This is a genomic window from Pseudomonas sp. Root71, assembly GCF_001429045.1.
Classification (GTDB): Bacteria; Pseudomonadota; Gammaproteobacteria; order Pseudomonadales; family Pseudomonadaceae; genus Aquipseudomonas; species Aquipseudomonas monachiensis.
Genome location: NZ_LMHY01000027.1, coordinates 1 through 230,686, shown reverse-complemented (window position 1 = coordinate 230,686; position 230,686 = coordinate 1). Strand labels below are relative to the sequence as shown.

Here is a 230,686-nt window from a genome sequence, read left to right as displayed (position 1 = left end):
GTATCTGTCGGCGCTGAACGAAGGCCGTTTCACTGGCATCAAGTTGCAAGCCGAACAACTGGCCATGGCCCGCACGCCCGAAGAGCTGTCGAAAAAATTTCGCTATAACCAGCGCCGCGAATTGCGCTTGCTGGAAGAGGCCGGTGGCGTGGTGCGGCCGGTGTCCGAATTTTCCAGTGCTGAGTTGGCGGCGATTTACTGCGACTTGTTCCAGCGCCGCTGGGGTTTCCCGGCGACGGGTGCCGAGCGCATGGCCGAGGTCATCGAGTTGCTGCGCGAGTTGCTGATCGGCTCGGTGATTTTCCTCAACGATGCGCCGATTGCGATTCAACTGGTGTACCGCGTCGAAACCCCGCAGTGGATCAGCGTCGAATACATCAACGGCGGGGTCGATCCCGAGACTCGCGAGTTCAGCCCCGGCAGTGTGTTGAGTTTCCTCAATACCCAAAGCGCCTGGGAACATGCCCGGGCCCAGGACAAGCCGTTGCGCTTTTCCTTCGGTCGCGCCGACCGTGAATACAAGGATCGCTGGTGCAACCCCGTGCCGGTGTTCACCGTATGAGCCAAGCCATGAGTCGCAAACAGCAACTGCTCAAGCGCCATCGGCGCAATAAACGTATCGGCCTGCTGATTGCGCTGGTGCTGTTGATCGTCATTGGCGTGCTGGTGGCCTGGTGGTTGCCGCTGGTGCTGGCGGTTCTGGGCTGGATTGCCCACGAAGCCTGGTTTGCCGACCATCTGTTCTACTCACCGAAAGACGATTATCAGTACAGCTTTCCCCCCTACACGCCCCAGCCCAAGGTGCACCTCAACGGTGAACATTTGCGGCTGGACGAGGGCGTGATGCTGGTCGACGACGCGACGCTGGTGCTGGCCCTGCGGGTAAAAAGCACCTGGCTGGGTCGTTTTTTCGATCCGCTGGTCGAGTTGGCGGGGGGTGAAAACCCTGACCGGCAAACCTTCGAACGGGGCGTAAACGGCCTGCGTTACCTCAATCTCAGCGGTCAGGCTCAGGCGCTGTCCCGTGGTGACCTGCGCTTGCGCGGGCGTTTCTGTCGCGTGTTCGGTGAGCCTGTGCTCTGGGCGCTGGAGCACCCGGATTACCGGCGCCAGCGGGTTATGGTCATCGCGCCCCACGCCGATGACGCCGAACTGGCGGCCTACGGTTTGTACAGCCAGGCCGACGAAACCTGGATCGTCACACTGACAGCGGGTGAAATCGAAGCCGGACACTACCGGCAGATGGGGCTGAACAAGGTCGATGCGGCCCGCTTGAAAGGCCGTCTGCGCACCTGGGACAGCATCGCCGTGCCACGTTGGGCCGGTGTGCCCGAGGCCCGCTGCGTACAACTGGGTTATTTCTGTCTGCAACTGGCGAGCATGCAGGCCGCGCCTGCAGTGGCGGCAGGGTCGCGGGAAGCAGACCTGAGCGATACCCGGCTGTTCCGTCAGTTGAATCCTTTCACGCTGCCCGGCGATGCCGATGGCGCGCCGACCTGGAACAATCTGCTGGCGGATCTGCGTGAGTTGCTGCTGCGGGCCCGTCCCGAGGTCATCGTTTTGCCGCATCCGACCCTCGATCCGCATCCCGATCATATCTGTGCCCAGGCTGCAGTCCTCGAAGCCTTGCAAGGCCTGGACTGGCAGCCGTCCACGCTATTGGGTTATGCCAACCACCTGCACGACAACGACCGCTGGCCGATGGGCGATACCGGTGATGGCATCGCCTTGCCGCCTGCTTTCGATCCGGCCCAACCGATGCAGCCTTATTGCCTGCCCTTGCCGCTGGAGCAACAGCGCGACAAGGCCATGGCGTTGGGCATGATGCACGACCTGCAGCCGGCGATGCCGTTCAAGCGTCGCTTGCGTCGGTTGATACAACGTTTGTTGGCCGGCCGGTTGCCGCCCACTTATGGCGAGAACGAATTCTTTCGCAAGGCCGTCCGGCGCCACGAGCTTTTGTGGTCCGTCAAGCACACACCAGGCAACGTTTCTCAGCGGGGAGAGTTATGAGTCAGCGGTCAAAGGTCCTGCAACTGCAGCCTGACTACAACGTCAAAGCCCATGATTTCGCCGACCTCGCGGAGCAAATCGTCAAGGCCCTGCCCAGCGATCGCTATGAGGTGACGGCTGCGTTTCTGCGCGGCAAGCCCGGGCCGGGCGAAGCGGTGAGCCGGGCTGATCGTTCGGTGTACTTCGAATTTTCCGACAAATCCCTCAAGGGCATGCGCCTGCGGGCCATGTGGCAGCTGTACAAGTTCTGCCGCCGGGAAAAATTCGATGTGGTGATCTGCAACCGCTTCAAGCCGGTGAACATGATGCTGGCGCTCAACCGCTGGTTGAAAGTGCCGTTGTGCATCGGCATTTCCCACGGCTTTGGCGAGTACGACCGTTTTTACCGGCGCCGCCAGACCCAGCGCCTGATCGATCGTCACTGGCGCTTCGTCGGCGTGTCGCCTGCGGTGAAACAGTATCTTCTGGACTGTGACTGCGGCTTCACCGACCAGAATACCTACGCCATCACCAATGCCATCGACATCGAGCAAGCCGAAGGCCTGCAACACAGCCGTGAAAAGGCCCGTGAAATGTTGGGCATCGATCCGTCGGTGCGGCTGATCGGTGCATTGGGGCGACTGGTGCCGGTCAAGGGGCATGTCTATTTGCTGCAGGCCTTTGCCGCACTCAAGGACAAATACCCCAATACCCAGCTGGCGATCATCGGCGCCGGCCGCGAAGAGTCGCGCCTGGCCGCGGAAATCGACCGCCTCGGCCTAAGTGGCCGCGCCCATTTGCTGGGGTTCAAGGAAATTGCCCTGCAGTACATCCGCGCTTTCGATATCTGGACCATGCCTTCTTTGGCCGAAGGCCTCGGGCTGGCGCTGCTTGAAGGCATGAGTGGGCATTTGCCGGTGATTGCCTCGAACGTGCCGGCCATGTTGCCGCTCATCGAGGGGGCCGGTGGCCTGGCGATTACGCCGAAGGATGTGCCGACGTTGCAGGCGGCGCTGGACACTTACCTTGGCCTTTCGGATGACGAGCTCAAGGCCAAGGGCGAGCAGGCTTTTCGTTATTTGCAACAACACCATGACATCGAGGAGTTCCGTCGCGAATACCTCAACCTGATCGACTCCGGCCTGGAACAGGCCCGCAAGGAACAGCCATGAACGACGCGCAACCCATCGTCACGGTCATTATCGCGTCGTACAACCACGCCCCTTACATCGAGGAAAGCATTCTCAGCGTCCTCAACCAGACCTACCGGAACATCGAGTTGCTGGTGGTCGACGATGGCTCGAAGGATGACAGCGTCGAGCGGATCAAGGCGTTGCAGGCTGTTCATGGTTTCGACTTTCGGGTTCAGGAAAACCAGGGGCTGACCAATACCCTCAACGGTGCGATTGCCCGGGCAAAGGGCAGCCTGATCGTGCCGTTCGGTTCGGATGACATCATGCTGCCGGAGCGAATCGCCACCCAGGTCGCGCATATGGACGGCAAGCCAGAGGTCGGCATTTGCGCCGGTAATATCGAACTGATCGATGCCGACGGCAATCTTTACCCCGAGAAGCGCCAGCGCCGGGATGTGCCGTTCCGTCGCCTGGACTTCGATGACATGTTCCTGGAGCGCAAGCCCTATCCTCCGGCACCCACCCTGATGATCCGTCGCGAAGCGCTGGACAAGGTGGGCGGTTTCGACCCGACCATTCGCCTGGAAGACTTGCTGATCGAATTGAAGGTGACCCATGCCGGCTACTTCATCGATGGTCTGAATGTGTTGATGGCGCGCTATCGCAAGCATGCCACCAACTCCTACAAGAACCACCGCTTCATGATCGACAGCATCCTGCGCACCTACGCGCTCTTCAGCGATCACCCGCTGTATGACGAGGTGCGCTACAAGTTTCTCAATTCCATGTTCCTCAAGACCGCCAACCGTGATCGCAAGCTGGCGCGGGAGTTGCTGGCGCAGATTCCGTTCAAGGCCTGGAACAAGAAAACCTGGCGTGGGTTGGGCCGTATGTATTTCTCACGGGTGGAGAAAGACTGAGCCAAAGGCTGGATTCAAGGGGGAGTGATATGCCGCGACCATTGCTCAACGTTGTTGAGCCGTCTCCTCGGGAAGTTCTTTCCCCGGTTTCCTGTTCTGGCGCAACCAGTGCAGGGTTTTCTTGCCGGCATTGATGCCGGGCTTTTCGATGTACAGGTAAGTCAGGCTGCCGATGATGATCAGCAGGCAACTGCACGCGGCCATCAACGGCAGGAAGACCCAGGCTTGCCGGGCGTCAAGGTGCAATATCGGCGGTAGTCGCTGCACCAGTACCCAGAGCACGAAGCCGTGCAGCAAATACGTGCTGTAGCTGATTTCCCCCAGCCAGCGGATGCTGCGTGGTCTCAGGGCGCCGAACAAAGTGTTGCCGGAGGCCACGATCACAAAGAACAGTGAAAGCAGCAACAACGCTCCCAGGTTGAATGCCCGGTTGAATGCTGTAAAGGCGATCGCCAAGGCGAGCAGGGCGATGATGCCCGCCAGCGGAGACAGGCTCCAGGCGACCCATTGTGGACGGCGAATCCAGTACGCCGCAGCGATGCCTCCGAGGAAGCTGGCCAGGAAGTGCTTTTTCAGCGAGTGTTCCCAGCCGACCACCTGGTACAGGGTGTAAATGCCGATCAGGCACAGCACTGTCTGCATCCAGCCGCCGCGATAGATGAACACCATGGCGGCCAGTGGCAGGGCCAGGTAGAAAAACACCTCGTACCCCAGCGTCCAGGTGACGTTGGAGATCAGCATGCCGGTCTGCTGGTACTGGTTGACGTCTGGCCGGTCGAAGATCAGCCAGGCCAGGGTCTGGCCAATGAGTTGGGTGCCGGAGTCCTTGAGTTCCCAGTCCTGCAAATAGAACACACAGGCAAACACGGTCAACATCAGCGGCAGGTAGAGCGGGTAGAGGCGAAACAGTCGGGATACCGCAAATGCCAGCCAGTCGTGTTGCCGCCCGTGGGTGAGCAGGCGGTCCCAGAACAGAAAGCCGGTGATCATGAAAAAGAGGGCGACGCTGCCCTGGCCGAGCTGCGAGTAGAAGTTGCTCGGCGGAAAATCGATCACACCGGTTTGCAGAAAAATCCAGGTAATGATCGAGTGATGGACAAACACGCCGAAGGCCAGATACCCGCGTAAGCCGTCGATGCCGGCAAAGCGGCTTTCGCCGGAGTGCTCCAGCTGTCGGGTGAATCTCGGCACGCTACGCAACAATAGCGCAGCGGTCGCGATGGCGAGCAGGTAAGCCGTCATCGCGATCAGCGGGTTGGTTTCTATCATCAGTGAGCCTGGGCTGGAGGACTCCCGGCCAGCACGTGCCTGTGCAAATTATCCACGTCGGCTTTCGAAGCCGTCGCGGCGTATCCCAGCAGCAGCGCTTCGAAGTGATCCTCGAACAACCAATGCCGATCTGATGCGTAGCGCTGCATGTGGCGCAGATTACGCCGACGAAGGGAAGGGCTCAATGCCGAGGGGTAAATTCGCAGGTCGGCCAGGTCGATCAGGCCGAACTCGCCGTCCTCCAGCACCAGCACATTGCCCAAGTGCAGGGAGCGGAAGTAGACCCCCTGCTGGTGCAGTTGAGCCATGAATTTACCGAAGCGCTCCACCAGTGCCTGGCGCACCGCCGGGGCGGTGATGCCTTGCAGGATCTGGCGCAGCGTGTTGCCCGGCAACGGGGAGTAATGCACAGCGGTGCTGCCGTCTTCGAACCGGTAAAGATCGAGGATGTGCGGTGTCGGAATGCCCATGCTGCGCAGTTGCACGCTATTGACGGCAAAACGGTCGGAGTAGGGCGTGAAACTACCCGAGGTATACCAGCGGCGGCGGCGGAACAGCTTGAGAAAACTGCCATCACTCAGGCGCAGGACCTTGGGGCCAAGACCATCCTCTTCGATGATCCGGGCATCGGCAGTCAGCTGTTGCAGGGTGCCTGGTGTCGCGGTCCTGATTGGCATGTCCAGCAGGCGCCGGGCCCGTTGATTGATGCTCAATGCGGCAATCAGCGCCAAGGGGATCCACAGCAGGAACCAGTGCTCCTTGGGGCGAGAGATGATCCCGCCACCTTCAGTCAGGCCCGCGCCGATACCGAAGGCCAGCCAGGCTGAGGCAATGATAAACAGCGGTTGCACGCGATGGCGCCGGCTGCTGATGAAGCCCCATGCGAGAAAGAACAGCCATGGCAGCAGGCCGATAATGCCGACGTAGTAGAGCACGCCCAAGACAAAGCTATGGGGCTCCTGAAGGTTGTAGCCTACGCCGGGGTCCAGTCTCAGTACGGCGTTGTAGCCGTGCCCGATCCATGGGTGCTCGGCGATCCGGTCCAGGGTCAATTGCCAGAGCTCGATGCGGAAGGAACTGCCTCTTTCGAAGATTTTGTCCGCAAATAACGCGAAAGTCGCAGTACCGGCGAAGAACATGGCGCCAAGCATGAACACCGAGCGTCGATTCCAGCAGATGAAACACAGCCATAGCGCAGCCAGCGTCAGTGCAACCAGTGGGGTCCTGGAGCCGGTGGCCAGCACTGCGGCGAACATGATCGCCATCGCCGGTACGCTCAGCCAAAGTATCTGGCGTCGCTTGCAGGTCATGCTCAGGCTGAGCCAGTAGGTGCAAAAAAAGCCGAAAACGTGGGAGCTGAGCAGTGGGTTGTCGAAAGCGCCTACACCGATCAGGCGCATTTCCGGTTGATAGATCTGGTCGAACCTGTACAGGTTGTAGGCAGAAATGACCAGTGCCACCGTCGCGGCGCAGAACAGCAGGGGCTGGATGATTTCGCTGCGAAAGCGCACCAGCAGGTAGCAGCCAACAAACAGCAACAAGGTGTGCAATGGCGGTTTGAACTGGCCAAAGTCGATGTCGTCGTCTGGCCTCCAGCACAGGCTGAGCAGTGCCCACGCCATAAACAGCAGGACTGCAATGACGATCGGTTCGCGCAGCAACTCTTTGCCGAGCCGCGGCCGCAGGCACAGCGCAAACAGTGCTGGAATGCTGAACAGGCCATAGTAAAGCTTGTGATGCACACTGCGTCCCGGCAGGAAAAACAGCGCACAAAGCAGCAATAAATAACCGAGCGGAAGGATCCACAAACAAATGAAATCGAAGATTCTGTTGGACGTGCTGTTCAAAGCGTTTAATTGCATGCTGGGTAACTTATTCCTGAATTGAGCGACCATACCAAGGCAGGGACATCTGGTGGCTATTTGACGCGCCACAATACACAGACTGTATGCGATTGCCAGAACCCTGGGGAAGCTGTGGTAAAGTCAGCGTCCTTTTCATCGACATTCGCGTGATATGACCGACTCCAGTCTCTGCGCAAGCCCATCGAGCTTGAAAATCTACTTCCGCCTGCTCGGCTATGTCCGGCCGTATATCAGCCTGTTCCTGATCAGCATCGTCGGTTTTCTGATTTTCGCTTCGACGCAGCCAATGCTGGGCTACATCCTGAAGTACTTCGTCGACGGTCTATCCAATCCTGAAGCGGTGCTGTTTCCAACCGTGCCCTACCTGCGGGATCTGCAACTGCTACAGGCGGTGCCGTTGTTGATCATCCTGATCGCCGCGTGGCAGGGGTTGGGATCGTACCTGGGCAACTATTTCCTGGCCAAGGTTTCCCTGGGCCTGGTCCATGACTTGCGGGTCCAGTTGTTCAACAACCTGCTGGTGTTGCCAAACCGGTATTTCGACAAGCATAACTCGGGGCACCTGATTTCCCGTATCACCTTCAACGTGACCATGGTCACGGGGGCGGCAACAGATGCGATCAAGGTCGTAATCCGTGAAGGCATGACGGTGATCTTCCTGTTTGCCTCGCTGTTGTACATGAACTGGCGCCTGACGCTGGTCATGGTCGCCATCCTGCCGCTGATCGCCCTCATGGTGCGCACGGCCAGCAAGAAATTCCGCAAGCAGAGCAAGAAGATCCAGCTGGCCATGGGGGACGTGACGCATGTGGCGTCCGAAACGATCCAGGGCTATCGCGTGGTGCGCAGCTTTGGCGGTGAAAAGTACGAAGAGAAACGCTTCTTCGATGCCAGCCAGGGCAACACCGACAAGCAATTGCGCATGACCCGCACCGGCGCCATCTACACGCCGTTGCTGCAACTGGTGATCTACACCGCCATGGCCGTGCTGATGTTCCTGGTGCTGTTCCTGCGGGGCGATGCGTCCGCTGGCGACATGGTGGCCTACATCACCCTTGCTGGCCTGCTGCCCAAGCCGATTCGCCAGCTGTCCGAAGTCAGCTCGACCATCCAGAAGGGCGTGGCCGGTGCCGAAAGTATCTTCGAGCAACTGGATGTCGAGCCTGAAGTCGATACCGGCACCGTCGAGCGTGATGTCGTCAGCGGTCGCCTGGACGTGCGCAACCTCAGCTTTACCTACCCTGATACCGAGCGTCAGGTGCTCAATGACATCAGTTTCTCGGTCGAGCCCGGGCAAATGGTGGCGCTGGTGGGGCGTTCGGGCAGCGGCAAGTCGACCCTGGCCAATCTGATTCCGCGTTTCTATCACCACGACAAGGGCGAAATCCTCATCGATGGCGTCGAAGTGGAACAGTACAAGCTGTTGAACCTGCGTCGGCATATCGCCCAGGTGACTCAGCACGTGACCCTGTTCAGCGACACCGTGGCCAACAACATCGCTTATGGCGACCTGGCTGGCGCACCCCGTGAAGACATCGAGAAAGCGGCCAAGGATGCCTACGCGATGGACTTCATTGCCCAATTGCCCGAAGGCCTGGACACCCAGGTCGGGGAAAACGGCGTGCTGCTGTCCGGTGGCCAGCGCCAGCGCCTGGCGATTGCCCGGGCACTGTTGAAGAATGCTCCGCTGCTGATTCTCGATGAGGCGACTTCGGCACTCGATACCGAGTCCGAGCGGCATATCCAGGCAGCCCTGGATCATGTCATGAAAGGTCGCACCACGCTGGTGATCGCTCACCGCCTGTCGACCATCGAGAAGGCCGACCTGATCCTGGTCATGGATCAGGGGAAAATCGTCGAGCGCGGCACCCATGAACAACTGCTGGCGCAAAACGGCTACTACTCGCGCCTCAACGCGATGGGCCTCGACGCCCCGGCCGAAGACATCGCCTGACCCCGAAAGGGCGAGCCTGGCTCGCCCTTTCGCACACTTGGCGTGCAACGCGTCCGGTGATTTGTATCCAGACCATTACGCTTCTTGATCAAGCCGGAATAAATCTCGGCAACGTGCTGTCGTCTGGCGGATTTTTTGCTCAAAAAATGAGCAATAAACCCCGGCGAATCATCCGGTTGCAGCCACCGCACTAGCCGACACCAACCCTGTGTTAATATCGCGCCCCTGTTCATTCTGTATGTGGGTTGCACCATGAAGTTGTCCATGCCGCGATTCGATCAAGCCCCTGTCTTGGTAGTCGGCGATGTCATGCTCGACCGTTACTGGCATGGTGGTACCTCACGGATTTCTCCTGAGGCACCGGTGCCGGTGGTCAAGGTCGATCACATCGAAGACCGCCCGGGCGGTGCTGCCAACGTTGCCTTGAACATTGCCGCCCTGGGCGCTCCGGCCTCGCTGGTCGGTGTAACCGGCGACGATGAAGCCGCCAACAGCCTGGTCAACAGCCTCAAGGGCGCCGGCGTGCGGGCCATCTTCCAGCGCATTGCGCACCAGCCGACCATCGTCAAGCTGCGGGTCATGAGCCGCCACCAGCAACTGCTGCGTATCGACTTCGAAGAACCCTTCGCCACCGACGCGCTGGCGCTGGCCGCGCAGGTCGACGAGTTGCTCGAAGGCATCAAGGTGCTGGTGCTGTCCGACTACGGCAAAGGCGCGCTGAAAAACCATCAGGCGCTGATCCAGGCCGCCCGTGCCCGTGGCATCCCGGTGCTGGCCGATCCCAAGGGCAAGGATTTCTCGATCTACCGCGGGGCGAGCCTGATCACGCCAAACCTCAACGAATTCGAAACCATCGTCGGTGGTTGCGCCGACGAGCACGAATTGGTGAGCAAGGGCGCGCAGTTGATGCACGACCTGGACCTCGGTGCCTTGCTGGTGACCCGTGGCGAGCACGGCATGACCTTGCTGCGCCCGGATCATCCGGCGCTGCACCTGCCGGCCCGGGCCCGTGAAGTGTTCGACGTGACCGGTGCCGGTGACACAGTGATTTCCACCCTGGCGGCCGCGATTGCCGCTGGCGAAGAACTGCCCCATGCGGTGGCCCTGGCTAACCTGGCGGCGGGTATCGTGGTCGGCAAACTGGGTACGGCAGCCATCAGTGCACCGGAACTGCGTCGTGCGATTCAGCGCGAGGAGGGTTCCGAGCGTGGAGTGCTGGGTCTTGAACAGCTGTTGCTGGCGGTCGATGACGCCCGCGCGCACAACGAGCGGATCGTGTTCACCAACGGTTGCTTCGACATCCTGCACGCCGGTCACGTGACCTATCTGGAACAGGCGCGGGCCCAGGGCGATCGCCTGATCGTGGCGATCAACGACGATGCATCGGTCAGCCGCCTGAAAGGGCCGGGCCGTCCGATCAACAGTGTCGACCGGCGCATGGCCGTACTGGCCGGCCTGGGGGCGGTTGACTGGGTGATCAGCTTCTCGGAAGGCACTCCGGAAAACCTGCTGAGCGCGGTCAAGCCGGACGTGTTGGTCAAGGGCGGCGACTACGGGATCGACCAGGTGGTCGGCGCGGACATTGTGACGGCCTACGGTGGTACCGTGAAAGTGCTGGGGCTGGTGGAAAACAGCTCCACTACTGCCATTGTCGAGAAGATCCGCAAGTCTTGATTGTGGCGAGGGAGCTTGCTCCCGCTGGGTCGCGCAGCGGCCCCAAAGCCATGCACCGCGGTTTTTCAGGCGGACCGCGTCTGGTGGTTTCACGACTGCTGCGCAGCCGAGCGGGAACAAGCTCCCTCGCCACAAAAGCCCCGCTCCTGGTTCTTGCTATCGTGCCGCCTTGCGCGGCACAATTTTCTTCAGCAGCAATTTGGCCTTGCCGCGCAATCGCGCCAGGCCCGAATCCTTCCCCGGCGGGGTCAGACCCTGCTGCCTCACCCAGTCCTTCCAGCGAATTCGTTCGTCGCGAACCAGCCAGCCCTCCTGTCGGGCAAAACTCTCGGCCAGGTACAGTCCGCGCGTGCTGGCAGGGTATAGCTGATCCTTTTTCAAGATGTAGAGCTCAGCCATCGGGTGGCCGTCCTGCAAGGGCATCAAGTACAGATCGGGGCGCTTGCGGTCGAGGCGGGCGACGAGTTGATCACCTTCCAGTCGTTCGTCGACATGGAACAGGCTCAGGGATTTGGCATCCTTGGGAACGTCCAGGCGCAAGTCGTAGATCAGTTGCAGCGAGGCGGTTGGCAAATGCACGTAAGCCCGCGGGCGCTCTATCAGCATCAGGTTGGCGCAACGTACCGGCCGCGCCGAGCCGGACAGTGGCGACAAGCGAAACGGCAGGGCTTCGCGGTAATGCAGGGCGGCCGAGTAGGGCGTCGGCAGCCAGGTGTCATTGAAGCGCCCACCGAGCCAGCCTTCCGGGGTTTCCAACAGACACTCTTCGGCTATCTCCTGGATCGCCGTGTGCAAGGGCAGGTTCAGTTCATGGGCCGGCACGTACCCGGAGATCAGCTTGAGCACCACATCGCCGCGGTCCTGCCGGCGTTGGCGCACCAGCACCCAATAGTCGCGATTCTGCCAATGCAGGGTCAGGCGCACCGAAACCCCGAGGTTGGCCAGTTCCAGGGCAAACCGTTCGCTGTCGCCAACCGTCACCGGCCGACGACGTTGCAGGGTCTGGGAGAAATTCAGCGGCCTGCCGACGCTCTGGTAAGCCAGGCCTTCGGGGGTCGCTTCGACGAATAACGGCAGGGTCTTGAAGTTGCTCGGGTTCTTTCTGATGAGCGTACGCGACATGTCGGCTCCTGCTTAAGGCCGCGTGGGCGGCGTCAGTGGCTACGTAGGACCTGGGCAACGGTCGCGACATTGTGGGCGAGGTGCAGCGGATTGATGGTCCCGACAATAGCACTGGCAACACCCGGATGTTCAAACAACAACTCGAAACTGGCGCGCACCGGATCCACGCCCGGACTCAGGCAGACATGACCACTGGCGAGGGCTTTCTTGACCAGAATGGCTTTGCCGTGTGCAGCAGCATAGTCAATGACGGCCTTCTCGTTTTGTTCGTTGAGATTGTAGGTGACCATCGCGCAGTCGCCTTGCTCGAGCGCTTTCAGGCCGCCGTCGACGGTTTTGCCGGAAAAGCCGAAACCGAGAATCTTGCCTTCGGCCTTGAGCTCGGCGAGGGTGTCATAGACTTCGCAGTCATTGAGGATCGCCAGGTCATTACCATCGGAGTGCACCAGCACCAGGTCGATGAAGTCTGTTTCCAGGCGTTGCAGGCTGCGCTCCACCGACATACGTGTGTGTGCGGCGCTGAAATCGTGACGGGACTGGCCGTCGGCAAACTCTTCGCCGACCTTGCTGACAATCACCCAATCCTGACGCTGGCCGCGCAGCAACGGGCCCAGGCGTTCTTCGCTGCGACCGTAGGCCGGGGCGGTATCGATCAGGTTGATGCCCAGGTCGCGGGCGAGTTTGAGCAGCATGCGTGCTTCGTCGTCATCGGGAATCTGGAAGCCGTTGGGGTACTTCACCCCTTGGTCGCGGCCCAGTTTCACCGTGCCCAGGCCCAGGGGGGAAACCAGCAGGCCGGTGCTGCCCAGCGGGCGATGCAAGTCGTGCAGGGTCGGTTGGCTCATGGCAGCAGTTGCTCCCAGGCAGGTACGCCCATCGGTGGCTTAGGCAGTTCAGGCAGCGCTGCCGGGTGGCTCGGCTGGATACGGTCGCGGGTCAGGCTGGCGATCACCCGGTCGGCGAAGTCCGGTGCCAGGGCGAGCTTGGTCGGCCAGCCCACCAGCAGTCGACCTTCCTCGGCCACAAAGGCGTTGTCGGGACGGGTCAGGCCTGATTGCAGCGGTTCGGCGCGATCCACGCGCAAGGTCGCCCATTGCACCGTGCTCAGGTCGATCCATGGCAGCAATTGGCCGAGTTCTTTCTGTGCGGTGGCGATCTGCTCGGCGGGTTCACGGGTCACGCCTTCGGATTCCGCGATATCGCCGCCCAGGTACCAGACCCATTGGCCATCCGCCGCCGGGTGCGTGGTCACGGTGATGCGCGGTTTGGTGCCACCACCCAGGCAGTGGGCGTACAGCGGTTTGAGGCTTGGCCCCTTGGCGATGATCATGTGCAACGGGCGGCGCTGCATGGCGGGCTGGCTCAGGCCCAGCGTTTCGAGCAATGCCGCGGTTCCGGCGCCGGCGCTCAGGACGATGCGCTGGGCACGGATCTCGCGCTCGTCCACCTTCAGGCCGACCAGCACGCCGCCTTCGAGCAGCGGCTCGATCGTCTGGCCGGCGAGCAAGCCATCGCCGGCCAGGTCGGCCAGGCGCTGGATCAGGCTCGGCACATCGACCACCAGTTCCGCCAGGCGATAGACCTTGCCCTTGAAGCGCTTGTCTTGCAGGGCTGGCGGCAATTGCTCGCCCTTGACCTGATCGACGCGACCGCGCACGGCTTTGCTGGCAAAGAAACTGGTGAGGTTGCCGGCGAGGGTGCCGGGGGACCAGAGGTAATGGGCTTCGGACAGCAGGCGTACGCCGGACAGGTCCAGCTCGCCGTTACCGGCCAAGGATTCACGCCAGCGACGTGGCATGTCGGCGATGGCTTCCGAGGCACCGGTCAGGGCACCATGCAGCGCGTATTTGGCGCCGCCATGGATGATGCCCTGGGACTTCACGCTCTGCCCGCCGCCGAGGCTGGCGCTTTCCACCAGCACGGTCGAAAAACCCTGGCGACGCAGGCGCGCATTCAGCCAGAGGCCGGCGACACCAGCGCCGACAATCAGCACGTCGGTGGAAATAACGGATGGCATTCGGCGACCTCAGTGTTCAAGACGAGGGCGCAGTATACAGATTCATGGATTGGAGCTGAGACGGGAAAAGGATCGCAGCCTGCGGCAGCTCCTACGGGTGGGTCCGGTCTGCCTTTGTAGGAGCTGCCGCAGGCTGCGATCTTTTTATCAATGCCCGGCAGTCTTGGAGAACAGCTGGATAACCACGACGCCCAGCACAATCAACGCCATCCCCAGCATCGCCGGCACGTCCAGCTTCTGCCCATAGATAAACAGCGCGGCGACGCTGACCATCACGATCCCCATGCCGGCCCACACGGCGTACGCCACGCCCACCGGAACGCTGCGCACCACCAGGGTCAGCATCCAGAAGGCGATCCCGTAACCGACGATGACCAGCACCAGTGGCAGCGGGGTGCTGAAGCCTTTGACCGCTTTCATCGAAACAGTGGCAATCACTTCGGCGCAGATGGCTATGGCCAGGTAGTAGTAAGCGGTCATGGGTCAATCCTCGTGTGAAGTGTTGCTCTCTGAGGTCGGCATTCTAGAGATTTGCCAGATGCGGTAAAGTCATTACCTATCTGTTTAGAAGATGGGTTGGGCCATGAGCATGCAATGGAATCTGGAGCAGCTGCGGTTGTTTGTCAGCGTAGCGGAGCAGCGTTCGTTTTCTGCCGTGGCGCGGGATCAGCGCAAGGCGCAGTCGGCGGTCAGCAGTTCGATAGCGTTGCTGGAAGAAGACCTGGGCGTCAGCCTGTTCGACCGCAGCAGCGGTCGTCAGCCGAAACTCACTGAAGCCGGTACCGCTTTGCTGGACGAAGCGCGGGAAGTATTGCGCCAGTGCGAACGACTCAATGGCCGGGCGCTGGCGATGATGCGCGGGCAGGAAGCGCGACTGCGTGTGGCGCAGGATGAGGCGATGCCTTATCAGCCGATCATCGAAAGCTTCGAGGCCCTGGCGGAAAAATTTCCCAGCCTTGAAGTGCAGTTGACCAGCGCCGCCCAAGGCGATGTGGCGCGCAAACTAGTGGAGCGGCGCGCCGACTTGGGGTTGCTGTTCTTTCACGATCAGATTCCCGAGGCGCTTGAGCGGCGGGTGCTGGGCAGCGTGGAAATGGTTACGGTGTGCGGCAAGGATCATCCGTTGGCGCGCAAAAGTGCAGTGGACGGCCAGCAGCTGGCGCAACATCGGCAGTTGCTGATGTCCACGGAGTCGAGCATTTATCCCGGCAGTGATCCGGCCAGCCCGCAGGTCTGGCGTGCCGACAGTTTCTATGTGATGGCCGAATGGCTGGTGCGCGGCCTCGGCTGGGCCTGGTTGCCGCGCCACGTAGTGCAGTACCCGACCTATCAGAACCAGATGGTCGAGCTGGTCAGCGAGTGGACCCCGCCGGCCCTGGTGGTGGAGCTGGTATGGCGCCGGGATGAACCGCTCGGTCCGGCCGCGCGCTGGCTCGCCGAACGTTTTGCCGTGCACTTGCAGGCGATAGGCGAAAAAAGCCGATAAACTCCGCCGCCATGAATAGAACTCTCTACACCGCGCTGTTTTATCTGGGGCTGCCATTGGTAGCGATTCGGCTTTGGCTGCGCGCGCGCAAGGCGCCGGCTTATGCCAGGCGTATCAGCGAGCGCTTTTCCTACGGAATGCCGGCGATGAAACCGGGCGGCATCTGGGTGCACGCCGTGTCGGTGGGCGAAAGCATTGCGGCCGCGCCGATGATCCGCGCCTTGCTGGCGCGTTATCCGGATCTGCCGATCACCGTGACCTGCATGACGCCGACCGGTTCGGAACGCATCCATGCACTGTTCGCCAATGAGCCGCGCATCCAGCACTGTTATCTGCCTTACGACCTGCCTTGCGCTGCCCGGCGCTTCCTCGATCGGGTCCAGCCGAAACTGGCGGTGATCATGGAAACCGAACTGTGGCCCAACCATATCCATCAATGCGCCAAGCGCGGGATCCCCGTGGCACTGGCCAATGCGCGGCTGTCCGAGCGTTCGGCCAGGGGCTATGGCCGGTTCCCCAGGCTGACCCAGCCGATGCTGGCCGAGATGAGCCTGTTCGCGGTGCAGACCGAAGCCGAGGCGCAACGCTTGCGCAACCTGGGCGCCCGGAACGAAACCGTCGAAGTAACCGGTTCGATCAAGTTCGACCTGACCATCGACCCGCAACTGCTGGAACGCGCTGTTGAACTGCGCGGGCAATGGCGGGCACTGGAACGACCGGTGTGGATCGCGGCCAGTACCCATGACGGCGAAGACGAGGTGGTGCTGGCGGCTCATCGTCAGTTGTTGGCCAGTCACCCCGATGCCCTGCTGATTCTGGTACCGCGTCATCCGGAGCGCTTCAATTCGGTGTTCGGGTTGTGCCAGCAACAGGGGTTTGCCACGGTCCGCCGTTCCAGTGGCGATGCGGTCAGCGCAAATACTTCAGTGCTGCTGGGCGACACCATGGGCGAGTTGCTGTTTCTCTACGCCCTGGCTGACAGCGCATTCGTCGGCGGCAGCCTGGTGCCGAATGGCGGGCATAATTTGCTGGAGCCAGCAGCCTTGGCTAAACCGGTATTGAGCGGTCCGCATCTTTTCAACTTCCTCGAAATTGCCGCGCAGTTGCGCACTGCCGGGGCGTTGCAGGAAGTGGAGGATGCCGAAGGGCTGGCGGTGGCGGTGCAGCGGCTGTTCGAACTGCCGCGAGATGCGCAGCGCATGGCAGAGGCCGGGTTGAAAGTGATGCGCACCAATCAGGGCGCATTGCAGCGCTTGCTGGACGGGTTGGGGCGGTTGATCGGCCAATAGACCGAGTCGTCGGACAGAAAAGGATCGCAGCCTGCGGCAGCTCCTGCACGGGATTGATATTCATCCTGTAGGAGCTGCCGCAGGCTGCGATCTTTGGTTTTTACTGATCAGGTCGCGCTTTCAACTGCTCCTCTGCCGCCTTGGCCAGATCCGGTGGCAGGAAGTCCTTGTCCGGGTTGTAGTTCGGATTGAGCCAGCGTGCCAGGACTTGCAGATCCCCCGGATTCAACGTGCCGGCCTGTTGCTTCAAGCGCAGGTTGTCGAGGATGTAGTCGTAACGGGTGTTGTTGTAGTCGCGTACCGAGGTGTAGAGCTGACGCTGCGCATCCAGCACGTCGACGATGTTTCGCGTACCCACCTGATAGCCGATTTCAGTCGCTTCCACCGCGCTCTGGTTGGAGATGATCGATTGCTTGCGCGCCTGTACCTGCTCGACATCGGTGTTCACCGCGCGGTGCAGGTCGCGGGTGTTTTCCACGATGCTGCGGCGCAGGGATTCGCGTTGCTGCTCGGTCTGGTCCAGTTGTGCATAGGACTGACGCACCTGGGAGTTGATCAGGCCGCCGCTGTAGATCGGGATATTCAGTTGCAGGCCCACGGTTGTTTGCTCGACGTTGCCGCCGTAGGGTTGGCCCAAGGGAACCGGATTGCTGAAGCCCAGCGCATCGTTGTCGCCTTTCTCGTACTTGGCGACCGCGTCAACCGTTGGCAAGTGCCCGGACCTGCGCTGCTTGACAGTTTGTTCGGCGGCGCTGACGGCATAGTTGCTGGCCAACAGATTGAGGTTCTGCCTGCCCGCGGTTTCGACCCAGGCCTTGGCGTCGTTCGGTACTGGCGGCAGGATCGGCAGGTTATGGCTGATGCCCCAGATCGAGTTGTACTGGCGGTTGGTCAGGGTGATCAATGCTTCAAAGGCGTCGTCCACCTGGCGCTGCGCAACGATGCGGTTGGCGCGTGCGGTGTCGTAGCTGGCCTGTGAGTTCAATACGTCGGTCTTGTCCGAGAGGCCGACATCGAAACGCTCGTTGGATTGATCGAGCTGGCGTTTGAACGCCGCTTCTTCGGCCTTGGTCGAGGCCAGGTTGTCCTGGCTGCGCAGTACGTTGAAATAGCTGTCAGCGGTTTGCAGGATCAGGTTTTGCTCGGTCGCCGAAAGTTGCAGGGCAGCCTGTTCGTTGACTTCCTTGGCGGCCTGGAACTGGAACCAGCGATCGGCGCGGAACAAAGGTTGCGCCAAAGTGGCCTGGTAGGAATGAGCATCGCGGTTGGTCGTGCCCGAAGGTTGATCGAGCGACGTACGCACCTCGGCAACATTGGCGCCGCCCGAGAGGTTCGGCAGCAGCCCGGCGCGGGCCTGGGGCACGACTTCTTTCTGCGCGCCGTATTGGGCGATGGCAGCCGCCAGGTCGGCGTTGTTGTTGACGGCTTCCTGATAAACGCTGACCAGGTCCGTCTTGGCCGATAAGGGCGCATCTGCTGCCCAGGCCATTCCGTTGGACGCACAAGACACGGCGAGGGCCAGTGAGAGTTTGCGCAGCATAGACGATCCCTAGAATTGATATTACAGAGGTAATTTGAGCGCCAAGGCTAAGGCCATGGTTTGACAGCGTCAATGAGCGGCTCAGCGTAGCGAGTGTAGTTGTGCATTGGGGCCGCAACAATCCTGATACTGCGTGTAATTACGCCATTCATCACGGTAATTGCAGTGGGGTTGGCGTTCTTTGCCAGTTGTGTCTAGACTGGCCGGGTTCTTGTCGGGGTGCCTTGCTATGAGGCTGAGATCGAATAATTTCGGATCCCGTTGAACCTGATCAGGTTAGCGCCTGCGTAGGGAACAAGATTTCTCGTCACCCGGCGAGTCCTCTTGTGCTTCGTCCGGGATGTTGTTCGACAATCGAACACCCCTCGAGCACTGAGCACAGCACAGCTGGTTTCTCCAGCGCCCGTGCGTCCATTCGTTTACAGGTTCGCTCCGACAAAAATCCACTGCCTGGATGTGTGTCTGGAGAGCCCGTGATGACTACAAAATCAAAAATCGCCACCAACCTGAGTGACTCGGCCAAGGTCGATCAGCAATCGGTTCAGCCGTTTACCCGCTCGCAAAAAATCTATGTCCAGGGCACTCGCCCGGACATCCTCGTGCCGATGCGCGAAATCAGCCTTGATGTGACGCCGACCGACTTCGGCGGCGAGATCAATGCACCGGTCGTGGTGTACGACACCTCGGGCCCGTACACCGACCCCAACGTCATCATCGACGTGCGCAAAGGCCTGGCCGACGTGCGTTCGCCGTGGATCGAATCCCGTGGCGACACCGAGCGCCTGAGCGGCCTGAGTTCGAATTTCGGCCAGGAACGCCTTGCCGATCCTGAGCTGACAAAGCTGCGCTTCGCCCACGTCAACAACCCGCGTCGCGCCAAGCCGGGCGCCAACGTCAGCCAGATGCACTACGCGCGCCAAGGCATCATCACCGCCGAGATGGAATACGTCGCCATCCGCGAAAACATGAAGCTGGAAGTGGCCCGCGCCGCCGGCCTGCTGGACCAGCAACACGCCGGCCACAGCTTCGGCGCCAGCGTGCCGAAAATCATCACCCCCGAATTCGTCCGTGACGAAATCGCCCGTGGCCGCGCGATCATTCCGGCCAACATCAACCACACCGAACTGGAACCGATGATCATCGGCCGTAACTTCCTGGTGAAGATCAACGGCAACATCGGCAACAGCGCCCTGGGTTCGTCCATCGAAGAAGAAGTGGCGAAACTGACCTGGGGCATTCGCTGGGGTTCGGACACGGTCATGGACCTGTCCACCGGCAAGCACATCCACGAAACCCGCGAGTGGATCATCCGTAACTCGCCGGTGCCGATCGGTACGGTGCCGATCTACCAGGCCCTGGAAAAAGTCGGCGGCGTGGCCGAAGACCTGACCTGGGAGCTGTTCCGCGACACGCTGATCGAACAGGCCGAGCAGGGCGTCGACTACTTCACCATCCACGCCGGCGTGCTGTTGCGCTACGTGCCGATGACCGCCAAGCGCGTGACCGGCATCGTCTCCCGTGGCGGTTCGATCATGGCCAAGTGGTGCCTGGCGCATCACAAAGAGAACTTCCTCTACACCCATTTCGAAGACATCTGCGAAATCATGAAGGCCTACGACGTCAGCTTCTCGCTCGGCGATGGCCTGCGTCCGGGGTCGATTGCCGACGCTAACGACGAAGCGCAGTTCGGCGAACTGGAGACCCTCGGCGAGCTGACCAAGATTGCCTGGAAGCACGACGTGCAGTGCATGATCGAAGGCCCGGGCCACGTGCCGATGCAGTTGATCAAAGAGAATATGGACAAGCAGCTGGAGTGCTGCGACGAGGCGCCGTTCTACACCCTCGGCCCGCTGACCACCGACATCGCACCGGGCTACGACCACATCACCTCCGGCATCGGTGCGGCGATGATCGGCTGGTTCGGTTGCGCCATGCTCTGCTACGTGACACCGAAGGAACACCTGGGCCTGCCGAACAAGGATGACGTGAAGACCGGGATCATCACCTACAAGATCGCCGCGCATGCCGCCGATCTGGCGAAGGGGCACCCGGGCGCACAGATCCGCGACAATGCCTTGAGCAAGGCGCGTTTCGAATTCCGCTGGGAAGACCAGTTCAACCTGGGCCTGGATCCGGACACCGCGCGTTCGTATCACGATGAAACCCTGCCGAAGGATTCGGCCAAGGTCGCGCATTTCTGCTCGATGTGCGGGCCGAAATTCTGCTCGATGAAGATCACCCAGGAAGTCCGCGAGTATGCGGCCAACCAACGGATCGAAGCGGTCGACGTGGACGTTGCCCAGGGCATGGCCGAACAGGCCGAGCGCTTCAAGCAGGAAGGCAGTCAGCTTTACCAGAAAGTTTGATCTGAGCTGAGGTCGACGGTGTTTTCACCGCCGCCATCGCGAGCAAGCTCGCTCCCACATTGGAATGCATTCCTCTGTGGGAGCGAGCTTGCTCGCGATGGCGTCAGACCAGTCAGCGAAGATCCGAATAACAAAATGTGTCCCTCTGAGATAACACCCTTGAGCATTCAACCCAGCACTTATTCTCCCGATATCGCGGTGCCGACCGACAATCGTGTGTTCGGCGGTCGCGACCTGTTTTCCCTGTGGTTCTCCCTCGGCATCGGCCTGATGGTGTTGCAGACCGGCGCATTGCTCGCGCCAGGCCTGGGCCTGTCCGGTTCGTTGCTGGCGATTTTCCTCGGCACCCTGGTCGGCGTTTTGCTGCTGGCCGCGGTTGGCGTGATTGGCAGTGACACTGGCCTGTCGTCGATGGCCGCGCTCAAGCTCAGCCTCGGTGCCAAAGGCGCGAGCCTGCCGGCGGTGCTGAACCTGCTGCAATTGATCGGCTGGGGTTCGTTCGAAATCATCGTCATGCGCGACGCCGCCAGTCTGTTGGGCGCAAAGGCGTTCAGCGACGGTAGCTGGCTGTCCAATCCGATAATGTGGACGCTGTTCTTCGGTGCGCTGGCGACCCTGTTGGCTGTCAGCGGCCCGTTGACGTTCGTCCGGCAGATCCTGCGCAAATGGGGCATCTGGCTGCTGCTGGCCGCGTGCACCTGGTTGACCTGGAACCTGTTCGCCAAGGCTGATCTGGCCGCATTGTGGGCCCAGGCCGGTGACGGTTCGATGCCGTTCGCCGTGGGTTTCGACATCGCCATTGCCATGCCGCTGTCGTGGTTGCCGCTGATCGCCGACTACTCGCGCTTCGGCAAGCGGGCGAAAAACGTCTTCGGTGGCACCGCCATCGGTTTCTTCATCGGTAATTTCTGGCTGATGAGCCTGGGCGTGGCCTATACCCTGGCGTTCGCGCCGAGCGGTGAAGTCAATGCCTTGCTGCTGGCGCTGGCCGGTGCCGGCCTGGGGATTCCACTGCTGCTGATTCTTCTGGATGAATCGGAAAACGCCTTTGCCGATATTCACTCGGCGGCGGTGTCCAGCGGGATTCTGTTGCGCGCCAAGGTCGAGCACCTGGCCCTGGCCATCGGCGTTATCTGCACGCTGATTGCCCTGCTGGCGCCGTTAGCCCAGTACCAGAACTTCCTGCTGCTGATCGGCTCGGTGTTTGCGCCGTTGTTCGGCGTGGTGCTGGTTGACCACTTCATCCTGCGCAAGCGCAGTGCCCAGGTGGCCTCGGCCGCACTGTGCTGGCCGGCGCTGCTTGCCTGGCTGGGCGGGGTCAGCACCTATCACTTGTTGGCCAACCTGTATCCGGATATCGGCGCAACCCTGCCGGCACTGGTCGTGGCAGGGTTGCTCCAGCTAGTGCTGGGCCGGGCCTTCAGTTACGGCCGGGAAACAGCTCGGGCTTGATGATGCCGTTCAGGCGAGGGTAGGGGATCTTCAGTTCGACATGGCCCAGCGCGTAAGGCGCGATGGTGCTGGTTTCGTACTTGAGGATCACCCCGCCGTAGGTCAGCGCCACGTTCTGGGTTTTCTGGAACGGCCAGCTCTTCACGAACTCCGGTTCCTGATCGAGCTTGGTGCTGATCAGCCAGCTGTTGTGTGCCACTTGCGCGGCTTTCCAGAATGCGTCTTCCTGCCCTGGCACCAGCATGTCCGACAGTGTCAGCACTTTATGCTGTTGGCGTGAATAGTTGATGAAACCTCGACCTGGGGTGCCGTGGGCACCGCCGGTGTCCAGGTAGCTGGACAATTCGACGATCACCAAGCCGTCATGCTGCTCACGTACCTTTGCCTGCAGATAGCTGCTGAAGCGCGGGCCGGCGGTGCGTAAAAACTCTTCGCGATAGGCCGCCAGGGTCGGGGCAACCGGCGCGTCGGGCGAGGTGCGGGTCATTTGCAGCAGGCGCTTTTCGATGATTCCGTCCAGCGCAGGCTCGTCCGGGAAGTGCAGGGTGTCGATGTTGACCAGCGGGCAATCCGGATTGCTGCAACCGGGCTTGAGTTTCTCGGAGGCGTCGCGGGTGGTCTCCAGCGGCGTCCGGTAGTTGGGCTGGAACAGGCTCGCGCAAGCGCCCAGGGTCAGGGCGATAGCGGCCACGGAGGCGATTTTGAAAAGCGACATGAGCGTCCTTTCTGAAACAGGGGAAGGCAAAAAGTTACCGGCTTCGACTCTCAACAAAGCAGTCAGTTCGCCACTAAGCTAATTAGAGTGGGTTTCGCCCTCACCGTCCATCCCGCTGACAGGAAAGGGGCTGCATCAAACGTCACGGGCGCGTTAGGATGGCGCGAAGTCGAGGCCCAGGAAAAAAGCACCTCGAACAGGACTTGCAGTAAAAGAGGATAGTCATGACGGATTTTGCCAACGCCATTCCGACCGCCGTTGATATCGTGCGGCGCGAAAAGTGCTACGAGGGCTTCTACAAACTCGAACGCGTGCACTTGCGCCACGAATTGTTCGCCGGGGGCATGAGCCGCGAGATCAATCGCGAAGTGTTCGTTCGCCATGACGCAGTGTGCATGCTGCCTTACGATCCGCAGCGCGATGAAGTGGTGCTGATCGAGCAGTTTCGCGTCGGCGCCATGGACAAGACCGACAACCCGTGGCTGATCGAACTGGTCGCTGGTCTGATCGACAAGGATGAAGTGCCGGAAGCAGTTGCTCACCGCGAGGCGCAGGAGGAAGCTGGGCTTGAAATCGGGGCGCTCTGGCCGATCACCAAATACTTTCCATCGCCGGGCGGCAGCAACGAATTCGTGCATCTGTACCTGGGGCGTTGCGACACTACCGGGGTTGGCGGCCTGCATGGGCTGGAGGAAGAGGCAGAAGACATCCGCGTCACGGTCTGGGCTTTCGAAGATGCCCTGCAAGCCGTGCGCGACGGGCGTATTGCCAACGCGGCGAGCATCATTGCCTTGCAATGGCTGGCTTTGAACCGCGTTGAAGTGAGGGGGTTATGGTCGTAAACAAGCTGCGCGATCGCTATCGGGTGGACCTGGTGGGGCTGCAAGCGTCCTGCGAGGCGAACTACGCGCGCTTGATGCGACTGCTGCCGGACATGCGCAGCGAGCCCGCCGCGCGGCGCATCGCCGTGACCCATGGCGATCAGATGCTCGGTGTGCTGGCCCTGGAAGTCCTGCTGACCTGTCCTTACACCACGACCCTGCAAGTGCGTCAGGAGCACAGCCTGCCCTGGCTGCCGGTGCCGCAACTGGAAGTGCAGGTCTATCACGACGCGCGCATGGCCGAAGTGGTCAGCGCCGAACATGCACGACGCTTTCGCGGCATCTATCCTTACCCGAATGCCTCGATGCACCAGCCGGACGAAAAGGCCCAGCTGAACATGTTTCTGGGCGAATGGCTGAGCCATTGCCTGGCGCTGGGGCATGAGTACGAAGTCGTACGTTAGTTGTGAAGCGCAGTTGTGAACTGCGTCAGGTTCACAGATTTCCTCTTTCGATCGTCCCCCAGCATAATTGCGGCACTTACCCATCCCCGTGATCACGCCCTGGGAGAACGCCTTGCCGAGCGTATCCACATTGACCACCGCCGATCCGGCGTTGCTGGTGCAACTCTCCGACAGCCACCTGTTTGCCGAAGTGGACGGCGCGTTGCTGGGCATGAACACCCGCGACAGCCTGCAAAAGGTCATCGAGCTGGTGCGCGCGCAACAGCCACGGATTGACTTGATCCTGGCCACGGGTGATCTGTCCCAGGACGGGACGCTGGAGTCTTACCAACAATTTCGCGACATGACGCGTCAGCTCGATGCACCGGCGCGCTGGATTCCCGGCAATCACGACGAGCCACGGATCATGGCCGAGGCGGCGGTGCAGAGCGCTTTGCTGGAACCTGTGGTGGATATCGGCAACTGGCGGGTCACCTTGCTCGATTCGGCGGTGCCAGGCTCGGTGCCGGGATATTTGCAGGATGAACAGCTGCAGTTGCTCGCCCGCTCGTTGAGCGAAGCGCCGGAACGTCATCATCTGGTGTGCTTGCACCATCACCCGGTTTCGATTGGTTGCGCCTGGATGGAGCCTATCGGTCTGCGCAATCCCGAGGCGTTTTTTGAAGTGCTGGATCGTTTTCCACAGGTGCGTGCCGTGCTGTGGGGGCATGTGCACCAGGAAATCGATCAATTACGTAACGGCGTACGTCTGATCGCCTCGCCGTCGACCTGCATCCAGTTCGAACCCGGCAGCGAGGATTTCAAGGTCGGGGAACAGGCGCCGGGCTATCGCTGGCTGCGGTTGCTTCCCGACGGGCGGCTGGAAACCGGGGTGGAGCGGGTGACCGGGTTTGATTTCACTGTGGATTACGGTTCCAGCGGTTACTGATTTTTCATTTTTTCTGGAAAACCTAGTTGCGCCCTTCGCGAGCAAGCCCGCTCCCACAGGGGGGGCTTGTGACCGACGCAGGCCCAGTGTGGGAGCGGGCTTGCTCGCGAAGGCGTCTACACAGACGCCGTGAATTCCGCGGATATCCCCGATTCCCCCAGGTCCCTGTAAACTCCGACTCTTTAGCCGACGCACAGGGAGCTCAAATGTCCGGTTCGATCCTTTATATCCACGGCTTCAACAGCTCGCCGTTGTCGAAGAAGGCCTGTCAGTTGGTCGAGGTGATGGAGCGTCTGGGCCTGAGCGAACACTTGCGCGTTCCGGCGTTGCACCACCATCCGCGTCAGGCTATCGAGCAGCTGGAACAGGCGATTGCCGAGCTGGGGCGGCCACTGCTGGTCGGCAGCTCGCTCGGCGGCTACTATGCCACTCACCTGGCCGAGCGCCTTGGCTTGAAAGCCCTGTTGATCAACCCTGCCGTCAGCCCGCACCGGATGTTCGACGGCTTTCTGGGGACGCAGAAAAACCTGTATACCGAAGAGACTTGGGAAATGACCCACGACCACGTGACGGCCCTGGCCGAACTGGAAGTGCCGGCGCCCCAGGATCCACAGCGTTATCAGGTATGGTTGCAGACAGCTGACGAAACGCTGGACTATCGCCTCGCCCAGCAGTATTACCGGGCATGCGCCTTGCGTATCCAGGCCGGCGGCGATCACGGTTTCCAGGGTTTTGCCACGCAACTGCCGGCCATGTTGAGTTTTGCCGGCATTGGCGCCGATTTGTATCAGGCAATCGATTTCACCGCATTGTGAGCGATAGCCCCATGAATTCTTTTTTCACCGAACACTGACGACGAGACCCCATGGCCACTCCCAGCGCTAGCTCTTATAACGCAGACGCCATCGAAGTCCTCTCGGGCCTCGACCCGGTGCGCAAACGCCCCGGCATGTACACCGACACCAGTCGGCCGAACCACCTTGCCCAGGAAGTCATCGACAACAGTGTCGACGAAGCCTTGGCCGGGCATGCCTCATCGGTGCAGGTGATCCTGCATGCCGACCATTCCCTGGAAGTCAGCGACGACGGCCGTGGCATGCCGGTGGACATTCACCCCGAGGAAGGTGTTTCGGGTGTCGAGCTGATCCTCACCAAGCTGCATGCCGGTGGCAAGTTTTCCAACAAGAACTACCAGTTCTCCGGCGGTCTGCACGGGGTGGGTATTTCCGTGGTTAACGCCTTGTCCACCGAAGTGCGGGTGCGGGTCAAGCGTGACGGCAACGAATATCAGATGACTTTCGCTGACGGTTACAAAAAGACCGAGCTGGAAGTGATCGGTACCGTCGGCAAGCGCAACACCGGCACCAGCGTGTACTTTGCGCCGGATCCGAAATACTTCGACTCCCCGAAATTCTCCATCAGCCGCCTCAAGCATGTGCTCAAGGCCAAGGCCGTGTTGTGCCCGGGGCTGCTGGTCAGCTTTGAAGACAAGGCCACCGGCGAGAAAGTCGAATGGCATTACGAAGACGGCCTGCGTTCCTACCTGGTGGATGCGGTCAACGAATTCGAGCGCCTGCCGGACGAGCCGTTTTGTGGCGCTTTTGCCGGTAACAAGGAAGCGGTGGATTGGGCGCTGCTGTGGCTGCCGGAAGGCGGCGACGCGGTGCAGGAAAGCTACGTCAACCTGATCCCGACCGCCCAGGGCGGCACCCACGTCAACGGTTTGCGCCAGGGCCTGCTCGACGCCATGCGCGAGTTCTGCGAGTTCCGCAGCCTGTTGCCGCGTGGTGTGAAGCTGGCGCCGGAAGACGTCTGGGAGCGCATCGCCTTCGTGCTGTCGATGAAGATGCAGGAACCGCAATTCTCCGGCCAGACCAAGGAGCGCCTGTCGTCCCGTGAAGCGGCGGCGTTCGTCTCCGGTGTGGTCAAGGATGCGTTCAGCCTGTGGCTCAATGCCAACCCGGAAACCGGCATGCTGCTGGCGGAACTGGCGATCAACAACGCTGGCCGTCGCCTCAAGGCCAGCAAGAAGGTCGAGCGCAAACGCATTACCCAAGGCCCGGCGCTGCCGGGCAAGCTGGCTGACTGTGCCGGGCAGGACCCGATGCGTTCCGAGCTGTTCCTGGTGGAAGGTGATTCCGCCGGCGGTTCCGCCAAGCAGGCGCGGGACAAGGAGTTCCAGGCGATCCTGCCGTTGCGGGGCAAGATCCTCAACACCTGGGAAGTCGACGGCAGTGAAGTGCTGGCCAGCCAGGAAGTGCACAACATCGCCGTGGCCATCGGCGTCGATCCGGGCGCGGCGGACATGAGCCAGCTGCGCTACGGCAAGATCTGCATCCTCGCCGACGCCGACTCCGACGGTCTGCACATCGCGACCTTGCTCTGCGCCTTGTTCGTCCAGCATTTCCGCCCGTTGGTGGATGCCGGTCACGTCTATGTCGCGATGCCGCCGTTGTACCGCATCGACCTGGGCAAAGAGATCTACTACGCCCTCGATGAAGCCGAACGCGATGGCATCCTCGATCGCCTGGTGGCCGAGAAGAAGCGCGGCAAGCCGCAGGTCACCCGATTCAAGGGTCTGGGCGAAATGAACCCGCCACAGCTGCGCGAAACCACCATGGACCCGAACACCCGGCGCCTGGTGCAGTTGACCCTGGAAGATTTCGAGGCCACCTCGGAAATGATGGATATGCTGCTGGCGAAGAAACGCGCCGGTGACCGCAAGACCTGGCTGGAGTCCAAGGGCAACCTGGCCGAGGTGCTGGGCTGATGCGTCTGGGCTTTGCCCTGGCCTGTGGGTTGCTGCTGACGTCGATTACGGTATCCGCCGAGCCGGCGCCACAGCTGCGCGTGTTGTCCGGGCATGTCATCGACGGCATGCGCGGCGGCAACCTGTCCGGGCTGGCGCAGTGCGGCAATGACCTGTGGGCGGTTTCCGACCGCGACGATGGCCAGATCTACCGCCTCGATACCCGCGAATCCGTGTGGCAGGCACAAACGGTGCACATCGACGTACCGACGGTACCGGACAGCGGTTTACCCTGGGGGCTGAAGTCTCGCGTCTGGGGGGCTTCGTTCGTGCGTGGCGGCGATCTGGACTTCGAAGGCATCACCTGTGACAGCGCCGGCAATCGCTACATCGTCAGCGAAGGCCATGCCGCTGTCTTGCAAGTGCCGCCAACGGGGCCTGCCACCTGGCTTAAAATTTCGCCGATGATGGTTCGCGAGGCACGGGCCAGAGGCCTGCTGTTGCAATTCAATGCGCTGTTCGAAGGGCTGGTGATCAATCCGGCGGGGGATCGGATGTGGCTCGCCGCCGAGCGTCAAGGCCGGGGGTTACTGATGATCAAGCGCCAGCAGACGTTGTGGGATTGCGACGGTGGTTGCGTGCTGCTGAGCGAGGCGGGCATGGAAATGCAGCCCGAGCAGTTTCCCCGTGCCAAGCCTGTCCCGCGGGATTTTTCTGACCTGTCGCTGTTCAACGGCAAGCTGTTCACCCTTGACCGCAATGCCTTCCAGATCTGTCGCCGGGATGCGCAGACGGCCAAGGTCGAGCGCTGCTGGTCGTACGCCGCCGAGTTGTTGGAGGAGAGCCGTCGTTATTCACAGAACTACGGGCTGGAAGAAGCGTTGATCGTGGATGCCGATGGCGCCTGGATCGGTGTCGACAATAACTTCGGCGCGCGCGCCGATGGCGAAGTCCGCCCGGTGGTCTGGCGCTTCGCCGCACCGGAAGGTGGCTGGAGTGCCAGGCCATGAGACAACAAAGCCCGGGGCAGCGTATCGGCCGGGTGTTCATGGTGCTGGCCTGGTGTGCGGCGCTGTTTCTGGCCACGCGGTTTTTCGCCCAGTGGGAAGCGCGTCAGCAAAATCCGAATGTGGTGGTCAGTTCGGAGCAGGGCGAAGGTTTCATCGAGGTGAAACTGGTGAGCAATGTGCAGGGGCATTTCGTCGCCAGCGGCCAGATCAACGGCCAGCCGGTGGACTTCATGCTCGATACCGGGGCGACCGATGTGTCGATTCCGGCGGGCCTGGCCAAGCGCTTGAAGCTCGAAGAAGGATTCGGCGTGACCCTGAGCACGGCCAACGGCCTGAGCCAGGGCTATCGCACCCGTATCGAGCGCCTGCAACTGGGCGACATCGTGCTACGGGATGTACGCGCACTGGTGGCCCCGGGGCTGCACGGCGATCAGGTGTTGCTCGGCATGAGCGCACTGAACAAACTTGAATTTACCCAGCGCGGTGGCACCATGCTGCTGCGCCAGACAACGAACCGATGAGGCCCGCATGAGCGACTCCCTTGATCTCAGCCTGGACGGTGTAGAACGCCGGTCACTGGCTGACTTCACCGAAAATGCCTACCTCAACTACTCCATGTACGTGATCATGGACCGTGCCTTGCCGCATATCGGCGACGGTCTGAAACCGGTACAGCGCCGCATTATTTATGCGATGAGCGAGTTGGGGCTGGACGCCGATTCTAAGCACAAGAAATCGGCGCGTACCGTCGGTGACGTGCTCGGTAAGTTCCACCCCCACGGCGACTCGGCCTGCTACGAAGCCATGGTGTTGATGGCCCAGCCGTTCAGCTATCGATACACGCTGGTCGACGGCCAGGGCAACTGGGGTGCGCCGGACGATCCCAAGTCCTTCGCCGCCATGCGTTACACCGAAGCGCGGCTGTCGCGTTATTCCGAAGTGCTGCTCAGCGAGCTGGGCCAGGGCACGGCGGACTGGGGCCCGAACTTCGACGGTACCCTCGACGAACCGCTGGTGTTGCCGGCACGTTTGCCGAATATCCTGCTCAACGGCACCACCGGTATCGCCGTGGGCATGGCCACCGACGTTCCGCCGCACAACCTGCGGGAAGTCGCCACGGCGTGCGTGCGTTTGCTCGACGAGCCCAAGGCCACGGTCGAACAGCTCTGTGAACACATCCAGGGCCCGGACTACCCGACCGAAGCGGAAATCATCACCCCGCGCGCCGACCTGCTGAAAATCTACGAAACCGGTCGCGGTTCGGTGCGCATGCGCGCCGTGTATCACATCGAAGACGGCGACATCATCGTCACCGCGCTGCCACATCAGGTCTCGGGCGCCAAGGTGCTTGAGCAGATCGCCGCGATGATGCAGGCCAAGCCGTCCAAGGCACCGCAAATCGCCGACCTGCGTGACGAATCCGACCACGAAAACCCGTGCCGGATCGTGATCATTCCGGGCGCGCGAAAAAACTTCGACCACGATGCCCTGATGCAGCACCTGTTCGCCAGCACCGAGCTGGAGTCGAGCTACCGGGTCAACATCAATATCATCGGCCTGGACGGTAAGCCGCAGCTGAAGAACCTGCGGGCGCTGCTGGTCGAATGGCTGGAGTTCCGGGTGCAGACCGTGCGTCGTCGCCTGCAATTCCGCCTCGACAAGGTCGAGCGTCGCCTGCACCTGTTGGACGGTTTGTTGATTGCCTACCTCAACCTGGATGAAGTGATCCACATCATCCGTACCGAGGAACACCCGAAAGCCGCGCTGATCGAGCGTTTCGCCCTGAGCGAAATCCAGGCCGACTACATTCTCGATACCCGTCTGCGTCAGTTGGCGCGACTGGAAGAGATGAAGCTGCGTGCCGAGCAGGATGAACTGCTCAAGGAACAAGCCAAGCTACAAGCCCTGCTCAGTAGCGAAGCCAAGTTGAAAAAACTGGTGCGCAGCGAACTGATCAAGGACGCTGAAACCTACGGCGATGACCGTCGGTCGCCTATCGTCGAGCGTGCCGAAGCCAAGGCCCTGACCGAGCACGATCTGCTGCCGAACGAGAAAGTGACGGTGGTGCTGTCGGAAAAAGGCTGGATTCGCTCCGCCAAAGGCCACGAAATCGACGCCACCGGGCTTTCCTACAAGGCCGGGGACGGTTTCAAGGCGCTGGCAGCCGGGCGCTCCAACCAGTTTGCCGTGTTTATCGACTCCACCGGACGCAGTTATTCGGTGGCCGCCCACACCTTGCCGTCGGCCCGTGGCCAGGGCGAACCGCTGACCGGTCGCCTGACGCCGCCGCCAGGGGCGAGTTTCGAATGCGTGTTGATGCCCGAAGACGACGCGTTGTACGTGATTGCCTCCGACGCCGGCTACGGTTTCGTGGTCAAGGGTGAAGACCTGCAAGCCAAGAACAAGGCGGGCAAGGCCCTGTTGAGCCTGCCGAACAACGCCAAGGTCATGCTGCCGCGCCCTGTGGCCGATCGTGAGCAGAACTGGCTGGCGTCGGTGACGACCGAAGGTCGCCTGCTGATATTCAAGATCAGCGACCTGCCACAATTAGGTAAGGGCAAAGGCAACAAGATCATCGGGATCCCCGGTGAACGAGTGGCCAGTCGTGAAGAGTATGTGACGGACATCGCCGTATTGCCGGACGGTGCAACACTGGTGTTGCAGGCCGGGAAACGTACCTTGTCACTGAAAACGGACGATCTCGAACACTACAAGGGTGAACGTGGTCGTCGTGGCAATAAGTTGCCGCGGGGCTTCCAGCGGGTAGATGCGCTACTCGTCGAAAGCCCGGTCAACTGAGCGCTACTGCGTTCAGTTGACCGAAGAACGCGAGTTTGAGGCGCCGATCTACGATTTAACCCGTAGTTCGGCGCTTTGCGCTGGAGTCGGAACGCATATTCACGGATGATATGGCCTTTCAAGCGCCGGCACTGCCGCGCGTTCTTCATATTTATTGAGTATTTTCACTGTGATCAGCCTTTTTGCGATCACCTGGATGGGACGATGACTGCTCTGCGCCTTCCTTTTATTCTTTTGCTCGCCGGCGTTCTTGGCCTGGCGGGTTGCAGCGTTCACCAACCGGTGTCGTTGTATCAGCTGGACGCGGGTAGTCCGGTTCAGCCCGCACAGAACGCGGGCATGGCGGTTTTGTTGGGGCCTGTGACCGTGGCCGACTACCTGCAACGCGAAACCCTGTTGCAGCGCCAGCCCGATGGCAGCCTGCAAGCCTCGACCGACGGTCGTTGGGCTGGCAGCCTTTCGTCGGATATCGATCAACTGCTACTGCGTCAGGTCGCAGGTCGCCTGGACAGCCAGCGCGTAGTGCTGGCCCCGGCAACACTGGGCTTTACACCGGACGTCCAGGTCCTGCTGACTATCACGCGCCTGGATTCGGGTGAAAAACAGCCGGCGATCCTCGACGCGCAATGGCGCCTGATCGACCGTCGCGGGCAGGTCCGCGACAACCGCATCATCCATTTGCAGGAACAGCATGCCGGTACCACGGCGGCTCAGGTCCAGGCACAGGGCGTGTTGTTGCAACGCCTGGCCGAGCAATTGTCGGTGGCGCTCAAGCCCCTGGCCAATCAGCCGCCGATCGCCGAAGCCCCGCGCAAGCCGGCAGCCAAGGCGCCAGCACCTGCGGTAGAACAGGAAAAGCAGCCGAAGATCCCGATGGCCGCGCCGATTCGTACGGATATGGAAGTGTTCCGCTTCTAAGGCTGGATGGATTTGAAACAAAGCCCGCATAGATGCGGGCTTTGTTGTTTCTGCAGGATGGAGATATCTGGCGTCAGTTCCGGCCTCTTCGTCGGAACGCCGCCCGGAGCAAGCCCGCTCCCACAATTATCTCTGTGAACACAGATCTTGTGTACGACCACGTCCCCTGTGGGAGCGGGCTTGCCCGCGAAGAGGCCAGAGCAGGCCACAAAAAAGCCCGCAGGCGATCGCTCATCTACGGGCTTGCAGGCTCAAAGGCTAAAAGATCGCAGCCTTCGGCAGCTCCTACGCGCGGCGCTCATGCATCCGCGCCAATTGCCGCTCCAGCATCGATGGATACGGCTCCATCAACCGCTCCACGCAGCAAGCCCCCTCAGGGCTGGCAATCGGGCGGATCCGTGCGCGCTGGCGGATCAACGCGTCGTCACTGATCTTGCGCTCCACCAGCAGCAGGTTGCGGCTGTGTTGCGACAGGGCCAGGGCGTCCTGGGCGGGATCGGTCAGCAGCAGGTCGATCTGGCTCAGGCCGAACAGTTCGTCGCCCAGGGTCAGGCCCAGTTGCAATTGCAGGGTGATGCCACTGTCCGCGACTTCGATCTGCAACTGGTGGCCCAGGGCCCGCAGCAGTTCGCCACAGCAGATGGCGTTGGTCAGGTAATCGTCGCCGCTGTCTTCTGTGTGGAACAGCATCAACGTGCTGCCATCGTTCAAGGTCTCTACTTCGCCCTGATACAGCGAGGCGGCCTGGTCGAGGCAATCGCGATAGCGTTCGAGCAGTTCTTCAAGACGTGCCCGCGGCAGGCGACGCAGTTGCTCCTGGGAGCCCAGTTGCACCGCCAGCACCGCGCTGTGTTGCGGCACGTTCGGCGTGGGCTTGCGAACCACCGGTTGTGGGGCGCTGTCGAGCGACTCGTCGCGCAGATCGGCGAACGGGTCTTCATCATCGTCGTCTTCGACGGTGCTGACGATCTGCCGTGGCGCTGGTTTGAGCGCCGCTACCGGACGGCTCTCGTCGAAACTCGGGTCGCGCAGGTTACGGACTTCGAAGGCCGGGTCGGCCTCGTCATCCATGTCGTCGAATTCCGGCTCCGGTTCCGGCACAGGGGCGGGCTCCGGGGCGAAGTTGGCGTGCAGCTGGCGCGCCAGGTCGCCGATTTCGTCCTGGCGGTCGGTGGCCGGGGTGTATTCGTCGATATTGCGCAGCCATACCCGCAATTGCAGCAGTGGCGTTGAGAGATAACGCCCCATGCGCAGGCTCAGGGCCAGGGACAAAGCCAGCAGGATGGCGCTCAGAATGCCCATGCTTTGCAGGCTGATGGTCATCGGCTGCTGGAACTGGTCCATGTCCAGGCTGATGCGCAATTGCCCGGCAGTCACGTCCTGGAAGGTGATCTTGCTCTGGTACATGCCCTCGGCTTCGCCCAGCAGGCCATGCTTGGGACGCTGGCCGGATTCGGCGAGGATGCGGTTGTCCGGGCTGTAGATGGCGGCGTGGGCCACCAGCTTGTTCTTGGTCAGGTTATTGAGCAGCACATTGAGGCTGAGGATGTCATTGGACACCAACAGCTCGGTGGCCGAGGTGGCCGTCTGCGTGGTCAGGCTTTCGCCCAGCGCATCCGCCTGCTCGTGCATGGCCTGCTTGAACTGCAGGCCCATCACACCGGCATAGATGACCAGGGCCAGGGCGACCAGGATCACGTTATGGCTGGCGATGCGCAATGCAATCGGTACACGGCGGTGACGCAGTGCCCGGAAGATCAGCAGGAAGAAGTTGTCGGTTTTTACTGGCGTAGGCCGGTTCACTTGAGCTCGGCTCTTTTGTCCGTGGAGTTGACGCGCAGTATAGCGACAGGCCCTAGACCGTCAAAGCGCTCACGGTGCCCGATGGTCACTGAAAGTGGGTAGAATGCGGTTTTTTTCCACCTGCGGGGGTGCGCCTTGCGCGAAATCGTCCTGATAAACATCACGGGAGTCGACCGTCCGGGTCTGACTGCGGCCATTACCGGCGTTCTGGCCCAGGGTGGTGTGAACATTCTCGACATCGGTCAGGCGGTGATCCACGACACCTTGTCGTTCGGTATCCTGGTTGAAATTCCCGACACCGAACAAGGCAGGTCCGTGCTCAAGGACATCCTGTTCAAGGGCTATGAGCTCGATCAACAGGTGCGTTTCACGCCGGTGTCCGAAGAGGATTACCAGCAGTGGGTCGGCAACCAGGGCAAAAAACGCCACATCGTGACCCTGTTGACCCGCAAGGTGACGGCCGGGCAGTTGCAGGCCGTGAGTTCGATCACCGCCAAATATGGCCTGAACATCGACCACATCGATCGTCTGTCCGGGCGCATGCCGCTGGACACGCCGGCCGACAAGGGCAAGGGCTGCATCGAGTTTTCCGTGCGTGGCGAAGCGGCTGATCCGCAGGCGCTGCGTGCCGAATTCCTCAGCGTTGCCCAGGAACTGAATGTCGATATTGCCTTCCAGGAAGATTCGCTGTTCCGTCGCAACCGTCGCCTGGCTGTGTTCGACATGGATTCAACGCTCATCGAAGCCGAAGTGATCGATGAACTGGCCAAGGCTGCAGGCGTCGGCGACAAAGTGTCGGAAATCACCGAGCGGGCGATGGCCGGCGAACTGGATTTTCGCGCCAGCTTCAAGGAACGCCTGGCCTTGCTCAAGGGGCTGGACGTCAATGTGCTGGACTCCATCGGCGCCTCGCTGCGCCTGACCGAAGGTGCTGAAACCCTGTTCGCCGAACTCAAGCGCCTGGGCTACAAGACCGCGATTCTGTCAGGTGGCTTCACCTACTTCGCCAAGCAATTGCAGGCCAGGCTGGGTATCGACTACGTGTTCGCCAACGAACTGGAAGTGGTCGACGGCAAAGTCACCGGCGTGGCGGTCGAGCCGATTGTCGATGCGCAGCGCAAGGCGGATTTGCTGAAGGAACTGGCACACAAGGAAGGCTTGCGCCTGGAGCAGACCATTGCGGTCGGCGACGGTGCCAATGACTTGCCGATGCTGGCGATTGCCGGGTTGGGCGTGGCGTTCCGTGCCAAGCCGCTGGTGAAGCAGTCGGCCAAGCAGGCGATTTCGACTCTGGGCCTGGACGGCGTGCTGTATCTGCTGGGCTTCCGCGATCGCGACGGCCAGCTCTAGGCACCACAAATAAATGTGGGAGCGAGCTTGCTCGCGATAGCGGTGTATCAGTCAACGAAGATGTCGACTGACACTATGCAATCGCGAGCAAGCTCGCTCCCACATTAGATCTCTACAGATCAGGCCTTTGGCAGGCCCATGCCCTGACCCATCTGCACCGCAGTACCGGCGGTCATTTCTTCAGCCCACTTCACCTGATCCGGCCCGAACAGCACGACAGCGGTCGAACCCAGTTTGAAGCGTCCCAGCTCCGCACCTTTTTCCAGGTGGATCGGCGCGCGCGCGGCTTCGTCGTAGCGGAAGGTTTTCAGCTCGCGCTTCGGCGGCGTGACCAGGCCGGCCCACACCGTTTCAATCGACGCCACGATCATCGCGCCCACCAGCACCACGGCCATAGGCCCGCGCTCGGTGTCGAAAATGCACGCCACGCGCTCGTTGCGGGCGAACAGTTCCGGAACGTTTTCAGCGGTGGTCTGGTTGACCGAGAACAGACGGCCCGGGATGTAGACCATCTCGCGCAGGGTGCCGGCCAGCGGCATGTGCACGCGGTGGTAGTCCTTCGGCGACAGGTAGATGGTCGCGAAGTCACCACCCATGAACGGCGCAGCATTTGCCGCATCGCCACCCAACAGTTCCAGCACGCTGAAGCTGTGGCCCTTGGCCTGGAACACGCGGCCGTGCTCGATCGGGCCGAGCTGGCTGATCGCACCGTCGGCGGGGCTGAGGATCGCGCCAGGGGTTTCGTCCAATGGACGGGCACCGTCTTTCAATGCACGGGTGAAGAACGCGTTGAAGTGCTCGTAGGCGGTCAGGTCTTCGACCAGCGCCTGGGACATGTCCACCTGATAACGCTTGGCGAACCAGGCGGTAAAGGCATTCTTGAACCAGCGAACGCGGCATTCGGCGATGCAGCCGGCCAGTCGCGAGAGCAGGTTGTGGGGCAGCAGGTACTGGCCGAGGAGAAACAGACGCTTGTTCATTAACGGTCCTTAAAAATCTTAAATTTCTACCGGGGTATCGGGATGGTTGCCCCATTCGCCCCAGGAGCCGGCGTAGCCTTTGACCCGCGGATAACCGAGGGATTTGGCCACCAGATAGGTGAAGCCAGAACGATGGTGAGTCTGGCAGTGGGTAATCACTTCTTTGTCTTTGCTGATCCCGAGTTGTTCGAGGATCTGCGGCATGTCGGTGCGGATGCGCAACTGGCGTGCCCGATCCATGCCCGCGGTCCATTCGAAATTGACCGCGCCGGGAATGTGCCCGCCCTTGGCTGCCAGGACTTTCTCGCCGGAGTACTCCTGCGGCCCGCGTGCATCCCAGATTGCCAGGTCGGCGGCGCCGAGACGGCTTTGCAGGTATTCGCGGGTGGCGGTGGGTTCGTCGTGCAAGGTCAGTGAAACCGGTCCGCCCACCGGTGGCGGGATCTGGATCGACATGGGCAAGCCTTCCGCCAGCCAGGCCGTCAGGCCGCCGTCGATATAGTGGTACTTGCTGTGGCCGATGACATCCAGCAGCCAGATGAAGCGCCCGGCCCAACCGCCGCCTTCGTCGTCATACACCACGTAGATCGCGTCGGGGTTGTGTCCCAGTTCACCAAACAGCGCTTCGAGTGCTGCCTGCGGGGGCATCAGCCCCGGGGCGGGGGCCTGGCCGAGCTGTGTGCGTTTCGGGTCGACAAAGCGTGCGCCGGGAATGTGCCCTTCGGCGTAGCGGGCGGGACTGGTCAAGTCCACCAGAATCAGTTCGCGGGCGTCGAGGCGAGGGAGCAAGTCGCTCGGCTCGATCACCAGCGGCAAGCCAGAGAAGTCAGACATGTGAGGTCTCCAGAGCACAAAAGGGAGGATTGTAACGCAGCTTATTGGCCACGGTGGCTAAAGCTGTGCAGGGCTTTTTCGATGCACTGCGCGGTTTTGCCGAAGGCCTGTACGGAAATTTCCGAAAACGGCCCGCCGCCTTGATCCGCCACGATGATCATGATCACCCAGCCATTGTTGACCAGCGAGCGCAGCAGCAAGTGTTCACCATTGAACTGCGAACGCAGGCTGTTGGGCAGCAGGGCCGAGAATTGCGCGTTGTTGGTTGGCGTCAGTCGCACCTGGGCCTGTTGCGCGAGCAGGCGTTGCAACACGTTGCTCTGGCTGACCACGAAATTCAACCCGGCAGCCTCCTTCGGCAGGCCGGCCGTTTGGTGCACGCGCAGATTGGCGTGGGTGCGGTCGGCCATCAGGATCATCACCCGGCGCATGCCGCAGGCCACGAGGGCGTCCCGGGCGGCGATGGTCAAGTGCATGGCATTGGTGAAACGACTCGGCTCGACCAGCAGTTCGGCGCATTGCTTGCGCCACTTCGCCAGGTCTTCGGCGGTGGGTGCCGCTGCCGGCAGCAAGCCTGCGTGGACACGGTTCATGCCCCACGGCCAGATCAGCGACTCGGCGGGGTGCCAGAGGTCGGGCATGGCGTGTTGGCGTGCGCTGTTGGCGGCTTGCTGGTGCAGTTGTTGCTGCAGCTCGTCCATCGGCATTTGCAGGTAAAGGCTGGTCAGGTACTGCCAGCGCTCACTGTGGGGGCTGTCCCAGGCGTGTTGCGCCGACAGCGCCAGCCCGTTGGCCAGCAGCACGGTATTGGCCGGTTGATTGAGCCAGCGGCGCAGGGTCGGATCGTCATCGAGGCGGTTCTGCTGGCGCAGTGGATGCTCGCTGTCACGGGCAATACGCAGGACCTTCACCAGTTCCCGCTGCTCGGTGAGCAGCAGTCGATAGCCTTGCTGCACCCAGATCGGCAGGTGCCAGACCTCCACCAGTGCCTGGCCAATCTCCAGCAGGCGTACGCCAAACAGTTGCTGTTCGACTTTGCGTGCCGATTCACCTTTATGGATGACCCGCAGCTCCCAGTCTTCGAGCAGTTTCGGATGGGTCAGCGCCAGCGGCCACAGGGGCGAAAGAAACAGCAGGCTGCCCCAGTGGATGTCCTGCCACAGGCGCGCCAGGCGACTGGCAAAAAAGCCGTTGGCCTGTTGCGTGGCGTGCTGGCTGATCATCTGCAACTGACGCAGGGCTTTGGGAATCTCGGACTGGGGTTCGGCGGGCAGGCGCGCGAGCAGTTCTTCGGTGCGTTTCAGGCCGAGGCGATTGATCGCAACTTCAAGGTTTTCCGCAGGCTCGGTCATGCCGCCGTGGGTATGCCGGTTGGCTTCGCGAATCACGCTCAAGGCCAGGGCCGGGCTGCCTTGCATGAGGTCGGCGATATCGCGCAACGAGCTGCGATTGTCGCGGATGGCCTTGCAGACCCGGTCGTGGCTGGCTTGCGGAACCGGCAGGCGCACGCCATCGAGAAGCTTGACCCAGCCTTCGAGAGTGGTCGGTTTCGGGGTTGGGGCGTTCGTTTCGTTAACCATGGTGGGAGGCGATCATCGTCAACAGTACCTGTGCCCGCAAGGGGTCAAATTAGCTTTTCGCCTGAACTGGCTATAGTCTGGCGCAGTTTTGCCGATAAGTAGAAGAAGAGATTTTTTAACTTCCGAATATGACCTTGAACCCGACTCAGTAAGTGCTCTCCTAACCTATGGCTAAAATTATCGGCATCATCGTCGTATTCGCGAGCGTGCTCGGCGGATACGTGCTTTCCCACGGCAAGATTGCCGCCCTGATCCAGCCTTTCGAGGTCATGATCATCGGCGGCGCGGCCCTCGGCGCCTTCTTGCAGGCCAACCCCGGCTATATGACGATGCACGTGCTCAAGAAGTCCCTGAGCATGTTCAGTTCGCGTTTCAACCACGCCTTCTACCTGGAAGTGCTGGGCCTGATCTACGAGATCCTCAACAAGAGCCGCCGCGAAGGCATGATGGCCATCGAAGGCGACATCGAAGATGCCGCCGCGAGCCCGATCTTCGCCAAGTACCCGACGGTGCTGAAGGACGAGCGCATGACCGCGTTCATCTGCGATTACCTGCGCATCATGTCCTCCGGCAACATGGCTCCCCACGAGCTGGAAGGCTTGTTCGACATGGAGCTGTTCAGCCTCAAGGAAGACCTTGAGCATCCATCCCACGCCGTCAACGGCATCGCCGATGCCATGCCTGGTTTCGGTATCGTCGCGGCGGTACTGGGGATCGTGGTGACCATGGCTTCGTTGGGTGAGGGCGACCAGAAGTCCATCGGCCTGCACGTCGGTGCGGCACTGGTGGGTACCTTCTTCGGTATTCTCGCCGCCTACGGCTTCTTCGGCCCGCTGGCCCATTCTCTGGCCCACGATGCCAAGGAAGAGCTGAACGTCTACGAAGCCATCAAGGCCTCGCTGGTGGCTTCGGCTTCCGGCATGCCGCCATCGCTGGCCGTGGAGTTCGGGCGCAAGGTCCTGTACCCGGCGCACCGTCCAAGCTTCGCCGAGCTGGAACAAGCGGTTCGCGGTCGTTAGTGCTTTGTTTCGCAAATACGCTCCTTTTTGGCGAGTGACTGTTGTTGCCAGACAAGGCGCCGCGACGAGTCATAGCCCGCTATGGCGAGGAGCGGCAACGCAGTATGGCGACAACAGGCACCGTCAAAAAGGAACAGTATTTGTGAGACAGAGCACTCTCCATGGAAAATAACCAGCCGATAATCATCAAGCGCGTCAAGCGCATCGCCGGCGGGCATCACGGGGGCGCGTGGAAAATCGCCTTCGCCGACTTCGCCACGGCGATGATGGCGTTCTTCCTGGTGTTGTGGCTGCTGTCCACCGCCACGCCGGAACAGAAGATTGCCATCGCCGGTTACTTCAAGGACCCGATCGGCTTTTCCGAAAGCGGCACGCCCTACATCATCGATCTGGGCGGCACACCGACCCTGGCGCCGGAAAACACCCTCAACCCGGAGGTGAAGTCCCAGCCACAACCGGACAAGGTCACCATCGATACCGATCAGGTCGAAGGCATGGCCGAGCAGGTCGAAAAAGAGCGCCTCGAACTGTTGCTGCAAGAATTGCAGAACAAGGTCGAAGAAAACCCGCAGATGCAGAAGTTCAAGGACCAGATCCTGTTCGAGATCACTCAGGACGGCCTGCGCATCCAGATCATGGACGCGGAAAACCGCCCGATGTTCGACTCAGGCTCAGCTCGCTTGAAGCCGTATTTCGAAGACATCCTGCTGGCCATGGCCGACACCATCAAGGCGGTGCCGAACAAGATCAGCATCAGCGGCCACACCGATGCCAAGCCATACACCGGCACCGGTGATTTCGGTAACTGGGAGCTTTCGGCCAATCGTGCCAACGCCGCACGGCGTGCGCTAGTGGCGGGCAGCTATCCGGATGCTCAGGTGGCACGGGTGGTCGGCTATGCCTCGTCGGCCCTGTTCGATCGCGAGCATCCGTTCAACCCGGTGAACCGCCGTATCGACATCGTCGTACTGACGAAAAAAGCCCAGCGTGCGATCGAAGGCTCGCAAGGCGCGGAGCCTGCTCCTGATGCACCGCAAGGTTCGGCCGCTCCGGGAGCTGCACCGGCTGAGCCGGTCGACCCGAACGCGTTGCCGGCGGACAAGGAACCGCTGCCGGCTCATGAACTGCGTGAGCGTCTGAACCTGTTTGATGGCCCGGCGCCGAAACCGGGCGAGCCAGCCAAACCGGCTGAACCGCCCAAACAGTGACCGATAAAAAAGCCGACAGCGATGTCGGCTTTTTTGTCGGCGTTTTCTACGTTAAAAGCCGCGGATGACTCGGGACTTGAGGTCGGCGTGAAAGCGATCCGCATTGGATTTGTTGACGCTGCGCACCGACTCGCTACCGGTCACCGAATCCAGTGACATCGAACGCTTGAGCGTCGACTCGTTGCGATAGGCATCGATAAAGAAGTCGATGTCCCGGTCGCTGATCAGCTTCGGCCATTTATCTAGGTACAGCGGCAGCTCGGTCGGGCCGGTCTTGAACGAGCAGATACGCCGATTAGTGATCGTCGCCTCACCGATTTCGAACGGCACCCACCAGGACAGCGCGGTTTTCTCCGATACCACTGCCAGCAGGTGCGTGCATTCGCTGATGTTGCGGGTGATCACCCCGGTGATGTCGTCGGTGGTCTGGGATTCGGCATCCAGCACGTCGAGGTAGGTCTTGATGTTGGCCTGGATCAGGCGTGTGTTGATGTGAACCGCGTGGGCGCGGTCCATGTGGCGGTAGCTGATAAACACTGGCATCAGAAATGTCCCTTGATCGCGAGTTCGCGGTAATAGGCGCCGAGGGCGGTGAGGCGGCAGCCGGTGGCGTGGATGGCGGCGTAGTACATGTGTTCGGCGTCCACCGGTTCGACCAGGCTGTGGCGGTTGCACTTTTGCAGTTGGGCGAAGACCTCGCCCTGTTCCGGGTTGAACTCGGGTTCGGTGGGCTCAAAGCTGGGGGCGAGGGGGTACACCGACTCCGCTTCGGCAAACCATTCGGGGAGTTTGCGCAGGATCTCCTTGGGGATCAGCGGCGACACTTCGCGCAGGGAGATGAACTGCGACACGTTGGTCTTGAACACCGGACGCTGTTCCCAGGCATCGAGGGCGTTGTCGACAAACGAATAAAGGCTGCCGGGGGTGATCTTGCCCAGGATGTTCGCTGCGCCACCGTGCAGGGCCTGGAGCAACAATCCGGTGAACACACCGTGCTGCACGCCCTCCATCGCCGGTTCTTCCTTTTTGCAGGCGGTCAGGATGGTCATGCCTTCGCCGACCACGCTGCCCTCACTGCGCAAGGCGCGCAGTTCGCCGGCCGAACCGCTCTGGCAACAGTCGAGAATGATCACTTTGTTCTTGATCTTCGTGGCCTTGCTCGCCCAGTTGAGAATGTCGCTGAGGCGAATCCCGTCCTTGGCACTCTTGTAATCCTGCGGGATCAACATGCCTTCGTCGGTGTCAGTGTCGAAGCTGCCGTGGCCGGCGAAATACAGCAGCGCGACATTGCAGTCCCCGGCAAACAGCTCACGGATCTGGTCTTCGAGTTTTTCCCGACTCAGATAGTCCTCGGCGGAGGTCAGTACGATGTTCTTGAAGTTCGGATCGCCATTGGCGTCGGTCTTGAGCACGGAGGCCATGGCCATGGCGTCATTGCTGCAGCCGCTCAGGCGTGACACATGGGAGTAGTCGTTGATGCCGATAAACAGTCCCTTGCGCATGGTTACACCGCCGTATGCTGGCGAATCGCATCGATGATGCTGTTGGTGTTCCACGCACATTCGGCATGTGCCGCGTCACGTACCACCGTGGAAATGCGCTCGGCACCGAACGGCTTGATCGCAATGATCACCTTGCCCATGCGCTTGGCGATCTCGATTTCCTTGTTGATCCACTTGCTATAGGTGGAATACATCCCGGCCATGATCAATACCGCCGAACACGGGCGGATCTTGTTTTCGATGGCCTCCTCAAGTTGTTTGTCGGTTTTCGCGCCGACAATCGGGTTGTCCGGCGGTACCGAAAAATTCTTGTACGTGAAACCGGGCTTGGCGTTGAGCAGGCGCACGAGATTGTCGTGGGCGTCGGAGTAGTTCCATGAGTGGCTGATGAACAGGTGGTAGGTTTGCATGGGTGTCCCTCGGAGTCGCTGGAGTGCGAAGAGGGTTTGAACTTAGGCGAATGCAGCGCGGCCACAAGGTGTCGGCGCGGAAAGAGAAATGCCCTACAAGCGAGCGTGCGTACGTCTTACAGAAAGGTCTGATGTTTAAGAGGGGGGGAAGATCCAGCCGTCGGCCGCCCCGCTGAAGGCAGGGCGGTCGGCACGTCTGTTTAGTAGCCGTTTTCCGGCAGGCTGGCGATGATCGAGCGGTAGCTGTTCATCCGTTGCTGCTGCACGCGGCCGTCTTCCAGGGCCTTGAGCAGGGCGCAACCCGGTTCGCGGTCATGCTTGCAGTCACGGAAGCGGCAGGTGCCGAGGAGGTCGTTGAACTCGATGAAGCCGGCTTCGACGTCGGCACGGCTGACGTGGCCCAGACCGAATTCGCGGATACCCGGGGAGTCGATCAACTCACCGCCGCCGGGGAAGTGGAACAACCGCGCGGTGGTGGTGGTGTGGGTACCCTGGCCAGACAGCTCGGACAACGGACCGACGCGGGTTTCGACTTCCGGCAGCAGGCTGTTGACCAGCGATGACTTGCCGACACCGGACTGGCCGACGAACACGCTGATGCGTCCGTCCAGCTGCGTCTGCAACTGCTCCATACCGTTGCCGTGGTGCGCCGACACTTCCAGCACCGGGTAGCCGAGGGTGCGGTATACGGCGAGCAAGGCATTCAGCGCTGGTGCGTTGTTGTCGTCGATCAGGTCGAATTTGTTCAGCAGTAACAGCGGCTTGATGCCCGCATGTTCGGCTGCGACCAGATAGCGGTCGATCAGGTTGGCGTGGGGCTCGGGCAGCGGTGCAAACACGATGACGATCATGTCGACGTTGGCCGCAACAGGCTTGAGCTGACCGCGACTGTCAGGACGACACAGTTCGGTGTTGCGCGGCAGTTGCGCCACGATCACGCCGATGCCCTGGTTGCCGGCACGCCAGACCACCTGATCGCCGGTCACCAGCGCCGGCAGGTTGGCGCGCAGGTGGCAACGGAACACCTGGCCGGCCAGTTCGCCATCACGGGCCTCGACTTCGACCTGCACACCGAAGTGCGCGATCACCAGACCGTGCTGTTCCGGGCCCAGATCGCCGCCCTCAAGCGCCTCGACGGCCGAGGACTCGCGTTTGGCGGCGCGGGCAGCGCGTTCGCCCTGAATCTTTTCGATGCGCCAGTTTTGACGACGATTGAGTTGGCGTTTGGCCATGGGTGTTCCGTATCAAGAATGCAGCGATTAGGTAAAACGGCCGCGAGTTTAGCACGCCCGGCCACCGGCCTAGGCTAAACTGCGCAGCATTGCCTAGGAGCCGACACATGCAAAACCCACAGAACCTGATCTGGATCGACCTGGAGATGACCGGTCTGAACCCTGACACGGACGTCATCATCGAAATGGCCACCATCGTCACCGACAGTGACCTGAACACCCTGGCCGAAGGCCCGGTGATCGCCATTCACCACAGCGACGAAATCCTCGCTGGCATGGACGAGTGGAATACTCGTCAGCACGGCGGTTCCGGGCTGACCCAGCGGGTTCGCGACAGCCGCATCAGCATGGCCCAAGCCGAAGCCGAAACCATCGCCTTCCTGGAGAAGTGGGTGCCGAAGGGCAAGTCGCCGATCTGCGGCAACAGCATCTGCCAGGACCGTCGCTTTCTTTATACCCACATGAAATCTCTGGAAAGCTATTTCCACTACCGCAACCTCGACGTTTCCACGCTCAAAGAACTGGCTGCGCGCTGGGCACCGGATGTGCGTGACAGCTTCAAGAAGGGCAGCACCCACCTGGCGCTGGACGACATCCGCGAATCGATTGCCGAGTTGCAGCACTACCGCAAGCATTTCATCAAGTTCTGATACGGCCCACGGTCCTTATGTAGGAGCTGCCGCAGGCTGCGATCTTTTGATCTTGAACACCAAAGTCAAAAGATCGCAGCCTGCGGCAGCTCCTACAGGGGGGGTTGTAGGCTTTGGTGAAGTGAGTAGACTGCGCGCCTTTTTGCAAGGATCGCCACCATGCTGCTGATGCTCTATCTGATCGCCATCACCACCGAAGCCATGACCGGCGCCCTCTCTGCCGGCCGTCGCGGCATGGACTGGTTCGGTGTGGTGCTGATCGCTTGCGTCACGGCGTTGGGGGGCGGTTCGGTACGTGATGTGCTGCTCGGGCACTATCCGCTGACCTGGGTCAAACACCCTGAATACCTGGTGCTGACCACGGCTGCCGCCATGATCACGGTGTTCACGGCACGCTGGATGCGCCATCTGCGTTCACTTTTCCTGGTGCTCGATGCCATGGGGCTCGTAGCCTTCACCCTGATCGGCTGCATCACCGCCCTGGAAATGGGCCATGGCATGTTGGTCGCCTCCGTCAGTGGCGTGATCACCGGCGTTTTCGGCGGCATCCTGCGGGACATTTTCTGCAACGATATTCCGCTGATCTTCCGGCGTGAGCTCTATGCCAGCGTTTCGTTTGCGGCGGCGTGGTGTTACATGCTGTGTATCTACCTGCAATTACCCGATGGGCAATCGATTCTGATCACCTTGTTCGGCGGTTTTCTGCTGCGCTTGCTGGCGATTCGTTTTCATTGGGAAATGCCGAAGTTCGTCTACAACGACGAAGCCTGACGTTCAGCGTGTTGCCGCAATGCCCACTCGACATGCTCACGCACCAGTTCCGAAGGGTGCTCCCGACGAGCCTTAAGCGCCTCCAGCACCGGAATCGTTGAAGGCGCATTCCCCAGCCCCACCGCCAGGTTGCGCAACCAGTTTTCGTAACCGGTCCGGCGTAGCGGCGAGCCTTCGGTGCTGCTCAGGAATTTGTCCTCATCCCACATGAACAGTTCCGCCAGTCCGGCATTGTCCAGATTGTGCCGCGGCTTGAAGTCGCCTTCACCGGACGGGCGGGCGAAGCGGTTCCACGGACAGACGATCTGACAGTCATCGCAACCGAACACCCGGTTGCCGATCAACGGTCGCAAATCTTCAGGGATCGCGCCTTTGAGTTCGATGGTCAGGTAGGAAATGCAGCGTCGGGCATCCAGCACATAGGGGCCGACGAAGGCGTTGGTCGGACAGATGTCGAGGCAGGCGCTGCACCGCCCGCAATGTTCGGTGGCGTGGGGCGGGTCGACTGGTAGTGGCAGGTCGACGAACAGCTCAGCGAGGAAAAAGTAACTGCCGGCCTTGCGATTCAAGACCAGGGTGTTTTTGCCGATCCATCCAAGACCCGCCTGTTCGGCGATGGCTTTTTCCAGCACCGGGGCACTGTCAACAAAAGCGCGGAAGCCAAATGGTCCAATCTCGGCCTGAATCTTTTCTGCCAGTTGCTGAACGCGTTTGCGGATCAGCTTGTGGTAATCGCGACCCAGGGCATAACGGGAGACGTAGGCTTTTTCCGGTTGGGCGAGCATTTTTGCCATCTGCGTGTCGCCGGACAGGTAGTCCATGCGCAGGGATACCACGCGCAACGTACCCGGCACCAGCTCTTCGGGGTGCGAGCGTTTGCTGCCGTGGGCGTCCATATAGTCCATTTCGCCGTGGTAGCCAGCTTCGAGCCAGCGTTCCAGGTGCTGCTCATGCTCGGCCAGGTCGAGGCCGCTGATGCCGACTTGCTGAAAGCCAAGCTCACGGCCCCAGTCCTTGATGGATTGGGCGAGGGCGGGCAGGTCTGTGGTAATAGCGGGCATGAGACGAGAGAAACCGGAGCTGAGGTGCGTATAATTCTGCCAGACATCGGAGCCCGAAGACGCATGCCGCACACTAAAGATGAATTACCCGACGCGCTGTACAGTGCCGCCCAGGTGCGAGCGCTCGACGCGAGCCTGATCGCCGCCGGCACAGCGGGCTTCGAATTGATGCAGCGCGCGGCGCGGGCGACGTGGCGGGCGCTGGTGCGGCAATGGCCGACCGCGAACGAACTGAGCGTGCTGGCCGGGCATGGCAATAACGCAGGCGACGGCTACCTGGTGGCTGTGTTGGCCCAGCGTGCCGGTTGGTCGGTGCGGGTGCTGGCGGTGGGGGATCCGCAGCGCTTGCAGGGGGATGCGGCGTTGGCCCATGCCGAGGCGGTGTCCGAAAACGTGCTCATCGAGCCCTGGACGGCACAATCCGGATTGCGCGGCATCGTGCTGGATGCTTTGCTTGGCACCGGTCTGAGCGGTGACGTGCGTGATCCCTATGCCAGCGCCATCGTCGCGATCAATGCCAGCGGGCTGCCGGTTGCGGCGGTGGATATTCCGTCAGGGTTGTGTGCGGATACGGGGCGCATCCTTGGTCATGCCGTGCGTGCCGACCTGACGGTCACGTTCATTGGCTTGAAGGTGGGGTTGTTCACCGGCGAGGCGGCCAATGTGGTCGGTGAGCTGGTGTTCAACGACTTGCACGCGGACCCACAGCTAATAGAAGGCGCTGCTTTCTCCGCCCGTCGCCTGACCGCTGCTAATCTGCCGCGTCCAATGGCGCGGGCACAGGCTTCCCACAAAGGTAAGTTCGGCCATGTGTTGCTGATCGGTGGCGACCGTGGGTTGGGTGGCGCGATCCTGCTGAGCGCGCAAAGTGCGCTGCGCAGCGGAGCGGGCATGGTGTCGGTGGCGACCCGCAGCGAACACGTGTCCGCCGCGCTGGCGCGGATCCCCGAGGCGATGGTGCTGGGCACTTCGTCGGCCAATCAATTGATGGGGTTGCTTCAAAAAATTTCTGTGTTGGTTGTCGGCCCGGGGCTGGGCCAGGCTGGATGGGGGCGCAGCTTGTTGTCGGCCGCTGCCAATGCACCGCTGCCGCAAGTCTGGGACGCCGATGCGCTGAACATGTTGGCCGAGGAGCGTGTGAGTTTGCCCGGTAATTGCGTGATCACTCCGCATCCGGGCGAAGCGGCACGCTTGCTTGGGGTGAGCACTGCCGACGTTCAGTCTGACCGTCCCGCCGCAGCCCATGCCTTGAGCAAAAAATATACAGCTGTCGTCATCCTGAAAGGTGCCGGCAGCCTGATCGCCCATCCCGATGGGCGTCTGGCGCTGTGTCATCAGGGGCACCCGGCCATGGCCACCGCCGGTTTGGGCGATGTGCTGGCCGGTCTGGTCGGCGCATTGCTGGCCCAGGGCATGGAGCCATTCGACGCAGCCTGCCTGGCGGTCTGGCTGCACGCCAATGCCGGGGCGCAACAAGGAAAATCGGGCCGTGGGCTGGCGGCCAGTGATCTGATCCCAGCCATTCGTCAATTGTTGGAGGAGCAAGCACCGTGTCTGAAGTAACCCTGTATCTGGCCGATGAGCTGGCCATGAGCGACTTTGGCGCACGCATTGCCCGAATCACCCAAGGCCATGGCCTGATCTTCCTTGAGGGTAACCTGGGGATGGGCAAAACCACGTTGTCCCGAGGCATCATCCGCGGTCTGGGGCATGTCGGGGCAGTCAAAAGCCCGACCTTTACCCTGGTTGAGCCCTACGAGATCGGCGACATTCGCGCCTTCCATTTCGATTTGTACCGTCTGGTCGATCCGGAAGAGCTAGAGTTCCTCGGTATCCGCGACTACTTCGAAGACGATGCCCTGTGTCTGATCGAATGGCCCGATAAAGGTGCAGGCTTTTTGCCAAAGCCTGACCTGACCATTACCATTAGCCCGCAAGACAGCGGGCGTTCGCTGAAAATTTTATCCCAGGGCTCGCGTGGCGAGGCCTGGTGTGCCGCTTTGGCATTGGAATCCAAATAGATGATGGGGTTAGGTATGCGCTTTCGCGCGTTGGTGGCTGCCGTAGGGGTGTTGTTTTTGGCGGTGACCGTCGACGCTGTGGCCGATTCGAAGGTCAACAGTGTTCGTCTGTGGCGGGCACCGGACAACACGCGACTGGTGTTTGACCTGACCGGCCCGGTGCAACACAGCGTTTTTACCCTGACGGCTCCGGATCGCCTGGTCATCGACATCAATGGCGCGACCCTCGGTGCGCCGCTCAACGTCAATACCTCGAACACCCCGATTACCGCCATGCGCTCGGCCCAGCGCACGCCGACCGACCTGCGGGTGGTCATCGACCTGAAAAAGGCCGTGACGCCGAAAAGCTTCTCCCTGGCACCGAACGCCCAGTACGGCAACCGGTTGGTGGTCGATCTGTTCGATAACGCCGCAGACGCCGCGCCTCCTCCAGCGCCGACACCGTCGGTCGCCACTGTGCCTGCCGTACCGGTCACGCCGACGGAGCCTGCTATCAAATTGCCGCCAGCCCCGGCCGGCAAACGCGACATCATTGTGGTGATCGACGCCGGTCACGGTGGCGAAGATCCGGGGGCTTCCGGCTCCCGAGGCCAGCGCGAGAAAGACGTGGTGCTGCAGATCGCCCGCGAAACCCAACGCCAGGTCAACGGCATGAAAGGCTTCCGCGCCGAACTGACGCGTACCGGCGACTACTTCATTCCGTTGCGCGGCCGTACTGAAATCGCCCGCAAGAAAGGCGCCGACCTGTTCGTCTCGATTCACGCCGACGCCGCGCCGTCTGCCGCTGCATTCGGTGCGTCGGTGTTCGCCTTGTCCGACCGTGGTGCCACCTCGGAGACCGCCCGCTGGCTGGCCGACAGCGAAAACCGCTCCGACCTGATCGGTGGCGCCGGCAACGTCAGCCTCGATGACAAGGACCGCATGCTCGCCGGCGTACTGCTTGACCTGTCGATGACGGCATCCCTGACCTCCAGCCTGAACGTTGGCCAGAAAGTCTTGAGCAACATCGGCCGGGTGACACCGCTGCACAAGCAACGGGTTGAGCAGGCCGGGTTCATGGTGCTGAAATCGCCGGACATTCCGTCGATCCTGGTGGAAACCGGGTTTATCTCCAACGCCAACGAAGCCTCCAAGCTTGCCGCGTCGAGCCACCAGCAGGCGCTGGCGCGTTCAATCAGCAGCGGCGTGCGCCAGTTCTTCCAGCAGAACCCGCCACCGGGCACTTATATTGCCTGGCTGCGCGACTCCGGCAAGATTGTGCAGGGGCCGCGTGATCACCGCGTCAACCCGGGCGAGACCCTGGCGATGATCGCCGTGCGCTACCAGGTTTCGCCCGCGACCCTGCGCAGCGCCAACAACCTGTCGAACGATGAGCTCAAGATCGGTCAGCACCTGACCATTCCGGGCACTGAACTGGCGGCCAAAGAATGAATCAGGTCGTGAACAACGGCGCGCGAATCGAGCTTCTCAGCCCGCGACTGGCGAACCAGATTGCCGCGGGTGAGGTGGTCGAGCGGCCGGCTTCGGTGATCAAGGAACTGCTGGAAAACAGCCTGGATTCCGGCGCCAAGCGCATCGACGTCGATGTGGAGCAGGGCGGCGTCAAGCTGCTGCGGGTGCGCGACGATGGCAGCGGCATTTCCGCCGATGACCTGCCGCTGGCCCTGGCCCGTCACGCCACCAGCAAGATCCGCAACCTGGAAGACCTCGAACAGGTCATGAGCCTGGGGTTTCGCGGCGAGGCCCTGGCATCGATCAGCTCCGTTGCGCGCCTGACCCTGACTTCCCGCACCCGCGACGCCGATCAGGCCTGGCAGGTCGAGACCGAAGGTCGTGACATGGCGCCCCGCGTGCAGCCTGCGGCCCACCCGGTGGGCACTTCGGTTGAAGTGCGCGACCTGTTCTTCAACACGCCAGCGCGGCGCAAGTTTCTCAAGACCGAAAAAACCGAATTCGATCACCTGCAAGAAGTGATCAGGCGCCTGGCCCTGGCGCGCTTCGATGTGGCGTTCCATCTGCGCCACAACGGCAAGACCATCCTCAGCCTGCACGAGGCCCATGATGATGCGGCCCGTGCCCGGCGCGTGGCGGCGATCTGCGGTCCGGGTTTCCTGGAGCAGGCATTGCCGATCGAAATCGAGCGCAACGGCCTGCATCTATGGGGGTGGGTCGGCTTGCCTACCTTCAACCGCAGCCAGGCCGACCTGCAGTATTTCTTCGTCAATGGCCGTGCGGTGCGCGACAAGCTGGTGGCCCACGCGGTACGCCAGGCCTATCGCGACGTGCTGTTCAACGGTCGGCATCCGACGTTTGTGCTGTTTTTCGAGGTCGATCCGACCGGCGTCGACGTCAACGTGCACCCGACCAAGCACGAAGTGCGCTTCCGTGAAGGGCGCATGGTTCACGATTTCCTCTACGGCACCCTGCACCGCGCCTTGGGCGATGTGCGCCCCGACGATCAACTGGCAGCGCCGGTCGCCACGGCCATCGTCCGGCCTACCGGCCTTGAAGCCGGTGAATTCGGGCCCCAGGGCGAAATGCGCCTGGCCGCCAATGCGCTGCTGGAACAGCCACAGGCTCAGCCGTCGTTCAATACGCCGGCGGGCTCGGGTTCGGGCGCGGGTTATCAGTATCAATACACGCCGCGACCGCAGTCCGGTGTGCCTGTCGCCGAAGCGCAGGCTGCCTATCGCGAATTTTTTGCGCCGCTGCCCGAGGCTAATGCCGTCGCGCTCCCGGAGGGGCAGGACGACATCCCGCCGCTGGGTTATGCACTGGCCCAACTCAAGGGCATCTACATTCTTTCGGAAAACGCCCAGGGACTGGTGCTGGTGGACATGCATGCCGCCCACGAGCGGATTATGTATGAGCGTTTGAAGGTGGCGATGGCCAGTGAGGGCCTGAGCGGCCAGCCGTTGCTGGTGCCGGAGTCCCTGGCTGTCAGTCAGCGTGAAGCCGATTGCGCCGAGGAACATGTCGCCTGGTTCCAGCGCCTGGGCTTTGAATTGCAGCGCCTGGGCCCGGAAACCCTGGCGATCCGGCAGATCCCGGCACTGCTCAAGCAGGCCGAGGCCAACCGGCTGGTCGCCGACGTCTTGGCTGATCTGATGGAATTCGGCACCAGTGACCGCATTCAGGCGCACCTGAACGAATTGCTCGGGACCATGGCCTGCCACGGCGCGGTTCGTGCGAATCGGCGCCTGGCCTTGCCGGAAATGAACGGTCTGCTGCGTGACATGGAAAACACCGAACGCAGCGGTCAATGCAACCATGGCCGACCGACCTGGACCCAACTGGGCCTGGACGATCTGGACAAACTGTTCTTGCGCGGTCGTTGATGAGCCAGTTCCCACCTGCGATTTTCCTGATGGGCCCGACCGCCGCCGGCAAGACTGACCTGGCCATCGAGCTCACAAAGGTCCTGCCTTGCGAGTTGATCAGCGTCGATTCGGCGCTGGTCTACCGTGGCATGGACATCGGCACCGCCAAGCCCTCCAAAGAGTTGCTGGCGCAATACCCGCATCGTCTGATCGACATTCTCGACCCGGCCGAGAGCTATTCGGCCGCGGATTTCCGCCGTGACGCTCTGGAAGCCATGGCCGATATCACCGCGCGCGGAAAAATTCCGCTGCTGGTGGGCGGCACGATGCTCTATTACAAGGCTTTGGTTGAAGGTCTGGCGGATATGCCGGCCGCCGATCCCGAGGTCCGCGCGCAAATCGAAGAAGAGGCTGAGCGCCTTGGCTGGCAAGCCTTGCACGACCAGTTGGCGGTCATTGACCCGGTTTCCGCGGCGCGGATTCATCCGAACGATCCGCAGCGTTTGAGTCGAGCACTGGAAGTTTATCGTGTCAGCGGTCAGAGCATGACTGCCCTGCGTTTGCAACAAAGTGCGCAAAGTACTGAAGCAGCCGCTTCGGGACACCAACAATTGCCCTATACTGTCGCGAACTTGGCCATTGCTCCGGCAAATCGTCAGGTACTTCACGAGCGAATTAAACAAAGATTCACTTTAATGTTGGAACAGGGATTCATTGACGAGGTCGTAGCCCTGCGTAATAGAGGTGACCTGCATGCCGGGATGCCGTCTATACGTGCAGTAGGCTACCGCCAGGTCTGGGACTACCTGGATGGCAAGCTGACGTCAGCCGAGATGCAGGAGCGTGGAATCATTGCCACGCGCCAATTGGCGAAACGCCAGTTCACCTGGCTGCGCAGTTGGACTGATCTGCATTGGCTGGACAGTCTGGATTGCGACAATCTGCCGCGCGCCTTGAAATACCTTGGGACCATCTCCATATTGAGCTGAGTCCTTGCAATTGCCGTCTATCCTTGGGGGTGTGGCGGCCAAAGCCATCTGATTACCTATTTTTTATATTGAATCCTTAAAGGAGTGCGGCACATGTCAAAAGGGCATTCGCTACAAGACCCTTACTTGAATACTTTACGTAAAGAGAAAGTTGGGGTGTCCATCTACCTGGTCAACGGTATCAAGCTGCAAGGCACGATCGAGTCTTTCGACCAGTTCGTTATCCTGCTGAAAAACACCGTAAGCCAGATGGTCTACAAACACGCTATCTCTACAGTGGTGCCGGTTCGTCCAATTCGTCTGCCTAGCGCAACCGAATCCGATGCAGGTGACGCTGAGCCAGGTAACGCCTGATAGGAGTCTCCTTTGTTCTTTGAGCGCCACGGTGGTGGTGAGCGAGTCATCCTCGTTCACTTGGATGGACAGGACCCTGAGGCGCGCGAAGATCCGCAGGAGTTTCAGGAACTGGCTAATTCGGCGGGTGCCGAGACCGTTGCGTTTTTTAACGTGCCGCGTCATCGGCCAACCGCCAAGACCCTGATTGGCAGTGGCAAGGTCGAGGAACTGCGCGACCTGGTCAAAGCCGAGCAGGCCGATCTGGTGATTTTCAATCACATCCTCACACCCAGTCAGGAACGTAACCTCGAACGTGTTTTCGAGTGTCGCGTGATCGACCGTACCGGTTTGATTCTCGATATTTTCGCCCAGCGCGCCCGTACCCATGAAGGCAAGCTCCAGGTCGAACTGGCCCAGCTTGACCACATGAGCACCCGGCTGGTTCGTGGCTGGACTCACCTTGAGCGCCAAGGTGGCGGTATCGGTATGCGTGGCCCGGGTGAAACCCAGCTGGAAACCGACCGCCGTTTGCTACGGGTTCGCCTGCGGCAGATCAAGGGGCGGCTGGAGAAAGTGCGCAGCCAGCGCGAACAGTCGCGCCGTGGCCGATCGCGTGCGGATATTCCTACCGTGTCGCTAGTGGGGTACACCAACGCCGGTAAGTCCACGCTCTTCAATAACGTGACGAAATCCGACGTCTACGCAGCTGACCAATTGTTTGCCACGTTGGACCCGACCCTGCGTCGTCTGGATATAGACGACCTGGGGCCGATTGTCCTGGCGGACACTGTGGGTTTCATTCGCCACTTGCCCCACAAGCTGGTCGAAGCATTTCGGTCTACCCTCGAAGAGTCGAGCAACTCCGATCTGTTGTTGCACGTGATCGATGCGGCCGAACCGGATCGCATGTTGCAGATCGAGCAGGTAATGGTGGTGCTCGGCGAGATTGGTGCTCAGGACTTGCCGATCCTCGAGGTCTATAACAAACTCGATTTGCTTGAAGGCGTTGAGCCACAAATCCAGCGCGACGAAAACGGCAAGCCCCAACGGGTCTGGCTGTCGGCGCGTGATGGCAGTGGTCTGGAATTGCTTGAGCAAGCCATTGCCGAGTTACTGGGCAGTGATTTGTTTGTCGGTACCTTGCGCTTGCCGCAACGATTCGCTCGACTGCGTGCGCAGTTCTTCGAACTCGGTGCGGTGCAGAAAGAAGAACACGACGAAGAAGGCATCAGTTTGCTGGCCGTTCGTTTGCCCCGGGTCGAGTTGAATCGACTGGTAAGCCGCGAGGGATTGCAGCCGATGGAATTCATCGAGCAACACACTTTGCAATAAAAGCCTGAGAAAGCGGTTGTGCCGTGGTGACAGGCATTCTGTAGCATTGGTCGGCGCGCCGTGGGTGCGTCTTTGCTTTATCAGATGGAGAGCGCTATGGCTTGGAATGAGCCGGGTGGCAACTCGAATAATCAGGATCCTTGGGGTGGCAAGCGTCGTAACAACGGCGATCGCAAGGGGCCACCGGATCTCGACGAGGCCTTCCGAAAGCTGCAGGAAAGCCTGAACGGTTTGTTCGGTGGCGGTAAGAAACGTGGTGGTGACGATGGTGGTGGTCCGGGCAAGAGTGGCGGCTTTGGCGGCCTGCTCGGCATCGGCCTGGTCGTGTTGGCCGCCGTTTGGCTGTACAGCGCGGTTTATGTCGTCGACGAGCAGGAGCAAGCTGTAGTGCTGCGCTTCGGCAAGTACTACGAAACCGTGGGGCCGGGCCTGAATATCTACTTCCCGCCGATCGACAAGAAGTACATGGAAAACGTCACGCGTGAGCGTGCCTATACCAAGCAGGGCCAGATGCTGACTGAAGACGAGAACATCGTCGAAGTGCCGCTGACCGTGCAGTACAAGATCAGCAACCTGCAGGACTTCGTGCTGAGCGTCGATCAGCCGGAAATCAGCCTGCAGCACGCGACCGACAGCGCCTTGCGCCATGTGGTGGGTTCCACCGCGATGGACCAGGTCCTGACCGAGGGTCGTGAGTTGATGGCCAGCGAGATCAAGGAGCGTCTGCAACGCTTCATGGACACCTATCGCACCGGTATCACCGTTACCCAGGTCAACGTACAGAGCGCAGCGGCACCGCGTGAAGTCCAGGAAGCCTTCGATGACGTGATCCGTGCCCGTGAAGACGAGCAGCGTTCGCGCAACCAGGCCGAAACCTATGCCAACGGCGTCGTGCCGGAAGCTCGTGGTCAGGCCCAGCGTATCCTTGAGGATGCCAACGGTTACCGTGACGAGACTGTCTCGCGCGCCAAGGGTGAGGCCGATCGCTTCACCAAGCTGGTCGCCGAGTACCGCAAGGCCCCTGAAGTCACCCGCCAGCGTCTGTACCTGGACACCATGCAGGAAGTCTTCACCAACACCAGCAAGGTTCTCGTGACCGGCAACAAGAACGGCCAGAACAACCTGCTGTACTTGCCGCTGGACAAGATGGTCGAAAGTGGTCGCAGCACCAGCACTCCGGTGACCAGTGCGGCAGCCACCAGCAATGAAGCGAATGCGCGTGCGGCAGCTGATCTGCAGCAACAGCAAGCACGTACCAGGGAGAGTCGCTGATGAGCAATAAATCGCTGATCGCCCTTATTGTCGGCGTCGTCGTGGCGATCGCTGCCTGGAACTGCTTCTACATCGTGGCTCAGACCGAGCGTGCGGTGTTGCTGCAGTTCGGTCGCGTGGTCCAGACCGATGTTCAGCCAGGCTTGCATGTGAAAGTGCCTTACGTTAACCAGGTGCGTAAATTCGACGCACGCCTGATGACGCTGGATGCACCGACACAACGCTTCCTGACGCTGGAAAAGAAAGCTGTGATGGTCGATGCCTACGCCAAGTGGCGCGTGAAGGACGCAGAGCGTTACTACACCGCGACTTCCGGTCTCAAGCAGATCGCCGACGAGCGTCTGTCCCGTCGTCTGGAATCGGGACTGCGTGACCAGTTTGGTAAGCGCACCCTGCACGAAGTGGTGTCGGGTGAGCGTGATGCGCTGATGGCGGATATCACGGCTTCGCTGAACAAGATGGCCGAGAAAGAGCTGGGCATCGAAGTAGTCGATGTTCGGGTCAAGACCATCGACCTGCCCAAAGAAGTGAACCGCAGCGTGTTCGAACGTATGAGCACCGAGCGTGAGCGTGAAGCTCGCGAGCACCGCGCCAAGGGTAACGAGCTGGCCGAAGGCATTCGTGCCGACGCCGATCGTCAACGTCGCGTGCTACTGGCTGAAGCCTATCGTGAATCCGAAGAGGTTCGCGGTGACGGCGATGCCCAGGCAGCTGCGATCTACTCCAAGGCCTACGGTCAGGATCAGGAGTTCTACGCGTTCTACCGTAGCCTGCGAGCCTACCGTGAAAGCTTCGCGAACAAATCCGACGTATTGGTCCTCGACCCAAGCAGCGACTTCTTCCACTACCTGGAAAAAGCCAAGCCTTGATACGGCGTTGACCTGATTTATCCCCCGCCGGGCGGCTAAAACCTCTGGCGGGGTGATCCTTTGGGAAAACGTGTGTATGATGCGGCAGCCGGGAAATTCCCGGCTTTTTTGCGTCTGCATGTTTGATTGCTGTTTTAAAGCAGATGCCGGGCCGATTGGCTCGACAGTTTTTCGAGGAAAGTGGTTGGCGAAGCCGGTAGAAGGGCTTTTCGCTCCGTCGCTCATGCGCGTGGTTTGTGCGCAAGCCGATCATTTTCTGCTTCACTCAAGGCTCGCCGACAGGCTGGTCGCCCGGAGATAGGGGAAGGCGTAATGGCAACGGTAGACCGCTGGCTTCTGCCAGATGGCATCGAAGAAGTACTGCCACCGGAAGCTGCGCGCATTGAAGTCGCGCGTCGTCAGGTGTTGGATCTGTTCCAGGGCTGGGGTTACGAGTTTGTCGTGACTCCCCATATCGAGTACCTGGAATCCCTGCTGACCGGCGCAGGCCAGGACCTGGATCTGCGCACCTTCAAGGTCATCGACCCGCAATCGGGCCGTCAGATGGGTTTCCGTGCCGACATCACGCCGCAAGTGGCGCGCATCGATGCGCATACCCTGCGTCGTGAAGGTCCAAGCCGCCTGTGCTATGCCGGTAGTGTCCTGCACGCTCAGCCTCGCGCCTTGTCGTCCTCGCGCAGCCCGATTCAACTGGGTGCCGAGTTGTACGGCGACGGCAGTCCGAGCAGCGACGTCGAAGTCATCAGCCTGATGCTGGCCATGCTGCAACTGGCCGATGTGCCGGATGTGCACATGGACCTCGGCCATGTCGGTATCTACCGTGGCCTGGCCCGTGCCGCCGGTTTGTCCGGTGAAGTCGAGCAGCAGTTGTTCGATGCCTTGCAACGTAAGGCCATCGACGAGGTCATTACCTTGACCGAAGGCTTGCCTGCCGATCTGTCGGGCATGCTGCGGGCGCTGGTCGACCTGTGTGGCGGTCGTGAAGTGCTGGCTGCAGCCCGCGAGCGTCTGGCCAAGGCGCCGGCACCTGTTCTGGCCGCGCTGGACGACTTGCTGGCGATTGCCGAGCGGCTGTCCGTGCGTTTCCCTGAGCTGCCGCTGTATTTCGACTTGGGCGAGCTGCGTGGCTACCACTACCACACCGGTGTGGTGTTCGCCGTGTTCGTGCCGGGTGTTGGCCAGTCCATTGCCCAGGGCGGTCGCTACGACGACATCGGCGCCGACTTCGGTCGCGCCCGTCCGGCAACCGGCTTCTCCACCGATTTGAAAACCCTGGTGACCCTGGGGCGTGCTGAGATCGAGCTACCGTCTGGCGGTATCTGGATGCCTGACAGTACGGATGCGGCACTCTGGCAGCAGGTTTGCCAGTTGCGCAGTGAGGGTCAGCGTGTCGTTCAGGCCTTGCCTGGACAACCTTTGGCCGCCGCCCGTGAAGCGGACTGCGACCGGCAATTGATTCAGCAGAACGGGCTTTGGCAAGTATCGCCACTGGCTTCTTGAGTTTTCCTGCCGGCTGCTGCCGGCACCAAGTTTGCGCGAATGAGGACAAGTGTTATGGGTAAGAATGTCGTAGTCCTGGGCACCCAATGGGGTGATGAGGGCAAAGGCAAGATCGTTGATCTGCTGACCGAACATGCTGCCGCCGTAGTGCGTTACCAAGGTGGCCACAACGCTGGCCACACTCTGGTGATCGACGGCGAGAAGACCGTCTTGCACCTGATCCCGTCGGGCGTGCTGCGCGAAGGCGTGCAGTGCCTGATCGGCAACGGCGTGGTGGTTGCACCTGACGCCCTGCTGCGCGAGATCACCAAGCTGGAAGAAAAAGGTGTGCCGGTGCGCGAGCGCCTGCGTATCAGTCCGTCCTGCCCGCTGATCCTGTCCTTCCACGTAGCGCTGGACCAGGCTCGTGAAAAGGCCCGTGGCGAGCTGAAGATCGGTACCACCGGTCGCGGCATCGGCCCGGCCTACGAAGACAAGGTTGCACGTCGTGGCCTGCGTGTGGGCGACCTGCTCAACATGCCGCGCTTTGAAGACAAGCTGCGTGAACTGGTGGATTACCACAACTTCATGCTGGTGGGTTACTACAAAGAGCCAGCCATCGAATTCGACAAGACCCTGGCCGAATGCAAAGAATACGCTGAGCTGCTCAAGCCGCTGATGCTCGACGTGACTGCCGAGTTGCACGACCTGCGTCGCGCTGGCAAGGACATCATGTTCGAAGGCGCCCAGGGTTCGTTGCTGGACATCGACCATGGCACCTACCCGTACGTGACCAGCTCTAATACCACCGCTGGCGGCGTTGCTACCGGTTCGGGTGTTGGCCCCATGTTCCTGGACTACATCCTGGGCATCACCAAGGCTTACACCACGCGTGTAGGTTCGGGTCCATTCCCGACGGAGCTGTTCGACGAAGTCGGCGCGCACCTGGCTAAACAAGGTCACGAGTTCGGCGCGACTACCGGCCGTGCTCGTCGTTGTGGCTGGTTCGACGCTGTTATCCTGCGTCGCGCTATCGATGTGAACAGCATCTCGGGCATCTGCCTGACCAAGCTGGACGTGCTTGACGGTCTGGAAACCATCAACATCTGCGTCGGCTACAAAGATGCAGAAGGCAAGGCCGTTGCCCCGACTGATGCTGACAGCTACGTGGGCCTGCAGCCTGTGTACGAAGAAGTGCCGGGCTGGACCGAATCGACCGTGGGCGCCAAAACCCTGGAAGAGCTGCCAGCTAACGCTCGTGCTTACATCAAGCGCGTCGAAGAGCTGATCGGCGCGCCGATCGACATTATTTCGACGGGCCCGGACCGCAACGAAACCATCGTCCTGCGCCATCCGTTTGCTTGATAAGTTGTTGATGTAAAACACAAAGGCCCCTTAATTGGGGCCTTTGTCGTTTATGCCTGTTGGACGGCATGACCTTTGCTATTAGCTTTGCCTAAAACGTCACTTTTGGCGTGCCATCAATTTAATGGCGCTTTTGCAGAGGGATATCAAGTGTCGGCCGTTCTCTCATTGTTACAAAGCCGTTTGTTGCGGCCCGTGTTCGTTACCCTTGGTATCGCCCTTTTGGTGCAGGTGCTGGTAGCTGTCGCTCTGACCCGGAGCACGGTGACCGCGCTGGAGGCTGATCTGGGCATGCGCCTGGGTGCGGACAGCCAAAAGCTTTCCGCTGAGCTTGAGCAGGCGGGGCGCGAAGTCACGTCGAGCCTCGACAGTCTCTCCACCAGTACCCGCCAGCGCCTGACGGCCGGTTTGTCCTCGCGACTGAAGGACGAGCAGGCGCAGTTGCGCGCAACGCTGGAAAAAGACCTGAAGGACTCCGCCGGCGACATGGCGCAGCTTCTGGCTTCCGTCGCGCCCCGCGCCATGTGGGACAACGACGTTCCGACACTTTCCGAGTTCGCTCGCCGCGCCCAGCGCAATCCCAACGTGCTGTTCGTGGTGTATGACGACGCCACCGGCCAGCACCTGACGCGCTACCTCAACCGGGAAAACCCGATCAACAAGGCGTTGCTGGAAAAAGGCCAGGGCGAGCGTGCGCTGGACAAGGTGCTGGATGCGGCGAAGAACGATCCTTCGGTGTTCTACATCGAGGCCCCGATCAATCCTAACGGCGTAGAAATCGGCAAAGTCCTGATGGGGGTCTCGACCGCTTCGGTGGAGACTGACCTGGCGGCCCTCGACAAGCGCTTCTCGGCCTTGATCGCCAGCAGCGATCAACTGGTGGGCGACAGCCTCAAGGGCGCGGCCGCCGACAGCGCCACGGCCATGCGCTCGCGCCTGCAGTCGGCGCAGTCCACGGCGGCTGAAATGAAGGCCAATACCACCAGCACCGTGCAGGAAGCCGCTACGACATTGCGCTGGCGCATCGGCGTGTGTCTGGCGGTGGTGGGTTTTGGTGTCCTGCTGTTGTTGGCGGTGGTACTCGGTCGCCGAGTGGTCAATCGCCTGAAAATGCTGATCGTTGCCATGGATGACCTGGCGGCGGGCGAGGGTGATCTGACCAAGCGTGTGCAGATCAACAGCAAGGATGAAATCGGCGACATGGCCTCGGCGGTCAATCGCTTTGTGGATAAGTTGCAGCCGATCGTGCGCGAGGCGGGTGATGTAGCCCAGCGTACCGGCGTGGAAATCGGTGCCATGACTTTGCGCAACGCCGGTGCGGATGCGGCGGCTGGCATGCAGCGTGATGAAGTGGCGGAGAGTTTGCGTGCGCTGTCGCAAATGGCTGATGAAGCCCAGTCGGAAAGCCACGCCATGCAGGCGGCGCTGAAACAGGTGGTGGATATTCGTCAGGCGACTGACGAAAACACCCGGACCTCGGCGAAAGTCGGCAGCCTGATCGAGGCGTTGGCGGGTCAGGTCAACACTGGCGCCCAGGTGATCGAGCGTCTGGCGCAGCAAAGTGAGCAGATTGAGGTGGTGCTGACAGTGATTCACGGTATCGCCGAGCAAACCAACCTGCTGGCGCTGAACGCGGCGATTGAAGCGGCGCGTGCCGGCGAGACCGGGCGCGGGTTTGCCGTGGTGGCCGATGAGGTACGGGCGCTGGCGAGCAAGACACAAAGCTCCACCGGCGATATTCAGGCGCACATCGTCGCGTTGCAGCAAGGCGCGCGTGAAGCGGTGGCGGCGATTGGTCAGGCCGGGCGCCAGGCCAATGAGGGTTTGCTGGTGCTGCGCGACAGTGCGCGGTTGCAGCAGTCGGTGCAGGCATCGGTCGAGCAGGTCCATGCGGCGATCGGTCTGGCCACCCAGGCGGCGGCGCATCAGGCGCAGGGCGCGCAGGCAGTGCGGGGGCGGGTCCAGACCATTCACGCCCAGGCCGAGAAGGCGGCGCAGGCAGTGGTGGAGACCACGGCGAGCGGTAAGGTGCTCGATGGTCTGGCGGCGCAGTTGAAGGCGAGCCTGGGGCAGTTCAGGGCTTGATCTATTGTCTGTGCCGGCCCCTTCGCGAGCAAGCCCGCTCCCACATTGGCTCTTCGTGAACATCATATTTGTGTTCGACAGAGGACTACTGTGGGAGCGAGCTTGCTCGCGATGGCGGTCTCAGCGGCTCAGATACATCCGGGTCGTCAGCAGATAGACCGGCAACCCCGACACCACTATCAACAACGCCGCATAGGGCGCCGCCGCCGCAAACTCCACGTTCGCGGTATGCGCCCAGACTTCCGTCGCCAGCGTGTTGAGTCCGGTTGGACTCAACAGCAAGGTCGCCGTCAGTTCCTTCATCGCATCCAGGAACACCAGGGCAAAAGCCGCCCCCAGCGCCGGGAAAATAATCGGCAGTGTCACTCGGCAGAAAGCACTGAATGACGAGGCGCCCAATGTGCGTGCCGCCTCCTCAAGTTGTGGCGCCGCCTTGTTCAGGGCGGTGCGGATCGGCGCCTGGGCCAGTGGCAGAAACAGCAGGGCATAGGCGATCAGCAGCAATGCCGAAGTCTGGTAAAGCATCGGCACGTAGTGCAGGGCGAAATACACCAGAGTCAGGGCAATGACCAGTCCCGGCAGCGCATGCAGCAGATACGGCAGACGCTCGGCCCAGATCGCCAGCCGGCCTTTGTGGCGCACGACCAACAGGCCGACTGGAACCGCCAGCACCAGGCACAGCGCCGCGCCACCCAGCGACAGTGCTAGGGATGACAGCAATGCTTCGCCAATTGCCGCCGCGGGAAAGGCTGCCGATGATCCCACCGCAAGCCAATAGGCCAGCATGCCCAGCGGAATCCCGCTGCCAATGATTGCCAGCAGCAGGCAGTAAAACTGTCCCGCCATGGCCCATGGGCCCAGTTGAACCTGTTCCGCGCGTCGCGCCGCACCCTGGCCGGTGCGCACGTGTCGACCCTTGCCGCGCACGCGCAACTCCAGCCACAGCAGTGCCAGGCACAACATCAGCAGTACGGCGGAGAGCATTGCCGCGTTGGCATTGCTGAACTCGAGTTCGAACTGTTGATAGATCGCCGTGGTGAAGGTTTGCAGGCCGATGATCGACAAGGCGCCGAACTCCACCAGCATGTGCAGGGCAATCAGCAGCGAACCCGCCAGCAGCGAAGGCCAGAGCAGGGGCAGGGTGACCTTGAAAAATACGCCCCAACGATTCTGCCCCAGCGTGCGCGCGGACTCTTCGAGGGATGGGTCAAGGTTGCGCAGTGTTGCCGCCACGGGCAGGAAAATCAGCGGGTACTTGGACAGGCTCATTACCAGGATAGCCCCGCCAAGTCCCTCGAAATGAGCGCTGAGGGAAACCCAGGTGAAGCTGCTGACAAAGGCTGGAACGGCGAACGGCAGGCAGAGGATCACGCCCCACAATCGTCGACCCGGCAGATTACTGCGCTCCAGCAACCAGGCCAGCGACAGGCCGATTACCCCGCAAACAGCGGTGACCCCAATCATCAGTGCGAGTGTGTTGCGCAGCAAGCCGAACACATAAGGTCGCCAAAGCAAATGCAGCGCTTGTGCCCAGCCCGCCTGCCAGGCTTTCAGGCCGACATACAGCAGAGGCAGGAGACTGAGCGCCACCAGCAGCAACACAGGCAATATCAGCCAGATAGACGGCCGCTTGCGCCGTGGTGCGCAGGCGTGATGCGCGGACAGTGAGGCACCCATCAATTCAGGCCAACATCGCGTTCCAGGTCCAGCGCTTCTTCGGCGTTGCCGAGGTCGGCAGGCGTGACTTTTGGTGCTTCCAGTTCGCTGAATGGCTTGAGCCCGCGATCTGATTCCATGCCTTTGTGCAGCGGGTATTCGGCGGTGGTCTGGGTGATCACGCGCTGGCCTTCTTCACTGGCCATGTAGGCGAGCAATTGCTGGGCTTCTTTTGGATGTTTGCTGGATTTCAGGACGGCAGCGCTGGAAACGGTGATCAGCCCACCGACATCGCCGCCAGTGAAGTAATGCAGCTTCGAATCGAGCTGGCCTTTTTCACGCTGCAGGGCGAACCAGTAGTAATTGTTCACCAGCACGGTGGCGACTTCGCCATTTTCCACCGCTTTCAATGCAACCATGTTGTTGCTGTAGGTCTTGCCGAATGCGCGCAGACCAGTCAGCCACTCTTCGGCTGCGTCCATGCCGTGGACCTTGATGATCGCCACCGCTTGTTCCTGGAAAGCGCCGCTGGTAGGAACGAAACCGACCTTGCCTTGCCATTTCGGATCGGAGAACTCCATCACCGAGGTCGGCAGGTCTTTTTCATCGATCAGCTTGGGGTTGAACGCAACGACGCGCACCCGGGCGGTCACGCCAATCCAGGTGCCGTTGCCAGCGACGTATTCCTTTGGCAGAACGGCCAGCGTGGCGTCATCCGTCTTGGCCAGCAGGCCTTGTTCGCCGAGTTTGTTCAGTGGCGGCGATTCTTCGGTGTAGATCACGTCGGCGGGGGAGCGATCGCCTTCTTCGACGATCTGGCTGGCGAGCTGGTTGCTACTGCCTTTGCGCACATTGACGTGGATCCCGGTCTTGGCTTCGAAGGCTTTGGCGACTGCGTCGCCGACTTCTTTGTGCTGGCCGTTGTAGAGGGTCAGGGCAACCGGGTCGGCGGCTTGGGTGAGGGGAGTGGCGAGTGCCAGGCCGAGGAGGGTGGTGATCAGGCCGCGGCGCAGGGTATTTCGAAACATCATTCGCAGGGTTCCTCACTGTCACATTGCAAAAACTTGTAACAATGATAAACGATATTGCTTCTCAAATGCGCTTTGTGAGGTGAGCTCCTACAGGGGGCGTGTGTGGTTTTCAAATGCCAGAAACGCAAAAACCCGCTTTCGCGGGTTTCTGTGAAATCCAAGGTCTTGACCTTGGATTTGAATTGGTGCCCAGAAGAAGACTCGAACTTCCACGACCTTGCGGTCACCAGCACCTGAAGCTGGCGTGTCTACCAATTTCACCATCTGGGCATTCATCTTCAGCGTTGCCGCTGTTGATGTGGCGCACTATACGGAGAGCATTTTGATCTGTAAACCCCTGATTCTAAAAATAATAAACCAGTGGTCAAAAATGCAAAAACCCGCTTTCGCGGGTTTTTGTGTGAGCCTTGAAATTGAACTAATCTCAAGCTCGAAATTGGTGCCCAGAAGAAGACTCGAACTTCCACGACCTTGCGGTCACCAGCACCTGAAGCTGGCGTGTCTACCAATTTCACCATCTGGGCAGTATCGGCAACGTTGTCCGTCGTCGATGGCGCGCACTATACGGAGCGTCTTTTTAACTGTAAACCCCCGAGGTCAAAAAAACCTGGAAAATTTCGCCAGTGGTCTACAAAACTGCTTTGCGGTGTCGATACAGGGCTTTAGATGGGTCGTCTTAGCCTGAAATTTCCCGTTTCATTACGCCTATGCCAAACTAACCCGCATATAGACAAGGTGAAAACTCTCTAATGGCCGATTGGCAGTCCCTCGATCCCGAGGCCGCTCGTGAAGCGGAAAAATATGAAAACCCTATTCCTAGCCGCGAATTGATCCTTCAGCATCTTGCTGATCGAGGTTCGCCTGCTAACCGCGAGCAACTGGTCGAAGAGTTTGGTCTGACCACAGAAGACCAGATCGAAGCCCTGCGCCGCCGTCTGCGCGCCATGGAGCGCGACGCTCAACTCATCTATACCCGTCGCGGCACTTATGCGCCGGTGGACAAGCTTGATCTGATCCTGGGTCGCATCAGCGGTCACCGCGACGGCTTCGGCTTCCTGGTGCCGGACGACGGCAGCGATGACCTGTTCATGAGCCCGGCGCAGATGCGTCTGGTGTTCGATGGTGACCGTGCCCTGGCCCGTGTATCTGGCCTGGACCGTCGCGGTCGCCGCGAAGGCATGATCGTCGAAGTGGTGTCCCGCGCTCACGAAACCATCGTCGGCCGCTACTTCGAAGAGGGCGGCATCGGCTTCGTGGTTGCCGACAATCCGAAGATCCAGCAGGAAGTGCTGGTGACGCCAGGTCGTAACGCCAACGCGCAGATCGGTCAGTTCGTCGAAGTGAAGATCACTCACTGGCCGACGCCACGCTTTCAGCCGCAAGGCGATGTGGTTGAAGTCGTGGGCAACTACATGGCGCCGGGCATGGAGATCGATGTCGCCCTGCGCACCTACGACATTCCTCACGTCTGGCCTGACGCCGTGCTCAAGGAAGCCGGCAAGCTCAAGCCGGAAGTCGAAGAGAAAGACAAAGAGAAGCGCATCGACCTGCGCCATCTGCCGTTCGTCACCATCGACGGCGAAGATGCCCGCGACTTCGATGATGCGGTCTATTGCGAAGCCCGTCCGGGCAAGCTGCGCCTGTTCTCGGGTGGCTGGAAGCTGTACGTGGCGATTGCCGACGTATCCAGTTACGTGAAGCTCGGTTCGGCGCTGGATGCCGAAGCGCAGGTTCGCGGCAACTCGGTGTATTTCCCCGAGCGCGTGATCCCGATGCTGCCTGAGCAGCTGTCCAACGGTTTGTGCTCGCTGAACCCGCAAGTCGATCGTCTGGCCATGGTTTGCGAGATGACCATCTCCAAATCCGGCGAAATGACCGACTACTGCTTCTACGAAGCAGTGATCCACTCCCATGCCCGTCTGACCTACAACAAGGTCAGCGCCATGCTGGAAACGCCGAAAGCCACCGAAGGGCGCAAGCTGCGCGGTGAGTACACCGACGTTGTGCCGCACCTCAAGCAACTGTACTCGCTGTACAAGGTGTTGCTGGCGGCCCGTCACGTACGTGGCGCGATCGATTTCGAAACCCAGGAAACCCGGATCATCTTCGGTTCCGAGCGCAAGATCGCCGAAATCCGTCCGACCGTGCGCAACGATGCGCACAAGCTGATCGAGGAATGCATGCTGGCGGCCAACGTGGCCACCGCCGAGTTCCTTAAAAAGCACGAAATCCCGGCGCTGTATCGTGTCCACGATGGTCCGCCACCGGAGCGTCTGGAAAAGCTGCGCGCCTTCCTCGGCGAGCTCGGCCTGTCCCTGCACAAAGGCAAGGACGGTCCGTCGCCGAAGGATTACCAGGCATTGCTGGCCGGTATCAAGGATCGTCCGGATTTCCACCTGATCCAGACCGTCATGCTGCGTTCGTTGAGCCAGGCGGTGTACAGCGCCGATAACCAGGGCCACTTCGGCCTGAATTACGAGGCGTACACCCACTTCACTTCGCCGATCCGTCGCTACCCGGACTTGCTCACGCACCGGGCGATTCGCAGCGTGATCCATTCGAAGCAGAACACCCCGCACGTTCGCCGTGCCGGTGCGATGACCATTCCGAAAGCGCGCATCTATCCGTACGACGAAGCGGCCCTGGAGCAACTCGGCGAGCAGTGCTCGATGAGCGAGCGCCGTGCCGACGAAGCGACCCGCGACGTAGTGAACTGGCTCAAGTGCGAGTTCATGAAAGACCGCGTGGGCGAATCGTTCCCGGGTGTGATCACCGCCGTGACCGGTTTTGGTCTGTTCGTCGAGCTTACAGACATTTATGTCGAAGGCCTGGTGCACGTCACCGCGCTGCCGGGCGATTACTACCACTTCGATCCTGTGCACCACCGCCTGGCCGGTGAGCGTACCGGTCGCAGCTTCCGCCTGGGCGATACCGTGGAAGTGCGGGTCATGCGCGTCGACCTCGACGAACGCAAGATCGACTTCGAGATGGCCGAGAAAACCATTAGCGCGCCGATCGGCCGCAAGAAGCGTGGCACCGAAAGCACCGCACCCGCAGCGAAAGTCGAAGCAGAACCGGCCCCGGCAAAAACCGGTCGTCGTCCTGCCAAGGAAAAGGCTGTAGAAGCCTATCGTCCGAGCGATGCGGCGGCGAAAAACGCCGAAGTGCGCAAAAGCCGTGAAATGAAGCAGGCGTTGCTGGCCGGTGCGAAAAGCGGCGGTAAAGCGGCGTCTGGGGGAAAGACCAGTCGGTCGACGCCTGACAAGGCCGTCGGCGGCAAGCCAGCCAAACCGAGCAAACATCGTAAAGGTCCGCCAAAAGCGGGCTCGGCTCCAGCCAAGAGTGGCGGGGCGCGTAAACCTAAGGCCAAGCCATGAGTCAGTTGGAAAAGATCTACGGCGTACATGCTGTAGAAGCGTTGTTGCGTCACCACCCGAAACGCGTGAAGCAGATCTGGTTGGCCGAAGGTCGCAATGACCCTCGGGTCCAGACGCTGATCGAACTGGCCAACGAAAACCGGGTCCAGGTCGGCCAGGCCGAGCGCCGTGAAATGGACGCCTGGGTTGAAGGCGTGCACCAAGGTGTGGTCGCGGACGTGAGTCCGAGCCAGGTCTGGGGCGAGGCGATGCTCGACGAGTTGCTCGATCGCACCGACGGCGCGCCGTTGTTGCTGGTGCTCGACGGCGTGACCGATCCGCACAACCTCGGCGCCTGCCTGCGTTCCGCCGATGCGGCGGGTGCGCTGGCGGTGATCGTGCCGAAGGACAAGTCGGCGACCCTGACTCCGGTTGTACGAAAAATCGCCTGCGGCGCGGCGGAAGTGATTCCGCTGGTTGCCGTGACCAACCTGGCGCGCACTCTGGAAAAACTCCAGCAGCGCGGCTTGTGGGTTGTCGGTACGGCCGGTGAAGCTGAGGTCAGCCTGTATGATCAGGATCTGACCGGCCCGACCATCCTGATCATGGGCGCTGAAGGCAAGGGCATGCGTCGCCTGACCCGCGAGCATTGCGACTACCTGGTGAACCTGCCGATGGCCGGCAGCGTCAGCAGCCTCAACGTTTCCGTGGCGACCGGCGTTTGTCTGTTCGAGGCGCAGCGCCAGCGCAGTGTCAAAGCCAAGGCTGCTGCCAAGAAATCCTGATCCACGCAGGCCCCCGTAGGAGCTGCCGAAGGCTGCGATCTTTTGATCTTGAAAATCAAAGTCAAAAGATCGCAGCCTTCGGCAGCTCCTACAGGTGTTCGGCATGTGGTTGAGGTGATTGTTCAAATAATCACCAATTACCTTGCACCTCCCTCGCCCCTTCTCTACAATTGCGCCCCTTGCTGCGATGGCAGGCACCAACGTGTCTAGCGTCCGCAAGTCCATAAGTGTCATTCACTCCTTGTCTGACCGCTTTTGAGCGGCAGGCTACAACCCGTAAGGAGCATTCATGCGTCATTACGAAATCATCTTTTTGGTCCACCCGGATCAAAGCGAGCAAGTCGGCGGCATGGTTGAGCGTTACACCAAGCTGATCGAAGAAGACGGCGGCAAAATCCACCGTCTGGAAGATTGGGGCCGTCGTCAACTGGCCTACGCAATCAACAATGTTCACAAGGCTCACTACGTGATGCTGAACGTTGAGTGCACTGGCAAGGCCCTGGCCGAGCTGGAAGACAACTTCCGCTACAACGATGCAGTGATCCGTAACCTGGTCATCCGTCGCGACGAAGCCGTTACCGGCCAGTCCGAGATGCTCAAGGCTGAAGAAAACCGCAGTGAGCGCCGTGAGCGTCGCGACCGTCCTGAGCACGAAGGCGCTGAAAGCGCTGATAGTGATGACAGCGACAACAGCGATAACGCTGACGAGTAATCCACGGACCTTTTAAGGAGCCAATTACATGGCACGTTTCTTCCGTCGTCGTAAATTCTGCCGCTTCACCGCTGAAGACGTGAAAGAGATCGATTACAAAGATCTCAACACTCTGAAAGCCTACGTATCCGAGACCGGCAAAATCGTTCCAAGCCGCATCACCGGTACCAAAGCTCGTTATCAGCGTCAGCTGGCCACCGCTATCAAGCGCGCCCGCTTCCTGGCCCTGCTGGCCTACACCGACAGCCACGGCCGCTGAGACCGGGCAGTCGACACGTAGCAAAGGATTGAATGCATGCGGGCCATAGCTGAGTTCATCATGCGCGGCCGTATGCAGGCCACTCTGGTAGTGGCTGGATGCGCGGCATTGCCGTTGTTGTATTGGTTGGGTGCTGCCGCCGGATGCCTTGTGCTCCTGCGGCGCGGATTGAGGGACGCCTTGGGCGTTCTTGCTCTGGGACTGCTGCCGGCATTGGCCTGGTGGCTTTACTCCGACGACCCACGGGCACTTCTGGTGCTGCTGGGGTCTGCGAGCCTTGCGTTGGTTTTGCGCGCAAGCGAGTCCTGGAACCGCGTGCTGCTGGTCAGCATAGCGATGGGAGTGGTGTTTTCAGTGGTGTTGGGGACAGCTTTTGCTCCCCAGATCGAGATGCTGGCGCAGGCTTTGATCAAAGTCATGCCGTCGCTCCTCGGCGATGTCTACCAGAAGTTGTCGGTAGACGAACAAGCGCGTTTCGCGTCCCTGATTGCACCGGTCCTGACCGGCCTGATTGCGGCGTTGTTGCAAATCGTCAGCTTGCTGAGCCTGCTTGTCGGGCGTTACTGGCAGGCGTTGTTGTACAACCCGGGCGGTTTTGGTCGCGAGTTTCGCGCCATCCGCATCCCGCTGTTGCCAGCGATGTTGCTGCTGGCGTGCATGCTTCTGGGGCCGAATCTCGGTTCACAGATGGCCATGTTGACGCCGTTGTGCAGCGTACCGCTGGTGTTCGCCGGGCTGGCCCTGATTCATGGGCTGGTGGCGCAGAAGCGACTGGCCAGGTTCTGGCTGGTGGGGTTGTACGTGACGCTGTTGCTGTTCATGCAGCTGATCTATCCGTTGCTGGTGGTCCTGGCCATCGTCGACAGCCTGATTGATTTTCGCGGTCGTTCGGCACCGAAAGATGCCGATAACGCGAACGGTGAAGGTTAAAAGTTAAGAGGATTTTCACATGCAACTGATCCTTCTGGAAAAAGTCACCAACCTGGGCAACCTGGGTGACAAAGTGAACGTTAAGGCTGGTTACGGTCGTAACTACCTGCTGCCTTACGGCAAAGCTACCGCTGCGACCCCAGCCAACCTGGCTGCGTTCGAAGAGCGTCGCGCTGAGCTGGAAAAAGCTGCAGCAGATCGCAAAGCATCGGCTGAAAGCCGCGCTGCCCAACTGGCCGAGCTGGAAGTGACCATCACTGCCACCGCTGGCGACGAAGGCAAGCTGTTCGGTTCGATCGGTACTCACGACATCGCTGACGCACTGACCGCCTCCGGCGTTGAAGTGCAGAAGAGCGAAGTTCGTCTGCCGAACGGCACCATCCGCAACGTAGGCGAATTCGACGTAGCCGTGCACCTGCACGCCGAAGTTGAAGCCACCGTACGCGTTGTCGTGGTAGCAGCTTAAGCAGCACTTGTCGGCTGGCACCCTCGGGTGCTTGCCGGTAACATCGGGCACGATCCTGTTTACAGGTCGTGCCCTTTGTCTTTCTGATTCCTCCAATTTCAAGTGGCCATGAACGATATCTCCGCTCCTGAGCAATACGATCTGCAAACCGCCGCGCTGAAAGTGCCGCCGCATTCCATCGAAGCCGAACAGGCTGTACTCGGTGGTCTGATGCTGGACAACAACGCCTGGGAGCGTGTGCTCGATCAAGTCTCCGACGGCGATTTCTATCGACATGACCACCGCCTGATTTTCCGTGCGATCGCCAAGCTGGCCGATCAGAACATGCCGATCGACGTCGTGACCCTGTCCGAGCAACTGGACAAGGAAGGTCAGACTTCTCAGGTCGGCGGGCTCGGTTACTTGGGCGAACTGGCGAAAAACACCCCGTCCGTCGCCAACATCAAGGCCTATGCGCAGATCGTTCGCGAGCGGGCGACGTTGCGCCAGCTGATTGGTATCAGTACCGAAATCGCCGACAGTGCGTTCAACCCTGAAGGTCGCACCGCCGCCGAGATTCTTGACGAAGCCGAACGGCAGATCTTCCAGATCGCCGAGGCCCGGCCAAAAACCGGTGGCCCGGTGGGCGTCAACGACCTGCTGACCAAGGCCATCGACCGCATCGACACCTTGTTCAACACTGACAACGCCATTACCGGCCTGTCCACGGGTTACACCGACCTCGACGAGAAAACCAGCGGCCTGCAACCGTCCGACCTGATCATCGTCGCCGGCCGTCCATCGATGGGTAAAACCACCTTTGCGATGAACCTGGTGGAAAACGCCGTGTTGCGCAGCGAGAAGGCCGTCCTGGTTTACTCCCTCGAGATGCCAGGCGAATCGCTGATCATGCGTATGCTGTCCTCCCTTGGCCGTATCGACCAGACCAAGGTCCGTTCCGGTCAGCTTGAAGACGACGACTGGCCGCGCCTGACCTCGGCGGTCAACCTGCTCAACGACCGCAAGCTGTTCATCGACGATACCGCCGGCATCAGCCCGTCGGAAATGCGCGCGCGGACCCGCCGTCTGGTGCGTGAACACGGCGAAGTCGGCCTGATCATGATCGACTACCTGCAACTGATGCAGATCCCGGGTTCCAGCGGTGACAACCGGACCAACGAGATTTCCGAGATCTCCCGATCCCTGAAAGCCCTGGCCAAGGAATTCAACTGCCCGGTGGTGGCACTTTCCCAGCTCAACCGTTCCCTGGAACAGCGCCCGAACAAGCGCCCGGTGAACTCCGACTTGCGGGAATCCGGAGCGATCGAGCAAGACGCCGACGTGATCATGTTCGTGTATCGCGACGAGGTGTATCACCCCGAGACCGAGCACAAGGGCATTGCCGAAATCATCATCGGCAAGCAGCGGAACGGGCCGATCGGCTTTATTCGCCTGGCCTTCATCGGTAAGTACACCCGCTTCGAGAACCTGGCGCCGGGTAGCTACAATTTTGATGATGACGAGTAATTTGTAGCGACTGATCGGTCCTCATCGCGAGCAAGCTCGCTCCCACAGGGATCACATTGAACCTGTGGGAGCGAGCTTGCTCGCGATGGGGTCACCGCAATTTCCGACCACAGCCGTCGGAATTGGTCAAAATTTGTGCTATATTCCGCGCCCGCGAAATTCAATGAAAGCCAACACCGGTTATCGACATGCAAGCAGCCAAGCCGTTATTTGACTATCCCAAGTACTGGGCCGAATGTTTCGGGCCAGCGCCGTTCCTGCCCATGAGCAGGGAGGAGATGGATCAGCTCGGCTGGGATTCCTGCGACATCATCATCGTCACCGGTGATGCCTACGTCGATCACCCGTCGTTCGGCATGGCAATCATCGGCCGGCTGCTGGAGTCCCAGGGTTTCCGCGTCGGGATCATCGCCCAACCGAACTGGCAGTCCAAAGACGACTTCATGAAGCTCGGCGAGCCGAACCTGTTCTTCGGTGTCGCGGCCGGCAACATGGACTCGATGATCAACCGCTACACCGCCGACAAGAAAATCCGTTCCGACGATGCCTACACGCCAGGTGGCCTGGCCGGCAAGCGTCCGGACCGCGCCAGCCTGGTCTACAGCCAGCGCTGCAAGGAAGCCTACAAGCACGTGCCGATCGTGCTCGGCGGCATCGAAGCGTCCCTGCGCCGCATCGCCCACTACGACTACTGGCAGGACCGTGTGCGTAACTCGATCCTGATCGACGCCAGCGCCGATATCCTGCTTTACGGCAACGCTGAGCGTGCGATTGTCGAAGTCGCCCAGCGCCTGTCCTACGGCCACAAGATCGAAGACATCACCGATGTGCGCGGCACCGCGTTCATCCGTCGCGACACGCCGCAGGGCTGGTACGAAGTGGACTCCACGCGTATCGACCGTCCGGGCAAGATCGACAAGATCATCAACCCGTACGTGAACACCCAGGACACCCAGGCCTGCGCCATCGAGCAGGAAAAAGGTTCGGTCGAGGATCCGCAGGAAGCCAAGGTCGTGCAGATCCTGGCCAGCCCGCGCATGACCCGTGACAAGACCGTGATTCGTCTGCCGTCGGTGGAAAAGGTCCGTAACGACGCGGTGCTCTACGCCCACGCCAACCGCGTGTTGCACCTGGAAACTAACCCGGGCAACGCCCGTGCACTGGTACAGAAGCATGGCGAAGTCGACGTCTGGTTCAACCCGCCACCGATTCCGATGACCACCGAAGAAATGGACTACGTGTTCGGCATGCCTTATGCGCGCATTCCGCACCCGGCGTACGGCAAGGAGAAGATCCCGGCCTACGACATGATCCGTTTCTCGGTGAACATCATGCGTGGCTGCTTCGGCGGCTGCACCTTCTGCTCGATCACCGAGCACGAAGGCCGGATCATCCAGAACCGTTCCCACGAATCGATCATTCGCGAAATCGAAGAAATTCGTGACAAAGTCCCGGGTTTTACCGGCGTGATCTCCGACCTCGGCGGCCCCACCGCGAACATGTACCGCATCGCCTGCAAGAGCCCGGAAATCGAATCCGCGTGCCGCAAGCCATCGTGCGTGTTCCCAGGTATCTGCCCGAACCTGAACACCGACCACTCGGCGCTGATCCAGCTGTACCGCAGTGCCCGTGAGTTGCCGGGTGTGAAGAAAATCCTGATCGCTTCCGGCCTGCGTTACGACCTCGCGGTCGAGTCGCCGGAGTACGTCAAGGAACTGGTGACCCACCACGTCGGTGGCTACCTGAAGATCGCCCCGGAACACACCGAGGAAGGTCCGCTCAACCAGATGATGAAACCGGGCATCGGCAGCTATGACAAGTTCAAGCGCATGTTCGAGAAGTACTCCAAGGAAGCGGGCAAGGAGCAGTACCTGATTCCGTACTTCATCGCGGCCCACCCGGGCACCACCGATGAAGACATGATGAACCTTGCCCTGTGGCTCAAGGGCAACGGCTTCCGTGCCGACCAGGTGCAGGCGTTCTACCCGTCGCCGATGGCCACCGCCACCGCGATGTACCACTCGGGCAAGAACCCGCTGCGCAAGGTCACCTACAAGAGTGACGCGGTAACCATCGTCAAGAGCGAAGAGCAGCGTCGTCTGCACAAGGCGTTCTTGCGTTATCACGACCCGAAAGGCTGGCCGATGCTGCGTGAGGCACTGACCCGCATGGGTCGCGCCGACCTGATCGGGCCGGGCAAGAACCAGTTGATTCCTTTGCACCAGCCGTCGACCGACAGCTACCAGAGCGCCCGGCGCAAGAACTCGACGCCGGCCGGCAGCCACAAGGTTGCAGGGGAAAAGACCACCAAGATCCTGACCCAGCACACCGGCCTGCCACCACGTGCCAGCGATGGCGGCAACCCGTGGGACAAGCGCGAACAGGCCAAGGCCGCGGCGTTCGCCCGCAACCAGCAGGCGGCCAAGGAACGCAAGGACGCGGCCAAGGGCAAGGGGCCAAAGCCGACCCGCAAGCCGGTCGTGCCGCGCTAAACCTCGCTTGAGCTGAACAGAACGCCAACCTTCGGGTTGGCGTTTTGCATTCAAGGCTGAAAGGTTTGTTGGAGCCACTGGCCCCTTCGCGGGCAAGCCCGCTCCCACAGGTTATTGGGGTTGCCCGCAGTTTTGTGTTCACAGCAAAACCCTGTGGGAGCGGGCTTGCCCGCGAAGAGGCCGGAACTGCCAACTAATTTCTGTCTGATCGCCACATTTATGTGCACCTGCGTCAAACCATTTCCCTGCATCGCCCGATTTTGGTGCTGTACTGCCTCAGGCAACCGAAGAAAGCGCCAGTGCTGCTGGATGGCATAAGTCTTGCGCGCTTTCCCAAACGCTCAAGGCTCGCAGGAGGCACGCCGTGTCGATTCATGTCGCATTGCACCACGTCACGCATTACCGCTATGACCGCGCTGTCGAGCTCGGCCCGCAGATTGTTCGCCTGCGTCCCGCTGCCCACAGCCGCACGCGGATTCTGTCCTATGCGCTGAAAGTCTCCCCCGAACAGCACTTCATCAACTGGCAGCAGGACCCTCAGGGCAATTACCTGGCGCGGCTGGTGTTCCCGGAAAAAACCGAAGAATTGCGAATCGAAGTCGATCTGCTGGCCGAAATGGCGATCTTCAATCCGTTCGACTTCTTCCTCGAACCCTACGCGGAAAAAATCCCCTTCACCTATGCCGCGGATGAGCGCAAGGAGCTGGCGCCGTACCTGGAAACCCTGCCACTGACGCCGAAGTTCAAGGCCTACCTGGACGGCATCGACCGCACTCCGTTGCCTGCCGTGGACTTTCTCGTCGCGCTCAACCAGCGCCTGAGCGAAGACATCGACTACCTGATCCGCATGGAACCCGGCGTACAAACACCTGAGCACACTCTCGACCAGGCCTCCGGTTCGTGCCGCGACTCCGCGTGGTTGCTGGTGCAATTGCTGCGCAACCTGGGGCTGGCGGCGCGTTTTGTGTCGGGTTACCTCATCCAGCTGACCGCCGACGTCAAAAGTCTCGACGGGCCGTCCGGCACCGAAGTGGATTTCACCGACCTGCACGCCTGGTGCGAGGTGTACTTGCCCGGTGCTGGCTGGATCGGCCTGGATGCGACTTCCGGGCTGTTTGCCGGTGAAGGACATATTCCTTTGGCCTGTAGTCCCGATCCGTCCTCAGCGGCGCCGATCAGTGGCCTGGTGGAACCCTGCGAGTGCGAATTCAGCCACGAAATGTCCGTGGAGCGGATTTGGGAGGCACCACGGGTCACCAAGCCCTACACCGACGACCAGTGGCTGGCGATCCAGGCCCTGGGCCGGCAGATCGATGCCGACCTGCTGGAGGGTGATGTACGCCTGACCATGGGCGGCGAGCCGACCTTCGTGTCCATCGATGACCCGGACGGCGCCGAATGGAATACCGCGGCATTGGGGCCGGATAAACGACGGTTGTCCTCCGAACTGTTCCAACGCATGCGTAAACACTACGCGCCCCAGGGGCTGGTGCATTTCGGGCAGGGCAAGTGGTACCCCGGCGAGCAACTGCCGCGCTGGTCGCTCAATTGCTACTGGCGCCGTGACGGCGTGCCGATCTGGCACAACAGCGCGCTGATCGCCGACGAGCAGGAAGACTACGGCGCCGACGGAGCACTGGCCGGGCGTTTTCTGGCGAGTGTCGCCGAACGCCTGAAAATTCCGACACGCTTTGTTTTTGCGGCCTACGAAGACAATTTCTATTACCTCTGGCGCGAAGGGATGCTGCCGCAAAACGTCAGCGCCGAAGACTCGCGCCTGGAAGAACCTCTGGAGCGTGCGCGCCTGCGCAAAGTATTCAGCCAAGGCCTGGACAAGGTGATTGGCCAGGTCCTTCCATTGGCGCGCACTGCCAAGGGCGATCAATGGCAGAGCGGCCGCTGGTATTTGCGCGACGAGCACTGCCGACTGGTGCCAGGGGACTCGCCGCTGGGCTATCGCTTGCCGCTGGGTTCGCAACCCTGGGTGAAAGCGGCGGAATATCCGTTCATTCATCCGCAAGACCCGAATCAAGACTTCCCGCCGCTGCCCGACACCACGCAACTGCAAAGCCAAAGCGAAGCTGCCGAGGTGCAGGAACGCGCACCGAAGATCGACGAGTCCGCCGACTGGCTGACCCGTACCGCCTTCTGCGCCGAGGCGCGGGCGGGTCGGTTGTACCTGTTCATGCCGCCGCTGGAACGGGTCGAGGACTATCTCGAACTGGTCGCTGCCATCGAAGCCACCGCCGAAGAGCTGATGTGCCCGGTGTTGCTGGAAGGCTACGAGCCGCCGAGCGATCCACGCCTGAGCAATTTCCGCATCACCCCGGATCCGGGGGTGATCGAGGTCAACGTGCAGCCGTCCGCGACCTGGGATGAGTTGGTCGAGCGCACAGAATTCCTCTACGAAGAAGCGCGCCAGACCCGGCTGACCACCGAGAAATTCATGATCGACGGCCGACACACCGGCACGGGCGGCGGTAACCACTTCGTGCTGGGTGGCGCGACGCCGGGGGACTCGCCGTTTTTGCGTCGCCCGGATCTGCTGCGCAGCCTGATCAGCTACTGGCACAACCATCCGTCGCTGTCCTACCTGTTTTCCGGATTGTTCATCGGCCCGACGTCCCAGGCGCCCCGTGTCGACGAAGCGCGCAACGATGCCTTGTACGAGTTGGAAATTGCCTTCGCACAGATGCCTGAACCGGGTGAAGAATGTCCGCCATGGTTGGTGGACCGGCTGCTGCGCAATCTGCTGATCGATGTGACCGGCAATACCCACCGTGCCGAGTTCTGCATCGACAAACTCTATTCGCCGGACGGTGCCACCGGGCGCCTGGGGTTGCTGGAGCTGCGTGCGTTCGAGATGCCGCCCCATGCCCGAATGAGCCTGGCGCAACAGCTGTTGCTGCGGGCGCTGGTCGCGCGGTTCTGGCGCGAGCCCTATGCACCGCCGAAACTGGCGCGCTGGGGCACGGAGCTGCACGATCGCTTCCTGTTGCCGCACTTTATCGAGCAAGACTTCGCCGATGTCATCGTCGACCTCAACGCCGCCGGTTATCCGGTGCGGGCGGAATGGTTCGCCGCGCATCTGGAGTTCCGTTTCCCCAAGGTTGGCGACTACGCCGTCAGCGGCATTGCATTGGAACTGCGCCAGGCGCTCGAACCCTGGCACGTGCTGGGCGAAGAGGGCGCCATGGGCGGTACGGTGCGTTACGTGGATTCGTCGCTGGAGCGCTTGCAGGTCAAGCTCAGCGGCTTGCCGCCCCAGCGTTATCTGCTGACCTGCAACGGCATTCCGGTGCCCTTGCAGCCCACCGGACGTGTAGGCGAATTCGTCGCGGGCGTGAGATTTCGCGCCTGGCAACCGGCCAACTGCCTGCAACCGACCATCCCGGTGCACGCGCCGCTGGTGTTCGACCTGCTCGACACCTGGATGCAGCGCTCGCTGGGCGGTTGCCAGTACCACGTGGCCCATCCGGGCGGGCGCAACTACGACAGCTTGCCGGTCAATGCCAATGAAGCGGAGAGCCGGCGAATGGCGCGGTTCTTCCGCATCGGACACACGCCGGGAAAACTTCCTGTACCCAATGTGGAAATTAATGACGAGCTACCTATGACACTCGATTTGCGACGTTTCTAAACCGTACGCGACGCTCGGATTTTTCGTATATCCGGGCGTCACGAGCCTGCGTTAGTCTGACCGTTCATTGCTGTCTGCCGAGCTTTCCATGCCTGACCTGCTAGACCGCTACCCGCTGACGGCGGGCACCTATCACGAACTGCTCGACGACAGTGGCGCCGTGCGCCCGCACTGGTGCCGGCTGTTCGAGCAGTTGCAACGCAGCACGCCGGCGCAGCTGGTGCAGCGTCAGGCCCTGCTGACCCGGCAGATTCAGGAAAACGGCGTTACCTATAACGTCTATGCCGATCCCAAGGGCGCGGACCGGCCGTGGGAGCTGGACCTGCTGCCCCATGTCATCGCGGCTGATGAGTGGCAACAGTTGTCGGCGGGCATCGCTCAGCGGGCGCGCTTGCTCAATGCCGTGCTGGCTGACCTTTACGGTCCGCAACGGCTGATTGCCGAAGGTCTGCTGCCCGCCGAGCTGGTGTTCGGTCACAACAACTTCCTTTGGCCCTGCCAGGGTATCAGCCCGCCCGACGGGGCCTTTCTGCATCTGTATGCCGTGGATCTGGCGCGCACACCCGATGGCCGCTGGTGGGTGACGGCGGATCGCACCCAGGCGCCTTCGGGAGCCGGGTATGCGCTGGAAAACCGCACGATTGTGTCCCGGGCCTTTCCCGAGTTGTACCGCGATTTGAAAGTGCAGCACCTGGCCGGGTTCTTCCGCACCTTGCAGGAAACCCTTGCCCGTCAGGCCCCGAGTGACGGGGACGCGCCGTTGGTGATACTGCTGACACCGGGGCGTTTCAACGAAAGCTATTTTGAACATTTGTATCTGGCTCGCCAGCTCGGTTATCCGCTGGTGGAGGGCGGCGACCTGACGGTGCGCGACGCCACGGTCTACTTGAAAACCCTGAGTGGCCTGCGTCGGGTTCACGCGATCATGCGTCGGCTTGATGACGATTTCTGCGACCCGCTGGAACTGCGTACCGACTCAGCCCTCGGCGTGCCGGGCCTGCTGGAAGCCGTGCGGCAGGGGCGGGTGCTGGTGGCCAACGCCCTCGGCAGCGGAGTGCTGGAGTCGCCCGGTTTGTTGGGCTTCCTGCCGAAGATCAATCAATTCCTGTTTGGCGAAGAACTGGTCCTGCCGTCCATCGCCACCTGGTGGTGTGGCGAAGCGCCGGTTCTGGCCCAGGCCCTGGAGAAACTGCCGGAACTGCTGATCAAGCCGGCGTTTCCGTCCCAGAGCTTTGCTCCGGTATTTGGCCGGGATTTGAGTGAAAAACAGCGCCAGGAACTCGCCGAGCGCATGCAGGCTCGGCCCTACGCCTATGTGGCGCAAGAACTCGCGCAGTTGTCCCAAGCGCCGATCTGGCAAGCCGAAGACGGTCAATTGCAACCCCGCGCCATCGGCATGCGCGTGTATGCGGTGGCCAGTCGCGTGGGATATCGGGTATTGCCCGGTGGCTTGACCCGGGTCGCCGCCCAAGCCGATGCCGAAGTGGTGTCGATGCAGCGCGGCGGCGCCAGCAAGGATACCTGGGTGTTGGGCGAGCGTGCGCCCAGTGGCGAACAATGGAAGGCCCAGCGCAACATCGGCGTTCACGATCTGGTGCGGCGCGATCCGTACCTGCCGTCGCGAGTCGTGGAAAACCTGTTCTGGTTCGGTCGTTACTGCGAGCGTTGCGACGACAGTGCCCGTTTGCTGCGCATCATGCTGGCGCGCTATGTCGACGGCGACGACCCGCAAGCCCTGCAGGCCGCTGTGGACCTCGGCGAACGGCTGATATTGCTGCCCGAGGAGGGCGAGTTGCAGGAGCGCCTGTTGGCGGCGTTGCTCGGTGATGACTGGCCGTTCAGCCTGCGCTCCAACCTTCAGCGCTTGCAGTGGGCTGCTTCGCAGGTGCGCGGCAAGCTCTCGCGGGAAAACTGGCAGGCGCTGGTGGAGTTGCAGCGCGAAGCCATGGAGCTGGAAACCGAAGAGCCGGATTTCGGCGAGCTGCTGGATTTCCTCAACCGTCTGGTGATGTCCCTGGCGGCGCTGTCCGGCTTTGCACTGGACGACATGACCCGGGACGAAGGCTGGCGTTTCCTGATGATTGGCCGACGGATCGAGCGCCTGCAATTTCTCAGCGGCAGCCTGGCGGCGTTCCTGCGGGGCGCCGGGGCTTTTGACCAGGCCGGGCTGGAATGGCTGCTGGAACTGGGCAACAGCAGCATCACCTACCGTTCTCGATACCTGGCGGTGGCACAGTTGATCCCGGTGCTCGACCTGCTTTTGCTCGACGAGCAGAACCCTCATGCCGTGTTGTTCCAGTTGAAACTGGTGACCCGCACCCTCAAACGTCTCAACGATGACTTTGGCGTGCCGCGTGAAGCCGCGTTGCCACAATTGGTCGAGCGTCTGGCGCGATTCGATCTGGGCTGCCTGGAAAACCCGCTGTTCGGCGACGCCAGTGTTCGCGCCGCCATCGAGGGGCTGGCCGCGCTGCTGCAAGAGATCGCCGACGCCAGCGGGCAGGTTTCCGATCGCCTGGCGCTGCGGCATTTCGCCCATGTCGATGATGTCAGCCAACGCACGGTGTCCGTCTGATGAGTGCTCATTACCAGATTTTCCACGACACCCATTACCACTACGACAGCCCGGTGTCCCTGGCCCAGCAACTGGCGCATTTGTGGCCGCGGCCTTGTGCCTGGCAGCGCTGCACCGACCGGCAATTGCAGATCAGCCCCGAGCCGACCTCGCGTCGGGATGAACTGGATGTGTTCGGTAATCCGCTGACCCGGCTGGCGTTCGAGCGTCCTCATGATGAATTGCTGGTCAACGCCAGCCTGACCATTGAAGTGCTGCCCCGGCCTGCGTTGGACTTCAATCGGTCACCCGCGTGGGAACAGACCCGTAGCGCGCTGACCTACAGCAGCCAGCCGCTGTCGCCCGAGCTACTCGAAGCCTGCCGATACCGGTTTGAATCGCCGTATGTGCATTTGAAGAAAAACTTCGTCGAGTTCTCGCAAAGCTGTTTTCCGCCCGGTCGAGCGTTATTGCTCGGCGTGCAGGCGCTGATGGAGAAAATCTTCAGCGAGTTCACCTTCGATGCCGAGGCGACCCAGGTGGCGACGCCGCTGGTGGAGGTGCTGGAGCGTCGGCGCGGGGTCTGTCAGGACTTTGCCCACCTGATGCTCGCTTGCGTACGTTCCAGAGGGTTGGCGGCGCGCTACATCAGCGGCTACTTGCTGACTCAGCCACCCCCGGGCCAGCCTCGGCTTATCGGCGCCGATGCGTCCCACGCCTGGGTCTCGGTGTTTTGTCCGGTGCTGGGGTGGGTGGATTTCGATCCGACCAACAATGTGCAACCGGCACTGGAGCACATCATCCTGGCCTGGGGCCGGGATTTTTCCGATGTGTCGCCGTTGCGGGGGGTGATTCTGGGTGGGGGCAACCATGATCCGGAAGTGCGTGTGACCGTGATGCCACTGGATTAACGCAGGTCAAAATGTGGGAGCGGGCTTGCTCGCGAAAGCAATTTCATATTCAACAAGGATGTTGCCTGACACTGCGCTTTCGCGAGCAAGCCCGCTCCCACAGGGGGTGTGCAGTGGTTTCTGGAAAGGGGTATTTCAGACTGGCCTGTGAGGGTCGACAGCAAAGCTGCCAACCCTGGACACAGATCCGGTGGGCCTGATCAGGTTATCGGGCCCGGAGGTTCTCAGGCGTCAGGCGCCGAGTCTTTCGGTGCATCAACATCGTCTTCTGCCGCCACTTCACCCTCAGGGTTCAGTGCCGCTTCTTCAGCTGTAGCTTTCTTGCGCTGAAGCTTTTCCTCTTTCTTCTGCTCCTTGGCCAAGTCTCTCTGACGTTTGGCGAAGGAATAATTAGGTTTAGCCATGGGCGATCCTCTGGGGTCGAAGGTGAGGTTGAGCGGCGCATATTCTGCCTTGTATCGGTGCCGAGCCGTTAGCTGGGTTTTTGCTCGGCCCATTTTGGCGCTACGGACGGTTGCCAGGCATCCAGAGCATCGAGCAGGGTTTGCGGCGATTCGCTCACTTGCAGCATGTCACGGTGCTGCCCGCGAACGAAGCCTTCGCCGACGATGTGATCAAGAAAAGACGTCAATTTGCTGTAGAAACCGTTCACTTCCAGCAAACCCAGCGGTTTTCCGTGGTAGCCGAGCTGGCCCCAGGTCCAGACTTCGAACAGTTCTTCGAGGGTGCCAAGGCCACCGGGCAGCGCGATAAAGGCATCGCTTAGCTCGGCCATCCGGGCCTTGCGCGCGTGCATGCCATCGACGACTTCCAGGCGAGTCAGGCCGCTGTGGCCGATTTCCTTGTCCTTGAGGCTTTGCGGGATGATGCCGATCACTTCACCGCCGGCCGCCAGGGCCGCATCGGCGACGATGCCCATCAGGCCCACGGCGCCACCGCCATACACCAGGGTCAGCTTGCGCTCGGCCAACGCCCGGCCAAGGGCCACGGCTGCTTCGCGGTAAGCCGGGTTGGTGCCGGTGCTGGCACCACAAAATACACAAACGGATATTAAAGACATGCCTTGCTCCATGGTCGATCAGGGCCACAGAGTAAAGGCAGGCGCACGGCACTCCAAGGGCTAGACTTGTTGTTCCGGAGTTTCGTACGTACCGCTGGCGCCGCAGGCATAGGCGGCGAGCAAACTGCACAACAGGCTGTTGATTGACATGACAGACGTTCCATTTGAAGGGGGACGGTCTGATGATAGGCCCGGGCCAGACGCTTGGCCGGTAGATATTTCGCATCGGTGTCATAGCGCGAAAGTTGTATACAATTTTTGATTCAAGTCATATGAACTTGCGAGGTTTTCAGGCAGTCTTCTGTTTATTCGCGATTTCGTTAACCCTGCCTTGGAGATTCACCATGTTTGCCAAACTTGTTGCGGTATCCCTGTTGACACTGGCTAGCAGCCAATTGATGGCTGCAGAGTGCAAAGTCACTGTCGACTCCACCGACCAGATGTCTTTCGACACGAAGGCCATTGAAATCGACAAGAGCTGCAAGACGTTTACCGTGGAACTCAAGCACTCCGGCAGCTTGCCGAAGAACGTCATGGGCCATAACTGGGTGCTGAGTAAAGAAGCCGACATGCAGCCGATCGCCACCGACGGCCTGAGCGCCGGCATCGACAAGAACTACCTGAAGGAAGGCGACGCCCGCGTGATTGCCCACACCAAGGTCATCGGCGCTGGCGAGACAGACTCGGTGACCTTCGATGTGTCCAAGTTGGATGCGGCTCAAAAGTACGGTTTCTTCTGCTCGTTCCCGGGCCACATCTCGATGATGAAAGGTACGGTTACCCTGAAGTAATCGAATCGCAGTCATAAAAAAAGCGTCCTTAGTGGACGCTTTTTTTGCACTTGTAGGAGCTGCCGCAGGCTGCGATCTTTTGATCTTGAACATCAAAAGATCGCAGCCTCGTTTTACTCGACAGCTCCTACACGCTCCTGCGCGCAGGCGTTACGGCGCAAACGGCATCACCCGCTTGTGATGGGTCTTGTTGTACGTATCAACAATGATCTTGAACGCCTCTTCACGCACCGGTTCGCCGTGCAGGAAGGCGTCGATCTCGGTGTAGGTCACGCCGTGGGAGGCTTCGTCCGGTTTGCCCGGCGACAGGTCTTCAAGGTCGGCGGTCGGGACTTTCTCCACTAGCGACTCCGGCGCGCCGAAGCTGCGGGCGATGGCGCGGACCTGGTTTTTCACCAGGCCACTCAGTGGCGCCAGATCGCAGGCGCCGTCACCGAACTTGGTGAAGAAACCCATCACCGCTTCCGCCGCGTGATCGGTGCCGATCACCAGGCCATGGGCCGCGCCGGCGATGGTGTACTGGGCGACCATGCGCATGCGCGCCTTGGTGTTGCCGAGCACGAAGTCCACCGACACCGCATGTTTGCCTTCGAAGGCCGCCACTTCATTGGCCAGGGATTTGACCGCCGCGCCGATGTTCACGGTGTGGCGCTCGTCCGGCTTGATGAAATCCACCGAAGCCTGGGCGTCGTGCTCATCGAACTGGGTTTCGTAGGGCAGGCGCACGGCGATGAACTTGTAGGCGGCATCACCGCTGCGCTGGCGCAGTTCACGGACGGCCCTTTGGGCCAGCAGGCCAGCGGTCAGGGAGTCGACACCACCACTGATGCCCAGTACCAGGGTCTTGAGCCCGGAGTTGACCAGGCAGTCCTGAATGAAGGTCACCCGCCGGGCGACTTCGGCCTCAAGGGCGGCTTCGTCGGCGAATGGCGGCTGGACCTTGAGCTGTTCAGCAATCTCACGCTGTACGGCTTGCATGAATTCACTCCTTGCTTGATGTACTTGAAAGGGTGGCAGGAACCTGGAAAACGTGTCGCAAGTAAGCGACGAAATTCGGGTCTTTGCAGTGCGTCTTGCCTGGCTCGTCGGAGATCTTCGCCACCGGCTGGCCGTTGCAGGCGGCCATTTTAAGCACGATGCTCATCGGTTCGACACCCGGAATATCACAGGTCAGGTTGGTGCCGATGCCGAAGCTGACATTGATCCGACCGCGCAGCGCCCGGAATATTTCCAGGCACTTGGGCAATGTCAGGCTGTCGGAGAAGGTCAGCGTCTTGCTCATCGGGTCGATGCCGAGCTTGTGATAGTGGGCGATGGCTTTTTCCGCCCAGACCACCGGATCGCCTGAATCGTGGCGCAAACCGTCGAAAAGCTTGGCGAAAAACAGATCGAAATCGCCGAGGAAGGCATCCATGGTGATGCAGTCGGTCAGGGCAATCCCCAGCAGGCCACGGTATTCGCGGACCCAGCAATCGAGGGCGGCGATCTGGCTGTCGATCAGCCGCGGGCCGAGTTGTTGGTGCGCCATGATCCATTCGTGGGCCATGGTGCCCAAGGGTTTCATGTCCAGTTCCCGGGACAGATGCACGTTGCTGGTGCCGACGAAGCGTCCGGGGAAATCGTGCTTGAGCACGTTCACCACTTCTTCCTGCACCCGATACGAGAAGCGACGGCGGGTGCCGAAATCGGCCACCTGCAATTCCGACAATTCATCACTGCTGGCGTTGGCACTCAGCCAGTCGAACTTGCGGTAGAGCTGCTCGCGGGCCTGCTCCAGCACGACTTCGCGGTAGCGATAGCGGTTGCGCACCTCGCTGACCAGGGCCAGCAGCGGCACTTCGAACAGGATCACATGCAGCCAGGGGCCACGCAGGCGGATAAACAGCTCACCGTTTTCGATGCCGGTGTGGATGTAGCGCAGGTTGAAGCGAAACAAACCGAGAAAACGCAGGAAGTCCGGCTTCAGGAAGCTGATGCGCTCCAGAAAGCTCAACTGGTCGGCGCTCAGGCTCAGTTCGGACAGGCGCTCGATCTGGAAGCGGATTTCCGCCAGATACGGGCGCAAGTCCTCGCCGTTACGGCACCGAAACTCCCATTCGACTTCGACGTTCGGGTAGTTGTGCAGCACCGCCTGCATCATCGTCAGTTTGTAGAAGTCGGTGTCGAGCAGGTTCTGCACGATGCGATCGGCAAACACACTCTCGCTCATAACGGGAATCTCCAGCGTTGCAGCGGTATTGATCGGTGGCGCTAGTGGCGCATATCAGTAGCAAGGAATGCCAGCGATTTCTTGGAACGCAGCGGATTCCACAGGGATTGTGCAGGGGCTTAATGTTGCACCGCCTCCGGGCTATCGATCTGCTCCAGCATCCACTTCACAAAGTCCCGCACCTTGGGCACTTCCGCCGAGTGCTCCGGGTATGCAAGGTAATAGGCGTCGGTGCTGGGCATTGCATGCTGCCAGGGAATGACCAGCTTGCCGTCAGCCAGTTCTTCCTCCACCAGAAAACGCGGCAACAACGCTACGCCGCAACCGACCTGAGCGGCGCGGATGCACATATAAAAGGTTTCGAAGCGCGGGCCGTGGTAGCTGTGCTCGGTGTGGTAGCCCTGATGGTCGAACCAGTCATGCCAGGCCTGGGGGCGGGAAGCGTTTTGCAGCAGGACCAGGTCCGTCAGTTGCGTCGGATCGGTAAACGGTGTGTCCGGCAGGCTGCCCGGGGCGCACACCGGCACCAGCTCTTCGCCGAACAGCTTCAGGCATTCGGAACCCGGCCGCGAACCCTGGCCGAAATAGAACGCCAGGTCGCTGCGACCTTGCAGCAAGTCGTCGGCTTCCTGTTCGCTGCACAGGTCCAGGTGGATCGACGGATGCCGCAGGCGCCAGCCTTTCAGGCGCGGCACCAGCCAGCGTGCGCCGAAGGTCGGCGGTGTCGAGACGCGCAGGACTTCAGTCTCGCCGCCGTAGGAACGCAGGTAATGGGTCGACATCTCGACCTGCGTGAGGATTTTTCGCACCTCAACCAGGTACAGGTCGCCAGCCGGCGTCATCTGCAGGCGTCGGCGCACCCGGCGAAACAGCAGGTGCTGCAACAGCTCTTCGAGTTGTGCGACCTGTTTGCTCACGGCGCTCTGGGTCAGGTTCAACTCTTCGGCGGCCCGGGTGAAGCTCAAATGCCGGGTGACGGCCTCGAAGCACTGCAACGCAGCGATCGATGGCAAGTAGCGTTTATTCAGCATGGGCGGTCCTTGGTTCTTGTCTCTTTATTGCCAGCAATGCACAGCATGAATAAACGGAATGATATCTCTCTTAATGGTCGTTTGTTGAGTAACCTCCGGGCAGCTAAAACTACAGGTCTGATCAGCCGTGAATTTCCGGCTGCACGTGTTCTGTCTTTTGCTTGAGGAGTGACCCATGGTTGCCGCATTGCTTGATCGTCTAGGTGTGAACCCGGCCCTGTACCAGAACGGCAAAGTGCCGGTGCATTCGCCGATCGATGGCAGCACGATTGCCGCCGTGAACTGGGAGGGCGCTGCTGAAGTCGAGCAGCACATCAGTCGCGCGGATCATGCGTTCGAACTGTGGCGCAAGGTCCCGGCGCCGCGCCGTGGCGAGCTGGTACGGCAACTGGGTGACATCCTGCGCGAATACAAGGCCGACCTCGGCGAGCTGGTGTCCTGGGAAGCCGGCAAGATCACCCAGGAAGGCCTGGGTGAAGTTCAGGAAATGATCGACATCTGCGACTTCGCCGTCGGCCTGTCACGCCAGTTGTACGGTTTGACCATCGCCTCCGAGCGTCCTGGCCACCACATGCGCGAAACCTGGCATCCGCTGGGCGTTGTCGGGGTGATCAGTGCATTCAACTTCCCGGTCGCGGTATGGGCCTGGAACGCCACGCTGGCGCTGGTCTGCGGCAACCCGGTGATCTGGAAACCGTCGGAAAAGACCCCGCTGACCGCACTGGCTTGCCAGGCGCTGTTCGATCGCGTGCTGAAGAACTTCAGCGATGCCCCACCGTACCTGAGCCAAGTGATCATTGGCGGTCGCGATGCCGGCGAAGCCCTGGTCGATGATCCGCGTGTCGCGCTGGTCAGCGCCACCGGCAGCACCCGCATGGGCCGTGAAGTGGCACCGAAAATCGCCGCACGTTTCGCCCGCAGCATCCTGGAACTGGGCGGCAACAACGCAATGATCCTCGGTCCAAGCGCCGACCTGGACATGGCCGTTCGCGCGATCCTGTTCAGCGCCGTCGGCACCGCCGGTCAGCGCTGCACCACCCTGCGTCGCCTGATCGCCCATGAGTCGGTGAAAGAGGAAATCGTCACCCGCCTGAAAGCGGCGTACTCGAAAGTGCGTATCGGCCATCCGCTGGAAGGAAACCTGATCGGCCCGCTGATCGACAAGCAAAGTTTCGACAACATGCAGGATGCGCTGGAGCAGGCCTTGAGCGAAGGCGGCCGGGTGTTTGGCGGTGAGCGTCAGCTGCAAGACAAGTTCCCGAATGCCTACTACGTTTCACCGGCCATCGTCGAAATGCCCGAGCAGAGCGATGTGGTGTGCCACGAAACCTTCGCCCCGATCCTGTACGTGGTCGGTTACAGCGACTTCCAGGAAGCCCTGCGCCTGAACAACGCCGTGCCACAAGGCCTGTCCTCGTGCATCTTCACCACCGACGTGCGTGAAGCCGAGCAGTTCATGTCGGCGGTGGGCAGTGACTGCGGCATCGCCAACGTCAACATCGGCCCGAGCGGCGCGGAAATCGGCGGCGCGTTCGGTGGCGAGAAAGAAACCGGCGGCGGTCGTGAGTCCGGCTCCGATGCATGGCGCGGCTACATGCGCCGCCAGACCAACACCGTGAACTATTCGCTGGAGTTGCCGTTGGCGCAGGGCATCACCTTCGATTAAGTATTGATTGTGAAGCTGGAAAGATCGCAGCCTTCGGCAGCTCCTACGGGACTGTGGCTGGCTGCGATTTTGTAGGAGCTGCCGCAGGCTGCGATCTTTTGGCGGCGACAACGAGGTGGGTTAGGTTTCTGTTGGAGTCTGGCAATGCCGTTACGCGAAGAGTGTCTGTGGGAAAAACTGACGCCGCAAAGGCCGGACAATTCGGCCCTCAAGGGTGAGGTTTCAGTAGATGTCTGCGTCATCGGCGCCGGATTTACCGGTTTGTCGGCGGCGGTGCATCTGCTGGAGCAGGGCAAGTCCGTTTGTGTGCTGGAGGCCCATCGTGCCGGCCATGGTGGTTCGGGGCGCAACGTCGGGCTGGTCAATGCCGGGATGTGGATTCCCCCGGACGAGATCGAAGCCGGGTTTGGCGAGGCGGTCGGCAGCCAGCTCAACCGCATGCTGGGGGCGGCGCCTTCCCTGGTGTTCAGCCTTGTGGACAAGTACAACATCGATTGCCAGTTGCGCCGCGAAGGCACGCTGCACATGGCGCACAACGCCCGTGGCGAAGCCGACTTGCGCAGTCGTGAAGAACAATGGAAACGACGCGGTGCGCCGGTGGAATTGCTCACCGGCCAGGCCTGCGAACAAGCCACCGGCACGAAAAAGATCGCCGCCGCGCTGCTCGATCGCCGCGCCGGCACGCTCAACCCGATGGCCTACACCACGGGGCTGGCCAAGGCGGCCATCGGCCTGGGCGGTCAATTATTCGATCATTCCCCGGTCACCCGACTCGAGCGTCAGGGCCAACGCTGGTCTGTGCAAACCGCCCAAGGCTCGGTCATGGCCGAGAAAGTGGTGATTGCCTCCAATGCCTACACCGAGGGCGACTGGACGGAACTGCGGCGCAATTTCTTCCCCGGTTATTACTATCAGGTGGCCTCGGCCCCGCTGACCGAAGAGGCCGCCCGGCAAATTCTGCCCGGAGGACAGGGTTCCTGGGACACCCGACAGGTGCTCAGCAGTATCCGTCGAGACAAGGACGGTCGCCTGCTGCTTGGCAGCCTGGGTAATGGCAATCAGAAACCGGCCTGGTTCCTCAAGGCCTGGGCCGACCGGGTGCAGCAACATTACTTCCCTTACCTGAAACCGGTGGAATGGGAGTGCACCTGGACCGGTTGCATCGCCTTTACCCCCGATCATTTGATGCGCCTGTTCGAACCGGCGCCCGGTTTAGTGGCAGTCACCGGTTACAACGGCCGGGGCGTGACCACGGGAACAGTGGTCGGCAAGGCCTTTGCCGATTACCTGTGTAACGGAAATCCTCAAGCGCTTCCGATTCCTTTCGCGCCCATGCAGCCATTGGCCGGGGTAGGGTTGCGCAGCTGTCTGTATGAGGCGGGATTCTCGCTGTATCACGCAGGCCAGTGCCTGCGGATCGTGATCTGAAGGTTGTTTTTTGCAGTGGGGAGCGGCGCTTTTTCGATCTGCGGCTAGCCTGTAGTGGTGCGGGTTGTAGCAGTCTCGCACCAGCAGTGTGCACTTCGGTGACGCACGTTGTTACAGGCTGGTTGCACGTCGTTTAAAGCCGCGGTTGCAATGATGGCGCAGTCGGGTTGCGCCTCAAAAAAATAATGGTACTACCTTCAGCGGTTTAGACGGTTGCACGCCCAATGAAAATGGGATCGAAACAGTCGAAATAACAAGAAAGCAGCGACTTTTTTCAGAATAAAAAACCGATGGCACGGCCCTTGCTCTGAGCATTCAGTGAAGTCGCAGTGCCAATTAAAAAAACCATGGAGCACCACCTCATGTCCCAGACGTTTTACAAGAAAGGTTTTCTGGCCCTCGCAGTGGCAACTGCGCTGGGTGTTTCTGCGTTTGCTCAGGCTGACATCAAGATCGGCGTAGCGGGACCCATGACTGGCGCCAACGCGGCATTTGGCGAACAGTACATGAAGGGTGCACAGGCCGCGGCCGATGCGGTCAACGCGGCGGGCGGGGTCAACGGGGAAAAAATCGTACTGGTCAAGGGCGATGACGCCTGCGAACCGAAACAGGCTGTGACGGTCGCCAAAGACCTGACCAACCAGAAAGTCGCCGGCGTGGTCGGTCACTTCTGCTCCTCGTCGACCATCCCGGCTTCCGAGATCTACGACGAAGCGGGCATCATCGCAATCACTCCAGGCTCCACCAACCCCGCCGTTACCGAACGCGGCCTGAGCGCCATGTTCCGTATGTGCGGGCGTGACGACCAGCAAGGCATCGTGGCCGGCGACTACATCGTCGACGTGCTCAAGGGCAAGAAAGTGGTCGTGCTGCACGACAAGGACACCTACGGCCAGGGCCTGGCGGATGCCACCAAGGCTCAGCTGGTCAAGCGCGGCGTAACGCCTGTGCTGTATGAAGGCCTGACCCGTGGCGAGAAAGATTTCAGCACCATCGTGACCAAGATTCGCGGCGCCGGCGCTGACGTCGTCTACTTCGGTGGCCTGCACCCGGAAGCCGGTCCTCTGGTGCGTCAACTGCGTGAGCAGGGTCTGAAAGACGTCAAGTTCATGTCCGACGACGGCATCGTGACCGACGAACTGGTGACCACCGCTGGCGGTCCGCAATTCGTTGACGGGGTGCTGATGACCTTCGGCGCCGACCCACGCCTGCTGCCAGACAGCAAGACCGTGGTAGACGCCTTCCGCAAGGCCGGTACCGAGCCTGAAGGCTACACCCTGTACGCCTACGCTTCGGTCCAGGCCCTGGCAGCAGCCTTCAACGGCGCGAAGTCCAACAAGGGCGAAGAAGCGGCTGCATGGCTGAAGAAGAACCCGGTCAAGACCGTCATGGGCGAGAAGACCTGGGACAGCAAGGGCGACCTGAAAATCTCCGACTACGTGGTTTACCAGTGGGACAAGGATGGCAAATACCACCAGCTGGAAAAACAGAAGTAAGGGCTGACTCGATCAACTGACCCACAGTTCTCCTGTGGGAGCGAGCTTGCTCGCGATTACGGACTGACAGGCGACAACTTTGTTGAATGTTCAACCGCTATCGCAGGCAAGCCAGCTCCCACAGGGTCCGTGGTGGCCTGCCTGATCGTGGCTGACATTGCTCCGACGTAAATCTGTATTTTCCTTAGAAGAACCGCACAGCCACATGTGCAGGTTCTCATTGCGTGAGATTGCGTTATGGATGGTATTTTCCTGCAGCAACTGGTCAACGGCCTGACCCTCGGGTCGGTCTATGGCCTGATCGCCATCGGCTACACAATGGTCTATGGCATCATCGGCATGATCAACTTCGCCCACGGCGAGGTTTACATGATTTCCGCTTACCTCGCGGCAATCAGTCTGGCTCTGCTGGCTTACTTCGGTATCGAATCTTTCCCGCTGCTGATGCTTGGCACACTGATCTTCACCATCGTCGTCACGGCGGTGTATGGCTGGGTCATCGAGCGCGTCGCCTATAAACCCCTGCGTAACTCTACCCGACTCGCACCGCTGATCAGTGCGATCGGTATCTCCCTGATCCTGCAAAACTACGCACAGATCTCCCAGGGCGCGAAGCAACAAGGCGTTCCGACTCTGCTCTCAGGTGCCTGGCGCGTTGATATCGGTACCGGTTTCGTTCAGTTGACCTACACCAAGGTCTTCATTCTGGTCGCAGCGTTCGTCGGGATGGCCGCGCTGACCTACATCATCAAGTACACCAAGCTCGGCCGCATGTGCCGTGCAACCCAGCAAGACCGCAAGATGGCTTCGATCCTGGGGATCAACACCGATCGGGTGATTTCCTACGTGTTCATCATTGGTGCAGCGATGGCGGCCCTGGCCGGTGTGCTGATCACCATGAACTACGGCACATTCGACTTCTATGCCGGCTTCATCATCGGGATCAAGGCGTTCACCGCCGCGGTGCTCGGCGGGATTGGCTCACTGCCCGGCGCGATGCTCGGCGGGATCATTCTCGGGATTTCCGAGTCGCTGTTTTCCGGTCTGGTGAACTCGGACTACAAAGACGTTTTCAGCTTCTCGCTGCTGGTCCTCGTTCTGGTCTTTCGGCCTCAAGGCCTGCTCGGCCGTCCTCTTGTGTCGAAGGTGTAAGCGATGTCTTCAACCACTAAAAAAACCATTGATATCAAAAAAAGTCTGGTTGACGCGATTCTTGCCGGCCTCATTGCCCTGATTGTGTTCGGGCCGATTGTCGGCGTCGTTCTCGATGGCTATGGCTTCAACCTGGAAACCACCCGGGTGGCGTGGATCGTGGCGATCGTCATGGCCGGCCGCTTTGCCCTGAGCATGTTCCTGCAGACATCCAAGGGCCTGAAAATCCTCGAAGGCTTTGAAACGACAGGCTCCGGGGTGCATGTGCTCGCGCCGGACTACAAGTCGCGGTTGCGCTGGATCATCCCGCTGATGATCGTCATCGCCGTGGTGCTGCCGTTTTTCTCCAACTCCTACCTGCTGGGCGTGGTCATCCTCGGGCTGATCTACGTGCTGCTGGGGCTGGGGCTGAACATCGTGGTCGGCCTGGCCGGCCTGCTCGACCTCGGTTATGTGGCGTTCTACGCCATCGGTGCCTACGGCCTGGCGCTCGGTTATCAATACCTTGGCTTGGGTTTCTGGACGGTGTTGCCGCTGGCGGCGATTACCGCGGGGTTGGCCGGCTGCATTCTCGGCTTCCCGGTGCTGCGCCTGCACGGTGACTATCTGGCGATCGTGACACTGGGCTTCGGCGAAATCATTCGCCTGATCCTCAACAACTGGTTGTCGCTGACTGGCGGCCCGAACGGCATGCCGGCACCGCTGCCGACCTTCTTCGGCCTGGAATTCGGCAAGCGGGCCAAGGATGGCGGCGTGCCGTTCCATGAGTTCTTTGGCATCGCCTACAACCCGGATGTGAAGTACTACTTCATCTACGCGGTGCTGTTCCTGGTGGTGCTGGCCGTGCTGTACATCAAGCATCGCCTGACCCGCATGCCGGTCGGCCGCGCCTGGGAAGCCCTGCGCGAAGACGAAATCGCCTGCCGCTCCATGGGCCTGAACCACGTGCTGGTCAAGCTCTCGGCGTTCACCATTGGTGCCTCGACGGCCGGTCTGGCCGGGGTGTTCTTCGCCACCTACCAGGGCTTCGTCAATCCGACCTCGTTCACCTTCTTCGAATCGGCCCTGATCCTCGCCATCGTGGTACTGGGTGGCATGGGGTCGACCATAGGCGTGGTGATTGCCGCCTTCGTGCTGACCGTCGCCCCTGAGCTGCTGCGTGGCTTTGCCGAGTACCGAGTGCTGCTGTTCGGCATCCTGATGGTGTTGATGATGATCTGGCGACCGCGCGGCCTGATTCGGATCAGCCGTACCGGTGTGACCCCGCGTAAAGGAGTAGCGCCATGAGCGAAGTCGTACTCAGTGTAGAAAAGCTGATGATGCACTTCGGCGGCATCAAGGCGTTGAGCGATGTCAGCCTGAAAGTGCACCGCAACTCGATCTTCGCCCTGATCGGCCCAAACGGCGCCGGCAAGACCACGGTGTTCAACTGCCTGACCGGTTTCTACAAAGCTTCCGGCGGCAAGATCGAACTCAACATTCGTGGGCAACAGACCAACGTCATCAAGTTGCTGGGCGAGCCGTTCAAACCAACGGATTTCGTTTCGCCGAAATCCTTCGCCAGTCGGCTGTTCTACAAGGCATTCGGCGGCACCCACCTGGTGAACCGTGCTGGCCTGGCGCGGACCTTCCAGAACATTCGCCTGTTCAAGGAAATGTCCGTTCTGGAAAACCTGCTGGTGGCCCAGCACATGTGGGTCAACCGCAACATGCTGGCCGGCATCCTCAACACCAAGGGCTATCGCAAGGCCGAAAGCGATGCACTGGACCACGCGTTCTACTGGCTGGAAGTGGTGGACCTGGTGGACTGTGCCAACCGCCTGGCCGGTGAACTGTCCTACGGCCAGCAGCGCCGCCTGGAAATCGCCCGTGCCATGTGCACCCGACCGCAGATCATCTGCCTCGACGAACCGGCCGCCGGCCTCAACCCTCAGGAAACCGAAGCGCTGAGCGCGATGATCCGGCTGCTGCGCGACGAGCATGATCTGACGGTGGTGCTGATCGAACACGACATGGGCATGGTAATGAGTATCTCCGATCATATCGTGGTGCTGGACCACGGCATCGTCATCGCCGAGGGCGGACCCGATGCGATTCGTAACGATCCGAAAGTGATTGCGGCCTACCTGGGCGCCGATGAAGAGGAAGTGGTGCTATGAGCCAACCCATCCTCGAACTCAAGGAACTGGACGTGTTCTACGGGCCGATCCAGGCCCTTAAAGGCGTCTCGCTGCACATCAACGAAGGGGAAACCGTCAGCCTGATCGGCTCCAACGGCGCCGGCAAGTCGACTCTGCTGATGTCGATCTTCGGCCAGCCACGGGCAGCCGACGGGCAGATCCTCTATCAGGGCGTGGACATTACCCACAAGTCGTCCCACTACATCGCCTCCAACGGCATCGCGCAGTCGCCGGAAGGGCGGCGGGTGTTCCCCGACATGACCGTCGAGGAAAACCTGCTGATGGGCACCATCCCTATCGGTGACAAGTATGCCAAGGAGGACATGCAGCGCATGTTCGAGCTGTTCCCCAGGCTCGAAGAGCGGCGTACCCAGCGGGCGATGACCATGTCCGGCGGCGAGCAGCAAATGCTCGCCATCGCCCGGGCCCTGATGAGCCGGCCCAAGTTGTTGCTGCTCGATGAGCCGAGCCTGGGCCTGGCGCCGATCGTGGTGAAGCAGATCTTTGCAACGCTACGGGAACTGGCCAAGACCGGTATGACCATCTTCCTGGTGGAGCAGAACGCCAACCACGCCCTGCGGTTGTCGGACCGGGCGTATGTGATGGTCAACGGCGAAATCCGCATGACCGGCACCGGCAAGGAGTTGTTGGTCAACGAGGATGTGCGTAACGCCTATCTCGGCGGGCACTGAGTCTGCTCTGTCATGCACAAGCCCCGGCGCGCAATCGCCGGGGCTTTTTTACATCTCCAATAACCCACTAATCCCTGTGGGAGCGAGCTTGCTCGCGATAGCGGTGTGTCAGTCACCACGATGCAAGCTGTGCCCCGGTCATCGCGAGCAAGCTCGCTCCCACAGGGTTTTGGCATGCCTGCGGGAAATTGTGGAAAACAATATTCCCAAGCTCCGAAACCGCGACATAAAGCCGCTGCAAATAGTTGTTTTGTCACAGTTTTGACTTGTCCCCGTTTACTGTGGAGCCGGCTGTGAATAACGTGGGAGTAGCTGGCTGGAGGCCTTTTAAACCGTGGCTTGCAGAGGGGTGGTTGTTTTTTGATCAAGTGTTTTTGCGCAGCTTGAAGGCCGCTTTGTCAACCTTTTTGTTCCGGGCGCAAGAGCGTGAAATCGGGGTGGACAAGCCTGTGGATAAGTCTGTGACTAAACTCTGGAAAGACTCGGCTGAAGGCCGTGGTTACTGGCTTGGCGCCATCGTCGGTTTGACCCATCAGTCATGAAAATGGCCAAGGGCTACACAGCAGGCGGTCGAGGGTCAAGCGAAAAAGTTTCAAAACCCCGCGCAAAGCCTTGTGGATAGCGGCTTGCAGCTTTTCCACTTGCCCCCAAAGACTGTGGACCGGCCTGTGGATAACGTGCGCGCACATGGCTGTAGGCCGCGCTGGTCAAGGGCTTGCCGGGATTGAGCGTTTTTTGAACAGATTGAACGGTGGTTGCCGCTGTGAACAAGGCCGGGCATGCTGCCTGCTGATTTTCTATTCCAATGGCTGGCGATCAGCCGAAGCAAGGAGAACACGATGTCCAACACCCTGTTTATTACCGGCGCGACCTCCGGTTTTGGTGAAGCCTGTGCCCGTCGTTTTGCCGAGGCCGGCTGGAAACTGGTGCTGACTGGCCGTCGTGAAGAGCGCCTCAATGCACTGTGCGCCGAGCTGTCGAAGCAGACCGAAGTCCATGGCCTGGTGCTCGATGTGCGCGATCGCAAGGCCATGGAGGAGGCGATTGCCAATCTGCCGCCATCCTTTGCCAAACTGCGCGGGTTGATCAACAACGCCGGGCTGGCCCTGGGGGTTGATCCGGCGCCCAAGTGCGACCTGGACGACTGGGACACCATGGTCGATACCAACGTCAAAGGCCTGATGTACAGCACCCGTCTGCTGTTGCCGCGCCTGATTGCCCATGGTCGTGGTGCCGGTATCGTCAACCTGGGGTCCATTGCCGGCAACTACCCGTACCCGGGCAGCCACGTTTATGGCGCGACCAAGGCTTTCGTCAAGCAGTTCTCCGTGAACTTGCGCTGCGACCTGCAAGGCACGGGCGTACGGGTCAGCAACATCGAACCAGGCCTGTGCGAGAGCGAGTTCTCGCTGGTGCGTTTTGCCGGTGACCAGGAGCGCTATAACGCCACTTACGCCGGTGCCGAGCCGATTCAGCCGCAGGACATCGCCGAGACCATCTTCTGGGTGCTCAATGCCCCGGCGCACATCAACATCAACAGCCTGGAACTGATGCCGGTCAGCCAGACCTGGGCCGGGTTTGCAATCGAGCGTAAGTCTTAAGACCGCGTAACGGCCCTTCGCGGGCTTGCTCGCGAAGGGGGCGGAACTGGCAGTGCAAGACATCAGCTAGACTCCTCACCCAACAACTCCGCCACACCCGGCGGTCTAGAGGTATTAGAGGAGATCAAGTGAGTAATCGAGGCGAGCAGTCGCTGCTCAAACAATCGACCTTCCTGATGCTTGCCGTGACATTCGCCGGGATCATCACCGGGTTTGTTTCGGGCGCCCAATCCATCCTGTTCGATGGCTTCTTTTCGTTGATCGCGGCCTTCATCAAGGTCCTGATGCTGATTACCGCCCGGCTGATCGCCAAGGAAAGCAACCAGCGCTTCCAGTTCGGATCCTGGCACCTGGAGCCCATGGTGCTGGTGATCGAGGGCAGCTTCATTTTCCTGGTCGCCGTTTATGCCTTTCTCAACGGTGTGTTCGGCATCATCAGTGGTGGCCGCGAGGTCGAACTGGGGCTGGTGATTTTCTACGCGGCGTTCTTCACTGTCGTTGAGCTCATTTATTTTTTCTACGTCCGCCAACGCAATCGCACACTCAACTCATCGCTGATCCAGTTCGACAACATCAGTTGGCTGGTGGACGCGATGCTGTCGGCGGGCCTGCTGGTGAGTTTTCTCATCGCGCTGCTGCTCAAGACTCAGGGTTATGACAAGTGGGCGGTGTATGTCGACCCGATGATCCTGATCCTGCTGGCCCTGGGCATGCTCCCCCCGGCGTTCAAAATCCTCGGACCGGCCTTGCGCGATGTGCTGGGGATCGTCCCGGATCAACTGGACGACAAGGTGCGTCAGGTGATGGAGGTGGCGAAGGTCGAGCATGGTTTCGACGATTACATTTCCTACGTGCAGAAACACGGCAGGGCCTGTTTTATCGAGATTCACATCGTATTGCCGAAGGATTACTGGCTCGACGGTGTGGGGCAACTGGACAGTTTGCGCGAGGAAATTTCCGCGAAGCTTGGCGAGCCGGATGCCGCGCGATGGCTGACCATCAGCTTTACCGGCGATCGCAAGTGGATTGAGTGATTGGACTCCCCCTCGCCACAAAGTCAGCCGAGATATTGCGCCAGCCCGCGATAACAGGTCGCCAGGTGATAGGGCGTGGTCGAAGGCATGTCGCGGCGGCTGACTTCACCGTGCTCGTCACGGCATTCGTACCAGCCGCCGGCATGCAGCGAGCGCTGCTGCAAGGCTTGCAATTGACGCAGTACAGCCACTTCGCTGTCCGGACGCAGCGTCAATGCGCGCAAGTACTCGGCCTGGGCCCAGATACGCTGCGTGGCATCCCGCACGCCGCCCTGCGCTGCGAAGTCGAGCATCGCCCGCACGGCACCCGTCTGCTGATCGACGCCCGCTTGCTCGGTAAAGGCAAAAGCCCGCTCCAGATCGGCATGCAGCGTCGAATTGCGTAACAGCGCCGAGGATTCCAGCAGGAAATACCACTCGAACTGATGCCCCGGTTCAAACCAGTTATCCACAGACCCCAGCGGCTTCTCCATCAACACGCCGTGCTGCGGATCGATGAAGCGCGCGTGCATGGCTGTGCATAACTCGACGAGCGCCTGTTGCACGTCGGGGTCTTCGCGCACCGACAGGGTGGCGAGGAAAGCTTCGGCCAGGTGCATCAGCGGGTTTTGCAATGGGCCGCTGTCCAGCGACGACCAGTCGCGCTCGAGCGTGGCTTCGTACAGGCCGTCGTCCGTGGCGAAGCGCTGCGCGACCACTTCCAGCGAGGCGTTGAGCACCGACTCCACCAGCGGCTCGCGGACCTTGTCCCAATAATGGGCGCAAGCGAACAGGATGAAGGCGTGGGTGTAGAGGTCCTTGCGCTGATCCAGCGGCGCACCTTGTGCATCGACGCTGTAGAACCAACCTCCGTGCTCGGCATCGTGAAAGTGCCGCTGCATCGAGCGGAACAACGCGGCGGCACGCTCTTCGGCGCCCGGCACCTGACCGATCAGGCCGGCAAACAGATACAACTGCCGCGCACAGGCCATGGCTCGGTAGCGTTGCGCTGGCAGCGGTTGGTGTTCGGCATCCAGCGCCTCGTAGGGCAACGCCATGTCGGCGTTCCAGCCCGGACCTTGCCAGAGCGGCACGATGACGTTCAGGAAGTGCTGTTGCACCGAGGCGAACAGGGCGGTCAATTCGGGCTGAGAGGCGGAGCGGGAAACAGGCGGCATTGGCTGGCGTCGTCACGGCAGGGGCGATTGCGCGACATGTTAGCAGAGAGGCTGACTCGACGGATGCGATCCTCGTAGGAGCTGCCGCAGGCTGCGATCTTTTGATGTGGATTTTGAATGCAAGATCAAAAGATCGCAGCCTGCGGCAGCTCCTACAGGGAGGGGGTTAGCCCGCCAGCAACCACACCCCGGTCGCCGCCGAAGCCGCGCCTGCCAGTCGAACCAGTGGCGCAGCTGCTTGCGGCAACACCCGCACGACTGCATAACCCGCCGCATGCAACACCGCTGTCGCCACCACAAACCCGACGGCATAGGTCCAGGGACTCGACATGTCCGGTAGCTCAAGACCATGGGCCACGCCATGGAACAGCGCAAACAACGCAGTCGCACCCACCGCCATCACCAACGGTGGACGCACCGCCAAGGCAACCGCCAACCCCAAAGCCAACACGGAAGCGGCAATTGCGCCTTCCAGTCCCGGCAGGTTCAATCCTTCAAAACCCAACAGCCCGCCAATCAACATAGTGCCAACAAAGGCGCACGGCAGCGCCCAACGCGCAGCACCTTGCTGCTGCGCCGCCCACAGGCCGACGGCGAGCATCGCCAGCAAGTGATCGAGGCCGCCAAGCGGATGGCTGATGCCGGCGATCAAGCCGTTGTCGCCATGCCCCGGATGGGCGAAGGCGAGGGTCGGGGCCAGCAGCAGGGCCAGGGCGCCGAGAATGCGTTTGAGTGTCATGGATAAGCTTCCTTGTTGATAAGTCTTGATCAGGCCGCGGTCAGCAAACCCTGGCGTTCGATGAAGGCGATGATTTCTTCCAGGCCCAAACCGGTTTTCTGATTGCTGAACACGAACGGCTTGCCGTTGCGCATGCGCTGGGTGTCGCTGTTCATCATCTCCAGCGAAGCACCGACCAGCGGCGCCAGGTCGATCTTGTTGATCACCAGCAGGTCGGATTTGCAGATTCCCGGCCCGCCCTTGCGCGGCAGCTTGTCGCCGGCCGAGACGTCGATCACGTAGATGGTCAGGTCCGACAGTTCCGGGCTGAAGGTCGCGGAGAGGTTGTCGCCCCCAGACTCCACGAGAATCAGGTCCAGCCCCGGAAAACGTCGGTTGAGCTGATCCACGGCTTCGAGGTTGATCGAGGCGTCTTCGCGGATGGCCGTGTGCGGGCAGCCGCCGGTTTCCACGCCAATGATGCGTTCCGGCGCCAGGGCTTCGTTGCGCACCAGAAAGTCGGCGTCTTCGCGGGTGTAGATGTCGTTGGTCACGACGGCCAGGTTGTAACGCTCGCGCAGGGCCAGGCACAGGGCCAGGGTCAGGGCGGTTTTGCCGGAGCCGACCGGACCGCCGATGCCGACGCGCAGGGGTTGTGTGTTCATGTGATTCTCCAAAATAGGGGCCCTAGGAACGGAACAGACGGCTGTACTGGCGCTCGTGTGCCATACACGCCAGGGACAGGCCGAAAGCGGCGCTGCCGTAGTGATCGGGATCGATTCGGGTGGCGTTCTGTTGCGCTTGTTGAAGCAGTGGCAACAGTTCGCTGGTCAGGCGTTGGGCGGCCTGCTGACCCAGGGGCAGGGTCTTCATCAGCACGGCCAACTGATTTTCCAGCCAGCTCCAGAGCCATGCGGCCAGGGCGTCCTGCGGGCTGATCTGCCAGGCGCGTGCGGCCAAGGCCCAACCCAGGGCCAGATGCGGCTCGCTGCGTTGATCGAGGAAGGCACGGGCCGGCGCGTCGAGTTCCGGCAAGCCATTGAGCAATTGCTGCAACGAGTAGCCCATCTGCCGGCTCTCCTGATGCAGCTCGCGAGTTTCGCGACTGGCGCGATGCGCTTCACAGTTCTGCAGCAACTCGTCCCAGTTTTCCTCGCTGGCGGCCACGCAATGGGCGAGCAACAGCGGCGCTTCGAAGCGCGCCAGATTCAGCAGCAACTGATCGCTGATCCAGCGTCGCGCACTGTCGGGGTCGTGAACACGGCCGTTATCCACAGCCATTTCCAGCCCTTGGGAGTAGCTGTAGCCGCCAATCGGCAGTTGTGGACTGGCCAGGCGCAGCAGCGCCCAGGCCGGGTTCATGTGCGTACGCCGAACTGGTGCAGTTTCGGCGCGTAGTTGAAGTCTTCATCGCCGTGGCGAGAATGATGATGACCACCGCCGTAGGCGCCATGTTCCGGCTGGAACGGCGCCTCGATGTTCACGGCAACGGCACCGAGTTGTTCGAGCATGGCCTTGAGAACGTAATCGTCGAGCAGGCGCAACCAGCCGTCGCCGACCTGCAGGGCAACATGGCGATTGCCCAGGTGATAGGCCGCCCGGGTTAATTCGAAGGCACTGGCGCAGGTGACGTGCAGCAGTTGTTCGGGGCGGGCGCAAACGCGCACGATTCGCCCGTCTTCGGCTTGCAGGCATTCGCCATCATGCAATGGCGGCTGGCCGCGCTCCAAAAACAACCCGACGTCTTCGCCTTCGGCACTGAAACAGCGCAAACGGCTTTTGCTGCGGGCTTCGAACGTCAGGTGCAGTTCGGCAGCCCAGGCGGGTTGAGGGTCGATTCTGCGATGAATCACCAGCATCGGAAGGCTTCCAGCAATGGACAATGCTCAGGCTAGAGCAAGGGGCTTGCCAATCGACATGATGCGTAGGAAATGGCTGACGGAGATGTGGGATGCGCGACGATGGGGTGAGCTTTTTGGTTGAAGTTGGTGCGTTGTTTTTGATTTTTGCACCAGGTTGAAGCGATCAAGCTCAATGTGGGTTTTGGAGCAGTCTGAAACGAGGGGCGTTACTCAGTACTTCCAAGCCCTTGCCAATGCTTGAGGCCGATAAAGATGAATCGCAACTGCTGGGTGATTTTTGCCTGGGGCGTCAGGTGCTCGGGCAAGGCCTCGGTTGGCGGGTCGATGATGTCTGGCAGAGTAGCGAACACGCTCTTGACGATCAGGTCCGCCATGACGCTGAGGTCGGCGATGCCCAGATGCTGCAGTTTCGGCATCAGTGACAAATCCGCCGCCAGGTCCGAGCTGATGTTTTCACGCAAACGGCCGATGGCCTGGCGCACCGGTAGCGAACCGCCGTATTGCTCGCGTGCGAGAAACAGGAACTGCGATCGGTTGGCGCTGACTACGTCGAGAAAGATCCGCACCGAGGCATCGATGATGCCGCCCATCACGAATTCGTTGTGTCGTACCAGGCGAATGGTTTCGCGGAATGTCTGGCCGACTTCGCTGACCAGCACCAGGCCCAATTCATCCATATCGGCAAAATGCCGATAGAAACCGGTCGGTACGATCCCGGCGGTTTTCGCGACTTCGCGCAGGCTCAGGCTGCCGAATCCTCGGCCGCCATCCATCAGGCGCCTAGCAGCGTCCATCAGGGCATTACGGGTTTGTTGTTTCTGTTCGGCGCGGGGCAGCATCGCAAGGGCGTTTTCTGGACAGGGACGCGGCGCACTCTAGCAAATCGGCTTTGCCGGCGTCGAACGACTGTGGGGGATCAAGCGGGAGAAGTGCCGCATCTATCAAGCGGACCGCTGAAAAGTCAAAAGCCCAATCCGGGGATTGGGCTTTTTTTCAGGGCGGCCATGGGGCTTAGCTCACGGCGCTGTTGCGTTCGATCACACGGTCACCACCACCTTCAGCGAGGGTTTGACCTTGTGGAGTACGGTCGGAGCCATCAGCAGCGAGGGTCTGGCCTTGTGGGGTGCGATCCGAACCATCAGCGGCAAGGGTCTGGCCTTGTGGGGTACGATCGGTACCATCGGCGGCAACGGTCTGGCTGAACGCCGAGTGGTCTTGTTTCACTTGTGGGGTGGCCTGGTCAGCGGCTGGCAGGGCAAAGGCAGTGCTGGCCAGCATCGAGAGTGTAAGGCTAAGCAGTAATTGGCGTTTCATGATCGTTGTGCTCCTCGGGGGTGCGAAAAATTGGGTACGAGAGCAATGCTACTCTCGATAAATCGATATGAAAGTTCATAAACGCAATGGTAATAATCAATGGAATTGATTGTTTGCTGCGAAGGCTCTAAACCAGGCGTTTCAGGCGAGTTGTCCTGCCCCGAAATGGGTATTTTCGACTCATCTTCGACAGGCAGTAGTGCGGGGGGCGGTAACGCTGAATGACTGATTGGTCAGCTTTTGACTGGATGAATTCAGCGAAATCGGTCTTTCGATTAAACCTGCCGGGTTTTTATCAGTCGTAACTCTCATGGCGAGCCGTTTGCGGCTCACCGTTTCACATGTGCGTCGCAATCGGGACGCTCAGTCGTATCAGGAGCCCTGTGCAATGACGCGCACTCAAAAGACGTTGGTCTGGACCCTTTCCACTTTCCTTACCTTGTTGATGGTGCTGGTGCTGATCATCGTGTTTTTTGACTGGAACCGGATCAAACCGCCGCTCAATGCCAAGGTTTCCGAAGAGCTGCACCGCGCCTTCGCCATCAACGGCAATCTGTCGGTGGTCTGGCAGCCCGAGCCCGATGAAAGCGGCTGGCGCGCCTGGGTGCCGTGGCCTCATGTGGTGGCCGAAGACTTGAGCCTGGGCAATCCTGATTGGTCGAAACAACCGCAGATGGTCACCCTCAAGCGGGTGGAGCTGCGTATTTCACCCCTGGCATTGCTGGCGCAGCGGGTGGTGATCCCGCGTATCGATCTCACCGAACCCAATGCCCAACTGCAACGCCTGGCTGACGGGCGCGCCAATTGGACCTTCAAATTCGACCCGAAGGACCCGGACGCCGAGCCTTCGAACTGGGTGGTGGATATCGGTGCGATTGGCTTCGACAAGGGCCATGTCACCCTCGATGACCAGAACCTGAAGACCCAGCTCGACGTGCTGATCGATCCATTGGGCAAACCGATCCCGTTCAGCGATATCGTCGGCGACAAGGCGGCGAAAGCCGCGCAGGAAAAGGGCTCGTCACCCCAGGATTATGCGTTCGCCCTCAAGGTCAACGGCCAGTACCACGGCCAGAAACTCGCGGGCCAGGGCAAGATTGGCGGGCTGTTGGCGTTGCAGGACGCGGCACGGCCGTTTCCGCTTCAGGCACAGGTAAAGATCGCCGATTCCAGCGTTGAACTGGCCGGCACCCTGACCGATCCACTGAACCTGGGTGCCCTGGACTTGCGCCTGAAACTGGCCGGCACCAGCCTGGGCAACCTCTACCCGCTGACCGGCGTGATCCTGCCGGACACGCCACCTTATGCCACCGATGGCCACCTGATCGCCAAGTTGCACGAGGCAGGTGGTGCGGTGTTCCGCTATGAACAATTCAACGGCAAGATCGGTGAAAGCGACATCCACGGCAATCTGACCTATGTGGCCAGCCAGCCACGGCCAAAACTCAGCGGCTCGCTGCTGTCCAATCAATTGCTATTCGCTGACCTGGCGCCGCTGATTGGTGCCGACTCCAACGCCGAACAGAAGGCCCGGGGCGGTGACAGCAAACAGCCGGCGGACAAAGTGCTGCCGGTCGAAGAGTTCAAGACCGATCGTTGGCGCGATATGGATGCTGATGTCGAGTTCACCGGCAAGCGCATCGTGCACAGCGAAAAGCTGCCGTTCAACGACCTCTATACCCATCTGGTACTCACCGATGGCGTACTCAGCCTCGAACCGCTGCGTTTCGGCGTGGCCGGCGGCAAGCTGGATGCGCAGATTCGCCTGAACGGCCACGCCGATCCACTGGAGGGTCATGCCCAACTCACGGCCCGAGGCTTCAAGCTCAAGCAGTTGTTCCCCGGCTTTGAACCGATGAAAACCAGTTTCGGCGAACTCAACGGCGATGCTGATATCAGCGGGCACGGCAATTCGGTGGCCAAACTGCTGGGCAGCGCCAATGGCAATCTGAAAATGCTGATCAACGATGGCGCCATCAGTCGCGAGTTGATGGAGCTGGCGGGCCTGAACGTCGGCAACTACGTGGTCGGCAAAATCTTTGGCGACAAGGAAGTGAAGATCAACTGCGCGGCGGCCGACTTCGGTATCCAGTCCGGCCTGGCGAGTACCCGCCTGTTTGTGTTCGACACCGAGAACGCCATTGTTTACATCGATGGCACGGCGAACATGGCGACCGAACAACTGGACCTGACCATCACCCCGGAATCCAAGGGCTGGCGCCTGATTTCATTGCGCTCGCCGCTGTACGTGCGCGGCAAGTTCATCAAGCCCGATGCCGGGGTCAAGGCCGTGCCGCTGATGTTGCGCGGAGCCGGGATGGTGGCGCTGGGCGTGATCGCCGCACCGGCGGCAGGGTTGCTGGCGCTGGTGGCGCCGAGTGGGGGGGAGGCGAATCAATGCGCGCCATTGCTGGAGCAGATGAAGGCGGGCAAGGCGCCGAAGAGTGTAGAGAGATGATCTGGCGGTAAATGCTGGAAACTTGGTTGCGGACTATTTGAATTAGTCTCGGATGATCAGCTGTGTTTTTTCTGGTGCGTTTGATTTTCATATTTTTATCTTGGGGTGGGTAATGAAGTGTTATGTTTGTTTGGTGGCTATTATTCCTCAACTTTATTAAGTTTTGATCGCCAGTCACAAGGCTGGTCTTGCAAGTGATATTTATTTTTAAATATGGAGATTTATATGAGTATTATATTGCCGAGCTTTGAAGAGAGTCAGGCGTTTTTTGAAGGGGCAAAGCTTGCAACACAAAGTGTTAGATTTGCTCGTGCTCAGGTCATTACTCAGTCGGAGGAAGTGGGCGTAAAAGAGCAAGATGTACTGGTCGGCAAAGAAAGCCCTACGATTATCGGATTTACAGATAATCTCGATGAAGATAAAAAACAAGCAGCGGCAGACAGTATTCATTATGCGGAGCGCTATGCTGACGGCAATTCAGATATTAAGTTGACGCCAATTGACTGGCATGAGAAGTATCGTGAGGCCATGAAGCATTGTGGTTGGACATTGATCAATAATAAGTATGAGGATCATGTCAGTAAGCAGGTTAATGTTACGATGGACGTTATTGTCATGGACATTATAAAAACTGTTGCCGGAAGGAATGCACCAGCGATGCTGAAATTGCTGGATGGAGTCCTGGGCAAGGTGAAAGATGAAGAGCAACTGATCACTTTGTTTGATAATAATAGCAAGAGCGGAAAAAACGCGGAGTTCAGAATTGTACCCTGCTTGCAATCCGAGGGCGGTACCGCTATCACCGCTTACCTAGCTGTCGATTGTGAGCTCAAGACGCAGCAGGGCGGCGCCTGGTTTTGGACGTGGAAGCTTTCGGAATTAAAAATGAAGAAAGTAGCTACCATGGTTGAACTCAATATGCGGGTGCATGAGCGCAATAGAGACCTCATATATGCGGCGCTTGATAAGAGTTCGGAAGATTTCTTTGCGGGCGCCAAGCTTGGATAAGTGAAAGGCTGCACGCGGGTTACTGAAAAGGCAACCCGCGTCGGCTTACTGCTCTACGGAGGTTGTTAATGAATAAGGATATTGTTTTTTTGGTCGCGGGGGATCCGTTGTCTATTTCAACCGATATTCCAGCTTTTTGGAGGAAGGAGGCTCTGAATTCGTTGCTTTACTCTCGCCTGTATGCGAATTCGAAGGTTGACAGGTTTGTTGCTCCTGATCAGTGGTATAAAGATTTTTCAAATGCAATGGAAAAAGTTAAGTGGAGGCGTGAAGCATATAAGAGTTATAGCTTTGAGCCGGAGGTTGGCGCGGTTGTTGTGCTGCAAGATTTGGTTGGTGCAAGACTTGGCAGTCTCTTTGGCTTGAGTCAAGCTCCGCAGTTTGAGCGCTTGATGGCTTCTGTTGAAGATTCGCTCAATACGGAAGTGGTGGGTGCGAAACTTAGGCAGCGTGCGGTGGTGAGTGCGCCGGGAGAGAAAGATTCAGTTATTTCAACTATTGCGTTGCAGTTGAGTTTTGTGGGGGCGGGGCCGGCTGTTTATTCGGCGTTTGTTCATTTTGGAACGATTGAAGACGTTGAGGTTGATTTTATCAATCAGCGATTTGTGGGCGAGCATATTGTCGGTAAGGTCAGTATTGACGTCTCGAAGCAACTGCTGAACAAGGCGGGATATGAAAAAGACCGGATGCTGGACCAGATACTGAGTAAACTCCCTGATTCAACGGACAAGTATGTTTTTGACATTACTTCACAACGTATTTGATGCCGATAGCCAGTCACTGGAAAATCCGGCAGGGTCTGCTGCGTGCGGCCTGTTTGCAAGTGTTGCCCACGTTTGGCAGTGGTCCCTGCGGGGCAGCACTCATTGCAAGGGATGCCCTGACAAACGCGCCTCTTCTGCGAGCCATTGAAAAAACGCCCGAACCGGCGGGTGTCGCTCACGCCCCGGCACGCACAACGCGCTGTAGCCGGCACCGTCGACCTGAATTTCGCCTCGATAAGCGACCAACAACCCACTGGCCACGCTTTCCGACACCAGAATATTGCTCGCCAGCACCAGACCTTGCCCGGCAATCGCCGCTTGTAGGGCGTAGTGCTCTTCGTCGTATTCACGCACGGCGGGCGGGCCACTCAGCCAGGTTTCGCCGGAGCGGGCGCACCAGGCTTCCCAGCCATGGGCATAGAGTTTGGAGTTGTGCCAGCGCACGCTGATCAGCGTGGGGGGGCGACTCGACGCCAGGGCCACTTGTTCGGGCGAACCGTAGACACCGAAGGATTCATCGAACAGGCACTGGCCGTACAGGTTGGGGTAATCATCGAGGCTGTAGCGCAGCACCAGATCGACACTGGCGTCCTGATGCAGATCGATGACCTCGCAGTGGGTATCGAGGCGCACGTTGATGTTCGGGTGACGGGCGTAGAAGCGTCCAAGCCGTGGCACCAGCCACAGGGCGGCGAAGGCGGCGGTGGTGGAAACTGTCAGGTTGGCGCCGCTGCGTTGTGGGCGCAGGGTATCGACACTTTGCGCCACTTCGAGGAAAGCACCGTGCAGGCTCTGGAACAGCCGTTCGCCGCATTCGGTCAGGCGTACCTGGCGTGGCAGGCGCTCGAACAACGGCACACCGAGCCAGCTTTCCAGGGAGCGGATCTGGTGTGACACCGCCGTCGGGGTGACGGACAGTTCTTCGGCGGCAGCCTTGAAGCTCAACAGGCGTGAGGCGGATTCGAAGGCCCGCAGGGCGGTCAACGGCAATGAGGCAAACATTCAACACTCCATGGATGAAATAGATTCATCCAGACTGATTTCTTCTCATTTGAACGAGGACGTTGGTCAGCTTCAAGCTGCAAGCCACAAGCCGTTTGAGTTTAGTCCTGAGGAGAGACAGATGAGTAGAATTCTTGCTGTTCACGCCAGTCCCCGTGGTGAGCGTTCGCACTCCCGGCGTTTGGCCGAAGTGTTTCTAGCGGCCTGGCAGGCCCGTCATCCACACTCACAGTTGACCCGACGCGAAGTCGGTCGGACGTTGATACCGCCGGTCAACGAGGCATTCGTGGCTGCCGCGTTTTACCCCGAGCCCGACGCTCGGCCGCTGTCGATGCAGGCTGACCTGGCCCTCAGTGACGAACTGGTTGGCGAACTGCTTGGCCACGATGTGTTGCTGATATCCACACCGATGCACAACTTCAGCGTACCCAGCGGTCTCAAGGCCTGGATCGATCAGATCGTGCGGGTCGGGGTGACCTTCGATCACAGCCTGGACAATGGCGTGGCTCAGTACGAGCCGTTGGTACAGGGTAAAAAGGCCCTGATCATCACCAGCCGTGGCGGCTTCGGTTTTGGCCCGGGTGGCGAGCTCGAAGCCATGAACCATGCCGATACGCTACTGCGTACGGTGCTCGGATTCATCGGCATCACGGACGTCACCGTGGTGGCTGCCGAGGGCGAAGAGTCCACCGAGCGCAGCTTTGAAATATCTGCCGCCGAGGCTGAGCAGCGTCTGTTGGCGCTGGCCGGGGAGTTCTAGGTGGCCTGGCTGTTTCTGCTGGTCGCCGCCGGGTTCGAAGTCACCTTCGCCATGGGCATGAAGTACGCCGAGGGCTTCACCCGTCTCTGGCCTTCGCTGATCACCGTGGTCGCCGCTGTGGGCGGGATCTACTTCCTGACTCTTGCCATGCGCGAGTTGCCGGTGAGCATCGCATACCCGATCTGGACCGCCATCGGTTCGCTGGGCACGGTGTTTCTCGGTTTCGCGCTGCTGGGTGAAAGCCTGAGCGTGATCAAGCTGGTCTCGGTCGGGCTGATCGTGGCGGGCGTGGTGGGGTTGAAGTAGGGCCGATGACATAGACTTGTCGTCGAGTTGTCATCTTCGCAGGCTTAGCTTGGCGGATGTCTTGCATCCCGCCTTGCATCAACACCCGACCACAAGGATGTCCACCCATGTCGCAAGGTTCTGCCCCGCGCTACCCGCTGGTGTTGGTCCCGGGAATGCTCGGGTTCATCCGGTTGGTGCTTTATCCGTACTGGTACGGGATCGTCGAGGCGTTGCGCCGTGGTGGTGCGGTGGTGTTCGCGGTGCAGGTCTCGCCGCTCAATTCGAACGAAGTGCGCGGCGAGCAATTGCTGGTGCGTATCGACGAAATCCTGCGGGAAACCGGAGCCGCCAAGGTCAACCTGATCGGCCATAGCCAGGGCTCGCTGACCGCCCGTTATGCAGCGGCAAAGCGTCCTGACCTGATCGCTTCGGTGACCTCGGTGGCGGGGCCGAACCACGGTTCGGAGCTCGCCGATTACCTGCACGAGCATTATCCCCATGACAGCGTCCGTGGTCGTCTGCTGAGCGTTTTGCTACGGATGATCGGGGTGCTGATGGGCTGGCTGGATATCGGTTACCGCGGGCCGAAGCTGCCGGTGGATATCCATGCGTCTCATCACTCCCTCACCAGTGCTGGCGTGGCGCTGTTCAACCAGCGTTATCCACAGGGCTTGCCTGACACCTGGGGCGGTCACGGGCCGGAACAGGTCAACGGCGTGCGCTATTACTCCTGGTCCGGCACCTTGCAACTGGGCATTACCGATCGCGGGCGCAATCTGTTGGACGGCACCAACCGCACTTGCCGGCTGTTCGCTAAAACCTTCGTCCGCGAAGCCGGGCATTGCGACGGCATGGTCGGGCGCTACAGCTCGCACCTGGGCACGGTGATTGGCGATGAGTATCCGCTGGATCACTTCGATATCGTCAACCAGTCGCTGGGGCTGGTGGGCAAGGGGGCCGAACCGATCCGGCTGTTTGTCGAGCATGCGGCGCGGCTGGCGGCGGCAGGCGTCTAGACCGCCTGTGGCGAGGGAGCTTGCTCCCGTTCGACCGCGCAGCGGTCGCAAATCGATCATTGAGTCTTGGGTGAATGAATAGGGGCTGCTGCGCAGCCCAACGGGACGGTGCGGCGATCCGACAAGCTCCCTCGCCACAAAAAGCTAGGCGCGACCCAATACCGTCGTCCATCGCTCGGAAACAATCACTCCACCCAAGGTCAATACCCCGCCCACCAGGTGATACAGCGCCAGTTGTTCATGCAGCACCACCGCCGCAATCAGGGCGGTAATCAGCGGCAGCAAATTGAAGAACTGTGTGGTCCGGCTCGGTCCCAAACGCACCACGGCCTGCATCCACGCCAGCGGCGCGACCATCGATGCCAGCAGGCAGGCGTACAGCACCAGCGGAATGTTCTGCAGGGTCGGGCCAACTTTCGGTGAGGCGATGAACAATGGAAACAGCACCACCACGGCCACCAGCACCTGCAGATACAAGAGCACCAGCGGCGGCAGTTTCAGTTGCCATTTTTTCAACAGGGTGCTGTAGACCGCATAGGCCAGGGTGGCGATCAGCATCATCGCGTCGCCCAGGTTGACCCCGTGTTCCAGCAATGTGCCAAGGCTTCCGGACGACACCACCACCAGGACACCGGCAAACGACAGTACCGCACCGGCCAGGGCGCCCATGGTCAGGCGCTGGCCGAGACTGATGATCGCCATGGCGAGCGACATCAGCGGCATCAGCGACAGGATGATGCCCATGTTGGTGGCCGAGGTCAGGCTCGCGGCGAAGTACGCCAGGCTTTGATAGACCGCCATGCCGAGAACACCGAGGACAAAGATCTTGCCCAGCTTTGGGCGGATCAGTGGCCAATGGGCGAGCACCGGTTTGAGCATGAAGGGCGTGAACAGCAACCCGGCCAGCAGCCAGCGGTAGAAACCGATCTCGGCGGGGAAGATCGCCCCGGCCGACATTTTGGTGATCACGGTGTTGCCGGCCCAGATAAAAATGGCCAGCAGGGGATAAGCGTATTGCATCGGGAAAAACCAGAACGTTAATGAAGGGCAATCATCCTCTTGTCTGGATGCAAGCCTATACTTCGATCCAGACAACCGGCCCCTGATGACGGACAGCATGAGCAGTAAACACATCGACCTGCTGGATTTCAGCGAACTGCCGTCGGCGGTGTACTTCCGCTACGCCGATTTCGACGCCCACGAATACGCCGCGCCCCATCGACATCCTTGGGGGACGCTGGAATATGCCGCCCACGGCGTGCTGCACATGGACGTCGAGGGCAGCCGCTTCATGTCGCCACCGCAATACGCGGTGTGGGTGCCGCCGCAGATCGAGCACAGCTTCTACAGCCACCAACCGGTCAACTACCGCGCGGTGTGCCTGGCACCCAAGGTCTGCGCCGACCTGCCGCCGCGAGCCTGCACCCTGGCCATCAGCGACGTCCTCAAGGCGATCCTCAAGGACTTCGCCGCCCGGGACGTGAAAATCCCCGAACAGGCCGCCGACCAGCGTCTGGCCCAGGTATTGGTGGACCAGTTGCAACAGGCCCCGGTGCACGAGTGCTACCTGCCCTATGCCAGCAGCCCCGGATTGCTCGGGATCCTGGAAGCGCTGCAGGCCGAACCGGGGGACAATCGGCCGCTGTCGGAATGGGCCGCACGCATCCATGTCAGCGAGCGCACCCTGGCGCGGCAGTTCGTGCGGGAACTGGGCATGAGTTTCGGTGAGTGGCGCCAGCGCCTGCGTTTTCTGGCGGCGATCGAAGCGCTGGACAGCCCGCGCAGCATTCAGGAAATCGCCTTCGACATGGGCTACAGCACCGGCTCGGCGTTTATCGCGATGTTCCAGCGCCAGGCCGGATGTACGCCGGAGCAGTATCGGCGCAGCCATCTGGAGAACAGGAAGGTGTAACAGGGGTTGTCTACACTCCAGTGCAAGGCCACGCCCCTCGGTGTGGCGACCAGGAGAAAACTCCATGAAGATGATGCGTGTCCCTTTGTTGATGATCGGTTTGCTGCTGTGCTCCCAGGGCTTTGCCGCCAATACGGCCCAGCAAGAGAAGATGACCACCTGCAACGCCGACGCTACGGCCAAAAGCCTCAAGGGCGACGAGCGCAAAGCTTTCATGAGCACCTGCCTGAAGGCGACTGCGCCGGCAAACGATGCTGGTAAGACCTTGACCCCACAGCAAGAGAAGATGAAGACCTGCAATGCCGACGCCGCCACCAAAGCCCTTAAGGGGGATGAGCGCAAGGTGTTCATGAGCGATTGCCTGAAGAAAAAATAAACTAGGGCTGAAAAATTTTGGAGCTGTGAGGGCCCCATCGCGAGCAGGCCAGTCGAGGCACTGCAAACATCCAGGGCCCCCACTAAGGTCGCCCCACACAATCCCTAGTGCTCGCACCGGATCGCTGGCAGACTGCCAATCCTTTTTACGCCGTTCGTTTTTGAGGCTGTATGCCAACGTTTTCTCAGCGTCAAGTCTTGCTGGTCATCAGCTGGGTCATCATTTTTGGCGGGCTGCTGCTGGTCCTGCCGCTGCGGTTGCTGCCCAGCCTGCTCGCCGGATTGCTGGTGTTCGAACTGGTCAACATGCTCACCCCGCAACTGCAACGGCTGATCGAAGGCCGGCGTGCGCGCTGGCTGGCGGTGGCATTGTTGGGGACTCTGATTGTCAGCGTGCTATCGCTGATCTTTGCCGGTGCCTTCAGCTTCCTGCTGCACGAGGCGGAAAACCCCGGTGCCTCCCTCGACAAGTTCATGGGAGTGGTCGACCGCGCGCGCGGGCAACTGCCGCCGTTCATCGACGCCTACCTGCCGGCCAGTGCCGCGGAGTTCCGCGTGGCGATTGGCGAGTGGGTCAGCAAACACCTCAGCGATTTGCAATTGGTGGGCAAGGATGCGGCGCACATGTTCGTGACCTTGCTGATCGGCATGGTGCTGGGTGCGATCATTGCCTTGCAGCGTGTGCCGGACCTGACCAAGCGCAAGCCGCTGGCTGCGGCGCTGTTCGAACGCCTGCACCTGCTGGTCCAGGCGTTTCGCAACATCGTGTTCGCCCAGATCAAGATTTCCCTGCTCAACACTGTCTTCACCGGGATTTTCCTGGCGGTGATCCTGCCGATGTTCGGGATCAAGCTGCCGCTGACCAAAACCCTGATCGTGCTGACCTTCCTGCTCGGCCTGCTGCCGGTGATCGGCAACCTGATGTCGAACACTTTGATCACCATCGTCGGTTTGTCGTTGTCGATCTGGGTCGCTGTGGCGGCGCTGGGTTACCTGATTGTTATCCACAAGCTCGAATACTTCCTCAACGCGCGCATCGTCGGCGGGCAGATCAGTGCCAAGTCGTGGGAGTTGCTGCTGGCGATGCTGGTGTTCGAGGCCGCGTTCGGCCTGCCGGGGGTAGTGGCGGGGCCGATTTACTACGCGTATCTGAAGAGTGAGTTGAAGCAGGTGGGGATGGTTTGATCTGCTTCGGATCTAGAAGTTGATCAAATTGTGGCGAGGGAGCTTGCTCCCGCTGGGTCGCGCAGCGGCCCCCTTATCCCTGAAAAGAAGGGAACTGCTGCGCAGTCCTACGGGAGCAAGCTCCCTCGCCACAGAGATTGTGGTCAGTCCATAGAGCCGTAGCGCTTGGCCGCTTCAATCGCCAAACCGCTACCGATACTGCCAAAGATGTTCCCTTCCACATGCCGCGCCTTCGGCAACATCGCCGAAACACTGTTGCGCAGCGCCGGAATCCCGCTCGAACCACCGGTGAAGAACACGGTATCGACCTGGTCGACCCGTACGTCGGCGTCCGCCAGCAGTTGGGTGACGCTGTTGCGCACCCGCTCCAGCAGGCTGTCGATGGCCGACTCGAACAGCGCCCGGCTCAGGTGCACGCTCAGGCCCGCTTCAATGCGGTCCAGTGGCACGTGGCGATTGTCGGCGTGGGTCAGCTGGATCTTGGTTTCTTCCACTTCCATGGCCAGCCAGTGTCCGGCACGCTGTTCGATCAGCTTGAACAGGCGGTCGATACCGCCGGTGTCTTCGATGTCGTAGCGCATGCTGCCCAGGGCCAGTTGCGATTTTTGCGAGTACACCGAGTTGATGGTGTGCCAGGTCGCCAGGTTCATGTGGTGGCTGGTGGGCATGTAGGCGCCGCTCTTCATGCGGCTACCGTAGCCGAACAGTGGCATCAGGCCTTGCAGGCTGAGCTGTTTGTCGAAGTCGGTTCCGCCGATGTGCACACCGCCGGTGGCGAGGATGTCTTCGTGGCGGTTATCCACACCCCGACGCTCCGGCGACAGGCGCACCAGGGAGAAGTCGGAGGTACCACCGCCGATGTCGACGATCAGCACCAGCTCTTCTTTCTCGATGGTCGACTCGTAGTCGAACGCGGCGGCAATCGGCTCGTACTGGAACGAGACCTCCTTGAAGCCGATCTTGCGCGCCACGTCGACCAGAGTGTCTTCGGCTTCCTTGTCGGCCATCGGGTCATCGTCGACAAAAAACACCGGGCGACCCAGCACCACTTCTTCGAATTCCCGACCGGCGGACGCTTCGGCGCGGCTCTTGAGCTGGCCGATGAACAGCCCGAGCAGGTCCTTGAACGGCATCGCCGTGCCCAGGACGCTGGTGTCGTGCTTGATCAGCTTGGAACCCAGCAGGCTCTTGAGCGAGCGCATCAGGCGGCCTTCGTAGCCTTCCAGGTACTCGTGCAATGCCAGCCGGCCGTACACCGGGCGACGTTCTTCGATATTGAAGAAGACCACTGACGGCAGGGTGATCTTGTCGTCCTCCAGCGCGATCAGCGTTTCCACGCCGGGGCGCAGCCAGCCGACGGTGGAGTTGGACGTGCCAAAGTCGATACCCAAGGCACGGGCTGGAGATGCGTTGTTCATGTCTTTCAGGTTCCGGTTAAAAAACGGCCGCGCAGTGTATGTCAGAGCGCGCCAGATTCGAAGGCCGGTTATCTGCTAATTCTTCGCGGACAATGCCTTGAAAGATGGGTGATCCCCCCCAAACTACCCTGCATCAACCGGACAGCCGCGGGAGTGCTCGCAAGAAGCCCCGTCTGCTGCCGATAAACTTCTGCCGCGCCGCCCGGTCACAAACTTGAGATCGGTCAAACCAATGGCTGCAAACAAGCGCATGCTGTGGCCTGTGGCGCGATTCTGATAACGGATGGTGATTCCCTCGATGGACTTCAAAGACTATTACAAGATTCTCGGTGTGGAGCCGACCGCAGACGATAAGGCGATCAAGGCCGCCTATCGCAAGCTGGCGCGCAAATACCACCCCGACGTCAGCAAGGAAAAGGACGCCGAGTCCAGGTTCAAGGACGCCTCGGAAGCTTATGAAGCGCTGAAAAGCGCCGACAAACGCGCCGAATACGATGATTTGCGCCGCTATGGCCAGCACGGCCAACCGTTCCAGGGACCACCAGGCTGGCAAAGCCGTGGCGGTTTCGGTGGCGGTGGCCAGGACACGGGCGATTTCTCGGACTTCTTCAGTTCGATCTTCGGCAACCGTGGGCCTGGTTTCAGTGGTGGTGGACAGTCGCGTCGCAGTACCGGACGTCGAGGGCAGGACGTGGAAATGGAGCTTGGGGTTTTTCTCGAAGAAACGCTGTCGACCGAGTCGAAGAAGGTCACCTTCCAGGTGCCGCAGTACAATGCGGCCGGCCAGCATGTGAGCAACACCAGCAAGAGCCTGAACGTGAAGATTCCGGCCGGTGTGAGCGACGGCGAGCGCATTCGCCTCAAGGGGCAGGGCGCTCCGGGCGTGGGTGGCGGGGCCAATGGCGACCTGTACCTGACGATCCGTTTTGCGCCGCACCCGAAATTCGACGTCGAAGGCGAGAACCTGATCATCACCTTGCCACTGGCACCGTGGGAGCTGGCGTTGGGCGCTGAAGTCGCCGTGCCGACCCTGACCGGCAAGATCAACCTCAAGGTACCGGCGGGCAGCCAGAATGGCCAGCGCATGCGTGCCAAGGGCCATGGCCTGATGAACAAGGCCGGTGAGCGCGGTTATCTGTTCGTGCAACTGAAAGCCGTGATGCCGAAGAAATCCGACGAGGACATCAAGGCCCTGTGGCAGGAGCTGGCGAAAAAAGCCGCGTTCGACCCGCGAGAGCATTTTTGATCCCATGGAACCAAGGAGTCACTGACTATGAGCAGTCCCCTGATCGTTCAACTGGACATGGCAGAATTCTGTGAGGCGGCCGGGCTGTCGGACGTCTACGTGATCGAAATCGTCGAGCACGGCATCCTCGAACCTCAGGGCGCCCAGCCCAAGGACTGGGTTTTCAACGACTACGAGCTGACCCTGGCCAAGCGCGCCGCCAAGCTGCGGCGCGACCTTGACCTGGAATGGGAAGGCGTCGCCCTGGCGCTGGACCTGCTCGAAGAAGTCCAGCAACTGCGGGCCGAGAACCGCATGCTCAAGCAGAGGTTGGGGCGGTTGGTGGTGGAGTAACTCAAAGAGTGGCACCCAACCTGTGGCGAGGGAGCTTGTCGGATCGCCGCACCGTCCCGTTGGGCTGCGAAGCAGCCCCAAAAACATCCAGTCAGCACATTTCAACAGGTTCAGCGCAATTGCAGGGCTTGCGACCGCTTCGCGCTCGAGCGGGAGCAAGCTCCCTCGCCACAAAAGCCTCCCCTCGGCAAACGTCTAGACCTTCCTCGGCAACACCACGGTAAACGTCGTGCCATCTATCTCACGGGAACTGACTTCAATCGCTCCCTGATGGGCATCAACCACTTCCTTGACGATAAACAACCCCAACCCAAGGCTGGTCGTAGGCTCGCCGAGTTCTTCGCTGGCACTGCGCACCAGCGGGTCGAAAATCGTCGGGATCGCATCGCAGGGGATCGGGGCTCCGTCGTTGTGCACCGTCAGTCGGACGCTGTCAGCCTCGCCCCTGAGGCGCAGCGTCACTTCGCGTTTGCTTGAGCCGTGCTGCAATGCATTGCCGATCAGGTTTTGCAGCATCTGATCGAGCCGGCGCGGGTCCCAGGTGCCGCGGGTGTCGCCCTGCACATCCAGGGTCGGATTGCATTCCGGTTGACTGGCACAGGCCCGGGCAATCGCTTCGCGCGCGGCTTCGGCCAGGTCCATGGGCGCCAGCTCGATCGGCAGGCGCTTGCCCAGGCGGCTGCGCACCAGTTCCAGCAAGTCCCCGACCATCACCGCCAGGTGCCCGGTACTGCGCAGGATATTGACCGCGCACTTGAGCGCATCATCGTCGAGCTCGGCTTTGCGCAGCAGCAGTTCAGTGGACATGCTCACCGCCTGCAGGGGCGCGCGCAGGTCATGGCCGAGGATCGCCAGAAAAATGTCCCGTGAACGATTGACCTGCTCGGCATATGTGGCCGTGGATTCGGCGAGGGCTTCGTCGATGGCTTCGTTGAAACGGATCATGTCCTGGAAGTAGGCCAGGTCAGGCGATTGCAGGCTGTTGACCCACAGGCGGATGACACAGGCGCGCAGGTGACGGAATTCGCTGGTCATCTGCACCAGATCAAAACCCACGGTGTGACGCAGTTCGCCGTGGCTGGCGCCGGCCTCGTCGAGGCTGGGGGTTTTCTCCGGTCCTTCGCCGCGCGCCTTGGCCGCCTGTTCGGCAGGTGTCTGGGGTTTGCGCATGTCCCGGGCCGCGGCCAGCAGGATCGACCGGGCATGGTCGCGCAAGGCGGCGCTATCCATGTTTTCGGCGGCCGGGGTGATGGTTTTGGCGAACAGCTCCCACTCATCGACGATGCGATCAACGTGTAACACGATGAATTCGGAAAGACGCATGGCGGTTACCTGTTCATGAATCGGGGGCGGCGAGTCGAATAGTAGTCCCTTTGCCGGAAAAAACACGACCGCTCATGCAGTGGCACAGGCGGACGTGCCGATGGCGGTAGATATATGTTTTTGGCTCCCTGAATTTCGATCCCCCGAAGCCATTTCGGGGGGGCGGCCAAGCAGTTATTTGGACTTTTGTTTCAGGTGCAGGTGAATAAGCTGGTGGTTCTTTTCCTGTCATCAAGGTGATTCAAAAGTGTCTGACTTGCATGGAAGCAACTCACAGAAAATACCGGACGGAGTGTCCATCGATAGTCACGGGATACATTACCGTCGTGCAAATGACGTGATACCGGGAGCCATCAAAAATGCGCCGGTAGAGAGGTTGAAGTCCCTGCTTGCGCTCGAGCCGCAAATGCCCGAGTGGTATAGCGGCGCGCGGGAAGTCGACCGTCAATATCTCAAGCGGTTGATTGATGAACGTTGGCGTTTACAAGACGTACTGGACCAGACCCGGGGCGAGTTGAAGCATGACATCAACGCCTTCGCCGAACCGCTGCTCAAAACGGCTTTGCAATCGAAATTCACCACGGTAGAGAACTTCAACGAGCTCACCGTACAGCTCGAGGTGCCGAGCAAGTTCATTATCGGCATCGATACCGGGGCCAGTCGTGTGCGCGAATCCACGTTGCTGGAAGCTGCGCTGCACAACTTCGAACAAGACGAAACGGCACCTGACGCGTTGCGCAACAGTTCCGGTGTTTACCGCAGGGACAGTCGGGGCAGTCTCAGCCTTGAACCGGCCATCACCCTCCCGGCGTTTGCAGCCTTGTGCCGAAGCCTGGATATCGGCGGGCAATACCGACGACACATCAAGTCCGTCCTGTTACCCAGTACCCCACAGGCACAACGGACCTTGCAGCGGGATTCGGTGGCCAGTGAAAAGTCGGCTTTTCATGTGGCGGCGCTGATTGCCCGATTGAGGGGGGATATCAGTGACCATGCCTTCGGAACATTGAACAAGGTGCGTGAGGGCCAGGCAAACATCGAACTGTATAACCAGCCATTGCTTTGTCATCGGTTGTCGCTGATGGGCTTTCGAATGACTGGCATCGTGCTGTTCAGCGCAGTCATTGAGCCATCGCAAGTAAAACGCGAAGTTGAAGCGTTGACGCCGGAGCTGTTGAGTTTCTGGATAGACTGGTCGCGCCGCCTCTCGGTACTGCCGGGCCAGGCATATGATCAATTCAAACTGTTGCAAGCCTTCTTTGCCAATGGACCGCAGGGGCTGAGCGATGAACTGTTGCGCCGCGAGGATATTTATCAACAAAGTCGTTTGACCGGTTCGTTGATCGCCTATGTCCCGGATGATCCGGAGCATCCCTTCAGGGAGTATCCGTCGCTGACAGCGTTCATGAAAACGCTGCTCGGTCAGTTGAGAAATGCCGATTACCAAGCCTTTTTCAGCCGTTTTGTAGCTCAGAAGGACAAAGGACTTTTTTTCTCCCGGGTCAACGAACGACTCACGACCTACGCCTGGCACGAGCGCGAGCCGCTCGACATGGGGCCGTGGTGGCGTGAAACCGCGGTTGAAAACCCCGATGCGGAGCCCATCACCAACCAGATTACGGGTGAACTGTGGGTGGCGCTGTTTCTGGAGCGCCGCGACAAGGCCATCGCCGATGCCAGGCTCATTGCCGTGCCGACTGACGACGAGGATGCCAATGCACGCTTCAAACGCTTGACCAGTTACCTGTCGATCGGCTGGAACGTATTCAATTTTGCCGCAATGCTGGTGCCCGGACTGGGCGAAGCCATGCTCGGTATCATGGTCGCGCAGATGCTCGCCGAGGTCGCCGAAGGCATCGAGGACTGGAGCAAGGGCGACAAGGAGCAAGCCTCTGCCTACTTCAATGGGGTCTTGATCAACTTCGCGCAATTGGCACTCATGGGTGCCGGGCATGTACTGCCCGGCACCGGCGTCACGCCGATCAAAGTGTCGCCGTTTGTCGAGGGCCTCAAACCCGTGGAAGTCGGCGGCAAGGAGCGTTTGTGGAGCCCTGACCTCGGTCCCTATGAACAGCCGATCGTGTTGCCCGATGGAGCGAAGGCCAGTGACACAGGGCTGTACCGTCATCAGGATCAGGACCTGCTGCGCCGCGATGACAAATGTTACGCAGTCAAACAAGACCCGGCCACCGGCCGGCATCGACTTCAACACCCGACTCGCGCCGATGCCTATCAGCCGCTGGTGGAGCACAACGGTGCCGGCAGTTGGAAGACGGAGCTCGACCAACCGCTCGAATGGGACAGGAGGCAGATACTCAGGCGTCTGGGCGCTTCGGTGGATGGACTTTCCGATGAAACCCTGGAGCAGATTCTGACCGCCAGTGGCGTGCACGAAAATCTGCTGCGCCGGCTTCACGTCGAACAGCAGACCCCTCCCGCACTGCTGGCCGATACCCTCAAGCGCTTCAAGGCCCATACCGATGCGCAAGCCTGCGCGGAGCAGATTCTGGCCAACCGGATCGGCGAGGAATGGGCCGATTACGCCGTGCGAATCATGACCGAAATGAGGGGCTGGCCCGATGACAAGGCCATTGAAGTCTTCCAGGGGCCGGGACTGACCGGGAAGGCGATCAAGGACGGTTATGCCCAGGCGTTACCGGCCAATACGTTGCAGATGAGCTGGTCCGACCTACTGGTGGGGGCGCTGCCCGAGCGCGTGGTGGGGTTCCTTGATGAACAGGCGCTTCGTGAACTGCTCGGCGAATGGTTATCCGGTGACTCGCAGAAGCGTACCGAAGCGTTGCGCGAACAATGGGCAACACGGGTGGGGCAGCGCAAGCGCAAGTTGTTCGACCTTCTGTACAGTCGTCGGACCCGTTCGGACGATCCCTTGGTGAATCTGCTCAAGGGGGATTTTGCCGAAATCTCGCTCAGCCAGGCGCAAGAGTTGCTGGGTGAGGCGCATCCTTCGGACGTACGACACCTGAACGAAAAAAAACGCGTGCCCTTGCGCCTGGCGGAACAAGCCCGCAAGGACGCCGAGCAATTGCGGATGACACGGGCTTATGAAGGCCTTTACCTCGATGCCTTGCATAACGCTGATACCGCGCGCCTGGAGTTGCACTCCCTGGCGGCCTTGCCAGACTGGCCGGCGGATGTGCGTCTGGAGGTTCGTAAGAATTCATTCGAGGGAACGTTGACCGACAGTCTCGGCCCCGTCGACGCGCCGATCCGCAAAGTGCTGATTCTGGGTGAGGATGGCAAATACGAAGCGCGCGACGACAGCGATCAACACCTGCACGGCGCGGACAATGTGTATGCCGCGGTGCTGCATGCGTTGCCGGATTCGCAACGAACGGCCCTGGGCTTCGGCATCAACGAGGCCGCGCGGTTGGAGCAAACGATAAAGGCACATCCGCTGGATCGTCAGGTATTTGAGCCGATTCTGCGGGACAACCCGAACTTCAAGCCGACTTACGATCCGACCGTCATGCGCCTGCGCGGCGGCATGCGTGGCTATGCTCGACAAGCACCGAATGGCATGGGGTTGCGGCGACGGGCTCGTGCGCTGTATCCGGGTTTTACCTCGGAGGAGGTCGAGACGCTGCTGGCGGAGGTACGCCAGGGCGAAGGTACGGCGCATGAACGACTGGCCGTGCTCGAGGCCGAGTTCAACCAGTTGAACCGCGCCCTGCAACGCTGGTTGGACTCGCCGACGAAGTCCTTTCGTTTTAGCCCGGCGGGCATGGCGGAGTGGCGTGCGCGAAACAATATCTACAAAGTACTCAGGCAATGCTGGCAGCGCACCGGGCCCGAAGGTATGGAAGCGGTGGGTGTGCTGCATCCGCAGTCCTTGAGGTTCGACAATATTCCAAAGTTGAGCGAGCTTCTGGATACCCTGCCGAAACTGGAGGCCAACTTCGATCATGTCACCGAGTTGAGCCTGAGCGGGGGCCGGTTGCGCGGCGAGCACATGTCATTCCTCGACTCGTTTCACCGGGTGCGCTATCTCAATCTGCAAGAAAATCTGCTGACGGAGCTGCCGCAGGCGGTGGAGGACATGCCCCATCTCACTTGCCTGTATCTTGGTGGCAATAACATTGAACTGGATGCATTGGCGGTAGACCGCCTGAAGAACTTGACGCGCATGATGTTCCTGCACATGCACGGCAACCCGCTGAAGCTCATTCCGAACATCAGCCGAATGCCGTATTTGCAGGTGCTGTTGCTGGGCGAAACAGGGCTGGACAGCTGGCCTGTCGGTTTGTTTTCGCAATCGCGGCCGCGCAGTATTTATCTTGATCTGAGCGGTAACCCGATCAGCCGGATACCCGAGGTCGCGCCCGGTTCATTTCGAGCAGAGCTATTGGCGCGTACCGTGATCAGTCGTTCCCCGCGCTGGATCTCGCCGGAGGATCTCGAGATCCTCAAGTCTTACATCGAGTCGGTTGGCATGGATCCGGAACGTCCCTATCCGCCTCGCAGCGTAATGGATAGCAAGAACTGGAAGTCGGGCATGACCGAGCGGCAATGGCAGATAAAACAGGAAGTCTGGGATGCGGTCGAGGATGAATTCGATTCAGTGCCGTTCTTCAATGAAATCCGCAGGCTCACCGAATCCGCCGACTTCAAGGCCGGCGGGACCTATCGGTCAGAACTGACCGGCAAGGTCTGGCGCATGCTCGAAGCCATGGCCAGCGACAGTGAACTGCGCATCAGGCTGTTCAGCGAGGCGGCAACCCCCACCGAGTGCGTGGATGGCGGTACACAGTTGTTCAATGCCATGGGCGTGCAGGTGTTGGTCCACGAAGCTTACGCCCTGGAGCGTGCGGACCTGATCGAAACGCAATTGCTGGAGCTGGCCCTGGGCAAGTCCCGGCTCGATGAACTCGGTGCCATTGCCCGTACGCGTGTTTCTGAACGGTGGGCGAAGGGAGAGCGGTACCGCCGCTACGACGCCGATGGCGAAGTGACCGGCACTATCGATGAAGTGGAAGTGCACCTGGCCTACATGACCGAACTGGCGGAACGCCTGGATCTGCCGTGGCAGGCACGGGGCATGCAGTTTCGCAAGATCGCCAAGGTGAGCAAGGAGATGATCGAGGCAGCGTTCCAGCGGATCAAGGCGCTGGAGGAGGGCGAGTTGCTGATTGATCGAATCGTTGAACAACCGCTCTGGCGAACCTGGCTGGAGTCGACTTACCGCGAGGAATTGAATGGCTTGAAGCGCCGGATCGACGCGACCATCGATTTGCAGGATGCGTTGCAGCGCAGGGCCGAAGGCACGGGGCTGACCTCCGAGGAAAAGGCTGCGGTGGAGGTGGAAATCAAAGGGCTGTGCAGTGAATTGGGCAAAAGTGAAGCTGACTTTGCCGATGGCAAGCTGATGACTGACGAGCAATATGTTCAAGCCTTGGAAGACATCGATCTGCAGATTACGCAGTTGCTGAAAAAACTGACACGCGAAGCGATGATTCGGGCCAAGCTGGATCGGCTGCGGATTGAAACCGCCCAGTAACCACGGAAAAAACAAAAGCCTCGCCACAGGGTGTGCGAGGCCTTTGCTCGTGTCGTGGTTGCCGGGTCAGAACAGGAAGTAACGCTGGGCCATCGGCAAGGTTTGCGCCGGCTCACACCACAGCAACACGCCGTCGGCCTTGACCTGGTAAGTCTGCGGATCAACGTCGATGTCCGGCAGGTAGTCGTTGTGAATCAGGTCGGTTTTCTGCACGTCACGGCAGCCTTTGACCACGGCGATTTTCTTCTTCAAGCCCAGGGCTTCGGGCAAGCCCGCCTCCTGCGCGGCCTGGCTGATGAAGGTCATGCTGGTGGCATGCAGTGAGCCGCCGAAGCTGGCGAACATCGGGCGGTAGTGCACCGGTTGTGGCGTCGGGATCGAGGCATTGGCGTCACCCATCAGGCTGGCCGCAATGGCACCGCCCTTGAGAATCAGCGTCGGCTTCACGCCAAAAAACGCCGGGCGCCACAGCACCAGATCGGCCCATTTTCCCACTTCGACCGAGCCCACTTCATGGCTGATGCCGTGGGTGATCGCCGGGTTGATGGTGTACTTGGCGATGTAGCGTTTGGCGCGGAAGTTGTCATTGCCCTCGCCATCACCGGGCAACGGGCCGCGCTGCTTTTTCATCTTGTCGGCGGTTTGCCAGGTGCGGGTGATGACTTCGCCGACGCGGCCCATGGCCTGGCTGTCGGAGCTGATCATCGAGAACGCACCGAGGTCGTGGAGGATGTCTTCGGCGGCAATCGTCTCGCGGCGGATGCGGCTTTCGGCGAACGCTACGTCTTCGGCAATGCTCGGGTCCAGGTGATGGCAGACCATCAGCATGTCGAGGTGTTCATCAATGGTGTTGCGAGTGAACGGCCGGGTCGGGTTGGTGGAACTGGGCAGCACGTTGGCAAAGCCGCAGGCCTTGATGATGTCCGGCGCATGACCGCCACCGGCACCTTCGGTGTGATAGGTGTGAATGGTGCGGCCCTTGAAGGCGGCGAGGGTGGTTTCGACGAAGCCGGATTCGTTGAGCGTGTCGGTGTGGATCGCCACCTGGACGTCGTACTGGTCGGCGACGCTCAGGCAGTTGTCGATGCTCGCCGGGGTGGTGCCCCAGTCTTCGTGCAGCTTGAGGCCGATGGCGCCGGCCTTGACCTGCTCGATCAACGGTTCCGGCAGGCTGGCGTTGCCCTTGCCGGTGAGGCCGATGTTCATCGGGAACGCGTCGGCGGCCTGGAGCATGCGCGCCAGGTGCCACGGCCCGGAGGTGCAGGTGGTGGCGTTGGTGCCGGTGGCCGGTCCGGTGCCGCCACCGATCATGGTAGTGACGCCGCTCATCAACGCTTCTTCGATCTGCTGCGGGCAGATGAAGTGGATGTGGGTGTCGATGCCGCCAGCGGTGAGGATCATGCCTTCGCCAGCGATGACTTCGGTGCTGGCGCCAATGGCGATGTTGACGTTGGGCTGGATGTCCGGATTGCCGGCCTTGCCGATCGCCGCGATGCGCCCGTCCTTGAGACCGACGTCAGCCTTGACGATGCCCCAGTGGTCGATGATCAGCGCGTTGGTGATCAGGGTGTCGACCACCTCGGCGGCCAGCAACTGGCTCTGACCCTGGCCGTCACGGATGACTTTACCGCCACCGAATTTCACTTCTTCGCCGTAGGTGGTGAAGTCCTGTTCCACTTCGATCCACAACTCGGTATCGGCCAGGCGGACCTTGTCACCGACAGTGGGACCGAACATGTCGGCGTAGGCTTGACGGGAAATCTTCATGTGTTCGCCTTGGAATTCAATTGATTTTGAGACCGCTCGCATTACTCGCTATCGCAGCCTCGCTGCGCTCGGCAGCTCCTACGGGTGTTCACACTGCATTCGCGCGCCCGGTCTCTGTTGGGGCTGTCGAGCGAAGCGAGGCTGCGATCTTTTGGGAGCACCGCATTTGTCAGTCGAGATCACCCATGATCCTGCCGGCAAAGCCGAACACCCGACGATGCCCCGCCAGATCCACCAACTCCACCTCGCGGCTCTGCCCCGGTTCGAAGCGCACGGCGGTGCCGGCAGGGATGTTCAAGCGCATGCCACGGCTGGCGGAACGGTCGAACGTCAGGGCGTCGTTGGTTTCGAAAAAGTGGTAGTGCGAGCCGACCTGGATCGGCCGATCGCCACTGTTAGCCACTTTCAGGCTGATCGTGCGCCGGCCGGCGTTGAGTTCGATCTCGCCGGGCTGGATCTGGTATTCACCGGGAATCATCAATGGGCTCCTTGGAGAATCTTGTAGTACAGGGCGGTCGGCTTGTAGCGGCCGCTCGGGTCGCAGGCGTAGTCGGGGATTTCACCGGCGCGGGTATAACCCAGCGATTGGTAGAAAGCTTCGGCGGGCGAACCGGCTTCGGTGTCGAGGTAAAGCATGCCGCGCTTGTGCTGCAGGGCAGCGGCCTCCAGGGCGCTCATCAGTTGCTGGCCCAGACCACGACGCCGCGCATGTTCGCGAACCAGCAGTTTCTGCACTTCGCCACGGTTCAGACCGTTGGCTTTCTGGCACAGACTCAGCTGTACGCTGGCCTGCACCTGCTCGTCCTTGACCACCACCCATAGCAACACATTGCCCTTGTTCAGGTTGTCCTGGACTTCATCAAAATAGGCATGGGCCTGGGTCGCATCGAGGTCAGCCATGAAGCCGACACTGGCGCCATAACCGACGGCATCGAGCAGCAGATCGATCAGGCCCTGGCGATAATGCGCAAAGCTTTCAACGTTGACTCGTCGCAGTTGGGCGGGGTTCATGGGCGATCACTCCTTGTTGGCGGCGGGTGGTTGCGCGCCAGGATTGAGGGTCAGTTGCATGAAGGTCAGGTCCAGCCAGCGGCCGAACTTGGTGCCGACCTGAGGCATTTGCCCGGTGGTGATAAAGCCGATGCGCTCATGCAAGCGAATGGAGGCGGCGTTACCGCTTTCGATGGCAGCAACCATCACGTGCTTGCCGCAGCCTTTGGCGCGCTCGATCAGCGCATCCATCAGTTGTGGACCGAGGCCGTTGCCGCGCTGGTCGCTGCGCACATAGACCGAGTGCTCGACGGTGTGGCGAAAACCGTCGAAGGGTCGCCAGTCGCCGAACGAGGCGTACCCGAGCACCGTATTGTCGGCATCGACAATCACCAGGACCGGATAAGCCTGGGAATGCCGGGCGTTGAACCAGGCCTGTCGATTGCCGAGGTCGACCGCCTGTTCGTTCCAGATCGCCGTGGTGTTGAGCACCGCGTCGTTGTAGATGTCGCGAATGGCTGGCAGGTCGGCATGCTCGGCATCGCGGATGTGGTAAGTCATGGCGCGGCCTCAGGCGATGGGTTGGTGGACGGTGACCAGTTTAGTGCCGTCGGGGAAAGTGGCCTCGACCTGGATTTCCGGGATCATTTCCGGGATGCCATCCATCACTTGTTCGCGGGTCAGCAGGGTGGTGCCCAAGTGCATCAGGTCGGCCACGGTCTGGCCGTCGCGGGCGCCTTCAAGCAGGGCTGCGGAGATGTAGGCCATGGCCTCCGGGTAATTGAGTTTCACGCCGCGAGCCAATCGCCGCTCGGCCACCAGGCCGGCGGTGAAGATCAGCAGCTTGTCTTTTTCACGTGGGGTCAGGTCCATCGTAGACATCCATAATCGGCAGTTAAAAGGTGTGGGACCTGTGAGTACAAATCCCCTGTGGGAGCGAGCTTGCTCGCGATGGCGTCGGCACATTCAACAAAAATGGTGCCTGATACATCGCTATCGCGGGCAAGCCCGCTCCCACAGAAAGCATGATTCAGGTGTTCCATATTCGTGGAGGTATTGCTTCGCGGCCAAGCAGCGCAGGCCTGAGCAATCGCCACAAATCAATCAGCCACCCCCGCGCCAACAACGCTTCACTGGCCAGGCACCGTGCAACCAGCAATCCCGGCAACTGCGAAAGATCCCCGCGCACGTCGTTGGGCAGCGAGCGGCAGGTTTCCAGCAAGTCGCTATCGATTTCCCCGGTCACCAGCAACGTCGCAAATACCGGTCGCCCATCGAGCCCGATGGGCGAATCCAGCAAGCCGTCCGCCCCGACAATGCGCTGGCGTTCGTGCCAGAGCAACTGGCCGTCGCGGCGGATATCCAGTTGCGCCTGGAAGTACCCGAGATCGAAGCGCTCGCCACTGGCCGGACGGCCCAGGGCCACGACGTCCCAGTAGAACAGTCGCGCATCGCCTTCAAGGTTGATGCAAGTGCTGAGTTCAGCCTGGGCCGCGCTGAAAATGATCGTCTCCTGGGGCAGCCATTCCAGTGTCGCACCGGCCGCCACCTTCAACTTCAGCTGCTGATAGGCGGGGCCGGCGGCGCGATACCACTTGGCCGCGCCGGGGCTGGTGATTTGTGCCCAGGCATCGCGCTCGACGCTGGCCGAGATGTCCAGCCGATCACCGCCGGCAATTCCACCGGGCGGGTGGACGATGATGTGCTGGCAGACTTCCGGCCCTTCGGCATACAGGTGTTTTTGCACCCGCAACGGACCTTGGTGTCGACGCTGGACCGGGCGCGTGCTGTCGTCGAATCGGGCGTAACCCAGCTCCAGCTCGGCGTGCCAGCTGGGGGTAAACAAGGCACCAGAAGCGGGAAGAGTCATAGTCAGTGCTTATCGTGAGGACATCACGATGGTTGCAAAGGCTGTGCCGCAAGGTATCGCAGCAGGAGGCGGTTATTGCCGGATTGAACGCACCAATAGGGGGAGACTCCTGAAATGTAGAGAACCAAATTGGTGCATTGTCCCTTTTTAGACATACCGGAGTGTGCAGAACAGACTGCCCGGTCTCACCCCCGCTACAGCGCAGATCAGATCAAGTTGCATCAGGCGTTGCCTTCGACAGTCGATCTCGCGACAGCTTTCAGGCATGTCGATGTCTTCAAGAACAATTACACCTCAAGTCACGATGGTTCTTTGGTGGCCTACTCCATCAATCCACAAAACGCATCCGGCAATCCTGGATTCGGGCTGGGTTCCACGCCCGAAAGTCGAATCAAGAGGATCGTGACCATTGGCTCAGATCGTGACTAGCCCACGCACGCCCTCGGCCTCCATGTTTTCCCCGCGACCCTGTTGCACGATTTCGCCCCGGGACATCACCAGGTATTGGTCGGCCAGTTCGGCGGCGAAATCGTAGAACTGCTCGACCAGCAGGATTGCCATGTCGCCCCGGGCCGCGAGCTTTTTGATCACGGCACCGATCTCCTTGATCACAGACGGCTGTATGCCTTCGGTGGGTTCGTCGAGGATCAGCAGGCGAGGGCGGCTGGCCAGCGCACGGCCGATAGCCAGTTGTTGTTGCTGGCCGCCGGACAGGTCACCCCCCCGGCGTTGCTTCATTTGCAGCAGCACCGGGAACAGCTCGTAGATGAACGCCGGGACTTCCTTCGCTTCGCCGCCGGGAAAGCGCGACAGGCCCATCAACAGGTTTTCTTCCACGGTCAGGCGGCCGAAGATCTCCCGGCCTTGCGGTACGTAGGCGATGCCGGCATGCACACGCTGGTGCGGCTTGAAGGCGGTAATCGGTTTGCCTTCCCAGTTCACTGCGCCTTCCTTGGCTGGCAGCAGGCCCATCAGGCATTTGAGCAGGGTGGTCTTGCCCACGCCGTTTCGGCCGAGCAGGCAGGTGACTTCGCCGACCTTCACATCAAACGTCAGGCCGCGCAGGATGTGGCTTCCGCCGTAGTACTGGTGCAGTTTTTCGACTTGCAACATTTCCAGATTCTCCTCAGACCCCCCTGTGGGAGCGGTGTTCACATGTCTATCGACCGAGATAAACCTCGATCACCCGCTCGTTATCCTGCACTTGTTCCAGCGACCCTTCGGCCAACACGCTGCCTTGATGCAACACGGTGACGTGATCGGCAATCGAACCGACGAAGCTCATGTCGTGCTCCACCACCATCAGTGAGTGCTTGCCGGCCAGGCTCTTGAACAGCTCGGCGGTGAACTCGGTTTCGGCGTCGGTCATGCCCGCCACCGGCTCATCGAGCAGCAGCAATTGCGGGTCCTGCATCAGCAACATGCCGATCTCCAGGAACTGCTTCTGACCGTGGGACAGCAAACCGGCGGGGCGGTTGACCGATGGGGTCAGGCGAATGGTCTCGAGTACTTCGGCAATGCGGTCTTTTTGCTGGCCACTCAAATGTGCCCGCAGGCTGGCCCACACCGACTTGTCGGTTTTCTGCGCCAGCTCCAGGTTTTCAAACACGCTCAGCGCTTCGAACACCGTCGGTTTCTGGAACTTGCGACCGATGCCAGCCTGTGCGATCTGCACTTCGCTCATTTGCGTCAGGTCCAGGGTTTCGCCGAACCAGGCCTTGCCGTGGCTGGGCCGGGTCTTGCCAGTGATCACGTCCATCAGGGTGGTCTTGCCTGCGCCGTTGGGGCCGATGATGCAACGCAGTTCGCCGACGCCGATGTACAGGTTCAGATTGTTCAGGGCGCGGAAGCCGTCGAAGCTGACACTGATGTCTTCCAGGGTCAGGATGGTGCCGTGGCGCGTATTCAGGCCTTTACCGGCACGCTGACCAAGACCGATGGCATCGCGGCTGCTGCCGGCGTCGCGGTTGGGTTCCAGGGGTGGAAAGAACGCCGGTTCGAGCATGAATTCAGCGGTTGCAGTGACTCTCATTGCTCACCTCTTTTCTTCAACAGACCGATTACGCCCTTGGGCAAGTACAGGGTCACGACGATGAACAGCGCGCCGAGGAAGAACAGCCAGTACTCGGGAAACGCCACGGTGAACCAGCTCTTCATACCGTTGACCACGCCGGCACCGAGCAACGGACCAATCAAGGTGCCACGCCCACCCAGTGCCACCCAGACGGCCGCTTCGATCGAGTTGGTGGGCGACATTTCACTCGGGTTGATGATCCCCACTTGCGGCACGTACAGCGCACCGGCCAGGCCGCACAACACTGCGCTCAACACCCACACGAACAACTTGAAGCCACGCGGATCGTAGCCGCAGAACATCAGGCGATTTTCCGCATCGCGCAGCGCGGTCAGCACCCGACCGAACTTGCTTTGCGCCAGGCGCCAGCCGATGTACAGGCTCGCCACCAGCAACAGCACCGTGGCGAAAAACAGCACGGCGCGGGTACCCGGTTCGGTGATGCCGAAGCCAAGAATGGTGCGGAAGTTCGTGAAGCCGTTGTTGCCGCCGAAGCCGGTTTCGTTGCGGAAGAACAACAACATGCCGGCGAAGGTCAGGGCCTGGGTCATGATCGAGAAATACACGCCCTTGATCCGCGAGCGGAAGGCGAAGAAGCCGAACACCAACGCCAGCAGCCCCGGCGCCAATACCACCAGGCACAGGGTCCAGAGGAAGCTGCTGGTGCCGGTCCAGAACCATGGCATTTCGGTCCACGACAGGAAGGTCATGAACGCCGGCAAACCATCGCCCGAGGCCTGGCGCATCAGGTACATGCCCATGGCATAGCCGCCGAGGGCGAAGAACAGGCCGTGGCCCAAGGACAGCAGGCCTGCGTATCCCCACACCAGATCGAGCGCCAGGGCGACGATGGCGTAGCAAAGGATCTTGCCCACCAGCGTCAGCGTATAGGCGGAAACATGCAGCGTGCTGTCCGGCGTTAACAACGACAGCAGTGGTAACGCCAGCAGCAAAACGAGGATCACCGCGCCGATGGCAATCGTGACTTTGGGGCCGGCCTTTTGTGTAGCCTTGAGCATCAGGGGCTGGTTCATCAGTCGATCACCCGTCCTTTGAGTGCGAAGAGGCCTTGCGGACGTTTCTGGATGAACAGAATGATCAGCGCGAGGATGAGGATCTTGCCGAGCACGGCACCGATCTGCGGTTCCAGAATCTTGTTGGCGATGCCCAGGCCGAACGCAGCAAAAACACTACCGGCCAACTGCCCGACACCGCCGAGCACCACCACCAGGAACGAGTCAATGATGTAGCTCTGGCCGAGGTCCGGGCCGACGTTGCCGATCTGGCTCAGGGCCACGCCACCGAGACCGGCGATGCCCGAGCCGAGGCCGAAGGCGAGCATGTCCACGCGCCCGGTCGGTACTCCGCAGCAGGCGGCCATGTTGCGGTTCTGGGTGACGGCGCGAACATTCAGGCCGAGGCGAGTCTTGTTCAGCAGCAGCCAGGTCAGCACCACCACAAACAACGCAAAGGCAATGATGACGATGCGGTTGTACGGCAGCACAAGGTTCGGCAGCACTTGAATGCCGCCCGACAACCAGGCCGGGTTGGCCACTTCGACGTTCTGCGCGCCGAACACCAGGCGAACCAGTTGAATCAGCATCAGGCTGATGCCCCAGGTGGCGAGCAGGGTTTCCAGCGGACGGCCGTAGAGGTGGCGAATCACCGTGCGCTCCAGCGCCATGCCGATGGCCGCGGTGACGAAAAACGCCACCGGCAGCGCGATCAGTGGATAGAACTCGATGGCCTGCGGCGCGAAGCGCTGGAACATCAGTTGCACCACATAGGTCGAGTAGGCGCCGAGCATCAGCATCTCGCCGTGGGCCATGTTGATCACGCCGAGCAGGCCGAAGGTGATCGCAAGCCCTAATGCCGCGAGCAGCAGGATCGAGCCAAGGGACATGCCGCTGAAGGCCTGGCCGAGCATCTCGCCGACCAGCAGTTTGCGTTTGACTTGAGCGAGGCTGGTTTCAGCGGCGGTACGCACATTCGCGTCGGTTTCAACACCGGGCTCCAGCAGGTTTTCGAGGCGAGTGCGGGCTAGCGGATCACCGGTTTCGCCGAGCAAGCGCACAGCGGCGAGGCGCACGGCCGGATCGCTGTCGACCAGTTGCAGATTGGCCAGGGCCAGGCTGAGGGCGGCATGAACGCTCTCGTCCTTTTCGCCCGCCAGTTGCTGATCGAGGAATTTCAATTGCGCCGGCTTGGCACTTTTCTGCAATTGCCGCGCGGCGGCCAGACGGAGTTTAGCGTCGGCGGCAAGCAACTGATGACTGGCCAGGGCCGTGTCGATAAGACCCCGCAGGCGGTTGTTCAGGCGCAGGGTTTTTGGCTGGCCGTCGACGGTCAATTCGCCGAGTTGCAGGGCGTTGATCAGTTCGATACGGGCCGGATCGGGTTGCGCGGCCCAGGTTTCCAGCAGCCGGGCTTGCTGCACGGGATTGGCGGCGACGAAGTCTTCGGCGTCACCGGCGTGGGTGGCCATCGGCAGCAAGAGCGCGATCGCCAGAAGAAATCGGTACAGGGCAGTGGGCATAGAGAGTCGCCTTGCTCGGACTAAATGTGGGAGCGGGCTTGCTCGCGAAAGCGGTGTGTCAGTCACATAAATGTTGGATGTGCCGCCGTCTTCGCGAGCAAGCCCGCTCCCACAGGGAGTTGTGTTGGGCCTGAACTACCGTCAGGCCCAGTGGCTTAGTTACTCTTCACCGCATACTCCGGCTTCTTGTCGTTGCCCGGGATGAACGGGCTCCACGGCTGGGCGCGGATCGGCCCTTCGGTCTGCCACACCACGTTGAACTGACCGTCAGACTGGATCTCGCCGATCATCACCGGCTTGTGCAGGTGGTGATTGGTCTTGTCCATGGTCAGGGTGTAGCCGGACGGCGCGGCAAAGGTCTGGCCGGCCAGGGCTTCGCGGACTTTGTCGACGTCGGTGGACTTGGCTTTTTCCGCCGCTTGCGCCCACATGTGGATGCCGACGTAGGTGGCTTCCATCGGGTCGTTGGTCACCGCCTTGTCGGCGCCCGGCAGGTTGTGTTTCTTCGCATAGGCTTTCCAGTCATCGACGAACTTCTTGTTCACCGGGTTCTCGACCGATTCGAAGTAGTTCCACGCCGCCAGGTTGCCCACCAGTGGCTTGGTGTCGATGCCGCGCAGTTCTTCTTCGCCAACCGAGAACGCCACGACCGGAACGTCGGTGGCCTTCAGGCCCTGGTTGGCCAGCTCTTTATAGAACGGCACGTTGGAGTCACCGTTGACGGTGGAGATAACCGCCGTCTTGCCGCCCGCCGAGAACTTCTTGATGTTGGCGACGATGGTCTGGTAGTCGCTGTGACCGAACGGGGTGTAGACCTCTTCGATGTCCTTGTCGGCCACGCCTTTGGAGTGCAGGAACGAACGCAGGATCTTGTTGGTGGTGCGCGGGTAGACGTAGTCGGTGCCGAGCAGGAAGTAGCGCTTGGCGCTGCCGCCTTCTTCGCTCATCAGGTATTCAACGGCGGGGATCGCCTGCTGGTTCGGCGCTGCGCCGGTGTAGAAGACGTTCGGCGACATTTCTTCGCCTTCGTATTGCACCGGGTAGAACAACAAGCCGTTGAGTTCTTCGAACACCGGCAGTACCGATTTGCGCGACACGGAAGTCCAGCAACCAAACACCACGGCGACCTTGTCCTGGGTCAGCAACTGACGACCCTTCTCGGCGAACAGCGGCCAGTTCGATGCAGGGTCGACCACCACCGGCTCGAGCATCTTGCCGTTCACGCCGCCCTTGGCGTTGATCTCGTCGATGGTCATCAGCGCCATGTCTTTGAGCGACGTTTCGGAGATCGCCATGGTTCCGGACAACGAATGCAGAATACCGACCTTGATGGTCTCGGCCGCCTGGACAGTCCAGGTCATGCCCATCGCGGCAATGGATGCCGAGAGTGTGAAAGCCTTGATCAAACTGCGACGCTTCATTGTGCGATCTCCATGAACTTATGAGTTTTCTTGGTTGGCAGATGCGGACTACTGAAGCTGTGTTTTGCAAGGGCTGTGCCCGGTCGGAAAAAGGCAGAGAAATGTCGTTCTAGAGCGGTTGCGCGGTTTGAGGGCGCACCATGAAGGGACGAGGTCGGGGCCGTGGTGCGAGGAGGTGCGTCATTGTGGTGCTGCCGCATGGCGGCAGTTGCGGGACAATGGTGGTCAGTTCACGCCGGGCCAGGAATCCACATACTTGATGGTGAAGTCAGGGTAGGAGTCAACGATCTGGATCTTGTAGTCGGGGTACTGGTCGACAATCTCCCATTTACCGACGGAGTCGGGCCACTGAGTGACTTTCTGGACTTTCAGATCAGGCCAGCTGTCGTCAATTTTCACCTTGTAGTCAGGGTAAGAATTGACGAACTGAATCTTGCCGTAAATTTTCGAAACATCGACCGTGGTGTCAGCCAGCACGGTGCCGGTGCCGGTGCCGAAAGCCAACAACGAGAGAACAAACGTTTTCAACATGGAACTCATCCTGAGATTATGCGGACTCGCAGTCTAAGGGCAGATCATCGACGGCGCATCAAATCGATAAAAAACAGACGCCATCGCGAGTGGCCCGCTCCCACAGGACTCAACGATGGCGTATCAGCGTCGTAAACGGGGACCGTCAGCTTTTAATGCAAGTTTCAAAGCCATGCCCGCCACCCTCGTACTCCGGACCGTAGTAGTACTTGGTGAATGAAGCTTTTCCGTCAGGGGTTGTAGCGAGTTTCGCAATCCCGACGCCGTAATCCTTGAGCGACGGATCCGTATGGGCAAAGTAAATCGCCAGGGAACTCAAGTTGGCGGCAGCAAATCCTTCATATCGGGAGTTGTCGAGCAACGTCAGCGTAAAACCGTAGGCACCGTGTTCGCCGGTACTTTGTTCGGCATTGAGCTTCATCTCGACAACACCTTCAAACGCACCGATATGACTGTCCATTCCGGTGCATTGATACCGACCGCTGTAGTCAACGCCAGTAAAGGGTGGCTGCACTGCCCATGCGGGTGCTGAAACAAGTGCAATGGATGCGATGAACTTCTTGAACATGTTTACCTCTTTCCGCTCTTGTAAGAATTGTGGCGATTAAGTTGTAGGAATAATCGTCATTGAAGTGCGCGAGCGTTTTATGGGTGAGCTCGCGAGTGCGGAGTATGAACATGATGGTGTACTTGTTAAGTGTTAACTCAATACGAGTTTTTTCCAAGCGTAAATGCAGTTCTGAAATTTTTTAATTAACCATGGCGTTAACGACGTCGCATCAGGCCGATGAAGAACAACCCGCCAATTGCTGCGGTGGCAATACCGATAGGCAAGTCTTCGGGGGCGATCAGTGTCCGGGCGGCAACGTCGACCCAAACCAGAAACACGCTGCCGAGCAACACGCACACCGGCAGCAATCTTCGGTGTTCAGCCCCGACCAGGCGCCGCGCAATGTGCGGCACCATCAGCCCGACAAAACCGATCGAGCCGCTGATCGACACCAGCACCCCGGTCATCAATGACGCAATCAGAAACACTCGCAGGCGCACGGTACGAGCATTCAAGCCCAGGGTCACCGCTGTTTGCTCGCCGGCCATCAGCGCATTCAGTGGTCGCGCCATGCCCAGCAATAACATCAACCCAAGCAACACACTGGCTGTCGGCACCTCCAGCAGCTCCCAGCGAGCCAACCCGAGCCCGCCGAGCATCCAGAACATCACCGCCGAACTGGCTCGATGGTCGCCCATGAACAGCAGCAAATTGGCAATCGCCATCATCACAAAGGACACTGCCACGCCGCACAGCAACAAACGATCACTGTCGAGGCGACCGTGGCGGCTGGCGATCATCAGCACCACCAGCATGCTCAGCAATGCACCGATAAATGCCGCGATCGGCAAGGTCAGCAGGCCAACGATTTCGCCCACATGCAACACCACGATGACTGCGCCCAAGGTCGCGCCGGACGTGACGCCGAGCAGGTGCGGGTCAGCCAAAGGGTTGCGTGTGACCGCTTGCAGCACCGCGCCGATCAGCGCCAGCCCGGCGCCCACCAGCGCGCCGAGCAGCATGCGCGGGACACGAATCAGCCAGACGATATGTTCCTGTCCGGGGTTCCAGTCCGACACACCGACACCGAACAGCTTGTGCAACAGGATGCGCCACACCACATCCAGCGGCACCCGCGCCGGGCCGAAACCCAGGGACACCACGCAGGACACCAGCAACAGGGTGCCGAGGGCGATCAGCAACAGGGCGTAGCGACGGTTGATCATTCGCCGTGGAAACCCTTGGCCAGGGTGGCGACCGCCAGTACGTTATCGATCCCCGGCGTGGCCTGCACGTAAGGGATGACGATGAAACGCCGGTGCTTGATCGCGTCCACCGATTTCAGGGCCTTGTTGCTCAGCAGGAATTGAATCTTCTGCTCGGCAGTGACTTCGCTGTAGTCGACGATCACGATCACCTGCGGGTTGCGTTCGACCACGGTTTCCCAATTGACCCGGGTCCAGCTCGCTTCGACATCCTCCAGGATATTGCGCCCGCCAGCGGCATCGATCAGCGCTTGTGGCATGCCCAGTCGCCCCGAGGTCATGGCCCGGTCTTCGCCGCTGTCGTACAGGAACACCCGCGGTGTTTGCGCGGGCAGGCCTTTGCGAATATTCGCGACTTGCGCCTGCATGTTCGCGATCAGGGCATTGGCGCGGTCCTGCACGTCGAAGATTCTGCCGAGGTTGCGCAGGTCGTTGTAGGTGTCTTCGAGGCTGGCCGGCGGGCGCTTCATCACGAAGGCACAGGATTCGCTCAGCTCATACACATTGATGCCCAGCGGTTGCAGGGTTTGTGGCGTGAGGTCGCCGCCGATGCGCATGCCGTAGTCCCAGCCGGCGAAGAAGAAATCGACGTTGGCATTGAGCAGGGTTTCCACTGACGGGTACTTGGCCGCCAGTTCCGGCAGGCCTTCGAGAATGCCCTGCATCTCGGGCGTCACGGCCTTCCAGCCACTGATGCCGCTGTAACCGGCCATCTGCGGCTTGAGGCCGAGGGCGAGCATCATCTGGGTCATGTTGATGTCGTGGCTCAGGGCGTGTTGCGGTGCCTGCTTGAAGGTCACCTCGCGGTTGCAGCTTTTGATTGTCAGCGGGTAACGGGTGGCTTCGGCCAATGCCTGGGCGCTGCCCAGCAGCATCACGAGTGGGAGGCAGGAGCGCAGCAGGGAACGCAAAGTCATGGTTGGGTTATCCAGGTGATTCGTGGGTAGCCGTGCAGTGGATGTTCATCGATCAGCGCTTGGACGCCGAACACATTGCGCAGCAACGCAACCGTCAGGACGTCTTTCGGTGTGCCGCTGGCGACGATACGACCATGGTTGATCACGTACAGCCGATCACAAAAAGCCGCCGCCAGATTGAGGTCGTGGATGCTCGCCAGGGTGCCGATATTCAGGCGTTTGACCAACTGCAGCAGCTCAAGCTGATAACGCGGATCGAGGTGGTTGGTCGGCTCGTCAAGGATCAGCAGTTGTGGTTGCTGGGCCAGGGCGCGGGCGAGGATGACCCGCTGCTTTTCACCTCCGGAGAGGGTGGCGAACCCGTGGTCTTCGAAGCCATTGAGGCCGACGGACTCCAGGGCCTGATTGATCAGGTCGCGGTCTTCAAGGGTATCGCCATCAAACAAGCTTTTGTGCGGCGTGCGGCCCATGGCGACCACTTCCTCGACGGTGAGGCCGAACGCATCAGGGAACTCCTGCAGCACTACGGCGATGCGTTGCGCGCACCAGCGTGAGGATTGTTTCCAGACGTTCTGGTGATCGAGCCTGACTTCGCCGCTTTCCGGTTTACTGAAGCGCCAGGCACACCGCAACAGGCTGGTCTTGCCACTGCCGTTGGGGCCGATCAGCCCGACGAACTCACCGGCGGCCACGTGTAGCGAGGCATCACGCAGCTGGAATTGATGGTGGCAATGGCCGTGACCCAGAGGGGACCAGGTGAGGTTTGTGAGGTTCAGCGAGGTCATGCAGTGGCTCTTGAGGTGATGCTGATGGCCCCTTCGCGGGCAAGCCCGCTCCCACAGGTATTGCGCAAATCCTGTGGGAGCGAGCTTGCTCGCGATGGGGCTGAGGTGATGCGCGGGGAGTTTACAGTGCCTTTCGCCCCGCGCATCTCGCCTGTTTCATGATGAAGATGAGGCGCTCTCAGTCTGCCGGGTGAAACGTGACAGCAGCACGCGATCGAACACCCATACCACCACCAGCGAAGCGCCCACCATCGGGAAGGCTACCGCCAGGGCGAACATGATCACCATCGCGGTTTTCCATTTCGGCAGGTCGTGGCGTAGCGGCGGCACGCCGAGTTTTCCTTGCGGGCGGCGCTTCCACCAGATCACCACGCCGCTGACCGCGCTGAGCAAAATCATCAAACAGATCAGCAACACGACGATCTGGTTGAACACGCCGAACATCTTGCCTTCGTGCAACATCACGCCGATTTCCGTGGCGCGGGCGACGCTGCCGTATTGCTCGAAACGTACATCGGCCAGGACCTTGCCGGTGTACTGATCGATGTGCAGCGTGGCGTCATTGCGCGGGTCGTCGGCGAATACGGCGATGGTGAACACGCCGGTTGCAGTGGTCGGCAGGGTGATGCTGTAGCCCGGTTCGACCTTGCGCTCGCTGGCAATGTTTTGTACGTCCTGCAGGCGGATGGTCGGCGATGCCGGACCGGCCGCTGCGCTGTCGTGGGCCATGTGCCCGGCATGGTCGCCGGACATCGGCATCGGTGTGTTTTCCATGGCCCACGGCACGGTCTGGCGGGTGGCGGTGTTGAGGCTGCGCGCCTCGACGTCGGACTTCGGCACGTCATCCCACATGGCTGCCGGGAACACGTTCCACACTTCGGCGTACTGCTTGCCCCAGAAGCCGGTCCAGGTCATGCCGCTGAGCAACATCACCAGCAGCAGGGACGCGCCCCAGAATCCGGTGACCGCGTGCAGGTCACGCCACAATATGCGACCACGACTGTTCAGGCGCGGCCACAAAATGCCTGCCGCCTGACCGCGCGGCCACCACAGGAAAATGCCGGACACCACCAGCACCACGCCCCAACCGGCGGCCAGTTCGATCAGTCGGTCGCCAACGGTGCCGATCATCAGCTCACCGTGAATCGACCGGGCAATGGCTTGCAGGTTCTTCTTGGCGTCTTGTTCGCCGAGGATGTCACCGTGGTACGGATCGACGAAAACGTTCAGCTCCTTGTCATCGTTGAGTACGACAAACTGCGCGCTGCGCTCGGCGTTGACCGGCGGCAGGTATTGGGTGACCTGGCCTTGTGGATAAGCCATTTTCACCCGTGTCAGCAGGTCGTCGGCCGAGACGGTGTGATGACCGGCCGGAACCTTGAGCAGGCTGCTGTACATCAGCGAGTCGAGCTGCGGTTTGAACAGGTAGACGGTGCCGGTCAGGGCCAGCATCACCATGAATGGCGCAACGAATAATCCGGCATAGAAATGCCAGCGCCAGGCCAGGTTGTAGAAATTCACTTTGGGCTGTTTCATCACGTGTGCTCCGCTTGGCTGGATCTTTTTTAGTTGTTTGTTTTGCGGTTGCTGTGCAACCGATCGCGAGCAGGCTCGTTCCCCTGTAGGAGCGAGCTTGCTCGCGAAGCTTTTAGAAACTCATATCCACCTTGGTCCAGAGCGTTCGCCCCGGCTCCTTGATGGCTTGCGGGTCATTGGCCGGATAGCCGAAACCGGCGTTGCCGGCCAGATTCAAGTGCTCGGCGTAAGCCTTGCCGAACAGGTTGTCGACGCCGCTGCTGACCTTCCAGTTGCTGTTGATCCGATAGGCACCGTTGAGGGAGAACACGCCGAAGCCCGGCGTTTTGCCGAAGTCCTTGCCGACCACGTTGCCCTTGTTCTGGTCGATGCGGTTTTGCGCGGCAACCACTCTCCACAGTGCGCCGGCGCTCCAGTTGTCTTCGCTGTAGGTCAGGCCGAAACGGGCATCCAGCGGCGGCATTTGTGGCAATGCACTGCCATCGCTGCTGTTCTTGCCCCAGGCGTAGGCCAGGGTCGCGTCGGCTTTCCAGTTGTCGGTGAGGTTGTAGGCGGCGCCCAGTTCACCGCCCATGATTCGCGCGTCGATGTTTTCGGCTTGCGAGGTCGTACCCATCATCGTCGGGGTGTAGTTGAACAGGATGTAATCGCGCACCTGCCCGACATAAGCCGATGCCCAGGCTTCGAGGTCTTCGGTCTTGTATTGCAGGCCGAAATCGAGCTGGGTGGTTTTTTCCGGCTTGATCGAATCGAAGGCATTGACCGAACCGGCGGGGCCGGACTTGGGTGAAAACAGCTCCCAGTAATCCGGGAATCGCTGGGTGTGACCGAGGCCGGCATACAAGGTGGTCGGGCTGTCGGCCAGGTCATGCTCGTAGCGGATGAAACCGCTGGGCAGGGTATCGGCGCGGGTGTCGTCGGCGGTCGGATTCGGGCGGGTCATCATGCCCGAGCCGATGGTCTGCCGAAAATCCTTGGCCGAGGCACGGTCCAGGCGTGCGCCGCTGATCAGGCGGTCACGGTCGGCGGCGTACCAGGTCAGTTCGCCGAACACGCCGTAGTTATGGAAGTCGGCATCCTTGGTGTACGGCAGGTCCTTGTAGGTGTCGACACCCATGGCGCCGCGCTGGCGATGCTCGTTGGTCTGCGCGTCGATGCCGCTGATCAGTTGTACATCGGCCCAGCGCCAGGTGCCCTTGACCCGTGCGCCGAGGGTGCGGCGGTCGACGTTGGAGGCCATGGGCCCGGACATCATTCCGGTACCGGACGGCGTGCGCAGGGTGTAGTTGTCCATCACGTGGTCGGCGTAGTTGTAGTAGATCTGCGCCTCGACCTTGTCCAGAACCTCGCCGATGTTGGACTGCTCGAAGCGCAATCCGAGGCTCTCGCGCAGGAACTGCGAGCCGTCCATGCCGCGCCCGGCGTAGCGGGCTTCACCATCGCCACGGCCGGCGGTCAGTTCCAGCAAAGTGTCGGTATTCGGCGTCCAGCCGATGGCCACGTCGCCGTTCCATTTGTCATAGCGCGACGCCACGGTGTCGTTGTTGCCGTCCTGGTAGTCGTCGGAGTGCGCGGTGTTGCCGATGACCCGCACATAACCCGACTGACCTCCGGCTGCGGCGTCCACCAGTTTGTCGAAGCGACCGTAGGAGCCGGCCAACACGCTGGCGTTGACCCGCGTGCCGAGTTCGCCGAAGTGCTCCGGCTCGCGATCGAACAGGATGGTCCCGGCCGAAGAACCCGGCCCCCACAGCACGGTTTGCGGGCCTTTGATCACGGTGAGTCTGTCGTAGGTTTCCGGCGAGATGTAGGAAGTCGGAGCGTCCATCCGGCCCGGGCAGGCGCCGAGCATCATGCTGCCGTTGGTGAGGATGTTCAGCCGCGAGCCGAACATGCCGCGCAGCACCGGGTCACCATTGGTGCCGCCATTGCGCACCATGGCAAAGCCGGGGATGGTCTTCAGGTAATCGGCGCCGTCGCTGGCCGGCACCGGTTGGCGCGGGTCCTTGGGGTTGGTGACGATGGTCAAGGGCGAGCTGGGCGCCACGGCGGTAATCACCGTCGGGCTCAACTCTTCACTATGACCGGCGTGATCATCGGCCAGCGCAGAAGGCGCCAGCAAAGCACCGCACAGGATGGCGGTGGCGTGCCTGAAACGAACGCCGGATTCGTTCAGGGCATAAGAGGCTTGGGCAGGGCTCAAGCACGGGACAGCGGAAAACCTGGACATGACAATTTCCATCGAACAGTCGTAAACGACACGGCCGGCAGCCTGAAGCTGTCCCTGTGGGAGCGGGCTTGCTCGCGAAAGCGGTGCGCCAGACAACATCAACGTTGACTGACACTCCCTCTTCGCGAGCAAGCCCACTCCCACAGGTTGCGTTGGCTGTCTTGCGGGCCGTGTGAAATCAGAAGTGAGTGTTTACGCGACGATGGGCGGGGCGCGGGTGCGGGCGCCGGGGAAGAAGGTTTGCCGGGCATGGCCCAGGCGCACAGAGGGTGTAGTGAAGGTGTTGACGGGCGGGATGACGAAGTTGGCGAAAGACACGCCACCGGTCAGCGCCGGGCAATTGAACAGCAGGCTGCAATAGCCGCACTTTTCCCACAGCACATGGTGCCCGGGGGCTGGCGGGCAATGCTCGGCGTTGGCTTGCGTGGCATGGTCGGCATGCTCCATTGCCGACATGTCCATCGGCATGTCCATGCTCATACCCGCAGGCATGGTCATCGACATGGCGCGCGAATCCATCGGCATCGACTGGGAAATCAGCGGACCGATAAAGATCATCAACATGGCGAACAGGCTGATCCAGCTGCCGCGTGTCAGGCTCAATGCCTGATTGCGTGACCTGGATGACCTGGCGCTAAGCGGGCGCATGGGCGTATTCAGCGCGGGTGGTTATTGCGCGTGCTTGTGTTCTTGCATGGCGTCCGGCGCCTGTTTCTGCACCGCGACTTCGACTGTCACGTCACCGGACTTTTCGAAGTGCAGTGTCATGGGGAAGCGCTTGCCGTCAGTGAGCAGGCTGCGGTCCTTGAGGTTCAGCAACATCACGTGATAGGCCATTGGTGCGAAGGTGACCTCGCCACCGGCGGGCACTTCCACGCTCGGTACGTGCTGCATTTTCATCATGTCGCCTTGCATCACGTGCTCATGCAGTTGCGCTTCGCCCGCAATGGGGGTGTCGACGCTGAGCAGGCGGTCGGCGGTCTGGCCTTGATTGTCGATCACGAAATACGCCGCAACGGTGGGCGCATTGGGTGGCAACTCCTGGGACCACGGATGCGCGATTTCCAGTTCGCCGACCTTGTATTCGTGTGCATTGGCAAAACAGGCAGGCAGCAGTAACGCAGCCAGAACGATGAGTTTGTTCAACATGGCAGTTCTCCGGAACGATTTAAAACGCAGTCAATTGCGAGAAAAAATCACACCAGAGGGGACGCGCGGGGGTTGAGACTCGGCCATTGCTGGCGCGGTGACGGGCTGTCGAGGGCGGTGGCGGGTAGGCTTCGGTTGGATTCGAAGTGCGCTAAATATAGCTGCGGCGAATGCCCCGGCAACGCCACCAATGGCGCAGAACCGGAGCAACACCAGCAATGCTGCATGTTGGAATGATCGTCGTTTTGCGGGGCTTTCTGTTCAAGGTCACCGATGGAAATCGCCACCATCCTGGCGCCGCTGGAGCTGCAGAAACTGCCCCACAACAACTGCTCGGCAGGTGAATTAGCCGTTTTTGCCATCGCTCCGGACATCGGCATGGCGAGCATGTTGAACAGCACTGCGAAGCAGGCTATCCAGGCAATTGCGAGCCGTTGTCGGGACATGGCACAAAATCCGTTTGGGTGGGCGATCAGGCGCGGGCTATTTAGCCTGATCAGGGCCGATAAGTAAAAAGGCGACGTGCGGTTTGGTGTCGCAGCGCCATCCTTTCGTAGCCTTCATAATAGTCGTGAATTTCAAAGCGTCAGTAGTGCTGGAGCTTTGTTCAGAATCCGCCGGACTATAGGGTGGAGACCTGGAGTGGATAATCCGTGTACTCCGAAGGTGTCGTAGGAAAAGTCCCGGCGGACGGGGGATCAGGAGCCGTCGAAGAGCGACAGGGTCGTCAGGATTTCTGTCACACCCTCAAACTCCCGATCAACTCCCGGCAACACCGGCCGCTTCAAGACAATCACCGGTACCCCACGCTCACGCGCCACTTCCAGCTTCGGCTCGGTCGCCGTGCTGCCGCTGTTCTTGCTGATCAGCACGTCGATGTTTCGCCGTTCGAATAACTCACGTTCATCGTCGATCAGGAAGGGCCCACGTGCGCCGATCACTTCGCAGCGCTCGTTGCCCGGGTACACGTCCAGTGCGCGCAGGGTCCAGAATTGCTCCGCAGGAATTTCGTTCAGGTGTTGCAGGGGCTCGCGACCGAGGGTGAACAGCGGTCGACGGAAGGGCTTCAGGGCATCGATCAGTCCGGCCCAATCGCTGACTTCCCGCCAGTCATCACTCGCCTGGGCTTGCCAGGCCGGACGGCGCAGCGCCCAGCAGGGAATGCCGCTCAAGCGCGCGGCGGTCGCGGCGTTCTGGCTGATAGTGGCGGCGTAGGGGTGAGTGGCGTCGAGCAGCAGATCGATGCCTTCATCGCGAATGAATTGCGCCAGGCCTTCGGCACCGCCGTAGCCGCCGACGCGCACCTGGCATTGCAGATCGGTCGGCACCCGACCGACACCGGCCAGGCTGTAGATATGCTGCGGTCCCAGCGTGCGGGCAATCGCCATGGCTTCGGTCACGCCGCCGAGCAACAGGATGCGTTTCATTGAAATGCTCCGGCATGGCCAACGATCCCGCCCTGGCGATCGATGGCGAAGACTTCCACCTGAACCTGCGCCGGCACGACGCTACGGGCAAAGTCCAGGGCGTGCTGACAGACTGCATCACCCAGGGCGACCCCGGCTGCGGCGGCCATGGCCAGCGCCTGCTGGCTGGTATTGGCCTCGCGGATGTTTTGCTGCAACGCCGCATCGGCGCCGACCTGTGCTGCCCATAACGCCAGTTGCGGCAGGTCGATGCTCGAATGACGGCTGTGCAGATCCATGTGCCCGGCCGCCAGTTTGCTGATCTTGCCGAAACCACCGCACAGGCTGAGTTTATCCACCGGTACTTTGCGCAGGTGCTTGAGCACGGCACCGACGAAGTCGCCCATTTCGATCAAAGCGATTTCCGGAAGGTTGTAGACCCGGCGCATGGTGTCTTCGCTTGCATTGCCGGTGCAGGCGGCAATATGCAGGTAACCGTTGGTTTTCGCCACGTCGATGCCCTGATGGATCGAGGCGATGTAGGCCGCGCAGGAAAACGGCCGGACGATGCCGCTGGTGCCGAGGATCGACAGGCCGCCAAGAATGCCAAGGCGCGGGTTCATGGTTTTCAGTGCCAGTGCTTCGCCGTTCTCGACATTGACCGTGACCTCGAAACCACCGCTATAGCCGAGTTCGTCGGCCAGTCGGACCAGGTGTTCGCTGATCATTTTTCGTGGCACCGGGTTGATCGCGGGCTCGCCGACACCCAGCACCAGCCCGGGCCGGGTCACGGTGCCGACGCCGCGACCGGCCTTGAAGCGTGTCCCCGGTTCGCTGCTCAGGCGCACCTGGGAGTAGAGCAGGGCACCGTGGGTCACGTCCGGATCGTCACCAGCATCCTTGAGAGTTCCCGCTTCGGCGCCGTCCTCGGTGAGGCGGCAGAACTCCAGGCGCATCTGCACCTGCTTGCCTTTGGGCAATACGATTTCCACCGCATCGGCCTCTGTGCCAGCCAGCAGCAGGCGCGCGGCGGCGAGGCTGGTGGCCGTGGCGCAGCTGCCGGTGGTCAGGCCACTACGCAGGGGGGCGGGTTGTTCGGCTGTTTCGTCACGCATCGAAGGGTTTCGTCACATCCAGCAAGGTAATCGGCAAGGCCTGGCGCCAAGTGTCGAAGTCACCCAGAGGTTGTGCTTGCGCGATATGAATGCGGGTCAACTCCCCGCCGTGTTGCTCGCGCCAGGCCATCAGGGTCATTTCACTTTGCAGGGTGACAGCGTTGGCAATCAACCGGCCTCCGGGTTTGAGTTCGGCCCAGCAGGTATCAAGCACGCCTTCTCGGGTGACGCCGCCCCCAATGAAAATCGCATCCGGTCGCTCCAGGCCGGCCAAGGCCTGTGGCGCATTGCCGCGAACCAGTTGCAGGCCGGGAACACCGAGGGCATCGCGGTTGTGTTCGATCAACCCTTGTCGGCCTTCATCGGCCTCGATGGCCAGTGCGCGGCAAGCGGGGTGGGCGCGCATCCATTCGATGCCGATCGAGCCACTGCCAGCGCCAACATCCCACAACAATTCGCCGGGGATGGGCGCCAGGCGCGCGAGGGTGATGGCGCGTACATCGCGCTTGGTCAGTTGGCCGTCGTGTTTGAAGGCAGAGTCCGGCAGGCCGGCCAGTCGCGACAGGCGCAGTGTGTTCGGCTCGGCGATGCACTCGATGGCGATCAGGTTCAGGTCGGCGATCAAAGGATCGCTCCAGTCATTGGCGATACCGTCGACACGCCGCTCGGCTTCACCGCCCAAATGTTCGAGCACGGTTATCCGGCTCGGACCGAAACCACGTTCACGCAGCAGTGCGGCGATGGCGGTGGGGCTGCCGCCGTCGTTACTCAACACCAGCAAGCGCACGCCGCTGAACAGTTGCGCGTTGAGTGCGGCGACGGGGCGGGCAACCACCGACAACGTGACCACTTCCTGCAAGGGCCAACCCATTCGCGCCGCAGCCAGCGAGCAGGAGGAGGGCGCGGGAAGCGTCAGCATTTCGGCCGAGGGGAGTTGCCGGGCCAGGCTGGCGCCGACGCCAAAGAGCATCGGATCGCCACTGGCCAGGACGCAAACGGGCTCGCCACGGTTCGACAGCAGCGACTCAAGGCTGAAGGGGCTCGGCCACGACTGGCGCTCTCCGCGTATGCACGGCGGGAGCAAATCCAGATGCCGCTGGCCGCCGAAGACTTTCGAGGCACACAACAGCGCATGCCGGGCGTTCTTGCCCAAGCCCTTGAAGCCGTCTTCGCCGATGCCCACTACCGTCAGCCAGGGTGCCATGCCATTCCTCAATCACACGTTCAACGTTGTTGGGCGGCATGATAGCGCGGGTTCCTTGAGCTGACTGCCTTGTCTTCCCGACCGGAGTCTTTTCATGCAGCGAAGTAAAGCAGGCATAATACCGCGCACTTTCGCCGTGAACTGCCTCGCCACTTGTACGGGTCCGCCTTGAACGAACGTCCGCTGTCCGCTGCCTTACGCCCCTCGGCCTGTCCGGGGTTGCTGCGTATTGTCCCGGCGCTGGATGGCGGCATCTGCCGGATCAAGTTGGACGGTGGTTCGATCAGTAGCGACCAGGCGGAGGCCGTGGCGTCTGCGGCAGAGCGTTATGCCAGCGGGGCGATCGAGGCGACCAACCGGGCCAACCTGCAGATTCGTGGCATCGGCAACGAGCAAGCGGCGTTGATCGACAGCCTGCTGGCCGCCGGCCTGGGGCCGCGTACGGCGGCTGGCGATGATGTGCGCAACCTGATGCTCAGCCCCAGCGCCGGGATCGACCGGCGCATGCTGTTCGACACTCGCCCGCTGGCCGGGCAGATCCTCGCCACACTGCAAAGCCAGGAGGCGTTCCACGACCTCAGTGCCAAGTTCGCCGTGCAGCTTGATGGCGCTGAAGAACTGACGATGCTCGAACATCCCCATGACCTGTGGCTCTCGGCGTTTGAACAAGACGGCGAGCAACGGTTGGCGTTCGGCCTGGCGGGATGCCCGACGGACAGCCCCGCCGGTTCGGTTGCGCTGGCTGACGGGCACGCACTGGTGGTCACGGTCCTTGAGTTGTTCCTTGAACTGGCGCGCCCCGAGCAGACGCGAATGCGCCATTTGCTGGCCGAGTACCCGGTCGAGGGCATGCTGTCTCGACTGGCCGAGCGAGTACCGGTGCAAACCGTTGTCGGTTGGCAGCGGGTTTTGGGCTCCAGTGATTTGCACATGGGGGCCCATCCCCAGGCCGAGTCCGGTGTTGTATATGTGGGGGCCGTCCCGCCGCTGGGGCGACTCGATCCCGCGATGCTGCGGGGTGTGGCACAACTGGCACGCAAGTTCGGTGATTCCAGTCTGCGCTTCACACCCTGGCAAAGTCTGCTGGTGCCCAATGTCCGCGCGGAAAATGCCGCCGAGGTATTTCGGCAATTGCAGTCTCTTGGCTTGCAGTGTGAAGCCGATCAGCCATTGTCCCGGCTGATCGCCTGCACCGGCTCAAACGGTTGCGGTAAAGGCCTGGCCGAGACCAAGGGCGATGCCCTGCAACTGGCCGCAGTGCTGCACCGCCATGGACCGGCACTGAACATACACCTGAGCGGTTGCCCGCGTTCCTGCGCCGCCGCGCATACGGCGCCCGTCACATTACTGGCTGTCACCCCCGGTCACTACGATCTCTATTTTCGCGATGCAGCGCAGCCGGGTTTCGGCGCGCTGCACGCACGCAACCTTACTATTGAAGCGGTCGCGACCTTGCTCGACGCCCGCTCACGGAGCCCCCTTGATGCTTGATTACATCCGCGACGGTCAGGAGATCTATCGCAACTCCTTCGCGATCATTCGCGCCGAGGCCAACCTCGACCGAATCCCGGCCGATCTGGAGAAACTCGCGGTCCGTGTCATTCACGCCTGCGGCATGGTCGATGCCATCGACGGCTTGCAGTTTTCCGAAGGGGCGGGCAAGGCCGGGCGTGATGCGCTGGCGGCCGGTGCGCCGATTCTGTGCGATGCGCGGATGGTCTCCGAAGGCGTTACCCGCGCGCGCCTGCCAGCGAACAATCCGGTGATCTGCACCTTGCGCGATGAGAGCGTTCCGGAACTGGCCCGTGAATTGGGCAATACCCGCTCCGCCGCTGCGCTGGAGCTGTGGCGTCCGCATCTTGAAGGCAGCGTGGTGGTGATCGGCAACGCACCGACGGCGTTGTTCTATCTGTTGGAAATGCTCGACGCCGGCGCGCCGAAACCGGCGTTGATCCTCGGCTTCCCGGTGGGCTTCGTCGGTGCCGCCGAATCCAAGGCTGCGCTGGCGGCCGACAGCCGTGGCGTGCCTTTTGTCATCATGCAAGGTCGCCTGGGCGGAAGCGCCATGGCCGCCGCCGCCGTCAATGCCCTCGCCACGGAGATCGAATGATGCAGCAACCTGGACGATTGATCGGCCTTGGTGTCGGCCCCGGTGATCCCGAACTGATTACCGTCAAGGCACTAAGGTTGCTGCGCGAGTCGCCGGTAGTGGCGTACTTCGTGGCCAAGGGCAAGAAGGGCAACGCCTTCGGCATCATCGAGGCGCATCTGCAGGAAGCGCAGAATTTGTTGCCGCTAGTGTACCCGGTGACCACAGAAGCCTTACCGGCGCCGCTGTCCTACGAGCAAGTGATCAGCGACTTCTACGATGACGCCGCCAATGAACTGGCGACGCATCTGGATGCCGGCCGCGACGTGGCGGTGATCTGCGAAGGCGATCCGTTCTTCTACGGCTCCTATATGTACCTGCACGATCGGCTCGCCGAGCGTTATCAGGCTGAAGTCGTTCCCGGCGTATGCTCGATGCTTGGCGGCGCCTCGGTGCTCGGTGCGCCGCTGGTGTATCGCAATCAGAGTCTGTCGGTGTTGTCCGGCGTGTTGCCGCACGACGAACTCAAGCGTCGCCTGGCCGATGCCGATGCGGCGGTGATCATGAAGCTGGGGCGCAACTTTCCCAAGGTTCGCCAGGTACTGGAAGAACTCGGCCTGGCCGAGCGTGCGCTGTACGTCGAGCGTGCGACCATGGCCAATCAGAAGATCGTGCCGCTGGATCAGGTCGAGCCGATGTCCTCACCGTACTTCTCGTTGATCATCGTTCCTGGTGAAAGGTGGCAAGGCTGATGACCCGTCCAGTTCCGGCGATTGTCATTCTTGGCAATGGCAGCCTCGCTACCGCACGCAGCATTCAGCAGGTGTACCCCGAATCCCTGATCCATGGCCTGGCCGAACGGGTCGACGGCGCGGATCGGGCCTATCACGAGTTCGGTGCGACCCTGCGCGAGTTCTATCAACAGGGCACACCGATCATTGCCCTGTGCGCGGCCGGGATCGTGATCCGTACGCTGGCGCCCATGTTGCTGGAAAAAGGTGTCGAACCACCGGTATTGGCGGTGGCCGAAGACGGCAGTGCCGTGGTTCCCCTGTTGGGCGGTCTTGGCGGCGTGAATGTCATGGCCCGGGAAATTGGCGCTGCGCTTGAGGTATCCGCTGCGATCACCACCAGCGGGGAGTTGCGTTTCGGCACCTGCCTGCTCAATCCGCCGAGCGGCTATGCCCTGGGCGATCTGGAGTCGGGCAAGCGTTTCGTTTCCGATTTGCTGGCTGGCGAAACGGTGCGCATTGAGGGTGAGGCACCGTGGCTGGCGCAGGCGCAGTTGCCCGAAGATGCGCAGGCCCGACTGGCGGTGCATGTCGGTCATGCCGAACGGGCTCCCGCGGTTAACGAATTGTTGATCTACCCGCGCAATGTGGTGGTCGCCGTGAAAGCTGATCTGGTGAACGTCGCGGAGGCTGTGCGCGAGGCCTTGCATCAGGCAGGGATCGCTGGGCAGTCGCTGGCCTGTCTGTTGGCCGACGACACCGAAATGGCCAGCGCGGCGTTGCGTGAAGCAGCGCTTGAATTGGGCGTGTCGTTGCGCTTTGCCCCGGCAGGGACCGTGCTCGGCGAACGTCTGCGTACTGCCGTGGGCCAACCCGTCTCCATGTTTGGTAACGACACTGTTGCCATTGCGGTAGCAGAGCAACCGCTGGACCCGTTGCAGATTGGCCGGCCTCGTGGTCGTTTGGCCGTGATCGGCCTGGGGCCAGGTGCTGCCGAGTTGATGGTGCCGGCTGTGAAGGCTGAACTGGCCCGCGCCAACGATGTATTGGGCTACGAAACCTACGTGCGCATGGCCGGGCCGTTTCGCGACGATCAAGTGCTGCATTGCACCGACAACCGCGAAGAGATGCAGCGTGCCCGCCACGCTTTCGAACTGGCGGCCCAAGGGCGCTCGGTGGTGGTGGTTTCTTCAGGCGATCCGGGGGTTTTCGCCATGGCCGCTGCGGTGCTTGAGGCGCTGCACGAGTCCACCGACGTCCATTGGCACAACGTCGATCTGGAAATTCTGCCGGGGGTTTCCGCATCGCTGGCGACGGCCGCCCAGGCCGGTGCGCCGCTGGGGCATGACTTCTGTGTACTGTCGCTGTCGGATAACCTCAAGCCATGGGCAATCATCGAGAAACGCCTGGATCTGGCCGCACAAGCCGATCTGGCACTGGCCTTCTACAACCCGATCTCGCGTTCACGACCATGGCAACTGGGCCAGGCACTGGACATCGTCGCCAGGCACCGTGTGCCTGAGACTCCTGTGGTGTTGGGGCGGGATATCGGGCGTCCGGGGCAAACGCTGCGGGCCACCACTCTTGGCCAGTTGACCCCGGATCAGGTCGACATGCGCACCATGGTGTTGATCGGTTCATCCCTGACCTGTGTTTTTCCTCGCGCTGGAGGCGGAGAGTGGGTCTACACGCCTCGTTGGTACCCACGCAAACCGGCTACCTGAGTGAAAGCGACTTTGCTCAAAGCTCGCCGATGTTCAAGTTAATAAGTCACTGATGGTAAAGCCTGCGGCTGACGAAAGTTGTCGCGGGCTTTTTTCTAATAACTCATGAAATAAGTTCTAAGTATTTTTACTTTGACCGGTTCAGCTCTGCGCTTTAGTTTTCAGCTGGTCGCATGAGGCGGCTTATTTATTAAAAGGAAGTTTAAATGACCGATATAAGTAATTACTCAATGGCTCAAGTCGCATTTGATGATGCCATGCAGGATAGGTATTTCAAAGGCGTTGCGGCAGAACTACAGAACGTCGCGCCAAGAGTGCGGACTAAGCGTTCGATCTCGATGCTGAGCACCGCATCGAGTGATTCGTCGGCGCAAGGTGTGGGGTCTTCGGTAGTAGGCTCCTCGCTGGTGGTCTTCGACCAGGCGCTTTCGGAAGACGACAGGCAAGATGCGCTGGACTGCCAGCAGTTTGCTGAAGCGGTGGTCCGGCGCCTGCCCAAGGAAACCAGTAACGAAGAGCGCTACCTGAAGTACAACGAGGCATTGTTGGCGGCGGGCTGGGTGACGGAAAGCTTCACCTACAAGAAATATGTCAGCAAACAGCTCACCATCACGATGAATGAGGCCGTGTTGCAGGTGCTGGCGACCGTCATTTCCGGAGGTTCGAGCAGCGTCCTGGACCTGGTGGCGTCGGGTTTCAGCAAGCTTAAGGGCGATAATGAGGCACTGAAGATTGTCGATGCCGGCAGCAAGAAAAACGACGTCGTCAGCTTCAAGGCTGTGCCTTGCATTGCAAGGCCAGGCGGTGGCATGTCCATGTTGATGGGCGGCCTTGACTTGGTGGACAAGGAATACAACGGCAATTTTTTATTCGTGACTTACAATACCCGAGGATTGCAGATTTTCCAGGGCGCGGGTGTGCGCAAGTTTAATCGGCGTGCATTTGATCGAAAGAAAAGCATGATTTATTCCTATAACGACGAGTTTGGCGATGGCCTTTTCAAACAACTGACAGGCCAATAAGGTTGGCGGGCTTAATCGATCAGGATACTGACTGTGTGGGGTGAATATGCCAGCGTCTGTTAATGCTGTTGTAGTGGGCGGTTGCTTATTGTCTTTTGCGCAAAGTGTGGACTTGCAAGATCAGCAGGATATTCAGGACTGTCTGTTGTATGCGGAGTTGGCGGCCAATGAAAAATATCCGGGGCAGGCGTCGAGGAAGGCCTGGTTCGATTACTTTCAAGGGCGATTGCTCAAGACGGGATACACACTCAAGACCATCGTTCCGGCGGAGCCGATCCGGGTCAATAGTGTCCACCAGTTGCTCAGTGCCAGCTACCGCGTGATGGGCAGCGTGGGCGTGGAGCGCTTGGGCCAGCTCTTCAAGGACACCTATAAAGCGTTGCGGCTGGATGAGTTTGCCTGGGAGTTCTTTCGCAGCAATGTTGCCAAAGGCGGCTCGGGTATCCTCAAGTGCGCGCCTTGCGAGCGACTCGCCTCGGGTGAAGTGATCGTCTGCCTGCTTGGCTTGCGCTACAGCGCGACCGTGATTGAAAGTGACTTTTTCCTGTGGCGCGAGTTCGATCGAGAGCTGGCGATCATTCCCGATGGCGGGGTGTTCGTGTTCGACCGACGGGCGTTTGAAAACTACCGTAAACGGGTCCATGAGAAAATCGAAGCTTATTCGAAAAAGGTGTTCGTGCGTAAACTTCAGTCCTGATTAAAAGGCTTTGCCCGCAGTAAACGACAAGGCCCTGTGATTGATGCACAGGGCCTTGTTTTCGGGTTTGCACAAGCCATCGCTTCAGGGCACCAGGTAGCCCTTGACCCCGGTGAAGATGATCTGCGCTGCCAGTGCGCACACGAACAACCCCATCAGTCGGCTAACGATCTGTAGCCCCTGGTCGCCGAGAATGCGCTCGATACGACCGGACAAAAACAGCACCACGCCAACGGTAAAACTGGCCAGGGCAATGCTGACAATGGCCGTGAGCTTGTCGTCCCAGTGCGGCTGGCTCACGCCCATCACCAGCAAGGCACCGATGGTGCCGGGGCCAACCGTCAGCGGGATGGTCAGCGGAACGATGGTGACATCCTGCTGCACGTTATCGGTCTGTACTGCCGATTTGCCTTGGGCCATGCCCAGTGCCGAGATGAACAGCACGCTGCCGGCACCGATACGAAAGGCATCCACGGTGATGCCGAAAACACTGAAAATCACCCGGCCGAACAAATACAACAGCACACTGGAGACCAGCGTGGCGACCGCTACTTTCCAGGCCAGCCGACGCTGTTCCTTGCGCGAGTAACCACGGGTCAGGCTGATGAAGCAGGACAACACGAAGAATGGGCTGTAGAGCACCAGCATCTTCAGGTAAACACTGAACAACACATGGAGCATGGTGCCGGGCTCACTGGCGAGGGAAGTCGAGGGGGGAGTCTATCAGGGGTTGCGCAGTCTGTCGGCTCAGGACGTTTGGGTTGTTGCGCGATTGTGCTGGTCACGCTGGGCGACCCAGTGCTCGATCAATTCACGCAGCTGCGACAGTTCCACCGGCTTGGCCATATGTCCGTCCATGCCGGCCTGGCGTGCACGCTCTTTGTGTTCGGCCAGGATATGGGCAGTCAATGCCACCACGGGGGTACGGACCCGCTGATTGCCGACTTCCCAGGCACGCAATTGCTGGGTGGCCGAGAAGCCGTCGAGGATCGGCATTTCACAGTCCATCAGCACCAGGTCGTAACGTTGGGCCTTCATTGCCTGTAGGGCCTCTTCGCCGTTGCAGGCGGTATCCGGTTGCAGGTTGAGCTTGCTCAGCATGCCGCGGATCACCTTGGTCGAGATGCTGTTGTCTTCGGCCACCAGGATGCGGAAGTCGCTGGGGACCTTGACCGGTAGTGCCGGGCCGTTTGGCAGTGGTTGCGTGACGACCAGGCCTTTGTTGCGTTGGGTCAGCTCGTCGGCCAGGGTGGTCTTGAGGGTGTAGCCGGCCACCGGTTTGGCGAGGATGCGCTTGATCCCGGAGTTGCGCGCGATGATCTTGCTCGGCGCATTGCTGATGCCGGTGAGCATGATCAACAGGATGTCATGGTTCAGGCTGGGGTCTTCCTTGATCTTGGCCGCCAGTTGCATGCCGGTCATGCCGGGCATGTTCTGGTCCAGCAGGACCACATCGAAGTAATCGCGCAAGTGAGCCTTGGTGCGCAGAAGGGCCAGCGCCTCCTTGCCGGAAGACGCGGCGCTGACGTTCAGGCCCCAGGCGCTGCACTGCTGCACCAGCACCTTGCGGCAGGTGTCATTGTCGTCCACCACCAATACCCGCGCACCCTGCAGCGGGCCGTCGAGGTCGGAGGTCGGGTGCTCGAGACGATCCGGGTCCAGCGGCAGGGTCAGCCACAGGGTGCTGCCCTGGTTGTTGCCGCTCTTGATCCCGAATTCCCCCTGCATCAAGCGGATCAGCTGGCGGGCAATTACCAGCCCCAGGTTGCCGCCCAACTGGGTGGCCGAAAGAAAATGTCGGCTGTGCAGTTCGGCGTGCATCAGGGCGTCGCGTTCTTCGGCGTCCATGGGCTCGCCGCTGTCCTGCACGGCGATACGCAGGCGTGGTTTGGTGTTGCGCTCGTCGAGCGCAACGACGATCAGGATTTCGCCTTCATCGGTTTTTTTCAGGGCGTTTTCAAGCAGGCTCAACAGCGTCTGGCGCAAGCGTGTCGGGTCACCGCTGATCACCCGGGGCACTTGCGGCTGGATGAAGCTGATCAACTCGACGTTTTGCTGCTCGGCCTTGGCGCGGAAGATGCTCAGGCAATCCTCGATCAGTGCATTGAGGTCGAACTGCACATCGTCCAGTTCGATCTGTCCGGACTCGAGTTTGGAGATGTCGAGAATTTCGTTGATCAGTGTCAGCAGCTCGTTGCCAGCGCTGTGGATCGTCTGCACATAGTCGCGTTGCTTGACCGATAGCGGTGTGCCCAGCAGTAGCTCGGTCATGCCGAGGACGCCGTTCATCGGAGTGCGGATCTCATGGCTGATCTTCGCCAGGAACTCGGCCTTGGCGTTGATCTCGGCGTTGCTGGCTGCCAGGTCACGACTGATGCTGAAGCGGTCTTCGGTGATGCGGCGCTGGCGCTCGCTCAACGCAATGCTCATCAACAGGCCACTGATGCAGATGAACACCAGCAAGATGGTGATCAGGCCATGAGGTTCGACCAGGGTCAACCCCAACAGGGCGGGCAGGATGACCAGTGTCCCGAGGTTGAACACCACCATGGCTGCCACGAAGAGGCGAGCCGGGCGATAACCTTTTTGCCAGTGATAGGCGCTGATGAACAGCATGCTCAGGCCTGCCAGCGCTACCAGGCCGTAGGTAATGAAGTTCAGCGGCAAGGTATTGACGAACAGCAGCATCAGGCCGCAGGCGGTGATGAGCAGGATCTCGCCAAGCAGCAACCGGTTCAGCGGATGCGGCCCGAGCGGGGCGAAGAAACGATAGGCAAGCATCAGGCCGCAGGGCGCAGTCATTATCAATGCCAGGTAAGCCCCCGGCGTTTGCAGTGCATGCCAGTCCGGCAGCCAGGGACCGGCCAGGTTCAGCAACAACAGCAGGCTGAGCATCAATAACCCTTCGCACGTCGCCAACCAGAGGGCGCTGCGCGAGCGGGTGTAGGTGTAGCGGATGAGGTTGTGCAGGATCAGCATGGCGATGCAACCGAACAACAGGCCATAGATCAGGGTCTGGTTCTGGTTGGCGGCCGAGAGGATCGCCGATTGCAGGGTGATATAGGGCCGTAACTGGTGGTCGGAGGCCAGTCGCAGGTACACGTCGAGGGGGTTGTCGCTTTGCGGCAGGGCCAGCATGAAGTCGCTGCTGGGCAATGGTCGCTCGGATTGGGGGCGTTCGTTGCCCGTGCTGGATTGATCGATCAGCTTGTCGCCGTCCAGAACGTACATGTTGAACTGGCGCAGGTCAGGCGCGAACACGCGCAGCAACTGTTCGTGTTTGCCCGGTGCAAGCCTGAATCGCAACCATAGCGCGCCATCGGGTTCGGCTGCGGTAAGGCGGTCGAGTTCGATAGGGCTGAATTGATTGGTGTAGCGTGCGGAACGGATGTCGCTCAGTTGCAGGTCGCCCTGTTCGTCGAGCAATACCGCCCAGCCACTGCCTTGCGCGGCCTGGGCCGGAAGCATGCAGAGCAAGGTCAGCAAAGTGACGGTCAAGCTTATGGCAATCCTGAGCCAGCGCACGGCGAAATCCCTTCGTTAGGTTGATGCCAGAATATAACGATGCGCGGCGCCGGAATAGCCAGGCAATAAACGGTGTTCATTGCCTGGCGCGGTGCATACCTTATTCCTGATTTTCGCCACGCTCGCGGGCAATGGCGCGGTAGCCAATGTCCTTGCGATAGAAGCAGCCTTCCCAGTCAATCGAAGCCGCCAGCTTGTAGGCCTGCTGCTGTGCAGCATCGACGCTGGCACCCATGGCCGTGGCGCAAAGCACCCGACCACCGGCCGTTACGACTTGACCGTCCTTGAGCGCAGTACCGGCGTGGAAGACTTTGCCTTCCAGTGCTGCCGCTGCGTCCAGGCCATTGATGGCCGCGCCTTTGGTGTAGTCGCCAGGATAGCCGCCGGCGGCCAGCACGATGCCGACGCTCGGGCGTGGATCCCATTGTGCTTCGACCTTGTCCAGCGCCTGGGCCAGAGCGGCCTCGACCAGCAGCACCAGGCTCGACTGCAGGCGCAGCATCACCGGTTGGGTCTCAGGGTCGCCGAAGCGGCAGTTGAATTCGATGACTTTTGGGTTACCAGCCTTGTCGATCATCAGACCGGCGTACAGGAAACCAGTGTAGACGTTGCCCTCCTCGGCCATGCCGCGCACGGTCGGCCAGATCACCAGGTCCATGACGCGCTTGTGCACTTCGGCGGTAACCACCGGCGCCGGGGAGTAAGCACCCATGCCACCAGTGTTTGGACCGGTGTCGCCGTCGCCGACGCGTTTGTGGTCCTGGCTGGTGGCCATCGGCAGCACGTTCTTGCCGTCGACCATCACGATGAAACTGGCTTCTTCGCCGTCCAGGAACTCTTCGATGACCACGCGCGAACCCGCATCGCCAAAGGCATTGCCGGCCAGCATGTCGCGCACGGCGTCTTCGGCTTCGGCCAGGGTCATGGCGACGATCACGCCTTTACCGGCGGCCAGGCCATCGGCCTTGATCACGATCGGAGCGCCTTTTTCACGCAGGTAAGCCAGGGCCGGCTCGATCTCGGTGAAGTTCTGGTAGTCGGCAGTCGGGATCTTGTGGCGCGCCAGGAAGTCCTTGGTGAAGGCTTTCGAACCTTCCAGCTGCGCAGCGCCAGCGGTCGGACCGAAGCAATCCAGGCCACGGCTGCGAAACAGGTCCACAACACCGGCAACCAGCGGCACTTCAGGGCCAACGATGGTCAGGGAAACGTTTTTCTCGGCAAAGTCTGCCAGTTGCTCAAGCGCCAGTACGTCGATGGCGACGTTCTCGCACTTGGCTTCGATGGCGGTACCGGCGTTGCCCGGAGCCACGAATACCTTCTGCACGCGCGGATCCTGAGCCACTTTCCAGGCCAGGGCGTGTTCACGGCCACCGCTGCCAATGATCAAAACATTCATTTCAAAAACCTCGGATGACGCTAATTCTGTTTTAGAACCTAAAGCGCTTTACGCCTTAGGAGGTTGCAATGACGCCGGTAGATGCAAGGCGGAGCCCACCTCGATGAGCGGAGTTGCCTTTTGGCAATGAGCATCATCGAGGTGGGCTCCAACGCAGCAGATGCCGGCGTCAGTGCGACCGTTGCCGTATTAGTGACGGAAGTGGCGCATGCCGGTGAACACCATCGCGATGCCGGCTTCGTCGGCAGCAGCAATCACTTCAGCATCACGCATCGAGCCGCCTGGCTGGATCACGGCAGTCACGCCCGCCTTGGCCGCATTGTCCAGACCGTCGCGGAACGGGAAGAAAGCGTCGGAAGCCATCACCGAACCGGCTACCTGCAAGCCAGCGTGCTCAGCCTTGATGGCAGCAATACGCGCGGAGTTCACACGGCTCATCTGACCGGCGCCGACACCGATGGTCTGGCGATTCTTGGCGTAGACGATGGCGTTGGACTTAACGTACTTGGCGACTTTCCAGGCGAAGATCAGGTCGTGGATCTCTTGCTCGGTCGGGGCGCGCCTGGTCACGACTTTCAGGTCGTCGGCGCCGATCATGCCGATGTCGCGGCTCTGTACCAGCAGGCCACCGTTGACGCGCTTGTAATCCCAGGCAGCAGCGCGGTCAGCCGACCACTCGCCGCAGGCCAGCAGGCGCACGTTGGCTTTGGCGGCGACGATGGCGCGGGCCTCTTCGCTGACGCTTGGGGCAATGATCACTTCGACGAACTGACGCTCGACGATGGCCTTGGCGGTCTCGGCGTCGAGCTCGCGGTTGAAGGCGATGATGCCGCCGAACGCGGATTCGGTGTCGGTAGCGTAGGCCAGGTCGTAGGCCTTGCGGATGCCGCCTTCGGCATCAGGGCTGACAGCCACGCCGCACGGGTTGGCGTGCTTGACGATCACGCAGGCTGGCTTGACGAAGCTCTTCACGCATTCCAGCGCAGCGTCGGTGTCGGCCACGTTGTTGTACGACAGTTCCTTGCCTTGCAGTTGGGTCGCGGTGGCGATGCCCACTTCGGCAGGTTTGGCTTCAACGTAGAACGCCGCGCTCTGGTGCGGGTTCTCGCCGTAGCGCATTTCCTGGGCCTTGATGAACTGGCTGTTGAAGGTGCGCGGGAACTCGCTGCGACCGGAGGTCGAGAGGGTTTCAGCCGCCTGGTTCACGGTGCCCATGTAGTTGGCGATCATGCCGTCGTAGGCGGCGGTGTGCTCGAATGCCTTGAGCATCAGGTCGAAACGCTGAGCGTAGGTCAGGCCGCCGGCCTTGAGGTTTTCCAGGACGCTGGCGTAGTCGCCGGCATTGACCACGATGGCCACGTCTTTATGGTTTTTTGCTGCCGAACGGACCATGGTCGGGCCGCCGATGTCGATGTTCTCGATGGCGGTCGGCAGGTCGCAGCCTGGCTTGTTGATGGTGGCTTCGAACGGGTACAGGTTGACCGCAACCAGGTCGATCGGCTTGATGCCATGCTCGTTCATGATGGCGTCGTCGATGCCGCGACGACCGAGGATCCCGCCGTGGATTTTCGGGTGCAGGGTCTTCACCCGGCCGTCCATCATTTCGGCAAAACCTGTGTAGTCCGCGACTTCCACTGCGGCAACGCCGTTGTCCTGCAGCAGCTTGAACGTCCCGCCGGTGGAGAGGATCTCGACGCCCAGGGCTTCAAGCTCCTTGGCGAATTCGAGGATCCCGGTCTTGTCGGAAACGCTGATCAAGGCGCGGCGGATCGGCAGGCGGGTAGTCTGGTCGGTCATCTCAATTTCCATCAAAAGCAAAGGAAGTCAGCAAAAAAGGCGACCGGTTTTACGCGGGCGCCTTTCTGGTTTGATTGAATGCTTACAACAAATCGTACTGCTTGAGTTTCTTGCGCAGCGTGCCCCGGTTAAGCCCGAGCATCTCGCTGGCCTTGGTCTGGTTGCCCTTGACGTAGTTCATCACGCACTCGAGCAGGGGAGCCTCGACTTCGGAGAGCACCAGGTTGTACACATCCGTGACGGCAGCGCCCTCAAGGTGGGCGAAATAATTGTGCAGCGCCTTCTCGACACTCCCGCGAAGGGTCTGGCCTTCTTCGCTTGGCGTATTGAGGTGCTGTTTCAAATTCACGTTGTCGCTCACGGGTGTTGTTCCACTCACTAAAGTCTCGGTCATCATCGTCATGCGGCCACCCACTCTCCGTCCCCTGTCAGGCTCTTGTAACGCTCGGCGAAAAATCCCCGAACGTTGGCGCATTGTGCATCCGTACCATCCAAACGATTGAAGTGGGCGCGAAACTCCCTGGCGCCCGGCAGGGTTGCGAGATACCAGCCCACATGCTTTCGAGCAATGCGCACGCCCATGACATCACCATAGAAGGCGTGCAGGGCAGCCAGATGCTCTAGCAGAATGCGTTCCACCTCGATCAGTTCCAGCGCCGGGAGCTTCTCGCCGGTGCGCAGGAAATGGTCGATCTCGCGAAAAATCCATGGCCGCCCCTGGGCAGCCCGGCCAATCAACAGGCCATCGGCACCGGTCGCGTCGAGCACGTACCGGGCTTTTTCCGGCGAATCGATATCGCCATTGGCGAAGACCGGAATCGACACCGCCTGCTTGATCGCGGCAATGGTGTCGTACTCGGCAACACCTGTGTACAGGTCGGCACGGGTGCGGCCATGCACCGCCAGCGCCGTAATGCCTGCCTGTTCGGCGATCTTTGCCACCGTCAGGCCGTTCTTGTTGTCCCGGTCCCAACCGGTCCGGATCTTCAGGGTAACCGGCACATCGACCGCAGCCACGACGGCCTGCAGGATCTCGGTTACCAGGGGTTCATCCTTCAACAGCGCGGAACCGGCCGCCTTGTTACAGACTTTTTTTGCCGGACAGCCCATGTTGATATCAATGATCTGTGCACCCATTTCAACGTTGGCACGGGCGGCGTCCGCCAGCATCTGCGCGTCCCCACCGGCGATCTGTACCGAGCGAGGCTCGGGATCACCTTCGTGGATCATGCGCATGCGCGACTTGCGGGTGTTCCACAAACTCATGTCGCTGGTGACCATTTCCGAGACGACCAGTCCCGCGCCCAAGCGCTTGCACAGCTGACGAAAGGGCTGGTCGGTGACTCCCGCCATGGGGGCGAGAATCAAGCTGTTATGTAATGTGTATGGGCCGATGCGTACCGCCGACATAGGACTTCCCTGTTGTGGGGCCGGATCATGAGAGTTCGAAAAAGGGTTGGCATGATACCCGCTCTCGATGACTGGATAAAGGCTGAATTGAACAAATTCTGAACAGTTATTCTGTTATTACCCGTGGTTTGGTTCGCCTGGGGCAGTCAGAAAGCCGGCGTGAATCCGGGAGCAATGAAGCGTTTCACTCCGGAGAGTGAAAGCTCAGACTGTAGTTCACGGCCTTGGCACCTGGGTCGAGAATGTCCAGGGCGATGTGGATCGGCGTTTGCGGAGGCATTTCCGCCATGCCTTCGAGATCGCCATTGAGGTACTCGCCAGGCTTGAAGCGACGACTGGCGATAAGATGGCCATTGAGGTCGGCGAAGCGCAGCTCCAGCAACGGGAAGGGCTGGGAGAAGGGCGCGCGGTTATAGATGATCGCATCGACCACCAGGGCGCCATTGAACTCGGGATGGCTACGTACCACCAGGTTGCTGCTCTTGATCTTCGCGATGTCGACTTTGGAAGGCACGGTGCAGCCGATTTGCGGGCACAGTTGCTGGAACCACGGGCGATATTGATCCTGTCGCGCCAGTTCGTCGAAATGGTAGGCAATGTACTGGCCGGCGAGGGCGCCAGCGGCAATCAGCACCAGCAGCAGCCAGAACAGGCGTCGGCCCCAGGGCGAGCGGCGTTTTTGCCAGTCCAGTTGCAGCGGGTCGTCGGTCAGGTCTTGCAGCACTTCGGCACGCACGCCCGGTTCGCTGCGTTCGCGTCGCTTGCGCAGCGGTTCGATCGAAGGCAGGTTGTCGTCGATTTCCCTCTCGTCGGCGGCCGACAGGCGTTCGTGGTTCAGCGGTGCATCGAGAGGGTCGTGCAGTCGCAAATGAGGTGGCTGCGATTCTTCGTCGAGATCAACCGGTTCCAGGGACAGCGAAGGTTCGGTGCGCGAGGCTTTGCTCGGTTCGACCGTCGGCTCTGGCGTTTCAAGGCTGTCGAGCGGTTCGTCGAGTTGCGCACGATCGGCCGCCGACTCACTGAACAGGCTGTCGGACCACGGCTCCTCGTCATCCTGCCCGGTGCTGTCGCGACGGGCACTCAGCGAGTCGTCGCGATGGCGGCCGAGTTCGGTGGTCGGCTGGATTTCCCGCTGCTCGAGCCGGGCGAGCTCTTCGTCGAGGTCGAGACTGTCCAGGTCCAGTTCGGTCGCGCTCCATTGCTTTTGGCTGATGGCGCGCGGTGGTGATGGCTCAAGGGGCTCCTCAGGCTGCACGGGCGTCGTGACCGGTGATTCCTTGCTCGCCTGCTCAAGCAATTGCCTGGCGGCATTGAACACCTGCAGGCAGGAGCCGCAACGAACCACCCCGCGAGCCACGCTCAACTGGGCATGGCTGACGCGGAAGCTGGTTTGGCAATGCGGGCACTGGGTGACGAAGCTGTCGGTCATGCGGCGATCCGGATTATGCAGACGCTCATTCTAGCGCCGACGGCCAGTGATGCGCACCCAGCCATCGCGATTGGCGATCGGGTCCAGATCGAAGTCCTTGGTGTAGGCGGCAGCGACTTCATCGCCCTGTTCGGCGAGGATGCCCGACAGCGCCAGGCGACCGCCCGACTTGACCAGGCCCGACAGCTGTGGCGCCAGGGACACCAGCGGACCGGCGAGAATGTTGGCCACCAGCACGTCGGCCTGCACCTGCGGCAGGTCTTGCGGCAGATACAGCGGGAACAGGTGGTCGGCGATGTTGTTGCGCCCGGCGTTGTCGCGGGAGGCTTCCAGCGCCTGCACGTCGATATCGGTGCCGACGGCTTCCCTGGCGCCCAGCAACAGTGCGGCAATCGCCAGAATCCCCGAGCCGCAACCGAAGTCCAGCACGTTGCAGTCTTTGAGGTCCTGACCGTCGAGCCATTCCAGGCACAGTGCGGTGGTCGGGTGGGTGCCGGTGCCGAACGCCAGGCCCGGGTCCAGCAGCAAATTCACGGCGTCAGGTTCTGGTGCGGCATGCCAGCTCGGCACGATCCACAGGCGCTGGCCGAAACGCATTGGCTGGAAACCATCCATCCAGCTGCGTTCCCAGTCCTGGTCTTCGATCACTTCGCTGTGGTGCTCGGGTAGCGGGCTGCCGGTCAGCAGTTCCAGATGGGCCAATACCGGGCCTGGCTCGGTGCCACCTTCGAACAGGGCCAGCAGGTGCGTGTGCGACCACAGCGGCGTGGTGTTGAGTTCCGGCTCGAAGATCGGCTGATCTTCGGCGTCCATGAAGGTCACCGACACGGCGCCCACTTCAAGGAAAGCGTCTTCATAGGTTTCGGCTTGTTCTGGGCTGATGGCGAGACGTACTTGCAGCCAAGGCATGGCGGGCACCTTTGAAAAATATTGATTGCAGCCTGGCGGGCTGCGAGAAGGACGCAAGTTTACGCGAGCGCGGGGCAGAAGACGACTATAGGGGTGAAGCAAAAAGATCGCAGCCTGCGGCAGCTCCTACAGGGGAACGCATTTCAAATGTAGGAGCTGCCGAAGGCTGCGATCTTTTGAACTTAAACAACAAAGCCGCCCGAAGGCGGCTTTGTCGATGGGGTCGAAGCTTAGTGCTTCTCGCCAGCCAGCTTGTGCTCGAGGTAGTGAATGTTCACGCCCCCTTTGCAGAAGCCTTCGTCGCGGGTCAGGTCGCGGTGCAGCGGGATGTTGGTCTTGATCCCGTCGACCACGATCTCGTCCAGCGCATTGCGCATGCGCGCCATGGCTTCGTCACGGGTTGCCCCGTAGGTGATCAGCTTGCCGATCAACGAGTCGTAGTTCGGCGGAACGGCATAACCACTGTACAGGTGCGAGTCGACGCGAACGCCGTTGCCGCCTGGGGCGTGGAAATGCTTGACCGTGCCCGGGCTCGGCATGAAGGTTTTCGGGTCTTCGGCGTTGATCCGGCATTCCAGCGCGTGCCCGCGGATGACCACGTCATCCTGGGTGAACGACAGCTTGTTGCCGGCGGCGATGCTCAGCATCTCCTTGACGATGTCGATGCCGGTGACCATTTCCGAAACCGGGTGCTCTACCTGGACACGAGTGTTCATCTCGATGAAGTAGAAGCGACCGTTTTCGTACAGGAACTCGAAAGTGCCAGCGCCCCGGTAGCCGATGTCGATGCAAGCCTTGACGCAGCGTGCGAGTACTTCCTCACGTGCGTTTTCGTCGATGCCCGGTGCTGGCGCTTCTTCGAGAACCTTCTGGTGACGGCGTTGCAGCGAGCAGTCGCGGTCGCCCAGATGGATAGCCTGGCCCTGGCCATCGGAAAGGACCTGGACTTCCACGTGACGCGGGTTGGTCAGGAATTTTTCCAGATAGACCATCGGGTTGCCGAACGCCGCGCCAGCTTCGGTACGGGTCAGTTTCGCGAAGGAGATCAGGTCTTCTTCTTTATGCACAACGCGCATGCCGCGACCACCGCCGCCGCCAGCGGCCTTGATGATCACCGGGTAACCGACTTCGCGACCAATGCGCAGAGCGGTTTCTTCGTCTTCCGGCAGCGGGCCGTCAGAGCCCGGAACAGTCGGAACGCCGGCAGCGATCATGGCGTGCTTGGCCGATACCTTGTCGCCCATCAGGCGAATGGTTTCGGCTTTCGGGCCAATGAACGCGAAGCCGGAGTTCTCGACCTGCTCGGCGAAGTCGGCGTTTTCCGCAAGGAAGCCGTAGCCCGGGTGAATGGCGGTAGCGCCAGTCACTTCGGCCGCGGCAATGATTGCCGGAATGTGCAGGTAGGAGTGGGCGGCCGATGCCGGACCGATGCAGACGGATTCGTCTGCCAGGCCCAGGTGCATCAGTTCCTTGTCGGCCTTGGAGTAAACGGCGACGGTCTTGATGCCCATCTCTTTGCAGGCGCGCAGGATCCGCAGGGCGATCTCACCGCGGTTGGCGATCAGAACTTTTTCCAACTTCGCAGTCATCAAAGGCTCTCCGCGGTTCAAACGATGGTGAACAGCGGTTGGTCGTACTCAACCGGCTGGCCGTCTTCGACGAGGATGGATTCGATCACACCGCTGGTTTCAGCTTCGATGTGGTTCATCATCTTCATGGCTTCAACGATGCACAGGGTGTCGCCTTTCTTCACGGTCTGGCCGACTTCGACGAAGGACGGCGAGCTTGGCGAAGACTTGCGATAGAAAGTACCGACCATCGGCGAACGGGCAACGGTGCCGTTCAGTGCTGGCGCGGCGGCGGCAACAGGTGCGGCAGCGGCAGCCGGAGCGGCGGCAGCGACAGGCGCGGGGGCCGGAGCGTGCATTGGAGCTGGCGCGTAGTACTGCTGAGCCGGGGTCTTGCTATGACGGCTGATGCGTACGGACTCTTCGCCTTCCTTGATCTCGAGCTCGTCGATGCCGGACTCTTCCAGCAATTCGATCAGTTTCTTAACTTTACGGATATCCATGAATCATCAACTCCCAAGGGTCGGTCAGGGGCGTTTAACGCTTGTTGTTCAAGCTGTTGCCTGTATTTGAAGCTGCTCTAGGGCGGCCTCCAGGGCCAGTCGATAACCGCTGGCGCCAAGGCCGCAGATCACTCCCACCGCTACGTCGGAGAAGTAAGAGTGATGGCGGAAAGGTTCGCGTTTGTGCACGTTAGACAAATGCACTTCGATGAATGGGATGCTCACCGCCAGCAGCGCGTCACGTAATGCGACACTTGTATGTGTAAAAGCTGCTGGGTTGATCAGAATGAAGTCCACGCCTTCGCTGCGGGCAGCGTGGATGCGGTCGATCAATTCGTACTCGGCGTTGCTTTGCAGGTGCAGCAAATGGTGACCACCTTCGCGGGCACGGCGTTCCAGGTCCTGGTTGATCTGAGCCAGCGTCGTGGCGCCATAGGTGCCCGGTTCACGAGTGCCGAGCAGGTTCAGGTTGGGTCCGTGCAGAACGAGTAACGTCGCCATCGGCGGTTCCTATGTTATCTGTGAGCAATTGTCAGAACCCGGCGACTATGCCGCAAAGCCTTTGTGACTGTCCAGTTCTCTGCAATAGCCAGCACGATGACCGATGTTTGCGCGAAATATATGACTGCTTGATTAAATTTGGTCATTCGCCCTGGCAACACGTTCGGCGAAGTCCCTGGCGTTGATCTCGCCGATCACCCGAACATCGGCGCGTTCGACACCGTCCTTGCCAAAAAACATCAGGGCCGGTGGCCCGAACAACTGGTAACGGTCGAGCAGGGCGCGTTGCTCGGCGTTGCTGGCGGTGATGTCGAAGCGAATAAGCCGGTAGCCCTTGAGGCGTTCGATGACGACAGGGTCGTCCAGCACCTCACGCTCGATGACTTTGCAGCTTATGCACCAGTCGGCGTACCAGTCGAGCAGCAGCGGTGTGCCGGATGCGCGTGCGTCGGCGAGTGCTCGGTCCAGATCGGCCGGCGTGCTGACGGTTTGCCAGGTGCTGGCGTTTTGCGCGAGGCCGTTGTTGGCAACGATACGGGGCTGGCCGATCGGGTTGAGCGGGTCGGTCTGGCCGCTGAAGGCGCCGTACCAGCAGGCCAGTGCGTAAAACAGCAGGAACATGCCGAGCAATTGGCCCAGGCGTTTGCGCGGTGGTTTATAGACGAACTCCAGCGCTCCCATGAACAGGCCGACGCCGCCGGCCAGCAAACCGATGAGCAACAAGGTGACCTGACCCGGCAAGACGCGGCTGAGCAGGCCGACGGCCAACCCGAGCAACAACACGCCAATCGCGTTTTTCACGTAGACCAGCCACGGACCGCTTTTCGGCAGCCAGGCTGCGCCACCGGTGGCCACCAGCAACAGCGGAGCGCCCATGCCGAGGCCGAGCATGAACAGTTTCAAGCCGCCGCCCAAGGCATCGCCACTGGCGCTGATGTACAGCAGCGCGCCGGCCAATGGCGCCGAAACACAGGGTGAGACCAGCAAGCTGGAGACCACGCCCAACACTGCGGCGCCCCACAATGACCCGCCTTCGGTGCGGCCGGCGATGCGGTCCAGGCGACTGCTGATGGCGTGCGGCAACTTGAGCTCGAACACGCCGAACATTGCCAGGGCAAACACGGCGAAAAACATCGCGAACGGCACCAACACCCAGGCCGACTGCAGTCGCGCCTGCAGATTGAGTTGGGCACCGAACAGGCCCATCAGGGCTCCGAGCAGGGCAAAGCAGGCGGCCATTGGCAGCACATAGGCCAGCGACAGATTGAAGCCGCGCCAGCCACCGACCTGACCGCGCAGTACCACGCCGGACAGGATCGGCAGCATGGGCAGCACGCATGGCGTGAACGTCAGGCCCAGGCCCGCGAGGAAAAACAGCGCCAGTTCGCGCCAGCTCCATGGATAAACCGTCGCCGGAGCGCCGCTGCCGTCGATACTCAGGCGCTCGGTTTCCGGTGGATAGCACAGGCCTTTGTCGGCGCATCCCTGATAGGTCACGACCAGGGTGAAGGCGCGTTGGTCGGTGCGCGGCAACTCGACGTCGAGAATGCCGTGATAGACCTCGACATCGCCGAAGTATTCATCGTGCTTTTTCTGACCGTCGGGCAGTTTCGCCGCTCCGAGGGCGACATCGGCCGGATCGGCGCGAAATTGAAAGCGGTGGCGGTAGAGGTAATAACCTTCGGTGGCGACGAAACGCAGCTTTATCGATTGCGGCGTGCTCTCTACCAGGCTCAGCCGGAAAGCTTCGCGCACCGGCAGGAAGTCGGCGCTGTTGTTGATCGAGCCCAAGGTGGAGTTGGGTCGGTTCTCCAGCAAGCCAGTGGCGCTGGCCGGCAGGGCGAACACTAAAAACAGCAGGCAAAGCAAACGGCGCATGACGATCTCGCGTATCGGAATTGGGGGGATGATAGCTGAGAGAGCATGGTCACATCGAACTGCGTAGGAGCTGCCGAAGGCTGCGATCTTTTGATCTTGCTCTTGAGAGGCAAAGTCAAAAGATCGCAGCCTTCGGCAGCTCCTACAGTGAAAGCGATTTATCAGACGCGAAAAGCCTGAACGGCCGTATGCAATCGCCCACCCAGCACCAGCAAATTCTCCCCTTGCTCACGCCCTTGGCCAATGCGCAGCAGGTTATCCCCGCCCAGCTGGTGAATCCGCTCACTGTGGTCCCGGATTTCGCTGACAGCGCCGCTTTGCTGGGCGGTGACATCAGCAATGCGTACCGCCGTGGCGGAAATGGTCTGGATCGCCCCCACGATCTTATCCAGTGCCCCATCCGCGGCCTGGGCCTGGCCGGCGGTCGCTTCGGCATGTGCGACCTGGGCGCGCATGCCTTCCACCGATTGCCGCGCGGCGGTTTGCAGTCCTGCGATCAGCGTCTGGATTTCTGCCGTGGCCCCGGCGGTACGTTGCGCCAGTGAGCGCACCTCTTCGGCCACCACTGCAAAGCCTCGGCCCATTTCCCCGGCCCGGGCCGCCTCGATGGCGGCGTTCAAGGCCAGCAGGTTGGTCTGGTCGGCAATCGAGCGGATCACCGTCAGCACGCCGCCGATGGTGGCCGACTCTTCAGCCAGGTGCTCAATCATTTGCGCATTGCCTTGCACTTCATCCACCAGCGCATGCAGACCCGTGAGGCTCAGGCCGATGACTTTCTGTCCGTGCTCCACGGCCAGGCCGGCGTGGCGGCTGGCGTCGGCGGCCTGGCTGGCATCGCCGGCGACTTGTTGAATGGTCGCTTCCAGTTCGCTGAGGGAGTCGCGGATCAGTGCCGTGTCACCGGCCTGATGCTCGGCACCGTCGTGCAGGTCGTTGCTCAGGTCGGCCAGGGTGCGGCTGCTGTCGGCCACCTGCTCGGCGTTGCGGCGAATGGTCCCCACCAGGTCCACCAGATAGGCGCGCAAGCGGTTGAGGGAGGCTTCAATGTCATGCAATTCGCGGTTGGTGCTGCCCAGTTGAATGTCGCGGCTGAAGTCGCCTTCGGCCCAGGTCGAGAGGGCCGGGGCGAGGTTGGTCAGGGTTCGGGCGAGTTTGCGCTGCAGGGTGTCGATCAGCAGGGCGATCAACAGAATCAAGCTGATCATCACGCCTTGCATCACCCGCACTTCACCCTGGATCTGCCCGTGCTGGGCGCGTACTACCGGTTCCAGCCCGGCAATGGCCTGTTGCACGTCGGCGATTTTCAGGTGGGTCGCCGCGCTGAGGTCGGCGCGCTTCTGGATTTGATCGCGGGTGCGCGAAAGCTCGGCCGGGTAGCGGGTGAGCAGGCTGTTGAGCTCACGCTTGAGGCCCACGCCGGCATCTTCGGCAACGGTTTTTTCCGTGTTCTCAAGGCCCATCATCGAGGCGAAATCGTCGGTGTTCGATTCGCTGCTGGTGGCTACGCCGAGCAAAGGCAGGGCGTCCAGTTTTTCAGCCTGGGTGCGGATGTTGGTCACTTCGCGTTCGACATCGGAGGCCAGTTCACTGCGGCCGCTGCTGACCAGTTTGTCACGGGCCAGGGACAATTTGCCCAGGTGTTGCGATGCGGTGAGCAGCGGCGTCAAGTAAGCCGCATTGCCGCTGGCGTACTGGCTGAGTTGATCGAGACTGGCGCCCAGTTCCCGCTCGGCCTGCAGCAGCAAGGCCTGCGGATCGCCTGCCAGCTTGCCGGCGGCCAGCAGGTCGGTCTTGCTGAATTCTTCAAGGGTCCAAAGGCTTGGGCGTAACGCCTCGGCCAGGGCCGGTGGCAATTCGCCGAGTTCTTTTTGCAGGCTGTCGATGCCTTGGGCGGCAGTGCTCAGGCGCAACGCGTCGCCGCTGCCCAGGTAATCCTCGACACTGCGGACGACGTCATTGTGAAATTGCTGCGACAGGCCCAGGTAGCGCTCCATTAATAGATACGGACGCTCAAGGGCTTTCTGCGACCACCACAGCGTAGCGCCGAGGGCCACGCACACGGCCACCAGAAGGAGGGTATTGAGATTGGTCAGCAGCTTCAGGCGCATCACGGACTACCAACGGCAGAAATGGTAAGCGCCTGAAGTTATTGCGTTTCTGTTACAGGCTTATGACCGTATCGGTCGATTCCGATAAAAAAGTGGCACTTTGCTTTGATGTCCGGGCCGCCTGGACGCGATTGCGTCCGCCGTGTTTGGCGCGGTACAGCGCTTCGTCCGCCTGGCTGGCCATCATCAGGCTGTCGGAGCTTTCGCAAAGCTCAACCACTCCGGCGCTGAAGGTGCACCACAGATCCTCGGGTTGCGCGGGGTAGTGAATCTCGGCAAAGCGCTGACGGATTTCATCGAGCACGTTGTAGGCCGCTTCGATATCGGTGTCCGGCATGACGATGGCGAATTCTTCGCCACCGTAGCGGCCGATGAAGTCGGTTTTGCGCAGGCGTTGCTTGAGAAACAGCGCCAGGCTCTTGATCACCCGGTCGCCCATGGGGTGGCCGTGGCTGTCGTTGACCCGTTTGAAGTGGTCGATGTCGAGCATGGCAAAGCTCAGCGGCTTGCTTTCGCGGCGGGCGCGGAACGAGCAGTCTTCGAGCAATTGCAGGATGTGCGTGTGGTTGTACAACCCGGTGAGGCTGTCGCGGACCATCCGTGCCTTGAGGTTGCGTGCCCGGGCCGCACGATTGCGCACGGTGGTGATCAGGTGCCGGGGCTTGATCGGTTTGGTCAGGAAGTCATCGCCGCCTTCGCTCATGGCGTCGAGTTGTTTGTCCAGGTCGTCTTCGGCTGACAGGTAAATGATCGGCACGCTGACGTAACGGTCGTTATGGCGAATGACCTTGGCCAGTTCCGTACCGGTGCAGGCCGGCATGTACATGTCGAGGATGATCAGGTCCGGCTGGAAATCCGCCAGTTCGGCCATCGCCTGGATTGGCTCGATCAAGGTGCGGGTGACGATCCCTGCGCTGTTGAGCAAGCGCTCGGTGTGCAAGGCCTGGGCGCGGGAGTCGTCGATGATCAGTACTTTATAAGGCTCGTACTGGGCGACGCAGGTCAGGACCTCGATCTTCTCCAGCAGGCTCGACGCTTCGAGGGTGCCGGTGAGGAATTCCTGGCCGCCGGCGCGCACGGCTGCCAGGCGGGTCGGAGTGTCGGTTTCGTGCAGGCTGAAGAACAGCAGTGGCAGTTGATGATCGAGGCCTTCCTGGGCTTCGGCGGCCAGTTTCAGGCCGACGCCGGTGCCACTGAAGTCCACGTCCATGACAATCGCCGCCGGCAGGCGCTCGACCATCGATGAGCGAAACGCGTCTACGCTGTCCAGGGACTGGGCGCTGAGGCCGAAGAATTCCAGTTGCTTGGCCAGGCGCTCGGCACGGTCGTGATCCTGCAGCATCACGTAGATGGGCTTGCGCAGCGGCGGCAGGAAGGTTTGATCGAGTTGGTCGCCATGGCGCAGGCCGGTGCGTGACAGGCGCTGCATCAAGCGATTGAGATCGGTGATCAGGCCGCTGCTCAGGCGTCCGCGATTGGCGTCGACTGCCTCAAGGGACTGACCGATGTAGCGTGCCAGTTGCGTGTGTTCCGGTTGTTCGAAGCGCTCGGCGAAACGCAGCAGGCGCAGATTGGCCTCGCTCAGTTCCGAAAGGTCGGCGGTGGACCACTCACTGCGTTGCAGGCGCTGCCATATCTCAAGAATCTGACGAGCCTGATGAATTACCCGCTGGGCAAAGTGGTGCTTGAGGCGCTCGCGGCTGGGATCTTCTGGCTCGGTCATATCCTGACTACTAGTTAGGGTGCACACTGAGGTCGAGTGGTGGCTCTATGCTAGCACCACTTATCCATTGCATGAGTGCTGTACGTCAATAATCTGCAATGTGACTTCATTCAGTTTGTGACTGATCGGTCTTGTTCGAGTCTTTCAAGTCGCGGTTCGCAAGGGGCATAGTGCTTGAATCAGGGCACTTGGCGGGTGCGGGGCGGAAATGGGCGAGCAGCTGACAACTGGTCATTGATGATTTTTTACCGGTGCTGATCGGTCTGGTTTTTTGGATTTCAGAGGGTCGGGGATTCCCTTAGGGTGGCAATCCAAACCATTAGGGGGGGATTTCGATGGTCGCGACGTCGTCGGCTGCACAGGTACTCCTTTGATCTGCAAGCCCGGTAATTTTTCGCATCGGTGCGATGGCGGGTGCCGGGCCAAGGCACGTTGTTGTATGGTTGTGGTCGAACCGTTGAACTCAAGAGCTTGAAAGGAAATCGCCATGCTGGACTGGAAGAACCGCACAGACAGTGCGCCTGAACGTGCCGCTGAACCGAAGTCGGAGACCCGCAGTTATCTGGGTGGTCTGTTGTTCAGCCGGGCGCTGGCCACTCTGCTGGGCATCTACCTGTTGGTGGCGAGTGTCCTGGGCTGGTACTGGAGCCAGGAGCCGGCGCTGTTCCCGGTCCAGCAAACCGCGCAACTGGCGGCCGAGAAAGAAGGCAAGCAGATGGTCGTCGGCTACACCACGGTGGAAACCCTCAAGACCGTCGCCGGCACCTTGCTGACCAAGCCAGGCGGCTATATTTCCAACGACCGATTCCCGCCAGGCCTGTGGATGGACAACATGCCGAGCTGGGAATATGGCGTGCTGGTGCAGGTCCGTGACCTGAGCCGGGCACTGCGTAAAGACTTCGCCCGTTCGCAGTCGCAGTCGGCTGAAGACGCTGACCTGGCCAAGGCCGAGCCGCGTTTCAACTTCGACAACAAGAGCTGGGTGCTGCCATCCAGTGAGTCCGAGTACCAGGAAGGCATTAATTCCCTGAGCCGCTATCAGGCGCGCCTGTCCGATCCAAACCAGAAGAGCGCGTTGTTCTATGCCCGCGCCGACAACCTGAACAACTGGCTGGGTGACGTCGGCACCCGTCTGGGCTCGCTGTCGCAACGGCTGTCGGCCAGTGTGGGCCGGGTCAAGCTCAACACTGCGCTGAAAACCGAGGTGGTGACGCCGGGTGTGGCGCCGCAAGTCGATGAGGAAATCGTCGAAACCCCATGGCTGCAGATCGACAACGTGTTCTACGAAGCTCGCGGCCAGGCCTGGGCCTTGTCGCACTTGTTGCGCGCCATCGAAGTCGACTTCGCCGATGTGCTGGCCAAGAAGAACGCCACGGTCAGCGTGCGCCAGATCATTCGTGAACTGGAAGCGTCGCAGGAGCCGGTGTGGAGCCCGATGATCCTCAACGGCAGCGGCTTCGGCGTATTGGCCAACCACTCGCTGGTCATGGCCAACTACATTTCCCGGGCCAACGCCGCGGTGATCGATTTGCGCCAATTGCTCAATCAGGGCTGAGTCATGGTCGATAACGCCAGGGAAGCCGCGCACCGTGCGGCCTCCGATGCCGAACAGATCGCCTGGGTCGACGAACAGGACAACCTGCTCGGAGCCCTGGTCCGTTCCGATTTGCGCGAGCGCGGGCTGATCGGGCGCGGCACCTACATTATGTTGTTCAACTCCGCTGGCGAACTGTGCGTACACCGACGCACCCTGAGCAAGGCGATCTATCCCGGTTACTGGGACGTGGCGGCGGGGGGCATGGTGCTCGCCAGTGAAACCTACGCCGAGTCGGCGGCAAGGGAGCTGGAGGAAGAGCTGGGCGTAAGTGGCGTGGAGCTGACTGCCCATGACCACTTTTTCTTCGAGGACACCGGCAATCGCCTGTGGTGTTCGGCGTTTTCAGCGGTATGGGACGGACCGTTGATCCTGCAACCCGAAGAGGTGCTCGAAGCGCGCTTTATCCCCGTCGATCAGGTCATGCTGGAAATCGAGCAAAAGCCTTATTGCCCGGACTCTCTGGCAGCGTTGAAGCGCTATTTGCGCTCACGCCGGATCGACGTCGCAAAACAGCTATAAATTGGCGCCGATTGGCTCTTAGCAATCGGCGTTTTTGCCGTTACACTGCGCGACCTTTTCAAGCTGAACCGGCATTGCCCGTTGTAGGAGCTGCCGCAGGCTGCGATCTTTTGACTTTGCTTTCGCGTCGAAATCAAAAGATCGCAGCCTCGTTGCACTCGTCAGCTCCTACAAAGAGTCGTACCGTTTCAGTAGCGCTGCCCCTGCCTGAGTGGGGCTTCGCGGTCGATAGCCTTCCCAAGTGCTGCGACCAGTCTTTGTCCTCCGAAGAGGATTGCCGGTGGCCAAAAAAGCCGCATCCTTCGCCGCCTTGGGCGGCCTGGTATTTTCCACCGACGCAGGTCGTCATTGCCCGGAATGCAGTAAGCCGGTGGACGCCTGCATCTGCAAACAGACCGTTATCCCGGCCGGCGACGGCATCGCTCGCGTGCGTCGCGAAAGCAAGGGCCGTGGCGGCAAGACGGTGACCACCATCACCGGCGTGCCGTTGGCTGAAGACGCGCTCAAGGACCTGGCCACGACGTTGAAGAAACGTTGCGGTACCGGTGGGGCGCTGAAAGACGGTGTCATCGAAATCCAGGGCGATCATGTCGAGCTACTCTTGGCAGAACTGATCAAGCTCGGTTTCAAGGCGAAGAAGTCCGGCGGCTAGCAGCCTCTGTGAAAACCACCTGCGGCTTGATCCGGTCCTGATGACATTCAGGTCCGGCATAGTCTACATGGTTTTCACAGAGCCTGTTCATGACCGGTATCTAAACTCACTGCGGTCGGCGGGGTCTATTGCCTCGTTGACGAACCGTCATTTTCATTCTTTAGACTGCGCCGGCCTGAACCCAGGCGACGCACTATGACTTCTTTATAGGGGACTTCGATGTCCGTACGACGCACACGCAAAGACGATGGCAGCCAATGGACAGTTGCGGACAGCCGCAGTGTTTACGGGATTCGCCATTGGGGGGCCGGGTATTTCGCGATCAATGACGCCGGTCGCGTCGAAGTTCGTCCGAACGGTCCGAGCAGCTCGCCTATCGACCTGTACGAGCAAGTCGACCAGCTGCGCAAAAGCGGCCTGTCCTTGCCGTTGCTGGTCCGTTTCCCGGACATCCTGCAAGACCGCGTGCGTCAGCTGACCGGCGCGTTCGATTCGAACATCGAGCGTCTGGAATACCAGAGCAAATACACCGCGCTGTACCCAATCAAGGTGAACCAGCAGGAAGCGGTGATCGAGAACATCATCGCTACCCAGAACGTTTCCATCGGCCTGGAAGCCGGCTCCAAGCCTGAGCTGCTGGCAGTGCTGGCATTGGCGCCGAAGGGCGGCACCATTGTCTGCAACGGCTATAAGGACCGCGAATTCATTCGCCTGGCGTTGATGGGCCAGAAGCTCGGCCACAACGTGTTCATCGTGATCGAGAAAGAATCCGAAGTCGGCCTGGTGATCGAAGAAGCCAACTCGCTCAAGGTCAAGCCGCAGGTCGGCCTGCGCGTGCGCCTGTCATCCCTGGCCTCGAGCAAGTGGGCGGACACCGGCGGCGAGAAATCCAAGTTCGGTCTGTCGGCGGCGCAACTGCTGTCGGTGGTCGAGCGTTTCCGTGCGGCCGGCCTGGACCAGGGCATTCGCCTGCTGCACTTCCACATGGGTTCGCAGATCGCCAACCTGGCGGACTACCAGCACGGCTTCAAGGAAGCGATCCGTTACTACGGCGAGTTGCGCAACCTTGGCCTGCCGGTGGACCACATCGACGTCGGCGGTGGCCTGGGCGTTGACTACGACGGTACGCACTCGCGTAACGCCAGTTCGATCAACTACGACATGGACGATTACGCCGGTGTCGTGGTCGGGATGCTCAAGGAGTTCTGCGATGCGCAGAGCCTGCCGCACCCGAATATCTTCTCCGAAAGCGGCCGTTCCCTGACCGCGCACCACGCCATGCTGGTGATCCAGGTGACCGACGTCGAGAAACACAACGACGACGTGCCGCAGATCGAGAACAAGGAAGCGCTGCCGGAAACCGTGCAGTGGCTGGTGGACCTGCTGGGTCCGACCGACATCGAAATGGTTACCGAAACCTACTGGCGCGCCACACACTACATGAGTGATGTTGCCTCCCAGTACGCCGACGGAAAGCTGACCCTGGCCGAGAAAGCCCTGGCCGAGCAATGCTACTTCGCTGTTTGCCGTCGCCTGCACAACTCGTTGAAGGCACGCCAGCGTTCCCACCGCCAGGTGCTGGACGAACTCAACGACAAGCTGGCCGACAAGTACATCTGCAACTTCTCGGTGTTCCAGAGCCTGCCGGACACCTGGGCCATCGACCAGGTCCTGCCGATCATCCCGCTGCACCGTCTCGACGAAGAGCCGTTGCGTCGCGCGGTGCTGCAAGACCTGACCTGTGACTCCGACGGCAAGATCAACCAGTACGTCGACGAGCAGAGCATCGAGACCAGTTTGCCGGTGCATGCCCTGAAGGAAGGCGAGGACTACCTGTTGGGTGTGTTCCTGGTCGGTGCCTACCAGGAAATTCTTGGCGACATGCACAACCTGTTCGGTGACACCGACTCGGTGAACATCTACCAGAACGCCGACGGCAGCGTGTACCACGCCGGTATCGAAACCCACGACACCATCGAAGACATGCTGCGTTACGTGCACTTGTCCCCGGAAGAACTGATGACCCACTACCGCGACAAGTGCGCCAGTGCCCGCATCAGCGCCACCGAGCGAACGCAGTTCCTCGATGCCTTGCGTCTGGGGCTGACCCGTTCGTCTTACCTGTCTTCCTGAGGTAAGGGGCACGCTCATCAGGTTGTCTGAAAATTTTCCGTTCGCTGCGGAAATTTCAGATGACCTGGTGCGGCAATTCTTCTATTCCAGACGAAATTTCCAGCATCTTCGACAACCCAGCGCATTTGGTCTTCTTTTCGCGTAGGTTATTTCCTAATTTGTATTTCGGCACTCTACTCGGCCATGTCTCTCAGCGAGAATCCCCGGCCGCCCCTCCTGTAGAGAAACGCCGATGTTCAATCCAGTCAGCGAACCTTCATTTCGTCTGGATGTAGCAGGTCTGCCCGACTCCTTAGAGGTCCTGGCCTTTACCGGCAGAGAAGCCATCAGCGAGCCGTTCGTGTTCGACCTGAATCTGCTGATCGATGACCCGGAGCTTGACCTTGCCAGTTTGCTGTACCGCCCGGCCTCCCTGCATTTCGGGCCAGCCGAAAGTCACGTGCATGGACAATTGCATGAAATCGTCCAGCGCGATCACGCCTCGGCACCCCGGCTCTGTCAGGTGCGCCTGGGGCCAAGACTGGCTTGCCTGGCCCAGCGTTTCAGCCAACGAATCTTCAGCGCCCGTTCAGTGCCACAAATCCTCGACCAGGTGCTCAAGGAGCACGGCATTACCGGCATGGATCGACGCCTGGAACTAAGCGGCGAATACCCACCCCGGGATTTTTGCACGCAATATCGAGAGTCAGACCTGCAATTTCTCCAGCGACTGTGCGCCCGGGAAGGGCTTCACTACCACTTCGAACACGGGGCCCGCCGGCACTGTGTGGTGTTTGGCGATGACCGGCAGCATTTTCCAACCGGCGAACCTGCGGTATTGCGCGGCGAAGGCGAACGGCCGGCGGTGCGGCAGTTCGAACGCCAGCGCCGCGGTGGAACAGCGCTGCAGAGTGCCGAATGCCGGACGGACCTGACGACCTTGCGCAGCGGTCGGTTGATGCCGTTGTCCGGTCACCCGGCTGCCGATTGCAATCGGCTCTGGTTGCTGACCCACGTTGAGCATTGGGGCAGCCAGGATACAACGACGCCCTACTACAATCAGGCCCGTACCCTGCAGTGGCCGGCACCCATCGAGCCGCCCTGTGCGACGGTCCAACCAAGGATGCATGGCCCGCAACGGGCGTGGGTGGTCGAGGTCGATGAGCCCGGCCCCGACCCGGCAAGGCCGGTACCGGTGCAATTCGACTGGCTTTATCAGGGCGAAGGTGCGGCGCCCAGTCATTGCTGGCTGCCCTTGGCCAGGCAGTTGCAGGCCTCGACGTTATCGCCGTTGCGGGAAGGAACTGAGCTGGTCGTGAGTTTTTTCGAGGGCGATCCCGATCAACCGCAGATAACCGGGGTGCTGCATGCGCCGGCAACGGTTGAAGCGGTGGACGCTGTCACCCCCGAGCCGGGCTGCACCCATCATGAGGGCGTGGAGCAATGGTTGCGTTCGGGGGAGCCATTGCTGATGTTGTGCCTGCTACCCGGTGGCGGCAGTTTCAACCATTGCGCACAGGCTTTGTGTACCTGTCGTCTGGCGACGCAGCTTGGCCAGAGCTCTGGAGCATGATCGCCACATGCACGCCCGAGGCGCCCCCGCAGTGGCTGTTGCTGGATGTGCCGGGCACGCCGCAGGCGGGTGTCACACTTCGGCAGATGTTTGCCCAGGCCCGATGCTTCGGGTTGTTCGAAGGTACGGAGTGGCATGCGCTGCATGAACAGGGGCCGGTCCTGGTCGATCTGCACACCTGCCCGGCACTGGCCGATTTATGCTTCGTCGACGGACAACGCTGGCCCGGATTGCTGATGCACAGTGAAGCCGGCACTGCGTTGTTGCTGGCGCATTTGCGACGCATGCTCACGGTCACGCTTGGTCTGCACCGGGCCCTTTTGAATTACTACAACCCAATCACGGCCAGCTATTTTTTCGATGCCTGCGATGCCGTTGAGCTGAGTCGCTGGCTAGGGCCTATCCACCAGTTACGCTGGTTCGGCGGTAGTTGGGGCGACCGCGCGATGGGATGTCAGGGCTGGCAGCGCTTGTCCAACCCGGGGTTGGCGGTCAGCCCGTTGGCCGTCGAGGAAAGTCTAAGCGCCGGGCAGCAGGAAAAACTGCAAACCTGCCTGCTCGAACAGCATGCCTGGCGCTGGAACCGATCCACCGGTGTCGATTTCCTTCGTCTGTGGACCTATGTGCAGGAAGGGCTGGCGCTGGCTTTCAGCGAGCGCCCGGTACTTGATGGCTGGATATGGCTACGCCTGCAGCACCCCGATGCCGTGCCCATGCAGCCGCTGCCGGGCGGGACTCAACAGGAGCGACTCGATAGCCTGCGTCGGCTGTGGCAGAACGAACCACCCTGGCCGTGAGGGCCGAAATTGATTGCCGGGGCCGCGCCCGATCAGTGAATGCTGCCGGCGAACCAGCCATCGTTTCGGCGCAGGCGCCAGGCGATCACACCGAGGGTCAGACTGCGCAACAGCATGAACAACAGAAAGGTTATCCACAGGCCATGGTTGTCTCCGCCTTGCAGCGCCCAGCCGAAGGGCACTACCAGCGCTACGGTGAGCAGCATGCCGTTGCGCATTTCCCGGGCGCGGGTGGCGCCGATGAACAGGCCGTCGAGCAGGTAACTCCAGACGGCAATCAGCGGCAGTACGGCGAGGTAGGGCAGATAGATGAAGGCGGTGTCGCGCACACTTTGAATGTCGGTCTGCATCTCGATGAACAGATGCCCGGCGAACAGAAACAGCGCGGCAAAGCCCAGGCTTGCCAGCAACGACCAGCCACCGGCCACCACCAATGAACGGCGCAGGGCATCGCGGTCACGGGCGCCAAGCGCATGTCCGCACAGGGCTTCGACGGCGTGGGCCAGGCCATCGAGGGCGTGGGCGGTCAGCAGCAGACCATTGAGCAAAAGAGCGTTGGCCGCGACCGTGGCGTCGCCCAGTCGTGCGCCTTGCACCGTGATCAGGAAGAACACCGATTGCAGCGCCAGGCTGCGGATGAAGATGTCGCGGTTGACCGCCAGCAGTGGCCGCCAACTCTGCCACAGCGCCAATGCTGCCCAGACGATATGGCCGGGGTAGGCGCGCAGGGCTTTGCGGGTCATCAGCAAGCCAATCAGTGCACCGGTCCATTCGGCAATCACCGAGGCCCTGGCCGCACCGACAACGCCCCATTCCAGGCCGAGGACGAACCACAGGTTCAGGGCAATGTTGACCAGGTTGGTGCTCAGCAGAATCGCCAGGGGCGCCCGGGCGTTCTGGGTGCCGAGAAACCAGCCGACCAGTGCATAACTGGCGAGCGCTGCCGGCAGGCCGAACAGGCGGGTGTGGAAGAACTCGCGGGTCAGTTGATCGAGCTCCGCCGACGGTTGCATGAAGTGCAACGCGACCCCGCTCAAAGGCACGCCCACCGCCCCCAGGACCACGGCCAGGCCAATGGCGAGCAGCAGGCCCTGCAAGAGAATCTGCCGCAAGGCCGCGCCATCCCCGCGCCCGGCCGCCTGGGCGGCGAACCCGGTGGAGCCCATGCGCAGAAAGCCCATGGCCCAGGCGAGGAAGGTGTACAGACTGGCCCCGACCGCGACGGCGCCGAGTTGGTGGGCATGAGGCAGGTGACCGATGACGGTGCTGTCGACCAATGCCACCAGCGGTACGGAAATGTTTGAAAGAATCATCGGCGCAGCGAGCGCCCAGACCCGGCGATGGGTAGGGCGGTCGCGCCAGTCGGCGGTCAGGTTGGACATGCAGGCTCCTTGGGGGAGCGGGCATTGTAGCGGCACATCGAGAGCAAACCGCGATCAAATGTGGGAGCGGGTTTGCTCCCACAGGTGTCCAGTGGTGTCAGTGGATGATCCAGCTGAGCAACCAAAGCCCCAGCACCAACCAGATGATCCCCATGATGAACGATGCATTGAGAAAGGCGCGGATCGCCGACCACAGCAGTATCAGCCCGAGGATCAAGGTCACGATGCTGATGACCGAGGTATCCATGCCCAGCGCCTGGGACAGGCCTTCGACAAAATTGCTGCTGGCGTTGCTCAACAGATTGAACAGCCCGCTGAGGGCATCAACGATGAAGCGGATGATCGAGCCGAGTACCTGGCCGAGCCATTCGGAAAAACCTTCTACCTGCATGGAGTGAACGTCCTGATTAAAGAGAATTGAGTCTTGGGCTGTCGATCATGCTGCCGAGTTCCCACAAGCATAGAGGGTTGCACGCAGAGCGTGCACCTTCTGCCCCTTGCCTTCACCTGTGATCCCCCCGAAGCTATACGCCTTCAGGAGAGCCCGATGAACCTTGTTGAACTGACCGAACGCCTGCACGCCATCCGTGACCGCAATGACTGGCGGCAATTTCACAGCCCGAAAAACCTGGCCATGGCCGCGAGCGTGGAAATGTCCGAGCTGGTGGAAATTTTCCAGTGGCTGACCGAAGACCAGTCACGCCAGTTACCGGCGGACAAACTCGCCCACGTCGGGCAGGAAGTCGGTGATATCGTGCTTTATCTGTTGCTGTTGTGCAGCGAGCTGGGCCTGGACATGGAAGCCGTGGTGCGCAGCAAACTGGCGGACAGCGAACGGAGGTTCAGCTGATGAGCGACCGTCATTTCGATCAACTGGCGACCCGTTTCGCCGAAAAAATCTACGGTGGTGCCAAAGGCGCGATCCGTCTCGCGGTGTTGCAGGCCGACCTGACCGAAATCCTGCCCGACCGGCCGCTGCGCGTGCTGGACATCGGCGCCGGCCTTGGCCACATGTCGTTGTGGCTGGCCCAGCGCGGCCATCAGGTGACCCTCGCCGAGCCCGCCGAGCCGATGCTTGAAGGCGCCCGCCAGCGCTTTGCCGAAGCCGGGCAGAGCGCCACGTTCATTCAGGCACCGTGGCAGGAGCTGCTCGGGCAGCTCACCGAGCCCTACGACCTGGTGCTGTGCCACGCCGTGCTGGAATGGCTGGCCGAACCCCACGCCATCCTGCCGGTGCTGCATCAACTGACCAAGGCCGACGGCTGGCTGTCCCTGGCGTTCTATAACCGCGACGCGCTGATTTATCGCAACTTGCTCAAGGGCCATTTCCGCAAGATGCGCAAGAACGACATGGCCGGTGAAAAGCAGAGCCTGACCCCGCAACAGCCCCTTGATCCGCGCGAGCTGGCGGCGCAACTTGAAGGTCTGTGGAAGGTCGAAACCATGAGTGGCGTGCGGGTTTTCCACGATTACATGCCAGTGGAGTTCCAGGCCCGCGCCGAGCTGGCGGACCTGCTGGAAATGGAACTGGCCCACCGTCGTCATCCGGGCTTTGCCGGGCTTGGGCGATATTTGCACTGGATCTGTCGGCCTGTCTGATCGGAGCACGCAATGAAAAGTCATTCAGGTGTGCTGGTGTTCTGCCTGGGGCTGGCGGCCTGTCAGGGCAGCAACCCCTATGTCGCCACGTCCAACCCATTGCCACCGGCGCCGCCCCAGGCCGCCAAGACCTTTGACCGCAGCGCTTACCCGGCAGCCCCCCGTGACTATGGGCGCTACCGCAGTTGGGCGTGGCTCGACGGGCATTTGCCACCGGGCACCGCCTGGGCCGACTCGGCGCAGATCGCCGAAGCGGTCAGCAATGCGCTGGATCAACGCGGCTTGCGCCCGCTGCACGATAATCGACCGGCCGACCTGTTTGTCAGCGCCGACCTGCGGATGGAAACCCGCTTGCGCCAGGTTCAGGACGACTATTACGGCGGCGGTTATGGTGGCTACAACGGCTATGGCCCTGGATATGGCGGGTACGCCACTGTACCGGTCGTTCGTACCTATCAGGAGCAAGTCGTAGTGGTTCAGGTGGATATGTATGACGCCAGGAGCGGCCAGCCGGTGTGGAGCGCCAGCGCTGAAACCGGTAACCGGGGCAGCGAAAGCGAGCGGGCCGATGCCATACGGCAGGCTGTGGAAAAGGCAATGTCGGCGTATCCTCCCAGTTAGCTTCTTATCGAATAAGAAGCATTTCGCAGGATCATGCCTTCAACCGGAGACTCATCATGTTCCGCCGTTTTGTTTTACTGGCAGTGGCCGCGCTACTCAGTGCCTGCGCCGCCAACCAGGTCAATCATGACTTCGACGCCAGCCGCGACTTTGCTGCCTATCGCAGCTGGACCTGGAAAGAGCCCGCCCTGCAATACCGTCCCGATGATCCACGGATCAAGAGCGACCTGACCGAACAGCGCGTCCGTCAGGCGGTTGCCGATCAACTGGATCAGCGCGGTCTGCGCCCGGCCGCCGCAGGCGCCAAGGGCGATTTGAATGTACAGACCTACCTGATTGTCGAAGAGCGGCAACAACAGGTGACCACCAATTACGGCGGCGGCTGGGGTAACCCGTGGTATGGCTACTACGGCGCCCCCATGTATAACGAAACCCGCAACGTCAGCTACAAAGTGGCGACCATCCAGATCGACCTGCTCGATGGCAAGGACGGCAAGCTGGTGTGGCGTGGCAGTGACGAACAGATACTCAGCCGCACGCCGAACCCGACCGATCGTCGCGATGCCATCTGGGAAACGGTCACGCGGATATTGGCTAACTACCCACCGCACGCATCCTAGAATCAGTCAGCCCCTGAACCCCTGTGCCTCACAGGGGTTTTTTATTGCCTGAAGTGGCAAGTTGCCAGCAGTCTCGGCCGCCCTTGTCTACACTGCTTTTCACCAACGGAGGTTGCGCCCGGCCGTGCGCCGGCAAAGGAGTGCGCCATGTCTCCCCGCCTGCAGTTTTGCGGCCCGGCCCGGCAACGGGGGGCGATCGGCTTGATGGCTGCATTGACCCTGACTCTGGCGTTGGCATTCATGTTGTTGGTGGTCGATACCGGCAGGCTGTATCTGGAAAAACGCAGTTTGCAGCGCGTGGCAGACATGGCCGCCCTTGAGGCTGCCACCAGGGGGGGAGACTGTTCCGGCGGCTCAACCGCTAACACCTATGCCACGGCCAGCGCGCAACGAAATGGTTTCGCCATTCCCTCCACTGGACGCGTACTGGCTGTGGCGTGTGGTGCGCTGACCCTGGATGCCAACAACCTTCGGGTATTCGCTGCCGACCCAAGCAAAAGCGAGGCTATCCGGGTTATTGCCAGCCATGTCGTGCAACAGAGTATTGCCGGCGGCATCGGCGCGTTGGCCGGCGGCGCACCGGCGGGTTCAACGCTGACGCTGAGCGCTACGGCGGTCGCTGCGTTGCCGCCTCCCCTGGCTTCATTGACGATCCGCAGTGCGGTCCTGACCTTTGATACCAGCAAGGCCGCCATTACCAGTCTGCTTTTCGGAGGGTTGCTGGGAGGCAACGTCAGTATCAGTGCGGCGGGCTGGAACGGGTTGGTCAATACCGACATCAGCCTGCTCGGCTACCTCAACCGGTTGAAAATCGACCTCGGCCTGACTGCGGTTGGCTACGATCAGGTACTGGGTAATACGATCAATGTCAGCCAGTTGATCCAGACCGCCATCAACGTACTGGACCCCAACGGCACACTTGGAGCATCTGCAACCATTGTCAGCCTGCAAGCGTTGAAGGTGGCAGCGGGTACGACGTCCGTTGTGCTGGGTAACATGTTGCATGTTGAAAGCGGCACCGACATTTCGACCCTTGCCGTGAACCTCAAAGCCTTCGATCTGATTGAAGGGTTTGTACAACTGGCCAACAAGAAGAATGCCGCGGTCGCGACCTTGCCGATCAACATCGCTGGCCTGGCGCAGATCACGGCACGGGTGCAGGTGATGGAGCCCCCGCAACTGTCGGCCATCGGCAATCCAAAAAACGCGGCATTGGCCCCTTTGGGCCCCAACCGCATCTATGTACGCACGGCTCAGGTCAAGACGTTGTTGTCGATCAACCTGCCCGTGATGGACGCCATCACGCCTCTGGTCAACGCTGTCATCGATCTCGCTTCACCCCTGGCCAATATCCTGAACTCATTGTTTGATTGGGACCTGGTGGGCGTTGTCAACGAATTGACCTGCGCGGTGCTCGTGCCGTGCGACACGCCGGAAATCAAGCTGTTGCCACCTCCGATACGCATCGACGTGGCCCTGGAGGCGGCCGGTGCCTGGAGTTATGTCACGGCTTACAGTTGTGTGAGTACGACGAACAAAAGCCTGACGACCAGCACCACCACCACGCTGATCGGTTTGAAGATCGGGCAGATCAATCCCGCCGATGTGTTTGGCTCACCCACTGTTCCACCCAGCAACCACGTCAATCCCCTGAAGGTCATCGACATCGGCGTGCAGACCTGCAAGCGGCTGCTGATCCTGTCCCTGACCTGCTACAACCATCAGCCCGGTGTTGGCGGCAGCATCGATCTCATGGTCAACACTGCGGTTGCCCAAAATGCCAACATCCCCCACGTCTATTCCGCACCGGCGGCTGCCAACCTGCCGGAGATCAATCAGCCACCGTTTTACTACGCCTTTACCACGACCAACATCGTCAACAGCCTGAACACCACTGTGAGTAACCTTGGTGTGAACATGTATGGGCCGTCGGGCAGCATCGTGGGAGGCTTGGGCAGTATTTTGAGTGAGGTCACGACTGCGTTGGTCAATGCGATCAATACGGTACTCAGCCCGTTACTGGATACGCTGATCAATACGTTGCTGGCGAGCCTGGGGATCGACCTGGACAAAGTCGAAGTGGGTGCCAACCTCAGTTGTCATTCGGGTCGAGCGGCGCTGGTGATCTAGTCCGGCGTCACAATCGGCAGTTCGATGCAGAAACGCGCACCTTCGCTGGTGTTTTGCACGCTCAGTTTTCCGCCCATGTGCTCGACGATGCCGTAGCTTACCGAGAGCCCCAGACCGGTGCCGACACCCACCGGTTTGGTGGTGAAGAACGGCTCGAAAATCCGCTCCAGCAAACGCGGGTCGATTCCGCCGCCGTTGTCCTCGACCCACAGGCGTACCGAGTGCGTATCCCGTTCGGTATACAGCGAAATCCACGGTTTGAAATCGGGGTTGGCCTCGCGCTTGCCGAGCAATGCATCACGGGCGTTGACCATCAGGTTGATCAGCACCTGCTCAAGCTGATCGACGTAGCCGCGCACCAGCACTTCAAAACCGGTCTCGCTGATGCGCAGGTCGACGCCTTTGCCGCGCATTCCTTCGGACAACAGCGCCAGCGTGCCTTCGATGGCCTTGGCCGGGTTGAACGGCTGCTGCTCGATTTCCGAACGGCGGCCGAACACCCGCATGTGGTCCACCACCCGCGCGGCGCGCTGCACCTGGGTGTCGATGCGAGTGAGCTTGTCGATCAGGTAATCGACTTGTACATCACCGTTATTGAGGCGCTTGAGTACGTTGACGATGGCCATGCGCATGACGTTCAGCGGCTGGTTGATCTCATGGGCCAGGCCGGTGGCCATTTCACCGAGGGTGGCCATTTTCGCGCTTTGTGTGAGCTGCTGCTGCGAGCGCCGCACCTCGGTGTTGTCGCGCCCCACGGCCTGGACCTCGAGCAACCGGCCCTGTTCATCGAACACCCCGCGATCGGACCAGACCCACCAGGCGTGTTCGCGGCCGGGCAGTTGCAGGTTGATCTCGGCGGTACTGACCGGAAATTCGGGGCTCAACTGGTCCAGCCGTCGAGTGAATGCCTCGCGCTGTTCCCTGGACATCCAGTTGCCCAGATTCATCCCCGGCAATTGCTCGGGCGCCAATTCCAGGTAGGTGGCCAACGGGCGGTTGCCGAAGGTCAGCGTCAGATCCGGCTGGTAGCGGCAGATCATCGCCGGCGAGTCTTCCACCAGAATCCGGTAGCGTTCTTCACTTTGCCTGACCTGTTCAGTGGCCTGGGTCGCTTCGGTGATATCCAGCCACAGACCCACGGCTTCCACCGGCAAGCCGAGGTCGTCGCGCAACAACTTCGCTTCGTCCAGCAGCCAGTGATAGTCGCCGCGACTGTCGCGCAACCGATAGCGGGCGCGCACCGAGCCTTCACGCAGCAACAGCCGCGTGCGCTCGAAATACTGCGGGCGGTCGTCGGGATGTACCCGTTCAACCAACGCCCCGGGCGCACAGTCGGCGAGGGTCCAGCCGAGCAGTGGCAACAGGCTGTCGCTGAAGAACACCGGTTGCAACACACCTTCGACATAGCGCTGTACGTAAATCACCGCCGGAGAGCTGGCGATCAGATTGTCCAGGCGTGCGCGGGCGGCGGCGGCGATCTGCTCCTGGTTCTTTATGTCGCTGATGTCGAGCATGAAACCCACCAGCCGACGGTTTTTCCCCGCGCCCAGGGCCTGGCCTTGCAGGCGATACCAGATGGGTTCGGGCGCATTGTAGGGGCGATACAGGCGCACACACAGCAGCAGGGGAATGCCCTGCGTCTGCAAGTCTTTCAGGCGCATGCGCAGCTCTTCGCGGTCGACGGGATACACCTGTTCGAGCCAGTCCTGCACGGATAAACGCGATGTTCCAAGGTTCAGGGTGGTGACCAGCGAAGGCGCCAACTGAACCTCGTCGCTGTCGCTGAAGACTTCCCACCAGCCTGTTCCCAGCAAGGCTTGCAGCGATTCCAGGCGTTCCAGTTGCAGATGATGCCGATGCTCGCGCAGGCGCCCGAGCAAGGGGCTGGCGAGCGCGGCGGTGATTTGCAGCCAGTCGCGTTCCGTGACATCGGGGGCGCGTTGTTGCGCCGTGAAGAAACCGCACAGCAACCAGGCAACCACCCCTTGCGCATCGTGATAAGGCACGGCGAAGCCATCGGTATTGCCGAACGTGCCCTGCAGGCGCGGGTGTTCGCGCGGGGTCAGGTGCTGCGGTGCGGAGCCGCTCAGACTGTCCAGCCCCGTGCCCAGGCGTTGACCGTTTTGCCAAAGTTGCGCTGCATCAAGGGCCGCGTAGTGCTGGTAAATTTGCCAACCCTGTTCTTGCTCATCGAGCAAGGCCAGGGCAATGCACGGGATCTGAAAGCGCTGGGCCAGGCTTTGCAGTTGTTCGGCCAGCATCTCGGGCAGGCGAGTCAGGCTACACAGGCGCAACTGTCCGGCGATTTGCAGCGCCAGCACCTGGCATTGTTCGCGGTTGCGCGATTGCCGGCGTTCGAGCAGCAAGTCACCGATGTCCAGCATCTGCAACAGCCAGGCATCGGCCAAGGGTTGCACCCAGCCGCGCAAATGTAGCGGCGGACCGTTGAGGCTGCAGAAGTCCAGGTCCAGGGTTTGTCCCTGCCAGTCCGCTGGCGAGCCTTCGATGACGAGGCTGCTGTGGGGCAACAGGAAGTCGAGCAGGTGCGGTGCCTGTGCGCTGGGGGGATGCTGGGCCAGCAAGTGCCGCAGCGGACCGCTCAATTGAACGACACGCCCCTCGGCATTGAGCTGCATCTGCAATCCGAAGCTGTGCACCTGCAGTGCCTCCGGCGGCTCCGGTGGCGGCGGCGGGTGTCGGTGGAGCAGGCGCCCGAACAATTTGTCCCCGGCACTCAAAATTGCAGGCTCGCACTGGCCGTGAGGGTCGCCGGCAGATTGGGTACCTGACCGATGCCGGGCAGGTTCAGGAACGGGATGACGGCGCTGATTTTATTGGTGGGGTAACTGATGCGCACTGTCAGCAAGCCGCCCACATAAGTGACGGTGGCATCAGTGGCGACATTGAAGTTCAGGGCCGGCGCAATCCAGGCCGTTTGCGTGGTCAGCTCCGTCTTGGCGCGGGCGATCAGCGCGGCACTGTAACCCGGGGTGGCCGGGTCCAGCGCCACGCTGCGGCGTACGGCTTCGGCGGTCGACTGGTTGAATGACTGCATCAACAGCAGCGGCAGGCTGTAGCTGATGATGCCGTAGAACACGCCAAAAAAAATGATGAACACCAAGGCGAATTCAATTGCGGCGGCACCTTTTTGTTTGTGGGGGAGGCTGGCTTTCATGAGTGCGTCTACCCTGACCAACACTGAGTAATGTCAGCATAGAATCATTCAGCCAAAACGGACGTTTTTTACCGAATGCAGAGCTTTGTCCTACTGATCTGGCTGGCGCTGTGCGCCGCACAGGATGCCCGGCAACGGCACATCGCCAACGGCCTCACCCTGGGCGGCGGTGCCCTGGCCCTGGCATGGTTGCTGTGGAGCGGCACGACCTGGCTGGGTGCCGAGGCACAACAGGGTGGCTGGGCCTTTTTGTTGGCCCTGGGCTTCACGCTACCGGGCTATGCCATGAAGCGAATGGGTGGCGCCGACGTGAAACTCATGGCCGCCCTGGCTCTTGCGACGGACGGTATGCACGTGCTCGGCACGTTTATTGGCGCCGGATTGGCCAGCGTTTTCTGGCTGCTGCTGGCGCCAAGAGTCTGGCTTCATATGGGTCAAGGGCTTAGAACCCATCTTTTTTACATGGCACCTGAACTGTCAAGGAAGCAGCCATTTGCACCCTTCGTGCTGGTGGGGCTGATTCTGACATTTGCCTGGTTCCGCTAGCCGACCCTTTTGTGTACATAGCCGCAAACTACGTCTACTTTTCAGACAGAAGTTGTACAGCCGCTGGCTGTCGCTGAGGGACGGGTCAACCTTTGACCTGACAGGGAGTTACTCGTGAGCAAGTTTACTTCGGCAGTAAAAGTCCTTGTGGTCGACGATGCGCCATTGATCGTTGAAGAGCTTTGCGAGTTTCTGGAGGGCAAAGGTTACCGTTGTGTTCCCTGCGAATCGGGCTATCAGGCGATCGAGCGTTTCAACGAAGACCTCGATATCGGCCTGGTGCTACTGGACCTTCACATGCCCGGCATGGACGGTATTGAGCTGATGCAGGAGTTGCAGCGGCTATCGGGCAAGCACCGGGCGTTCGAGGCGATCATGCTCACCGGGTGTGCCGACAAGCAGGATGTGATCAAGGCCCTGCGCGCTGGCGTTGCCGACTATTACCAGAAGCCGATCGATCTGGATGAGTTGTTCGAGGGTATGCAGCGGCAGGAAGTGGCCTTGCAGGAGAGGCACAAGAACCTGCAGTTGGGGCATTTGAATCAGAAGCTGCAGTATCTGTCCGAGTCGATCGATGATCTGTACCAGGATCTGGACAAGGTTCGGCGTGGGCCGCATGCGGCTGACGCGGGTGTCGCTGATGGTGATGCGGTGGAGGTTCCGGCGATGTTCAATCAGCTGTCACCGCGGCAACTGGACGTGGCGCGGTTGGTGGGCAAGGGGCAGACCAATTATCAGATTGCCTGTGAGTTGGGGATTACCGAGAACACGGTGAAGTTGTATGTGTCGCAGGTGTTGCGGTTGACGCATATGCATAATCGGACGCAGTTGGCGTTGGCCTTGTCGCCCAGTGGGACCGTGGGGCGGCAGCGGGTTACGGCGCACTGAGGCTTGGCGGCCTCTGGGCCGACCATGCTGGTGGTTTAGGTTGAGTACATATCCGTTGCTGCGGTAACGGCTGCTTATGGTTCCGCTCTTACAGCGGGTCACTAGGCTCGGCGTTCCTTCGCTGCGGTATTCATCCGGGGGCATTGCCCTCCGGTCGGCTTCGCTTCGACCTACATGCAATGAGTTCGACTGCGTCGAACGGCGCTACGCGCCAATCCCCGGATAAACACCTCCGCTCAGCCTTCCGAGGGGGCGGGTGGATCAAGATCAAGAGCTGCAGGCGAGCTAACGCTCGGCCTGATGAGTGGTGAAGAGCGACGCGGTGTACGCCGACCTGTCTTTGCCTTTCTGTGGGAGCGGGCTTGCCCGCGATGACGTCCTTTCAGCCAACACATTCCTGTGTAGTTTTCCTCAAACCCCTGGGAAATCTCCGACACGCTTTTCAGGTTGTCCGTCGGAAGCGCGATCTCTAGCCTTTGTCGGTCGCTGCAAAATCAGTGACCGGGCTGTCGCGGCCTTTTAGTCTACTTGGTGCATAATCCACCGGCTCAAACCGGAGCGCTTCGGTGCTTGTCGTTTGATGTAATGGTGGCTGTGCGCGGGATACCTTCGGGTATGCCGGGTTTCCAAGTAGCTCGGTCCGCGACCCCGCGTACAGCTGCCACCCTTGATTGCTGTCGCGGCGATCAGTGGCAGCTCCATCTCATACTTGGAGCTTCACCATGATCAAACCCACCCCAAATCCCCCAAAACCTGTCACCCACAAGCCAGGCACGATGTTTGTCATCGCCCCGAATATCGACACCGAAACCTTGCTGGCCCACGCCTGTGAGTCACTGGCGTCGGCGAGTGTGATGGCGAGTGATTTCGCTGGGTTTCTGCAGGGCTCGCAGCGCAATACGATGCTGGGGATTGCGCAGGTGATCATGCTGGGTGAGCTGGCGGTGAATCGGGCGCTGGATAATCTCGATCCGCAGGATTAGTGCCCAAAGGACCTGGCCAGGGCCGTGAAGCCCGGGCCGGCCAGGACGATCAATAACGCCGGGAAGAGAAACAGCATCATCACCACGGACATTTTGGCGGACATTTTGGAGATGTATTCCTGCAGGCGCGTCAGGCGTCGGTCGTCGAGCAACTGTTTGAGCGCCAGCAGGGATTTCATCGCGCCGCCACCCTGATGGATCAATTGTTGAAGGATCACGCAGGTGTCGGTGAACTCGTCTACCGCAAGCAAGCGGGTGGTCTTGTTCAACTCTTCGCCCAGTTCCAGGCCGGAGTCGACGCGGGTCAGAATCAGGCGCAGTTCATGGGTCAGGACGGGCAGCAACTGCCTGCCCTCCTGGCTCAGCACACGAAGGGATTGCTCCACCGCCATGCCGGATTCGAACAGGGTGCGCAGCAGTGCAATGAAGGTCGAGGTTTCGGTGGCCAGTTGTTTTTGCCGACGCTGTGCGGCGGCGGCCAGCCAGCGCTTGGGCAACAGATAGCCGGCGCTGGTGGCGAGCATCGGGGCGATCCAGTGGTTCTCCACATTCGGGAAGAACAGCCCCTGGATCAGCAGGCACAAGGACAGCGCCAACATCGGCACACCCACCTGCAAGGCGGCGAACAGCGAGCGTTGGCGTACGCTGCGCCAGCCCAGGCGGTTGAGCAGGGCCTGGGTTTCGTTGTCCATTTTGACCGACTGCTGCCCCAGCCGACTGGCTCCCAGGGCATGCAGCAGTTGGGTGAGGTGGCTATCACCGGGCGCCTTGCCATCCAGGCGCTGGGCCACTTGGCGTGCCCGTCGGCTTTGGTCCAGCAAGGCGCTGAGCAACAACAGCGCCGCCCCGAAAAGCAGCAGTGCGCTCACCAGCAAGAGCATCGTCATATTCATAGGCTACGCAACATGCGCCAAAGCGCCAGGCAACCGAATACCTGAAATCCGAAGGCACTCGCCAGCATGATTTGCCCCGAGCTGTCGTGCCACATGGAAAGCAGGTAGGTTGGATTGGTGAGTAGAAAGTAGCCAGCGACCGAGGCCGGCAGCAGGGCCAGGACCACGGCTGTGATGCGGGTTTCGCCGGTCATGGCCTTCAACTGGCGAGCCGCTTGCTCGCGCTCGCGGATCATCTTGATCAGGTTTTCCAACAGCTCACTGGCATTGCCGCCGTAGTGGTGGTTGACCTTCAAGCCGAGTGCGAGCAGGCGTAGTTCGTCTTTTTCGTACAGTTCGGCGAAGTCCGAAGCGGCGTCTGCCAGGCTGACCCCCAGTTGCACATTGCGTTGAATCCGGCCCATGGCATTTTTCAGCGGGTGTTCGGCCGCATCGATGGCGCCGAGCACGGCATCGGCCAGGGTTCGCCCGGACTTCAAGCTGCGTACGGCATGGTCGAGCAGCATCGGCAGTTGGTCGATCATGCGACTGAGGCGACGCTGATAACGCCAGCTGACGAATAGTCGTAGCACCACCGGAGGCACCAGCAGCGCCAGTAGCGCGCCGATCCAGCCACCCAGGGCAATCCCCAGCAGCACCCCGAGTATCCAGAACACCAGCCATTGGCCCAGGCGTTCGGTGGGGCGTCCGAGACCGGCACGCAGGAACGCCCGCTCAAGGCCCGCCCATGATGACTTCTGCACGGCCCGAAGCGGTTGTCCCTGGTTCAGGCGTCCCAAAATCCGTTCGTTGCCGGTCTGGCGCAAGCCGCTATAGAGCAGGCGCAGCGCCAGGCCGAGAAAGATCAGGCAAACGAGGATGAGCAGCGCCGGTTTGAGCATGCCGTGACCTCAGTACGCCGAGGGAGACAGCGCCGAGTCCCGGCGCAATTTGTCGCCAGCCGGGTTCACGGCTTCGCGCAGGAAACCAAATCCGGTGTGGCGGTCGAAACGGAACAGTGTGTTGGTGACATACACGTCGTCGCGCACACCAACGACTTCCACCACTTCACTGACGCAGCGGCGACCGTCGGGCAGGCGCGTGAGCTGGATGACCACGTCGAGCGCCGCGCAGATCATTTGTCGCAGGGTGCGTTCGGCGATGCTGCGACCGGTCAAGCCCACCAGGGTTTCCAGGCGCAGCAGTGCATCCTGGGCGTTGTTGGCGTGTACGGTACTCATCGAACCGTCGTGGCCGGTGTTCATCGCGGTCAGCACATCGACCACTTCGACGCCGCGAATCTCACCGAGGATGATCCGGTCCGGGCGCATCCGCAGGGCGTTGCGAATCAGGTCGCTGGCTTTCACCTCGCCATGGCCTTCGGCATTCGGTGGACGGGTTTCCAGGCGCACGACGTGAGGGTGGCCCAGTTGCAGTTCGGCGACGTCTTCGATGGTGACCAGTCGTTCGTGGGGGTTGATCAACTGGCTGAGAATGTTCAGCAGCGTGGTCTTGCCGGTGCCGGTGCCGCCGCTGATCAGGATGTTGCAGCGCTTGCCCACGGCTTCATGAATGAATTCGAAGATCCCGTGATCGATGGTTTGCATCGCGATCAGGTCGGAGCTTTTGAGCATGTCCTGGCGGAACTTTCGGATCGACAGGCACGGGCCATCGAGGGCAATCGGCGGAATGATGGCGTTGACCCTGCTGCCGTCCGGCAGGCGCGCGTCGACCATGGGCGAGGACTCATCGAGACGTCGACCCAGGGGCGCGAGAATCCGTTGCATGACACGTTCGACGTGGTGCGAATCGATAAAGCGCAGGTCACTCAAGTGCAGCAAGCCTTCGCGTTCGACAAATACCCGGTGCGGCCCGTTGACCAGAATCTCGGTCACCGTCGGGTCGCGCAGCAGTACTTCCAGAGGGCCGAAACCGGTGAGTTCGTCGACGATCTCTTCGGCCAGGCGCTCCATTTCATAGCGGGAAATCGCCAGGTGCAAACGCGCGATGTACTCGGCCACCTTGTCGATCACGAACTGCGACAGCGCCTGGCGCGAACCCTCCAGCAGGTTTTTCCCCGACTCTTCGATGGCGTCGATGATGTAGCGGTGCAGCACCAGTTTCAGGCCTTCGTGGTCGGTGTTGCCGATTGCGCCGCGATGGGGGGAACCGAAGAGTTTTTCACTGCTCATTGTGCGCCCCTCAAGCGGTTGAACCAGCCGGTCTTGGGTTTGGCCAGGCCTTCGGAATGCTTGGCCAGGCGCTCGCCGAGGGCGCGCAGGCCCTGGGTGAGGCCCTCGCGTGGGGCCAGTTCGAACAGGGTCAGGCCCTGGTTCTTGGCGTTGAGCCGCACTTCCGGGCTGTAGGCGAGGGTGGCGATGATCTCCAGGCCGAACGTCTTGCCCAGGGTGTCGGAGTCCGGTGCGACGCTACGCAGGTAGCGGTCCACGAGCAGTTTGGCGTGATCGAGCTTCATGCCTTTTTCGCGCCACAAGTTGAGCACCGTGAGGTTGCGGCGGCAGTCGAGCACGTTCTGGTCGGTGTACCACAGCAGTTTGTCGCAATGGCTGACGAAGGTGCGCAGCGCCTCACTGTCGGGTTGACCGGTGAGGTTTACCACGATGTGCTGGAAGTGTTGGCGCAGGGCGCTGAGCAACATGTACAGCTCGGCGGCGCTGGTGTGTTCCAGCGGTTCATCGCCACTGGCGTAGGCGAGGATGCGCAGCCCGGCTTCGCAACTGGTGAAGGCGCTGTCGATCAGTGTCGCGTCCAGGCGTCGCAAGTGGCGCAATGCATCGCCGAAATGAAACGAGCTTTCAAGGCCCAGCAGCGCCAGGCTATCGCCCCGGGGTAATCCAAGGTCCAGCAGCAGCGTGTGCTGACCGCTTTTTTGCACCACTTGCGCCATGTGTGTGGCCAGCAACGCGCCGTCGGCGCTGCTCTGCACGCCATACAGCACGGTCAGGCGGCCAAGGTGCGTGTTCGGCGCGACAGCGGGCAGGCGTTTGCTCAGGCGTCGCACCAGCCCCGCGACTTCACTTGAGCGTGAACCATAGGCCACGAAGTCCCTGGCCCCGGCGCGCATCGCATTGAGTACAAGCTGGTTGTCCATGCCGTCGCCCAGCGCGACGATCGCCAGCATCGGTTTGGCTTCCAGTGCGCTTTCGATCAACGCGCTTTGAGTGACCACGTGGTCGCGGTCCAGGCCGATGAACACCAGGCTGGCGCAGGTCACGTCCACCAGTGCCAACAGTTCGTCGAGGCTGCCGCCACCGGCGCTGACCACCTGGCCCAAGGGCGCAAGGGCACCTTGCAGCCATTCCAGGTCGGTGCTGTTGCGCGTGATCGCGAGGAAGGTTTGACTCAGGTTCTGGCTCATTGCGGTAACTCGCTACGTGATACCGCACTCGCCGGCAGGCCGCCGAGCAAATTGGCCCGGATCAAGCCGTTGAACAATGGCGTAAAAGGTCTGCGCATGGAAAGGCATCCTTGCTCGACTCAGGGTGTTTGTTGGGTGATCTCGTTACCGCGAATGACTTCCACGCTCTGCTTGCGCGGCGCGGCGCCAGAGCTGGTGGTGACAGGTTTGGGTGGCCCGGTCATGGCCAACTGGCTGAATTGCAACAACTCGCGGTTGGCATTGGCCAGGTTGGCGGCAGAGCCGCTGTCGCCGGCCCAGTAGCGCGCCAGGCGTTTTTCATCGGCGCTACGCACGGCCAGGCGCAGCACGCCGGCCTGGGTCGCGAGCATCAGGCGGCTCACCAGTTGTTCAGGAACGGCGAGCAACACGGTCCGCGCCGCGGCGCGGGATTGATCCTGTTTGAGTTTTTCATCGGTGTTGCGCGCCGGGCTGGAAGGCTGGCCGTCGTTGGTCAACCCCAATTGCTCGCCGACCCCGAGCACCCGCAAGGCCGGCACCACGAGTTGAGCCGTTGGCTGAGGATTGAGGGTGTCCATGCGCAGGAACAGCAGCACATCGACATAGTCCCCCGGCGTCAGTTGCCCGCCGACTATGACCACTTCGTCTGTGGCGACCGCGAGGGCGCGCTCATTGGGGCGGATCATCCGCGACAGCTTGCTGCCGGCTTCGAAGCTTTCGTCGTTGAGCCAGCTGCCGGCGGTGAGGGCGCGCCAGGGGGTACGGCCAATCGCCTGGTCGAGGCTGGTCAGGCTGCCGACCGGGGCGGTGTGCAACTGTTCCAGGACGACATCGGCGGGGGTGACCGGGGTATATGGCGCGACATCGTTGACCAGCACGACCACCGGATGGCGGGTCGGGTCATTTGCCGACAGAGGTGCCTGTGGGATGGCCAGCGGTGCATTGGCGGTGGATTGGGCAACGGCCTCGGGGGCCGGTTGGCGACTCAATGAGAGTCCCCAGTAGCCGGTAATGATGGCGCCGACCAGAAACAGTCCGGCGAGGCCCAGAGTGACACGGCTGTTCATGAAGGCTCTCCCTTTCCTGCTGCGCAAACCTCGTCAAGTCCAACGAGACAACTTCGCAATCAGGCAGCTATGAACATGGAACTATTTCGCTATTTGACCGTAGCGCAGGTAGAGCAAAATGCCATTAGTGCGGGGAAAATATCTAACGGAAGTGCAAAGTTGCGATAAAACGACCTGTTTTTGACGTCAACGAAACGGTTAATGCTTTCGTATTAATGCGTATTTACAGTTGTTGGGCCTGGGAATGCCGACAATGCTGGTGCTGGCACTGGGGAATCATGTTGCGTCCGTGCAACACCCGTCGTCGTCCAGGAGAAATGCCATGTCTTTTTCCACGCTTGTTTTGAAGGTCGCTGCCGAAATCGCATATTACAAAGGCTTGATCAAGGATACCGAGGGAGCTTCAGGTATTGAGTACGCGGTTATCGCTGCCATGGTCGCGGTGGTTATCGCCGGGCTCAGTTCGGGCGTTGGGGATGATATTAGGACGGTGTTCGGCAATATCAGGACTGCACTGGTCCCTAGTTCCTGATTAAGGCATCGGAAATGCTGAAATCGGGTACTAACATCAGCGCTTCGTCCATTGCAGGTGTTACCTCATGAACACTCACGCACAGCCACGCCAACAGTTGCTTCTGGTGGATGACGAAGAGGACGCATTGCTTGAGTTGGCTGAGTTGCTGGAGGGTGAGGGGTTCAACTGCTTTACGGCCACTTCGGTCAAGCTCGCGCTGCAGCATCTGACCCGGCATCCCGATATCGCTTTGGTGATCACCGATTTGCGCATGCCGGAGGAGAGCGGCATGTCGTTGATCAAGCGCTTGCGCGAGCATACGTCGCGCCAGCATTTGCCGGTGATTGTGATGTCGGGGCATGCGGGCATGGATGATGTCAGTGACATGTTGCGCTTGCAGGTGCTGGATCTTTTTCGCAAGCCGATTTATCACGTGCGGTTGTTGGAGACGCTCAATAATCTGTTTCCTCAGCCGCAGGTTTATCTGGTCAAGCGTTGACTTGGCGGCCTCTGGGCCGACCATGTTGGTGGTTTGGGTTGAGTACATATCCATTTCTGCGGTAACGGCGGCTGGCGGTTTCGCCCTTACGGCGACTCACTTTTTTACAAGCGCCTAAAAAAGTAAGCAAAAAACGCTCGCCCCTTACGTACGGCCCCTCGCTAAGGCTCGGGGTTCCTTTCAAGATCAAGAGCTGCAGGCGAGCTAACGCTCGGCCTGATGAGTGGTGAGAAGCGGCGCGGTGTGGGCTGCTCTGCCTTTGCTCTTCTGTGGGAGCGGCGGTGTGGCGATCCGACTTGCCCGCGAAGACTGCCTGCCGGCCGACCTGACCCTGGTGGATGTACCTTGAACCTATGGGAGCGGGCTTGCCCCCGAAGGCGGCCTGAAAGCCGACCTGATTATCTGAGTGTACGCAGCCCATCAGGAGCACGCTTCCTCACCATGAATATCAGCCGTTCAGGCCACCGGTCGCCAATGCCCGACCATATGCTCCAGCTCCCCGAGACCCACCAATTGAAAGTCCCCACTCGGCCCCGGCGCACTGGCCAGCAACGTCACTTCACTGGGTAACCGTACCGGCTTCTTGAACTGCACTTCGATCTCGACATTCGCCACAGGCAGATGCCCGGCCAGCGCAGCCAGGGTGCGCGCCTTGTTCCACAGACCATGGGCGATGGCGGTCGGGAAGCCGAAGAGTCGGGCGCTGGCCGCGCTCAGGTGAATCGGGTTGTAGTCGCCGGACACCTTGGCGTATTGCCGGCCGATGTCCGAGGGCGCTTTCCAGTGCTCGACTTCGCTCAGGGCCAGGCTCGGTACCAGGCTCTCTTCGAGCGGTTCGCCCTCGAGTTTGACGCCGCGACAGAGCATCCGGCTTTCTGCTTCCCACAGCGGGCCCAACTGATCGTCGAGTATGGTCAGCAAATCGAACGTTGCGCCTTTGGCGTGGGGTAGCAGGTTCTGCACTTGCACGCTGACGCGCACCCGACTCACCCCGCCCATGGGGCGCAGTACACGAATGCGGTTGCTCAGGTGAATCAGACCCAACAGCGGGAACGGGAAGTCCCTGGCTGTGAGCAGTTGCATCTGCAAGGCAAACCCGAGGATGTGCGGGTAGGTCGGCGGCAGCAGGCCGTTGTCGGCGAAACCACAGACCTTGCGATAGGCCGCCAGGCGCTTGGGATCGACTTCGACCCAGCAACGCAACCCCGAATCGGGCAGGTGGCTGCCAGTGATTTTGCGCCGTGTCGCCGCTCGTGCGTACAACCCCGGCAGGCCGGGTTCGCGGTTGAGTGTGTGCCAGTCGGTGATCATCCTTAAGCTCCCAGAACGCTTTGCCCACATACGCGCAATGCTTGCCCGGTGAACGCGCCGGTGCCCGGTTGCGCGAGCCAGGCCACGGCCTCGGCGACGTCCTGCGGCAGGCCGCCCTGGCCCAGCGAACTCATGCGCCGTCCGGCTTCGCGCAGGCCGAAGGGAATGTGTGCGGTCATCTGCGTTTCGATGAAACCCGGCGCCACGGCGTTGATGCTGATGCCGCGCTCTTGGAGCTCCGGCGCCCAGGCTTGTGCCATACCGATCAACCCGGCCTTGCTCGCCGCGTAATTGGTTTGCCCGCGATTGCCGGCGATGCCGCTGATGGACGCCAGCAGGATCACCCGGCCGTTGTCGTGCAGGGTGCCGCTGTCGAGCAGGGCTTTGGTCAGCACTTGCGGCGCATTGAGGTTGACCGCCAGCACCGCGTCCCAGAATTCCGGGGTCATGTTGGCCAGGGTTTTATCCCGGGTGATGCCGGCGTTGTGCACTACGATGTCGAGGCCATCGGGCAATTGTTCGATCAACTGCGCGGCGGCGTCTTCGGCGCAGATGTCGAGGGTGATGCTGCGCCCGCCGAGGCGCGCGGCGAGCGCTTCGAGATCGGTTTTGGCCGCAGGCACGTCAAGCAGGGTGACGTCGGCACCATCACGGGCCAGGGTTTCGGCGATGGCGGCACCGATACCGCGTGCTGCGCCGGTAACCAGAGCCTTGCGCCCGGCGAGCGGGCGTGTCCAGTCGGTGACTGGCGTCGCGCACGGATTCAAGCGAATGACCTGCCCGGACACGAAGGCGCTTTTCGGCGAGAGGAAAAACCGCAGCGGGCCTTCCAGCTGCGCCTCGGCACCTTCGCCGACGTAGATCAATTGCAGGGTGGCACCGCTGCGTAATTCCTTGGCCAGGGAACGGCCGAAACCTTCCAGGGCACGCTGTGCACTGGCGGCGAACGGGTCGCGCAGGGTTTGCGGGTCACGCCCGAGAATCACCAGGTGCGCACAGTGTTCGAGGTTCTTCATCAGCGGCTGGAAAAACTCGCGCAGTTGCTTGAGCTGATCGGTGTGCAGCAGGTCACTGGCGTCGAATACCACGGCCTTGAGTTTCGGTCCGTGGCCGGGAATCCAGGCCGTGGCCATCGAAGGCTCGGTGCCGTAGCTGTAGATCGCGTCGGTCAGGCGGTTGGCGAAGGCGTTGACGTGTTCGGTCAACGGCCCGCCGCCGATCAGCAGTGCGCCTTCCACAGGTCGCAACCGGCCCGCTTGCCAGCGCTCAAGCCTGGTCGGCGTCGGCAACCCCAGGGCGCCGACCAGGCGGTGGCCGATGGACGAATTGGCGAAGTCGATATAGCGGTCAGACATGGAACGCGCTCCGAAAGCTGGGGATCAAAGTGTGGACCACGAATGGCGATCAGTCGTTCGATCCACGAGATAAGGCCTACGCTTGGTCATTGTAGGAGCTGCCGAAGGCTGCGATCTGTTGATCTTGATTACAAAAAAGCCAAGTCAAAAGATCGCAGCCTTCGGCAGCTCCTACAGGGGGAGTTTCAATTTTGGCAATTTCATCAGGAGCTTTTCATGACCCAACTGCGCCGCGTCGCGATCATCGGCGGTAACCGGATTCCCTTCGCCCGCTCCAATGGCCCCTACGCCACGGCCAGTAACCAGGTGATGCTCACCGCCGCCCTCGAAGGCCTGATCGAGCGTTACAACCTGCACGGCCAGCGCATCGGCGAGGTGGTCGCCGGGGCGGTGCTCAAATTGTCGCGGGACATGAACCTCACACGTGAGTGCGTACTGGGTTCGCGACTGTCGCCCGCCACCCCGGCCTATGACATCCAGCAGGCGTGCGGCACCGGGTTGGAGGCCGCGCTGCTGGTGGCGAACAAGATTGCCCTGGGGCAGATCGACTGTGGCATTGCCGGTGGCGTGGACACTACCTCGGATGCGCCGATCAGCGTCAGCGAAGGCCTGCGCAAAATACTTCTGCAAGCCAACCGCGCGAAAACCACCGGCGACAAACTGAAAACCTTCCTGCAGTTGCGTCCCAAGCATCTGGTTCCCGAGTTCCCGCGCAACGGCGAGCCGCGTACCGGGTTGTCCATGGGACAGCATTGCGAGTTGATGGCGCAGACCTGGGACATCCCGCGCGAAGCACAGGATCAATTAGCGTTCGAGAGCCATCAGAAACTGGCCGCGTCCTACGCCGAGGGCTGGCACAACGACCTGATGACACCCTTCCTGGGCCTGACCCGCGACAACAACCTGCGCCCGGACTCCACGCTGGAAAAGCTCGCCGCGCTCAAGCCGGCCTACGAGAAAAGCGCCAAGGGCACCCTGACCGCCGGCAACTCCACGCCACTGACCGATGGTGCGTCACTGGTGCTGTTGGGCAGCGAGGAATGGGCCAAGGCACGCGGCTTACCGATCCTGGCCTACTGGCGTGACGGCGAGGCGGCGGCGGTGGATTTCGTCAACGGCGCCGAGGGCTTGTTGATGGCACCGGTCTACGCCGTGCCCCGGTTGCTGGCGCGCAATGGCCTGACCTTGCAGGACTTCGACTACTACGAAATCCACGAAGCCTTCGCCGCGCAAGTGCTGTGCACCTTGAAGGCCTGGGAAGATCCCGAGTACTGCAAAACCCGTCTCGGGCTCGATGCGGCGCTGGGCTCGATCGACCGCAGCAAGCTCAACGTCAAGGGCAGTTCATTGGCGGCGGGGCATCCGTTTGCCGCTACGGGCGGGCGCATCGTCGCCAACCTGGCGAAGTTGCTGGATGTGGCGGGCAAGGGGCGGGGACTGATTTCGATCTGCGCGGCGGGCGGGCAGGGCGTGACCGCCATCATCGAACGCTGAACACAGAACAACTGTGGGAGCGAGCTTGCTCGCGATGGCGGTGTGTCAGTCAACAAAGATGTTGAAACTGGTGGCCTCATCGTCGGAACGCCGCCCGGAGCACGCTCGCTCCCACAGGGTTTGGGGGTATGGCGACTAATTAGGTCCGGAACCTGCGCACCAACCCGTCCAGCTCACTGGACAACCCGGCCAGGCTCTGGGAGTCCAGGCGCGCCGAGTTGGCCAGTTCCGCCACCAATTGCGCATCGCCATGGATCTGGCTGATGTGCCGGTTGATGTCTTCGGCCACTTGATGCTGTTGTTCCGCCGCCGTGGCGATCTGGGTGTTCATGTCGCGGATCACGTCCACCGACTCGCGGATCTGTCCGAAGCTGTTGCGTGCCTCGCCGATGCGGGTCACCGATTGCTGGGACACTTCCAGGCTGGCGTGCATCTGATGGGCCACCTGGCTGGTGCGTTTGGCCAGATTGCCCAGCAGTCCGTCGATTTCCGCCGTGGAGTCGGCGGTGCGCTTGGCCAAGGCCCGCACTTCGTCGGCCACCACGGCAAAGCCGCGTCCCTGTTCACCGGCACGGGCCGCTTCGATCGCGGCGTTCAGCGCCAGCAGGTTGGTCTGTTCGGCGATCGAGCGGATGGTCCCCAGGATCGACTGAATGTCGTTGCTGTCGCGTTCGAGCTGTTGCATCGACTGGGCCGACTGTTCGATTTCCTGGCTCAGGCGATCCACGCTGTTCACCGCCGCGTCGATCTGCTGCTGACCTTCGCGCGCCTGGCGCTGGCCACTGTCGGCAGACTCCGCGGCCTGGCTGCAAGAGCGCGCGACTTCGTTGGCGGTGGCGACCATTTCGTGGAACGCCGTGGAGACCATGTCCACCGCTTCACGCTGGCGCCCGGCGGCTTCGGCCATGTCGCTGGAGACCTGGGTCGAACTCTTGGACGTGGCGAGGATCTTGCCCGCCGCGCCGCCGATGTTCTGGATCAGGTTGCGAATCGCGGTCAGGAACTGGTTGAACCAGTTGGCCAGTTGCGCGGTTTCATCGTTGCCACGGATTTGCAGGTTCTGGGTCAGGTCGCCTTCGCCCTGGGCGATGCCTTCCAGGCCGCTGGCCACGCTGCGGATCGGGCGCACGATGAGGCTGGCGAAACTGGCGCCGACGACGGCGAAGATGACAGCCAGGACGGCGGCGATGATGGCGATCAACCAGGTCAACTGGGTCGCGGAGCTCATCACGTCGTCCTGTTTGATCAGGCCGATGAAGGTCCAGCCCAGTTGCTCCGATGGCCAGACGTTGGCCATGTAGTGCTCGCCGTTCAGCTCCACTTCCACCAGGCCCTTGCCGGCCTTGGCCAGTTGCGCGTAGCCGTCGCCAAGGCTGTTCAGCGGTTTGAAGTTGTGTTCCGGTTGTTTCGGGTCCACCAGGACCATGCCGGTGTTTTCCAGCAGCATCAGGTAGCCGGTTTCACCGAGCTTGATCTGCTTGACGATTTCGGTGAGCTGCTTGAGCGTCACGTCGATGCTGACCACGCCACCGTTGGTGCCCAGTTTGTTGTCGATGGTGCGCACGGTGCTGACGTAGGTCGCGTCGTCCTGGGCCCAGTAGTAAGCCTCGGTGCGGAACGGCTTGCCCGGTTTGGCCTGGGCGGCCTTGTACCAGGGGCGCTGGCGCGGGTCGTAGTTATTGAGCTTCGGATCATCCGGCCACGACACATAGCCGCCCGCCGCGGTGCCGAGGATGGCATAGGCATAGGCCGGGTGGCTGTTGCCCAGGTCCTGGAGCAGGGCGAAGACTTTTTTGTCCGCCTCGCCCTGGGGGACGCTCTCGGCGTTGGCGGCCATGTAAGTCTTGAGGCTGTCGTCGGAGTTGCGGATCAGCGGTTGCTTGGCCAGGTAATCGACGTTCTGGCTGATGCCGTCAAAGAACAATTGCATGGCGTTGCTGACCTGACGAATCTCGCGGGCACTGCCGTCGACGAATTCGTCCCTGGCATCACTGCGCAGGTTCAGCACAACGAGGGTGGCGACCAGCACCACGGGCAGGCAGGCGATGATTGCAAACGCCCAGGTCAACTTCTGTTTGATGTTCATCCGCGCTCCAGATTTTCTTGTCGGCCCACGCAGTGCAGATGACTCGCGGTTTATTGGCAGCCGTAAACGTTCTTGGTCAACCCGGATCCTTGAGTGCGGCATCGCTATTGTTGGGGGAGCGATTGTCGGACAAATCACTTTGTCACTTAGGGCTTCGGCCGTTGTCGGAGGAAATTGAGGTCTGTTGGGAAAAATCCTACGGAAGGCATGAGTTGTGTTGTCAGCTTCTGTCGCAATTGCCCTCAATGCCCCTGCACAACAAGTGACGCAGGCTCGGCTATGATCTGGAACGACCCATGGCGGTCGTCGGTTTTACCTGATGAAATCGGTACATTGTGTGCATCTGCAATGTTCATAAGTCGGCAACCCCTCCCCCCCGTGAGTGGATTGCCGTATAACGAATGACTTTCGCGTGTTTGGTAATAAAGGACCCACAATAAAAGCTGATGAAGACTCCAAAACGCATTGAACCCCTGATCGAGGACGGTCTGGTCGACGAGGTGCTGCGCCCACTCATGAGTGGTAAAGAAGCAGCTGTTTATGTGGTGCGCTGCGGCAACGAGTTGCGTTGCGCGAAGGTCTACAAGGAGGCGAATAAACGCAGTTTCCGTCAGGCGGCCGAGTACCAGGAAGGCCGCAAGGTGCGCAACAGCCGTCAGGCCCGTGCGATGGCCAAGGGCTCCAAGTTTGGCCGCAAGGAAACCGAGGACGCCTGGCAGAACGCCGAAGTGGCGGCGCTGTTCCGTCTGGCCAATGCCGGTGTGCGGGTGCCCAAGCCGTTCGACTTTCTCGAAGGCGTGCTGCTCATGGAGCTGGTGGCCGACGAGTATGGTGATGCCGCGCCGCGTCTGAACGATGTGGTGCTGGAGCCGGATCAGGCCCGCGAATATCACGCGTATCTGATTTCCCAGATCGTGCTGATGCTGTGTACCGGTCTGGTGCACGGCGACCTGTCCGAGTTCAACGTGCTGCTGACGCCGACTGGCCCGGTGATCATCGACCTGCCGCAGGCGGTTGACGCGGCGGGCAACAACCACGCGTTCAGCATGCTGGAGCGGGATGTGGGCAACATGGCGTCCTACTTCGGGCGGTTTGCGCCGGAGTTGAAGAAGACCAGGTACGCCAAGGAAATGTGGGCCTTGTACGAGGCCGGCACCTTGCACCCGGCCAGTGTCCTGACCGGCGAGTTCGCCGAAACGCAAGAGCTGGCCGACGTGGGCGGCATCATGCGCGAGATCGAGGCCGCGCGCCTGGATGAAGAGCGCAAGCAAGCCGTACGCGCGGCGGACGATGCTCCGCCGGGCAAGACCGAAGAACCGCCTCCGCCATGGATGCAGTGATCGGTTAAAGAAAAACCCGGCTTCGGCCGGGTTTTTTGTGCCCAACTGGCAATCCCTTGTAGGAGCTGCCGAAGGCTGCGATCTTTTGATCCAGATTTTTTAAGATCAAAAGATCGCAGCCTTCGGCAGCTCCTACCTATAGGCCTATTTCAGGGGCAACACCCCGACTCCAGATTCTTCAGAATCGGGCAATCCGGCCGATGATCGCCATGGCAGTGCTCGACCAGGTCCTGCAAGGTGTCGCGCAACTGGCCCAACTCGCGGATCTTCTGGTTCAACTCGTCGATGTGCTGGCGGGCCAACGCTTTCACATCGGCGCTGGCGCGCTGGCGGTCTTGCCAGAGGGTCAGCAACTTGCCGACTTCTTCAAGGGAAAACCCCAGGTCCCGCGAGCGCTTGATGAACGCCAGGGTGTGCAGGTCGTCATCGCCGTATACCCGGTAGCCGCTGTCGGTGCGATGGGCTGCCTTGAGCAGGCCGATGGATTCGTAATAACGGATCATCTTTGCACTCAGGCCGCTGAGGCGGGCCGCTTGGCCGATGTTCATCGGTTGTCCTCCAGGTCCTTGGGTTTCCAGGTTTTCAACAGTAGCGCATTGCTCACCACGCTGACGCTCGACAACGCCATGGCCGCACCGGCCAGCACTGGATTGAGGAAGCCGAACGCCGCCAGCGGAATGCCGATCAGGTTATAGACGAAGGCCCAGAACAGGTTCTGCCGGATCTTGGCGTAGGTCTTGCGGCTGATCTCCAATGCGGCCGGCACCAGTCGCGGATCGCCGCGCATCAGGGTGATGCCGGCCGCGTGCATGGCGACGTCGGTGCCACCCCCCATGGCGATGCCGATGTCGGCCGCGGCCAGTGCCGGGGCGTCGTTGATGCCGTCGCCGACCATTGCCACCACGCCGGTTTGTTTCAGCGCGGCGACTGTGGCGGCTTTGTCTGCCGGCAGCACTTCGGCATGCACATCCTGGATGCCCAGCGCCTCGGCGACGGCCTTGGCGCTGCCTCGATTGTCGCCGGTCAGCAGGTGGCTGCTGATGTTCCGTGCATTCAGTTGTTGCACCGCTTGCAGCGCGCCGGGCTTGAGGGTGTCACCGAAGGCGAACAGGCCCAGCACCTGTGGTTCGGGGGATTGTTCGATCAGCCAGGACAAGGTCCGGCCTTCGCTTTCCCACGCGGTCGCCGAATCAGCCAATGGCCCTGCATGCAAGCCGCTGTCTTCCAGCAGGCGCCGATTGCCCAGCGCCAGGCGACGCCCATCGAGGTTGCCGGCGATACCACGACCGGTCAGGGACTGGCTGTCGCTGACATCGGTCACCTTCAATCCACGCTCGGTACAGGCATCCAGAACAGCCTTGGCCAGCGGGTGCTCACTGCCGCGTTGCAGGGCGCCGGCCAATTGCAGCAGGCTCGCCTCATTCCCGTCGATGGCATTCAGATGAGCAATGCGCGGGGCGCCGGAGGTCAGGGTGCCGGTCTTGTCGAACACCACCGCGCTGACTTCATGGGCACGCTCCAGTGCTTCGGCATCTTTGATCAGAATCCCGTGGCGCGCCGCCACGCCGGTTCCCGCCATGATCGCCGTCGGCGTGGCCAGGCCCAGGGCGCACGGGCAGGCGATCACCAGCACCGCCACGGCATTGATCAGCGCGGTCTCCATCGGCGCGCCGTACAGCCACCAGCCGATCAGGGTGGCCAGGGCAATCAGCAGCACGGTGGGCACGAATACCTGGCTGACTTTATCCACCAGTTTCTGGATCGGCGCTTTTGCGGCCTGGGCGTCTTCCACCAGACGGATGATCCGCGCCAGTACGGTTTCCGCACCGAGGGCCTGGGTGCGCACCAGCAACCGGCCTTCACCGTTGATCGCGCCACCGGTGACTTTGTCGCCGGGCTGCTTGGGCACCGGCAGGCTCTCGCCGCTGATCAGGGCCTCATCGGCGTGGCTCTGGCCTTCAACTACTTCGCCGTCCACCGGGAAGCGTTCGCCGGGTTTGACCATCACCAGGTCATTGAGGCGCAGGGCACTGATGGCGACGTCTTGCTCGTGGCCATCGGTCACCCGGATCGCCCGTTCCGGGCGCAAGGCTTCGAGGGCTCGGATGGCGCTGGCGGTCTGGCGCTTGGCGCGGCTTTCCAGGTACTTGCCCAGCAGCACCAGGGCAATCACCACCGCCGAGGCTTCGAAATAAAGATGCGGCATGCGCCCGGCGGCGGTGGCCCATTCGTACAGGCTCAAGCCATAACCGGCGCTGGTACCCAGGGCCACCAGCAGGTCCATGTTGCCGGCTCCGGCACGCACGGCTTTCCAGGCGGCGACGTAGAACCGCGCACCGAAGATAAATTGCACCGGCGTGGCCAAGGCGAATTGCGCCCAGGCCGGGAGCATCCAGTGCACACCGAATGGCTGCAGCAGCATCGGCAATACCAGTGGCAAGGCGAGGGCAAAGGCGATGATCAAGGCCAGGCGTTCGCGGTGCAGGCGCTGTTGCTGATTGTCGGTTGGCGGGTGTTCGGCTTCCCAGATGCTGGCGCTGTAGCCAGCCTTTGTCACAGCGGCGATCAAGGTCTGCGGATCGACCTGGCCGAGCAGTTCAAGGTGGGCGCGTTCGTTGGCCAGGTTGACGCTGACGCTTTTCACACCGGCCACCTTGCCCAGCGCACGTTCGACCCGACCGACGCAGGACGCGCAGGTCATGCCGTCGATGCTCAGTTCCAGGCTCTGTTGCGGCACGCTGTAGCCGGCCTTGGCCACGGCATCCATCAGGGCCGGCAAGCTGTCGCTGGGTGCCTGGACCCGCGCCTGCTCAGTGGCGAGGTTGACGCTGACGGCACTGGCGCCAATGACTTTGCTCAAGGCGCGCTCGACCCGCCCGGCGCAGCTGGCGCAGGTCATGCCGGCAATCGGCAGGTCGAACGTGGTGGATTCGGACATCGGTCGCACTCCCTGTAGTAGATGACCACAGGATCAACCTTGCCATGCTGGCAAGGTCAAGTGCCATGATTCAGATCAAGCCGCCGCTCAGTAGCCGAGACCGGTGCGCTTGAGGTACATCCCTTCCTGCGTCATCGCGATCCGGTACTTGAGCACATCCCCGGCCTTGAGCTGGATATCCTGTGAGCCCGGAGCGAGCATGCCCGGATTGCAACCCGGCATCTGACCCGGAAGCAACTTGAGGCGCAGCGAGACGATGCCCGGCGGCAGGTTGAACGAGGTGCTCTGTTCCTGAAACAGTCGTGCCGCCAGTTGATCCTGGATGTACACACCGATCTCGCAGCTGGTCGCGACTTCCAGGCGCTCGCGGGAAATGATCAGCACGCCATAATCCTGAGCGGCATTGACCGAAGGCACGGCGGCGAAAAGGCTGAGAAAGCCAAACAGGCTGAAAACTGACCAGCGCATGGCTGAATCTCCTGAGTTCGAGTCATTGATGGACGCAGCTTGGCCGAGCGTCGCGCCGATTGCCAGCCCGGCAGCTAACTTCAGAACTTGACCTTGCCATGGTGGCAAGCTCGAAACTGGGCTCAACCCTCGGAAAAGGAGTCATCCCATGCAAGTGTTCAACGTTGAAGGCATGTCTTGTGGTCACTGCGTCAAGGCCATTACCCAGGCAGTCCAGGCTAAAGACCCTGCGGCCAGTGTGCGGGTCGATCTGGCGGCCAGGGAGGTCGGTGTCGAAAGTGCGCTGACCGCCGAACAGGTGATCGAGGCGATCAGTGAAGAGGGTTACGGCGTCAAACTGGCCTGAATTTGATAGTTAGCGAGCTACCGGAATGTTCAAGGCGTCCATGCGCGGCTAGACTGTCGGGCTGCCGACTTCTGCCCCACTGGATGCCTGATGAACTTTCGTACCATTCTGATTCTCGGCGCCTTGAGCGCTTTCGGTCCGCTGGCGATCGATTTCTACCTTCCGGCCTTCCCGGCCATGGCCCAGGCTTTCGGGACGGACGAAAATCACGTTCAGATGACGTTGGCGGTGTACTTCCTCGGCTTGTCCATCGGTCAGTTGGCCTATGGCCCGGTGGCGGATCGTTTCGGGCGACGCATTCCGTTGCTCATCGGTGTCGGCCTGTTCACCGCTGCATCCGTGGCGTGTGCCTTTGCACCAAGCCTGGAATGGCTGATCGGCGCGCGTTTCATCCAGGCGTTGGGCGGCTGCGCGGGGATGGTGATATCCCGGGCGGTGGTCAGCGACAAGTGTGATGCGGTAGGGTCGGCGAAAGTCTTTTCGCAGCTGATGCTGGTGATGGGGCTTGCCCCCATCCTCGCGCCATTGCTGGGTGGGTTGTTGGTCAACACCACAGGCTGGCAGTCGATCTTCCTGGCCTTGACCGGTTTCAGTGCGCTGGCGGGGCTGGCGGTTGCGACGGGATTGCCGGAAAGCATGCCGGCCCACATGCCGCGTCAACCGTTGTCGGGTGCGCTGCGTCAGTACGGCCGGTTGTTGGCTGACCCGATATTTCTTGGCCATGCCCTGACCGGGGGCATCGCCATCGCCGGGATGTTTGCCTACATCGCCGGTTCACCGTTCGTGTTCATCAAACTCTATGGCGTCCCGGCGGAACATTTCGGCTGGCTGTTCGGCATCAATGCGGCGGGCTTCATTCTGGTGGCGCAGGTCAACGCCCGCTTGCTGGCCAAACGTGGTCCGGCGTTTTTGCTGGCGCGCGCCGTGTGGGTTTACCTGGCGGCCGGACTGACGCTGTTCGCGATCAGCTCCCTGCACACCGCTCAACTGTGGCCGGTGTTGCTCCCGTTGTTCGTCTGCATTGCCAGCCTCGGCTGCATCCTGCCCAACGCCTCGGCCTGTGCGATGAACGGGCAGGGCGCACGGGCCGGCAGCGCGTCGGCGCTGCTCGGTTGCCTGCAATTCAGCGTGGCTGCCGGCGCCTCCGCACTGGTGGGCGTGCTGCACGACGGCAGTGCCGTGCCCATGGCCATGGTCATCAGCCTGTGTGGAATTCTGGTGGTGAGCGCAGCGGTGCTCACCCGGCGTTTGCAAAATGCCCGGGCGTTGGCGCAAGCCCAGGTTTGAGGCCGGAGTCAGCCGGCTGCACGCTGCGCAAGGAGGACGGGAATCTGGTGAGGGGCCTGGATGCGGGCTTCAAGGGTGCGCGTGAAAGCGCGCGCTTCTGCTTCGCTGCGGAACGTCACAGCATGTTGGTCTAAGCGAACTTGCCATTGGGATTTTGCCAGTTCTTTTATCAGGATCTTCATAGCCGAACTCCTCTCGCAAAAGATGTCTCGTAAAAGAATGCCTCGCAGGAGATTCGATTGTAGTCCCGTATACGGTCACCATTGTGACAAGGATCAACTGTCTGACTGACGGTTTGTAACTAAAAAAAACGCGGCTTTTTCGAGGGGGCCACAGAGGCTGCCTGCGACCGGGATTGCCCGGTCGCAGGCGGAAAACAGCGGAAAGCGATGAAATCAGCGGTGGTTTTTTTCAGCGCTTCAGAATCCTTCCAGCACAATCTTGCCTTTGGCCTTGCCGCTTTCCAGCAGGGCATGGGCCCGGCGCAGATTGGCCGCGTTGATCGTCCCGAAGTGTTCGCCAACCGTGGTTTTCAATGTCCCGGCATCGATCAACCCGGCGACGCGATTGAGCAGGTTGTGCTGCTCGATCATGTCCGCGGTTTCAAACAGCGAACGGGTGTACATGAACTCCCAGTGCAGTGACAGGCTCTTGCGCTTGAGCTTGGTCACGTCCAGCGACTTGGGATCATCGATCAGCGCCAGTTTGCCTTGGGGTGCCAGAGCCTCGATCAGTTGGTCCAGGTGATGGTCGGTTTGCGTCAGGCTGGCGACGTGGGTGACCTGATCCACACCGGCATGCTTGAGTGCTTCGCTCAGTGGCTGGCTGTGGTCGATCACCAGGTCGGCGCCCAGCTCTTTTACCCAGCTTTGGGTTTGCGCACGCGAAGCGCTGCCGATGACTTTCAGGGCCGTCAGTTGGTGAGCCAGTTGCGTAAGAATCGAGCCCACGCCACCCGCCGCGCCGACGATCAACAGGCTCTGGCCTTCATCGGTTTTGCCTTCGGCTACCTGCAAGCGCTCGAACAACAGTTCCCAGGCAGTGATCGCGGTGAGCGGCAGGGCAGCGGCTTCGGCGAATCCGAGGGTCTTCGGCATGTGGCCGACGATGCGCTCGTCCACCACATGCAACTCGCTGTTGCCGCCCGCACGGGCGATGGAGCCGGCGTAGAACACCTTGTCGCCGACCTTGAACAGCGTCACTTCACTGCCCACGGCCTTGACCACACCGGCCACGTCCCAACCCAGCACCTTGGCCGCGCCGCCCTCAGGCTGGACGTTCTGGCGCACCTTGGTGTCCACCGGGTTGACCGAGATGGCCTTGACTTCCACCAGCAAGTCGCGGGGGCCGGCGACCGGCTCCGGCAGTTCGATGTCTTGCAGCGCCTGGTCGTCACTGATCGGCAACGAGGCGTAGTAGGCAATGGCTTTCATGGGCGGCTCCGGAACACTGATAAAGAAGAGATTCGATGGGGCAGATGATTGGCTATTTCTACTGAAGATAAAACCGGCTAAAAGAGCAGTCTCTTTCAATATTTTTTTGATAATCGGAGCTCTGATGCTGCGTTTCGATGACTTGCAGTTGTTTGTCCGGGCGGCGGACCTGGGCAGTCTGTCCGCCGCTGCGCGGGGCATGGACATGTCAGCGGCGGTGGCCAGCGCGGCGCTCAAGCGCATCGAACAACAACTCGGCGCCCGATTGTTGGCCCGCTCGACCCGCAGCCTGCGCCTGACCGCCGAAGGCGAGGGCTTTCTCGAATACGCCCGCGCGGCCCTGAGCAATCTCGACGAGGGCCGGCGATTGCTGGCCAGTGGTCAGGACCAGGTCAGCGGGGTGCTGCAACTGTCGGCGCCATCGGACTTTGGCCGCAATCTGCTGCTGCCCTGGCTCGACGAGTTTCAACGCGAGCATCCGAAACTCACCGTGCGCCTGCTGCTGGGGGACCGCATCGCCGACCTGTTCCGCCAACCGGTAGACATTGCCCTGCGTTACGGAGAACCAGAGGACTCCAGCCTGGTGGCGCTGCCCATCGCCCCGCAGAACCGCCGGGTGTTGTGCGCCGCTCCCGGCTATCTGGCCCGGCATGGCGAGCCGCGGCATCTGGAGCAACTGGCACAGCACAATTGCCTGTTGTACATGCTCGGCAGCCGGGTCCACGATCACTGGAGTTTTCACGACGGCAAGCGCGAAGTCAGCCTGACCGTCAGCGGCGATCGTTTCAGTGACGATGCCGATGTCGTGCGCCTTTGGGCCGTGGCAGGTGCCGGGATCGCTTACAAGTCCTGGCTCGATGTGGCCGCCGATGTACTGGCCGGCCGCTTGAAGGTGCTGATGCCGGAACTGCTCTGTGAGCGCGCACCGTTGAATCTGTTGTGCGCCCATCGCGCACAGTTGAGTAAGCCGGTGAACCTGTTGCGTGAAATGCTTGCCGGACGATGCGCCCTTTTGAGTAGTCAATTTCCGGGCTTATCGGATATCGATCATTAGTCGCACGAAAAAAGAGAAATTTCCCTCAGGAACGATCACCACCTACGCCGGGCGGAGGAAAGGATCCGCCGACCAACCCGCATATACTAGCGCCCTCATCATGTCAGTAGCGTCGATCCCCAATGGCGGGTCCACGTTCGAGTCGGCCCGGCTGAACGTCATCCTTCTGGCCTACGCAGCATCGACCAGGCAGCGCAAATGAGTGAGCAAGGCGTTGCCGGGCTTATGGCAGTTTCCACGGATTGGCCGACGACACATTACTGGTCAAGATTTCTCTGGGCAGTAGACGAAACGATTCAACAGGGAGTGAATACATGGAACATGCACCTTGCATCAGCCAGATCGCCACGTTGCTGGCTGACCCAAAGCGCAGCGCAATGATGTGGGCCTTGATGGATGGTTCGGCGCGAACAACCGAAGAGTTGGCATTGCTGGCCGGTCTGTCATCGTCGTCGGCCAGTGCACATTTGGGGCGTTTGTCGGCCGGAGGTCTGCTGAAGGTTGAAAACCGCGGCCGCAAACGCTTCTTCCGCCTGGCCGCTCCCGAGGTCGGGGCGGCAATCGAAGCACTGGCCAGCGCGACCTTCGCCAGCGCCCCCCAGGATATTCCGGACGTATTCAAGCGCAATGCGCCTCTGGTCAAACCCCGGGCGGTGCGTTCGCCATTGTTGAGTGCCCGACTGTGTGACGATCACATGGGAGGCACCCTGTCCGCCGATCTGTATCAGCGACTGCTCGAGGCTGGCTGGATCGAGCACTTCGATCAGCGGGTCACGGTCACCCTCAAGGGCGCGACGGAATTGGCGGCACGGGGAGTGTTCATCCAGGCGCTGACCCATCACAACGGCAGGGTTGCCTGCGCGTGCCCTGACTGGAGCGAAAGACGTCCGCACTTGGGTGGCTCGCTGGGCGCGGCATTGTTGCAGTTGTTCATGCAGTCGGGGTGGTTGAGCCTGCCCAACGATTCCCGAGCCTTGCAGGTGACGGCTTCCGGGCAACGCGAGATCTGTCGCTTTGCCCGGGAAACCGAGTTGGAGATGGCGCTTTAGTGCACCGTTGCGGGAGCGAATGTACTCACTCCCACGGGGCATTGGCGCCGAACCTTACGGTTTCACCAACCGCGCATCGAGGCTGTTCTGCGCCAGGCGCCTGGCCTGATCCTGGGTCATGCCCAGATGGGTGTGCAGTGCATGGAAGTTCTCGGTGACATAGCCACCGAAGTACGCCGGGTCATCGGAGTTCACGGTCACTTTCACGCCGCGTTCCAGCATGTCGAGGATGTTGTGCTGTGACATGTGATCGAACACGCAAAGCTTGGTGTTCGACAACGGGCACACGGTCAGCGGGATCTGCTCGTCGATGATTCGCTGCATCAGGCGTTCGTCTTCGATAGCGCGCACGCCATGGTCGATTCGCTGGATTTTCAGCAGGTCGATGGCTTCCCAGATGTACTCGGGCGGGCCTTCTTCACCGGCGTGGGCGACGGTCAGGAAGCCTTCGTGACGGGCACGGTCGAACACGCGCTGGAACTTGCTTGGCGGGTGGCCCATCTCGGAGCTGTCCAGGCCCACGGCGACGAACGCATCGCGGAACGGCAGCGCCTGGTCGAGGGTTTTCTGTGCTTCGTCTTCGCTCAGATGGCGCAGGAAGCTCAGGATCAAGCCACTGGTGATGCCCAGTTGCTGCTCACCGTCCTTGAGCGCGGCGGCGATGCCGTTGAGCACCACCTCGAACGGGATGCCACGGTCGGTATGGGTCTGCGGGTCGAAGAACGGTTCGGTGTGAATCACGTTCTGTTCCTTGCAGCGCAGCAGGTACGCCCAGGTCAGGTCATAGAAGTCCTGGGACGTGCGCAGCACATCGGCACCCCGGTAATACAGGTCGAGGAACTCCTGCAGGTTGTTGAAGGCATACGCCTTGCGCAAGGTTTCGACGTCGTTCCATGGCAAGGCAATCTTGTTGCGCTCGGCCAGGGCAAACAACAGCTCGGGCTCCAGCGAGCCTTCCAGGTGCAGGTGCAATTCTGCCTTGGGCAGGGCGTTCAGCCAGTCGTACATAATTCTTTTCTCATCAGGTGCAATGGTCGCCATTCTACAGAGGGTTGCCGCAACAATTGGTAAAACCTGACCAGGCGGTTCATCACATCGTTTCCAGTTCCCGTCGATAAGCGTAAGTATCGGCGAAGCGCGAGAGCAGGAACTCGGCGCAGGTGGTGGCCGGATATTTCGCCGGGTGCAATGCGTCCTGACAGCCGGGCAGGCAGTCGATGCGGGTGTCCGGGTGCGGTTCGGCGAAAAACGGCATCGAGTAACGATCCACGCCGAGGGGGCTGATCACCCGGTGCGGCGTCGACAGGTAACGGTCGTTGCTCCAGCGCGCCATCATGTCGCCGAGGTTGACCACGAACGTACCTTCGATCGGCGGTGCGTCGATCCATTCGCCTTTGACGTTGCGGACCTGCAAGCCACCGGCGGCGTCCTGATAGAGCAGGGTGATACAACCGTAGTCGGTGTGCGCCCCGGCACCTTGCTGCTCTTCGGAACTGGCGGTGTGGCGCGGCGGGTAATGAATCATCCGCAGTACGCTGACCGGGTCATTGAAACGTGTGTCGAAGAAATCGCGCTCAATCCCCAGCGCGATGGTCATGGCCCGCAACAGTGTTTGCGCCAGGGCTTGCATGTCGATGTAGTGCTGTTCCATCAACGCTTCCCAGCCGGGGATGGACGGATGGCGATTGGGCCCGCGCAAGGGTTTTTCCGCCAGTACGTCAGGGTGCCCGGCCGGCAGGTGCAGGCCCATGTCGAAGGTTTCCTTGAGGTCGCTGGGCTTGCTTGGGTCCAATTGCTCGGTGGCAATGGCGCCGTAACCGCGATGGTGACGGGTCTGGGTGATGTCGATCTTGAGCTTTTCGGCGGTGGGTTGGGCGAAGAAGCGCTTGGTATGGTCAAGCAGTTCGTCGATTCGCGCAGTGCTGATCGGGTGGCCCTTGATGTAGAAAAATCCCCACTCGCGGCAGGCGAGGTCGATTTGCCCGGCCACGGCTGGCCAGGCGGATGGGTCGTCGCTGTAGAGCGGGGTAATGTCGATGATGGGGAGTTGGTTCATGCGCAGTCCTTAAGAACGCTGAAGATCCAATGTGGGAGCGGGCTTGCTCGCGAAAGCGGTGTATCAGGCGACATCTATATCGACTGTGATGACGCCTTCGCGAGCAAGTCGGATCGCCGCACCGCCGCTCCCACAGGGGAGTTGTGCTGTGGCTGAGAACTTACTTCGGAATCTCGGCCTTCATGCCTTCCACGTAGTAATTCATCGACGCCAGTTCCGCCGTGGTCGCGCTCGCGCCCGCCGGGATTTTCTCGACCCCGGCCTGATCCTTGATCGGCCCGGTGAACAGTTGCAGCGCACCGCTCTTGATGTCGGCAATGAGCTGCTCGGCTTCGCTCTTCACCGACGCAGGCACCAGGTCGCTGATCGGCAGCTCAACGGTGCCTTCCTTCAAACCGCCCCAATAGTCCTGGGGTTTCCAGTCATGGTCGATCACGCTTTGGGTTGCCTGGACGTAGTGCGGGCCCCAGTCGTTGACGATGGAGGTCAGCACCGCTTTCGGCCCGAAGTGCGCCATGTCCGAAGCGTAGCCCACGGCATACACGCCGCGACGTTCGGCGGCCTGGATCGGCGCGGGGCTGTCGGTGTGCTGGAACACCACGTCCACGCCCTGGTCGATCAGTGCGTTGGCGGCGTCCGCTTCCTTGCCCGGATCGAACCACGAGTTGACCCACACCACCTTGATCTCGGTGCCGGGGTTGTACTTGTTCAGGGCCAGTTGGATGGCATTGATGTCGCGGATCACTTCCGGGATCGGGAACGAGGCGACGTAGCCGATTTTTTTGGTCTTGGTCATCTTCGCCGCGAGGAAGCCACCGACGTAGCGGCCCTCGTATGTCCGCGCCAGGTAAGTGCCGAGGTTCTTGTCCTGCTTGTAGCCGGTGGCGTGTTCGAAGGTCACCTTGGGAAACTGTTTGGCGACTTTCACGGTCGGGTTCATGTAGCCGAAGGAGGTGGTGAAGATCAGGTCGTATTTGTCCTTGGCCATGTTGCGGATCACTCGCTCGGCGTCGGCGCCTTCGGCGACGTTTTCCACGTAGTTGGTGGTGATCTGCGAGCCGAGTTTTTCCGCGAGTTCCTTGCGCCCCTGTTCATGCTGATACGTCCAGCCGTGGTCACCGATCGGACCGATATAGACGAAGCCGACTTTCAGCGGATCGGCGGCTGCGGCGGTCAGGCTGGCGCTCAAACCGATGGCTGCCGCAACGGCGCAAAGCAGCTTCTTCAACGGACGGTTGTGCATGAATTGGAACTCCATTTTGTTGTGAGGTTGGCTGGGCTCTCTGGCTTGCACAGGGCAATGCAAATTGCTGACCAACAAGACAACAAAACATGAATCCGCGGTGATGCTATCGCGAGCAGGCTCGCGACAGGTCCTTGAAGTCCGATAACAGTGCATGTCCTTGCACGGTTGCCATCCACTGGTGCGCCAATCCACAAAACCAATGTGGGAGCAAGCCCGCTCCCACATGTTTTACTCGGTGTTTGTCAGGTCCCTGCAATCAACTGTCGAGCCGCCTGGCTGTGGTCAGCAATCAAGCCTTTCAGATCCAGCCCTTCGACCTGCCCATCGATCACCCGCCACTTGCCGCCGACCATCACTCGATCCGCGCGATCAGCACCACACAACAGCAGCGCCGAGACCGGATCATGACTGCCGGAGAAGCGCAGTTCATCGAGCTTGAACATCGCCAGGTCGGCCTGCTTGCCCACCGCCAATTCGCCGATATCGGTACGGCCCAGCAGGCTTGCCGAACCCTTGGTCGCCCAGCCCAGCACGCGCTCCGGGGTGATCTTCTCGGCGCCGTAGCGCAGGCGCTGGATGTACAGGGCCTGGCGCGCTTCGAGCATCATGTTCGAGGCATCGTTGGACGCCGAACCGTCCACGCCCAAACCAAGCAAGGCACCGGCATCGGTCAATTCGATGCTCGGGCAGATGCCCGAAGCCAGGCGCATGTTCGAACTCGGGCAATGGCAAATGCCGGTGCCGGCGGCGCCGAGGCGGGCGATTTCGTCCGGGTTGAAATGGATGCCATGGGCCAGCCAGGTGCGCGGGCCGAGCCAGCCGACACTGTCCAGATAGTCCACGGTGCGCAGGCCGAAGCGTTGCAGGCAGAAATCCTCTTCGTCGAGGGTTTCTGCCAGGTGGGTGTGCAGGCGCACGTCGAGTTTGTTCGCCAGTTCGGCGCTGGCCGACATGATTTCCGGCGTCACCGAGAACGGCGAGCACGGTGCCAGGGCGATCTGGATTTGCGCGCCGTCACCGCGTTCGTGGTACTCGGCGATCAGGCGCTGGCTATCGGCGAGGATCACTTCGCCTTCCTGCACGGTCTGTTGCGGCGGCAAGCCACCGTCCTTTTCGCCGAGGCTCATGGAACCGCGGGTGAGCATGGCGCGCATGCCCAGCTCGCGAACGCTTTCGACTTGCACGTCGATCGCGTTTTCCAGACCTTCCGGGAACAGGTAGTGGTGGTCGGCGGCGGTGGTGCAACCGGACAGCAGTAATTCAGCCAACGCGACCTTGGTGGCGAGGGCGAGTTTTTCCGGGGTCAGGCGTGCCCAGACCGGGTACAGGGTTTTCAGCCACGGGAACAGCGGCTGATTGACCACCGGCGCCCAGGCGCGGGTCAGGGTTTGATAGAAGTGGTGATGGGTGTTGATCAGGCCCGGCAGGATCACATGTTCGCGGGCATCGAACACTTCATTGCACGGGGCGGACGGTTGTTGACCGGCGCCGAGTACTTCGACGATCAAACCGTCTTGCAGCACCAGGCCACCACGGGCATCGAGACCGTTGGAGGTGAAAATGGCGAGGGGATTCTTTAACCAGGTACGGGTCGCAGGCATGTTGGCCGGCTCCTCTGAAAGTTGGGTTCAGGGTTGCCAGCTCAGTGTTGCCCTGTCTGCTGATCCAGGTTCGCCGGGGAGGCGAGGTGCGAAGTGTCGATCAAAACGCTCTGGCGGGCAAGCCCAACCCGACAGGACAACACCCCCCTGTGGGCGGCGGTGATTACCAGGGAATGGTTTCGCCCCGGTAATTGATGAAGTGATGCCCGCCCTTGCCGACATACGCATTCACCTGATCGACCAGGCCACGGGTGCTGGTTTCCACGTCAATGTCCGCGCCTTCACCCCCCATGTCGGTTTTCACCCAGCCCGGGTGCAGCGACAGCACGGTGAGCCCGGTTTCGCCCAACTGAGTGACGAAGCTGTTGGTCATGGAATTCAGCGCCGCCTTGCTGGCCTTGTACAGGGCCAGTTCCGGCGCATCGGGCATGGTCACGCTGCCCAGCACCGAACTCATGAACGCCAGCACGCCGGTATCCGGGCGGATCCGGTCGACAAAACGCTGGGCCAGGTTGATTGGCGCCACGGCGTTGGTGAAAAACAGCTGGCCGACTTCGGCCATTGTCGCGCCGCCGTTCGGCGTCTGGACATCCGGCCCCTTGACCCCGGCATTGACGAACAACAGGTCAAACACATCCCCCTTGAGTTGTTGGCTCAGGGCGGACACCGCCTGCTGATCGTCCATGTCGAGCTTTTCGATCCGCACATCGCCCAGGGCCTGCAAGGCTTCGGCTTTTTGCGGGTCGCGCACGGTGGCGGTGACTTGCCAGCCATCGGCCAGCAGGGTTTTCACCAGCCCGAGGCCAAGCCCCCGGGAGGCGCCAATGATGAGTGCGGTTTTTGCCTTGGACATGAGTGGCTTCCTTGAAAGGTCAGGATTGTGGATTCAATGGACACTGTTGCCCGAGCCGTTGTTGCAACTCTTCGCGCAGCGCGCCGAGTTCGGCCATGCGGGTTTCGATCAGTTTGAGTTTGTCTTGCAGCAGCTGCGTGACGGCGGTGTCCGGATCGGGCGATTGCCAGATTGTAGCGACGCTGTTGCCTATCTCGCCGAGGGTAAAGCCCAGTCGTTGAGCGGTCTTGATGTATTGCACCAGTTGCACCACGTCTGGCGGATAGTCGCGATACCCGTTGGCGCTGCGTTGTGCCGCAATCAATCCGCGCTGCTCGTAGAAGCGCAGCGTGTCGCGGCTGACGGCGCTGGCCTGGGCTAATTCACCGATGCGCATCATGACGTCTCGAGGGGGCTTGACCCTGGAGCATACTCCAGGCTTTAGCCTTGTTGCTCCCTGGATTGATGGAGCAATGTCGATGTGGACTACAACGCAATATCGCCGGTTGGTGCAAGGCAGTGCCTGGTATGACCTGATCGTGACGGTCGCGTTCGTCACGCCGTGGAGTTTTGCTGCGTTGCATGGTCTTTTGACGGGGGTGAGCCAGGCGCTGAGTTTGCCCGGTGAGCTGCCACCGTTCGAACCGGTGCACATGCTGATGGCGAATCTGCTGGGGTCGATTGTCTGCGTATGGGCGGTGCTGCGGATTCGTGATCCGCAGCAGGTTTATGGGCGCTATGACGCCGTGGCCAGGTTTCTGTTCTCGACCTGGCAGGGTTATGCCCTGATCCAGGGCGCGAGTTCGCTGCTGGTGGTTTTTCTGGTGTTTGAATTGGCATGGGGCGTGGTTCAGGTGTTGCCTGTTCGGACGCCTTCGTCGGAACGCCGCCCGGAGCAAGCCCGCTCCCACATTTGACCGAGTTCACACCCATCCAGTGTGGGAGCGGGCTTGCTCGCGAAGAGGCCAGACCAGACAACCACTAATGCCCAGCCTGCCACGGCTGCCCCAATGACACTGGCGCATACAACCGTGTGCGCAGCGCATCCCGTGACAGCAGCACCAGCACCACAATGGTCGCGACATACGGCAGCATCGCCAGCAGACTGGACGCAATCGCCAGTCCCAATCCCTGCGCCACCAGGTGCAGGATGCTGGCGAGCCCGAACAGGTAGGCGCCGAGCAGCAGGCGCCACACCCGCCAACTGGCGAACACCACCAGCGCCAGGGCAATCCAGCCACGCCCGGCGCTCATGTTCTCCGCCCACATTGGTGTGTAAGCCAGGGACAGATATGCCCCGGCCAACCCAGCCATCGCACCGCCGAACAACACCGCCAGCGTGCGCACAGCCAGCACCGGCAAGCCCATGGCGCTGGCCGCATCCGGGTTTTCCCCGACCGCCTGGATGATCAGCCCGGCGCGGCTTTTCAGAATCACCCAGGCCACCAGCGCAAACAGCGCGAACGACAGATACACCAACAGGTCCTGGGCAAACAGCATCCGCCCGATCAGCGGGATTTCACTCAGGTAGGGAATCGCCATCGGCTCGAACCCCGCCAGTGGTTTGCCGACCCACGCTGAGCCGACGAAGGTCGACAGGCCCACGCCGAAAATTGTCAGGGCCAGGCCGGTGGCCACCTGATTGGCGTTGAACACCAGTGCCACCAGGGCAAACAGCGATGACAACAGCATCCCGGCGAGCATCGCCAGCAACACGCCGAGCCACAGGTGGCCGGTGTTGAACGCGACGATGAAACCGATCACCGCGCCAAACAGCATCATGCCTTCCTGGCCGAGGTTGAGGACGCCGCTTTTCTCGCAGATCAGTTCCCCCAGCGCCACCAGCAGCAACGGCGTACCGCAGCGGACCATGGCGTAGAAAATATTGCTCAGCAGATCGATATCCATCACAGCGCTCCTGCTTGTACGGCGGTGGTTTGTGCGCGGCGGGTCCAGCGCAGGTTCAAGCGCGGTCGGTAGAGGATCAGCACATCACTGGCCAGCAGGAAAAACAGCATCATGCCCTGGAACAATTGGGTGATCGCTTGCGGCAGGTTCAGGCTCATTTGTGCGCTTTCGCCGCCGATGTACAGCAGCGCCATCAACAGGCTGGAAAACAATATGCCGACAGGATTCAGACGGCCGAGAAATGCCACGGTGATCGCCGCATAGCCGTAGCCCGGCGAGACCTGCGGCACCAGTTGGCCGATGGGGCCGGTAACTTCGCAAACACCGGCAAGCCCCGCCAGGCCGCCGCTGATCAACAGAGCGAGCCAGATCAGACGCTTCTGGCGAAAGCCGACGAAACCGGCGGCCCGCTTGTCCAGCCCGAGCACCTTGATCTGGAAACCGACAAAGCTTTTTTGCAACAACACCCACACGGTCACCAACACGAGCAGGGCGAAGTAAACCCCGGCGTGGACCCGGCCATCTTCCATCAGCAGCGGCAAGCGGCTGGCGTCGCCGAACATCGCCGATTGCGGAAAATTGAAACCTTCCGGATCTTTCAGTGGCCCGTGCACGCAATACAACAAAAGGTTCAGGGCGATGTAATTGAGCATGATGCTGGTGAGGATCTCATTGGCGTTGAAGCGCGTGCGCAACCACGCCGTCAGCCCGGCCCACGCAGCTCCGGCCAAGGTGCCGGTGAGCAAGATCAGCACCAGCGCCCAGCGACTTTGCATGTCGACGATGTTCACTGCCAGCGCACTGCCGGCCAACGCACCGAGCAGCAGTTGACCTTCGGCACCGATGTTCCAGATGCGCGCCTGATAGGCGACGGCCAGGCCCAATGCGCAGAGCAGAATCGGCAGGGCTTTGACCAGCAGTTCAGATACGCCATACAGGTCGCTGACCGGTGCAATCAGCAAGGTGTGCAAGGTCAACAGCGGGTCGTGCCCGAGCGCGATAAACAATAAGGATCCACAGCCCAGGGTCAGTGCAGCCGCCAGCAACGGCGAGCACCACAGCATCAGGCGCGATTGCTGGCCGCGGGGTTCAAGAGAAAGCAGCATGTGACACTCCGTTAACGCGTGGCGGATGCGAGTGATTGAGGGGCACCGAACTGGCCGGCCATCCAGCCGCCGACATCGCTCAGGCGGGTATCGACGGTAGCGTGGAGCGCCGACAGTCGACCGCCGCACAGGGCGCCAAGGCGGTCGCTGATCTGGAACAGTTCGTCGAGGTCTTCGGAGATCACCAGGATCGCCGCGCCGGCATCGCGCAAGGCAATCAAGGCGCGGTGAATGGTGGCGGCGGCGCCGACGTCCACGCCCCAGGTCGGGTGTGCGGCGACCAGCAGTTTCGGACGCTGAAGGATTTCCCGGCCAAGGATGAATTTCTGCAAATTGCCCCCGGACAGGCTGCGGGCCGGCGCCTGGCTATCGGGTGTCTTGACCCCGAAACGGCGGATGATTTCCTCGGCCAGTGCTTCGACTTTGCCGCGCCGGATCAGGCCGTTGCTCACCAATCCTTGCTGGAAAGCGGTCAGCAGCGCGTTGTCCGCCAGGCTCAGCTCCGGCACCGCACCATGACCCTGGCGTTCGGCGGGGACGAACGCCAGGCCGAGTTGGCGGCGAGCATCGGGACGCAAATGGGCGACTGGCTCCCGGCCAAAACTTATCGTTGCGCTGGCGTTGCGGGGCAACAGTTCTTCGCCGCTGAGCAAGGCCAGCAACTCATCCTGGCCATTGCCGGCGACACCGGCGATGCCGACAATTTCACCGCGGCGCACTTCAAGGTCGATGTTGGCAAGCGAGCAGCCGAACGGGTCCGGGTTGTGCCAGGACAAGCCACGGACATCAAGGAACGCATCACCTCCGGTAACCTTCGGATAGTCAGCGATCAACTCCGCGGCTTCACCGACCATCAAGCGCGCCAGTTGCTGATCCGAACACTCGGCCGGCACGCAATGCCCGGCCACCCGACCGCCTCGTAAAACCGTTGCACTGTGGCACAACGCGCACACTTCCCCGAGCTTGTGGCTGATGAACAAAATGCTGCAGCCTTCGGCGGCGAGCCGGCGCAGGGTAACGAACAAGTCATCGGCCTCCTGCGGGGTCAGCACTGAAGTCGGTTCATCGAGAATCAACAGACGGATGTCCTGCATCAGGCAGCGAATGATTTCCACCCGTTGCCGTTCACCGATCGACAGGCTGTGGACAAGTCGCTCCGGTTCCAGCGCCATGCCATAGCGCCGGGACACTTCGCGAATCTTCGGCTCAAGCTGTCTGGGCGTGCCTGCCGCCGCGCCCATGGCCAGGGCGATGTTCTGCGCCACGCTCAGGGTCTCGAACAGCGAGAAATGCTGGAACACCATGCCGATTCCCAAACCCCGGGCCTGGGCCGGGTTGCGCAGGCTCACCCGCTGACCTTGCCAGATCACTTCGCCGGAATCGGCGTGGGTGACGCCGTAGATGATCTTCATCAGCGTGCTTTTTCCCGCGCCGTTTTCCCCGAGCAGGGCATGGATCTCGCCAGGGGCAATGGTCAGGTCGATGGCATCGTTGGCCAGGCAACCGGGGTAGCGTTTGCTGATTCTGCGCAGTTGCAGGCGCGGAACCGTATCGGGGATTGGAGCGTGATTGGGCATGACAGGCTCAGTGCTGTTGGACTTGTGCCTGTGGATAAAGCAATTTTCTGGCCATTAGGTCAGGAAAACCTCGAAGCCCTGCGAGTAGAGGCGTTGAGTACGCAGCTTTCGGATGCGCTACGCAGAGTCCGGCACCACATGGGGGCAATGGCGCAAATCAAGCCCCTATTTTGCTCGCGTGCTTTTGCTCAAAAAATGAGCAATCAACCACAAGCCATACCGTGCAGGGCGCCGAGACGGCCATGAACGGGTTATCCACAGATTGCTCCACAGTATTTGTGTGCAAGCTCAGAGCACGGGCATAAGCACTGAGTGGCTTTCTTCTAAAGGCGATAAACCGTTGTAACTGTTTGTTTTTATTTGAATTTGATGTGCTTGATGGCAGATTGGACGAAAATTGAGCAAAGTCCGCAAAGCCGCATGACAGAAGGGTTACAGCGGTATGTGCTCAGGTTATCCACAGCCGGGTGCACAGCAGATGTGGGCAAATATGGAATAAGTGAAAAGCCGGCGTGCCCCAAAAGATCGCAGCCTGTGATTCAGCGCTGTAACAGAATGCGCCCGCGACTCAAATCGGCCAGTTGTGACTGCAAGGTGTCGATCTGCGCATCGCCCACGGCCAACAGCAACTCGACACCATTGGCGGTGAAGCTCTCATCCACAACCAATCCACCTGCCTCTGCCACCCGCAGCTTGACCAGGGCCAGCTCGGCAAATCCGCACGCGCAACGCAGCGGAACCCGGCTGATCAGCTCGATCTTCGGCGCAGCTTGCAGGCATTTGTTTGCACCCCCGCCATAGGCTCGGGCGAGCCCCCCGGTGCCCAGTTGGATGCCGCCATACCAGCGAATCACCAGCACCGCGACCTGATCGCAATCCTGTGCCTCGATCGCTGCCAGAATCGGCCGGCCTGCCGTACCGCCGGGCTCGCCATCATCGGTGCTGCGATACTGATCGCCGAGTTTCCAGGCCCAGCAGTTGTGCGAGGCATTCAAGTCGCTGTGCTGTTCAATGAACGCCTGGGCCTCGGCCGGGCTGGAGATCGGCGCGGCGAAGGTCATGAAGCGGCTCTTGCGAATCTCTTCGCGGTATTCGCAAAAACCGCTGAGGGTAAATGGCATAAGTGCTTAGATGGCAGGTTTCAGGCCGCAGCCCTTGAGAATGATGCGGATCAGGTTATCCCCGGCGTCTTCCATGTCTTGCTTGGTCAACCTGGTGCGCCCGGTGACGCGGCAGATCTGCGTGGCGAAGTCGGCGTAGTGCTGGGTGCTGCCCCACAACAGGAAGATCAGGTGCACCGGATCGACCGGGTCCATTTTACCGGCGTCGATCCACGCCTGGAATACGCCCGCACGCCCCTGGAACCAGGCGCGATAATCCTGGTTAAAGTACTCGGTCAGGCACTCGCCGCCGCTGATGACCTCCATGGCAAAAATTCGCGAGGCTTGCGGCTGGCGTCGGGAGAACTCCATTTTCGCGCGGATGTAGCGGGTCAAGGCTTCGCTCGGATCGTCCTCGGCGGTGAGGGTGTTGAAGGTACTGTCCCACAGCTCGATGATGTTGCTCAGCACCGCCACGTACAAACCAAGCTTGTTGGTGAAGTAGTAATGCAGGTTCGCCTTGGGCAGCCCGGCATTCTGGGCGATGGTGTTCATGCTCGTGCCTTTGTACCCGTGACGGGCGAACTCGTCTTCGGCGGCTTTGATGATGGTCTCTTCGTTTTTCTGACGAATGCGGCTGACGGGTTTTGCGCCGTGGGCAGGGACTTCAAAGGTCATAGGCACTTCCGAGAAGATGAGTGGGTGCGGCCAGTGCGTTGATAGCGTACCGGCAGGCTACAGACAAGTCTTTCAGCGCGTCGCCGCCAGACTCTCCAGAAAGCTTTCCAGCACAAGATGTGGGCGACGACCCTTGCGGGTGACCGATGCAAGGCTGAGATCATAGAAACGCGTTTTGGCTTTCAATGCGCGCAACCGGCCTTGCTGCACCCAAAGACTCGCGTAGTGATCCGGCAGGTAACCGATGTAGCGCCCGGTCAGGATCAGGAACGCCATGCCTTCGCGGTCCGAGGCGCTGGCGGTGCAGTTGAGCGCCTGGTAGTGAGCCTGGATTTCCGCCGGCAAACGGAAGGTGGGTGCGATGGCGTCCTGACTGTTCAGGCGTTCGTCGTCCAGCTGCTTGTCGTCGACATAAAACAGCGGGTGCCCGACTGCGCAGTACAACAGCGACCGCTCGCTATACAGCGGTTGATACTCCAGCCCCGACAGTGCGCTGGCCTGCGGTACCACGCCGACGTGCAGGCGACCGTCGAGCACGCCTTGTTCGACTTCATTGGGCGCGATCATGCGGATCTGGATCTGCACGTCCGGGCCGCGTTCTTTCAATTGCGCAAGGGCATGGGTGATGCGCATGTGGGGCAGGGTGACCAGGTTGTCCGTCAAGCCGATGATCAATTCGCCGCGCAAGTGCTGGTGCAGGCCATTGACCTCGGTGCGGAAGCTTTCCAGTGCACTTAACAGCTGCAACGCCGATTGATAGACCTCGCGGCCTTCTTCGGTCAGGGAAAACCCGGCACGTCCCCGTTGGCACAGGCGCAGACCGAGGCGCTGCTCCAGATCGCTCATCTGCTGGCTGATCGCCGAGCGCCCGATGCCCAGTACGGTTTCCGCCGCAGAGAAGCCGCCGCATTCCACCACGCTGCGGAAAATCCTCAGCAGGCGAATATCAAAGTCGCTGACCTGGGCCAGCGGATCGGGACGACGAGAGCTCATGCGGGTTACTCAAAAGTTTAGTAATGGGCTGACTGAACATTAGAAGAGTTGCATTTCACAGACTTTATCTCCGTGGCAATTTAGCTGCAACAACGGTTTTCAATCATTACGCCGCTTATTGCCTTGCGAGGTTTTGCCCATGAACTTGCCTGAAAACGCCCCGACTTCCCTGGCCAGCCAGCTCAAGCTCGATGCTCACTGGATGCCTTACACCGCCAACCGCAACTTCCAGCGCGATCCACGGCTGATCGTTGGCGCCGAAGGCAGCTGGCTGATCGACGATAAGGGCCGCAAGGTATATGACTCGCTGTCCGGTCTGTGGACCTGTGGCGCCGGGCACACCCGCAAGGAAATCCAGGAAGCGGTCGCCAAGCAGCTGGGCACCCTCGATTACTCGCCAGCCTTCCAGTACGGTCATCCGCTGTCCTTCCAGCTGGCTGAAAAAATCACCGACCTGACCCCGGGCAACCTGAACCACGTGTTCTTCACCGACTCGGGCTCTGAGTGTGCTGACACTGCCGTGAAGATGGTCCGTGCCTACTGGCGCCTGAAGGGCCAGTCGACCAAGACCAAAATGATCGGCCGTGCCCGTGGTTACCACGGTGTGAACATCGCCGGCACCAGCCTCGGTGGCGTAAACGGCAACCGCAAGCTGTTCGGTCAGGCGATGATGGACGTCGATCACCTGCCGCACACTTTGCTGGCAAGCAACGCTTACTCCCGTGGCATGCCGGAGCAGGGTGGTATCGCCTTGGCTGACGAACTGCTGAAGTTGATCGAACTGCACGATGCGTCGAACATCGCGGCAGTATTCGTCGAGCCATTGGCCGGTTCCGCTGGCGTGCTGGTTCCGCCTCAGGGTTACCTCAAGCGTCTGCGTGAAATCTGCGACCAGCACAATATCCTGCTGGTGTTCGACGAAGTGATCACCGGTTTCGGCCGTACCGGCACCATGTTCGGTGCTACCACCTTCGGTGTGACCCCGGACCTGATGTGCATCGCCAAGCAAGTCACCAACGGTGCGATCCCGATGGGCGCGGTGATTGCCAGCTCCGAGATCTACCAGACCTTCATGAATCAGCCGACACCTGAATACGCGGTTGAATTCCCCCATGGCTACACCTATTCCGCGCACCCGGTGGCTTGTGCCGCTGGCCTGGCAGCACTCGACCTGCTGCAAAAGGAAAACCTGGTGCAGAGCGTGGCCGAAGTCGCGCCGCATTTCGAAAACGCGCTGCACGGTCTCAAGGGCACCAAGAACATCATCGACATCCGCAACTTCGGCCTGGCCGGCGCGATCCAGATCGCCCCTCGTGACGGCGATGCCATCGTGCGTCCGTTCGAAGCCGGCATGGCGCTGTGGAAAGCCGGGTTCTACGTACGCTTCGGCGGCGACACCCTGCAGTTCGGCCCAACCTTCAACAGCAAGCCGCAGGACCTGGATCGTCTGTTCGACGCGGTCGGCGAAGTGCTGAGCAAGATCGACTGATTTCTCCTTCTATATACCTACAAGCAACAGGTGCTCCGAAGCGAGCACCTGTGGACAACTTTTCAGGAGCTTCCATGAGCGTTATTCCGCATTTGATCAATGGCGAACTGGTGACCGAGAACGGTCGCGCGGTTGATGTGTTCAACCCGTCTACCGGCCAGGCTATCCACAAGCTGCCGCTGGCGACCCGCGAAACCATCCAGAGCGCTATCGACGCGGCCAAGGCTGCATTCCCGGCCTGGCGCAACACGCCGCCGGCCAAGCGTGCCCAAGTGATGTTCCGCTTCAAGCAACTGCTGGAGCAGAACGAAGCGCGCATCTCGCAATTGATCAGCGAAGAGCACGGCAAGACCCTGGAAGATGCTGCCGGTGAATTGAAGCGCGGCATCGAGAACGTCGAGTTCGCTTGCGCGGCTCCGGAAATCCTCAAGGGCGAGTACAGCCGTAACGTCGGCCCTAACATCGACGCCTGGTCGGACTTCCAGCCGCTGGGCGTGGTTGCCGGTATCACGCCGTTCAACTTCCCGGCCATGGTGCCGTTGTGGATGTACCCGCTGGCGATCGTCTGCGGCAACTGCTTCATCCTCAAGCCATCCGAGCGCGACCCGAGCTCGACGTTGCTGATCGCCCAGCTGCTGCTGGAGGCTGGTCTGCCGAAAGGCGTGCTGAGCGTGGTGCATGGTGACAAGACTGCGGTGGACGCATTGATCGAAGCGCCGGAAGTCAAAGCGCTGAGTTTCGTTGGTTCGACGCCGATTGCCGAATACATCTATTCCGAAGGCACCAAGCGCGGCAAGCGCGTACAGGCACTGGGTGGTGCGAAGAACCATGCGGTGCTGATGCCGGATGCGGATCTGGATAACGCTGTCAGCGCACTGATGGGCGCGGCCTACGGTTCCTGCGGCGAGCGTTGCATGGCGATCTCGGTAGCGGTGTGTGTGGGTGACCAGGTCGCGGATGCATTGGTGGCCAAACTGGTTCCGCAAATCAAGGCGCTGAAAATCGGTGCCGGTACCAACTGCGGCCTGGACATGGGCCCACTGGTGACTGGCCAGGCGCGGGACAAAGTCAGCGGTTATGTAGAAGACGGCGTAGCCGCCGGCGCGACACTGGTGGTGGACGGCCGTGGCCTGACCGTCGCTGGTCACGAGGAAGGCTTCTTCCTGGGTGGTTGCCTGTTCGACAACGTCACGCCAGAAATGCGCATCTATAAAGAAGAGATCTTCGGGCCGGTGCTGTGTGTTGTTCGGGTCAACAGCCTGGAAGAAGCCATGCAACTGATCAACGATCACGAATATGGCAACGGCACCTGCATCTTCACCCGTGACGGCGAAGCGGCGCGGTTGTTCTGCGACGAGATCGAAGTCGGCATGGTCGGTGTCAACGTACCGCTGCCGGTGCCGGTGGCTTATCACAGCTTTGGCGGCTGGAAGCGTTCGCTGTTCGGCGACCTGCACGCCTATGGCCCGGATGGCGTGCGTTTCTATACCCGCCGCAAGGCCATCACCCAGCGCTGGCCGCAGCGTGCGAGCCATGAAGCTTCGCAGTTCGCGTTCCCTAGCTTGTAAGTAGAAGGGTAAAGAAGGCCGGCCCTTGTGGCCGGCCTTCGCGTTTCTGGGGCTTTTTGAGCTATATGACAGTTTTATGAAAATAGTTGTTGACGGCAGATTCTGGAAGCCTATAATTCGCCCCACTTCCGGCGCAGTCGAAACGGAAAACTCCTTGGCAAACAATGAGTTACGCAGTTTTCGACAGCAGGTTGCTTCAGTTCATCGAAGCCGAAAGGTTGCTTCAGTTCATCGAAGCCGAAAG

The 230,686-nt window shown here is 60.8% G+C and carries 203 protein-coding genes, 2 tRNA genes, 1 pseudogene and 1 riboswitch (1 of these 207 cut by a window edge); of the genes and pseudogenes, 101 read left to right on the top strand and 105 right to left on the bottom strand.

What is annotated here, in order from left to right:
• The 4 genes in view from ASD95_RS21535 to ASD95_RS21520 are tightly spaced (at most 8 nt apart) and all read left to right on the top strand, a layout consistent with a single transcriptional unit that may run on beyond the window.
• A protein-coding gene (locus tag ASD95_RS21535; protein ID WP_056725538.1) for an antimicrobial resistance protein Mig-14 crosses the window boundary here: on the top strand, positions 1-562 show its 3' portion. The gene continues 335 nt to the left of window position 1, outside the view; only the last 562 of its 897 coding nucleotides appear in the window; its start codon lies beyond the left edge, outside the window; its stop codon occupies positions 560-562.
• 8 nt (positions 563-570) lie between these two features.
• The gene (locus ASD95_RS21530; protein ID WP_056726316.1) at positions 571-2,013 is read left to right on the top strand and encodes a PIG-L deacetylase family protein; all 1,443 of its coding nucleotides are present in this window, start codon (positions 571-573) and stop codon (positions 2,011-2,013) included.
• Positions 2,010-3,164, top strand: coding sequence for a glycosyltransferase family 4 protein (locus ASD95_RS21525; protein WP_056725537.1), 1,155 nt, complete (start codon positions 2,010-2,012; stop codon positions 3,162-3,164). Before ASD95_RS21530 ends, ASD95_RS21525 begins: the two co-directional genes overlap by 4 nt.
• Positions 3,161-4,045 (top strand): glycosyltransferase, encoded by an 885-nt coding sequence (locus ASD95_RS21520; protein WP_056725534.1) that lies wholly within the window; start codon positions 3,161-3,163, stop codon positions 4,043-4,045. The genes ASD95_RS21525 and ASD95_RS21520 overlap by 4 nt, the downstream gene beginning before the upstream one ends.
• 45 nt (positions 4,046-4,090) lie before the next feature.
• Here ASD95_RS21520 and ASD95_RS21515 read toward each other — a convergent pair whose 3' ends face one another.
• Positions 4,091-5,314, bottom strand: coding sequence for an acyltransferase family protein (locus ASD95_RS21515; protein ID WP_056725531.1), 1,224 nt, complete (start codon positions 5,312-5,314; stop codon positions 4,091-4,093).
• A complete protein-coding gene (locus tag ASD95_RS21510; protein ID WP_056725529.1) occupies positions 5,314-7,176 on the bottom strand; it encodes an O-antigen ligase family protein in 1,863 nt (620 codons plus the stop codon). The genes ASD95_RS21515 and ASD95_RS21510 overlap by 1 nt, the downstream gene beginning before the upstream one ends.
• A 154-nt stretch (positions 7,177-7,330) precedes the next feature.
• Between ASD95_RS21510 and msbA the strand changes: the two genes are divergently transcribed.
• Positions 7,331-9,133 (top strand): lipid A export permease/ATP-binding protein MsbA, encoded by a 1,803-nt coding sequence (gene msbA / locus ASD95_RS21505; RefSeq protein ID WP_056725526.1) that lies wholly within the window; start codon positions 7,331-7,333, stop codon positions 9,131-9,133.
• Between the two features lie 252 nt (positions 9,134-9,385).
• On the top strand, positions 9,386-10,807 hold the full coding sequence (gene hldE / locus ASD95_RS21500) for a bifunctional D-glycero-beta-D-manno-heptose-7-phosphate kinase/D-glycero-beta-D-manno-heptose 1-phosphate adenylyltransferase HldE (protein ID WP_046039763.1): 1,422 nt from the start codon (positions 9,386-9,388) through the stop codon (positions 10,805-10,807).
• Between the two features lie 156 nt (positions 10,808-10,963).
• Here hldE and ASD95_RS21495 read toward each other — a convergent pair whose 3' ends face one another.
• The 4 genes from ASD95_RS21495 to ASD95_RS21480 form a co-directional block, all read right to left on the bottom strand.
• On the bottom strand, positions 10,964-11,929 hold the full coding sequence (locus ASD95_RS21495) for a hypothetical protein (protein ID WP_056725524.1): 966 nt from the start codon (positions 11,927-11,929) through the stop codon (positions 10,964-10,966).
• A 32-nt stretch (positions 11,930-11,961) separates the two neighbouring features.
• The gene (locus ASD95_RS21490) at positions 11,962-12,774 is read right to left on the bottom strand and encodes an aldo/keto reductase (protein ID WP_056725522.1); all 813 of its coding nucleotides are present in this window, start codon (positions 12,772-12,774) and stop codon (positions 11,962-11,964) included.
• Positions 12,771-13,946, bottom strand: coding sequence for an NAD(P)/FAD-dependent oxidoreductase (locus ASD95_RS21485; RefSeq protein ID WP_056725521.1), 1,176 nt, complete (start codon positions 13,944-13,946; stop codon positions 12,771-12,773). Before ASD95_RS21485 ends, ASD95_RS21490 begins: the two co-directional genes overlap by 4 nt.
• A 147-nt stretch (positions 13,947-14,093) precedes the next feature.
• Positions 14,094-14,426: a DMT family transporter gene (locus ASD95_RS21480; RefSeq protein ID WP_015093202.1), complete on the bottom strand. Its 333-nt coding sequence runs from the start codon at positions 14,424-14,426 to the stop codon at positions 14,094-14,096.
• A gap of 103 nt (positions 14,427-14,529) precedes the next feature.
• Between ASD95_RS21480 and ASD95_RS21475 the strand changes: the two genes are divergently transcribed.
• Both ASD95_RS21475 and waaA read left to right on the top strand, forming a co-directional pair.
• Complete coding sequence (locus tag ASD95_RS21475) at positions 14,530-15,432, top strand: LysR family transcriptional regulator (RefSeq protein ID WP_177336476.1); 903 nt, start codon at positions 14,530-14,532, stop codon at positions 15,430-15,432.
• A gap of 11 nt (positions 15,433-15,443) precedes the next feature.
• Positions 15,444-16,721, top strand: a complete 1,278-nt coding sequence (gene waaA / locus ASD95_RS21470; protein ID WP_056725519.1) for a lipid IV(A) 3-deoxy-D-manno-octulosonic acid transferase — start codon at positions 15,444-15,446, stop codon at positions 16,719-16,721.
• Positions 16,722-16,821: 100 nt separating this feature from the next.
• Here waaA and ASD95_RS21465 read toward each other — a convergent pair whose 3' ends face one another.
• Complete coding sequence (locus ASD95_RS21465; RefSeq protein ID WP_056725518.1) at positions 16,822-18,261, bottom strand: TolC family outer membrane protein; 1,440 nt, start codon at positions 18,259-18,261, stop codon at positions 16,822-16,824.
• Between the two features lie 205 nt (positions 18,262-18,466).
• Positions 18,467-18,572, top strand: a riboswitch (TPP riboswitch).
• A 165-nt stretch (positions 18,573-18,737) separates the two neighbouring features.
• On the opposite strand from ASD95_RS21465, the gene thiC reads away from it, so the two are divergent.
• Together thiC and cytX are read left to right on the top strand one after the other, a co-directional pair.
• Positions 18,738-20,627 carry a phosphomethylpyrimidine synthase ThiC gene (gene thiC / locus ASD95_RS21460; RefSeq protein WP_056725516.1) on the top strand — a complete coding sequence of 630 codons (1,890 nt, stop codon included), beginning with the start codon at positions 18,738-18,740 and terminating at the stop codon, positions 20,625-20,627.
• A 159-nt stretch (positions 20,628-20,786) separates the two neighbouring features.
• Complete coding sequence (cytX, locus tag ASD95_RS21455) at positions 20,787-22,079, top strand: putative hydroxymethylpyrimidine transporter CytX (RefSeq protein WP_056725514.1); 1,293 nt, start codon at positions 20,787-20,789, stop codon at positions 22,077-22,079.
• Here the strand turns inward: cytX and ASD95_RS21450 are convergent.
• Complete coding sequence (locus tag ASD95_RS21450) at positions 22,048-22,794, bottom strand: RsiV family protein (RefSeq protein ID WP_056725512.1); 747 nt, start codon at positions 22,792-22,794, stop codon at positions 22,048-22,050. The two genes, cytX and ASD95_RS21450, sit on opposite strands and share 32 nt — an antisense overlap.
• Positions 22,795-23,018: 224 nt before the next feature.
• Between ASD95_RS21450 and ASD95_RS21445 the strand changes: the two genes are divergently transcribed.
• The 9 genes from ASD95_RS21445 (at position 23,019) to ASD95_RS21405 (ending at position 32,483) form a co-directional block, all read left to right on the top strand.
• Positions 23,019-23,636 carry an NUDIX domain-containing protein gene (locus ASD95_RS21445; protein WP_056725510.1) on the top strand — a complete coding sequence of 206 codons (618 nt, stop codon included), beginning with the start codon at positions 23,019-23,021 and terminating at the stop codon, positions 23,634-23,636.
• Positions 23,627-24,079, top strand: a complete 453-nt coding sequence (locus ASD95_RS21440) for a DUF1249 domain-containing protein (protein ID WP_007977461.1) — start codon at positions 23,627-23,629, stop codon at positions 24,077-24,079. The genes ASD95_RS21445 and ASD95_RS21440 overlap by 10 nt, the downstream gene beginning before the upstream one ends.
• A gap of 112 nt (positions 24,080-24,191) precedes the next feature.
• The gene (gene cpdA, locus ASD95_RS21435) at positions 24,192-25,007 is read left to right on the top strand and encodes a 3',5'-cyclic-AMP phosphodiesterase (protein ID WP_056725508.1); all 816 of its coding nucleotides are present in this window, start codon (positions 24,192-24,194) and stop codon (positions 25,005-25,007) included.
• A 206-nt stretch (positions 25,008-25,213) separates the two neighbouring features.
• Positions 25,214-25,822 (top strand): YqiA/YcfP family alpha/beta fold hydrolase, encoded by a 609-nt coding sequence (locus ASD95_RS21430; RefSeq protein WP_056725505.1) that lies wholly within the window; start codon positions 25,214-25,216, stop codon positions 25,820-25,822.
• A gap of 50 nt (positions 25,823-25,872) precedes the next feature.
• Complete coding sequence (parE, locus tag ASD95_RS21425; protein ID WP_056725503.1) at positions 25,873-27,777, top strand: DNA topoisomerase IV subunit B; 1,905 nt, start codon at positions 25,873-25,875, stop codon at positions 27,775-27,777.
• Positions 27,777-28,766, top strand: a complete 990-nt coding sequence (locus tag ASD95_RS21420; protein WP_056725501.1) for an esterase-like activity of phytase family protein — start codon at positions 27,777-27,779, stop codon at positions 28,764-28,766. Before parE ends, ASD95_RS21420 begins: the two co-directional genes overlap by 1 nt.
• Positions 28,763-29,287, top strand: a complete 525-nt coding sequence (locus ASD95_RS21415) for a retropepsin-like aspartic protease family protein (protein ID WP_056725499.1) — start codon at positions 28,763-28,765, stop codon at positions 29,285-29,287. Before ASD95_RS21420 ends, ASD95_RS21415 begins: the two co-directional genes overlap by 4 nt.
• A 7-nt stretch (positions 29,288-29,294) precedes the next feature.
• Positions 29,295-31,565 (top strand): DNA topoisomerase IV subunit A, encoded by a 2,271-nt coding sequence (gene parC, locus ASD95_RS21410; protein ID WP_056725497.1) that lies wholly within the window; start codon positions 29,295-29,297, stop codon positions 31,563-31,565.
• 204 nt (positions 31,566-31,769) lie between these two features.
• Entirely contained in the window at positions 31,770-32,483 is a 714-nt protein-coding gene (locus ASD95_RS21405) for a PqiC family protein (RefSeq protein ID WP_056725495.1), read from the top strand.
• Positions 32,484-32,768: 285 nt separating this feature from the next.
• On the opposite strand, the gene ASD95_RS21400 is transcribed toward ASD95_RS21405, so the two are convergent.
• Positions 32,769-34,286: an AhpA/YtjB family protein gene (locus ASD95_RS21400; RefSeq protein ID WP_056725493.1), complete on the bottom strand. Its 1,518-nt coding sequence runs from the start codon at positions 34,284-34,286 to the stop codon at positions 32,769-32,771.
• A 135-nt stretch (positions 34,287-34,421) separates the two neighbouring features.
• Here ASD95_RS21400 and serB point away from each other — a divergent pair, with 135 nt between their 5' ends.
• The gene (gene serB, locus ASD95_RS21395; RefSeq protein WP_056725491.1) at positions 34,422-35,636 is read left to right on the top strand and encodes a phosphoserine phosphatase SerB; all 1,215 of its coding nucleotides are present in this window, start codon (positions 34,422-34,424) and stop codon (positions 35,634-35,636) included.
• Between the two features lie 119 nt (positions 35,637-35,755).
• Here serB and asd read toward each other — a convergent pair whose 3' ends face one another.
• The 3 genes from asd to ASD95_RS21380 are packed head-to-tail and all read right to left on the bottom strand — an operon-like array spanning position 35,756 to position 39,030.
• A complete protein-coding gene (gene asd, locus ASD95_RS21390; RefSeq protein ID WP_056725489.1) occupies positions 35,756-36,616 on the bottom strand; it encodes an archaetidylserine decarboxylase in 861 nt (286 codons plus the stop codon).
• Positions 36,617-36,634: 18 nt separating this feature from the next.
• The gene (locus ASD95_RS21385) at positions 36,635-37,450 is read right to left on the bottom strand and encodes a rhodanese-like domain-containing protein (RefSeq protein ID WP_056725488.1); all 816 of its coding nucleotides are present in this window, start codon (positions 37,448-37,450) and stop codon (positions 36,635-36,637) included.
• A 41-nt stretch (positions 37,451-37,491) separates the two neighbouring features.
• A complete protein-coding gene (locus ASD95_RS21380; RefSeq protein ID WP_056725486.1) occupies positions 37,492-39,030 on the bottom strand; it encodes an HDOD domain-containing protein in 1,539 nt (512 codons plus the stop codon).
• Positions 39,031-39,197: 167 nt separating this feature from the next.
• On the opposite strand from ASD95_RS21380, the gene motA reads away from it, so the two are divergent.
• Together motA and motB are read left to right on the top strand one after the other, a co-directional pair.
• The gene (gene motA, locus ASD95_RS21375) at positions 39,198-40,049 is read left to right on the top strand and encodes a flagellar motor stator protein MotA (RefSeq protein ID WP_015093220.1); all 852 of its coding nucleotides are present in this window, start codon (positions 39,198-39,200) and stop codon (positions 40,047-40,049) included.
• Positions 40,050-40,210: 161 nt separating this feature from the next.
• The gene (gene motB / locus ASD95_RS21370; protein WP_056725483.1) at positions 40,211-41,257 is read left to right on the top strand and encodes a flagellar motor protein MotB; all 1,047 of its coding nucleotides are present in this window, start codon (positions 40,211-40,213) and stop codon (positions 41,255-41,257) included.
• A 51-nt stretch (positions 41,258-41,308) separates the two neighbouring features.
• Here motB and ASD95_RS21365 read toward each other — a convergent pair whose 3' ends face one another.
• From ASD95_RS21365 to rsgA, 4 genes are all read right to left on the bottom strand, one after another.
• A complete protein-coding gene (locus ASD95_RS21365; protein WP_056725481.1) occupies positions 41,309-41,800 on the bottom strand; it encodes a toll/interleukin-1 receptor domain-containing protein in 492 nt (163 codons plus the stop codon).
• Positions 41,800-42,759 (bottom strand): caspase family protein, encoded by a 960-nt coding sequence (locus ASD95_RS21360; protein WP_056725479.1) that lies wholly within the window; start codon positions 42,757-42,759, stop codon positions 41,800-41,802. Before ASD95_RS21360 ends, ASD95_RS21365 begins: the two co-directional genes overlap by 1 nt.
• Positions 42,760-42,761: 2 nt before the next feature.
• Positions 42,762-43,169: a TIR domain-containing protein gene (locus ASD95_RS21355; protein WP_056725477.1), complete on the bottom strand. Its 408-nt coding sequence runs from the start codon at positions 43,167-43,169 to the stop codon at positions 42,762-42,764.
• A 200-nt stretch (positions 43,170-43,369) separates the two neighbouring features.
• Positions 43,370-44,401: a small ribosomal subunit biogenesis GTPase RsgA gene (rsgA, locus tag ASD95_RS21350; RefSeq protein WP_056725475.1), complete on the bottom strand. Its 1,032-nt coding sequence runs from the start codon at positions 44,399-44,401 to the stop codon at positions 43,370-43,372.
• A gap of 107 nt (positions 44,402-44,508) precedes the next feature.
• On the opposite strand from rsgA, the gene orn reads away from it, so the two are divergent.
• Positions 44,509-45,051 (top strand): oligoribonuclease, encoded by a 543-nt coding sequence (gene orn, locus ASD95_RS21345; RefSeq protein ID WP_056725473.1) that lies wholly within the window; start codon positions 44,509-44,511, stop codon positions 45,049-45,051.
• A gap of 159 nt (positions 45,052-45,210) precedes the next feature.
• Complete coding sequence (locus ASD95_RS21340; RefSeq protein WP_056725470.1) at positions 45,211-45,822, top strand: trimeric intracellular cation channel family protein; 612 nt, start codon at positions 45,211-45,213, stop codon at positions 45,820-45,822.
• On the opposite strand, the gene queG is transcribed toward ASD95_RS21340, so the two are convergent.
• Positions 45,804-46,883 carry a tRNA epoxyqueuosine(34) reductase QueG gene (queG, locus tag ASD95_RS21335; protein ID WP_056725468.1) on the bottom strand — a complete coding sequence of 360 codons (1,080 nt, stop codon included), beginning with the start codon at positions 46,881-46,883 and terminating at the stop codon, positions 45,804-45,806. The genes ASD95_RS21340 and queG overlap by 19 nt on opposite strands.
• A gap of 63 nt (positions 46,884-46,946) precedes the next feature.
• Between queG and ASD95_RS21330 the strand changes: the two genes are divergently transcribed.
• The 12 genes from ASD95_RS21330 (at position 46,947) to ASD95_RS21275 (ending at position 61,951) form a co-directional block, all read left to right on the top strand.
• The gene (locus ASD95_RS21330) at positions 46,947-48,446 is read left to right on the top strand and encodes a bifunctional ADP-dependent NAD(P)H-hydrate dehydratase/NAD(P)H-hydrate epimerase (protein WP_056725466.1); all 1,500 of its coding nucleotides are present in this window, start codon (positions 46,947-46,949) and stop codon (positions 48,444-48,446) included.
• Positions 48,434-48,904 (top strand): tRNA (adenosine(37)-N6)-threonylcarbamoyltransferase complex ATPase subunit type 1 TsaE, encoded by a 471-nt coding sequence (gene tsaE / locus ASD95_RS21325; protein ID WP_056725465.1) that lies wholly within the window; start codon positions 48,434-48,436, stop codon positions 48,902-48,904. Before ASD95_RS21330 ends, tsaE begins: the two co-directional genes overlap by 13 nt.
• Entirely contained in the window at positions 48,905-50,335 is a 1,431-nt protein-coding gene (locus tag ASD95_RS21320; protein ID WP_056725463.1) for an N-acetylmuramoyl-L-alanine amidase, read from the top strand.
• Positions 50,332-52,242: a DNA mismatch repair endonuclease MutL gene (mutL, locus tag ASD95_RS21315; RefSeq protein WP_056725462.1), complete on the top strand. Its 1,911-nt coding sequence runs from the start codon at positions 50,332-50,334 to the stop codon at positions 52,240-52,242. The genes ASD95_RS21320 and mutL overlap by 4 nt, the downstream gene beginning before the upstream one ends.
• Positions 52,242-53,213: a tRNA (adenosine(37)-N6)-dimethylallyltransferase MiaA gene (miaA, locus tag ASD95_RS21310; RefSeq protein ID WP_056725461.1), complete on the top strand. Its 972-nt coding sequence runs from the start codon at positions 52,242-52,244 to the stop codon at positions 53,211-53,213. The genes mutL and miaA overlap by 1 nt, the downstream gene beginning before the upstream one ends.
• A gap of 93 nt (positions 53,214-53,306) precedes the next feature.
• On the top strand, positions 53,307-53,567 hold the full coding sequence (hfq, locus tag ASD95_RS21305) for an RNA chaperone Hfq (protein ID WP_003221112.1): 261 nt from the start codon (positions 53,307-53,309) through the stop codon (positions 53,565-53,567).
• 12 nt (positions 53,568-53,579) lie between these two features.
• Positions 53,580-54,881 (top strand): ribosome rescue GTPase HflX, encoded by a 1,302-nt coding sequence (gene hflX, locus ASD95_RS21300; protein ID WP_008048071.1) that lies wholly within the window; start codon positions 53,580-53,582, stop codon positions 54,879-54,881.
• A 96-nt stretch (positions 54,882-54,977) separates the two neighbouring features.
• Positions 54,978-56,153: an FtsH protease activity modulator HflK gene (gene hflK / locus ASD95_RS21295; RefSeq protein ID WP_056725459.1), complete on the top strand. Its 1,176-nt coding sequence runs from the start codon at positions 54,978-54,980 to the stop codon at positions 56,151-56,153.
• On the top strand, positions 56,153-57,022 hold the full coding sequence (gene hflC / locus ASD95_RS21290; RefSeq protein WP_056725458.1) for a protease modulator HflC: 870 nt from the start codon (positions 56,153-56,155) through the stop codon (positions 57,020-57,022). The genes hflK and hflC overlap by 1 nt, the downstream gene beginning before the upstream one ends.
• A 312-nt stretch (positions 57,023-57,334) precedes the next feature.
• Positions 57,335-58,522, top strand: coding sequence for an ATP phosphoribosyltransferase regulatory subunit (locus ASD95_RS21285; protein ID WP_056725456.1), 1,188 nt, complete (start codon positions 57,335-57,337; stop codon positions 58,520-58,522).
• Between the two features lie 54 nt (positions 58,523-58,576).
• Positions 58,577-59,866 (top strand): adenylosuccinate synthase, encoded by a 1,290-nt coding sequence (locus ASD95_RS21280; RefSeq protein ID WP_046039830.1) that lies wholly within the window; start codon positions 58,577-58,579, stop codon positions 59,864-59,866.
• A 150-nt stretch (positions 59,867-60,016) separates the two neighbouring features.
• Positions 60,017-61,951, top strand: coding sequence for a methyl-accepting chemotaxis protein (locus ASD95_RS21275; RefSeq protein WP_056725454.1), 1,935 nt, complete (start codon positions 60,017-60,019; stop codon positions 61,949-61,951).
• A gap of 120 nt (positions 61,952-62,071) precedes the next feature.
• Here ASD95_RS21275 and ASD95_RS21270 read toward each other — a convergent pair whose 3' ends face one another.
• The 4 genes from ASD95_RS21270 to ASD95_RS21255 all read right to left on the bottom strand — a co-directional run bounded on the left by ASD95_RS21270 (position 62,072) and on the right by ASD95_RS21255 (position 65,162).
• A complete protein-coding gene (locus ASD95_RS21270) occupies positions 62,072-63,628 on the bottom strand; it encodes an ABC transporter permease (protein WP_056725451.1) in 1,557 nt (518 codons plus the stop codon).
• Entirely contained in the window at positions 63,628-64,638 is a 1,011-nt protein-coding gene (locus ASD95_RS21265; protein WP_056725448.1) for an extracellular solute-binding protein, read from the bottom strand. The genes ASD95_RS21270 and ASD95_RS21265 overlap by 1 nt, the downstream gene beginning before the upstream one ends.
• 183 nt (positions 64,639-64,821) lie before the next feature.
• Positions 64,822-64,908 (bottom strand) — tRNA-Leu (locus ASD95_RS21260).
• Positions 64,909-65,075: 167 nt separating this feature from the next.
• Positions 65,076-65,162 (bottom strand) — tRNA-Leu (locus ASD95_RS21255).
• Positions 65,163-65,387: 225 nt separating this feature from the next.
• On the opposite strand from ASD95_RS21255, the gene rnr reads away from it, so the two are divergent.
• From rnr to ASD95_RS21200, 11 genes are all read left to right on the top strand, one after another.
• Positions 65,388-68,015 carry a ribonuclease R gene (gene rnr, locus ASD95_RS21250; RefSeq protein ID WP_056725446.1) on the top strand — a complete coding sequence of 876 codons (2,628 nt, stop codon included), beginning with the start codon at positions 65,388-65,390 and terminating at the stop codon, positions 68,013-68,015.
• Complete coding sequence (rlmB, locus tag ASD95_RS21245) at positions 68,012-68,779, top strand: 23S rRNA (guanosine(2251)-2'-O)-methyltransferase RlmB (protein ID WP_007973273.1); 768 nt, start codon at positions 68,012-68,014, stop codon at positions 68,777-68,779. The genes rnr and rlmB overlap by 4 nt, the downstream gene beginning before the upstream one ends.
• Positions 68,780-69,068: 289 nt before the next feature.
• Positions 69,069-69,491, top strand: a complete 423-nt coding sequence (gene rpsF / locus ASD95_RS21240; RefSeq protein WP_008048087.1) for a 30S ribosomal protein S6 — start codon at positions 69,069-69,071, stop codon at positions 69,489-69,491.
• A 28-nt stretch (positions 69,492-69,519) separates the two neighbouring features.
• A complete protein-coding gene (rpsR, locus tag ASD95_RS21235) occupies positions 69,520-69,750 on the top strand; it encodes a 30S ribosomal protein S18 (protein ID WP_002551829.1) in 231 nt (76 codons plus the stop codon).
• Between the two features lie 36 nt (positions 69,751-69,786).
• Positions 69,787-70,680, top strand: a complete 894-nt coding sequence (locus ASD95_RS21230; RefSeq protein ID WP_056725445.1) for a hypothetical protein — start codon at positions 69,787-69,789, stop codon at positions 70,678-70,680.
• Between the two features lie 19 nt (positions 70,681-70,699).
• Positions 70,700-71,146, top strand: a complete 447-nt coding sequence (rplI, locus tag ASD95_RS21225) for a 50S ribosomal protein L9 (RefSeq protein ID WP_007973276.1) — start codon at positions 70,700-70,702, stop codon at positions 71,144-71,146.
• Between the two features lie 108 nt (positions 71,147-71,254).
• A complete protein-coding gene (dnaB, locus tag ASD95_RS21220; RefSeq protein WP_056725443.1) occupies positions 71,255-72,652 on the top strand; it encodes a replicative DNA helicase in 1,398 nt (465 codons plus the stop codon).
• Between the two features lie 188 nt (positions 72,653-72,840).
• Positions 72,841-75,144 (top strand): YgiQ family radical SAM protein, encoded by a 2,304-nt coding sequence (locus ASD95_RS21215; protein WP_056725442.1) that lies wholly within the window; start codon positions 72,841-72,843, stop codon positions 75,142-75,144.
• A gap of 364 nt (positions 75,145-75,508) precedes the next feature.
• The gene (locus tag ASD95_RS21210) at positions 75,509-78,784 is read left to right on the top strand and encodes a transglutaminase family protein (RefSeq protein ID WP_056725440.1); all 3,276 of its coding nucleotides are present in this window, start codon (positions 75,509-75,511) and stop codon (positions 78,782-78,784) included.
• A gap of 88 nt (positions 78,785-78,872) precedes the next feature.
• Positions 78,873-81,359, top strand: a complete 2,487-nt coding sequence (locus ASD95_RS21205) for a circularly permuted type 2 ATP-grasp protein (RefSeq protein WP_056725438.1) — start codon at positions 78,873-78,875, stop codon at positions 81,357-81,359.
• Positions 81,359-82,249 (top strand): transglutaminase family protein, encoded by an 891-nt coding sequence (locus ASD95_RS21200; RefSeq protein ID WP_056725437.1) that lies wholly within the window; start codon positions 81,359-81,361, stop codon positions 82,247-82,249. The genes ASD95_RS21205 and ASD95_RS21200 overlap by 1 nt, the downstream gene beginning before the upstream one ends.
• Positions 82,250-82,473: 224 nt before the next feature.
• Here the strand turns inward: ASD95_RS21200 and ASD95_RS21195 are convergent, their stop codons facing one another.
• A complete protein-coding gene (locus ASD95_RS21195; protein WP_007973286.1) occupies positions 82,474-82,653 on the bottom strand; it encodes a hypothetical protein in 180 nt (59 codons plus the stop codon).
• Positions 82,654-82,721: 68 nt separating this feature from the next.
• A complete protein-coding gene (locus ASD95_RS21190; protein WP_056725436.1) occupies positions 82,722-83,309 on the bottom strand; it encodes a TIGR00730 family Rossman fold protein in 588 nt (195 codons plus the stop codon).
• Positions 83,310-83,653: 344 nt separating this feature from the next.
• On the opposite strand from ASD95_RS21190, the gene azu reads away from it, so the two are divergent.
• On the top strand, positions 83,654-84,100 hold the full coding sequence (gene azu, locus ASD95_RS21185; protein ID WP_056725433.1) for an azurin: 447 nt from the start codon (positions 83,654-83,656) through the stop codon (positions 84,098-84,100).
• A gap of 150 nt (positions 84,101-84,250) precedes the next feature.
• On the opposite strand, the gene nadE is transcribed toward azu, so the two are convergent.
• The 3 genes from nadE to ASD95_RS21170 all read right to left on the bottom strand — a co-directional run bounded on the left by nadE (position 84,251) and on the right by ASD95_RS21170 (position 87,340).
• The gene (gene nadE / locus ASD95_RS21180) at positions 84,251-85,078 is read right to left on the bottom strand and encodes an ammonia-dependent NAD(+) synthetase (protein WP_056725430.1); all 828 of its coding nucleotides are present in this window, start codon (positions 85,076-85,078) and stop codon (positions 84,251-84,253) included.
• A gap of 4 nt (positions 85,079-85,082) precedes the next feature.
• Positions 85,083-86,309 (bottom strand): nicotinate phosphoribosyltransferase, encoded by a 1,227-nt coding sequence (gene pncB / locus ASD95_RS21175; protein WP_056725428.1) that lies wholly within the window; start codon positions 86,307-86,309, stop codon positions 85,083-85,085.
• A 119-nt stretch (positions 86,310-86,428) separates the two neighbouring features.
• On the bottom strand, positions 86,429-87,340 hold the full coding sequence (locus ASD95_RS21170) for a LysR family transcriptional regulator (protein ID WP_056725427.1): 912 nt from the start codon (positions 87,338-87,340) through the stop codon (positions 86,429-86,431).
• Positions 87,341-87,515: 175 nt separating this feature from the next.
• Here ASD95_RS21170 and amaB point away from each other — a divergent pair, with 175 nt between their 5' ends.
• From amaB to ASD95_RS21120, 10 genes are all read left to right on the top strand, one after another.
• Entirely contained in the window at positions 87,516-89,006 is a 1,491-nt protein-coding gene (gene amaB / locus ASD95_RS21165) for an L-piperidine-6-carboxylate dehydrogenase (RefSeq protein WP_056725425.1), read from the top strand.
• Between the two features lie 144 nt (positions 89,007-89,150).
• On the top strand, positions 89,151-90,434 hold the full coding sequence (gene amaA, locus ASD95_RS21160) for an L-pipecolate oxidase (RefSeq protein ID WP_056725423.1): 1,284 nt from the start codon (positions 89,151-89,153) through the stop codon (positions 90,432-90,434).
• 362 nt (positions 90,435-90,796) lie between these two features.
• The gene (locus ASD95_RS21155; RefSeq protein ID WP_056725421.1) at positions 90,797-91,930 is read left to right on the top strand and encodes an ABC transporter substrate-binding protein; all 1,134 of its coding nucleotides are present in this window, start codon (positions 90,797-90,799) and stop codon (positions 91,928-91,930) included.
• A 237-nt stretch (positions 91,931-92,167) separates the two neighbouring features.
• Positions 92,168-93,082, top strand: a complete 915-nt coding sequence (locus ASD95_RS21150) for an ABC transporter permease subunit (protein ID WP_008048116.1) — start codon at positions 92,168-92,170, stop codon at positions 93,080-93,082.
• Between the two features lie 3 nt (positions 93,083-93,085).
• Complete coding sequence (gene livM / locus ASD95_RS21145; protein ID WP_056725420.1) at positions 93,086-94,369, top strand: high-affinity branched-chain amino acid ABC transporter permease LivM; 1,284 nt, start codon at positions 93,086-93,088, stop codon at positions 94,367-94,369.
• Positions 94,366-95,241: an ATP-binding cassette domain-containing protein gene (locus ASD95_RS21140; RefSeq protein WP_056725418.1), complete on the top strand. Its 876-nt coding sequence runs from the start codon at positions 94,366-94,368 to the stop codon at positions 95,239-95,241. Before livM ends, ASD95_RS21140 begins: the two co-directional genes overlap by 4 nt.
• Positions 95,238-95,954: an ABC transporter ATP-binding protein gene (locus tag ASD95_RS21135; protein ID WP_056725416.1), complete on the top strand. Its 717-nt coding sequence runs from the start codon at positions 95,238-95,240 to the stop codon at positions 95,952-95,954. The genes ASD95_RS21140 and ASD95_RS21135 overlap by 4 nt, the downstream gene beginning before the upstream one ends.
• A 293-nt stretch (positions 95,955-96,247) precedes the next feature.
• On the top strand, positions 96,248-96,496 hold the full coding sequence (locus tag ASD95_RS21130) for a hypothetical protein (protein ID WP_056725415.1): 249 nt from the start codon (positions 96,248-96,250) through the stop codon (positions 96,494-96,496).
• 297 nt (positions 96,497-96,793) lie between these two features.
• Positions 96,794-97,555 (top strand): SDR family oxidoreductase, encoded by a 762-nt coding sequence (locus tag ASD95_RS21125; protein WP_056725413.1) that lies wholly within the window; start codon positions 96,794-96,796, stop codon positions 97,553-97,555.
• A 128-nt stretch (positions 97,556-97,683) separates the two neighbouring features.
• Entirely contained in the window at positions 97,684-98,589 is a 906-nt protein-coding gene (locus ASD95_RS21120) for a cation diffusion facilitator family transporter (RefSeq protein WP_056725411.1), read from the top strand.
• A gap of 23 nt (positions 98,590-98,612) precedes the next feature.
• Here ASD95_RS21120 and ASD95_RS21115 read toward each other — a convergent pair whose 3' ends face one another.
• The 7 genes from ASD95_RS21115 to ASD95_RS21085 form a co-directional block, all read right to left on the bottom strand.
• Positions 98,613-99,746 (bottom strand): AGE family epimerase/isomerase, encoded by a 1,134-nt coding sequence (locus ASD95_RS21115; protein WP_056725393.1) that lies wholly within the window; start codon positions 99,744-99,746, stop codon positions 98,613-98,615.
• A gap of 166 nt (positions 99,747-99,912) precedes the next feature.
• Complete coding sequence (locus ASD95_RS21110) at positions 99,913-100,485, bottom strand: HupE/UreJ family protein (RefSeq protein ID WP_056725392.1); 573 nt, start codon at positions 100,483-100,485, stop codon at positions 99,913-99,915.
• Positions 100,486-100,514: 29 nt separating this feature from the next.
• Complete coding sequence (ureG, locus tag ASD95_RS21105; RefSeq protein ID WP_046039876.1) at positions 100,515-101,129, bottom strand: urease accessory protein UreG; 615 nt, start codon at positions 101,127-101,129, stop codon at positions 100,515-100,517.
• Between the two features lie 22 nt (positions 101,130-101,151).
• The gene (locus ASD95_RS21100) at positions 101,152-101,826 is read right to left on the bottom strand and encodes an urease accessory protein UreF (RefSeq protein WP_056725391.1); all 675 of its coding nucleotides are present in this window, start codon (positions 101,824-101,826) and stop codon (positions 101,152-101,154) included.
• A complete protein-coding gene (gene ureE / locus ASD95_RS21095) occupies positions 101,823-102,323 on the bottom strand; it encodes an urease accessory protein UreE (protein ID WP_056725390.1) in 501 nt (166 codons plus the stop codon). The genes ASD95_RS21100 and ureE overlap by 4 nt, the downstream gene beginning before the upstream one ends.
• 209 nt (positions 102,324-102,532) lie before the next feature.
• Positions 102,533-103,165, bottom strand: a complete 633-nt coding sequence (locus ASD95_RS21090; RefSeq protein ID WP_056725389.1) for a TetR family transcriptional regulator — start codon at positions 103,163-103,165, stop codon at positions 102,533-102,535.
• Between the two features lie 172 nt (positions 103,166-103,337).
• Complete coding sequence (locus ASD95_RS21085) at positions 103,338-103,640, bottom strand: hypothetical protein (RefSeq protein WP_056725388.1); 303 nt, start codon at positions 103,638-103,640, stop codon at positions 103,338-103,340.
• Positions 103,641-104,028: 388 nt separating this feature from the next.
• On the opposite strand from ASD95_RS21085, the gene ASD95_RS21080 reads away from it, so the two are divergent.
• From ASD95_RS21080 to ASD95_RS21070, 3 genes are all read left to right on the top strand, one after another.
• Positions 104,029-106,098, top strand: a complete 2,070-nt coding sequence (locus ASD95_RS21080) for an AsmA family protein (RefSeq protein ID WP_056725386.1) — start codon at positions 104,029-104,031, stop codon at positions 106,096-106,098.
• Between the two features lie 225 nt (positions 106,099-106,323).
• Positions 106,324-107,106 carry a hypothetical protein gene (locus ASD95_RS21075; protein WP_056725385.1) on the top strand — a complete coding sequence of 261 codons (783 nt, stop codon included), beginning with the start codon at positions 106,324-106,326 and terminating at the stop codon, positions 107,104-107,106.
• Between the two features lie 68 nt (positions 107,107-107,174).
• The gene (locus tag ASD95_RS21070) at positions 107,175-107,870 is read left to right on the top strand and encodes a hypothetical protein (RefSeq protein ID WP_056725384.1); all 696 of its coding nucleotides are present in this window, start codon (positions 107,175-107,177) and stop codon (positions 107,868-107,870) included.
• Positions 107,871-107,969: 99 nt separating this feature from the next.
• Here the strand turns inward: ASD95_RS21070 and ASD95_RS21065 are convergent, their stop codons facing one another.
• Positions 107,970-108,872 carry a LysR substrate-binding domain-containing protein gene (locus ASD95_RS21065; RefSeq protein ID WP_056725383.1) on the bottom strand — a complete coding sequence of 301 codons (903 nt, stop codon included), beginning with the start codon at positions 108,870-108,872 and terminating at the stop codon, positions 107,970-107,972.
• A gap of 121 nt (positions 108,873-108,993) precedes the next feature.
• Here ASD95_RS21065 and ASD95_RS21060 point away from each other — a divergent pair, with 121 nt between their 5' ends.
• The 3 genes from ASD95_RS21060 to ASD95_RS21050 all read left to right on the top strand — a co-directional run bounded on the left by ASD95_RS21060 (position 108,994) and on the right by ASD95_RS21050 (position 110,936).
• Positions 108,994-109,632 (top strand): FMN-dependent NADH-azoreductase, encoded by a 639-nt coding sequence (locus tag ASD95_RS21060; RefSeq protein ID WP_056725382.1) that lies wholly within the window; start codon positions 108,994-108,996, stop codon positions 109,630-109,632.
• Complete coding sequence (locus ASD95_RS21055) at positions 109,633-109,938, top strand: DMT family transporter (protein WP_056725381.1); 306 nt, start codon at positions 109,633-109,635, stop codon at positions 109,936-109,938. It abuts the gene before it with no gap.
• Positions 109,939-110,045: 107 nt separating this feature from the next.
• Positions 110,046-110,936, top strand: coding sequence for an esterase/lipase family protein (locus ASD95_RS21050; protein ID WP_056725379.1), 891 nt, complete (start codon positions 110,046-110,048; stop codon positions 110,934-110,936).
• A 144-nt stretch (positions 110,937-111,080) separates the two neighbouring features.
• Here the strand turns inward: ASD95_RS21050 and ASD95_RS21045 are convergent, their stop codons facing one another.
• Positions 111,081-111,956, bottom strand: a complete 876-nt coding sequence (locus ASD95_RS21045; protein WP_056725378.1) for a DMT family transporter — start codon at positions 111,954-111,956, stop codon at positions 111,081-111,083.
• A gap of 97 nt (positions 111,957-112,053) precedes the next feature.
• On the opposite strand from ASD95_RS21045, the gene ASD95_RS21040 reads away from it, so the two are divergent.
• From ASD95_RS21040 to ASD95_RS21030, 3 genes are all read left to right on the top strand, one after another.
• A complete protein-coding gene (locus ASD95_RS21040; protein WP_056725376.1) occupies positions 112,054-112,848 on the top strand; it encodes an AraC family transcriptional regulator in 795 nt (264 codons plus the stop codon).
• Between the two features lie 64 nt (positions 112,849-112,912).
• Positions 112,913-113,224: a PsiF family protein gene (locus ASD95_RS21035; protein ID WP_056725374.1), complete on the top strand. Its 312-nt coding sequence runs from the start codon at positions 112,913-112,915 to the stop codon at positions 113,222-113,224.
• A 170-nt stretch (positions 113,225-113,394) separates the two neighbouring features.
• Positions 113,395-114,408 carry an AI-2E family transporter gene (locus ASD95_RS21030; protein ID WP_056725372.1) on the top strand — a complete coding sequence of 338 codons (1,014 nt, stop codon included), beginning with the start codon at positions 113,395-113,397 and terminating at the stop codon, positions 114,406-114,408.
• A gap of 143 nt (positions 114,409-114,551) precedes the next feature.
• Here the strand turns inward: ASD95_RS21030 and ASD95_RS21025 are convergent, their stop codons facing one another.
• On the bottom strand, positions 114,552-115,826 hold the full coding sequence (locus ASD95_RS21025; protein ID WP_056725371.1) for an Hsp70 family protein: 1,275 nt from the start codon (positions 115,824-115,826) through the stop codon (positions 114,552-114,554).
• A 298-nt stretch (positions 115,827-116,124) separates the two neighbouring features.
• Here ASD95_RS21025 and ASD95_RS21020 point away from each other — a divergent pair, with 298 nt between their 5' ends.
• Together ASD95_RS21020 and ASD95_RS21015 are read left to right on the top strand one after the other, a co-directional pair.
• Positions 116,125-117,072, top strand: a complete 948-nt coding sequence (locus tag ASD95_RS21020) for a DnaJ C-terminal domain-containing protein (protein ID WP_056725369.1) — start codon at positions 116,125-116,127, stop codon at positions 117,070-117,072.
• A gap of 27 nt (positions 117,073-117,099) precedes the next feature.
• A complete protein-coding gene (locus tag ASD95_RS21015; RefSeq protein WP_056725368.1) occupies positions 117,100-117,405 on the top strand; it encodes a chaperone modulator CbpM in 306 nt (101 codons plus the stop codon).
• 195 nt (positions 117,406-117,600) lie between these two features.
• Here ASD95_RS21015 and ASD95_RS21010 read toward each other — a convergent pair whose 3' ends face one another.
• Positions 117,601-118,728, bottom strand: coding sequence for a sensor histidine kinase (locus tag ASD95_RS21010; RefSeq protein ID WP_056725367.1), 1,128 nt, complete (start codon positions 118,726-118,728; stop codon positions 117,601-117,603).
• A 247-nt stretch (positions 118,729-118,975) separates the two neighbouring features.
• Here ASD95_RS21010 and ASD95_RS21005 point away from each other — a divergent pair, with 247 nt between their 5' ends.
• Complete coding sequence (locus ASD95_RS21005; protein ID WP_056725359.1) at positions 118,976-124,246, top strand: dermonecrotic toxin domain-containing protein; 5,271 nt, start codon at positions 118,976-118,978, stop codon at positions 124,244-124,246.
• Positions 124,247-124,312: 66 nt separating this feature from the next.
• Here ASD95_RS21005 and ureC read toward each other — a convergent pair whose 3' ends face one another.
• The 24 genes from ureC to ASD95_RS20885 all read right to left on the bottom strand — a co-directional run bounded on the left by ureC (position 124,313) and on the right by ASD95_RS20885 (position 147,592).
• Positions 124,313-126,013 carry an urease subunit alpha gene (ureC, locus tag ASD95_RS21000; protein ID WP_056725357.1) on the bottom strand — a complete coding sequence of 567 codons (1,701 nt, stop codon included), beginning with the start codon at positions 126,011-126,013 and terminating at the stop codon, positions 124,313-124,315.
• 169 nt (positions 126,014-126,182) lie between these two features.
• On the bottom strand, positions 126,183-126,491 hold the full coding sequence (locus ASD95_RS20995) for an urease subunit beta (protein WP_056725355.1): 309 nt from the start codon (positions 126,489-126,491) through the stop codon (positions 126,183-126,185).
• A complete protein-coding gene (locus ASD95_RS20990; protein ID WP_056725354.1) occupies positions 126,491-127,024 on the bottom strand; it encodes a GNAT family N-acetyltransferase in 534 nt (177 codons plus the stop codon). Before ASD95_RS20990 ends, ASD95_RS20995 begins: the two co-directional genes overlap by 1 nt.
• 6 nt (positions 127,025-127,030) lie before the next feature.
• Entirely contained in the window at positions 127,031-127,564 is a 534-nt protein-coding gene (locus ASD95_RS20985) for a GNAT family N-acetyltransferase (protein ID WP_056725353.1), read from the bottom strand.
• A gap of 9 nt (positions 127,565-127,573) precedes the next feature.
• Positions 127,574-127,876, bottom strand: coding sequence for an urease subunit gamma (locus ASD95_RS20980; protein WP_056725351.1), 303 nt, complete (start codon positions 127,874-127,876; stop codon positions 127,574-127,576).
• A gap of 157 nt (positions 127,877-128,033) precedes the next feature.
• Positions 128,034-128,873 (bottom strand): urease accessory protein UreD, encoded by an 840-nt coding sequence (locus ASD95_RS20975; protein ID WP_056725350.1) that lies wholly within the window; start codon positions 128,871-128,873, stop codon positions 128,034-128,036.
• 414 nt (positions 128,874-129,287) lie between these two features.
• Complete coding sequence (gene urtE, locus ASD95_RS20970) at positions 129,288-129,986, bottom strand: urea ABC transporter ATP-binding subunit UrtE (protein ID WP_056725349.1); 699 nt, start codon at positions 129,984-129,986, stop codon at positions 129,288-129,290.
• Positions 129,987-130,032: 46 nt separating this feature from the next.
• Positions 130,033-130,905 carry an urea ABC transporter ATP-binding protein UrtD gene (urtD, locus tag ASD95_RS20965; RefSeq protein ID WP_056725346.1) on the bottom strand — a complete coding sequence of 291 codons (873 nt, stop codon included), beginning with the start codon at positions 130,903-130,905 and terminating at the stop codon, positions 130,033-130,035.
• Positions 130,902-131,981 (bottom strand): urea ABC transporter permease subunit UrtC, encoded by a 1,080-nt coding sequence (urtC, locus tag ASD95_RS20960; protein WP_056725344.1) that lies wholly within the window; start codon positions 131,979-131,981, stop codon positions 130,902-130,904. Before urtC ends, urtD begins: the two co-directional genes overlap by 4 nt.
• Positions 131,981-133,483: an urea ABC transporter permease subunit UrtB gene (gene urtB / locus ASD95_RS20955; RefSeq protein ID WP_056725342.1), complete on the bottom strand. Its 1,503-nt coding sequence runs from the start codon at positions 133,481-133,483 to the stop codon at positions 131,981-131,983. Before urtB ends, urtC begins: the two co-directional genes overlap by 1 nt.
• A 155-nt stretch (positions 133,484-133,638) precedes the next feature.
• Entirely contained in the window at positions 133,639-134,904 is a 1,266-nt protein-coding gene (urtA, locus tag ASD95_RS20950; protein WP_007996683.1) for an urea ABC transporter substrate-binding protein, read from the bottom strand.
• Positions 134,905-135,129: 225 nt separating this feature from the next.
• Positions 135,130-135,435, bottom strand: a complete 306-nt coding sequence (locus ASD95_RS20945) for a hypothetical protein (protein ID WP_082562975.1) — start codon at positions 135,433-135,435, stop codon at positions 135,130-135,132.
• Positions 135,436-135,580: 145 nt separating this feature from the next.
• On the bottom strand, positions 135,581-136,003 hold the full coding sequence (locus ASD95_RS20940; protein ID WP_056725333.1) for a hypothetical protein: 423 nt from the start codon (positions 136,001-136,003) through the stop codon (positions 135,581-135,583).
• A gap of 197 nt (positions 136,004-136,200) precedes the next feature.
• Positions 136,201-137,211, bottom strand: a complete 1,011-nt coding sequence (locus ASD95_RS20935; RefSeq protein WP_056725332.1) for a FecCD family ABC transporter permease — start codon at positions 137,209-137,211, stop codon at positions 136,201-136,203.
• Positions 137,208-138,167, bottom strand: coding sequence for an ABC transporter substrate-binding protein (locus ASD95_RS20930; protein ID WP_056725331.1), 960 nt, complete (start codon positions 138,165-138,167; stop codon positions 137,208-137,210). Before ASD95_RS20930 ends, ASD95_RS20935 begins: the two co-directional genes overlap by 4 nt.
• Positions 138,164-138,952, bottom strand: coding sequence for an ABC transporter ATP-binding protein (locus ASD95_RS20925; protein WP_056725330.1), 789 nt, complete (start codon positions 138,950-138,952; stop codon positions 138,164-138,166). Before ASD95_RS20925 ends, ASD95_RS20930 begins: the two co-directional genes overlap by 4 nt.
• Positions 138,953-139,108: 156 nt before the next feature.
• Positions 139,109-140,488 carry a PepSY-associated TM helix domain-containing protein gene (locus ASD95_RS20920; RefSeq protein ID WP_056725328.1) on the bottom strand — a complete coding sequence of 460 codons (1,380 nt, stop codon included), beginning with the start codon at positions 140,486-140,488 and terminating at the stop codon, positions 139,109-139,111.
• 112 nt (positions 140,489-140,600) lie between these two features.
• The gene (locus ASD95_RS20915; protein ID WP_056725326.1) at positions 140,601-142,718 is read right to left on the bottom strand and encodes a TonB-dependent copper receptor; all 2,118 of its coding nucleotides are present in this window, start codon (positions 142,716-142,718) and stop codon (positions 140,601-140,603) included.
• A gap of 192 nt (positions 142,719-142,910) precedes the next feature.
• A complete protein-coding gene (locus ASD95_RS20910; RefSeq protein ID WP_056725324.1) occupies positions 142,911-143,366 on the bottom strand; it encodes a DUF2946 domain-containing protein in 456 nt (151 codons plus the stop codon).
• A 21-nt stretch (positions 143,367-143,387) separates the two neighbouring features.
• A complete protein-coding gene (locus ASD95_RS20905; RefSeq protein ID WP_056725322.1) occupies positions 143,388-143,867 on the bottom strand; it encodes a copper chaperone PCu(A)C in 480 nt (159 codons plus the stop codon).
• Between the two features lie 47 nt (positions 143,868-143,914).
• Complete coding sequence (locus tag ASD95_RS28855) at positions 143,915-144,313, bottom strand: DUF2946 domain-containing protein (RefSeq protein ID WP_082562974.1); 399 nt, start codon at positions 144,311-144,313, stop codon at positions 143,915-143,917.
• A 252-nt stretch (positions 144,314-144,565) separates the two neighbouring features.
• Positions 144,566-145,294, bottom strand: coding sequence for a cobalt-precorrin-6A reductase (locus tag ASD95_RS20895; protein ID WP_056725318.1), 729 nt, complete (start codon positions 145,292-145,294; stop codon positions 144,566-144,568).
• Positions 145,291-146,388 carry a cobalt-precorrin-5B (C(1))-methyltransferase gene (locus ASD95_RS20890; protein ID WP_056725316.1) on the bottom strand — a complete coding sequence of 366 codons (1,098 nt, stop codon included), beginning with the start codon at positions 146,386-146,388 and terminating at the stop codon, positions 145,291-145,293. Before ASD95_RS20890 ends, ASD95_RS20895 begins: the two co-directional genes overlap by 4 nt.
• Positions 146,381-147,592, bottom strand: a complete 1,212-nt coding sequence (locus ASD95_RS20885) for a bifunctional cobalt-precorrin-7 (C(5))-methyltransferase/cobalt-precorrin-6B (C(15))-methyltransferase (protein WP_056725315.1) — start codon at positions 147,590-147,592, stop codon at positions 146,381-146,383. Before ASD95_RS20885 ends, ASD95_RS20890 begins: the two co-directional genes overlap by 8 nt.
• Positions 147,593-147,760: 168 nt before the next feature.
• On the opposite strand from ASD95_RS20885, the gene cobG reads away from it, so the two are divergent.
• The 6 genes from cobG to ASD95_RS20855 all read left to right on the top strand — a co-directional run bounded on the left by cobG (position 147,761) and on the right by ASD95_RS20855 (position 153,855).
• Positions 147,761-149,083 (top strand): precorrin-3B synthase, encoded by a 1,323-nt coding sequence (gene cobG / locus ASD95_RS20880; RefSeq protein ID WP_056726314.1) that lies wholly within the window; start codon positions 147,761-147,763, stop codon positions 149,081-149,083.
• Entirely contained in the window at positions 149,076-149,702 is a 627-nt protein-coding gene (locus tag ASD95_RS20875; RefSeq protein WP_056725313.1) for a precorrin-8X methylmutase, read from the top strand. Before cobG ends, ASD95_RS20875 begins: the two co-directional genes overlap by 8 nt.
• Positions 149,702-150,433 carry a precorrin-2 C(20)-methyltransferase gene (locus ASD95_RS20870; RefSeq protein WP_056725311.1) on the top strand — a complete coding sequence of 244 codons (732 nt, stop codon included), beginning with the start codon at positions 149,702-149,704 and terminating at the stop codon, positions 150,431-150,433. Before ASD95_RS20875 ends, ASD95_RS20870 begins: the two co-directional genes overlap by 1 nt.
• The gene (gene cobJ / locus ASD95_RS20865) at positions 150,433-152,136 is read left to right on the top strand and encodes a precorrin-3B C(17)-methyltransferase (protein WP_056725309.1); all 1,704 of its coding nucleotides are present in this window, start codon (positions 150,433-150,435) and stop codon (positions 152,134-152,136) included. Before ASD95_RS20870 ends, cobJ begins: the two co-directional genes overlap by 1 nt.
• A 206-nt stretch (positions 152,137-152,342) precedes the next feature.
• A complete protein-coding gene (locus ASD95_RS20860; protein ID WP_056725307.1) occupies positions 152,343-153,158 on the top strand; it encodes a hypothetical protein in 816 nt (271 codons plus the stop codon).
• A 46-nt stretch (positions 153,159-153,204) separates the two neighbouring features.
• Positions 153,205-153,855, top strand: a complete 651-nt coding sequence (locus ASD95_RS20855) for a hypothetical protein (RefSeq protein WP_056725305.1) — start codon at positions 153,205-153,207, stop codon at positions 153,853-153,855.
• 84 nt (positions 153,856-153,939) lie between these two features.
• Here the strand turns inward: ASD95_RS20855 and ASD95_RS20850 are convergent, their stop codons facing one another.
• From ASD95_RS20850 to gcbA, 14 genes are all read right to left on the bottom strand, one after another.
• Positions 153,940-154,536 (bottom strand): MarC family protein, encoded by a 597-nt coding sequence (locus ASD95_RS20850; protein ID WP_008053960.1) that lies wholly within the window; start codon positions 154,534-154,536, stop codon positions 153,940-153,942.
• Positions 154,537-154,602: 66 nt separating this feature from the next.
• Positions 154,603-157,380 (bottom strand): hybrid sensor histidine kinase/response regulator, encoded by a 2,778-nt coding sequence (locus ASD95_RS20845; RefSeq protein ID WP_056725303.1) that lies wholly within the window; start codon positions 157,378-157,380, stop codon positions 154,603-154,605.
• A gap of 100 nt (positions 157,381-157,480) precedes the next feature.
• Positions 157,481-158,776 carry a phosphoribosylamine--glycine ligase gene (gene purD, locus ASD95_RS20840; RefSeq protein ID WP_056725301.1) on the bottom strand — a complete coding sequence of 432 codons (1,296 nt, stop codon included), beginning with the start codon at positions 158,774-158,776 and terminating at the stop codon, positions 157,481-157,483.
• Positions 158,777-158,965: 189 nt separating this feature from the next.
• Positions 158,966-160,573 carry a bifunctional phosphoribosylaminoimidazolecarboxamide formyltransferase/IMP cyclohydrolase gene (gene purH, locus ASD95_RS20835; RefSeq protein ID WP_056725299.1) on the bottom strand — a complete coding sequence of 536 codons (1,608 nt, stop codon included), beginning with the start codon at positions 160,571-160,573 and terminating at the stop codon, positions 158,966-158,968.
• A gap of 82 nt (positions 160,574-160,655) precedes the next feature.
• Positions 160,656-160,976: a DNA-binding transcriptional regulator Fis gene (gene fis, locus ASD95_RS20830; RefSeq protein ID WP_015093301.1), complete on the bottom strand. Its 321-nt coding sequence runs from the start codon at positions 160,974-160,976 to the stop codon at positions 160,656-160,658.
• Positions 160,973-161,983, bottom strand: a complete 1,011-nt coding sequence (dusB, locus tag ASD95_RS20825) for a tRNA dihydrouridine synthase DusB (RefSeq protein WP_056725297.1) — start codon at positions 161,981-161,983, stop codon at positions 160,973-160,975. The genes fis and dusB overlap by 4 nt, the downstream gene beginning before the upstream one ends.
• A gap of 184 nt (positions 161,984-162,167) precedes the next feature.
• Complete coding sequence (locus ASD95_RS20820) at positions 162,168-163,412, bottom strand: DUF3426 domain-containing protein (RefSeq protein ID WP_056725295.1); 1,245 nt, start codon at positions 163,410-163,412, stop codon at positions 162,168-162,170.
• A gap of 30 nt (positions 163,413-163,442) precedes the next feature.
• On the bottom strand, positions 163,443-164,321 hold the full coding sequence (gene prmA, locus ASD95_RS20815) for a 50S ribosomal protein L11 methyltransferase (RefSeq protein ID WP_056725294.1): 879 nt from the start codon (positions 164,319-164,321) through the stop codon (positions 163,443-163,445).
• A 230-nt stretch (positions 164,322-164,551) separates the two neighbouring features.
• The gene (accC, locus tag ASD95_RS20810; protein WP_056725293.1) at positions 164,552-165,910 is read right to left on the bottom strand and encodes an acetyl-CoA carboxylase biotin carboxylase subunit; all 1,359 of its coding nucleotides are present in this window, start codon (positions 165,908-165,910) and stop codon (positions 164,552-164,554) included.
• A 17-nt stretch (positions 165,911-165,927) separates the two neighbouring features.
• Positions 165,928-166,392: an acetyl-CoA carboxylase biotin carboxyl carrier protein gene (gene accB / locus ASD95_RS20805; protein ID WP_056725291.1), complete on the bottom strand. Its 465-nt coding sequence runs from the start codon at positions 166,390-166,392 to the stop codon at positions 165,928-165,930.
• 48 nt (positions 166,393-166,440) lie between these two features.
• On the bottom strand, positions 166,441-166,893 hold the full coding sequence (gene aroQ, locus ASD95_RS20800; RefSeq protein WP_056725289.1) for a type II 3-dehydroquinate dehydratase: 453 nt from the start codon (positions 166,891-166,893) through the stop codon (positions 166,441-166,443).
• A 132-nt stretch (positions 166,894-167,025) separates the two neighbouring features.
• Complete coding sequence (locus ASD95_RS20795; RefSeq protein WP_056725287.1) at positions 167,026-168,771, bottom strand: protein-disulfide reductase DsbD; 1,746 nt, start codon at positions 168,769-168,771, stop codon at positions 167,026-167,028.
• 161 nt (positions 168,772-168,932) lie between these two features.
• On the bottom strand, positions 168,933-170,879 hold the full coding sequence (locus ASD95_RS20790; RefSeq protein WP_056725285.1) for a methyl-accepting chemotaxis protein: 1,947 nt from the start codon (positions 170,877-170,879) through the stop codon (positions 168,933-168,935).
• A 52-nt stretch (positions 170,880-170,931) separates the two neighbouring features.
• Positions 170,932-172,602 (bottom strand): diguanylate cyclase GcbA, encoded by a 1,671-nt coding sequence (gene gcbA, locus ASD95_RS20785; RefSeq protein WP_056725282.1) that lies wholly within the window; start codon positions 172,600-172,602, stop codon positions 170,932-170,934.
• Between the two features lie 487 nt (positions 172,603-173,089).
• On the opposite strand from gcbA, the gene ASD95_RS20780 reads away from it, so the two are divergent.
• The 6 genes from ASD95_RS20780 to ASD95_RS20755 all read left to right on the top strand — a co-directional run bounded on the left by ASD95_RS20780 (position 173,090) and on the right by ASD95_RS20755 (position 179,852).
• Positions 173,090-174,157, top strand: a complete 1,068-nt coding sequence (locus tag ASD95_RS20780; RefSeq protein WP_046039967.1) for a DUF2333 family protein — start codon at positions 173,090-173,092, stop codon at positions 174,155-174,157.
• Between the two features lie 3 nt (positions 174,158-174,160).
• On the top strand, positions 174,161-174,718 hold the full coding sequence (locus ASD95_RS20775; protein ID WP_056725280.1) for an NUDIX hydrolase: 558 nt from the start codon (positions 174,161-174,163) through the stop codon (positions 174,716-174,718).
• A 280-nt stretch (positions 174,719-174,998) separates the two neighbouring features.
• Complete coding sequence (locus ASD95_RS20770) at positions 174,999-175,370, top strand: translation initiation factor Sui1 (RefSeq protein ID WP_008053936.1); 372 nt, start codon at positions 174,999-175,001, stop codon at positions 175,368-175,370.
• Positions 175,371-175,589: 219 nt separating this feature from the next.
• Positions 175,590-177,503 carry an arginine decarboxylase gene (gene speA / locus ASD95_RS20765; RefSeq protein WP_056725278.1) on the top strand — a complete coding sequence of 638 codons (1,914 nt, stop codon included), beginning with the start codon at positions 175,590-175,592 and terminating at the stop codon, positions 177,501-177,503.
• A 232-nt stretch (positions 177,504-177,735) separates the two neighbouring features.
• Positions 177,736-179,055, top strand: coding sequence for a type VI secretion system Vgr family protein (locus ASD95_RS20760; RefSeq protein ID WP_056725276.1), 1,320 nt, complete (start codon positions 177,736-177,738; stop codon positions 179,053-179,055).
• Complete coding sequence (locus ASD95_RS20755) at positions 179,052-179,852, top strand: DUF4123 domain-containing protein (protein ID WP_056725274.1); 801 nt, start codon at positions 179,052-179,054, stop codon at positions 179,850-179,852. Before ASD95_RS20760 ends, ASD95_RS20755 begins: the two co-directional genes overlap by 4 nt.
• Positions 179,853-179,884: 32 nt before the next feature.
• On the opposite strand, the gene ASD95_RS20750 is transcribed toward ASD95_RS20755, so the two are convergent.
• The gene (locus ASD95_RS20750; protein ID WP_056725272.1) at positions 179,885-181,234 is read right to left on the bottom strand and encodes an MATE family efflux transporter; all 1,350 of its coding nucleotides are present in this window, start codon (positions 181,232-181,234) and stop codon (positions 179,885-179,887) included.
• A 97-nt stretch (positions 181,235-181,331) separates the two neighbouring features.
• A complete protein-coding gene (locus ASD95_RS20745; protein WP_056725270.1) occupies positions 181,332-181,625 on the bottom strand; it encodes a hypothetical protein in 294 nt (97 codons plus the stop codon).
• A gap of 156 nt (positions 181,626-181,781) precedes the next feature.
• Between ASD95_RS20745 and ASD95_RS20740 the strand changes: the two genes are divergently transcribed.
• The 5 genes from ASD95_RS20740 to ASD95_RS20720 all read left to right on the top strand — a co-directional run bounded on the left by ASD95_RS20740 (position 181,782) and on the right by ASD95_RS20720 (position 186,204).
• Positions 181,782-182,084 (top strand): MazG-like family protein, encoded by a 303-nt coding sequence (locus ASD95_RS20740; protein WP_056725268.1) that lies wholly within the window; start codon positions 181,782-181,784, stop codon positions 182,082-182,084.
• Entirely contained in the window at positions 182,084-182,833 is a 750-nt protein-coding gene (locus ASD95_RS20735; protein ID WP_056725266.1) for a methyltransferase domain-containing protein, read from the top strand. Before ASD95_RS20740 ends, ASD95_RS20735 begins: the two co-directional genes overlap by 1 nt.
• A gap of 12 nt (positions 182,834-182,845) precedes the next feature.
• The gene (locus tag ASD95_RS20730) at positions 182,846-183,454 is read left to right on the top strand and encodes a DUF4136 domain-containing protein (RefSeq protein WP_056725263.1); all 609 of its coding nucleotides are present in this window, start codon (positions 182,846-182,848) and stop codon (positions 183,452-183,454) included.
• A gap of 56 nt (positions 183,455-183,510) precedes the next feature.
• Positions 183,511-184,074: a DUF4136 domain-containing protein gene (locus ASD95_RS20725; protein ID WP_056725261.1), complete on the top strand. Its 564-nt coding sequence runs from the start codon at positions 183,511-183,513 to the stop codon at positions 184,072-184,074.
• A 147-nt stretch (positions 184,075-184,221) separates the two neighbouring features.
• Complete coding sequence (locus tag ASD95_RS20720; RefSeq protein WP_056725259.1) at positions 184,222-186,204, top strand: pilus assembly protein TadG-related protein; 1,983 nt, start codon at positions 184,222-184,224, stop codon at positions 186,202-186,204.
• On the opposite strand, the gene ASD95_RS20715 is transcribed toward ASD95_RS20720, so the two are convergent.
• Positions 186,201-188,942: a PAS domain-containing sensor histidine kinase gene (locus ASD95_RS20715; protein WP_056725257.1), complete on the bottom strand. Its 2,742-nt coding sequence runs from the start codon at positions 188,940-188,942 to the stop codon at positions 186,201-186,203. The two genes, ASD95_RS20720 and ASD95_RS20715, sit on opposite strands and share 4 nt — an antisense overlap.
• On the bottom strand, positions 188,939-189,379 hold the full coding sequence (locus ASD95_RS20710) for a TadE/TadG family type IV pilus assembly protein (RefSeq protein ID WP_056725254.1): 441 nt from the start codon (positions 189,377-189,379) through the stop codon (positions 188,939-188,941). The genes ASD95_RS20715 and ASD95_RS20710 overlap by 4 nt, the downstream gene beginning before the upstream one ends.
• Positions 189,380-189,454: 75 nt before the next feature.
• Between ASD95_RS20710 and ASD95_RS20705 the strand changes: the two genes are divergently transcribed.
• From ASD95_RS20705 to ASD95_RS20695, 3 genes are all read left to right on the top strand, one after another.
• Positions 189,455-189,925: a prepilin peptidase gene (locus tag ASD95_RS20705; RefSeq protein WP_056725252.1), complete on the top strand. Its 471-nt coding sequence runs from the start codon at positions 189,455-189,457 to the stop codon at positions 189,923-189,925.
• 114 nt (positions 189,926-190,039) lie between these two features.
• Complete coding sequence (locus tag ASD95_RS20700) at positions 190,040-190,813, top strand: response regulator transcription factor (protein ID WP_056725251.1); 774 nt, start codon at positions 190,040-190,042, stop codon at positions 190,811-190,813.
• A 722-nt stretch (positions 190,814-191,535) separates the two neighbouring features.
• On the top strand, positions 191,536-191,796 hold the full coding sequence (locus tag ASD95_RS20695) for a DUF6124 family protein (protein ID WP_056725249.1): 261 nt from the start codon (positions 191,536-191,538) through the stop codon (positions 191,794-191,796).
• Here ASD95_RS20695 and ASD95_RS20690 read toward each other — a convergent pair.
• The 5 genes from ASD95_RS20690 to cpaB all read right to left on the bottom strand — a co-directional run bounded on the left by ASD95_RS20690 (position 191,793) and on the right by cpaB (position 197,114).
• Positions 191,793-192,683 (bottom strand): type II secretion system F family protein, encoded by an 891-nt coding sequence (locus ASD95_RS20690; protein WP_056725246.1) that lies wholly within the window; start codon positions 192,681-192,683, stop codon positions 191,793-191,795. The two genes, ASD95_RS20695 and ASD95_RS20690, sit on opposite strands and share 4 nt — an antisense overlap.
• Before the next feature lie 2 nt (positions 192,684-192,685).
• On the bottom strand, positions 192,686-193,570 hold the full coding sequence (locus tag ASD95_RS20685) for a type II secretion system F family protein (RefSeq protein WP_056725244.1): 885 nt from the start codon (positions 193,568-193,570) through the stop codon (positions 192,686-192,688).
• A gap of 9 nt (positions 193,571-193,579) precedes the next feature.
• The gene (locus ASD95_RS20680) at positions 193,580-194,860 is read right to left on the bottom strand and encodes a CpaF family protein (RefSeq protein ID WP_056725242.1); all 1,281 of its coding nucleotides are present in this window, start codon (positions 194,858-194,860) and stop codon (positions 193,580-193,582) included.
• Positions 194,857-196,047, bottom strand: a complete 1,191-nt coding sequence (locus ASD95_RS20675; RefSeq protein WP_056725241.1) for an AAA family ATPase — start codon at positions 196,045-196,047, stop codon at positions 194,857-194,859. Before ASD95_RS20675 ends, ASD95_RS20680 begins: the two co-directional genes overlap by 4 nt.
• Before the next feature lie 119 nt (positions 196,048-196,166).
• Positions 196,167-197,114, bottom strand: coding sequence for a Flp pilus assembly protein CpaB (gene cpaB / locus ASD95_RS20670; RefSeq protein ID WP_056725240.1), 948 nt, complete (start codon positions 197,112-197,114; stop codon positions 196,167-196,169).
• Positions 197,115-197,436: 322 nt separating this feature from the next.
• Between cpaB and ASD95_RS20665 the strand changes: the two genes are divergently transcribed.
• Positions 197,437-197,646 carry a Flp family type IVb pilin gene (locus tag ASD95_RS20665; RefSeq protein ID WP_056725239.1) on the top strand — a complete coding sequence of 70 codons (210 nt, stop codon included), beginning with the start codon at positions 197,437-197,439 and terminating at the stop codon, positions 197,644-197,646.
• 67 nt (positions 197,647-197,713) lie between these two features.
• Complete coding sequence (locus tag ASD95_RS20660) at positions 197,714-198,127, top strand: response regulator (protein ID WP_056725238.1); 414 nt, start codon at positions 197,714-197,716, stop codon at positions 198,125-198,127.
• A 456-nt stretch (positions 198,128-198,583) separates the two neighbouring features.
• Here ASD95_RS20660 and ASD95_RS20655 read toward each other — a convergent pair whose 3' ends face one another.
• Together ASD95_RS20655 and ASD95_RS20650 are read right to left on the bottom strand one after the other, a co-directional pair.
• Positions 198,584-199,438, bottom strand: a complete 855-nt coding sequence (locus tag ASD95_RS20655; protein WP_056725237.1) for a MaoC family dehydratase — start codon at positions 199,436-199,438, stop codon at positions 198,584-198,586.
• A gap of 2 nt (positions 199,439-199,440) precedes the next feature.
• Positions 199,441-200,793, bottom strand: a complete 1,353-nt coding sequence (locus ASD95_RS20650) for a 3-oxoacyl-ACP reductase (RefSeq protein ID WP_056725236.1) — start codon at positions 200,791-200,793, stop codon at positions 199,441-199,443.
• Positions 200,794-201,009: 216 nt separating this feature from the next.
• Here ASD95_RS20650 and ASD95_RS20645 point away from each other — a divergent pair, with 216 nt between their 5' ends.
• Complete coding sequence (locus ASD95_RS20645) at positions 201,010-202,287, top strand: acetyl-CoA C-acetyltransferase (protein WP_056725235.1); 1,278 nt, start codon at positions 201,010-201,012, stop codon at positions 202,285-202,287.
• A 139-nt stretch (positions 202,288-202,426) separates the two neighbouring features.
• Here ASD95_RS20645 and ASD95_RS30395 read toward each other — a convergent pair whose 3' ends face one another.
• On the bottom strand, positions 202,427-203,155 hold the full coding sequence (locus ASD95_RS30395; protein WP_411741810.1) for a methyl-accepting chemotaxis protein: 729 nt from the start codon (positions 203,153-203,155) through the stop codon (positions 202,427-202,429).
• Between the two features lie 129 nt (positions 203,156-203,284).
• Positions 203,285-204,373: pseudogene (locus tag ASD95_RS30390) on the bottom strand (cache domain-containing protein); the annotation flags it as partial.
• Between the two features lie 446 nt (positions 204,374-204,819).
• Here ASD95_RS30390 and ASD95_RS20635 point away from each other — a divergent pair.
• A complete protein-coding gene (locus ASD95_RS20635; protein ID WP_056725232.1) occupies positions 204,820-205,713 on the top strand; it encodes a PA4780 family RIO1-like protein kinase in 894 nt (297 codons plus the stop codon).
• 149 nt (positions 205,714-205,862) lie between these two features.
• On the opposite strand, the gene cueR is transcribed toward ASD95_RS20635, so the two are convergent.
• The 3 genes from cueR to ASD95_RS20620 all read right to left on the bottom strand — a co-directional run bounded on the left by cueR (position 205,863) and on the right by ASD95_RS20620 (position 209,119).
• Complete coding sequence (gene cueR, locus ASD95_RS20630) at positions 205,863-206,261, bottom strand: Cu(I)-responsive transcriptional regulator (protein WP_056725231.1); 399 nt, start codon at positions 206,259-206,261, stop codon at positions 205,863-205,865.
• Positions 206,258-208,651 (bottom strand): heavy metal translocating P-type ATPase, encoded by a 2,394-nt coding sequence (locus ASD95_RS20625; protein WP_056725230.1) that lies wholly within the window; start codon positions 208,649-208,651, stop codon positions 206,258-206,260. Before ASD95_RS20625 ends, cueR begins: the two co-directional genes overlap by 4 nt.
• Before the next feature lie 87 nt (positions 208,652-208,738).
• Complete coding sequence (locus ASD95_RS20620) at positions 208,739-209,119, bottom strand: hypothetical protein (protein ID WP_056725229.1); 381 nt, start codon at positions 209,117-209,119, stop codon at positions 208,739-208,741.
• Between the two features lie 148 nt (positions 209,120-209,267).
• On the opposite strand from ASD95_RS20620, the gene ASD95_RS20615 reads away from it, so the two are divergent.
• Both ASD95_RS20615 and ASD95_RS20610 read left to right on the top strand, forming a co-directional pair.
• Complete coding sequence (locus ASD95_RS20615; RefSeq protein WP_046043755.1) at positions 209,268-209,465, top strand: cation transporter; 198 nt, start codon at positions 209,268-209,270, stop codon at positions 209,463-209,465.
• A gap of 90 nt (positions 209,466-209,555) precedes the next feature.
• Positions 209,556-210,752, top strand: a complete 1,197-nt coding sequence (locus ASD95_RS20610) for a multidrug effflux MFS transporter (protein WP_056725227.1) — start codon at positions 209,556-209,558, stop codon at positions 210,750-210,752.
• Between the two features lie 8 nt (positions 210,753-210,760).
• Here ASD95_RS20610 and ASD95_RS29475 read toward each other — a convergent pair whose 3' ends face one another.
• Together ASD95_RS29475 and ASD95_RS20605 are read right to left on the bottom strand one after the other, a co-directional pair.
• Positions 210,761-210,934 (bottom strand): hypothetical protein, encoded by a 174-nt coding sequence (locus ASD95_RS29475; protein ID WP_008050343.1) that lies wholly within the window; start codon positions 210,932-210,934, stop codon positions 210,761-210,763.
• 237 nt (positions 210,935-211,171) lie between these two features.
• Positions 211,172-212,185: a zinc-binding alcohol dehydrogenase family protein gene (locus ASD95_RS20605; RefSeq protein ID WP_056725225.1), complete on the bottom strand. Its 1,014-nt coding sequence runs from the start codon at positions 212,183-212,185 to the stop codon at positions 211,172-211,174.
• Between the two features lie 124 nt (positions 212,186-212,309).
• On the opposite strand from ASD95_RS20605, the gene ASD95_RS20600 reads away from it, so the two are divergent.
• Together ASD95_RS20600 and ASD95_RS20595 are read left to right on the top strand one after the other, a co-directional pair.
• Positions 212,310-213,239 carry a LysR family transcriptional regulator gene (locus ASD95_RS20600; RefSeq protein WP_056725223.1) on the top strand — a complete coding sequence of 310 codons (930 nt, stop codon included), beginning with the start codon at positions 212,310-212,312 and terminating at the stop codon, positions 213,237-213,239.
• Positions 213,240-213,553: 314 nt separating this feature from the next.
• Positions 213,554-214,288, top strand: coding sequence for a helix-turn-helix domain-containing protein (locus ASD95_RS20595; protein WP_056725222.1), 735 nt, complete (start codon positions 213,554-213,556; stop codon positions 214,286-214,288).
• A gap of 54 nt (positions 214,289-214,342) precedes the next feature.
• Here ASD95_RS20595 and ASD95_RS20590 read toward each other — a convergent pair whose 3' ends face one another.
• The 6 genes from ASD95_RS20590 to ASD95_RS20565 form a co-directional block, all read right to left on the bottom strand.
• Positions 214,343-215,296, bottom strand: a complete 954-nt coding sequence (locus tag ASD95_RS20590) for an adenosine deaminase (RefSeq protein ID WP_008021924.1) — start codon at positions 215,294-215,296, stop codon at positions 214,343-214,345.
• 82 nt (positions 215,297-215,378) lie between these two features.
• Complete coding sequence (locus ASD95_RS20585) at positions 215,379-216,344, bottom strand: isopenicillin N synthase family dioxygenase (RefSeq protein WP_056725221.1); 966 nt, start codon at positions 216,342-216,344, stop codon at positions 215,379-215,381.
• A gap of 160 nt (positions 216,345-216,504) precedes the next feature.
• Entirely contained in the window at positions 216,505-217,587 is a 1,083-nt protein-coding gene (locus tag ASD95_RS20580; RefSeq protein WP_056725220.1) for a BMP family ABC transporter substrate-binding protein, read from the bottom strand.
• A gap of 245 nt (positions 217,588-217,832) precedes the next feature.
• Positions 217,833-219,191, bottom strand: a complete 1,359-nt coding sequence (locus ASD95_RS20575) for an 8-oxoguanine deaminase (protein ID WP_008050330.1) — start codon at positions 219,189-219,191, stop codon at positions 217,833-217,835.
• Between the two features lie 163 nt (positions 219,192-219,354).
• The gene (locus tag ASD95_RS20570; RefSeq protein WP_056725219.1) at positions 219,355-220,044 is read right to left on the bottom strand and encodes an SDR family oxidoreductase; all 690 of its coding nucleotides are present in this window, start codon (positions 220,042-220,044) and stop codon (positions 219,355-219,357) included.
• A 19-nt stretch (positions 220,045-220,063) separates the two neighbouring features.
• Positions 220,064-220,420 (bottom strand): MerR family transcriptional regulator, encoded by a 357-nt coding sequence (locus ASD95_RS20565; protein WP_056726313.1) that lies wholly within the window; start codon positions 220,418-220,420, stop codon positions 220,064-220,066.
• Positions 220,421-220,502: 82 nt separating this feature from the next.
• Here ASD95_RS20565 and ASD95_RS20560 point away from each other — a divergent pair, with 82 nt between their 5' ends.
• Complete coding sequence (locus tag ASD95_RS20560) at positions 220,503-220,940, top strand: hypothetical protein (RefSeq protein WP_056725218.1); 438 nt, start codon at positions 220,503-220,505, stop codon at positions 220,938-220,940.
• 64 nt (positions 220,941-221,004) lie between these two features.
• Here the strand turns inward: ASD95_RS20560 and ASD95_RS20555 are convergent, their stop codons facing one another.
• The 6 genes from ASD95_RS20555 to ASD95_RS20530 form a co-directional block, all read right to left on the bottom strand.
• Entirely contained in the window at positions 221,005-221,931 is a 927-nt protein-coding gene (locus tag ASD95_RS20555; protein WP_056725217.1) for an ABC transporter permease, read from the bottom strand.
• On the bottom strand, positions 221,931-223,037 hold the full coding sequence (locus tag ASD95_RS20550) for an ABC transporter permease (RefSeq protein ID WP_056725216.1): 1,107 nt from the start codon (positions 223,035-223,037) through the stop codon (positions 221,931-221,933). Before ASD95_RS20550 ends, ASD95_RS20555 begins: the two co-directional genes overlap by 1 nt.
• Positions 223,038-223,048: 11 nt before the next feature.
• Positions 223,049-224,614: an ABC transporter ATP-binding protein gene (locus ASD95_RS20545; RefSeq protein WP_056725215.1), complete on the bottom strand. Its 1,566-nt coding sequence runs from the start codon at positions 224,612-224,614 to the stop codon at positions 223,049-223,051.
• 539 nt (positions 224,615-225,153) lie between these two features.
• A complete protein-coding gene (locus ASD95_RS20540; protein WP_056725214.1) occupies positions 225,154-225,735 on the bottom strand; it encodes an IMPACT family protein in 582 nt (193 codons plus the stop codon).
• Positions 225,736-225,741: 6 nt separating this feature from the next.
• Positions 225,742-226,392 carry a TetR/AcrR family transcriptional regulator gene (locus ASD95_RS20535; protein ID WP_008050321.1) on the bottom strand — a complete coding sequence of 217 codons (651 nt, stop codon included), beginning with the start codon at positions 226,390-226,392 and terminating at the stop codon, positions 225,742-225,744.
• Between the two features lie 72 nt (positions 226,393-226,464).
• Positions 226,465-227,385 carry a LysR family transcriptional regulator gene (locus ASD95_RS20530; RefSeq protein WP_056725212.1) on the bottom strand — a complete coding sequence of 307 codons (921 nt, stop codon included), beginning with the start codon at positions 227,383-227,385 and terminating at the stop codon, positions 226,465-226,467.
• A gap of 139 nt (positions 227,386-227,524) precedes the next feature.
• On the opposite strand from ASD95_RS20530, the gene ASD95_RS20525 reads away from it, so the two are divergent.
• Together ASD95_RS20525 and ASD95_RS20520 are read left to right on the top strand one after the other, a co-directional pair.
• Positions 227,525-228,874: an aspartate aminotransferase family protein gene (locus tag ASD95_RS20525; RefSeq protein ID WP_056725210.1), complete on the top strand. Its 1,350-nt coding sequence runs from the start codon at positions 227,525-227,527 to the stop codon at positions 228,872-228,874.
• Positions 228,875-228,948: 74 nt separating this feature from the next.
• Entirely contained in the window at positions 228,949-230,442 is a 1,494-nt protein-coding gene (locus ASD95_RS20520) for a CoA-acylating methylmalonate-semialdehyde dehydrogenase (protein WP_056725206.1), read from the top strand.
• Positions 230,443-230,686 lie beyond the last annotated feature (244 nt).

Coding starts and splice junctions, on each gene's coding strand:
- ASD95_RS20600 (WP_056725223.1), top strand. CDS start 212,310: ATGCTGCGTTTCGATGACTTGCAGTTGTTTGTCCGGGCGGCGGACCTG.
- ASD95_RS20935 (WP_056725332.1), bottom strand. CDS start 137,211: ATGATCAACCGTCGCTACGCCCTGTTGCTGATCGCCCTCGGCACCCTG.
- prmA (WP_056725294.1), bottom strand. CDS start 164,321: ATGCCTTGGCTGCAAGTACGTCTCGCCATCAGCCCAGAACAAGCCGAA.
- dnaB (WP_056725443.1), top strand. CDS start 71,255: ATGAACGATATCTCCGCTCCTGAGCAATACGATCTGCAAACCGCCGCG.
- ASD95_RS21355 (WP_056725477.1), bottom strand. CDS start 43,169: ATGCAAACCTACCACCTGTTCATCAGCCACTCATGGAACTACTCCGAC.
- ASD95_RS21405 (WP_056725495.1), top strand. CDS start 31,770: ATGACTGCTCTGCGCCTTCCTTTTATTCTTTTGCTCGCCGGCGTTCTT.
- queG (WP_056725468.1), bottom strand. CDS start 46,883: ATGCCCGCTATTACCACAGACCTGCCCGCCCTCGCCCAATCCATCAAG.
- ASD95_RS21215 (WP_056725442.1), top strand. CDS start 72,841: ATGCAAGCAGCCAAGCCGTTATTTGACTATCCCAAGTACTGGGCCGAA.
- ASD95_RS30395 (WP_411741810.1), bottom strand. CDS start 203,155: ATGGTCTCCACGGCGTTCCACGAAATGGTCGCCACCGCCAACGAAGTC.
- urtD (WP_056725346.1), bottom strand. CDS start 130,905: ATGAGAGTCACTGCAACCGCTGAATTCATGCTCGAACCGGCGTTCTTT.
- ASD95_RS21265 (WP_056725448.1), bottom strand. CDS start 64,638: ATGATGTTTCGAAATACCCTGCGCCGCGGCCTGATCACCACCCTCCTC.
- ASD95_RS20895 (WP_056725318.1), bottom strand. CDS start 145,294: ATGAAACGCATCCTGTTGCTCGGCGGCGTGACCGAAGCCATGGCGATT.
- ASD95_RS20525 (WP_056725210.1), top strand. CDS start 227,525: ATGAACTTGCCTGAAAACGCCCCGACTTCCCTGGCCAGCCAGCTCAAG.
- ASD95_RS21050 (WP_056725379.1), top strand. CDS start 110,046: ATGTCGCAAGGTTCTGCCCCGCGCTACCCGCTGGTGTTGGTCCCGGGA.
- ureE (WP_056725390.1), bottom strand. CDS start 102,323: ATGCTGGTGATTCATCGCAGAATCGACCCTCAACCCGCCTGGGCTGCC.
- ASD95_RS21525 (WP_056725537.1), top strand. CDS start 2,010: ATGAGTCAGCGGTCAAAGGTCCTGCAACTGCAGCCTGACTACAACGTC.
- ASD95_RS20755 (WP_056725274.1), top strand. CDS start 179,052: ATGATCGCCACATGCACGCCCGAGGCGCCCCCGCAGTGGCTGTTGCTG.
- ASD95_RS21205 (WP_056725438.1), top strand. CDS start 78,873: ATGCCTGACCTGCTAGACCGCTACCCGCTGACGGCGGGCACCTATCAC.
- thiC (WP_056725516.1), top strand. CDS start 18,738: ATGACTACAAAATCAAAAATCGCCACCAACCTGAGTGACTCGGCCAAG.
- ASD95_RS20975 (WP_056725350.1), bottom strand. CDS start 128,873: ATGACTCTTCCCGCTTCTGGTGCCTTGTTTACCCCCAGCTGGCACGCC.
- ASD95_RS21195 (WP_007973286.1), bottom strand. CDS start 82,653: ATGGCTAAACCTAATTATTCCTTCGCCAAACGTCAGAGAGACTTGGCC.
- ASD95_RS20820 (WP_056725295.1), bottom strand. CDS start 163,412: ATGACCGACAGCTTCGTCACCCAGTGCCCGCATTGCCAAACCAGCTTC.
- ASD95_RS20910 (WP_056725324.1), bottom strand. CDS start 143,366: ATGCGCCCGCTTAGCGCCAGGTCATCCAGGTCACGCAATCAGGCATTG.
- ASD95_RS21380 (WP_056725486.1), bottom strand. CDS start 39,030: ATGGTTAACGAAACGAACGCCCCAACCCCGAAACCGACCACTCTCGAA.
- urtB (WP_056725342.1), bottom strand. CDS start 133,483: ATGCCCACTGCCCTGTACCGATTTCTTCTGGCGATCGCGCTCTTGCTG.
- ASD95_RS21075 (WP_056725385.1), top strand. CDS start 106,324: ATGAGTATTATATTGCCGAGCTTTGAAGAGAGTCAGGCGTTTTTTGAA.
- ASD95_RS20620 (WP_056725229.1), bottom strand. CDS start 209,119: ATGCGCTGGTCAGTTTTCAGCCTGTTTGGCTTTCTCAGCCTTTTCGCC.
- ASD95_RS21420 (WP_056725501.1), top strand. CDS start 27,777: ATGCGTCTGGGCTTTGCCCTGGCCTGTGGGTTGCTGCTGACGTCGATT.
- ASD95_RS20870 (WP_056725311.1), top strand. CDS start 149,702: ATGCAGCAACCTGGACGATTGATCGGCCTTGGTGTCGGCCCCGGTGAT.
- ASD95_RS20605 (WP_056725225.1), bottom strand. CDS start 212,185: ATGAAAGCCATTGCCTACTACGCCTCGTTGCCGATCAGTGACGACCAG.
- ASD95_RS20860 (WP_056725307.1), top strand. CDS start 152,343: ATGACCGATATAAGTAATTACTCAATGGCTCAAGTCGCATTTGATGAT.
- ASD95_RS20790 (WP_056725285.1), bottom strand. CDS start 170,879: ATGCGCCTGAAGCTGCTGACCAATCTCAATACCCTCCTTCTGGTGGCC.
- ASD95_RS20850 (WP_008053960.1), bottom strand. CDS start 154,536: ATGCTCCATGTGTTGTTCAGTGTTTACCTGAAGATGCTGGTGCTCTAC.
- ASD95_RS20920 (WP_056725328.1), bottom strand. CDS start 140,488: ATGAAACAGCCCAAAGTGAATTTCTACAACCTGGCCTGGCGCTGGCAT.
- ASD95_RS20595 (WP_056725222.1), top strand. CDS start 213,554: ATGGAACATGCACCTTGCATCAGCCAGATCGCCACGTTGCTGGCTGAC.
- ASD95_RS21140 (WP_056725418.1), top strand. CDS start 94,366: ATGAGCGAAGTCGTACTCAGTGTAGAAAAGCTGATGATGCACTTCGGC.
- ASD95_RS21065 (WP_056725383.1), bottom strand. CDS start 108,872: ATGTTTGCCTCATTGCCGTTGACCGCCCTGCGGGCCTTCGAATCCGCC.
- rnr (WP_056725446.1), top strand. CDS start 65,388: ATGGCCGATTGGCAGTCCCTCGATCCCGAGGCCGCTCGTGAAGCGGAA.
- ASD95_RS21230 (WP_056725445.1), top strand. CDS start 69,787: ATGCGGGCCATAGCTGAGTTCATCATGCGCGGCCGTATGCAGGCCACT.
- accC (WP_056725293.1), bottom strand. CDS start 165,910: ATGACTGCGAAGTTGGAAAAAGTTCTGATCGCCAACCGCGGTGAGATC.
- ASD95_RS20985 (WP_056725353.1), bottom strand. CDS start 127,564: ATGACTTACCACATCCGCGATGCCGAGCATGCCGACCTGCCAGCCATT.
- ureG (WP_046039876.1), bottom strand. CDS start 101,129: ATGAACACACAACCCCTGCGCGTCGGCATCGGCGGTCCGGTCGGCTCC.
- ASD95_RS20855 (WP_056725305.1), top strand. CDS start 153,205: ATGCCAGCGTCTGTTAATGCTGTTGTAGTGGGCGGTTGCTTATTGTCT.
- purD (WP_056725301.1), bottom strand. CDS start 158,776: ATGAATGTTTTGATCATTGGCAGCGGTGGCCGTGAACACGCCCTGGCC.
- ASD95_RS20580 (WP_056725220.1), bottom strand. CDS start 217,587: ATGCACAACCGTCCGTTGAAGAAGCTGCTTTGCGCCGTTGCGGCAGCC.
- ASD95_RS20695 (WP_056725249.1), top strand. CDS start 191,536: ATGATCAAACCCACCCCAAATCCCCCAAAACCTGTCACCCACAAGCCA.
- ASD95_RS20560 (WP_056725218.1), top strand. CDS start 220,503: ATGTGGACTACAACGCAATATCGCCGGTTGGTGCAAGGCAGTGCCTGG.
- ASD95_RS20520 (WP_056725206.1), top strand. CDS start 228,949: ATGAGCGTTATTCCGCATTTGATCAATGGCGAACTGGTGACCGAGAAC.
- ASD95_RS20980 (WP_056725351.1), bottom strand. CDS start 127,876: ATGGACCTGACCCCACGTGAAAAAGACAAGCTGCTGATCTTCACCGCC.
- ASD95_RS21110 (WP_056725392.1), bottom strand. CDS start 100,485: ATGACACTCAAACGCATTCTCGGCGCCCTGGCCCTGCTGCTGGCCCCG.
- ASD95_RS21330 (WP_056725466.1), top strand. CDS start 46,947: ATGCCGCACACTAAAGATGAATTACCCGACGCGCTGTACAGTGCCGCC.
- ASD95_RS20540 (WP_056725214.1), bottom strand. CDS start 225,735: ATGCCATTTACCCTCAGCGGTTTTTGCGAATACCGCGAAGAGATTCGC.
- ASD95_RS21170 (WP_056725427.1), bottom strand. CDS start 87,340: ATGCTGAATAAACGCTACTTGCCATCGATCGCTGCGTTGCAGTGCTTC.
- hflK (WP_056725459.1), top strand. CDS start 54,978: ATGGCTTGGAATGAGCCGGGTGGCAACTCGAATAATCAGGATCCTTGG.
- ASD95_RS21465 (WP_056725518.1), bottom strand. CDS start 18,261: ATGCTGCGCAAACTCTCACTGGCCCTCGCCGTGTCTTGTGCGTCCAAC.
- ASD95_RS20745 (WP_056725270.1), bottom strand. CDS start 181,625: ATGCAGGTAGAAGGTTTTTCCGAATGGCTCGGCCAGGTACTCGGCTCG.
- ASD95_RS20550 (WP_056725216.1), bottom strand. CDS start 223,037: ATGCTGCTTTCTCTTGAACCCCGCGGCCAGCAATCGCGCCTGATGCTG.
- ASD95_RS21510 (WP_056725529.1), bottom strand. CDS start 7,176: ATGCAATTAAACGCTTTGAACAGCACGTCCAACAGAATCTTCGATTTC.
- accB (WP_056725291.1), bottom strand. CDS start 166,392: ATGGATATCCGTAAAGTTAAGAAACTGATCGAATTGCTGGAAGAGTCC.
- ASD95_RS21440 (WP_007977461.1), top strand. CDS start 23,627: ATGGTCGTAAACAAGCTGCGCGATCGCTATCGGGTGGACCTGGTGGGG.
- ASD95_RS20775 (WP_056725280.1), top strand. CDS start 174,161: ATGGTCGATAACGCCAGGGAAGCCGCGCACCGTGCGGCCTCCGATGCC.
- ASD95_RS20655 (WP_056725237.1), bottom strand. CDS start 199,438: ATGATCACCGACTGGCACACACTCAACCGCGAACCCGGCCTGCCGGGG.
- urtA (WP_007996683.1), bottom strand. CDS start 134,904: ATGAAGCGTCGCAGTTTGATCAAGGCTTTCACACTCTCGGCATCCATT.
- ASD95_RS20995 (WP_056725355.1), bottom strand. CDS start 126,491: ATGATTCCCGGTGAATACCAGATCCAGCCCGGCGAGATCGAACTCAAC.
- ASD95_RS21190 (WP_056725436.1), bottom strand. CDS start 83,309: ATGTCTTTAATATCCGTTTGTGTATTTTGTGGTGCCAGCACCGGCACC.
- ASD95_RS21020 (WP_056725369.1), top strand. CDS start 116,125: ATGGACTTCAAAGACTATTACAAGATTCTCGGTGTGGAGCCGACCGCA.
- ASD95_RS21320 (WP_056725463.1), top strand. CDS start 48,905: ATGATGGGGTTAGGTATGCGCTTTCGCGCGTTGGTGGCTGCCGTAGGG.
- rsgA (WP_056725475.1), bottom strand. CDS start 44,401: ATGGCCAAACGCCAACTCAATCGTCGTCAAAACTGGCGCATCGAAAAG.
- ASD95_RS20945 (WP_082562975.1), bottom strand. CDS start 135,435: ATGTTGAAAACGTTTGTTCTCTCGTTGTTGGCTTTCGGCACCGGCACC.
- ASD95_RS21270 (WP_056725451.1), bottom strand. CDS start 63,628: ATGGGTGCCTCACTGTCCGCGCATCACGCCTGCGCACCACGGCGCAAG.
- hflC (WP_056725458.1), top strand. CDS start 56,153: ATGAGCAATAAATCGCTGATCGCCCTTATTGTCGGCGTCGTCGTGGCG.
- ASD95_RS20795 (WP_056725287.1), bottom strand. CDS start 168,771: ATGCGCCGTTTGCTTTGCCTGCTGTTTTTAGTGTTCGCCCTGCCGGCC.
- aroQ (WP_056725289.1), bottom strand. CDS start 166,893: ATGGCGACGTTACTCGTTCTGCACGGACCCAACCTGAACCTGCTCGGC.
- ASD95_RS21530 (WP_056726316.1), top strand. CDS start 571: ATGAGTCGCAAACAGCAACTGCTCAAGCGCCATCGGCGCAATAAACGT.
- ASD95_RS20565 (WP_056726313.1), bottom strand. CDS start 220,420: ATGCGCATCGGTGAATTAGCCCAGGCCAGCGCCGTCAGCCGCGACACG.
- motA (WP_015093220.1), top strand. CDS start 39,198: ATGGCTAAAATTATCGGCATCATCGTCGTATTCGCGAGCGTGCTCGGC.
- ASD95_RS21070 (WP_056725384.1), top strand. CDS start 107,175: ATGAATAAGGATATTGTTTTTTTGGTCGCGGGGGATCCGTTGTCTATT.
- ASD95_RS20705 (WP_056725252.1), top strand. CDS start 189,455: ATGCAGAGCTTTGTCCTACTGATCTGGCTGGCGCTGTGCGCCGCACAG.
- miaA (WP_056725461.1), top strand. CDS start 52,242: ATGAGCCAGTTCCCACCTGCGATTTTCCTGATGGGCCCGACCGCCGCC.
- ureC (WP_056725357.1), bottom strand. CDS start 126,013: ATGAAGATTTCCCGTCAAGCCTACGCCGACATGTTCGGTCCCACTGTC.
- ASD95_RS21515 (WP_056725531.1), bottom strand. CDS start 5,314: ATGATAGAAACCAACCCGCTGATCGCGATGACGGCTTACCTGCTCGCC.
- hfq (WP_003221112.1), top strand. CDS start 53,307: ATGTCAAAAGGGCATTCGCTACAAGACCCTTACTTGAATACTTTACGT.
- ASD95_RS20590 (WP_008021924.1), bottom strand. CDS start 215,296: ATGTACGACTGGCTGAACGCCCTGCCCAAGGCAGAATTGCACCTGCAC.
- msbA (WP_056725526.1), top strand. CDS start 7,331: ATGACCGACTCCAGTCTCTGCGCAAGCCCATCGAGCTTGAAAATCTAC.
- ASD95_RS20585 (WP_056725221.1), bottom strand. CDS start 216,344: ATGAACCAACTCCCCATCATCGACATTACCCCGCTCTACAGCGACGAC.
- ASD95_RS20530 (WP_056725212.1), bottom strand. CDS start 227,385: ATGAGCTCTCGTCGTCCCGATCCGCTGGCCCAGGTCAGCGACTTTGAT.
- motB (WP_056725483.1), top strand. CDS start 40,211: ATGGAAAATAACCAGCCGATAATCATCAAGCGCGTCAAGCGCATCGCC.
- rpsF (WP_008048087.1), top strand. CDS start 69,069: ATGCGTCATTACGAAATCATCTTTTTGGTCCACCCGGATCAAAGCGAG.
- ASD95_RS20915 (WP_056725326.1), bottom strand. CDS start 142,718: ATGTCCAGGTTTTCCGCTGTCCCGTGCTTGAGCCCTGCCCAAGCCTCT.
- ASD95_RS21360 (WP_056725479.1), bottom strand. CDS start 42,759: ATGCGCAAGGGACTGTTTATCGGCATCAACGACTACTCCCATGTGTCA.
- amaB (WP_056725425.1), top strand. CDS start 87,516: ATGGTTGCCGCATTGCTTGATCGTCTAGGTGTGAACCCGGCCCTGTAC.
- ASD95_RS20660 (WP_056725238.1), top strand. CDS start 197,714: ATGAACACTCACGCACAGCCACGCCAACAGTTGCTTCTGGTGGATGAC.
- ASD95_RS20930 (WP_056725331.1), bottom strand. CDS start 138,167: ATGACTTTGCGTTCCCTGCTGCGCTCCTGCCTCCCACTCGTGATGCTG.
- speA (WP_056725278.1), top strand. CDS start 175,590: ATGTCCGTACGACGCACACGCAAAGACGATGGCAGCCAATGGACAGTT.
- ASD95_RS20760 (WP_056725276.1), top strand. CDS start 177,736: ATGTTCAATCCAGTCAGCGAACCTTCATTTCGTCTGGATGTAGCAGGT.
- azu (WP_056725433.1), top strand. CDS start 83,654: ATGTTTGCCAAACTTGTTGCGGTATCCCTGTTGACACTGGCTAGCAGC.
- ASD95_RS20990 (WP_056725354.1), bottom strand. CDS start 127,024: ATGAACCCCGCCCAACTGCGACGAGTCAACGTTGAAAGCTTTGCGCAT.
- ASD95_RS20925 (WP_056725330.1), bottom strand. CDS start 138,952: ATGACCTCGCTGAACCTCACAAACCTCACCTGGTCCCCTCTGGGTCAC.
- ASD95_RS20555 (WP_056725217.1), bottom strand. CDS start 221,931: ATGGATATCGATCTGCTGAGCAATATTTTCTACGCCATGGTCCGCTGC.
- ASD95_RS20740 (WP_056725268.1), top strand. CDS start 181,782: ATGAACCTTGTTGAACTGACCGAACGCCTGCACGCCATCCGTGACCGC.
- ASD95_RS21155 (WP_056725421.1), top strand. CDS start 90,797: ATGTCCCAGACGTTTTACAAGAAAGGTTTTCTGGCCCTCGCAGTGGCA.
- cpaB (WP_056725240.1), bottom strand. CDS start 197,114: ATGAACAGCCGTGTCACTCTGGGCCTCGCCGGACTGTTTCTGGTCGGC.
- ASD95_RS20635 (WP_056725232.1), top strand. CDS start 204,820: ATGAAGACTCCAAAACGCATTGAACCCCTGATCGAGGACGGTCTGGTC.
- ASD95_RS20890 (WP_056725316.1), bottom strand. CDS start 146,388: ATGCGTGACGAAACAGCCGAACAACCCGCCCCCCTGCGTAGTGGCCTG.
- ASD95_RS21285 (WP_056725456.1), top strand. CDS start 57,335: ATGGCAACGGTAGACCGCTGGCTTCTGCCAGATGGCATCGAAGAAGTA.
- ASD95_RS21485 (WP_056725521.1), bottom strand. CDS start 13,946: ATGCCATCCGTTATTTCCACCGACGTGCTGATTGTCGGCGCTGGTGTC.
- ASD95_RS21520 (WP_056725534.1), top strand. CDS start 3,161: ATGAACGACGCGCAACCCATCGTCACGGTCATTATCGCGTCGTACAAC.
- rlmB (WP_007973273.1), top strand. CDS start 68,012: ATGAGTCAGTTGGAAAAGATCTACGGCGTACATGCTGTAGAAGCGTTG.
- ASD95_RS20875 (WP_056725313.1), top strand. CDS start 149,076: ATGCTTGATTACATCCGCGACGGTCAGGAGATCTATCGCAACTCCTTC.
- ASD95_RS21100 (WP_056725391.1), bottom strand. CDS start 101,826: ATGAACCCGGCCTGGGCGCTGCTGCGCCTGGCCAGTCCACAACTGCCG.
- ASD95_RS21115 (WP_056725393.1), bottom strand. CDS start 99,746: ATGCCGCCTGTTTCCCGCTCCGCCTCTCAGCCCGAATTGACCGCCCTG.
- ASD95_RS20685 (WP_056725244.1), bottom strand. CDS start 193,570: ATGCTCAAACCGGCGCTGCTCATCCTCGTTTGCCTGATCTTTCTCGGC.
- ASD95_RS21450 (WP_056725512.1), bottom strand. CDS start 22,794: ATGTCGCTTTTCAAAATCGCCTCCGTGGCCGCTATCGCCCTGACCCTG.
- ASD95_RS21085 (WP_056725388.1), bottom strand. CDS start 103,640: ATGAAACGCCAATTACTGCTTAGCCTTACACTCTCGATGCTGGCCAGC.
- asd (WP_056725489.1), bottom strand. CDS start 36,616: ATGAACAAGCGTCTGTTTCTCCTCGGCCAGTACCTGCTGCCCCACAAC.
- waaA (WP_056725519.1), top strand. CDS start 15,444: ATGAATAGAACTCTCTACACCGCGCTGTTTTATCTGGGGCTGCCATTG.
- ASD95_RS21150 (WP_008048116.1), top strand. CDS start 92,168: ATGGATGGTATTTTCCTGCAGCAACTGGTCAACGGCCTGACCCTCGGG.
- ASD95_RS21475 (WP_177336476.1), top strand. CDS start 14,530: ATGAGCATGCAATGGAATCTGGAGCAGCTGCGGTTGTTTGTCAGCGTA.
- ASD95_RS21340 (WP_056725470.1), top strand. CDS start 45,211: ATGCTGCTGATGCTCTATCTGATCGCCATCACCACCGAAGCCATGACC.
- cobJ (WP_056725309.1), top strand. CDS start 150,433: ATGACCCGTCCAGTTCCGGCGATTGTCATTCTTGGCAATGGCAGCCTC.
- ASD95_RS20575 (WP_008050330.1), bottom strand. CDS start 219,191: ATGCCTGCGACCCGTACCTGGTTAAAGAATCCCCTCGCCATTTTCACC.
- ASD95_RS21125 (WP_056725413.1), top strand. CDS start 96,794: ATGTCCAACACCCTGTTTATTACCGGCGCGACCTCCGGTTTTGGTGAA.
- ASD95_RS20720 (WP_056725259.1), top strand. CDS start 184,222: ATGTCTCCCCGCCTGCAGTTTTGCGGCCCGGCCCGGCAACGGGGGGCG.
- nadE (WP_056725430.1), bottom strand. CDS start 85,078: ATGCAAGCCGTACAGCGTGAGATTGCTGAACAGCTCAAGGTCCAGCCG.
- ASD95_RS21045 (WP_056725378.1), bottom strand. CDS start 111,956: ATGCAATACGCTTATCCCCTGCTGGCCATTTTTATCTGGGCCGGCAAC.
- ASD95_RS21030 (WP_056725372.1), top strand. CDS start 113,395: ATGCCAACGTTTTCTCAGCGTCAAGTCTTGCTGGTCATCAGCTGGGTC.
- ASD95_RS21445 (WP_056725510.1), top strand. CDS start 23,019: ATGACGGATTTTGCCAACGCCATTCCGACCGCCGTTGATATCGTGCGG.
- ASD95_RS20940 (WP_056725333.1), bottom strand. CDS start 136,003: ATGTTCAAGAAGTTCATCGCATCCATTGCACTTGTTTCAGCACCCGCA.
- ASD95_RS20885 (WP_056725315.1), bottom strand. CDS start 147,592: ATGGCACCCTGGCTGACGGTAGTGGGCATCGGCGAAGACGGCTTCAAG.
- parC (WP_056725497.1), top strand. CDS start 29,295: ATGAGCGACTCCCTTGATCTCAGCCTGGACGGTGTAGAACGCCGGTCA.
- ASD95_RS21010 (WP_056725367.1), bottom strand. CDS start 118,728: ATGCGTCTTTCCGAATTCATCGTGTTACACGTTGATCGCATCGTCGAT.
- ASD95_RS21385 (WP_056725488.1), bottom strand. CDS start 37,450: ATGTCTGACTTCTCTGGCTTGCCGCTGGTGATCGAGCCGAGCGACTTG.
- ASD95_RS21040 (WP_056725376.1), top strand. CDS start 112,054: ATGAGCAGTAAACACATCGACCTGCTGGATTTCAGCGAACTGCCGTCG.
- ASD95_RS21135 (WP_056725416.1), top strand. CDS start 95,238: ATGAGCCAACCCATCCTCGAACTCAAGGAACTGGACGTGTTCTACGGG.
- ASD95_RS20690 (WP_056725246.1), bottom strand. CDS start 192,683: ATGACGATGCTCTTGCTGGTGAGCGCACTGCTGCTTTTCGGGGCGGCG.
- ASD95_RS20610 (WP_056725227.1), top strand. CDS start 209,556: ATGAACTTTCGTACCATTCTGATTCTCGGCGCCTTGAGCGCTTTCGGT.
- orn (WP_056725473.1), top strand. CDS start 44,509: ATGCAAAACCCACAGAACCTGATCTGGATCGACCTGGAGATGACCGGT.
- parE (WP_056725503.1), top strand. CDS start 25,873: ATGGCCACTCCCAGCGCTAGCTCTTATAACGCAGACGCCATCGAAGTC.
- ASD95_RS20725 (WP_056725261.1), top strand. CDS start 183,511: ATGTTCCGCCGTTTTGTTTTACTGGCAGTGGCCGCGCTACTCAGTGCC.
- ASD95_RS21280 (WP_046039830.1), top strand. CDS start 58,577: ATGGGTAAGAATGTCGTAGTCCTGGGCACCCAATGGGGTGATGAGGGC.
- gcbA (WP_056725282.1), bottom strand. CDS start 172,602: ATGACCGAGCCAGAAGATCCCAGCCGCGAGCGCCTCAAGCACCACTTT.
- ASD95_RS21025 (WP_056725371.1), bottom strand. CDS start 115,826: ATGAACAACGCATCTCCAGCCCGTGCCTTGGGTATCGACTTTGGCACG.
- amaA (WP_056725423.1), top strand. CDS start 89,151: ATGCCGTTACGCGAAGAGTGTCTGTGGGAAAAACTGACGCCGCAAAGG.
- ASD95_RS21090 (WP_056725389.1), bottom strand. CDS start 103,165: ATGCTGCCCCGCGCCGAACAGAAACAACAAACCCGTAATGCCCTGATG.
- fis (WP_015093301.1), bottom strand. CDS start 160,976: ATGACGATGATGACCGAGACTTTAGTGAGTGGAACAACACCCGTGAGC.
- ASD95_RS20625 (WP_056725230.1), bottom strand. CDS start 208,651: ATGTCCGAATCCACCACGTTCGACCTGCCGATTGCCGGCATGACCTGC.
- ASD95_RS20535 (WP_008050321.1), bottom strand. CDS start 226,392: ATGACCTTTGAAGTCCCTGCCCACGGCGCAAAACCCGTCAGCCGCATT.
- ASD95_RS29475 (WP_008050343.1), bottom strand. CDS start 210,934: ATGAAGATCCTGATAAAAGAACTGGCAAAATCCCAATGGCAAGTTCGC.
- ASD95_RS21495 (WP_056725524.1), bottom strand. CDS start 11,929: ATGTCGCGTACGCTCATCAGAAAGAACCCGAGCAACTTCAAGACCCTG.
- hldE (WP_046039763.1), top strand. CDS start 9,386: ATGAAGTTGTCCATGCCGCGATTCGATCAAGCCCCTGTCTTGGTAGTC.
- ASD95_RS21200 (WP_056725437.1), top strand. CDS start 81,359: ATGAGTGCTCATTACCAGATTTTCCACGACACCCATTACCACTACGAC.
- ASD95_RS20645 (WP_056725235.1), top strand. CDS start 201,010: ATGACCCAACTGCGCCGCGTCGCGATCATCGGCGGTAACCGGATTCCC.
- mutL (WP_056725462.1), top strand. CDS start 50,332: ATGAATCAGGTCGTGAACAACGGCGCGCGAATCGAGCTTCTCAGCCCG.
- ASD95_RS21060 (WP_056725382.1), top strand. CDS start 108,994: ATGAGTAGAATTCTTGCTGTTCACGCCAGTCCCCGTGGTGAGCGTTCG.
- rpsR (WP_002551829.1), top strand. CDS start 69,520: ATGGCACGTTTCTTCCGTCGTCGTAAATTCTGCCGCTTCACCGCTGAA.
- ASD95_RS20675 (WP_056725241.1), bottom strand. CDS start 196,047: ATGAGCCAGAACCTGAGTCAAACCTTCCTCGCGATCACGCGCAACAGC.
- ASD95_RS20570 (WP_056725219.1), bottom strand. CDS start 220,044: ATGTCCAAGGCAAAAACCGCACTCATCATTGGCGCCTCCCGGGGGCTT.
- ASD95_RS21480 (WP_015093202.1), bottom strand. CDS start 14,426: ATGACCGCTTACTACTACCTGGCCATAGCCATCTGCGCCGAAGTGATT.
- urtC (WP_056725344.1), bottom strand. CDS start 131,981: ATGAACCAGCCCCTGATGCTCAAGGCTACACAAAAGGCCGGCCCCAAA.
- ASD95_RS20905 (WP_056725322.1), bottom strand. CDS start 143,867: ATGTTGAACAAACTCATCGTTCTGGCTGCGTTACTGCTGCCTGCCTGT.
- rplI (WP_007973276.1), top strand. CDS start 70,700: ATGCAACTGATCCTTCTGGAAAAAGTCACCAACCTGGGCAACCTGGGT.
- ASD95_RS21430 (WP_056725505.1), top strand. CDS start 25,214: ATGTCCGGTTCGATCCTTTATATCCACGGCTTCAACAGCTCGCCGTTG.
- ASD95_RS20545 (WP_056725215.1), bottom strand. CDS start 224,614: ATGCCCAATCACGCTCCAATCCCCGATACGGTTCCGCGCCTGCAACTG.
- dusB (WP_056725297.1), bottom strand. CDS start 161,983: ATGTCGGCGGTACGCATCGGCCCATACACATTACATAACAGCTTGATT.
- ASD95_RS20735 (WP_056725266.1), top strand. CDS start 182,084: ATGAGCGACCGTCATTTCGATCAACTGGCGACCCGTTTCGCCGAAAAA.
- ASD95_RS20650 (WP_056725236.1), bottom strand. CDS start 200,793: ATGTCTGACCGCTATATCGACTTCGCCAATTCGTCCATCGGCCACCGC.
- ASD95_RS21015 (WP_056725368.1), top strand. CDS start 117,100: ATGAGCAGTCCCCTGATCGTTCAACTGGACATGGCAGAATTCTGTGAG.
- ASD95_RS21365 (WP_056725481.1), bottom strand. CDS start 41,800: ATGCCAGTGTTTATCAGCTACCGCCACATGGACCGCGCCCACGCGGTT.
- livM (WP_056725420.1), top strand. CDS start 93,086: ATGTCTTCAACCACTAAAAAAACCATTGATATCAAAAAAAGTCTGGTT.
- purH (WP_056725299.1), bottom strand. CDS start 160,573: ATGACCGACCAGACTACCCGCCTGCCGATCCGCCGCGCCTTGATCAGC.
- cueR (WP_056725231.1), bottom strand. CDS start 206,261: ATGAACATCGGCCAAGCGGCCCGCCTCAGCGGCCTGAGTGCAAAGATG.
- ASD95_RS21415 (WP_056725499.1), top strand. CDS start 28,763: ATGAGACAACAAAGCCCGGGGCAGCGTATCGGCCGGGTGTTCATGGTG.
- ASD95_RS20680 (WP_056725242.1), bottom strand. CDS start 194,860: ATGAGCAGTGAAAAACTCTTCGGTTCCCCCCATCGCGGCGCAATCGGC.
- ASD95_RS20750 (WP_056725272.1), bottom strand. CDS start 181,234: ATGTCCAACCTGACCGCCGACTGGCGCGACCGCCCTACCCATCGCCGG.
- ASD95_RS20615 (WP_046043755.1), top strand. CDS start 209,268: ATGCAAGTGTTCAACGTTGAAGGCATGTCTTGTGGTCACTGCGTCAAG.
- ASD95_RS20710 (WP_056725254.1), bottom strand. CDS start 189,379: ATGAAAGCCAGCCTCCCCCACAAACAAAAAGGTGCCGCCGCAATTGAA.
- ASD95_RS21035 (WP_056725374.1), top strand. CDS start 112,913: ATGAAGATGATGCGTGTCCCTTTGTTGATGATCGGTTTGCTGCTGTGC.
- ASD95_RS20730 (WP_056725263.1), top strand. CDS start 182,846: ATGAAAAGTCATTCAGGTGTGCTGGTGTTCTGCCTGGGGCTGGCGGCC.
- ASD95_RS21490 (WP_056725522.1), bottom strand. CDS start 12,774: ATGAGCCAACCGACCCTGCACGACTTGCATCGCCCGCTGGGCAGCACC.
- ASD95_RS28855 (WP_082562974.1), bottom strand. CDS start 144,313: ATGTCCCGACAACGGCTCGCAATTGCCTGGATAGCCTGCTTCGCAGTG.
- pncB (WP_056725428.1), bottom strand. CDS start 86,309: ATGAGCGAGAGTGTGTTTGCCGATCGCATCGTGCAGAACCTGCTCGAC.
- urtE (WP_056725349.1), bottom strand. CDS start 129,986: ATGTTGCAAGTCGAAAAACTGCACCAGTACTACGGCGGAAGCCACATC.
- ASD95_RS21080 (WP_056725386.1), top strand. CDS start 104,029: ATGACGCGCACTCAAAAGACGTTGGTCTGGACCCTTTCCACTTTCCTT.
- ASD95_RS20780 (WP_046039967.1), top strand. CDS start 173,090: ATGCTGGACTGGAAGAACCGCACAGACAGTGCGCCTGAACGTGCCGCT.
- ASD95_RS20665 (WP_056725239.1), top strand. CDS start 197,437: ATGTCTTTTTCCACGCTTGTTTTGAAGGTCGCTGCCGAAATCGCATAT.